This window comes from Psychrobacillus sp. NPDC058041 (genome assembly GCF_042885655.1).
Classification (GTDB): Bacteria; Bacillota; Bacilli; order Bacillales_A; family Planococcaceae; genus Psychrobacillus.
In genome coordinates, this window is sequence record NZ_JBHVRO010000002.1 from 249257 (window position 1) to 479942 (window position 230686).

The following is a 230686-nucleotide window of genomic DNA, read 5'->3' on the forward strand; positions in this document are numbered from 1 at the left end:
CAGGGTCTTTTTCATACAATTATTAATTATCCTGAAACGGCTCTAATTGCTTTTCACAAAACGAAAAAACAACCTATCGTCAAATATATATTTGACGGGAGTTTATACTTTACGTCACATCGCTTGTTCTTCTTCAGTATTATCTTGAAGCATAACTAAATGGAATAAATCTTTCGGAATATAGTATAAATCGAATATATCATTCTCTTTATTAATTTCTTCATAAATAGCTGGATGTGTAGAATTTGCTTTTAATGCATAAGGAAGTTTTTCGGTAGCACGTATACTTTTTAAATTATTTTTTCGTATACGTAAAAATATTGTGTGGATTTCTGTTTCAAAAAACATTTCTTGCAAAAATTGTTCTTTGGCTTTTTTATTATACCCAAGGCCTTGAAAAGGTTTGCCAATCCATGTACCAAGAAATCCTGCTCCATTATCTATATCAAACAAATTAATTGTTCCGATTGGTTGACCAAAATCGCTGACAATTGTTCTTGAAATCGCTAATCCATTTTCTTCATCTTCCATTAATTGTTTCGTCATGAACCAATATTCATCCGCTGAACTTGCTTTTTGGCGTACATAGGCAAGGACGGTTGGTTCAGACAGTAAATCATAAAGAGCTGTACATTCATGTAAATCACGTTTTCTAATCAAAAAAAGCGCCCCCCAAAAGAACCGTAAATGAGCAGTATCATCCTAGGTCCCTGAAATTTTTCATTTCGAATTGCATAAAAAATTTCGGGGTAGGAATCGAACCTACTAGGACCAGCTCAAAACCGGTGGCGCACCATTTGCCTTCCCACGACAAAGCGAACTTTGTCTTATAAAATTATTTGCTTTTATAATATACTAAGTTTTAATCCATTTGCATAGAAAAAACTCTTAAAAAAAATGTTAATTTTTTGTGAAGAAATTTTTTTGAAACCAATTTAAATACTTGTATCTTTTTTTTGAAATACATATGATGGAAGGATAAGAATCAACTGATTGGAGATCGTATGATTAAATGACTCAAAAAATAATTACACCAACTCAATTTAAATTATTATATGATTTATCTGAAGATTATGTGTTTCTTATGAAGAAAAAACATAATTCATTTGTTTATGAATGTATCAATCGAAAAGCAGAAGAAATTTTTTCTGTGAATCCATTAAATAAGAAACTTGAAGAATGTTTAGACGAATTCCACTATAAAACTATTATTAATAATTATAATCGTGCTATTTTAGAGAGAAAATCTATTTTTTATCAAGATCATTATTGTCTTATGAACATAACTTATGTCAACGAAACTACAGCTATTCCTATTTATGATGGTGAAGATCAATATATTTTAGCGATGACTAAAGAAATTTCACGTTCCGAAGAACTTAAAAGTTCCACATATATACTGGAAAGTTTTAAAAAAGGTATAACTGGAGCTGCTTTAGTTGCAATGACAAGCAAAGAAGGAATTATTGAAATGGCAAATCAACTATTTGAAAAGACTTGCCAGTTTGAACAGAAAGAAATATTGGGTAAATCTATCCGAATAGTAAACTCTAACTTTCATGATGAGACTTTTTTTGAGGAAATGTGGAACACTGTTAAAGCAGGTGATATTTGGCGAGGTGAGATTAGGAATCGTACAAAATTTGGTTCTTTTTATTGGGTTGATGCCAATATAATTCCTATTCCCAATGAAAATGGAGAGATTGAAAAATACTTAACCATTCAGTTTGATATAACCGAAAAGAAAAGAATTATTGATGCATTAAGAAATATAGAACGAACCTTTACACTCATTACAGAGTATTCTAATGACCTTATTGCAATTACAGATGAGGAAGGGTATTTGCTATATTCCTCTCCTAGCCATGAAACTATTTTACAATATGATAAAGAAGAGTTGTTAGGAACAAACTATTTAGGTCAAATAGCGAAAGATAAAGATCAACTTATTCATTTAAAAGAAAGAATCATTGCATCGATTGACGAGCAGTCTGCTGTTCGAACAGAATTATTACTTAATACGAAAAATGGTAAAACAATTTGGACAGATACTTCCATCACTTCTGTTAAAAGAAATTTGGACGGGGATTCGGAGAAATGGTTTGTAATTGTTTCTAGAGAAATAACAGAGAAAAGAGAAATGCAAGATAGGCTTAAGTTTATGGCTTATCATGACAGCTTGACTGGATTACCAAATCGCCGTTCTTTTCACGGGGATTTCTCAAAAGCTATACAATCAGTATCGCCTCTTAATCCTCATATCGCACTAATTTACATTGATGGAGATGATTTCAAATCAGTAAATGACGAGTTTGGACATGATGTTGGAGACCAATTCTTAGTTCATTTTGCAGAAAAATTAAAGCAAAGTGTTAACTTTGAATACAAGGTATATCGAATTGGTGGAGATGAATTCGTAATAATCGTTGATCGGATGAATGATTATACAGATGGATATAGTGAAAAGGTACAAACGATTGTTCATGCTATTCAAAATTCCTTAAAGCAGGGGTGGACCATTAATGAACATCTATTTACACCTACTTCTTCTATTGGAATATCTGTTTTTCCAAATGACGGTACTAGTCTGGCTGAATTATTAGACAATGCAGATCAAGCATTATATACTGCAAAGAAACTTGGAAAAAATAACTTTATCTACACGTATGCCGTTCAAAATTAAAATTGAACGGCTATTTTAAAAGGTGGTTAGTAGGTATGAAGCGCCATATATTATTAATTGAAGACGAAGTAAATATTGCAAAGTTTGTAGAATTAGAACTTAAGCATGAAAACTTTGAAGTTACAGTTTCTCATGATGGTAGAGAAGGTATGGATCACGCACTTATAAATAATTATGATTTGTTATTAGTTGATCTTATGCTGCCAAGTTTAAATGGACTTGAGATTTGCAGAAGAGTTAGAAAACAAAAAAATACACCAATTATTTTAATCACCGCCCGTGATGCCATAATTGATCGAGTCTCAGGGTTAGAAGCAGGTGCGGATGACTATGTAGTAAAACCTTTCGCAATTGAAGAATTGCTTGCAAGAATTCGGGCAGTTTTGCGTAGAGTTGATGGAGAAGGGAACCTGAATTCTAAAATAGTAATGTCCGATTTATCCGTTGATAAACATGCTCATCAAGTTTTTTATCAAGACAATGAGATTGAACTAACAAAAACTGAGTATGATATGTTGGTTTTATTAATGGAAAATAAAAATAAAGTTCTTTCTAGAGATGTGATTTTAGAATCGGTTTGGGGTTACGATGCTGAAACGGAAACAAATGTTGTAGATGTTTATATCAGACATCTAAGAAGAAAGTTATTAGGTGCTTCTCATTTGATCGAAACGGTAAGAGGGGTTGGGTATGTGATGCGTCTATGAAAAACTGGTCACTCCAAAAAAAGTGGACATACAGTTCCGCTATTTCAATTTTTTTTAGCTTCCTCTTAATGTGTGTCATACTTTACTTTTCAATTTTTAATTGGATGCTTATATCCGAGAAGAAGATTGCTCAAAATACATTGAACGAAGTTGTGCTTTTTCTACAATCGAAAGGTCCGTTCATTACTATTCAAGATATAAGTAGAAATCATACGTTGTTAAACCAAATAGTCAATCAAAAACAATCTATTCGACTATTGAACAAAGATGGAATAGAACTACTCCGAATAAATGATGCAAGTAATTTTCCTAATTTCACAAAAGAAACGTTATCGGATTTTTCTCGAGAAGTGATAAATAATCAGCATGTATATTTTAAAATGGAAGAACTTAATTTTGGAACTTTTTCGGGTTATGTTGAAATTTCGCATAGCTTAGAAAATTTTTCTCAGCTCATGAATTATATTTTAATCGCAATGGTAATTTTTGCATTAATTTCTCTTTTAATATCTGCTCTTATTGGGTATTCCCTTTCATCTGTTTTGCTAAAACCTATTAAAGAACTTAGAGATGAAATGCAGAGAGCAAGTCAGAATAAGTTTTCCAAAGAAGTAAGCTTTCATTATTCATCTAAAGATGAACTAGGTGAATTGTTATTAATATACAAAGAACTTATGAATGAAGTATCTGAAACGATTAAAAGACAGGATGAATTTATTTATAATGTGTCACATGAATTGAGAACGCCGATTCAAGTAGTTGAGGGACATTTGTCTCTTCTAAATCGTTGGGGGAAAAATGAACGTGAGGTCCTAGAAGAATCGTTAAATATATCGTTAGAAGAAATTCAAAAAATGAAAAAACTCATGGAAGAAATGTTGAATCTTGCGAAAAGGGAACATGCAAAAGAAATTAGTCAAACAAATATATTAAAAGTAATCTTGCTTTTACAAAAAGAATATAAATTGATAAATCCTAAAGTAACCATTTCTACAGAAATTGATCCTGTGTATAGTGTTAATATTCAACAAACCGCATTACTTCAAATTATTAGAAACCTGGTAGACAATTCAATTCGTTATAACGAAAATGATCCAAATATATTTATCTCAGTAAACCAAGATTCTAAGAATATTATTATTTCCATAACTGATAATGGAATTGGAATATCTAGTCATCAAATTACAAAGATTTTTGAAAGATTTTATACGGTAGATGAAGCTAGAACAAAATCCAAAGGTGGAACTGGTTTAGGTTTAAGTATTGTAAAAATGTTGGTATTGGAATATGGGGGGGAAATTGATGTAGTTAGTAATTTGGGGGATGGTACAACTTTCCGGGTTCATCTCCCATATAAATAGAAGTAGATGATGTTTTGAGACAAATGAAAAAAGTTTTTGCAAAAATCCTTATTTAATTTACAGAAAACCATTGTATTTTTTCTCGATAGTAGTAAGATGGTAATGGAAAAATCGTTCTTTCAAAAGGTTCTTTAAGTACTCTTGAAATAATGGTAAACTATAAATGTGTGTAGAGTTGTATGTTTTACACAGATATCGTTGTTTTTATTCAAATTATTTTATTATTGTATTTTTATCATCAATGCCTAAAAGGCACAAAATGTTGGAGGTTTTTTTAAATGTCGAACAATCAATCACCTTGGTCAGCTTTTTCTGGTCCTAACCTTGGTTATGTAATGGAGCAGTATGATTTATATCTTCAGTCTCCGGAAGAAGTGGATAGTGAATTAGTTACTCTATTTCAACAATATGGTGCTCCGTCCATCGTAACTTCTTCAGAATTAAGTAAAAATCCATCTAACGCAGCAGTATCTTCGAATGATTTTGATAAAATCGTTCGAGCTATTAAGCTTGCGGATGCTATTCGTTCATCTGGTCATCTTGCTGCTAATATATATCCACTCAATGATGGACCAAAAAACGAATCAAAAATTGATATTAAAACTTATAATTTAACAGAACAAGATTTAAAAGAAGTGCCAGTTTCTTTTCTTATTTCTAATGCACCAAAAAATATTTCAAATGGTTTGCAAGCAATAGAACACTTAAAAGCAGTATATACAAATAATATTGCTTTTGAAATTGCTCATATTGTTGAACCGGAAGAACGTGCATGGTTACAAAACCGAATCGAAAACGGCGTTATTAAAGAAAACCTATCAGCAGATGATAAGAAAAAGTTATTACTACGTTTAACACAAATTGAAGGCTTCGAGAAATTTATACACCGCACTTTTGTTGGCGCTAAACGTTTCTCCATTGAAGGCTTAGACACTTTAGTAGTACTAATCGATGAGTTGGTACGTCAATCGGATAAAACACAAACTAAACAAGTTAATATTGGAATGGCCCACAGAGGACGTCTAAATGTATTAACACATGTTTTAAATAAACCATATGAAATGATGTTTGCGGAATTTGCACATGTTCCAACTGAATCTTTTTTACCAAAAGATGGGTCACTGGAATTATCGGAAGGATATTATGGAGATGTAAAATACCATAAAGGTGCATCTTATCATTCAAAATCTGGATTAACTGTCAAGTTAGCGTATAATCCATCCCATTTAGAAGTTGTAAGTCCAATTGTTACAGGTCAAACTCGTGCTGCACAAGAGTCAACTAGTAAGCCAGGATTTCCAGTACAAGATAAGAATGCATCATTCGCAATATTAATTCACGGAGATGCGGCATTTCCAGGTCAAGGTATTGTAACTGAGGTATTAAACTATAGTCGTGTTCGTGGATTCCAAACTGGTGGGTCTATTCATATTATTGCAAATAATATGATTGGATTTACAACAGAGGCTTATGATTCCCGTTCTACTTATTATTCTTCTGACCCAGCTAAAGGATATGAAGTTCCTATAATTCATGTAAATGCAGACGATCCTGAATCTGTATTAGGTGCTGCTAAATTTGCTCATGAATACCGTAAACAATTTGGAAAAGATATTGTTATTGATCTACTAGGATACCGTCGTTATGGTCATAATGAAATGGATGAGCCATTAGTGACAAATCCTACTATGTATCATCTTGTTCACAAACATCCAACTGTTAGAGAAATATATGGTCAACAATTAGTTAATGAAAATTTAATTGATTCTAAGGAAATAAAATCTTTAGATGAAACCATCTTTAATGGTATGCAAAAAACATATGACAGAGTAAAAGAACTTCCACAATCAACAGCTCATGATATTATCATTCCAGAGGCAGTATTGAATGGTATGCCTGAAATTCAAACAGGTGTTGCTGAGCCACAACTAGTGAAGATAAATGAAGAGTTACTTTCTTGGCCAAAAGACTTTACAGTCTTTAAAAAATTAGGGAAAATTTTAAAACGACGTGAAGAACCGTTTAATAGTAAAGGTAAAGTGGATTGGGGTCATGCGGAAACACTTGCATTTGCTACTATTTTACAAGATGGGACTTCTGTTCGTTTAACGGGTCAAGATGCACAACGTGGAACTTTCTCTCATAGACACTTAGTGTTGCATGACGAAACTAATGGAGCAGAATTGACTCCAATGCATTCTATAAGTGATGCAAAAGCTTCATTTGTCGTTTACAATAGTCCATTAACCGAAGCTGCAGTATTAGGTTATGAATTTGGATACAATTTAGAGGATAGTAATTCCTTATCAATTTGGGAAGCACAATATGGTGATTTTGCAAATATGGCACAAGTTATGTTTGATAATTTTATCAGTGCTGCACGCTCAAAATGGGGCTTGAAATCTGGATTAGTTATGTTATTGCCTCATGGTGCAGAAGGGCAAGGTGCAGAGCATTCAAGTGCTCGACTAGAGCGATATTTACAACTTGCTGCAGAAAATAACTGGACAGTTGCGAATCTATCAAGTGCTGCAAACTATTTCCATATTTTACGTAGACAAGCGAAAATGTTAAAAGAAGAAGCAATTCGTCCATTAATTATCGTTTCTCCAAAATCATTGTTACGTCATCCGTTAGTAGGTGCAGATGTAGCAGACTTAACAACAGGTCAATTTGAAACAATAATTGAGCAACCTGGTCTAGGGGAAAATACGAAGAAAGTAAAAAAACTTGTATTTGCAAGCGGTAAATTGGCAATTGATTTAGCTGATAAAGTAAAAGATGGAACTGGATATGAGCATATGCATATTGTTCGTATTGAACAATTATATCCTTTCCCAACTGAAAAAATTCAAGCAATTATCGATCGTTATCCAAATGCGAAGCAATTAGTTTGGGCTCAAGAAGAACCGAAAAATCAAGGTTCTTGGAATTTTGCGCTACCATATTTACTAGAACTAGCGAATGGAAAAGATATCTCTTACGTAGGACGTGTAGATCGTTCAAGTACTGCTGAAGGGGATATTGATACTTATAAAGTAGAACAAGCGCGTATAATAGAAGAAGCAGTTAAAGGCATTTAACTCAATCCAGCTCATTGTTGCGAGCTCTTGCGCAGAAACAAAAAAATGTCTTATGCGAAGGGCTTTGCGCTGAAGCTGTACGTAAGTACGCAAAGGCGATATTAATGTAAGGATAATTTAGAGGAGGAAATTCAAGTGGCAGATATTATAGTTCCAGAATTAGCAGAATCAATTACAGAAGGTACCATTGCACAATGGTTAAAACAACCAGGGGATACAGTTGAAAAAGGTGAATTCATCGTTGAACTTGAGACAGATAAAGTAAATGTAGAAGTAATTTCTGAAGAGGCAGGAGTTGTAAGTGAATTACTTGCAGCAGAAGGAGATACAGTACAAGTAGGTCAAGTAATTGCAAGAGTCGGAGAAGGTTCTGGTTCAGCTACACCATCACCATCTACTGAAACAGAAGCTCCACCAGCTGCTGCACCAGTTGAAGAAACAAAATCAGCACCAGTTGCGGTTGAAACTACTTCTGAACAAGAACGTACCATTGCAAGTCCTGCAGCACGTAAATTAGCTCGTGAAAAAGGCATTAACTTAAGTGAGATTTCACCAGTAGATCCAATGGGACGTGTACGTGTACAAGATGTTTCTGCTCATGGAACTGCACCTGCACCAAAAGCAGCTCCAGCGCCAGCTGCTGCGGTTTCTCAAGAAGATGATGGTCGTTTTACTCGCGAGAAAATGTCTCGCCGTCGTCAAACAATTGCTTCTCGCTTGTTAGAAGTAAGACAAAGTACTGCAATGTTAACTACATTCAATGAGATTGATATGACTAATGTTATGGCATTACGATCTCGTAAAAAAGACAAATTCTTCGATGATCATGATGTTCGTCTTGGATTTATGTCATTCTTTACAAAAGCAGTTGTTGCTGCACTTAAAAAATATCCATATGTAAATTCTCAAATCGATGGAGATTATATTGTAAAAAATAACTTCTATGATATTGGAATTGCAGTATCAACAGAAGGTGGATTAGTTGTTCCAATCGTTCGTGATGCAGATCGTAAAAACTTTGCAGAAATTGAAGATAATATCGGCCAATTAGCGAAAAAAGCGCGTGATAATAAATTAGCTCTTTCTGATATGGCGGGTGGATCATTTACAATCACTAACGGTGGGGTATTCGGTTCATTACTTTCTACACCAATCCTTAACGGTACACAAGTTGGGATTCTTGGAATGCACACAATCCAAAAACGTCCGATCGCTGTTGGAGATGAAATCCAAATTCGTCCAATGATGTATGTGGCATTATCTTATGATCACCGCGTAATTGACGGAAAAGATTCAGTTGGATTCTTAAAAATGGTAAAAGAGCTTCTAGAAAGCCCAGAGGACTTAATGTTAAATTCTTAATTGTTGGTAAAAAAGACTCCCTTATTGGGAGTCTTTTTTGAAATACAAGAAAGCATATTAACTTTTGTGCTATGAACCTAGTATTTATGGTATTTTTCATTACTATTACATGAACAGGTTGATCTCCGCCGTAGCGGAAAGCAACGACATTCATACGCTACTCTTCCTAAAATGACCGGGCATCTTTGCCTGGTTTTTCTTATTGGGATAAATGTAATTTTCTAAGAATCGATCAATCAACTTAGATAATCGATCAATCAGCATTTTAATTTATCTTATATTTGTTTAAAAGAAGTAGTCACCACTATATGCTACCGTTGAAAAAAAATGAATACAATCGTATACTATAAGTAAAGGAAGTGGTTAGATGATACATACAAATTGGGCAACTAAGCCAACACTTAAAACAGTTACATGTGTTCATACAGATGCTAAAAAATTCTTAGTGAGTAATGTATTAACTGTTGGAAAAACATATGAAGTAAAAAATGAAACAGAAGAGTTCCTGTTTGTGATTGACAACACTGGTAAAGTCGGCGGCTACTACAAAGAATATTTTCAATAAAAAACCGATGAGTTTCATCGGCTTTTTTTATTAGAGGGAGATTTTTAAATATGATTAATCTAATCGAAAATGAAAAAAAGGTTCGCTCAAATAGAATCCACAGTGAGGAAGATCAGCAATTAATAGGAACTGGTGGATATCTATCACCTAATGATTATTTACTAAATGATGTTTTAATTGCTGTGACTTTGAAAAAGCCTGTGTTACTAAAAGGTCCTACTGGGGCAGGGAAAACAAAGCTTGCAGAAACAATATCTCAAGTTTTTTCGCAACCTGTACAAAGTATTAACTGTTCTGTAGATTTAGATGCAGAGGCATTAATAGGATTTAAAACAATTGTTTTGAAGGATGGCCATAACTCTATTGAATTTATAGAAGGTCCTGTAATTGAAGCGATGAAAAAAGGTCATATTTTATATATTGATGAGATCAATATGGCGAAATCAGAGACATTACCCATTTTACATAGTGTACTTGATTATCGAAGAATGTTTACAAATCCTTTTACAGGAGAAGTAATTAAAGCTCATCCTGATTTTTCAGTGATTGCAGCGATTAATGAAGGTTATATAGGCACTACACCTATGAATGAAGCTCTAAAAAATCGATTTGTTTCATTTTCAATTCCTTATATTTCAGGAGGATTACTCGAAAATCTTTGGAATGCACTATATCCTACTGCATCAAAAGAAATGCATGCTCTAATGTTAAATTTGGCAGAAGATTTAATGAGCCAGGTGAAGCAAGGATTACTTTCCGAGGAAGCAGCATCTATTCGAAGTTTACAACATGCAATGGAGCTTGCGGAATACATTGAACCAATTAGAGCGATCAAATATGCAATAGCTGAAAAATTAGAGGATGAACAAGAGAAAAAACTTGTTTTAGAACTAGCCTCTTCTTGGATAAAGTGAGGGATGTAGATGCCCTCTGTAAACCGTTTTATACAATTTAACAATGAGACAATCGATGCAAGACAATTAATGCATTATGAAAATGTAGCTAAGGCATTAACGAAAAACTCAATACTAATGGTTAATGAGCGAAAGTTATTGGAATTTCAACCTGAAGAACAGACTATATCAATTAGTGTGTTTTGGCGTCATAGAGAAGAATCTTTAATGGATGCAGGTAGACTATCCGATATTTACTTATTGGCGGAAGGATTTTGGAAAGAATTTGATGTTACTACATGGGAAGAATACATCACTGAACGTCAGGATAAATTAGCAAAATGGATGGATCAACTAGTTTTTTGTTTAGAAGAGTTTCGTTTAGTTGAAAAGATACAGAAAAAAAGATTAGGTACAGTTAAACTATTTAATAAGCGAATACAAATGTACTTATCCTTTCATAAACAACAATTAATAGTAAATACTCAAAAAGGTTTTTTGGCAGATGCATTTATTAGTTATATTTATATATGTCTTTATGAAGGCACTATGCATGTAAGTGGACCTGAGATATTCAAACAGGCTAATAACATTATCCAAAAGATCTATGAAAATAAAGATACCCGAACCTCTATAAACATAGTGTATGAACTATATTATTTATTAAATGAAGATATTAAGGAAGATACCTTGCATGAATATTACTCCGTCATTTCATCTATCAATTTGCCTAAAACCGACTTTCATTATCACCAAGGGACGAAAGATTCTGAAGTTGGAGAAGATGGAAAAAAAGATACGATAGAAGAAATATTCCGTAGCTGGCATCGTGAAAATGAACAGGAAAATGGAGTTCATTTGCAATTTGAACTTGAGCATGGGAGAGATGGGAAAGCAGATCACAGTATTTCAGCAGAAGAGGGCAAAGAAGGTCATGAAATTACAGAGATTGGCCACGGCCAATCAATAGGGAGTACAACTGAAGCAAAACAAGATAATGTATCAAACAAGGATTCAAATGCATTAAAAAAAGCAGGGAATGCATTTGGGAAAGAACATACACATGTTGTTTATGAAGAAAAACGATTAAATTCTAATTCCACTACTACAGATAAAATGTTGTTACAAACATATCGACAGGAACAAGCTCCATACGTAAAAGCTTTTGTTGAAGAAATGAAAAAGCGTATGGAACAGAAAAAGATAGAGAAACGAGTAAATTTATCAAAAGGGCGTTTATCATCAAAACAAACTGTACTTTGGACTGAAGAACGACCTAAACCATTTTATAAAAAGACAGCTCCAAGTACACAACTAAACGCTGTATTTGGACTACTTGTAGATGGTTCTGCATCCATGCAAGATAAACTAGAAGAAACAAAAAAAGCAGTGCTTTTATTTCATGATGTGTTAACGAAATTACGAATTGCCCATGAGATTGTATTGCATTATGAAGATGCGTATGAAGCTTCAGAAACAAGACAACCAAATACTTTTGAATGGATTCATAAATTAGAGGATTCGCAAAAAGACAATGGTATGAAAATTCTCTCGATTGAGGCACATGAAGATAATAGAGATGGATTTGCCTTAAGATGGATGGGAAAAAGGTTAGAGCATAGGACTGAAAAGCACAAATTCATCCTCATGTTTTCTGATGGAGAGCCATCTGCTTTTGGATATGCTCAAAATGGTATAATGGATACAGCGGAAGCAGTAGTTGAACTTGAAAGGATGAATATATCTGTCCTTCATTTATTTTTAAATGATAACGAAGCATCTGAGGAACAATTGAGTCTGTTTCATTTAATTTTTGGAAAGAAGACAGCAACTGCTTCATCTTTAGAAAAATTTTCAGATGAGACGTTAAGACTACTAAAAAAAATGCTACATCATGTAGTAAAAAGCTCGTAACAGTATGGCTTCTAATAAAAGTTGATTCCTCCAAATGAAGAGAATATGAAAAATTCTAGAAGGCAATTAATTGCCTAAATAAATGAAAACAAAAACCGTCTTTCCTAGGAAGGACGGTTTTGTGATTGTTCTGCTATTAAAAGTAGGCGTTGTTTTAATTCTTCTTCCATACGACCGATTTCTATTTCTGCAGCTTTTCGTTTTACACGGCCATCTGCTTGAATTCGAAGTGTTTCCTCGATTGTTTGTAAAAGATTTTCTTGTGTTTTCTTCAATGTATCTATTTCTACTATACCGCGTTCATTTTCTTTTGCTGTTTCAATACTATTTATTTTCAGCATTTCAGAATTCTTCAAGAGTAAATCATTAGTTGTTTTAGTCACTTGCTTTTGTGCTTCAACTGCTTTTTGTTGACGATTAAGCGTTAATGCAATCGCGATTTGATTTTTCCAAAGTGGAATAGATGTCATAATAGAAGATTGTATTTTTTCAGCCAATGTTTGGTTAGTTTGTTGTATCATCCTAATTTGCGGTGCACTTTGAATTGTAATTTGTCGTGAAAGCTGTAAATCATACACTCGTTTTTCTAAACGATCTAAAAATTGTGCCATATCGTTTACTTCTTGATATGCCATTTGGTCATTCGAACTTTCTGCTTTTCTTCTAAGTTCAGGAATTGTTACGTTGGCTATTTCTTCCTTTTTTAGTTCTGCTGCGGCAATATATACGTTTAGAGCTTGGAAATATGTTTTGTTTTGCTCATAAAGTTTGTCCAGCATATGGACATCCTCTACTAAACCCCGTTTAGAATGCTCCAATTGAATCCCAATACGGTCAATTTGTGTGCTCAGCTTTTGATACTTTGTCATCATTTCTTGAACTGAACGATTTACTTTATGAAACAGTTTTTTTATACCCGATTTTTTTTGTGCAGAAAGCTCTTCAGGGTTTATCTCTGACAACTTATTCATTAAGTCACCTAAAATATCACCTACCGGACCAATGTCTTTCTTTTGCACATGATCTAACATTTGGTGGGAAAATCGAGAAAGCTCGGTTTGTGCATTTGCTCCATAAGTTAAAATCGCTTCATAATTACCAGCAGGAATTTGGTCAGCCAACTGACGCGCTTTCTGCTGTTCTATTTCGGATAATCGATCGATCAATTTTGTTGGAGTTGGCTCATTTGTATTAGCAGTTAGAGATTGTTCTTTTGGTGCTGACATTTCAAAGGGACTTTCTAATAATTCATCCATTAAAAAATCATTATTTGTATTCGATAGTTTTTCGTTCATCATCTGATTCTCCTTTTAAATATAAAGGTCGTTCTTTAGTGACGACAGACAACTTAGCAAAATCTAATTCCATTTTTAAATGCTCAATGTCTGAAGCAAGGACGTCTTTTAAGTCATCTTCCAAGACGGAATTCAAAGCTTGTAGTGTATCACGTGTATCTTGCAATGCAATTTTCATATCACTGTTTTTAACTGGTTGAGATACTAACAATGAGTATTTAGAAGTAAGTTCTACTGCAGAATCTAGGTGAGCGTAAAAAAAGTTCTCCGCTTGATAAAATTTACGAGGATTCGCTTTCACTAATGAAATAATACGTTTTGCTAGTCTATTCATTTCAAATAGTTGTTTAAAAGAACTTATTGATCTAACTTTTAGGTATTGGTTATTTAGGGTTCGTACTTTTTTATTTGCTTCTTTTAATTGATTTTGTATGTGAAAATACTCAGAATGTGTTAATTGATGTTTTTTCATGATACTATGTTGTTGCAATTTCTTTATGCTAAAATTCGAAACTAAATAAACACCTAACGCAAGAGCAGAACAAATGAAAAAGCTTTGGTCAAATGCAAAAAAGAAGATGAACCAGGATGAAACCATTAGGGGGATATTTAAAATGTGTCGAAAGATCGTTTGAGCTACTTCAGTCATAATTGGTTACCTCCTTTTATCTACAATATATTATACGAACAATAAGGAAGAAGGTTTCATTTTGAATGAACTAGATAATCCTTATATATTTTGTTAACACCAACGACATACAACCAATTATATACGAAACTCTAATACAATTGAGTTTTTTTGCATTATAAAGGGACAGATTTTTGTCAATTAAATAAATGTTATATTTTTTCTTCGGATAAGTAAATGAATACCCTTTTTAAGAAAAAATTGTATTAACTATAACTTAACCGATAATTGTTTGATTTTCAATTTTATTTTAACCTCATAAGTCATTTAAGTAGACATTCTATTGGATAGCAGTAAAATATGAGTTAATAATTAATGTTAGAGGCGATAAAAAAATGTATGAAATCATTTATATGAAAGCAGACTTTGAACCATGGTGGGCATTTCCTGGATGGGAAGAACATATAATTGAAAGAGTTACTTTTGAAAACAAGGAGGAGGGTATAGCTTTTTTATCTAAAAAACTACTCGAATTTCGTGAAAAATTTCCAGCAGAAAAAATGAAAAATGATAAGTATTGGGCTTTTTGGTCCGTAAAGGAACAATGTTTTTGTGATTCATGTGATGAGGACCTACAAATTTACCATGGAATCATTTGGAATGAAATTTAGTAAACGATTTAGAATTATAAAAATATTTATTGACTATATTTATCCAAATGATATAATTTAATTAACAATTCATAGTGAGAAACCGTATTTGTAATTCACATATCCTATGTAGTGATCGATGTGATATCGGTACTTCATGGAATATGTGAATTTTTGTTTTTTCACGTATTGATTAATTTTTTGGAGGTAATAACATGAAACAAGGTTCTGTAAAATGGTTCAATGCTGAAAAAGGATTTGGTTTTATCGAAGTAGAAGGGGAGAATGATGTTTTCGTTCATTTCTCTGCAATTCAAGGAGAAGGATTCAAATCCCTAGAAGAAGGTCAAAAAGTTGAATTTGAAGTAGTAGAAGGAAACCGTGGACCACAAGCTGCAAATGTTACAAAACTATAATAATAGAAAAGAAGTTCTTCCTAAGTGGAGAGCTTCTTTTTTTTATATGAGGGTTAAGTTGTCATTTTTATTTTATTTGTTTTTAGGTAGGGTGGTTACTTGTTTGAAAAAAGTATTTTTGTATTTTTCGCATCCAGTAACCATCAGCATTGGGACGATAAGTAGCAGAAACTTGTTTATTTTTCTCTTCCTATTTGATTAGATATAGAATGTTTCATTTCTTTGAGTTTTTGGTATAGTAAAATAAGAAAGGAGAGATTACTTTGGATTTTGGATTAAAAAGAGACTTACCACCATATGAACAACAGCTAGATTTTTATGAAAAGCTGCGTTTAAAAGTAATGGATTTTCTTTCAACGAAATCCGGGAAAAAAAATAAATTAGCACCTTATTTATTATTTGCTCCAGATTTGTTTCATTTGTTAATAAAGGCTTTGTTAGATAAACGAATAGATACGAAGAGTAAAACAATAATTAGTAGTGGAATTCTTTACTTTATTTCACCATTAGATTTATTGCCGGAGGGTTTAATAGGGCCAGGTGGATATATAGATGATATTATCGTTGCAACCTTTATCGTAAATATGTTGTTAAATAAGTTTTCCACTGAAATAATTGAAGAGCATTGGGTAGGGGATATTAAACTTCTAGATGCTTTGAAAAAAGTTGCAGAAACTAGTGATACATTGCTTGGGAAACTACCAGTAAGGTCATTACTAGGAAGATATATTAAAAAATCAAGTAAGAAAAGCACAACCCTTTAAGAACAACTTGTTCTTCACTAATTCCCGAGTGCTTTGGACAAAACATTGGATGTACAAGCCTGCAACTGAAATCAACTTGTTAATGGTATAATTTATATACTAATTATGCAAAAAAGCTTAAGGGGCTTATAAAGCCCCTTAAGCTTTTATTTTTGTTGTTCTTTCCATTCTAAATATTCATCGTATGTTAACTGTTTATCATATATCGATCCGTCTTCACGAATTTCAATTACACGATTAGCAATTGTTTGGATGAACTGATGGTCATGTGATGTAAATAGCATTGCGCCTTTAAAAGCTATTAAACCATTATTAAGTGCTTGGATTGATTCCAAGTCTAAATGGTTTGTTGGTTCATCAAGTAAAAGTACATTTGATTCGGACAGCATCATTTTAGAAAGCATACAGCGTACTTTTTCTCCACCAGAAAGTACAGATGGTTTTTTCTTTACTTCTTCGCCAGAGAATAACATACGACCTAGAAATCCGCGGAGGAATGTTTCGCTTTCATCATCAGGAGAATATTGACGTAACCAGTCTACTAGTGAAGTCTCGCTTCCTTCAAAATACTTTGCATTGTCTAGAGGGAAGTATGCACGAGATGTTGTTACGCCCCAACGAATAGAACCTTCTTGTGGTTCCTCTTCTTCTGCAAGAATGCGAAGTAGAGCTGATTTTGCAAGTTCATCACCTAAGAGAATAATTTTATCTTCTTTATTTAAAGTGAAATTCATTTTAGAGAAAAGTTTTTCTCCTTCAAATGTATAACCTAAATCTTGAACTTGTAAAACATCATTACCAATATCACGTTTCATGGAGAAATTCACATAAGGATATTTTCTTGAAGACGGTTTAATGTCGTCTAATTCAATTTTGTCTAACATTTTCTTACGAGAAGTCGCTTGTTTTGATTTAGATGCATTTGCACTAAATCGAGCAATAAACGCTTGAAGTTCTTTAATTTTTTCTTCTTTTTTACTATTTTGATCAGAAGCCAATTTTAATGCAAGTTGACTTGATTCATACCAAAAATCATAGTTCCCAACATAAACTTGAATTTTGCTAAAGTCTAAGTCAGCGATATGAGTACATACTTTGTTTAAGAAATGACGGTCATGGGAAACAACGATAACAGTATTTTCAAAGTTAATTAGGAAATCTTCTAACCATTGAATAGCTTTAATATCAAGATGGTTGGTAGGTTCATCTAAAAGTAGAACATCTGGTTTACCAAAAAGAGCTTGAGATAATAGAACTTTAACTTTCTCAGACCCCGTTAATTCAGACATTTTCTTTTGATGCATGCTGTCAGGAATACCTAACCCTTGTAAAAGGATAGCAGCTTCGGATTCAGCTTCCCAACCATTTAGATCTGCAAACTCTCCTTCTAATTCTGCTGCTCTCATGCCATCTTCATCTGAAAAGTCTTCTTTCATATAAATAGCATTTTTTTCATTCATTACTTCATATAGGCGTTTATGTCCCATAATAACTGTTTCTAAAACTGTGTACTCTTCATATTCAAAGTGATTTTGTTTTAGAATTGCCAGACGCTCATCTGGGTTCATAATCACGTTTCCTTCTTGAGGATCAATTTCTCCTGAAAGAATTTTGATAAATGTAGATTTACCTGCTCCATTTGCACCGATTAAACCATAACAGTTGCCTGGAGTAAACTTTATATTTACGTCTTCAAATAATTTACGATCACCAAAACGAAGACTTACATTACTTACTGCAATCATGGTAGTACCTCCTAAAATTCACAATGCTATTATTATAACATGAATGGGACAAAATTAGGTATTTTTATTAATGAAGAAAATTTAGTTCTTTCATGAATTATGCCAATTGGAATGCATTTATATTAAGCTTTGTAAAATTTTTTGTGGTAATAATATAGACGGTGTGCAGTCAAAAGCTCTAGATAAATTGCTCTTTAGCATTCATTGTAAAGGGGAATTTTGATATAAGAAGGTATTTCTGGAAGTCTGTAGAAGTAATTAATGTAGTGAAAAATAACTGGACTAATAAATTATTGTAAAAGTCATGAAAATTTTTTGCTGTTATAGGAAAAGACCCTTTTGTTTGTTGCAGATATTTATCTTAAGAAATTGGATATTTGGTGTTGAATGAATGCTCATTAGTAATTCAATTAATAATAAATTTAGCTGAGATATTAGAAGCAACTGAAGTATGTTGATACAATAGCCCAGTTCAAAGAACTAAGCTATCGTACTTTTTGTTACTCCCAATATTTTTCGATAAATTCGTCTCGGCCAGATTGAGCACGATCTTCTTTGTAATGTTTCGTACTCTTTTTATAATAATCTTGGTGGTAATCTTCTGCTTCGTAAAAAGTTTTTGCTTCTCTAATTGGAGTTACGATTGGCCTTGAAAACTTGCCACTAGCTGCCAATTGTTCTTTCGATTTTTCAGCTTGAAGTCTTTGCTCCTCTGAATGAACGAAAATAGCAGAAGTATAACTTTCTCCACGGTCTTGAAATTGACCACCTGCATCAGTTGGGTCGATTTGTTGCCAAAAAATTTCAAGAAGTTGATTATATGAAAAAATGGCAGGATCAAATTGGATTTCCACGACTTCTAGATGGCCCGAATTTCCTTTTTTCACATCTTCATATGTAGGATTTTCTAGATGCCCGCCCATATATCCTGATGTTACTTTATGTATTCCGTCCCATGAATCAAATGGCTTTACCATACACCAAAAACAGCCACCTGCAAATGTTGCTTTTTCTATCAAAAGTATCCCTCCTAATCATGTAAAATATATTCTACCACTTCATTAGTAGTTAGACAAAAAACTGAAACTATTATAAATAAAATACGTTAATTATATTAAGGCAAAGGAGAGATTTTTGTATGGATGAAACTCAAGAATCAAAACCGCCCCAACCGAAAAGAAAAAGAAGGTTAAGGGTAGGTAGACTATTCGTGTTATTCCTAGTTTTGACAGTATTGATTTGCGGTATTTATTCCTTTAATCAGTACAACACTGGAGCAAAATTAGCTAGTGGGGAAAATCTAAAGACTGAGGAATTTATAGGTAATAAGCTTAGTCCAAATGATAGAGAAAACATTTTAGTTATTGGTGTAGATTCAAGAGGTGAGGATAAAGCTAGATCAGATACAATGATGCTTGTTTCATGGGATAAAAAGAAAAATGATGTGAAAATAATTTCGTTTATGCGCGATATTTATGCGGAAATTCCAGGATATAAATCATACAAACTAAATACTGCATATTATTTAGGTGGTGTCCAACTACTAACTACAACATTACAAAATATGTTTGATGTTCCTATTCATCATTATGCATTAATTGATTTTAGCAGTTTCGAATCATTAGTTGATATTATTGCTCCAGACGGAGTGCCTATATCTGTAGAAAAAGATATGTCAGAGAAAATAGGTGTATCACTAACAAAAGGACAACATGATTTATCAGGAAAAGAATTGCTAGGTTATTCAAGATTTCGACATGATTCCGAGGGTGATTTTGGAAGAGTTTCTCGACAACAAATCGTTATGGAAGCATTAAAAAATGAAGTACTTTCCATTAAGAACTTACCAAATATACCTAAGTTTATAGGAGCTGCTGAAGGGTATATTGAAACTGATTATACAAAAATGGATAAAGTTAAACGTGTTTTAGAAGCTATAACGAGCGGTAAAGTGGAAATTGAAAAATTAACAATTCCTCTTGAAGGAACCTATTCATTTAACAGTTATGCTCATGCAGGCTCTGTAATAGAAATTAATGTAGAAAAAAACAAAGCTGCAGTTTCAGAATTTTTAAAAGAAAAGTAATACTTTTGCGTTGCTAATCTTTATTTTCCTCCGTAAAATAAAAGTATATTGGAAAGGAAGTTTGATAAGAGTGGAACCTGAAAAACCTTCTTTTTTTTCTACAAGATACATAAAATTTTTAGGAGGACGTAATACATTCTTTACGTTAATAGTATTGCTGTTAACCGGGTTGGTGGTAATGGTATACGATAAAATATCTTTTATTTTTATACCATTAACTGTATTTTTGGGAAGTGTGATTTTACCCATAATTTTAGCGGTTATTGCATATTATTTATTAAGACCAATATTACGACTCTTAGAAAAAATAAAAATTCCTAGAGTTTTGGGAATATTAATCATTTTCCTTGCATTAATAGGATTAATAACATTGCTTGTTTTTTTAGTATTTCCATTTTTGAAAGCCCAATCCATAAGATTAGTGGAGGAATTGCCTAATAACCTTATTCAATTGCTTAATTCTTTAGATACTTTTTTGAGAAACTCTTTTGTAGCAGACTATTATTTACAAATCGAAAGTGATGTAATGGACTTATTAAAAAATGTACCTACTGAAATAAGTAAGTTGTTTCAAAGTACTATCGCAAGTATTGTAAGTGGAATAACCTCAATTGTTGGGGCAGTAACAAGCTTTGTATTATCAATAATTATGGTGCCATTTATCCTTTTTTATTTATTAAAAGACGGAGAAAAGTTACCACAATATATTATGAAGTTATTTCCACCACGTATGAGAGATGATTTACATTCCGTATTTAAAGATATTGATAAACAAATTAGTTCGTATATACAAGGCCAAATATTAGTATCAATGTGTATAGGTTTTATGATATATATAGGGTTTACAATTATCGGGATGGATTACGCATTGTTACTTGGAGTAATAGCAATGGTAACAAGCGTTGTTCCTTATTTAGGACCTGTTATTGCAATCACACCAGCTGCCATCATTGCACTAGTTTCACCACCCTTTATGTTAATCAAACTTGCGGTAGTTTGGACTATTGTTCAATTGGTGGAAGGTAAGTTTATTTCCCCTCAAATTATGGGTAAATCACTACATATTCATCCAATTACGATTATTTTTGTTTTGATAACGTCTGGATCATTGTTTGGTGTACCAGGTGTAATATTAGGAATTCCAGGGTATGCAATCTTAAAAGTTATTGTTTCACATTTTTATACCTTGTTTAAAAAGCGTTATAATAGGTATGAAACGAATTTAGAAAACCATTATGAGTATACAAATAACAAGGTGGACTGAGAGTTATGGCGAAGAAGTTTGAATCTTCCATTAGAGTACAAACGTTTAAAATTGACACTGTAGTCGATCATCCTTATATTGAACATGGGATAAACCTTTCTGGAACAATATATATTGATGGTGTACATGATGACGAGTCAATAGACAATATTAAACTAGAGGTTTTCAAATTAATAAATGGGGAAGTATCCAAAATTGTTTCCAAACATTCTATTGAACTTGTAGGAACAGTAGCATCAAAAGACATGCAAATGGTTCCTTTTGAAATTATACCTGATGATAGATGGCTACCTGATGGTGATGACGAAGTTACAAAACTAATCCTACGTACAACTGTATTATTTGAAAATGGATCCGAATATAACGACGAAGACGAGATTTACTTCGATATTGAAGAATAGATATTTTGAAAGCTCCAGTGAATTTTTGCTGGAGCTTTTTTAAAAAGATAAGATAATACATGGATTATTTTCCTGCGAAACCAGCTTTCATAGATAATACCTCGGATTTCCGTTTTAGGTGGACGCGTTCGTTGTGACGGCTCATCTGTCTCACAGAGGAACAAAGGCTAAGAGCGCCACATCGTGTGGCAACGCCTTCGTGACCAACATCCTGTTGGCCTCCGGCTGGAGTCGCCACCTTTCACTACAATCCAATAATTGAGTAGTACCTAATCGCTAAGAGGATAGAAACAGTTTAAGTAAATGTAGTGATCATGCCATCCTGTAATTGTTGTTGAATAAGAGATACTATTGCTTTTAAAAATTTTGGTGAAATTTTCTGCATCCGGCCATGCTCGCGAAAAGCGTCCTCCTTAGCGGAAAGCAACGACATTCATATAGCTACTCTTCTTAAAAGAACCGGGCGTCATTTTGCCTGGTTTTTCTTATGGATAATACGATAAAAAAAGAGCAATCTAATGGAAAATGAGGAGAGATATTATGAAAAAGTTATTTGCAGTACTCTTAGTTTTCATATTGCTTAGCTTAACTGCTTGTGGTTTCAATAGAAATTCTAATGGACCGCCTAATACCCAAACCCAAATTAATGGTGATGCAAGTCCAAATGCTGTTCCAAATACAGGTAATAAAAAAGTGGATATGAAAAATGATGTTGGAATTCCAGATAAGAATGAAAATAATGACCACCTATTAGATAAATAAGGAAAAATTTATTTGGCATAAAATAAAAGATATGATAAAATATTCTCAACTTAGTGAACGGAGGTGAAGAAAGAATGAAAAACACTGTGAATGCACATGGATTTATATTGGAATTTTTATCCACGTCTTGTGCGATTACTCATGAAATTGAGCCTAACGGGACTAGTCTGTTCTTTTTTAGACAATTTAATGTAATTCACAGCTGATAAGCCATTCTTTCTGAACCACAATTTTAGGAGAAGACTGCTTATATGCAGTCTTTTTTCTTTGCAGAAAAATGCTTCCAGCTAAATCAGAGATGAGAGGAAGCGGAAAATATGATATGTACAATACAAGAAGTTAGTAAAATGCTTGGAGGAAACACGATTTTTGAAAATTTATCATTATCTATCAAAACTGGAGATAAATTAGGGATTGTAGGGCGTAATGGTAGTGGTAAAACAACGCTACTTACGTTAATAACTGGTTTAGAAATGCCAGATGTGGGTAGTATTCACTTCAAAAAAGGAACGAAAATTGGTTATTTAGCTCAAATACCATCATTTTCAGAAGACGTGTCCGGCATCGATGTATTAAATTCAGCATTTGAGGAACTAATAGAATTACAAACTAAGATGAAAGAACTTGAAGGAAAGCTATCCACCGACGACCCTAAGGAGTTAGAGAAATTACTTCAAAAATACGGAGAAATTCAGGAGGAGTTCACTAATCGTAATGGTTATGCGATTGATTCGGAAATCAACAAAGTCATAGAGGGTTTACAATTATCCTCCTTTGTGCATCAATCATTTATGACATTAAGTGGTGGGGAACAGACCAAAATAATGCTAGGTAAGCTCTTATTAACGAAACCTGACTTGTTGTTATTAGATGAGCCTACGAACCATCTAGATTTATTTGCAGTGGAATGGTTAGAACAATATTTAGTTTCCTATTCGGGTACAGTAGTTATTATTTCACATGATCGATACTTTCTAGATCAAGTTGTGACTAAAGTTGCTGACTTGGAGGATGGAGAAATAAAGTTATATCACGGGAATTATTCATCTTTTATTATCGAAAAAGAAGATGCATTAATGCGCGAGTTTCAGCAATATGAAGAGCAACAAAAAAAGATTAAGAAAATGAAAGAAGCAATTAAACGATTAAAAATATGGGCAAACGAAGCTGTGCCGCCAAACGCTGGACTTCATAGACAAGCAAGAAATATGGAACGGGCATTAGAAAGAATGGTGAAGGTAAGAAAACCACTTATAGATCCTAAAAAGATGAGCTTATCGTTTGAAGCCGCTCCTAGAAGTGGGAAAGAAGTGGTCATCATGGAGCAAGTATCGAAAAAATATGGAGAAAAAGTGCTGCTTCAAGATGCTAATTTAAACGTGTATTGGAAAGAACGTGTTGCCATTGTTGGACGAAATGGTACAGGGAAATCTACGATTTTAAAGTCACTTTTACAAGAATTACCGGTTGATTCAGGAAAGGTTCGTCTAGGTAGTAATGTCCGAGTTGGATTTCTGTCTCAGCACTTTGAAATAATGAATCCCAAAGCAAAGCTAATTGATGTATTTCGAAGTGAAGTAAATGTTTTAGAGGGAGATGCTCGTCACATACTTGCTAAGTTTATGTTTTACGGTCCAGATGTATTTAAAAGAGTAGGTGATTTGAGTGGGGGAGAGAGAATGCGCCTGCGACTCGCTCAACTTATGCATCAAGATATCAACTTATTAATGTTGGATGAACCTACGAATCATCTGGATATAGATTCAAGAGAAGTTTTAGAGGATGCTTTAGATGACTTTCAAGGAACAATATTAGCAGTTTCTCACGATCGATACTTTTTAAATAAATTATTTCCTAGAACTGCTTGGCTAGATCAAGGTCAACTTATAACTTTTGAAGGGCCTTACAAATGGGCGCGTGTAAAATGGGAGGAGCAGCAGTTAAAGCAGGCTGCCCTAGTTATAGATCAAAAAAAGGAACCTACAAAGTTAGTGAAAGTTAAGCCTCTAAATGCTCGACCGATTGAAGAAGAAATTGGGATATTGGAAGAGGAAATACTCTTGTTAAAGAAGCAAATTGATAAGGAACAAGACTGGTCAAAATACGAATACCTTCTATCGATCAAAAGTTCGAAAGAAAAAGAATTAGAAGTCTTGATGGAACAATGGTTGGAAGCTCAATAAATTCAATTTTTTGAGAGGGTTACTGAATTATTAGTATCGAAAAAATTTGTTTTATTATTAAATTTTATTGCTTAAATGTTCTGAAAATGATAAAGTTAAAACATTAATTTATCAAATTAAATAATATACTCTTATTAAGAGAAGTTGAGGGATATGGCCCTATGACGCTTCAGCAACCTCTGACATAGTCAGAAAGGTGCTACTTCCATCAAGATTGTTAATGATCTTGAGAGATAAGAACAAAGAGCTTGAAGGAAACCCTCTTTTCTTATCCATTAGAAAAGAGGGTTTTTTATTTTGTAAATGGAAAAGGAGACAAAATAGATGCCTATTAATATCCCACAGAAGTTACCTGCTACTGAATTGCTTAAGGAAGAAAAAATATTTGTGATGGATGAGGACCGCGCTTCCACTCAGGACATTCGTCCCTTGAACATCATTATTTTAAATTTGATGCCTGAAAAAGAAAGAACAGAATTACAATTATTAAGACTTTTAGGAAATACACCACTTCAAGTAAATGTAACGTTCTTAAATACAGCAACACATGAATCAAAAAATGTAAGTAAAACGCATTTAGATACTTTTTACACTACTTTTGAGCAAATAAAACACAGACGATATGATGGAATGATCATTACAGGAGCCCCAATTGAACACTTAGCTTTCGAGGATGTTGATTATTGGGAAGAAATAACTCAAATTATGGATTGGACCAAAACTAACGTGACATCTGTTTTACATATTTGTTGGGGTGCTCAAGCTGCATTGTATCATCATTATAGTATTGGAAAATATGATTTGCCTCAAAAATGCTCAGGGGTATATACACATCGAATTTCCGATCTAACAAACAATCTTGTTCGAGGATTTAATGATGAGTTTAATGCTCCGCACTCTCGTTATACTGCAGTATCTTTTGAAGAAATTCAAAACGATTCGAGATTGATACTTCTTGCAACTTCAGACGATGCAGGAGTTTTCCTTGTTATTTCTGAAGATAAAAAATATATAATGATCACGGGACATTTAGAGTACGATGCAGATACACTTGCAGAAGAATATAATCGTGATGTGAATAAAGGACTTGAAATCGATGTACCTAAAAATTACTTTCCAGATGATGATCCAACGAAACAACCGATAAATTCTTGGCGTTCTCATACGCATTTATTATTTTCAAATTGGTTGAATTATTATGTTTACCAAGAAACACCGTTTGAGTGGGAATAATTCAGCGGGGGCAGTCCGATGACGGATGTCCCTTAATTAGGTAGGAAGATTTGTGATATAGTCTCGATTTCATCAATTTGGTCTCGGATTTATTAGAGTTGGTTGCGATTTCATATACTTTAGTCTCGCTTAAGGATAAATTGGTCTTGTTCTGCCATTTGATGGAAGAAAGATGAACTTTAGTAGGGATTACAATATTGAACGAGACATATCATTCATGGAACTTGATAAAAAAGTTGTCTTTTAGCCAATTGAATGCCTTAAAGACAACTTCTCAAAGATTATTGGAAGATTTGGTCGATTTCTTTTATTTCTTGCAGGCTAAGTTGCACTTCTAAAGTCTTTATATTATCCAATACTTGCTCCGATTTTTTCGCTCCAGGTATAATCACATCGATTGTATCCTGCGCTAAATACCAAGCAAGAACTAAATTTGAAACTGCTACGTTTTTAACATTTGCTATTACTCGAAGTTGTTCTACTTTTTCTAGATTGCGATCAAATGCTTCCCCTTGGAATAAAGGATTTTTGGAACGGCCATCCTCAAAAGTACTATTTTTATCAAACTTTCCAGTAAGTAAACCCGATGCTAGTGGGAAATAAGGTATAAAGGAAATATTATGCTCGTTGGCGTAAGGTATTAAATCATTCTCTGCCTCTCGCTTTATCAAATTATAACCAGATTGAAGTACGTCAATATGTCCATCTTGATTCCCTTCTTTTAATTGATCTAGTGTAAAGTTTGATACACCAATAGCACGTATTTTTCCTTCTTCTTTCAATCGAGAAAGCGACCCAATGGCTTCTTCCTTGGGAGTGTTTTCATCTGGAAAATGAATATAAAATAAATCGATATAATCGGTTTGAAGGCGTCTCAAGCTATTTTCAACTGTTTCTTTGAGGAAGCTTGGGTTATTATCCACTATTACTTTTCCATCCAAAAATTTATGCGCCCCTTTGGTTGCCACAACAATCTCTTGACGTTTCCCAGTTTCTTTCAATACTTCTCCAATTAACTCTTCTGATCTTCCCGGACCGTAAATAAAGGCTGTATCCAAAAAGTCAATTCCGTTATTTATAGCAGTACGTACTATTTCTTTTCCAGTCTCATCATTTAGGCTGGGGAAAAGATTATGCCCACCAACGGCATTGGTACCAAGTCCTAGGGGATTTACGAATAGTCCAGTTTTACCAATTTCTACGTTTTTACTCATAGTTAGTTTAAACAACTCCTTTTTCCGAATAGTTACACTATCATAATAGCAATCTTGCAAACAACCTCAAAGTAAACTGCTTTTAATGATATTATTAGATGGAATGATAATTAAAGGAGATGATTAGATTGTCAGAAATAACAAAACTGCATGCTGATTTTGTTCGAGTTATTCGAAAGAAATTTGAAGAAATGAAAAGCGATACAGAGAAAGCGATTATGCAAATGGATGAGAAAGCATTATTTTGGTCACCAAATGCACAATCAAATAGTGTCGATGTTATCGTCAAGCATATGAGTGGAAATCTAATTTCTCGCTGGACTGATTTTTTAACTACAGATGGGGAAAAACCTGATAGAAATCGTGATGGGGAGTTTGAAAGTACAATAGAGTCACGTGAAGAGTTATTGAAAATGTGGGAAAATGGTTGCAATGTGTTTTTGAAGGCAATGGACACTATGGAAGAGAAGCATTTACTACAAACAATTTATATAAGAAATCAACCACATACTGTCATGGAAGCAGTTATAAGATGCATTGCACATATTTCAAGCCATGTTGGACAGATTATTTATATTGCGAAACAGGTAGTTCCTGAAGAAAAGTGGACAACTTTGTCTATACCCAAAAAGAAGGGATAAATAATATGGTTTCAATATTTACTAATATTCATAGTGCACCAGATAGTAACGAAAATAATAAATATCCAGCATTATTTTTAATGCATGGAATGGGTAGCGATGAAAATGATTTAGTAGGACTCGTATCCAGCTTACAAGAGAAATGCCATATTTTTAGTATTAGAGGACCGATTTCACAACCACCAGGTTACGCATTTTTCACAATTGAAGGAATAGGAAAACCCCATCGTGGAATTTTTGATCAAGTATTAAAAGACCTTCAAACTTTTATAGAAGACGCTGTAGAAGAATACTCGATTGATTGCGATCAGCTTTATCTTCTTGGTTTTAGCCAAGGTGCTATACTAACTCAATCACTAGCACTCATAATGGGTAACCGAATAAAAGGAATAGTTGCACTTAGTGGATATATTCCAGCATTAGTGAAAGAAGAGTATTCGATACAACCTGTTGATCAATTAGATGCATTTATTTCACATGGTGAATTAGATAATATGCTGCCATTTGAATGGGGAGTAGGAAGTCGAGATTACTTCACCAAACTAGGTGCAAATGTAACATTTAAAAGTTATCCAGTTGCACATGGTGTAGCACCGGAAAATCAAAGAGACTTGTTAGAATTCTTAAACGACAAGATATTTGAATAAAAGGATATTTCACCCTTCATGAAGAATAACATTTATCATGAGGGGTTTATATTTGGATAAAGTAAATAGTTTATCTTATCATCACATGAAAGAACAATAAAAAAGAGCTTAATATTGGAAATGACAATTGTATACGCGCTAGACTTACCTGACTTTTTAAGAGAAAAGATGGGAGCTTCATTTATTTTATTGATACGACTAGTCCATTTGCAATGTTTTCTCTTGGGGTTCTACCATTCGATCCTTGTCCTACATGGATTACTTATCAGAAGCAATTCTAAACAATTTACAGGGATACTTTTAGAACATCTAAACAGTGAAGGGGGTAAATCACTCTGAAACTTGGATTAAATAAAGACGAAGTAAAACTAATGCCTTATACAAGTGAATGGAATTCAGAATTTATTAAAGTTAAAGATGAACTATTAAAACTCATTGAAATAAAAGCAAATTGTATTGAACATGTCGGAAGTACTGCAATTACAGACATGGTGGCAAAGCCGATAATAGACATACTAGTAGGTGTGAACGATATAGAAAAGGTAGATAAATCCCTCGTGAATGTTTTGCAAAAAGTTGGGTTTCTTAGACTTCGAGTTGAAAGACCAGGCGAGATTGTATTCGCGAAATTTACGGATGATACGTATGAAGTAAAGACGCATTATATCCATCTAGTAGATTATGATAAGGACATATGGAGAAACCTTGTTTTTTTCAGAGATTATTTAAATGCGAATGAAAAAGTAAGAGAAGAATATAAAAGGTTGAAAATAAGCTATTCAGTACGTGAAAATATGAAAATAACGGAATATACCAATTTAAAGGAGCCGTTTGTGAAAAGTATATTTGCAAAAAGAAATACCTAGGAGGTTGAATTTTTTTTGATAACAAACTTATATTTTGTCAGACATGCACATTCTACTTATACACCAGACGAGCTTGGAAGACCATTGTCTGAACGTGGAATGGCAGATGCATGGAGAATGACTAGACTTTTGCAAATGGAGAATATAGATCATGTAGTTTCTAGCCCTTTTAAAAGAGCTGTGCAAACAGTTGAAGGGATTGCTAATGAATTAGGTAAAGATATCGAAATTATTGATGGTTTTAAAGAACGGATATTGTCGAACCGGCCAGTAGCAGATTTTAATGAGGCGATCAAAAAAGTATGGTCTAATTTTGATTTTTCTTTAGATGGTGGTGAATCAAATAATATTGCTCAGGAAAGAGGCGTTGCAGCAACGATTCAAGTTCTTGATAAATACAGAGGTCAAAACGTCGCTATCGGAACGCATGGCAATATAATGGTATTAATCATGAATTATTTTGATCCGCAATATGATGTTCATTTCTGGGAGCAGCTTGCAATGCCTGATATTTTTAAACTCACTTTTCATGACAAGCATCTAATTGAAGCTAAAAGAATAGATGAAAATGAAGTGAACCTATCAAACACTGGATATACAATATACAAATCACTAGGGATTATACTAGATTATCCTTATGTAAACTTAGAAAAGAAAAGAGTTACAGGAACTGTTTCTTTTAATAATAAGTTGTATTTAACTGTAATAGTGGATTTAATATCTGATACAGCAGAATTAGAGGGAGATTTAAATAATCTCGCTCATTTAACAGCAAATGAAATTACAGAAAATGACTGTATAGAAATGATCAAAAGCAATGCGGAATTTCTAATAAAAAATAAAATTAGTAATCCGAAAGAATATTATGAAAGAATTATAAATGGAGGGAAATGAATGAATATAAAAGGTCTAAATCATTTGTTATTCTCTGTGTCTAACTTAGAAAAGTCAATTAAGTTCTATCAAGATGTTTTTGAAGCTAGTTTATTAGTGAAAGGAAGAAGTACAGCTTATTTTGATTTAAATGGTATGTGGCTTGCTTTGAATGAGGAAAAAGATATACCTCGTAATGAAATAACTGAATCTTACACACATATTGCTTTTTCAATTGAAGAAGCAGACTTTGAGAATACATATAAAAAACTACAGAATTTAAATGTAAATATACTCTCTGGCCGCCAAAGAGATGAAAGAGATAAAAAATCAATTTACTTTACTGATTTAGATGGACATAAATTTGAATTTCATACTGGTACTCTACAAGACAGAATGGATTATTACAAACAAGAAAAAGCGCATATGGAATTTTTCGATTAGCTAAAGATTCAAAATCGGAGTGGCATTATAAGGACAATTTTGGTATGAATCTCATTTTGAAATCATAGAAGGTTAATCAGATAACGTGTTAGCGATAAAATAGGAATGTTTAAAGAAAAGTTATCACAATCAAAAGCAGCTCTGTCCAGGTCTTATTACTTTGTGCATCTTTCATTTTCTGTACTCTATACGTGTTGGGCTAAATAAAGTAGACTTCTGTCTTCTCTTTACCAAAGAAAGAGCCATTTACCTAATACTTATTTGAAAAAGTAATCCATTTTTGAGTTATTACTCTGGATGGATTACTTTTTACTTTTGGTAGGTTTTCTTTAAAGATGTGACATGTTTCTTTGTAAAAATAATTTCGACTTCCTTTTAGAAAATTTAAGTTTTTAGTGCAGTTTATTTAATCAACAGGTTATATGTTTAATTTAAATTACTACATCACTTTCTTTTTTCTTTACTGTTGTTAACTGCGTTAGCTATATTTTGAATGGTATTTTCAAGAGACTCTATTTTATTTTCAAATCGATGTAATAAATAAATAGTGACTACAATGGGAAATCCGAAGTTACCAATTAATTGTATAATGTTTCCCTCGCCAATCATGAGTATCCCCCTTTCTCGATTTTTTAAAATTCTTAAGTTTTTTATATACCTGTTGAGTAATCCCTTTAGTATTCAAATAATAATTTATGCCAATTTGATGCGACTTGTCCTCTAAAAAAGAATTATTCATATTTTACATCACTTGTAGTAATAATGATTTACATTGAAAAGAATAATAAATATTTATTAAATAATACTAAACTTCTTGTATTTTTAGAATATTTAAAAGTTGGGAAATATAATTTGATATATAAGGTTATTTATTATTAACTTCCACAAATTTCTTATTAGAATGAAATTTTACTTTTTCATAATAAAATTTGGATAAAAATTATATTATATTCTACAGCCTTCTAGTTGAATACATAGTTTTCGACAAAAATGCAGTCGGATATGGTCGAACGATTGAGAAAGGATTTTTTGTTTTTTTCAAGAAATAGTACATTACTAATTCATAAGGGGTGAAGAAAATGAGTAGTATAGGTCATATCATAAAATCTGAAAGATTAAACCAAAGTATGAAACAAATCACATTGGCCAAGGGAATCTGCTCTCCATCCTATTTAAGCAAAATCGAAAATAATACAACAGTTCCAAGTGAAGAAGTGATAACGTTACTACTTAATAGACTGAATATAGTGATAGACCAAGTATCAAGTGAAGAGGAAAATAAGGTTGTTGCATCATTATTTAAATTGTATAAAATTGGGGTTTTAAAGAGGGATAAGAATTTAATAAGAGAATCTTTGCATAAAATCACCAATCGAAAAATTCACTTCTTGCAGCAAAATAATTATTATAGTTACCATCTTTATATGTTCCGACTTCTGTTAATACTTAATGAGGAGGAAACTAACCTTCTACCTTCATATTCAATTATCGTGAAATTAGAAGATAAGTTTGTGAATAAGCAACGATTTGTAGCTAACTTAAATCTTGGACTTTATTATTATTTGAAAGATGAAAATTACAAAGCATTATGTAAATTGGAAGTTTCATTAAAACTCGTTAATCACTTAATTTTCGATGAGTGGGAGTTAGCTGATTTTTACAATGTGCTAAGCCATTCATATTTCAAGTGTAATGAATTTTATAATGCGATTGACTATGCTTCAAAATCATTAAAGTTTTATAAAGACAATCTCTTATTCGAACGAGCAATTGATAATTATATAGTTATAGGGGCGGCTCATAAAAATCTTAGAAAATATGATGAAGCAGAGAAGAACTATCATCTAGCAAAAAAATTGGCAATTGACTTTAAATTGTTCTCATATGAGGGGGTGATTTATCAAAATCTAGGTTCTTTATATGCGATTCAGGGAAGACACGAAAAAGCGATTGATTTCTATAAGAATAGTCTAATCAAAAAAGTAGAGCACTGTAACTCAGAAGGATGCTTACTGACGATATTATCCATCATTAAAGAGTATTCCAAACAATGTAATCATGAACATGTACTCAGTTGGTGTAAAGAGGGATTAGAAAAAATGGAGGAGGTTAGAAGTCAATGTAAATATGAACGTACTTCCTATTTTTTTCACTTCGAAATATATCGAGCACTGCATAGTTTTGATGAAAAACTTGAAAATGTATTGAAAAGTGCGATAAATCATTTCGAGATAATTCAAGATGATAGACATGTTCAAAAGTATTCTATTTTATTGGCAAACCACTGCTTTAAAGAGCATAAACTTAAAGCATCATGCTTATATTATCAGAAATCAATTCAAATTCTATTAAAACAAAAATATATTAATCAATGGGAGGATTTGTGAAATGAAAAAGAGAATAGTTTTGTTAGCGCTTTCAACAATTACGATGTTAAGCTTAAGCTTTATCATAAATACAATTAACATTGCGGAGGATGAGCTTCCTAGACCAACAGCTATAAGTTCATTTATTTGAAAAATTATTAGTTGTGAACTGTGAATAGTAAAACCTAATTCTAAGCTTGGAGGAGTCAGTCCTTGGAAGTTCACTTCTTGACGACTCCAACAAGCTTTCTAGTTGTTATCTATTTGATTTCAATTTAGAAAGAAAAGGGAATTATCCAATGAAAATTACAAAATTCTATACGGTGACTTTGAAAATAATGAATGTTGATACTCATAAGTTGCTTCTTCGATTCTTTAATCTAGTAGAGTTCAATTAAAAAAGGCGCAGGATTATCTTGTCATCTGCTTACGACCGATTTCAATTGATGATGTAGGAATTCAATTGGATATGATAAAATCTTACATAGAAGGTAAAAAGAGAATATTATAATAAACGAAAAGGAAGTGTAATTATGAAAGCGATTATTTTTGACTTTGATGGAACTCTTGCCAATACTTTGCCTATTTGCTATTACTCTTTTCAAAGTGTATTTAAAGAGTTTGACAACAGAAATCTTTCAAATGAAGATATTAAAGCAATGTTTGGTCCCTCAGAGACAGGGATTATTAGAGAAAATCTTATTCATTTGAACAAAGAACAAGCAATTGAGATGTATTATGAAAAGTATTTAGAAAGCCATAAGCAATTAGTCAACCAAAATCGTGAAATTGATGATTTGTTAAAATATATTAAAGAATTGGGATTAAAGCTTGCTATCGTTACAGGGAAAGCAAAAAGGAGTTTAGATATTTCGTTAAGAGCACTTCAAATGGAAGACCTATTTGAAGTACTAGTAACAGGTGATGATGTGATAGATCCGAAACCTCATCCAGAGGGAGTTTTTAAGGCATTAACACTCTTAAATGTCCAAAAAGAGGATGCAATATTCATAGGGGACAGTGAGGCAGATATAGTAGCAGGATTGCAAGCAGGTGTTGTTACAATTGGCGTACAATGGTTGGAAGATTATCAAACTGCTGATTTTATCACACAACCTAACCAAGTATTTAAAGAAATTAATGATTTTAAACAATTTTTACAAGAAAGTATACTTCAAAATAGATGATGAAATTTATTACTGATAGAACATATGCCAGAGAATTGCTTGAAACTGCTAACCAACTTAATCCAGGGCCATGGTATAAACATTCACTCAATGTAGCAAATGCCGCTGAATATATTGTAATTGAAATGACAAAAAAGGGTCTTCATCTAGACTGTGATATTGCATATAATGCTGGGATACTTCACGATATTGGTAGATACAAGGGTTTTACGAAGTCAGTTATTCATTCTTATGATGGTTACAAGTTCATGGACGAACTTGGATATCAAGGAAATGCCATAGTATGTGTTACACACTCATTTCCTAATGAAAATAAAGATATTGAAACCGCTGCGGATTGGACAATTGTTCCACCTTATATGAAGGAAAAATTAGTGGAAGTTTTAAAAGTGAATAGTAATTATGACTGGTACAATAAGGTAATTACGTTATGTGATGCATTAGCCGATGAAAACGGCTTTACCACCCTTGAGAAAAGATTCATTTCAGTTGGATTAAGGCATGGCACTGACTCAAATACCGCAATTCGTTGGAAAGGTTTTTATGAAATAAAAGAAGAGATAGAAATACTAATTGGAAAAAGTATTTATGAGCTACTTCCAGGTATTGAACTATCTATTTATGCAAAAATGGAATATTAGTAAAACCAGAAAGGAAATTAAATTATCATTTATGTCTAGAATTGTGCTTCTGTTAATAGAATTTTATTAAATGTTGATGTAAGGCTTGCAGCGTGTTTATTACAATTTAGTAGTCGTGATTTTTTAAATAGTAGGATGTAAAACAGGTTTTAATTACAGCAAGAGGACGAGGTTTTGTTAAATTTGGGAAATATTTAGGTAAAGCGTTAAATCTTGAATTTGATGAGAGATGGTATCAAGAATAATGTTTATAGTAGGAGACCACAATGAAAAAAAGAATATTATTCGCCGAAACTGATCGACTTATTCTTCGTCCTTTTCAAAATGATGATTATGTAAATTGGTATAAAGGGTTTAATGATCGTCTACCTTCGAAATACAAATATGATGATGGGCATTCCGATATGTCTTATTCTACAAAGGAATGGTTCATCAAATGGATTAATGGATTTCAACAAGCTGCTGAAAAAGATGAAATGTACATATTAGGGGTATTTCGAAAAGAAGATGGAGTAAATGTGGGGAAAGTCGAACTAATAACTATTCTAAGAATGGATTATCAATGGGCAATGATGGGATATTCGATACATAATCAGTTTTGGAAAAATGGATATGGTATTGAGAGCGTAAAATTAGCAACTAAACTATTCTTCTCTGAATTAAATTTTCATCGTATTGAATTGCATATTAATACGGATAATGAGCCCTCTAAAAGTTTAGCTGAGCGCGCTGGATTTTCTTTCGAATGTAAGAGAGAACAATTTTCTCTAGAAAATGATGAATGGACGGATTTTCTTATTTATTTTCAAAACAATAACTGAAATAATGTACTTTATCACTCAAAATACAGAGGTGGGAGAATGATAGAAACGATAGCAAAGCAGATTCCTATTATTGGTGATTATAGAGATATAGTTCAAATTAATAAAGGGTTTTCATCAGATGAAAAGTATCTAATACATTTTGATAATCATAAGTTACTTCTTCGGTTGTTTGACCTAGCAGAGCTTGAATCTAAAAAGATTGAGTATACTATTTTGGGAAGAATGCAGGACTACAATGTTACCTGCTCCCGACCGATTTCTATTGGTGAGTTAGAGAATCGAGGGTATATGATTACAACCTATTTAGAAGGTAAAGATGCAGAAGAAGAAATCGGAAATTACTCAGATCTAGAACAGTTTAATATTGGCATGAGGGCAGGAGAAGAATTAAGGAAAATGCATCAATATGCTGCCCCAACACATGTCTCTTCGTGGTATTCAAGAAAAGTGGAAAAACATAAGAGATATATAGATGCTTACATAGAATGTGGCGTTAAAGTAAAAAATGATCAAAAAATAATGGACTTTATTGATCAGAACATTCACCTTATGAAACAACGGCCAAATCTTTTCCAACATGATGATTTCCATGTTGGAAATATCATTGTTAATAATAGGGAATTCTCTGGAGTAATTGACTTTAACAGGTATGATTGGGGCGATCCAATTCATGAATTTCTTAAAATAGGAATTTTTAGCAGAGAAATAAGTGTTCCTTTTTCTAATGGGCAAATCAAAGGGTATTTTAAAAATGTAGAGCCCGATGAATACTTTTGGAGGATGTATTCACTTTATCTAGCTATGTGTGTATTTTCAACTGTAGTTTGGACTTTAAAAACTATTCCAGATGACATGAATAATATGTTAGAAAAAGTGTATATGTTTTTAGAAGATCATGATTACTTTAGTAAATTAAAGCCTAAGTGGTATATATAGATAATAATTGAGGCGTCTCCTTAGTTACATGCATATTTCTTATTTAAAAGAATGATATAGTATAGAAATTGTACCGATATGTGTAATGTCGATCCGAGTGGTTAGAGACCAGGTTCAAGATAATTACTCTAATATAAAAGCAGGTGGAGAAACTAATCCTTTTTCTCCACCTGTTTCTTTGAATAGTGCAAATCGCAAGATAGGACCTCAAATCGTAAGGTAATTCCTCCTAATCACAATATAGAGTCTGAGAATCGCAACACATAGTAGTATAGTCTACATCATTTCTAGCTTCGGCTGATGTTTTTTCAACATTATGACGAATAAACTCGCTAATACACACATGCCCCCTGCCAGGATGAATGCCCATTGATATGTTCCGAATACCTTAAAAATAACACCACCACCATATGCTGCAACTCCTGCGCCTACCTGATGAGCTGCGACAATCCAGCCATACATTAAAGTACTTTTTTCCAATCCAAATGTACGTCTTGCTAATCCAATTGTAGGAGGTACAGTGGCAATCCAATCTAAACCATAAAAAATAGAGAAAATAACTAGCCATAAATAAGAACCTTGAGTTAAAGCAAATGGTAAAAATAATAGTGATATGCCACGTAATGAATAATACCAAAAAAGTAGCCAACGATTATCAATTCGATCTGATAACCATCCAGACAATGTAGTACCTATTAAATCAAAGATCCCCATAAATGATAGCATTGAAGCGGCTGTTATAACCGGTATTCCAAAACTGATACAATAGGAGATAAAATGCGTTCCAACTAATCCACTAGTAGACAAGCCACAGATGAAGAAACTCACAGCAAGAAGCCAAAACTCCTTTACTTTCAACCCTTCCATCAGCGTACTTAAAGCTAATTTGAATGGATTTTGTCGATTTTTCGTCTCTTTAGGTGTTTGTTTTTCATCCACCTGACCGTATGGTAGAATCCCTTTTTCTTTTGGTGAGTTTTTCATGAAAATGGCGATTATTATGAACATCAAAATACTAAGTATGAAGATGAGCCCAGTTGCATAACGCCAAGAATATTTACTGATAATTGCAGCTAATACTGGCAATAACACTAATTGTCCAGTTGCCGTACTAGCGGTTAATATTCCGACTGCAAGACCTCGTTGTTTCACAAACCAGCGATTCGCTATTTGAGTACTTAATACGGATAAAAATAAACCGGAGCCAATACCAATCATGACACCCCAGATTAATACCAACTGCCACTCAGTTTGCATGACAAAGGTTAAAGCAAGTCCAACCGTCATCGTTAGCATTGAATACAGCATTACTCGTTTTAATCCGAAAACTTCAACAAAAGCTGCCATAAAAGGACCTGAGAAGCCATATAAAATTAAGCTTACTGCAAAGGCAAATGAAATGGCTGGACGACTCCATCCAAACTCAAGTTCAAAGGGTTCTATAAAAACACCAGATGAGGATCGCACAATGCCTGCAACAATAATAGAGAAAAATGCAACCGCTAAAATAATCCAACTGTAATGAATCTTTTTCATATGCTTTCCCACTCTTCTCGTTAATATGGTTGCAAGATTCTCAAATATTTCAAAAACCTTGCACCTTTAATTTAATTGAAACCCATAAGATCTTTTACATGTTTAACATTCTCTTTAGACGTTAGAATTTCAAGTAATGAAAAGGCAACACCAAAAGCCGTGCCGGGGTTTGACGAAGTGATGATATGTCCATCCCGAACAATTGGTTCCTCTTGAACATTTACACCAAAGTTCTTTAGCTGCTCTTTTCTAATACTTGTTGGATGATTATAAGTAATGGCATTTCTACCATTAAGAATGCCACTTTTACCAAGTGCAAGCGATGCAACGCAAATACTAGCAATCGGTTTTTGATTTTTATGAAAATACCTTATCACATTCAAAAATGGCTCACTAAATGCGTCTTTATAAAAACCTGCTTCTTCAAATCCACCTGGAATTGCAAGTGCATCAAATTCCTCTAATTGAATGTCCTCTATTGTTTTTTCGGGTAAAACAGTGAAATTCCACGTGCAAGTTAGTTTTTCTCGAAGACCTACTGTCACAACTTCCGTCGAACCATCACCTTCCTATTTACTCCAACCAAGCACATCTGTAAATACACTTGCTTCTACTGCTTCGAAACCATCAGCTAATAGTAATAATGTTTTTTTCATTGTATCAATAACCTCCTCATGCACCATTTTAGTAGAACAAAGCGTTTATTTATATAAGTATAAAAAGGATATCTAACTATTTAACTTTAAATTATAAGGAATTTAGGTTATTCTAACTTATAAAAAAAGGAGATGACGTTTATGGATCAAATCGATAAAGAAATTGTAAAAGAATTACAGAAAAATGCTAAAATTTCAATGAAAGAATTGGCAGAAGTCGTTCATTTATCATCTCCAGCAGTAATAGAACGAGTGCGTAAACTTGAGGAGCAACAAGTAATTGAAGGCTATCATGCTCAAGTTGATGTAAAAAAAATGGAACGTCCTATTAGTGCTATTATTTTGTTCAAGTCAAAAGACTGTAAAGCATTATCGAATTTTTGTCATAATCACCCTGATGTATTGGAATGTTACCGAGTAGCAGGTGAGATAAGCTATATTGTAAAATTAGCAACTAATTCTGTTAAGAGTTTAGAAAAATTTATCGATGAATCCATGCTTTACGGTACACCTTCCACCAACATCGTGTTATCATCTTATGAAAATAAAGTTATAGAACCATTTACACTGGAAGGTTAACGAAAGATTAGTGGAAAGCGATTCGATAGATATTAAGATCTCACACAAAAGAGAATTTCGTTTCCCGTAAACGTATGCTTTACTTAAATATCCTTACACTGCTCTTTTAATTTTTATCGAATCGAATATATTTTCTTGTGAACTAAGATTTAAAAAAATAAATTTTCTTCAAAGGATTTTTTCTATAAATATAGAATATTTTTAAAAATAAAATCATTTTTTAGGAGGTTAAATTTATGTGGAAAACAGATTTCTTAGATTTACATAAAACAGATATTTCAGGTTCAAAATTCGAAGAGGTTAAAGCCGAAAACTTAGATTTTAATAACGTAAGCTTAGCAGGAACGAAGTTTAAAAATGTAAATATGAGAGAACTAGTTTTAAATGATGTGAATTTATCTGGAACACAAATTTCAGATGTAAATTTATCAAATGCTAAAATTATGCATGCTAATTTAAGAGACCTACAGGTTAATTCTGTACATTTAATGGGTGCGAGTTTCCAAAATGTGGTTTTTCCAGACGAAAACGATCATAACTATGATTCAGAGCAAAATTATAAACCAGTTACATTTGAGAATTGCAACTTAACTAATGCCCAGTATACAGGTTGTAATTTGTCTAATATTGAAATTAATAATTGTGATATTTCAGGTCTGAAAATTAATGGAATCTTGATTGAAGAATTACTTAAGATTCACAGCGAAAAAAACTAATATCAATTGGTAAAAGTAAAAAAAGGTCTGTGAATCAGACCTTTTCTTTTATTACGGGAAGTATTGTGGAATTAATTTAATAATTCTTATTTACACCGAAAGGTAATAAATCCAGCCGTAGTATCCTATACTCGTTCTATAAATATTTTCTTCTCCTATGGTGGATCGCTAATATTGAGCTACACGGATGATCTTAATGGGGCGTATTGATATACCTGAAGACGATTCTGTACACATAATGCATTTCTTGCTAGTTAAGATGCAAATTGGATAACAGGACAAGTTATCCTTTCGGAAGGTGGATTATATCGAACTTAAAACGACAAATGTTGGTCTTTCCTTTTGTAATTAGTTAGATAATCAATTAATGATTGCATTATTTTAAGGTCAAAAGCTGTTTAAATTAGGGTTATCGAAGGTTTAACCTCAAAAGAGCATGAAGAACATTACGGTTAAAAATGTAGCTGTAAACATGTATAATAATTTGACAAATCGTTCTGTCTTGTGTTAAATTCATCCATAATAAAACCATACAAATTCGTTGATGAGAAAAAGTAGTTGATGAAACTGTTCCAAAGAGAGCCGGTGTTTGCTGAAATCCGGTGTTCAGTTCATTTATGAAAATCCTCTCTGAGAAGTCGAGCTGAAATTGAGTAAGTGAGACCGGGTGTCTACCGTTAAAAGGAACACGTATGATTGTACGTGGCTAAGTGCTATTGTGTAACGAAAGTTAGCAATAGAATTAGGGTGGTATCACGGTTAAACCCGTCCCTTTCCAGGGACGGGTTTTTTGTATGTTTTATTAATAAAAATAGGAGTGATATCAAATGGTTAAAGCAAACGAAAAAGAAACTGTAATCGAGCGAGAAGAACGGATACGAGCACAATGGGAGAAAGAAAATATTTTTAAAAAGTCCATAGATGATAGGGAAGAATACCCTTCTTTTGTATTTTATGAAGGACCACCTACGGCAAATGGATTACCACATGTTGGGCACGCACTAGGTAGGACGATTAAAGATGTAGTTGCACGATATAAAACAATGACTGGACATCAAGTAATCCGAAAGGCTGGCTGGGATACGCATGGTTTACCAGTTGAATTAGGTGTAGAAAAACAATTAGGTATTTCTGGTAAAAGTGATATAGAAAAATATGGTGTAGAAGCTTTTGTTGAAAAATGTAAAGAAAGTGTTTTTGTATATGAAAAACAGTGGCGAGAGTTTACTGAACAGCTAGGTTACTGGGTAGAAATGGATGATCCTTATTTAACTTTAAGTAATGATTATATTGAAAGTGAATGGAATATACTAGGCACTATTCATGAAAAAGGGTTATTACAAAAAGGTCACAGAGTATCCCCTTATTGTCCTAGTTGTCAAACTTCTCTTAGCTCACATGAAGTTTCCCAAGGATATAAAAACGTAAAGGATTTATCTGCTACGGCTAAATTCAAAATAAAAGATCGTGAAAATGAATACTTTCTTGGATGGACGACAACCCCTTGGACTTTACCAGCAAATGTTGCACTAGCAGTTAATCCTTCGCTAGAATATGTTCGTGCAAAACAAGGGCAAGATATTTTTATTGTTGCGAAAGCATTAGTAAGCTCTGTATTGAAGGATGACTATGAAATACTTTCTGAACATCTAGGTTCAGATTTAAAAGACATTCCATATACGCCATTATTTAATTTTGTAAATGTGGAAATCGGACATCGAGTGGTAACTGCGGATTATGTATCTGCAGAAAGTGGAACAGGGATTGTCCATATTGCACCAGCTTACGGAGAAGAAGACTATAAAGTGGTGAAGGAAAATGGGTTATCCTTCGTAAATGTTGTAGATGAAAAAGGAAAGTATACTTCGGAAGTTATAGGTTTTGAAGGTCGATTTGTGAAGGATTGCGATGTAGATATTGTTCGATATCTTTCAGAGAAAGGTTTGCTTTACAGTAAAGAAAAGTATGAACATAGTTATCCTCATTGCTGGCGTTGTGATTCCCCTCTTTTGTACTATGCAAATGAAAGCTGGTTTATCCAAACAACTGCCTTGAAAGAAAAATTTATACAAAATAATGAAGGAGTTACTTGGTATCCAGAGCATATCAAACACGGCCGATTCGGAAACTTCTTAGAACAAATGGTGGACTGGAATATTAGTCGTAAACGCTATTGGGGCACACCGCTCAACGTTTGGGAATGCGGAGAATGTAGTCATGAATATGCACCGAAAAGTATTGAAGAGCTAAAAAAGCATTCTATTCATCCTTTAGATGACATTGAATTGCATAAGCCATATGTAGATCAAGTGAAGATTCAATGTTCAAAATGTGGAGGGACTATGACAAGAACTCCAGAAGTAATTGATGTTTGGTTCGATAGTGGTTCTATGCCATTTGCGCAATACCATTATCCTTTTGAAAATAAAGAGCTTTTTGACAAACAATTCCCAGCTGATGTAGTCATTGAAGGAATAGATCAAACGCGAGGATGGTTTTATAGCTTACTAGCTGTATCCATTTTATTTACGGGTAAAGCTCCGTACAAACGAGTATTATCGACAGGTCATATTTTAGATGAAAAGGGACAAAAAATGTCTAAGAGTAAAGGCAATGCCCTAGATCCAGTAGAGTTAATCCAAAAATATGGAGCAGATGCACTAAGATGGGCATTATTAGTCGATAGTGCACCATGGAACACAAAAAGGTTCTCGGAACGAATCGTACAAGAAGCAAAGTCTAAATTAGTTGATACACTCGACAACGTGCATAGTTTTTATTCACTGTATGCTAATTTAGATAACTACAATCCGAAGTCGTTGTATGAGGTAGAGAAAAATAAACTGGATGATTGGATATTATCTCGATTGCATAGCACGATTAAAATCGTTCGAACAAACTTAGAGGATTATCATTTTACAAACGCTGCAAGAGAAATTGCAAAGTTACTAGAGCAAGTAAGCAATTGGTATGTAAGACGTTCAAGGGAACGTTTTTGGTCAAGTGATATGAACCCAGAAAAAGCTGCTGCATATGAAACGCTCTATGAAGTATTAACAAAAACTAGTCAATTGTTAGCACCATTAACTCCGTTTCTTGCAGAAGATGTGTTTATGAGCTTAACAGGTGAAAGTGTCCATTTAACGGATTTTCCAGTAGCAGATGAACAACTTATGGATGAAAAATTGGAAAAAGAAATGGATGCAGTTTTACAAGTAGTCGAGTTAGGAAGAAGCGTTCGAAATACTACTTCCTTGAAGGTAAAACAACCTTTAGGAAGTCTTTCACTAATGAGTCCTAATAAGGATATTAACTGGAAATTATATGAAGATATCATACTAGATGAGTTAAATGTGAAGGTATTTGAGCAAACGGAAAATGAGGGGGAGTTTGTAACTACAAAAATAAAACTCGATTTCAAAAAATCAGGATCAAAGTTTGGGAAACAGTCGAATGCTATTAATACTTGGCTTCAGTCATTAGATGACAAACAAGTTAGAAAGTTTTTGCAAGAGGGCTTTTTAGAATATGAAAAAGCTAAAGTAATGTTAGAAGATGTTCTGATTGAAAACATAGCAAAAGAAGGATATGCTTCAGCAACAAATGGTGCATACACTGTAACTTTAAATCTTTCTTTAACCGAAGAACTGATTCAAGAAGGATTGGCGCGTGAGTTAATACGTGCAATACAAGCATATAGAAAACAACTGAAGTTACCAATCGATATGCGTGTGGATATTGCTGTAAGTGCAGATGAAGAACTTCAGCTAGTTATTGAAAAGTTTAAGCCTATGTTGCAACAAAACTTGTTAATGCGTAATTTACTGTTGACAGAAAATACACCTGTTGAAACAGAAATGAAAATAGCAAATCATACAATTTCGTTGCAAATAATGCCAGCAGAGTGAGGATTATATTATACAAAATCAGATATTAGTATTTATTCTAATATCTGATTTTATTAAATATGGTCATTATGTTTTAAACTTGCCAAAATACTAGGAGGTTTTAAAATGTTTTCATTTAAAGTAAATGATCAAATAGAAATTGAGTTATTACAACAGCAACACAAAGAGGAATTATTTAATCTTGTGGACAAGAACAGAGAACATTTGAGAAGATGGCTACTCTGGGTTGATAAGAGAAAATCAGCAGAGGATTTTGAACCTATTATTCCAATTTGGATAAAAAATTATGCCGATAATAATGGATTTGATGCTGGTATCCGAAATAACGGAAAGCTAGTTGGAATGATTGGCCTCCATTATATTGATTGGAAAAATAGATCAACCTCTATTGGTTATTTTTTATCTGAAGAAGCACAAGGAAAGGGTATTATAACTAAAAGTTTACAATCAATAATAGATTACCTATTTAAAATTATCAAATTAAATAGAATTGAAATTCAAGTTGCAGCTAGTAACCTAAAAAGTATAGCAATTCCAACACGATTGGGGTTTGTTCAAGAAGGAATTAAACGTGATGGACAATGGTTATATGACCATTATGAAGACTTAATTACTTTTAGTCTTTTAAAGAACGATTGGAAAAAAAGAACTAGTATTAGTTGTATATAGTAATACTAATTCCTGCTTTATCACCTGGGAATTAGATATAAATAAAAAAGTTATTGTATTGTTTAATAAAAGTATACAGAAGAATACCATCTGAACAAGTTCTTAGATGGTATTCTATTTATTTACTCTATAAGTTATTTCTCTATCTCACTGAAAATACTTTTTTACTTGGCAACTCAAGGCAATTCAATTGCCCCCCATATACTGCTCCACCATCAATGCCAATGATTCGATTACTCCCGAAAAAAACATGGTGATTTGCTTCATCCTCATGAAGTAGATTTGTTTCTGTATGGCCGAATATTACAGTCTTTTCACCGTTGTATCCTTTATGAAACTCGTCTCGAATCCATACTAATATATATGGATCTGTCTCAGAGATAGGTGTTTTTGGATGAACACCAGCGTGAACAAAAATATAATCATCTATCTCAATATAATTTTCAAGGTTTTGGACAAATTCTAAATGTTTCTTAAGCTCTTCGGATTCTAACACGGGTTTATGAAAATTTTCTTCACTAACCTCAATTTCTTTTTCAGAAAACCCATAGCTAAACAAGGTTTCATCACCACCACACCTCTTAACCCAGTGGTTCCATGATCTCTCTACATCAGTCGTTAATGCTTTTATCATCATATCCTCATGATTACCTTTTAGTAGTCGAGCTCCAGCTTCTTTTAAACTCATCACTTTTTCAATAACACCTTTTGAATTATAGCCACGATCTACATAATCACCTAATAATATCAATTGGTCTATTTCTGGATTGTAATCTGCTTCTATAAGTAGCTTTTCAAATTTCTCTAATTCACCGTGAATATCACTTATTACAAGGATTCTTTTCATAGTTTTCTCTTCTTTCTTACTGTGTATGTTATCAATCTCTACTTATTCATATTATAAACATAAAGCGGAGTCATCCGCACCTAGGTATTGTTTCAATTATATAAAATGCTCATACGATCCTTGAAAGGAAAAGATTCGCTTTCTTCAAATAATCACAAAAAATAGTTTGACAATTAGAAGAGTTCGTACTAACATAAACAATAACTTTTATGTTCGGATACGGGTAGAAGGCACCGAGAGCGGTGTCGCCCATAGAACAGACGAGCCGAGATTAGATGAGCATAGCTGAGAAATTGTTTGAATAAGAGGAGTAACATTAGTGTGCAATGAAGAGAGTCAGTGGTTGGTGGGAACTGATTTGTTGCTAGTGTGAATGGACTTATGAGAGCTATCTTGAGGACGATTAATCGTTTTAGGGGTAGACGTGTTTCCTACGTTACAGGATATGAAGTGGGAGTGGTAACGCTCCAACTAGAGGTGGCAACGCGGTCAACACCGTCCTCTTCAAAGGGATTTTTCTGAATTCCTTTGAAGAGGGCTTTTTTTATTTCTTTTAGAAGAAAATAGTTGAGATGAGCAGAGGAGAGAATTAGATGAGAACAGAACAAGCAAGCTTGCGAACAACGATGAAGAAATTGAATGGGGATTCTTTGACTCCAATTTTGATTTTGAGAAGATTGAAAGGGAAACGAAAATTTTTATTGGAAAGTTCCACTAAGCATGAAAGCTCAGGTAGATATTCGTTTATAGGGGTAAATCCATTGAAATCGTATACTGTTCGTAACGGAAAACTAATAGAACACTTCTACGAAAATGGTAAGGAGTACACGCATGAAGGAAATGTTTTTGAATTATTAAAAAGGTTGATGCCAAGTATTCCGGATAATACAGGGTTACCATTTACAGGAGGAGCAGTTGGTTACATTGCTTATGAGGCATGTATGAATAAAAAGTCGCTTTTAGAAGATGAAATCGGTTTACCAAATGTCTATTTCAATGTTTATGAAACGCTCGTTATCTTTGATCATCAATTAGATGAAGTTACTCTAATAAATACAGATACCGATTCAGATGGTGAAGTACCTAATTTGGATTCTATAGCAGACCAAATTCTTTCAAGAGGTGAACAACCAAATGGGGAAATTCAAATAACTGAATACTCTTGTTCCGTTACACAACAACAATTTGAAGATCTTGTAAGTAGAGCAAAAGATTATATCGAAAAAGGTGAAGTGGAACAAGTTGTGTTATCTCGTCGACTAGCAGCTAATTTTACAGGTGATCCATTTTCGTTATATCGAAAACTAAGAAAACGTAATCCTTCACCCTATATGTACTATATGGAATTTGATGATCATGTCATCGTTGGAACTTCACCAGAAAGTCTTGTTCAGGTTATCGATCGAAAAGTTACAACTAATCCGATTGCTGGAACTCGAAGAAGAGGGAGAACTACCGAAGAGGATGTTTCACTTGAAAAAGATCTGTTAAGTGATCCAAAAGAAATTTCAGAACATAATATGCTTGTTGATCTTAGTATTAAGGAATTAGGGAAAGTTTGTGTACCAGAATCGGTTCAAGTAACAAACTATAAAAAATTAGTTCGTTATGAACATGTCATGCATATTGTATCGGAAGTAGAAGGAGTATTATCACCGGTATTGCATCCGCTCGATGGTCTAATGTCCTGTTTTCCGGCTGGTACTGTAACAGGTTCACCAAAACAACGATCAATAGAAATCATAGAAGAATTAGAGCTTATGCAACGTAGTTTTTATGGAGGCTCTATTGGATACATCGGATTTAATGGGAATATGGACTTTGCTCTAACGATTCGTACAATGCTTTTAAAAGATGGGAAAGTGTACGTGCAAGCAGGTGCAGGCATTGTTGCAGCATCCGAACCTAAATTGGAATATAAAGAAACATTCAATAAAGCACGATCCTTACTTGAAGTTTTGAAGTGATATAGAATAGCTGAGAAGAGGAGAGATTGAGATGAGAAGTTTTATAGAAAAAGTAGAGAAGAACGAGCATTTAATGTATGAAGAAATGATTGAGGTATCTCAATTAATGTTTAATGAAACAACAGACTTGCAATTAATCACAGATTTCCTAATTGCACTTTCCAAAAAAGGAGAAACTGCATACGAAGTAGCGGCACTTGCTTCTGTTATGAAATCATTTGCTTTGGAATTAAACTCTCCTGAAGGGAAATATATGGATAACTGTGGAACTGGCGGTGATAACTTAAACAGTTTCAACATTAGTACGACATCAGCATTTGTATTAGCTGGAGCAGGGACCTCTATCGCGAAACATGGAAACAGGAAGATTACAAGTGCAGCTGGAAGCACAGACGTTTTAGAGGCACTTGGTATTCCTACTGATCTCAATTCAGATGCATCAATGGATTTACTTGTACGTGAGGGACTTACTTTTCTTAATGCATCAAATATTCATCCAAAATTAAAGCGAATAGGAATCGTTCGACAACAAATTGGAAAACCAACAATTTTTAATCTTATTGGGCCACTAACGAATCCAGTGGCTTTAAAGAGTCAATATACCGGTATTAATAGACCGGGTTTTACGATGGAATATGCATCCGTATTACAAATGCTTGGTAGAGAAAGAGCAATTGTTGTGTGCGGTGCAGGAGGAATGGATGAGGCATCTTTAGCTGGACAAAATGATTTTGTTTTGGTCGATAAAGGCGATTTAATTCCTTTTACATTAACGCCAGAAGACGTTGGTCTAACCTCTGCGCCAATCTCTGCAATACGAGGTGGAAATGCGCAGAAAAATGCAGAAATTATGAGAGCAATTCTTCGTGGAGAACGTAGTGCTTATTTTGATACTGTGATTTTTAACGCTGGAATTGGTTTTTTTACAAATGGGGTGGTCAGTAATATCCCCGAAGGTATAAAACTAGCTACGGATACTATTTTGTCTGGAAAAGCTTTAGAAAAATTAGAATCTATTATTGAATTTTCTACCAATGCCTGTAAACAGGAGGTAGTTTGATGACGACTTTTTTAGATAAGATTCTTCTGGAGAAAAAGAAACTGATTGAAACAATGTTAGAAAATGATGTTCCAATACTAGAGCATAACTTTAAACGTCCAAGTTTGTTCGATCAATTATATGGTACGAAGAAATTGCAAATTATTTCAGAAATAAAGCGTGCATCTCCATCTAAGGGATTAATTGCAACAGGAGTAAATCCTGTAGAACTAGCAAACGCCTATTATGAAGCAGGTGCTGCTTGTATTTCCGTTTTGACAGATACACCCTTTTTTCAAGGTTCATTCCAAGATTTAGCTGCGATTTCGGATTCAGTCCCTATACCGTTGTTATGTAAAGATTTTATACTTCATAAAATACAAATCGATCAAGCGATTAACGCTGGGGCATCAGTCATTCTTTTAATAGTTGCAGCACTAAGCGAGATAAAACTACAAGAGCTTTATGAATATGCTACATCTTCCGGCTTGGAAGTACTGGTAGAGATTCATGATTCAATCGAGTTAGAAATTGCTTTAAAAATGGGAGCAAAGCTCATTGGAGTTAATAACCGAGATTTACGTACTTTTGAAGTAGACTTAACTCATACTGCTGAGATTGCTTCTATATTCCCTTTTCACGAAGAACGAGTATTGATTAGTGAAAGTGGTATATGGAATACGGAAGATGCAGCTCAAGTAGCGAGGTATGGCGTAAGTGCAGTTCTTGTAGGAGAATCGCTTATGAAAAGTGAGGATGTAAGTGCTACTATAAGTGACTTAAAAGTGAAGCGAGGAGTTATTACTCTATGACGAAAGTAAAGATCTGTGGACTGATGGAAAAAGAGCATGTACAAGTAGCGATAGATGCGGGAGCAGATGCTATAGGCTTTGTGTTTGCACCGAGTAAGCGAAAACTAACGCTTGAACAAGCAAAACTACTTGCTAGAGAAATTCCTCCGAACATCTTAAAAGTTGGTGTATTTGTGAATCCATCTAAAGAAGAGTTAGAAACTGCTTTTCAAGAGATACCATTAGATTTGGTTCAATACCATGGCAACGAAACACCTGAATTTATTCAAATGAATGGATTTCCTTCTATTAAAGCATTATCTGTTCGAAGCGAAGAGGATGTAGCGCGAGCAGAGCAGTTTACAACGGAATATTACTTATTTGATGCTCCTGGAATCGATTATCAAGGAGGGAGCGGGCTTACTTTTGATTGGCAAATATTGAAGGTAAATAGCATAGCTGAAAACAAAATCATTTTAGCTGGGGGATTGAATCCTTTCAATGTCGAAGAAGCAATTGGTCGAGTAAATCCTTATATGGTGGATGTTTCTAGTGGAGTAGAGATAGATGGCAGAAAAGATGCAAAGTTGATTCGTGCGTTTATTCATGCTGTTAAAGTAGAGGAGAGATGAGGATATGGTACAAGCAAAAGCAGGGAGATATGGTCGTTTTGGTGGGCAGTATGTTCCAGAAACATTGATGACTGCATTAATTGAATTAGAGCAAGCTTATGAAGAAGCGATAACGGATCCTTCTTTTGTTAAAGAAGTGGATTATTATTTAAAAGACTATGTAGGTCGAGAAACACCTCTATACTATGCGGAACGCCTTACAAAAACACTTGGAGGAGGAAAAGTATACTTAAAAAGAGAAGATTTAAATCATACAGGAGCGCATAAGATCAATAATACGATTGGTCAGGCACTTCTTGCAAAACGAATGGGAAAAAAGAAAATTGTTGCAGAAACAGGAGCAGGACAGCACGGGGTCGCAACAGCAACGGTTTGTGCGTTATTCGATTTAGAATGTGTAGTTTTCATGGGTAGAGAAGATGTACGCAGACAGGAACTAAATGTTTTCCGTATGGAATTGCTAGGTGCAAAAGTCGTGTCGGTTGAACAAGGATCGGGTACTCTAAAAGACGCGGTGAACGAAGCGCTTCGTTACTGGGTGTCCAATGTTGAGGATACTCATTATATTTTAGGCTCGGCACTTGGACCTCATCCATTTCCTAGAATTGTCCGGGATTTTCAACGCGTGATTGGAGTGGAAACACGTAAGCAAATTCTTGATATTGAAGGAAGATTACCGGATGCTGTCGTTGCATGTGTAGGAGGAGGTAGTAATGCCATCGGAATGTTCCACCCTTTTGTTGAGGATGAAGAAGTAGCGCTTTACGGCATAGAAGCAGGTGGGAGAGGTATTTCTACTGGGAAACATGCCTCTGCTGTAGCGGAAGCAAAAGAAGGCGTTTTACACGGAGCATATATGTATATTTTGCAGGATGAAAACGGGTTTATCCAAGAAGCACATTCCATTTCTGCAGGACTTGATTATCCTGCTGTTGGTCCAGAACATAGTTATTTACATGATATCGGTCGCGTTAAATATACCTCTGTTACAGATTCAGAAGCACTGGAAGGATTAAAGCTACTCTCGAAAAAAGAAGGGATCATTCCTGCATTGGAAAGTGCACATGCCATTCATTTTGCAGCAGGATTAGCAAAAGAAATGAATCCAGAACAGATTTTAGTTATATGTCTTTCAGGTCGGGGCGATAAAGACGTTCAGACAGTAAGAGATGTGCTGGGAGGGAAATGAAATGCGGAAGAAGCGATTAACAGAAGCAATTGTAGCATGCAATAATCATGGAGAAAAAGCGTTTATACCATATCTAATGGCAGGTGACGGTGGACTCGAAACATTGAAACCAAAACTACTATTTCTACAAGGAGCAGGTGCCACCGCTATTGAGTTAGGTATCCCTTTTTCAGATCCAGTAGCAGATGGAACAACGATTCAACTAGCAGGAGAACGAGCACTTGCAAAGGGAACTACACTTCGTTTAATAATAAAAGAAATTGAAACGTTCTATCAAGAAATAAAAGTACCTCTTGTGCTAATGACTTATTTTAATCCTATACTAAGTTACGGAATAGATCAGTTTGCAGTAGATTGTGAGCGTATTGGAATTGGCGGAGTGATCGTACCTGATTTGCCTTTAGAGGAAAGTGATATTCTTCGAAAAGCGCTTGTCGGTACAGATGTTGCACTAGTTCCACTAGTTTCGTTAACAAGTCAACCAAAGCGAATTGCTAAAATTGCAGCAGTTGCTGAAGGTTTTATTTACGCAGTAACTGTGAATGGTATAACGGGTAGAAGCGATGGTTTTGGTGAACAGCTAGAGGAGCATTTAGCAGAAATAAGAGAACAAAGTAGTATACCAGTACTTGCTGGTTTCGGTATTTCTACGGCGGAACAAGTAGAAAGTGTTGCTGCATTAGCAAACGGGGTTATCGTAGGGAGTGCAATAGTAGAAGCATTTTGTCATCATGATTTAGATAAAATTCAAAAGCTAATTCAAGCGTCTAAAAGAAAATTATAACCTAGATAAGAGTAGCTATTTCTTCTGGGGGATAGCTACTCCACTATTACTCGTACTTTTTTTCATATAGTACTCTTCTCTTCAATTTCATCTACCTTAACAAATTTAAATACAAGGAATAAAAGGATAAGTCCTAGGATACCTACTGTAATATAGCTAACATTGAGATAATTCTTCAAGACAAGTGACATAATAGGTGGTCCAGCGGCAACACCGATAAATCTTGCAGAACTATAGAAAGATGTGACTGTTCCCCGTTCCTCTTTTACTATGTTCCCTGTTATTATTGCGTCAAGGACCGGAAGTAATGCACCAATTGCTATACCCACAATACTAGTGACAATTAATAGAAGTATTAATTTTTCTTTTGTATATCCTACAAAAACAACGCTAACCGAGGTTGCGATTAAACAAATTATCATCATTCTTTTAATTATTGTTAAATTTCCTTTAATTTTTCGTCCCGTTATAAAGGAAGCTATACAAAGCAACAACAGAGGAATAGCCAGTACAAATCCTTTCTTGATTCCTTTAATATGATGGGCTTTTTCAAGGTTTTCTGATAAAAAAAATAACATGCCAAATAAAACAAGCATGACAAATATTCCGTTTAGAAACACTGTAAATAACCACTTACCTTCTTCTTTGAATGTTTTCTTGATATTAGATAAAAATACCTTTAACTTAACGGGTTCATCTTTTTCTTTTGGAACCTTAACAAAGAAAAAAATGAGTAGAATCGAAATTAGACTGAAGATAGAAATAGAGAAAAAAGGTAAAAACCACAGTAGAGCTGCAATTAATGATCCAAGTATTGGACTTAACACTTTACCAAATGTATTTGAAGTTTCGATGATACCTAAACATGAACTCGTTTTTTCATCGTCATTCTTATATAAATCACCTACAAGAGGCAAAACAATGGGCATAGCACCCGATGCTCCTACACCTTGTAGAACCCTACCGATAATTATCCATGTATACGGGTTGTCCATTTTCCAAGAAGCAAAACCAGCAATCAATCCTCCGATAAGTGCAAAAATTAAGCTAGGTAATATTATCTTTTTTCTTCCAAAGCGGTCAGATAAATAGCCAGCAACTGGAATGAGGAAAATAGCCGCAACTGAATAACTAGTTATTATCATACTGGACTGAAAAGATGAAATTCCAACCTTTTTCTCTAGTATAGGAAGCACTGGAATAAGCATGGAGTTTCCAAGTGTCATGACAAGTGGAATTGAGGCAAGACTTATGATGCACCAGATACTAACTTTGTCTTCAATTTTGTTCTTATTATCCATTTGGACACCTCATATATCTTATGTTTAAGATGTATGATTCCCTTGCTTTGCTTTATTATGCTTTTCCCTTTTAAAAGAGAGAATGATATGCTTGGATACCAAAATAGATTCCAAAACCAATCATAGATAGTGAAGAAACCAATGAGATTATTTTTAAAAGTGGACCTGACAATAGCTTTCTGGATGTACTTGAAATGATGGACATAAAAAGATCAACCAATGCTATTCCGAGTAAAATCGTTATACTAAATAATATTATTTCTATGCCAGATGTACTTCTAGATCCTCCAACGACAATTGAACCATATATACCTAACCAAAATAGAATGGTCAAAGGATTTAAAAATGCCATTAAGAGTCCTGCTAACATAGAATGTCGCAAACGGACAACTTTTTTATGTTTTGCATTGGTGGAAATAGTATGTATTGTTAATATATTTTCAATTCCTGTATACATAAGGACAAAAAAACCGAAAGACCATAGAAATGTTTTCATAAATGGAGAATCGATAAACTGAGCGACGCCAAAGTAAACCATAAGCATATATATTATGTCGGTTACGATAGCACCCATTCCAAAAAACCATGCATGATAAAAACCATTTTTTATACCTGTATTTAATAGTGTTGCTTTAACCGGCCCGATTGGTGCTGCTAAGGAAACACCAAGAAGGAAATAGGTTGCTAATGAATTCATACAATCGAACCCTCCGTAAAAATTGATTTCTTAGAATCATATTCGGATGGGACGGGATGTACGACTCAACAAAGGAATTTTTATTTTTTGGAAGAAATTGAGAGTGGTAGATAGCAAAACCTAATAAATATAGGTATACTGATTAAGTGACTGATAATTCTAATCATTATTGAAAATGAAGGTGATAATAAAATGACTAATGCAATAGATACTCAGAAATTAGCACACTTTTTAGCAGAAATGAATGTTGAGCCTAATCAACATATTGGATATTGTGGCTCTGAGAAAAAAGAAATATTACATACACTTCTTCATGAGTTTTCAGATTTGGATTTATCTGAGTCATTTGCAGTAGCATACGCCAATGATGAAATAGTAGGGGCATTAGGTTTTGATTTCGATAAGGAAAGTAAAAGTGCAGAAGTGTGGGGACCGTTCATAAGGGATTGTCAGAATTTTAGTGTGCTTGCAAACGATTTGTGGGAAAAGATACATGAACTTGTCCCTGTAGAAATAAATACCTATCGTTTTTTTGTAAATAAACAAAATTCGAATGTGAGAAACTTTGCAGTAGAAAAGAATGCGCTAGAAAAAGGGAGTCACCTAATATTGGAAGCTATACGACAGAGCTTTCAGAACCCAAAACATAATGAAATCGTAAAATATAAGCATTCTTTTAAAAACAACTTTATTGAGCTTCATAAACTTGCTTTTCCAAATACATATTATAGTGCTGAAGAAATATTAAATCGTATAGATGAGGACAATTTATTACTAATCATGCAAGATTCAATAGAAAAGATAAAAGGGTATGTGTATGTAGAAGCGAATCCGGTTCATAGGGAAGGAACGATTGAGTATATTGCCGTTTCTCCATCCTATCGTAAACAAGGGATTGGAAAGACACTAATAAGAGCAGCATTAGGCCATCTTTTTTCTTATGAAGAGATACAAGAGGTTTCTTTATGTGTTGGATCACAAAATGAAAAAGCTATTCACTTATATCAAGCTGCTGGATTTCAAACGAAACATGAACTGATTTCTTTTGTAATGGAATAAAAATGAAAACTACCCTTTTCGAGTAGTTCTCTCTTCATAATTTGTTTCATGTTTCGTATCGGCAAGAATTTTATTATTATCTTTTAAGTCTGGATCTATTCCCATCATCATATCATCGAATGGCGTATAGTTGTTGTGAGGTAACCGTTTCTTTTTTAATATCTGATAAACGATACGACCGATAAGTAATATGGAAAGAACCAAGTAAATAATGCTCATTACATTCAAAATTTTCACTCCTTTTTTATATTATTCTATTCAGAGAGGCTATAAACCTTTTAACTTTTATTTAGGAGGAATATTTTTCATGCAAAAAGAACTGGAACAAGCCATAAATTTGCGAAACAACGGTAAGAAAGAGGAATCAAATAAATTATTACTAAAATTAGTAAAAGATTCTCCTTTTGATGCAACCATCCATTATCAATGTGCATGGAGTTACGATGTATTAGGAGAGGAGTTAAAGGCAGTACCTTATTATGAAAAAGCAATTGAGTTAGGGCTCTCACAGGTAGAATTAGAAGGAGCATTATTAGGTTTAGGGAGTACGTATAGAACACTTGGCGAATATGAAAAGTCAAAACAAGTATTTTTAAAAGGAATCGAACTATTTCCAAGCAATAAAGCAATTCAAGTTTTCTATTCTATGACACTATATAACTTAAATGAGCATCAGAGTGCTATGGAGTTATTATTAAAATGCTTGGTAGATACAACTAAAGATGATGAAGTATTGAATTACCAAAGAGCAATTCTTTTTTATGCTGATAAGCTTAACGACGTTTGGAAATAAGGGACATTTTTATTCTATATTTGTTGAAAGAATACTCTTCCTCATTTTGAAATAGAATATATAAGCACTATTATTCTATTATTCGAAAGGGGAAACGAAAGAATGGGTGTCCGATTTCTTCAAATTGCGGTAGTCTATTTTGCTATTGGTGTTATTTTAGGACTCTATATGTCTATGGCACATGATTACGAATTAAAGGGAGTACATGTACACATCAATCTTTTAGGATGGGCTTCGTTTGCTTTAGCTGGAATTGTGTATCATTTATTTCCAAGCACTAGTAAAAATCTCTATGCAAAACTCCATTTTTGGAGTGCAAATATCGGAGTTCCAGTAATGATGATTGCTCTTTCAGTACTTATTTTAAACGGGGCTGAAGTTGCAACGGTTTTTACTGCGATCGGTGGAGTGCTAGTAGTATTTAGTGTGATCATGTTTGCTATTAATGTACTCACGAACGTCCGGTCTGCAAATTAGTAAGGAGAATAAAAAGCTGATCTGTTGTTTTATTTCCTCAATTTTCGCACCTGAATAAAGCACTTTAATCCAAGTGTTTCTAAGGTGCTCTTGACGTTCTTTATCAACCTACCCGATGCGTTGGATAACGAAGTGTTCTTAAAGGAGTTCCAAGTGCTCCTACGATCTTTTTATTAGTCAAAAAACAATCGACTTCGCTCGCTATATAGTCTTATCTTGGCATAATCGATGCAATACGGATGACCGCACAAAAGGTGGGCTTTTCTAATAGTTATGCGATGAAGTGAATGAACTTGATTTGCTGTTGCTTTGCAGCAATTGATTGAGTTTATTCAAAATGTCATAAAAAAGGAAAGCCGAGTATTTACAAGATTAATACAAATTCAACTGTAGCAATGGATGATTGGTTTACCCAGTTATATCATTTACAGATTTCTCTCTGCGAAGGTTGAGTTAATGATAAATAAAATGTGAGCTCTCATTGTATTTAATGCAAGAGAGCTTTTTTAATATTAATATTAAATTCTATATATATCGTTGTTGTGGAAACTTGTGAATTTAGTATAAAATAAATTAGCAAAGGGGGAGTTAGGTGCTCTATATAAATCCAGATCAATTTATTTTGAAACCAGCATTTGCGACTATCCATTGTGAAACAAACTGGAAATGGAGAAAGCGTGATAAACCGATGCCGAATTATGATTTATTCTACGTATGGAGCGGTGAAGGAACAGTAGTATTAAATGGAAAGCCATATAATGTGGAAAAAGGACACTGTTTTCTGTTCAAACCTGGTGATTTTACATCTGCAACACATAATCCTCAAAACCCTCTTATCTTAACCTATATTCATTTTGATATAACTGAAACACCTCGACGGGTCCCACCAGCTCATCGGATTATAGAAAATACAATTATCTTCGAATCATTACTAACTCAATACGTTCGTTTGTTTTTAGTGAAAACATTTGGTGCGGAAATAGAGGCAAAGCTAATATTGAAGCAATTGATGATTCACTTATTAAGAGAAGAACTAGAAAAAGAAGAACAAATAAATGATATGAGTAATCGTTTATTAGAAACAATTCGAGAAATAGCCAATTTTATTCAGCAACATCCCGGAGAACCACATACAATTGAAAGCTTAGCAACACGTGCAAATTTATCCCAACGATATTTCTCCGAGAAATTTAAGCAGATTATTGGGCAGACAGTTAAATCTTATATCTTACATACGAGGATAAAAAGAGCGGAGCATTTATTGCATTTTACAGGTATGACAGTAACTGAGACCGCCTATGCACTTGGCTATAATGACCTTCACTTTTTTAGCAGACAATTTAAAAAATACACAGGGAAAAATCCATCAGAAGTTCGATAATTAACATCACTATTAAAAGGAGTACTTAAAAAGCCGATCGCTTTTAAGTACTCCTTTTAATTGTGAACGCCAGTATTCCCAAGATAACAGCAAGTAATCAAATTCAACGCCAAGTTTGCTAACGAATAGAAGCATTTAGATCATCTTTTTTTCAAACCTACATAAAAGTGCAAATGTTTATTTAATTGGTCTAAATAAATTTGATTTTCAGAATGTTAGTATAAAAAACAAGAATAAGAAGATATCGAGTTTGAATGAAAATTTTATATGTAAAAGGGCTTAATTTGTTGGAGGAATAGAGATGGCAAATGATTATTTACAAAAGCTATTTGCAGATCGAATTGGTGGATCACAATTTGGCTTGAAAAAAGAAATCTACAAGTTTGAAAAAATAAAAAGGGCAAAAAGAAAAGCAATATTAGCAAATCCTACTATGCAATTGATTGATCTCGGTGTTGGGGAACCTGATTCAATGGCAGATCAATTGGTTGTAAAGAAGTTAGCGGACGAAGCTAGTAAAAGCGAAAATCGCTTTTATGCAGATAATGGAATAAGTGAATTTAAGATCGCTGCAGCAACATATATGAAAGAAGTATTTTCTATCGATGACCTTGATCCCGAAACAGAGATTAATCATGCAATTGGTTCTAAGTCTGCACTAGCAATGCTTCCGACCGCCTTTATAAACCCAGGTGATATTACGATTATGCCGACTCCAAACTATCCCATTTTAGGGACTCATACAAAATATTTAGGAGGAGAGGTTGTCTTTCTGCCACTACTTGCAGAAAATTCATTTCTACCAGAGCTAAATTCATTGAGTGAAAGTGTGTTAGAAAGAGCAAAATTACTTTACTTGAATTATCCAAATAATCCGACGGGAGCTGTAGCAAATCGCGAGTTTTTTGAAGAGGTCGTTCGATTTGCGAAGGAGAATGAATTAATAGTTATTCATGATGCTGCTTATGGTGCACTTGTTTTTGATCAAGAACGTCCCTTAAGTTTCTTATCTATTCCAGGTGCCAAAGATGTTGGGATCGAGCTACATTCTTTATCCAAATCCTTCAATATGACAGGTTGGCGAATTGGTTTTATAGCAGGTAATGCTAAGCTCGTTTCTGCTTTTGCAACTGTGAAGGATAACTATGACTCGGGTCAATTTGTTCCTATTCAAAAAGCAGCTGCACATGCACTATTACATCCAGAACTGACGGAGCAGATAGCAGCAAAATATTCACGGCGTCACGATCTTCTCGGGGAAATATTACGTGATTGTGGATTTGAAGTAAAAAAACCAAAAGGATCCTTTTTCTTATATACGAAAATTCCTAGGTCAGTAGTAAATGGTCCAAGATTTCAGTCAGCAGAGGAATTTAGCCAGTATTTAATTAAGAAACATTTAATCTCTACTGTTCCATGGGATGATGCCGGACCATATGTCCGCTTTTCAGTAACATTTCAAGCTGATGGTAACGAAGAGGAACAGCGAGTCTTAGAAGAAATTAAAGCAAGACTTTGCACTTTAAAATTCATTTTTTAAGGAGGGGAGAAAAGTGTTGTTTACGAAAATGCACGGATTGGGAAACGCATATGTGATTTTTAATCAATTGGAAGATGATATGAGAAATCAAGACTTTCACCAGCTTTCGAAAGACATCTCAGATGTGAACTTCGGAATTGGATCTGACGGGATAATTCTCATCCGCTCATCAAAAACAGCTGACTTTCAAATGAGAATTTTTAATGAAGATGGTTCAGAGGCACAGAACTGTGGAAATGGTTTGCGCTGTGTATCTAAGTTTCTTTTTGACCACAAATACGCAATGACACCACGCTTTACGATTGAAACATTAGGCGGTGTTGTGACTGTGGAGGTGGAGCCACATCATGAACAACTAGTGGAATATGTCACGGTTGATATGGGTGAGCCGAAACTGTTGAAAGGAATGATCCCGATGGAAGGTGATCCATTCATTGCAGCCATTAACGAACCGTATTCATTTGGAGAGGATTCGTATCATCTTACTTGTGTATCAATGGGGAACCCCCATGCGATCATTTTTGTCGATGATGTAAATGCATTCCCATTAGAGAAAATCGGTCCGATCATTGAACATTCTAGCCTTTTTCCGGAGAGAGTTAATGTTGGAATTGTTCATGTTAAAAATAGACAAGAGCTTGATTACCGAGTATGGGAGCGAGGGTCAGGTATTACGATGGCATGTGGAACAGGGGCTTGTGCAGCAGTAGTCGCCGCTACATTAAATGAATTTCTTGATAAATATAAGCCAGTAAACGTCCGACTTCCAGGTGGAATGTTGACAGTAAGTTGGGATGAACATGGGCATGTATGGAAAAGGGGAAAAGCAACTTATATATGTCAAGGTGAGTGGGATTTAAATCTACAAAACAATTAAGGGAGATGATGATATGAATAGAGAAATTGTATTAGAAATGGTAAAAGAACACAATGTACGATATATTCGCCTACAATTTACTGATATATTTGGAACGATTAAAAATGTGGAAATTCCGGTTAGTCAGTTGTCGAAAGCACTGGATAACAAAATGATGTTTGATGGCTCGTCCATTGAAGGTTTTGTTCGTATTGAAGAGTCTGATATGTATTTATATCCTGACTTAGATACATTCGTTATTTTCCCATGGACAGCTGAAAAGGGAAAAGTAGCCAGGTTCATTTGCAATATTTATCACCCAGACGGAACCCCATTCGAGGGAGATCCTCGCAATAACCTCAAAAGATTATTAAAAGAAATGGAAGAAATGGGCTTTACTAATTTCAATGTTGGACCTGAACCGGAATTTTTCTTATTCAAACTGGATGAAAAAGGTGAACCAACACTTGAACTGAATGATCATGGTGGATATTTTGATCTTGCACCAACAGATTTAGGAGAAAATTGCAGACGTGATATCGTTTTAGAATTAGAAGAAATGGGGTTTGAAATCGAAGCTTCCCATCATGAAGTAGCGCCTGGCCAACATGAAATAGACTTTAAATATCAAGATGCATTAAAAGCTTGTGATGATATTCTAACATTTAAACTAGTTGTGAAAACCATAGCACGTAAACATGGATTACTCGCAACATTTATGCCTAAACCACTATTTGGTGTAAATGGGTCGGGCATGCATGCAAATTTAAGCCTGTTTAAAGGAAAAGAAAATGTTTTCTATGATCCAACAGCATCATTAGAAATTAGTGATACAGCTAGAAACTTTTTAGCAGGAATATTAAAACATGCACGAAATTTCACTGCGATTACTAATCCAACAGTTAACTCTTATAAAAGATTGGTGCCAGGATATGAAGCGCCATGCTATGTTGCTTGGTCAGCAAGAAATAGAAGTCCGTTAATTCGTATTCCTGCTTCCCGAGGTTTAAGTACACGAGTCGAAGTTCGTAGCGTAGATCCGGCAGCAAATCCATATTTAGCAATGGCTGTTTTATTAGCTGCAGGGTTAGATGGAATTAAAAATAAAATAGAAGCTCCAGACCCGATCGATCGAAATATTTATGTGATGTCAAAAGCTCAGCGTGAAGAATGTGGAATTGTTGATTTGCCAGCTACTTTGGCGCAGGCTCTCGATTATTTAAAAGCAGATCAAGTTATTACGTCCGCATTAGGTGACCATTTATTAACACATTTTGTGGAGGCGAAAGAAATCGAATGGGATATGTTTAGAACACAAGTCCATCCATGGGAACGCGATCAATATATGACACAGTATTAATAGATTAGGAGTGGGTTTAAAAAGAATAAAACTTATAAGAAAGAGTGATGACGAGTGTGTGGAATAACAGGATGGATTGATTGGCATCAAGATTTAACACAACAAGTTTTCATCGTGGAAAAAATGGCTAATACATTATCGAAACGGGGGCCAGATGCTTCGAATGTATGGAGCTCACGCCATGTTTCACTTGGTCATACACGACTTATCGTTGTCGATCCTGCCGGAGGTGTGCAGCCAATGGTAAAAGAAAAAAACGATTCTGTATATACGATTGTATATAATGGAGAGCTTTATAATACGGAAGACATTCGGAAGGAGTTACTGAAAAGAGGATACTCTTTTCAGTCTTACTCCGATACGGAAGTATTACTTACTGCGTATATCGAATGGGGTGAGAAATGTGTAGAGCATTTAAATGGAATTTTCTCCTTTGCAGTATGGGATCAAAGCCTTGAACAGCTTTTTATTGCCAGAGATCGTCTAGGTGTCAAACCACTATTTTACCGTGAAGAAAATGGGTCATTACTATTCGGATCAGAGATTAAAGCGATCATTGCACACCCACAAGTAAAACGGGAGATTGAGCGTGAAGGACTACAGGAGATTTTCGGATTAGGTCCATCCCGGACACCTGGACATGGCGTATTTCGGGGAATAAAAGAACTTCGCCCTGCACATGCATTGACTTTTAATCGAAATGGCTTTAAATCGTGGCGTTATTGGAATGTTGAAAGTAGCCATCACGACCATACACTTGATGAAACGGTGGAGCGCGTATTATTCCTTGTCAAAGATGCTATTGAGCGTCAACTAGTTGCAGATGTTCCTGTATGTACATTTTTATCAGGTGGAATTGATTCAAGTGCGATTAGTGCGATTGCAGCTCATTACTATAAGGAGAAAGGAATTGACCCCCTCCAAACCTATTCAATTGAATTTGAGCAAAACAATCAATATTTTAAAGCTAACTCTTTTCAACCTGATGAAGATGGACCATGGATACGAAGAATGCAGCAATATTTGGATTCAAATCATCATTCAGCGGTAATAAAAAATGACCAGCTTGCAAATCTCTTGGAAAATGCGGTATTGATGAGGGATCTGCCTGGAATGGCAGATGTTGATTCTTCACTATTATGGTTTTGTGAACAAATAAAACAGAATCATACAGTCGCATTATCAGGAGAATGTGCGGATGAAATCTTCGGTGGATATCCATGGTTCTATCAAGCAGACATTTTGCATGCGAACGGATTTCCATGGATGAGGTCAATGGAGGAAAGGCAAGATCTGTTACTCCCACATTGGCAAAAGCGCCTTGATCTAAAAGAATATGTAAAAGAGAGGTATAAGGAAACCATTTCTGAAGTCCCACATTTAGAAGGGGAAACAAAAGCAGAAGCCCGAATTAGAGAAATGTTTTATTTAAACATGATTTGGTTTATGCCAACATTGCTTGAGCGAAAAGACCGTATGAGCATGGGAGCGAGCCTAGAGGTACGTGTCCCATTTGCTGATCACCGTCTCGTTGAATATGCATGGAACATCCCGTGGGAAATGAAAATGCTGAATGGCCATGAGAAGGGAATATTAAGAAAAGCATTAGAAGGAATCCTACCTGATGAAGTGCTTTATCGTAAAAAGAGTCCATATCCGAAAACACACCATCCGATTTATACGAAACTAGTGAAAGCTAAGTTAAGCAGTATCATTAACGATAAAACATCCCCAATATTAGAACTAGTTTCCAAGCAAAAAGTAGCAGAGATACTAGAATCAGACGGATCCTCTTTCAAAGCCCCTTGGTTCGGGCAGCTAATGACTGGCCCACAGCTTATTGCCCATCTAACTCAAATTAATCTTTGGCTAAAACATTATAATATTAACATTATCGATAACTAAAAGTGCATTGGGGGGGCATGCCCCTAGTGCATTTATTATTTTAATAGAATGGTCCATATATTTCATCCAATTATCTGGAGAGCGAGAGCAAGAGAATGGTGAATTGGTCATATCATTGACCGTCTTATTGCAATCCTTACAAAGATAGCGTTAACAGATGTGCTTCCACAATGAACGCAAGCCATTCCACTGCTAAAACGAGTTTCCCAATTTCGCTTTAATAGTTTGGCATTATTATTTGGCTCATCTGAAATAGGTCTCTTTAAGAGCATTAAATAGTTCTTTTGTTGTAAGCTCATTTACATTTGTATTTGCGAAATATCTGAAAATATTGTAAAGTGAAATTCTTGTGTAAATAATATTATTATAATATTTACAAAAGAATTGGAGGATTAGAATGAAGAATCTTAATATACCATTTCTAAATATGTGCACCTCTTTTCAATTAATAGAGGAAGGATTTTCAGATGATGAAAAATGGTGTGTCGATTGTACCTACTTACTACGTATTTCACCGCACGGAGATGTTAATAAGTTAACAAAACAAGCAGAAATAATAAATGAAGTTCATGCAATAGACGCTCATATCCCTTATGTTCATGATGTAGGAATGGTTGAAGATAAAGCGTATATGATTTTAGACTATGCAAGTGGAGAAAACGGGGAAGAAGTTTTACCGTTGAAAAGTGAAAATGAACAATATGAAATTGGTATACAAGTAGGGAAAACGCTTAAGAAGATGCATAGCGTCCATGCTCCGGCCGACTTTCCTTCTTGGGAAGAGAAATGGTTAAATCGTATAGAATTACAAGCACCTCGATTTAAAGCAATCGTTGAACAAAATCCTCACTATCAAAACATTTTACCTTTTATCCAAAACAATTTGCACTTATTAAAAGACAGACCAAACTGTGTTCAACATTTTGATTTTCACCCTGGTAATATATTGGTTCATGAAAATACTTTTACTGGTTTAATAGATATGCAAAAAATTACATATGCTGATCCAATCAATGAATTTTACAAAATGGAATATTTTAATGTATCTATTAGTAAAAATTATTCGAAAGGTGTTTTAGATGGTTATCATGATTGTCAGCCTATTCCGGAGTCTTTTTGGATGTTACATCGTTTGTATGCAGCAATGCATCTTGTATTTGCGGAAGTTTGGGGACATGAAGGTGGTATAAATCAATTGGAAAAGTTTCAAAAGTATACTCGTTTTACAATAGATCAGTTTGATGATTTTAAGTTACTTGTTCCGAAATGGTATCAAGGTTAAAAGTCAGCTACATTAAATCGGTGAAAAACGGTCTAATGGGCAGTCTGTTTTTTAAAAGAATTATTTCAAAAACTATCAAACTATTTTCAAAGCAAATACGAATATATAGATGAGACGGTAATAATGATGAAGGAAGTATGTGGTGAAAATTGGATATGGAAAGCCTTTGCTACAGCTTATACTTCGATGTTATTGATTGGAATCGCACTACTTTTGTACATGTGGAAGAGAGAAAGAAAACTAAATATCATGGAGTAACGATTATAAAGTACCAGATCTCTTTAGGCCTGGTATTTTTATCTTGTAATCCGTATAATTCTCACTAGACACTTAATAAATATCATGTTTACTATAAATAGCAAGGGAGGAATGAAAGTGGAAGCGGATGATTCAAAACAAGTCGTTTTACAAGTTGGGGCTGCTCTTAAAAAACTTCGGAAAGAAAAGCAATTAAGTCTGGAAGATTTATCAGAATTAACAAGTGTTAGCAAACTAACACTTGGAAATATTGAACGTGGAGAAACAAATCCAACGCTTGGTATGTTGTGGAAAATTTCAAAAGGTTTGTCCTTGCCACTCATGGCCTTATTCTCAACAGAAAGCAATGTGAATGTGTCTCGGGCAGGGAAAGGGTTCAGAATTGCTGGAGATCAGAAGACTTGGATAATTGAACCGATTTTTCAAAATGCAAGTAATGAGATTGAATTGTGTCGTGCTTACCTACAACCGAACAGTACATACCATCCAGAAAAACATCACCATAATACAATGGAAATTGTTACCGTAATGACAGGAACAATTATGATTAACGTGAATGAAGAGTCGTATACGTTGAATGAATACGATTCTATTAGTTTTCATGCAGATGGTGTACATTCATATATAAACAATTCTAATGATGTTGTTGTTCTTCATATTTTGTTGAAATATGGGATTTAATATTTAATGTTTTTTATCTTCCTACCTTACATTAAAACAAGGAATAGCCCTTAATCATCCATACAGGTGATTGAGAGTTATTCCTTTTTTAATTTTTAATAGGTTGGAAAAGTAAAGTAGTGATCAGAGCTTTTAATATATTACCAAGTTTATTATAGTATACATTTTAATAAAAATAATATAATATATCATATGTTAATTGGTGGAGTGAAAAATTAATGGAATGATTCTTCAAAAGAAGTAAACACTCATTAATAAATCAGTTGATTAGTTAAAATTTAAGGAGGGAACATCATGAATTCACCCAAACAACTTAGTAAAGATCCAGAGTTCAAATCTATAATACGAAAGCAATCGGCGTCTTGGCTGATTATTTTAGGTATAATTTTTATAGCAACTAATCTACGTGCTCCTTTGACTTCGGTAGGGCCTTTAGTGGGTCTCATTCGAGATAATATGCATTTATCGAATACATTAGCTGGAATGATCACCACATTACCATTACTCGCTTTTGCATTTTTTTCACCTTTTGTTCCTAAATTAGGACGAAAGTTTGGGGTGGAACTAATAATTCTGATTTCTATCATCCTTTTGACTTTCGGTATTATTTTACGCTCCTTGTCAGGAGTTACTAATTTATATATTGGTACGGCAATATTAGGACTAGCAATTTCTGTCTGTAATGTATTGTTGCCTAGCCTTATTAAACGAGAATTTCCGAAACGAATCGGAATGATGACGGGTGTATATTCTATTTCTATGAACTTATTTGGGGCAATAGCTTCTGGTATCAGTGTTCCTATTGCAATGGGTTTAGGATATGGATGGCAGGGGGCACTGGGGATTTGGGGAATTTTAAGCCTCGTATCCATTTTATTTTGGTTTCCTCAAATGAAATACCGTTATCTGGAACCCCCAACCACTCATAATCAGACCGCTCAAAAGAATGTGAATTTATGGCGGTCCGGACTAGCCTGGCAAGTAACCTTGTTTATGGGATTACAATCCATGGTGTTTTATGTACTTATCGCATGGCTTCCTGAAATGCTAAAGCAACAAGGGATAAGTTCGGATCAGTCTGGTTGGTTACTTTCCATCATGCAGTTAGCCTTGCTACCATTTACATTTATAGTTCCGGTTATCGCTGGGCGTATGTCGAGCCAACGTACGTTAGTTACCATTATGGAAATTTTACTTTTAACTGGCACACTAGGATTACTTTATGGAAGTGCGAATTTGATTATTTTATGGATCATCTTATTAGGAATTGGTGGAGGTTTTGCGTTTGGTCTATCTATGATGTTTTTTGGATTACGCACTGAGAATGCACATCAAGCTGCAGACTTGTCCGGTATGGCTCAATCCGTCGGATATTTACTTGCTGCTATTGGCCCAACGCTCTTTGGGTATTTACATGATGTAACAGATAGCTGGACTGCTCCACTCTTAATATTGGTTGGCGCATCCGTACTGCTATTCATAGTTGGCCTAGGAGCAGCAAGAGATCGATATGTAGGGAATGCCAGATAGTAAATCATATAGTTTGAACGAAAGTAATCATAAATTTCCACAAGCGACTGAATCAACTACCTTTAATCTAATGTTGTACTAAACTCCTAGTGAATATGTTGAAACGTTTGGAAAAATATTTTGGAGGAAAAGAAGATATCAGACCCATTTTGGGTCTGGTATTTTTATTTTTCGAAAAGTATAATTAGTACCAGGTACTAAAACTAGATGTTGTGAAGGTGTTTAATTTGTATTATTTTACATTAACAATTGCAAAAATAGTTGTATGTTTGTTGGAAAAGTAAAAGTAAAAAACCAGCATCTACTGTGTACGCATAGGGGCTGGCTGGAAATCGTTATACTCGGGATATGTCTGCCTAAACCGATTCATTTTATGGCTAAAAAAGAGCTTTTTGACAATAAACTCATCGGCTATTTCTTGCAAAAAATAAATGCATTTCCTGTGGACCGAGAAAACCCATCTCCGAGTAGTATAAAGAAACCAGTAAAGCTATTGAGATCTGGAGAAGTTGTTGGTATATTTCCAAGTGGAACTAGAACGGCAGAGGATGTTCCTTTAAAAAGAGGTGCTGTAACAATTAGTAATTTATCAAAAGCACCGATTGTCCCTGCATTATATACTGGTCCGAGAAACTTAAAAGAGTTACGGAAAATGAAAAAAGCAACGATAATATTTGGAGCTCCTATTTATGTCAAAACAGGTAGTAAAGAAGAATTAGCTACATTTACTGATCTATTGAATGAGAAAACTTTGGAATTAGTAAGCCAAATAGGAAGATAGAAAAAGATAGGTGAAAATAGATGGATTATACTATAGAAATTTGTTTAGAAGAGAATGACGGCTTTTCCTCTTTTTTAAATCAAAAGATAAAAGAATATAATAATGAACAGTCTTTTCATCATAATGAGGTAAGAAAAAAAGGACAAGTACAGCATATAAATATTGTTGTAAAGAATGACAATGATCAGTGGATTGGTGGAATTACGGCAGAAGTGTATTGGAATTGGCTTGAAATAAACAAGTTCTGGTTTAGTAATGAATTTCGAGGAAAAGGGCTAGGTAGTTTACTTCTTGATAAAACCGAAGAAATTGCAAAATATAAAGGGGCAACAAAATCGCTTTTAACTACTTTTGAATTCCAAGCACGCTCTTTTTATGAGGCCAGGGGATATAAAGTAGTGGGGGAAGTACAAGATTACCCACCAGGTAGTAGCTACTACACGATGGTGAAGGTTTTAATTTAATATAGTTACATGGAAAAAATTTAATAACTAATTATAGCATTCCCGCTTTAATAGAATAGGTGGATCAAGGGTGGTCGGATCACTCTCCTATGAAAGGGAGTGATGTCAATAGCGAGGCATTAATATTTGTCGTAGCTTTTCAACATTAATCGTATTAATAATTTCATTTAACCCCAAAAAATGCCTCGAATGGATGGGTATTAAAATTATTCTGAAGTCGATGGCCTTGTAGGAAACCACTGTTATTTCGACCGAATGATGCTACAATCATTCGGTCTTTTATTATTTATAAGTTCATTAGACGTTTGAATTATTAAACCGACAACTAATTTGAATAGGCTGTATTTGTACGTATTCCTACGTCTTAAGACTGATATAAAACACTCCTAGAGGTCATATGAATGTTTTGTCTGTACAGTATAATAAGATGTAAGAAATAGTTTAATCAAATGGGGGATTAAAAAGATGGGGATTAAAAAAATTGCTATTATATCATTATTTGTTTTATTAGTAGGAGCAGCAATTAGTATTATTCTTAATGTAAAGGATGCATTGGTAAATAAATCAGATGAGATTATCGTGGAAGATAATTCTTTCACAAATATTCATATACTGAGTGATAATGTGTCAGTAAAAGTTATACCAACGAAAACCGAAACAACTAAAGCAATGTTTTCGGGAAAAATGAAAAAAAAGTCCCATTACAATTTTCATGCAGATGTAAAAGGGAATACTCTAGAAGTTGAATTAAAAGAAAAAAGATGGAGGTTTATTCAATTTGGTTTAACTTCACATGACGTTAAATTAACTGTATATGTACCAGAGCAGGAATATAGTAAACTAAAAGTAAAAATAGATAACGGACGTATAGTTGCTGAAAATATGAAGGTCAAAAACGTTGATTTAGAAACAGATAATGGTTCGATAGAATTAAAGAATATGAATTCAGTATCCGTTCTTACTAAAACGGATAACGGACAAATTCTAATGGATAATGTAGAAGGCAAGTTAAAAGCGGAAACTGATAATGGGCGCATTGTATTAATTACAAATAATTTGGAAAGATCCATTGATTTTAAAGCAGATAATGGTCTAATTGAAATACAAACCGATAAAGAACCTTCTAATGCGACTTTTCAAGCAAATGTGGATGTAGGTAAAATTGATATTTTTGGGCATTCAAATACAAAAACGATATTTGGGGACGGATTAAACTTGATTAATTTACAACTAGACAACGGCAAAATAATTGTAAAGAAATCTTAAAGGAAAGCTATTTCCGTATTCATTAAAATAATATAAAAAAAGAAGTGTCGTTTCTTCATGTAAATAGTTTATTAATTGAGTGCTTATTATGTTAAACTGTGAATTATGGGTGGTCACGGGAGTAAAAACTCGTTCCTTATTAGGGACGAGTTTTTTGTCTGCAAAATTATTCTAGGTTTATTTTTGTAACTTCGTTAGAATGCTGATATTTAAGACATTTTAACATTAGTACTTTTTATTATGGGGGTCATTATGAAAAATTTAATTGTTGTTGTTGGGTCACTTATTATTGCATTTGGTTTTAATTTGTTCTTAGTTCCTCAAGGAATACTTAGTGGAGGAATTAGTGGAATTGCCATATTACTAGGTATCATTACTCCTTTTGATACTGGATTACTAAATTTTGTTCTTAATTTACCGCTACTTGTTTTAGGATACTTCAAGCTAGGGAAAAAGATTACGATTAGCACACTTATTTGTGTTTTTTCATTATCTTTATTCTTATATGTGCTACCTGTTGTTACTGTAACAGATAATATGTTACTTTCTACAATCTTTGGAGGAATTATTAGTGGATTGGGAGTAGGGATTATTCTAAAATACGCCGGGACTTCGGGTGGATTGGATATTATTGCAATTATCATTTCACGTACCAGTAATATAAGTGTTGGACTACTTCTAACAGGAATGAATGGTATCATTGTTCTTGTATCAGGTGCCGTTTTCTCTTGGGAGATATCTTTATATACACTTTTATCTATCTATTTGTCAGGTAAGATGGTTGATACAATTTATACAAATCACGAAAAGCTGACGATGCAGATTGTTACTACAAAAGGTGATTTAATTCGAACTGAATTGGTGCAGTCCATTTATCGCGGGGTAACTATTACTGATGGTTATGGCGGTTTTACAGGGGAACAGAAACAAATTTTAATGATGGTAGTTACACGATATGAAACGATGCAAATTAAACAAATTGTTCGGAAACATGATACAAGTGCATTTATTAATATATTTGAAACAGTAGAAGTCGATGGTAATTTTGCGAGAAATTAAGGAATAGCGAGATAATTTTTTGAAGAAGGCAGGTAAAATTGATGATATTTCCTCGTGCTTTTGAGATGAAGATTATAGGTGCTTTTGGTGAAGTAGGAAAAGAATGGCTAGGTACATTAGAAACACTTGTGGATACATACTTGGAAAAATGGAACCTACAATCCGAAGGTGCGGTAGAAAATTTATCTTATAATTATGTATTAAAAGTAGTAGAAGAGAACGGAAAAAAAGGAATATTAAAACTTGGAATTGCTAATTACGATTTTGAAAACGAGATACGAACACTGCTAACATACAATGGAAAAGGATGTGTCAAAATAATAAAAGAGGATTCGAAAAATGGTGCAATGCTATTAGAACATTTACAGCCTGGTACGATGCTTACCGAAGTAGAAGAACATCTTGCAGTCAAACATTTTTCTCGCGTTTGGAATGCTATACGCAGAAAAGTAGAAGAAAATTCTAATCATCCGTCGGTAAGAAATTGGATGCAGGCATTCGACCGTTATCAAGAAAAATTTCCATCGAATGACGGTCCCATCCCCCAACATTTTGTTTCTCTTGCAAAAGCTTATTTTTATGAAATAGCTAATTCTTCAAACAATGATGATCTGTTGCATGGTGATTTACATCATGAGAATATATTGTACTCAAATAATTATGGATGGCTTGCAATTGATCCAAAGGGAGTAATAGGAGACACATATTTTGATTTTATTTCATTTCTAACAAATCAATTGTTTAATAAACTAGATCCAAGACAATTATTAGAAAAGAGAGTCAATATACTCTGCGATGAAATGCAATTAAATAAAGAAAGACTTCTAAAGGCTGCAGTAGCTATGTCCACTTTATATGCTTGTTGGGGAATAGAAGACAGTGATCCTGAATGGGACAACTCTTTTAAATGCGCTCAGTGGTTTGAGGAATTTATGAGCTTTATTTAAATTTGTATTATTACCCGAAGTCATAAGGTTTGAAAGGACGGGCAAATAAATGAATTTCAGCGAACTTTATCATTTGACTGATTACGACAATGTTTTAATAGTCGATGCAAACGGTATTACCATTTTTTATGATTTAGCAGATTTGAATATTTTACAGCAATTAGGGTTAAAGCCCGAGGAGTTTTTAAGAAAGCACATAACGTCTTTTTATAAAGACTTATCTATAGAAAATAGCACGTTGATGAGAGTGTTAAAAACTGGAGAATCATTATGGAATATAGAACAAAAATTAACCTCCATCAACGGCTTTAGCTATATATCGAAAAGTTCTTCCTTTCCAATTAAAAAAGGAGACACAATAATTGGAGCAATAGAATTTTCAAAGCATTTTTATCATAAAGAAGATATCCAAAAGCTTGAACAATTTGCTGAAAATAAAATATATAGAAAAAATAATACTTTTTACACGATAGATAACTTTATTTCAGAAAGTAATGTCATGCAAGAAGTGAAAAATAAAATTCAAAGAGTTTCTAACACGGAATCTACCATATTAATTTATGGAGAAACTGGAACAGGAAAAGAAATTGTTGCACAAGCTGTTCATAACCTGAGTAATCGTTTTACCCAGCCATTTATTTCTATTAATTGTGCGGAGATTCAAACTGAACTTGTGGAACATATTCTGTTTGGAACTGAAAAGGATAGTGTAACTGCTACACCAGATATTATTGGTTTATTTGAACAAGCTAATGGAGGAACAATTTTTTTAGACGAAGTAAATGCATTGGATATAAAGATCCAGGCAAAGTTATTGAAAGTTATTGAAGATAAAATTATTCGTCGAATGGGTAGTACATATAATGTTCATTTAAATATTCGTGTTATAGCTGCTACGAATGAGGATCCTGAGAAGTTAGTTGCTAATAAGTTATTGCGTGAGGATTTATATTATCGTTTAGGTGTTTTTCGTATCGATTTGCCTTTATTGTCAGAAAGAAAAGAAGATATTGAAGGGCTAACGAATTATTTCATACAGTTTTATAATCGCCATATGCATATGAAAATGGAAAGAATGGACGAAGAAGTTTTATTCCTATTCAAACAATACAACTGGCCAGGAAACGTGCGTGAACTGAAAAATGCGATTGAAACTGCCTATAATAATGCAAATACGAAAGTTATTACTCTGAATGATATTCCTACCAAAATAAAAAATTCTTTAACTAAATCCATTGAAATTAAGCAGCCGGAAAGAAGCATAGATCTGAAGGATAAAGTCGAAGAATATGAAAAGAGTTTAATTGTTGGGGAACTTAGAAACACGGGCGGTAAACTGGCCGAATCAGCAAGAAGACTGGGAATTTCAAAACAATTATTAAAATATAAAATGGAAAAGTACGAGTTGAGGTAAAAAGTTTTTACAAAGGGGGTGAAATATTTACCTCCTTTTTTTATTACCTATAATTATTTAATATAAAAAATAACTATTAGAAAATTAGAAATTGGGGGTCAATTAAACAAACTTATAGTTTTACTTTACTTCGCACATTTCTTCCTACGAAAAGCGTGAGTATGAATAATAACGCTGAAGACGTGATGGATTATTTCTTGTAGTTTTGTAAGGGTTTTCAATGGGGTTATATTTGAAAGAGGGGAATTTTATGAGTAAAACAGTACAACATAGTTTAATAGTAGGATTTGCGTTATTTGCTATATTTTTTGGAGCAGGAAATTTAATATTTCCTCCGTCAATTGGGAATGTATCAGGAACTGAATGGGTAGTAGCTTTAGTTGGTTTTTGTGTAACAGGAATCGTCTTACCACTTTTGTCAGTTATTGCAATTATAAATGTTGGTGGGAAATTTGAAGATTTAACTAGACCAATCAGTCCTTGGTTTTATAAAGTGTTTAACTTGTTATTAATGGTTGGAATCGGAATGTTTGTAACAATTCCAAGGATGTCTGCAACTACCCATGAATTAGGAGTTCATCAACTTTTTCCTAGTGTTCCATCCATCGTTACAATTATTGTATTCTTTGCAATTTGTTTTTATTTTGCAATGGATAAATCTAATGTAATAGATAAAATAGGAAAAGTGCTTACACCAGTGTTAGTAATAATCCTTTTATTTATCGTTGGGAAAGGTATTTTCGATCCAATCGGTGCACCGGTTGTTACAAATATTAAAAATTCATTTTCTAATGCTTTTATAAGTGCTTACCAAACTGGAGATGTAGTTACAGGAATATTTTGTGCACCAATATTTATAGCAGCAATAGCCGGCTTTGGCTATAAAGGAAAATCAGCTCGCAAGATGGCATTAACAGGTACGCTTATAGCAGGCTTAGGTTTACTAATTGTTTATGGTGGTTTGTTATTTCTTGGAGCTTCCGGCAGTGGGTTTGCACCTGCAGGTATTGAGGATACAGCTTTAGTATCTCTGTTAGTCGATCGATCACTTGGTAGTATAGGAGCAGTAGCTCTTGCTGTTGCAATTGCTTTAGCATGTTTGACTTCTGCAATTGGAGTAATTGCTGTAATCGCAGATTTCTTGAATGATTTAACAAAAAATAAATTAAGCTATCGTATTTGGGTAGCGATTGTATGTATTGTAGGCATTGTACTTGGTTCAGCTGGTGTAGGAGCGATTGTTACTTATGCGATGCCAATCTTCCTAGCGTTGTACCCTGTAGCTATAGTATTAGTATTACTTGGTGTTTTTGCTAAGTTTATTCCGAATGCTGGGTCTTATCAGGGAGCTATCTTGTTAACTTTCATTGTAAGCTTTTTTGAAACAGTTGGATCTTTATTAAAGACTCCAGTTATAAAAGACATTATTGCAAAGTTACCATTAGCTTCAGATGGTTTTAGTTGGTTAGTACCGGCCATCGTAGGGTTTATTGTTGGAACACTTATTTATAAGCTAAAAGGACATAAAAATGGCTACACGAAGCATATAAATGCCCGATAAACTACAACTAGAATTTAAAGTAAGAGAGTATCAGATGGGAACTACTAAATATTGCTCTTAAACGTTAAAATTTTCTTATCTAATACTAATTATAAACCGTCTAATTATTGAATGGTTTCGTAATGAAAAGGATAATCCAAACCTTAAAAAGTACAAATTAAGCATTTCAAAAATAAGCAATAATATAAGTTTAAAAACACCAAGAGCCCTTGGTGTTTTTATTTTTTTATAAAGAAAATTTTTTAGCCATGAACAGGTTGATTTCTGCTACAACTGGCGCTTTCGGGGGCACGCTTCTGGCCGCTTCCCTCGATTTGCTAAATGCCTCCTTGAAAGGTTCTATAAATTTCCTACCGATTCTAAAAGTATAAACTCGAGATATCTTGGTAATACTCCTTATGACAAAAGATACCAAAAAAAAGTGATAAAGAGGGAACGTATGGGTTTTTTTAAAAAGAATAATAATATTGTATTAAATTCCCCATCTCCTTCGCCTCAAGAGAAGGAGCCAAAAGAAAAAGTTGCCCTAAATTCAAAACTTCAGGTAAATATTCAAAAAGTAAAAGAAACTCTTGGAAAAAGCGCGGATATTATCATTCGAGAAATTAAAATTGGAAAAGAGGGAAGCATTAATGCTGGAATCATTTATACAGATGGTTTGAGCGATGCAACTTCATTACAAAATTTTATTTTGGAAACATTAATGTTAGATATTAAGGAAACGGCACTAGAAGATGATTTAACGCCTAATCCTAAGTTGATAACTACATTAAAAGACTTTGCGATGACAGTAGGTGAAATTAAAGATTTTAACAACTTTGATGATCTATTCACACATCTATTATCCGGAGACGCTATTTTCATGGTAGACGGTTATTCGAATGGTTTTATTATCGGTAATAAGCATTGGGCTGAACGTGGGGTAACCGAGCCAACTGCTCAAAGTGTAGTAAGAGGGCCGAGAGAAGGTTTTTCCGAAAACTTGCGTATAAATACGGCATTAGTTCGTCGAATTATTAAGGATCCTAACTTATGGATGGATTCCAAGGTAATTGGTAAACGCACAAAAACGAATGTAGTAATTATGTATATTAAGGGAGTAGCAGACGATGGTGTAGTAAAAGAAGTCAATTCGAGATTGGATCGAATTGACATTGATGGGATATTGGAAAGTGCCTATATTGAGGAATTAATACAAGACTCACAGTTTTCACCTTTCCCAACAATATATAATTCAGAACGACCTGACGTAGTATCCGCTGCACTCTTGCAAGGAAAAGTAGCGATTTTAATAGACGGAACACCATTCTCTCTAATGGTTCCAGCTGTATTTATTCAATTCTTTCAATCTACAGAAGATTACTATCAAAGAACTATTATGGCTACGTTAATTCGTCTTCTACGTTATTTCTCATTTATGATTTCATTGCTTTTACCAGCTTTTTATCTTGCAGTTATTACTTTTCATCAGGAAATGATACCGACTGCCTTGCTTATGAGTTTGGCAGCACAACGTGAAAATGTACCATTTCCAGCATTTATTGAAGTAATGATTATGGAAGTTGCATTTGAAATTCTTCGTGAAGCTGGTTTACGAATGCCAAGAGTAGTAGGAGCCGCTATGTCCATTGTAGGCGGATTTGTTGTTGGAACTGCAGCGGTTGAGGCAGGTATTATTTCAGCAGCAATGGTAATTGTTGTTTCACTAACAGCTATTTCCAGTTTTGTTTCTCCGCTTTATGATATTGCAATTGCGGGTAGAATGTTACGTTTTATTTTTATTGGACTAGCTGCCATGTTTGGCTTTTATGGGATGGTAATAGGATTGATTGCACTTATTTTACATTTATGTAGTTTACGTTCTTTTGGAGTTCCTTATATGTCACCTTTAGCACCTTTTAGTCTTTCAGGTCAAAAAGATGCATTTATACGAGTGCCAATATGGAAAATGACTACACGTCCTGATTTAATAACGAAAAATAAAATAAGACAAAAGTACACTCCACCTAAGCCGGGTAAAGATGATTAGGAAAAGTAAAGGAGAGAGAGTCAGTGAAAAAAGGCATCTTTATACTACTAATTCTTATTCTCTTCCTATCAGGATGTTGGGATAAACGAGAGTTAAATGAACTTGCAATAACAGTAGGAATTGGTCTAGATAAAATTGATGATGAGTACTTGGTCACTGCACAAGTAGCTGTACCATCTGAGCTTTCAATGAAAGGTGGAGCAGGTCACTCTCAAATAACAATTTTCCAAGGAAAAGGAACGACTGTGTATGAAGCTATTCGTCAACTGACCAAAGCATCACCAAGAAATATATACCTTGGACATCTACAAGTGTTAATCATCGGCGATTCTTTAGCAAAAGAAGGAATAGGAGATTCATTAGATTTTTTCGCAAGAAATTGGGAAGTGCGTTGGGATTTTTACGTTGCTGTAGCCAAAGATAGTACTGCGGAAAAAATATTGAATGTTCAAACTCCATTAGAAAGCGTACCTGCTGCTGACATGTACTTCACGCTACTTAATTCAGATAAAGCCTATGCAAATACCATTGGAGTGACACTCATTGAACTTTTAACAGAATTGCAAAGAACAGGTAAACAACCAGTGTTAACTGGTGTTAAAATTTTGGGGGATCCGAAAAGTGGGTCTGATAAATCGAATGTAGAATCTATCATGCCTGCTGCTCAGATTGAGTTCGATGGATTAGCTATTTTTAATAGAGATAAACTAGTCGGATGGTTAAGTGAATTCGATACCAAAAGTTATAATAGTGTAATAAATCATATAAAGCATTCTGTAACTACTATTTCATGCCCTAAAAAAGGAAAAGCAAACATTGAAGTATACCGATTTGAATCAAAAATGAAAGGCAAATTGAATAAAGGAAAACCAGAAATTGATATCCATATTCAAGTAGCGGGAGATGTAGGTGCCGTAGAATGCGAAATGGATCTTACAAAAGAAGAATCACTTCATGCATTAGAGAAAATCTACAAAAAAGAAGAAATAGATTCCATTGAAAAGACGATAAAAAAAGTTCAGAAGGAAATAGGTGTTGATATTTTTGGATTTGGAGCAGCTATTTATCATGACGACCATAAAGCATGGGAAAAAGTGAAAGATCAATGGGAAGAAAAGTTTTTAGATGCAAAAGTAAATATTAAAGTAGATGTTGAATTTAAGTTAATAGGTGCAATCAATAATTCTTTCAAAGAAAAAATAAAGGACTAATTCAATATGGTAAATAGCTTAGGAATACTATTAATCGCAGCAGTCATCGTAAAGTTGGAAGTTCCTGCTCTTTTAAAAAATAAAGATAAAAAAGGATTAATTATCTTTTCAGCTCTCCTTGCTCTTGGTGTAGGTTTTGGAATTGCGATAGCATTTAATATAAAAATTCCAAATCCGGTTGATTTTCTAACAGGCATAGTAAAACCTTTAAATGATATCATAACTAATCATTAAAAGAATTGCAGCAAGAGAAAGGGTGATGGAATGCAAAACATTAAAATAAGTTCATTTCAATTCCTTGTACTTGTCATTTTTTTTTCGATAGGTACTAGTATTCTTGAATTACCATCTGCTATAGCTGTAGATGTAAAGCAAGATGCATGGATTGCGACTATAATGGGTACAATAATCGGAATTTTGGTCATCTGGTTTTTCACAAAAATTGCATCTTGGTTTCCAAATCTCACTTATGTTCAACTTAACGAAAAAATTTTAGGAAAGTGGTTTGGTAAATTTAGTTCTATTCTATTTGTTTTTTTGTCTCTATTATATACAGCAAGTTTATTAAGTAAACAGGGATTATTTTTAGCTTCACAATTGTTCCCAAATACACCCATTTTAGTTATAACTATTCTTATGGCTATTATCTTAGTAATGGGTATTCGTCTTGGACTAGAAACATTAGCACGTTCCGCAGAAATTCTGATATTTATCTTTTTATTCCTTTTTATCGGTTTAGTTATTTTTATAATTCCTGAAATTAAAGTTCACAACTTAGAACCATTCTTTATTTCCAAATTAAGTACAATGATGAAATCTTCCATAATGATAGCTGTTATATCATCAGTAAATGCTATTGTTTTATTAATGATATTTCCTGCACTTATTAATGAATATGAAAAAGGAAGAAAATCATTTTTTTTAGGAATTATTATTGGAGGCATAGTTATTATTATTATAACTGTTTTATGCGTTTTCGTACTAGGTTCCAGTACAACTGCTAGACAAATTTATCCAAGCTACATTTTAGCGAGGCAAATAAATATTGGTAACTTTATAAATCGCATTGAGGTAATAATGGCTGCATTGTGGATTATATGCCTTTATTTTAAAGCATCTATTTATTTTTATGCTGGCACGATAGGGTTGGCACAAATATTTAATTTGAAAGATTATCGTCCAATGACTTATCCTTTAGGAATAATTATTACTGTACTTTCAATTATTATTGCTCCAAACTTTATCTCTCAAGCGCATTTTGATAGTAAGACAAGTATCTCCCTCTCCATAGTATTTTTTATTTTAGTACCTCTATTACTAACGATTGTATATATAATCCGCAAAAAACAATTAAAAAAATCAGATGTTTCTTAAGAAAATACATTTACTAGTGCAATTTTGCATTCGCTTTGAGAGGTGAGTTACGTACAATAACTCACAACAGAAAAGTTATAAGCTTCTCAGAGCGAATCTGAAATTAGTAATATTATGTATAAAAATCTAGCTCATAACTAGAAAATTACTAAAAAATCTAAAAAGGTTCCCAAATTCATATTTGGGAACCTTTTTTTGTGATAAACTAGGAGAAGATGAGGTGAAAATTTTGCATAGAGAAATTCCCAAACTACTAAAGGATTTTTTAGTATATTTAACGACGATTAAAGGAAAATCGCTACGAACGAGAAAAGAATATGAATATGATATGACTTTGTTTTTCCGATTCCTGAAAGCAGTGGGAGATGATATTAAAATAGATAAAATGAATGAAATCAGTATTAAAGAGATTACAATAGATTTTATTAAACAAATATCATTAGAAGACATGTATTTATTTTTAGAGTTCTGTGAGGTTCAGCGTAATAATAGTCCAGCCACTAGAGCAAGAAAAGCAGCGACACTCAAATCTTTTTTTAAGTATTTAAAAGGAAAAAGAAGACTATTAGAAGATAATCCTGCTGAAGAGCTGGAAACCCCGAAAATAGGAAAGAAAAAACCAATTTATATGGATTTACAAGAAGCGGAGATGTTTATAACAGGAATAAGAAGAAGTAATCATTATTATCGTAATTATAGTATGATGATGTTCTTTTTAAACCTAGGGCTTCGTGTTTCAGAGCTATGCAGTCTGAATCTTACATCTATCCAAGGTAATGTATTGCATGTTATCGGTAAAGGTGACAAAGAACGTACTGTATTTTTAAATAATGCTTGTATCCAATCTCTTCAAGTTTATATGAATAAAGAACGATCATACATACAAGGAGCAAGCACCAAGGAAGCACTATTCTTATCTCAAAAGGGGACAAGATTAACACGCCAAACTGTGGCGAAAATCGTTAAACAAATCAACAATGATTCTGGCTTAAGTAAAGAAAAAATTACTCCACATAAGCTAAGACACACATCAGCAACGATTATGTACAAAAATGGTGCTGATATTAGAAGTCTGCAACATATTCTTGGTCACTCAAGTGTATCTACTACACAAATATATACGCATGTAGAGGATAAAGAAATTCAACAAGTGATCGAAGATAATCCTTTCAATCAATTAGTTTGATATAATAATATTATGTAAACTAAAACAGGTCCTATGAATAGGAGGAAGAGTAGTATGCAGTTTGTTTTTGATTTAGATGGTACGATTTGTTTTAAAGGGCAACCAATTTCGGACAGATTAGTTCGTTCCCTCAAAGAATTAACGGATAAAGGTCATGAAGTTATTTTTGCATCTGCTAGACCAATAAGAGATATGCTGCCAGTAATACACGAAGATCTACATCATTACACAATGATTGGCGGAAATGGATCACTTATCTATAAAAATAGAGAAGTAATATATGCAAGAGCCTTCTCGGCAACAGAAATAGCATCAATTAGAAGGATTATCACTGAGTGTGAAGCTACTTATTTAATAGATGGAGAATGGGACTATGCCTATACTGGTCCCGAAACTCATGCGATTCTACAAAATGTGGATCCGGGGAAATTAGCCCAATTAGTTGGTGTCGATGAACTGGAAACAATTGTAAAGATATTACTATTAACTTCTAATAACTTTGATAGATTGGCTACGAAGCTCAAGGAACTCAATGTTTCTATACATACACATCGGAATGAAAATGTGCTTGATATTAGTCCTAAAGGTATACATAAATGGAGTGCTTTGTTAGAATTGGGTGTACAGAAAGGAAACTATATCGCTTTTGGCAATGATGCAAACGATCTAACTATGTTTGAAAATGCACTTTATACAGTTATGATTGGACATCATGATCAGCTAGTTTATTATTCAAAAGAAGCAATTGCTTTAACTGAAGACGTTGAAAAGAAGATCGAGGAGAAGATAAGAGAGATTTTACAAAAACATTTATAGATGGAGGAATTTGTATGTTTTCTTACAATATTGATGAAAGTACTAAATTAAAAATGCTCGATTTACAGGACGCTGAACATTTGTTCGATTTGACGATTCAGTCAAAAGCAACCTTGAAAGAATGGCTGCCATTTATCGATTACAATAAGTCTGTTGCAGACACTCAGAACTTTATTCAATCCACGATGAAACAATTTGGAGAGAATAATGGCTTTCAAGCAGGAATTTGGTATGATGGAAAAATTGCTGGTGTTATTGGTTTTCATCAAATCAACTGGAGTAATAAATCAACGAGCATTGGCTACTGGCTTGGTAATGACTATGTAGGGTTAGGTTTAATGACTAAATCAGTAAAAGCTTTTGTTGATTATGCGATAAATGACCTGAAATTGAACAGAGTAGAGATTCGTGCAGCTGTAGAAAATAAAAAAAGCAGAGCAATTCCAGAAAGACTAGGTTTTATGGAAGAAGGTTGTGTACGTGAAACTGAGTGGCTGTATGACCATTATGTAGATCATGTTGTTTATGGAATGCTTGCGAAAGATTGGAATAATAATAATTTGATAAATAATATGTTAGTGGAATAAGATAAATTACTAGACTTCAGAACAACCAATTGAGTATAGAGGAGGAAAATGATGACTAATACAAAGTTTGTTTATGAAATCTACATAGCAACAACGCAAGAAAAGCTTTGGGAAGCTCTAACCAGCAGCGACATGATAAAAAAATATTGGTTTGATTTACAAGTTAATACTGATTGGCAAGTAGGATCAATAGTTTCTTTTATTGATAAGAATGGGAAGATTACAGACAAAGGAAAAATATTAATAAATGAGCCATATCATCTTCTTTCATATACTTTTCAATGGTTGGAAGATAAAACAATACGGGAACGCCCAACAAAGGTATCCTTTGAACTAAAAACGATAAATTCGACCGTAAAATTATCACTCAAGCATTTGGATCTATTACCAACAGATTTTGTTGAAGAAAACGATGGATTTAAAGGCTATAACAATGGCTGGCCAATGATTTTGAGCAATCTGAAAAGTCTGCTTGAAACTGGGGAGACATTGATAATAGAATAAATTGAAGAAAAATAAAATATTTAACCCTGGTTTGTAAAGAAACCAGGGTTAAATATTTTTAATTATACGTATAGTAATCTTGGGCATGTACCACTTGGAATCCTATAGATTGATAAAGTCCTAGTGCATGCTCATTTAAAGTTTCTACTTCCAAATGAACAGAGTGACCTGATTCAGATTGTTCCTTAACTACTCTTTTCAATACTTTTCTGCCGATTCCTTTTCCTTGATGTGTCGGTAAGATGGAAAATCCATAAATCCATGCTTCGCCATTTTCTCGTTTCACGCGGATTTTCCCGACTGTTTCTTCGTTTACTTCAATCATGAACATATTGTTGTCCGCATCTCCGTCTATTCTACTTTCCATTGCTTGTGCATCTTCTCTAGCTAAATCAAACGCTTCGATATCCAAACGAATACGCATTTCTAAATCCTCAGTATTCGCAAGTCGCAATGTAAAACCATGTACTTCTTCTAGATGTTTTTCATTCCACTTCATTTGATGTTCGGAAAACCCATAAATAGCTCCATTTTTCGTTAAAAAAGCTTTAGCTTCAGTAGAGCTTGCAGGTGCATTTAACAATATTCGCTTAGAACCAATTTGTTTTACCGTAGCCATTCCTTGTTGGAACAATCGGGAGAAATGACTTTTTCGTCGTTCGCTTGGTTTTACCATTCCACATACTTCTACTGTTGAACCAAAAGCGTACAATCCTAAAAAGGCAACTAGTTCTTCATTTTCATAATGAAGGTAATCTAGTTGATCTGTGTCTCTATTCCGAAGCATTTCCCAGTTTAATTTTATCTGGAGCTGATCATACGTTTCACATTCTCTTTGAAGTTTTTCAATGTCGTGTAGTTGTTTGGAAGTTAGCATGCATGTATTCTCCTTTATTGGTTAAATTTCCTCTAACATTATTTTACACTAACCTAACTCCGAATTGGTTGAACCCCAAAAAAAAACCTTACTATAAGAAAAACATTCTTAAATAGTAAGGTTTTTGAGATTATGTGTATTTTTATATATCAATAATAATTGGCAGGATCATTGGTCTTTTTTTCGTACGTGAATATAGAAGGTGTTCGATTGACTTTTTAATATCCTGCTTTAATTCTCGTTGATTTTTACTCCTATTACTTAATTTCTTAATAGTCGCGCTGATGGATTGATTTACTTCATTTAAAAGTTCCTCTGCATTTGGTCCATATACAAAACCTCGCGAAAGTAAGTCGGGTCCAGAGATTATTTTCCCTTGAGACTTACTTAAGGTAATAACGATCACTAGCATTCCATCTTCTGAAAGTACTTTTCGATCGCGTAAAATAATATTGCCAACATCACCAATTCCAAAGCCGTCGACAAAGACATTTCCAGCATCTACACTACGGGTTTGAATTGCTTTTTTATCGACTAAATCAACTACGTCGCCATTGTTAATAATAAATATGTTCTCCCTATTAACTCCAACCGCTTCGGCTAATATACGATGCTTATGAAGCATTCTGTATTCTCCATGAATAGGAATGAAATATTTGGGTTTCATTAGCGTTAGCATTAGCTTTAATTCCTCTTGGCAAGCATGACCAGAAACGTGCATTCCAGTTACATTTCCCGATCCATAAATTACTCTTGCCCCTAATAATAATAAGTTATCTATTATTCGTGAGACGCTTCTTTCATTTCCTGGTATTGGACTTGCAGCCATAATGATTGTATCTTCTGGAAGTACCTCTACTTGGCGAAATCTAGAGGAAGAAAGTCTAGATAAGGCTGCCATTGGTTCGCCCTGGCTTCCGGTACAAATAATGACTACATTCTCTGGATTCATTGTATTTACTTCACTTGCATCTATTAACGTTCCCTCAGGCATTTCCAAATAACCACGTTCCATCGCTACAGAAACTACATTAACCATACTTCTACCTAGAAGAGCAATTTTTCGATTCGTCTTAATTGCAGCTTGTATTATTTGTTGTACCCGGTTTACATTAGATGCAAAAGTAGAAATGAAAATTTTACGAGGTGCGTGACGGAATGCGTCCTCAATATGTTCACCGACAACTAGTTCTGATTGAGTAAAGCCTGGTCTTTCCGCATTGGTACTTTCTGATAAAAGTAGTAGTACACCTTTTTGCCCTAACTCAGCCATTTTGTGTATATCTGGAGCTTGATGATCCACAGGAGTCAAATCAAACTTGAAGTCGCCGGTATGCACAATTGTGCCTTGTGGAGTATGGAATGCAATACCTAAGCAATCGGGTATACTGTGACTTGTTTTAAAAAATGTAGCATTTATTGTACCTAATCGAATTTTTGATTCAGAATCGATCATAAAAAGCTTCGCTTGTCTTAATAACCCATGTTCTTTTAACTTAATTTCAATTAAGCCTAACGTTAAATTGGTTGCATAAATTGGTACATTCAATTGTTTTAAAAAATAGGGGACACCACCAATATGATCTTCGTGTCCATGAGTGACTATTAAAGCTCGAATCTTTTCTTTATTATCCTGTAGATAAGAAATATCTTGAATGATTAAATCAATTCCCAAAAGACTTTCATCTGGAAACTTGGATCCACAATCTATAATTACGATATCATCGGCTGATTGGATGACATACATATTCTTTCCGATTTCATTTATTCCACCTAATGCAAAGATGGAAATTTTAGATTCAATAGTATCCAAAAATAACTCCTCCAATTGATTGTTACTTTTAGTATTACCTTAATTTTCGTTTTTATTAGAGATTTTCAAAAATGTTGGGATACTATTACACAATTAGGGTAAAGAAAAGAAGAAAACAAGATATATGTGGATCTAATCTTACTATACTTAACCATTATTCTTGTGGGATATAAAGGCAGCGGATTGCTAACTAAAGAGCAAACTAAGTGGAATAAATTATGTCTTTACTTTTCTTGTGATGTATTGGGTAGCCGTAAGCAATTTTATCTTTGAAAATGGGCATAATTCTAGTATTAGGAACATTGGTGAATCTATATGGTTGGCCATTGTAACAGGAATATTAATCCTTGTCGGTATAGGTTAAATGGTTCTTTAACAGGAAGACCTATTCGATTTTCTTAAGGTACTCCATAGGGAAAAGGTTAAAACTTGAAGTGATAATGTTTTAAAAAATAGAGGAGGTACTGCAAATGATATGTAAAAACTGTAATGGTACTGGAAAAATAAAAATTTTCTTACCCATACCAATGGACATAAAATGCACGGTTTGCAAAGGAACCGGAAAATTTGATGAGTATACATGTTTCAACACTCCCGAAGGAGGGAGAAGATGCCAGTGAAAGCATTTAAAACATTAATGTTTGCAATAACATTTGCAGCAGTGATCGTATCGATTCTATCACTTAACATAAATAATACTTAGGCTAGATACCATAATAATATTATGTAAACAAAAACGTGTGTCACTAGAAGAAACGAAGGAATATATTTGATATATAGAACGTTTGTATTCTTACTGTAAGAAGTAACTATAGAAAATAGCTATTGGTAGAAATCCTGGAATGATAGATAAAGTGATTATCCACATGTATATAGGCGCTATAAAAACAAGAGAAATAGAGCTATAAAGTGGAATTTCTGCGATTGCAATAAGAAATTTTAAGCATAATGAACGAATTCTTTCTAATAGTTTAAAGAAAGATTTTAAAAGCAGAATAAGTCAGTCAAATTTAGAATAATATTGATCATAGAAATAATTAAATAGATTGTGGAGATAAAGATTAATAAACAGTATTCAATAATTAAAGAAAGAAGTGGGTAAATGTTGAACCTTCTTTTATTTTTTAATTTTTAGTTTACATAATATATATTATTCGCAGTTGCATCTCATTAATAAAGTATACTTGAAACATTGAGATATTCGAGAAAAATTTAAACATTTTTAGTATTTATGAAATTTGTTTTTAATCAAATATCGTTTTGCATCAAATTATCATTGAATAACAACTTGTAGCATATCAATAATTCTTTTATTCACTACAATTTATTCACGTCCTCACAATACTGGAATCTTTGCTGTATCTACCATTAATAAATTCTGAAAATTTTTTTTATTACTCAGCTTCTCACTATTTGTAATTAAAAAAGCAAACGTAAACAATAATTATCATTGTTTACGATTGCTGTCTAGAAAATTAATAATACTACTTCTTACTAGATCTAAAAATACTAATTAAATAATCCTCTTCACTAAAATCGCCAATATATTGGAATCCATTTTTAGAATAGAATTCTTTAAGTTTTATATTCCCAGCCCAACAATCTATATATAGTACTTTGTTTAATTTTTGAGCATTAGTACATGCAAAGTCAGTTATTTTAGAACCTATATTACTTCCCTGGTATTCTGGTAGAATTGCAATTTTTGATAAATATAAGCTTTCAGGCTCAATTATATATTCACCTATTTTATCAATTGTTTCAATAAAAAAAGTACCAATTACACTTTCATTATGCATTAATTTATACGATTTTTCTTCACTAATTTCATTACTAATATACTCAGAATCCCAAGGATAAGACCATTGATTTATATTCTTATTTTGCAAAGCAATAGTAACCTTATTTAAAACTTCTAGTATCTGTACTAAATCACTTACCCCAGCTAACTTTATTATCATCAGATTCCCCTGTTTAAAGTAATTATTCTAGTATACCAGCTTGATGTTGATAGTTTCGAATTATCATGCCGGAAGCTTTCATCATTCCTTGTTTCTCATAATAAGGCTGTAAATGGTCATCACATAGTAAATCAACCATATAGAGGTTTTTAAGTTCCTCAATCATTCTTTGTACTAGCTCTTTACCGATACCATTATTTTTATATGCAGGTAATACTTCTAAAAGTGGAATATATGCACTTAAAACTCCATCACTAATTGCTGTTATAAACCCTACTACTTCCCCACTTTCGGAATCTATAGCTAATATTTTGTGAGAACTACCATTTAACAATTTCAAATGTGTTACAGGTGAAGGTGGATTTGGCCAATCGACAAAAAAACCTTGTAATGACTCAGGCTGTATATTCTCTAATTCAGTTGTATATTTAATCATTTATAAACCCTCTTTTCAATTTTAAGTAATATTGATGCCATTACCATATGAAAAGATCAATAAAAAAGTAAAAACATAATGCCTTCTCCTCCATTTAAATAAATTATTGTGCAAGGTATTTATATCCTTAAATTCACATTATGAGATACTACTTAAATGTTCGTGTATTAACTTCCAATCATGCTCGTTTTCTTTAATAAAAACATTTGTCGCTCGTCCACTTCCAAAAACAAATTTGCCATCATAATAACCTTCATAGTGATATGTATAAATACAAGTTGCCGTTTTTTCATCAGCTACTAACCAATGTACATTGGATGCAGCATAGACCTCTTCTTTAATAACATCCCATGCATTTTCAAAATAGTTTTGAATTTCATTTATAGTTGTACAAGTTTTATCTGAAAACCAATAAACTGCATTTGGATGCAAGAGACTTTTAACGTTTTCAAAATTATGAGTGTTTGTAGCTTTAATATATTGCTCCAGACAATTTTTAAAACCCATTCAACTACTTACCTCCTATCAATTCATCATTCATTTTTGGAGTGATATCTATCGTTTTTTATTAATTCTCTTTACTTATATTCCCTTTGAGTACCGAACCTCTTCGCATTCTTGTTCAAAACCTACAGAAACATATAATGACAATGCAGATTCATTGTTTGTATTAACGTCTAGAAATGCTGATTTACAACCGTTCCCTTTTAGATAAAACAGTGCTTCAGAAAGTAAATATTTTGCAATCCCTTGCTTTCTGTCGGAATCACGAACAAATAGATCCTCAATGCAGCCTTGCCCGTCTTCTTTCCATACCATCACGCTACCAATTAGTGTATTATCACGCCATACAGATAGGGCTTTCCATAATGGGTTATTTTGATACTCAATTAATCGATCCAATCTAAGTGGTGAATCTGGCCAAATTTCAGCTTCTACTTTTAAATATTCCTTCTTGTCCATATCAGTTGCCATTTCCCAGTAGCGAAATTGATAAGGTGCTTTTATTTTAAATTTGCCGATAGGCTTATCTAAATCCCTTTGCATTGAGAATATACTCTCTATGTATTCAAAACCTTGTCGTATGAAAAATGAATTATTTCGCTCTTCAGTTGAATAATTTCCAACACATAGCATCGTTTTATTTTGACTTGAGAGGGTTTGTTTTAATTCACTTGCTCTTTGTAACAATAATTTATACAAAGAATCATAGAGATTATTATCCTCTTCTCGCTCCGGTAGAATCTTAAGATTCATAAAGATTTTGTGATGACCTGTATTGCCCGTGGGGATTTCTGAGACAATTTGCACCTGTCCTTTTGCAATCATTTGTTCGTCCTCAAATGCACAAAATACATTTTGCCAATTTTCTTTTGGTCCTACCCACCAAAAAACAACTTTCTGTTCAGATGTTAAATATTCACGGAATTTTTTCAAAAGCTGCATATCGTTTTCTTGGAAATTTCTAATCTCGATTTGCGACATATTTGTCACCTCTCACTCAACAGATTTCAGAATTGTCAAATATAATTATATGGATAAATAGTCACAAAAGTCAAATTTTAAAAGTGCTATGTTACTAGTCTGATAATTTGTTGGTTTAGTATACCATTCATAAAAACTATAATTTGAATAGATTAAGAAAAGTCCAGATGCCTTTTAAGCGCATCTTGGCTTCGCTAATTCCCTAGCTTTGGACGAAACACTTGCTCCTGCGGTTACTCGTCTCTGGCGGGCATCGATATTCAACGCAATCAATCCGGAAAGTTTCAGTATCAGGACCGTATTAATAAAAGTGGAAATAGGAGGTTGCGGAAAATCCTATTTTTAATGATAATGTCGATGATTTCACAGCGAGAAAGTTCCCGAAATCAAATTGTAAATTATTATGATCAACTAAAAAAGCAACCTCAGAGTAAGCATCATAAGGTTGCGGTAATCGCATGTGTGAATAAGTTCCTGAAAGTCGCATTTCACCTTATAGAAGGAGAAAATCCTAATAAAGTAATTAAATTTAAAGGTGATTATTGATAAGTCCCCTTGTTTATTGTTCATTGTTGCTTGGAGTGCAGGTGCTCGACTCCTGCGGGAATAGCAAATGTTTTTTTGCACCGAAAGCGAGCGCCGGAACGGAAAGCAACAACTCATTGATGGATCACTATCTTTAATTTGCTTTTTATAGAAATTACTCTTGACTAGAGGTAAGAAAGCGTCCGCCAACAGCGAAAATCAAACTATTCATGGCATATAAAATTTATATACTTGTCTGTAAAAAAGACTGTTTGGATTCGATAACACCCAAACAGTCTTGCAATAAGGCTGTTTACTTTTTTTCTTAAGAAGTATAAAGGAAATGCTGAACTCCAAACAACACAATATTTCATAATACTAAAAATGAATCTACAATTACGACTAAACTCAGTATGAATATAGGAATAAATTATCACCAAGGACAACTTTTAACTGAGTTTCGTAACTTGTATTTTAATAAAAATTAATATACGCTATCCTTTGAAAGAAATAATTATTATAGGAGTGATTTAGATGGCAAAATCCGCTGCATTTAAAAAACGTGCCCACCAGCTTCGAAACACAGGAAAAGATGTATCTGCTTTTCGAAATGAAGTTGATTTTAGTACTCATGTACGAATGACAAAAACAAAGAAAGAAAAATTACAACAGTATCAAAATAAACATAAAAAGCATTTCCAACAAGGTTTACGCCCCGATGGAAATGCTTTTTATTTTGCTTAAATAAAAGCTAGTTTATTTTTTTTCATTCTCCATACGAAAATGGACGTTATCGATACACTAAGCAGGCCAAAGACAACGACCATGTATTGCATCCCGATGACATCTAAAAGAGCTCCTGTCGATAGTAAAACAACTTGGAAAGCTATTCGATCCAACATACTTCGGAATGAAAAGAATCTACCGTGAAATGCTTTAGGTATTTGCTTTTGAAAAATAGTCATTGCTGTGGGGAAGAAACAACCAAGCGAGAACCCCAACGCTGCAAAAGTTATAAGCGTTAATGCAGGACTAGCAGCAAAGTATAATAATATTTCAGCAGCACCTATTACAAAGACAAAAGTAAAAAGAATATTGTTTATTTTCCATTTAGCTCCAATATACTTTATGGCAAGAGTACCAAGCATAAAGGCAACCCCTTCAACTGCATAAATGATACCTTTAATCGATCCCGATTCTTGCAATACACTTATATTAATAATGAGCAAATTAAATGATCCTAAAAATAACACTGGAACAAGCGTTAAAATAAGTGTCATGAAAACTGCTGTATTTTCTCGTAACATTGGAAAAATTTCTTTAAATCCACTGTTCCCTTTTCCATCTTTTAAATCTACTTTTTCTTTTTCATCTATCTTAAGAAAACAAGTAAACACTAATAATCCTGCGTATGTAATCATAGAAACTATATAGAGCGATTGTATTGGCCAATATACAAGGACAAATCCCGCAATGGCGGTTCCAGCTACACGTGCTATGGTGGATATATTCATATGCCAACCATTAAGTTGTAATAGCTCTTTTTGTTTTACAATCAACGGTAGTGTTGCTTGCAAAGCAGGGAAATAAAAAGAAGAAGATATTTGTAAACTAATTAAAAATAATACCATCCACCATATTGATCCTGTAGCAATTGCTACAAACATAAACAAAACACTTAGAACCCGTCCGATACTTGACACGATTAACACCGTTTTTTTCTTAGATTGATCAATAATCTTCCCTGCAAATGGACCTATCAACACACCTGCTAATAGTCCACTTGCAAGAATTAATGATTTATGAAAATCAGATGGAACTTTTTCTTGCATAAACTCAAGATTGCCAATAATGCCACTCCATAGACCTAGACCTGCAATCAATTCCCCTAATAACACAATCCAAACATTTATATTTCTCCACATAATATCCCTTATTCTTTCTGTTCGATTGGTTGTTTCCATACTCGAACAAGTTTACCGTCTTTTTCAGTATCTACAATAAATGACCCATTAGAATATCGATCAGTTGGGCGCAATGTGTTCGTTTGAACGATCTCCTGAACTCCTTTTTCTGTTTCTAAGACAAGTTCATCTGTTTTATTCGTTAAAATTACTGCAAATACTCTATGCGCATTTGTTTTTAATTCACGAAGTGTAACAATTCCGCGTTTCGCACGACCACCTGTTTCAATTTCCTTTAAGGACATTTTTTTCACTGATCCACGATGCGTAACCAATGTAATATCATCCTGACTGTTTTGACTAATTATATTTACACTTACTACGTAATCATCTTCTTTTAAATTTATAGCTTTAACTCCACCCGTTTTCACACCAGTGATTGGTACTTCATCTAATGAGAATCGAACTGAGTAACTATTGTAAGTGGTAAATAATACTTCATCGGAAGGTGTAACAAGTTCTGCAAGTATTAATTCATCTTCTTTTTTCAAATTGATAGTTTTAATCGGGCGTGCATATCGTTGAACAACATAATCAGAAAGTAAAGAACGTTTAATCTGACCATCTCTAGTTGCAGTAAGTACACATAAATCCAGATCAAATGATTCGATACCTATTACATTTATGATGGATTCATTCGTTTCTAAAGGTACTATACTTGAAATATGCTGGCCAAGATCTTTCCAGCGAATATCAGGCAACTCATGAACAGGTTGATAAATATAATTTCCTTTTGAAGTGAATAGTAGTAAATGATGTTGTGTATTAATTGGTTCTTTGTATAATACGTAATCAGATTCCTTTATTGCAAAGTCTTGACCATTAGAAGCTGTAAATGATCGCATACTTGTACGTTTAACATACCCGTCTTTTGTAACGGTTACAATTACTTCCTCACTTGGAATTAATACATCAAGCGTAACTTTAATCTCTTCGATTTCATCTTCAATTACAGATTTTCTTGGTTCAGCAAATTGTTTTCGAACTTCTAACAATTCTTTTTTTATAACTTTTAATAGAACGGCTTCACTTGCTAAAATACTTTCTAATTTTTTTACTAACTCATTGAGCGATTCTTCTTCATTTTGTAGTTCTGTTATATCTGTATTAGTTAGTCTATATAATTGCAATGAAACAATTGCTTCCGCTTGAGCTTCTGAGAAAGCATATGCAGTCATTAAGTTATTTTTAGCATCTCGTTTATCTTTAGAAGCACGAATCGTTCTAATTACTTCATCTAATATGGATAATGCTTTCATTAAGCCCGCAACGATGTGCAGACGTTCCTTTGCTTTTTTCAAGTCAAAAGCAGTTCTTCGAGTAACAACTTCTTTTTGATGACCGATATATGAATCTAATAACAACGGTAAGGTCATCATCGTAGGTCGTCTATTATGAATTGCAATCATATTAAAGTTATACGTTACTTGTAGATCTGTATTTTTGAATAAGAATTGAAGGATACCATGTGCCTCTACTTCTTTTTTCATTTCAATGACAATACGTAATCCCGTACGGTCGGATTCGTCTCGAACATCTGCTATTCCATCGAGACGCTTATCATGTCTTTGTTCATCAATTTTTTTAATTAAATTGGCTTTGTTTACTTCAAAAGGAATTTCAGTAATAACTATTTGCTCTTTACCGCCTTTTATTACTTCTATTTCTGTTTTAGAACGAACAACAATTTTCCCTTTACCTGTTTCATATGCTTTTTTGATGCCATCCACACCTTGAATTATCCCGCCAGTTGGGAAATCAGGTCCTTTTATTACTGTCATTAACTCATCGATTGTAGCGGCAGGATTTTCCATTCGCATTAATACAGCATCCAATGCTTCATGAAGAGCATGAGGTGGGATATCTGTAGCGTATCCTGCAGAAATACCAGTCGATCCATTAACTAATAGATTTGGAAAACGCGCAGGTAAAACAACAGGCTCTGAGTCGGAGTCATCAAAATTTGGAATATAGTCTACTGTGTTTTTATTAATATCTCGAAGTAGCTCATGTGAAATAGCAGAAAGTCTTGCTTCTGTATAACGCATTGCAGCAGGTGGATCCCCATCAACAGAACCATTATTACCGTGCATCTCCACTAACATATGTCTAAGTTTCCAATCCTGACTCATACGAACCATTGCTTCGTAAACAGAGCTATCTCCGTGAGGATGGTAGTTACCGATTACATTACCAACTGTTTTAGCAGATTTTCGGAAAGGTTTATCATTTGTATTTCCTTCCTGGAACATTGCAAATAAGATACGTCGTTGAACAGGTTTTAACCCATCTCTCGCATCTGGTAGTGCGCGGTCTTGAATGATGTATTTACTATAACGTCCAAACCGATCACCTATCACTTCTTCTAGTGGTAAATCTTGATAACGTTCGGTTTGTGTCATACTAACTCATCCTCCGTGTGAATTCTTTCATTTTCTAAAATATTTGAATCATCATTTAAACTAAAATTAACATTTGCTTCAATCCATTTACGACGTGGTTCTACTTTATCACCCATTAAAGTCGTTACATGTCTTTCAGCTCGAGCACCGTCTTCTATAGTTACACGAATTAGTGTACGCGTTTCAGGATTCATTGTAGTATCCCATAATTGGTCAGCATTCATTTCTCCAAGCCCTTTATAACGTTGGAGCATAAATCCTTTCCCAATCTTCTTGGTAGCGGCGTCTAATTCTTTTTCTGTCCAAGCATATTGAAACACTTCTTTTTTACCAAGACCTTTATATACTTTATATAGAGGAGGTAAAGCAATGTATATTTTCCCATTTTCGATCAATGGTTTCATATAGCGATAAAAGAAGGTTAATAACAGCACTTGAATATGAGCTCCATCTGTATCAGCATCAGTCATGATTACTACTTTATCATATGCAATATCAGCTATTTGGAAGTCAGTGCCTACTCCACCTCCGATAGCATGAATAATAGTGGAAATCTCTTCGTTTTTCATAATATCGGCGAGTTTTGCTTTTTCTGTATTAATTACTTTACCTCTTAAAGGAAGTATTGCTTGAAAAGTTCGATCTCTTCCTTGTTTGGCAGATCCTCCAGCAGAATCTCCTTCGACTAGATAGAGTTCATTTTTAGAAGCATTACGAGATTGAGCGGGGGTTAACTTACCAGACAATAGCGTATCAGAGCGTTTGCGTTTTTTTCCATTACGAGCGTCTTCTCTTGCTTTACGTGCGGCTTCTCTAGCTTGTTGAGCACGAATTGCTTTTCGTATTAATGAGGACGTAAGCTCCGCATTTTCTTCTAAAATATATTGAAGTTTTTCCGAAATAACCCCATCAACAGCACTTCTTGCTTCACTTGTCCCAAGTTTCCCTTTTGTTTGTCCTTCAAATTGCAGTAAATTCTCAGGAATTCGGACAGAAACTATTGCAGATATCCCTTCTCGAATATCCGAACCTTCTAAATTCTTATCTTTTTCCTTCAACAAACTTGTTTTCCGAGCATACTCATTAAAAACTCTTGTTAGTGCAGCTTTTGCACCAGTTTCATGAGTTCCACCATCTCTAGTACGTACATTATTTACAAACGAAAGAATCGTTTCTGAGTACCCATCATTAAACTGAAAGGCAAACTCTACTTCTATTTCATCCTGTATGCCTTCCATGTAAAATACGGGATGTAGGACATCTTTTTCTTCATTCAAATAAGAAACGAATGCTTGTATTCCAGTTTCATAATAAAAAATATCATGTGCACTTGTTCGTTCATCAATTAATTCTATTTTTAATCCTTTTAGTAGAAAAGCAGACTCTCTTAATCTTTCGCTTAATGTTTCGTAATTATATTTAGAAACGGAAAAAATGGTGTCATCTGGGAGAAAATGTACGGATGTACCAGTTTCTTTGGTAGTCCCAATTTCTTTTAACGCTTGGACAACTTTTCCACCGTTTTCAAATCGTTGGATGAATTTTTTTCCTTCGCGATGGATAATTACCTCGACAAATGATGAAAGCGCATTCACAACGGAAGCCCCTACACCATGTAGACCTCCACTTGTTTTATACCCTCCTTGACCGAACTTACCGCCAGCATGTAATACTGTAAATATAACTTCAGCTGTTGGTATTCCAGTTTTATGCATACCAGTCGGCATTCCCCGGCCAAAATCACGAACAGTAATACTTTGATCTTCATGAATTGTCACGATAATATGATTTCCAAATCCCGCGAGGCTTTCATCTACAGAGTTATCTACAATCTCATACACCAAATGATGCAATCCTCTTGTATCTGTGGAACCAATATACATACCAGGTCTTTTACGGACGGCTTCGAGCCCCTCCAATACCTGAATATCATCATCACTATAACTTGTTATTATTTCGGTTTTACTCAATATATGTTCCCCTCCAAAAAAACAAAACATCTGTTCTTATCTATTCTTTTAGCCTACAAACAGATTGTTCGTATGTCAATACTTTGCGTACATAGGGCCAGCTTTAATTGTAAATAAATATAAGGCTGTTTGCAATCTACTATACAGTAGCTTTCTCTATTGGAATGCATTTTTCCTTCTTTATGTTGAACAGAACTTAGCTTACATGGTAAACATAATAAGTTCAACCAATAAATATTTTAACCGATTTTCTTACGTTTGACGTTCTTTACATTGAACAGTACTTACCGGACATGGTAAACTAAGAGTTCAATATATTAATAGTTTTATACTAAAAGGAGTATGCTATGACGATAATTATTTTGCTTTTACTTGCATATGTAATTGGTTCCATACCTTCTGGCTTATGGATTGGAAAATTATTTTATAATACTGATATAAGAGAGCATGGTAGCGGAAATTTAGGTGCAACGAACACATTCCGAACCTTAGGCAAAAAAGCTGGTTTAGTTGTTACAATTATGGATATACTAAAAGGAACTGCTGCTACTCTACTTGGTTTGTTACCTTTTTTTGAATCTACTAATGTTCATCCTTTAATACTTGGCATAGTTGCAGTTATTGGCCATATGTTCCCAATTTTCGCTAACTTTAAAGGTGGTAAGGCGGTCGCCACTTCCGGAGGAATATTGCTTGGTTATAACTGGCCTATATTTGTATTATTAATAGTTGGTTTTTTGGTTGTGCTTAAGTTAACTAAAATGGTGTCTCTAACTTCAATGATCTTAGCAATCATTGCCTTACTATATTCTATAATTTATTATTTTACTTTTGAACATGATTTACCTTTAATCGGAGTCGTTTTACTAATTGCAATCTTTATCTTTTATCGACACCGTTCGAATATTAAAAGAATCAAAGCAGGAACCGAACCGAAAGTAAAGTGGATTTAACCTATTGAAAGCTGGTGATTAGTTTGAAAATATTCATCTCTTCAGAAGCAATGAACTGGTTCAAAGAAGAAATGGAAGCAAAAGCTGGAGACAAAATTCGCTTTTATGCTCGTTACGGTGGATCAAGTCCTTTACATGATGGGTTTTCTATTGGGATGACCATGGATACCCCAGTTATACCTTCTGTTACATTAATGTTAGAAAATATATTATTCTTTATCGAAGAACGAGATGAATGGTTCTTTGATGGTCATGATCTGTATGTCAATCTAGATTCAAAATTAGACGAATTATCTTATACATATAAAAAAGCGTGATTATACCACGCTTTTTTTTATTTGAATTTATTTAATTGTGATAGAAGTCCTTCTTCTTCCATAATGTCATATTCGTATTTTCCGAACAAATCAAAATGAGGATATCCTTCTTTTAAATCAATCCATTGTTCTTTTAATCCATATTTTTTACCCCACTCTATTAAAGTAGAGATGTTGCTGCAACCTACTTTTGTAACTGTCTTGCATCCGGGGAATCGCTTATCAACCCAATAGTGAGTAAGGAATGCTATTTGCTCGTTTCTTACTTGTCTCTTCCACTCATTAAGTTCATCTCGAGTTATGCCAAAAGCCATTAATCATTTACCTTGGCGATTTCGGCATATTTCGCATCCCAATCAGGATCTATTTTCTTCAGAGAAATTGGTCGAAAAGTGTCTTTTTTTACGATAACATGCTCTGATGTCGCTGTAGATGCAATAGTGCCATCCTTATGTACAATCTCATATCCATAAGTAGTTCGTAATTTACCATGGTTTTCAATCCATGTTTTAACGATTACTTTTTCACCGTATTTAACAGAAGATTTATAGCTAATATTCACATTTGTTACTGGTGATATATAACCGTATTCCTCTAGCCCAGCATATGTGAAACCTAAGTCTTGAATTAGTTGAGTACGTCCTATTTCCAACCAAATAACATAGTTTGCATGATATACAACACCCATTTGATCTGTTTCTGCATATCGTACTTCAATTTCTTTTTCACTTATAAACATTTGAAAGTCACCTCTATACCTATTATACAAAAAGACAATTTAAAAAGCTGTAAAGGACTACTCTACAGCTAATTGTAACAATCTTTTTTTATCAATTTTACCAATATCAGTTCGTGGAAGTTCTTCTACAATAAAAATCTTTTTTGGAACTTTAAAGCCTCCAAGTGAGTTTCTACAATGGGTATTAATCTCTGATTCATCAAATTCGTTCGGTTCTTTACATGTGATGAAGGCAGTAACGCATTCTCCCCAATTATCATCTTCTACACCTATCACTGCTACTTCTAGTACATTAGGATGTAATATGAGACACTGCTCCACTTCTTGAGGATATACATTTTCTCCACCAGAAATGATTAGTTCTTTTTTTCGACCTACGATAAAATAATCCCCGTCTGCATCCATTTTTGCTAAATCCCCTGTTTTTAACCATCCATTAACGAGCGTATGACTCGTCTCTAGCTCATTGTTCCAATACTTAGTGAATACATGCTTTCCAGAAATATATAACTCCCCAATTTCGTTTATCTTACAAATTTCTCCTAATTCATTTAAAATTTTTACTTCATTAAATTGCATACATTTCCCTACAGACCCTATTTTATTCCTTGCTATTTCTGGTTGAATAAAAAAATTATTTGGTCCTGCCTCTGTTAGACCATACCCTTCTTTAAAAAGAATTCCTTTCTTTTCAAATTCCTTGTAAATTGTTTTGGGACATGGAGCACCACCAGATAAAAAAACTTTGACAGTCGGAAATGTGGCTGTTTTCATATAATCCGTTTGAAGCATCGATTGATACATCGTTGGTACGAATAACGAAATAGTCGTCTTATATGTATTTAAAGCTATTAAGGCTTCTTCTGCATGAAAACGACTACCAGTGACAACGGTTCCACCTACCATTAGAACAGGAATACAAAGGGCGTTCAAACCTCCTGTGTGGAACATTGGCATATAATTGAGTGTACAATCCGTTTTATTTAAACCCCAGCTAATAATCGTGTTGATAGCATTCCAATTAACCGCATCAAAAGAGAGCACTACTCCTTTTGGTTTACCAGTAGTTCCACCAGTGTAAATGATAAGCCATGGATCAGTTAGAGAACAATTAGAATAGGGAGGTGATAACTCTGAATTGTTATCTTTCATACTCGATATTAATAATCGATTGATTTTTGTAAACTTACTACTAATAATTTGATGTTCTGCATCGTGGATAATGAGAACTGGTTGACAATCTTCCAAAATATACAACAGTTCTAATTCACTTAATCGGAAATTGAGTGGAACATAAAGAATCCCCTTTAAACCACATGCAAATAAGATAGCAAATAGTTCAATTCTATTTTGAGACAAAATAGCAACTCTATCGCCTTTCTGATATTGTTGAAGATTAAAATAATGAACCCATTTAGAAATATGGTTAGTTAACGTTTGATAACTCCATTTTTCGCCTGTATTAATATCTATTAAAGCAATCTTCTTTGGAGACAGTGCTGCCCGTTTATATATCCAAGTTTGCTCTGTATACAAATTGCACCGCTCCTTTCATTACATCATAATACCGCCATCCACTTGTAACACATGCCCATGCACATAACTCGATTCGTCAGAAGCTAGAAACAAATAAGCATTCGCAATATCTTTTGGATCCGCAAGTCGTTGGAGGGCAACAACGGATTTCATTTGATCTATTATTTTATCTGGCATCTTCTCAACCATTGCTGTACGCGTAAATCCTGGAGCAACGGCATTGACATTAATTCCTTTTCGCCCTAGCTCTTTAGCCCAAGTTTTTGTCATCCCAATTACAGCTGCTTTAGATGCAGCATAATTTGTTTGACCGACGTTACCATATACACCAGTTACAGAGGATGTATTAATGATTTTTCCAAAACCCTGTGCGATTAAATAAGGCACTACTGCTTGTGTGCAATGAAAGACACCTTTTAAGTTAACATCTAACACACGTGAAAAATCTTCTTCTGTCATTTTAGTTAGCATTGCATCTCTCGTTATTCCAGCATTATTTACTAAAATATCAATTTTTCCGTAATGATCAATTGTTTTTTGAATAAGAGAGTCCACACTCTCACGGTCCGCTACATCTACTTGAATAAATTTTACTTTGGCACCTTGTTCTACTAATGCTTCCGCCTGATCGGATCCAGAAATTTCATCGTAATCTGCCAATACAACTTTCGCACCTTCTTCTGCGAAACGTTGTGCCGCAGCTAATCCTATTCCATTAGCAGCACCTGTTATAATCGCTACTTTTTCGTTTAATCTCATATTTCATTCTCCTTTGTAAAGAAAGTTTCGATACGATCTGATAACTGCTCCAAATCATCGATTAAAGGTGAATGACCGCAATTGGTTAATGGAATATACGTAGCATTTTCTCCTAAATCCACAACTATCTCTTGTGTCATTTCTTCCGTTACCACATAATCTCGATCTCCTCTTAAAATGAGTGTTGGAATGGTGATTTCTTTTGCTTGATTGGATCCATTATTTACGCCATTATGTTCTCCACTGATATTAAACGTGTTTAATGAATGATACACGTCAGCCAAATTTCGTTGTGTTAACATATCATCCACGTATGCATCATAATGAGCTTCGCAAGGCTGATTATGCGTATAAATTGCTGCATTCCAAACTGCTTTTAATCCTTCTCTATTCCGTGTGTCATATAATCCTTGCATTGGGAGGGTTTTAGATGGATCTGATTCTACTTCTTCTAGTGTCTGTAATCTATGTTCTAGGTTTTGAGTTCCATCTGAATTCGTTCCAAAGAATGGGTAGCCACGTGTCGAAGCAGATGCTAAAAGAACAAGTTTCTCGCAGTATCCTGGATAATCTGCAACAAATTTCATACATATTGCCCCACCGGTTGACCATCCAATTAAATGAAATTGTTTTAACGATAATAGATCAACAAATTCTTTCAGGTCATCTGAAAAGTCTTTTATTCCTTGTACACGAGTAAAATAAGTGGACTCCCCAAACCCTCTAAGATCAATAGCGTATATAGTGAACTTCTTATCTAACTTTTCTATTATCAAATCCCAGTGCTTTGATGAAGTCATATTTCCATGCACTAACACAATCACAGCATTTCCACCTAGTCGTTCCCTATAAGCAATTGTCTCTCCATTTGCTAACAAAACTTTTTGTAATTCCATTTTTAAAACTCCTTTCCCCATTTAACTACTACTGCTCCCCAGGCATATCCGATTCCTGCACTTACTAATACTGCTAAATCTCCATCTTTTAATTTTCCCGACTCCTGTGCAAGCTCAAGCGAAATTATTTGATCCATTTGTCCAATATGACCGTAGTTATCTAGATAAATTGATTGTTCATTTGTTAAACCTAATTCATCTAGTACAAATTCATGGGCAGATTTTTTCATGTGAAGAATAGCTAAATAGTCGATATCGTTATCAGAAAATCCGCTTTTCACTAAAGAATTTCGTATCACTTTTAAAAAGTTTTGCATGGATTTCTGTTCTAGCCTTGCCTTCATTCCAGCTGGATCCAACACGTCCAAACGATAAAGTCCTTTTTGCAAATGTTCTTCAGTTAAGGGCACCTTAGTCCCACCAACAGGTACGACAACATCTTCAGAAAAAGAGCCATCTGTAATGATGTCAGACTCTAAAATAATATTTTCTGGATGATCTTTTTTTAGGATCATCGCTGCTCCTCCAGCACCTAAGTTAAACATAAAACGAGTTCGTTCATTTGTATAATCAATAAAATCACTATTTCGGTATCCACCTGCAAGAAGAACGGTATTAATAGTACTATCCGATTCCATCAAGCTCTTCGCTACCTTGATTGCCATAATAGTAGTCCCACAACGTAGTGCCACATCGAACCCCCATGCATGATAGGCTCCTAATTCTTCTTGCATTTTTATTGCAGCAGTCCATAAAGGATATTCTTTATGCTCCTCCCCAATATAAATGACTAGGTCAATTGTTTTCGGATCCACTGCTCCTTTTTGAATTGCTTTTTCCGCTGCTCGGATCCCCATTGCCACGGTATGATCATCTGGACCTGGGAGAGGCTTTTGGGTAATCCCCATTTTTGTTTTCACTACTTCTACAGGTATGTCAGAAAGGCTTGCAAGTTCTTCCGCAGTCATTTTGTGATCTGGTATGTATACACCAGTACTAACTATTCCTATAGTCATTTTGCTTCCGCCTTTCTTCTGGAATGACGTATCACTACATTTACTGCTTTATTTTTTCGTTTCCAAAAAGCATATTGAATCGTTCCAACAATCCCTCTAGGAAAGAAGATAACAGCTAAAATATATATAATTCCGAAGAAAATAATCCATCTTTCGAAAATAGGATATTCTTTTGCAAGTCCGGACAAATAATGTTGGGCTAGCTCTATGACACCTGCGCCTATAATAGGTCCAATTAATGTACCTACTCCACCAATAATTGTCATAAGTAATGCATCTAATGTAATATCCATTGTAAGTACACTAGTGTTTACAAATCTTAATGAAACCGCATAAAGAGATCCAGCTAAACTTGCTACAGCTCCTGCAATGACAGAAGCAATTACTTTATAATAAAGTGTTTGAAAACCTAATGATTTCGTCCTTTGCTCATTTTCACGGACGGCTATTAGAATTCTTCCGAGTGGTGATTCCACGAATCTTCGCAAGAAAAAGTACACAACTACTAAACAAACGAGAACGAGCAAGTAAAACATCATTCGATCCTTGAAGAACTCTGGTGCTCTAAACGTGAAACCATCATTTCCATGTGTAAGCGTTCTCCATTTTTCTGCTAGAACTAAAAACAAACCTGAAACAGCCAATGTTAACATTGCAAAGAAATGACTTTTTAATCTTAGTGTGAGTAACCCTACTAAAAAACTGATGACTCCTGCGATAATCATGCCAACGATAATCGAAATGAAAAACATACTTAAAGTAGCTTCAAAATGATTGAGCATAATTGCTGTTGTATAAGCACCCATCCCGAAAAACATAGCATGGCCGAAGGAAACAATCCCTGTATAACCTAGTAAAATATCGTAACTCATTGCAAGTATTGAAAAAATAAATATTTGAGTAAGTAAAATCGTCCATGTACGTGAGTCGGAGATAAAAGGAAAAAATGCGAGTGCAGCTATGATGACTAATAGTATGACATTATTCAACTGAAATTTTGATATCATCTCACATCATCCTTTCGCTGTAAACAAACCTTGCGGACGGAATATTAATACAATTGCCATTAGCATCATATTAACCGCAAGTGATAAGGCTGGAACGTAGTAAGCCATGAAACTACCTGCAAGCCCAACAAGGATTGCTGCAAGGAGTGATCCTGGAAAACTACCCATTCCACCAATGACAACAACGATAAAAGCTAAGATGGCGAATTCCATCCCCATTTCAGCATAAATTACTCCAGAATATGGAGCCATTAGAACTCCACTGAGTGCTGCAAGCGCTGCTCCAGCCATAAATACATATAAAAATACTCGTTTTATATTAATCCCAAGCGCTTGCACCATTTCTTTATTCATCACACCTGCACGAACGATTAATCCTATCTTCGTACGTTTTAACAAAAATTGAAAACCCCCAAATACGATAAATCCAATTAGGATGATGAACAAACGATATTTAATAATAATGACATCACCAATTTCCCAACTTCCAGCGAGTAAGGGAGGTGTTTTAGCTGCAATTTGATTTGGACCGAAAACTACTTTTAACATCTCTGATAATACGATCATAAACCCTAGTGTGATCAAGATTTGTTGAACATGATTCCCGTAAACTGGCTTAATAATGATTTTCTCTGTAATAAACCCAAGTATAATACCAGTTAATATCGCACCTATTATTGCAAACGTAAAACTATTCGTTAATCCATAAAACCATACCCCTGAAAAAGCTCCCCATGCAAACAACCCACCATGAGCAAAGTTCAACACATCCATTAACCCAAATATTAAGGTTAATCCGGCAGCAAGAAGAAAGATAAGCATTCCTGTAGCTAAACCATTTATAAATAGATTGATAAGTAACTCCATCTTTTAACCCCCTTACCCGATTCCTAAATACTTTCGTTTCAATTCCTCATTTTCTATTAAGCTACTCATTTGTCCTGATTGAACAGTTTCCCCATCATCAATAAGTGTATATGTATCTCCAATACGACTTGCCATCATAAAATTTTGCTCAACTAAAATAATGGAAGTCTGCTTTTTCATTTCTATAATCGCTTCCATTACTTTATCGATAACAACAGGTGCTAGGCCTTTCGAGGGTTCATCGATTAAAAGCAACTTGCTGTCATTGACAAACGCTCTAGCCATTGATAACATTTGCTTTTGCCCGCCTGACAAATGCCCCCCTTCTTTTTTCCAATAGGTTTTTAAGTCTGGAAATAAATCGAGTACAAATTCTTGCCTCACATGAGCAGCATCGTCTTCTTTTCTCATAGCGACTTTAATATTCTCTTCTACGGTCAATGCTCCAAAAATCCCTTGATCCTCAGGAACATACCCTATTCCATTTGATGCTATGTGGTGTGTCGCATTTTTTGTAATGTTTTGGTTTTGGAAAATGATTGAACCAGAAGCTGCAGGTGTCAACCCTAAAATGGTTTTTAAAGTAGTTGTTTTACCAGCACCATTTCTGCCTAATAGAACACTCACTTCTCCTTCCTGTGCTTCAAAAGAAACCCCTTGTAATATGTGATATTGACCGATAAATGTATGGACATTTTCTAATTTAAGTAAGATGCTCATCGTACAACCCTCCTAAATAAGCTTGCTGAACAGTTTCATTATCCATTATTTCGGTTGGTGTACCATCCGCTAGTAATCTCCCATTAAACAAAACCATGATAGAGTCTGATAAATCCATAATCATATCCATTTTGTGCTCGATCAATAAAATTGTTTTCTCATTCGTTTGTTTTATTTGCTTTATCACTTCAAGAATAGCCGGAACTTCCTCTAAAGACATTCCAGCTGTTGGTTCATCTAACAACAATACTTCCGTATCTAGCGCAAGCAACATCGCAATTTCTAATTTTCTTTTTTCACCGTGAGATAATTGGTTTGCAAAGGAGTTTGCTTTACTGGAAAGTAACACAATTTCTAATAATTTTTCTGCTTGGATATGTAAACTTTTATAGGATGAAAAATGGCGAAACATTTGATACCGAATCTTTTCTTTCGATTGTACTGCTAGCCGAACATTTTCAATGACAGTAAGATTAGGAAATACATTGGTTATTTGAAAAGAACGACCAAGTCCTTTTCTAGTCCTTTTTACCGAGGAATATTTGGCCATGGATTCACCTTTAAAAAATACATCTCCTGCAGTTGGTTTTAACTCTCCACTTATCAAATTGAAAAAAGTTGTTTTTCCGGCACCATTAGGGCCAATTATCGATTTAAATTGTTTCTTCGGCATGAAAAAGTCCACATGATCTACAGCAGTTTGTCCTCCAAATGTTATCGTTAAGTTTTCTGTTCTTAGTATAGGTTCCATCATTAAAATGCTCCTTTCCAACATCACTCTCCATATGTTAGAGAGATACTCTATCATATGGAGAGTGAACGACCTAGTCGATTAGGTCGTCACTTCTTCCAAATATATGAAAGTACATGCATTTCTACTAAGTAATTGTCCAGACTCCAGCGCCTTGCCCCTCGGGGTCAAATGTGAAAAAGCTGTGGTGGCTGGGGAGCTGCCTCCTAGTCCCGCACGAAGCGGGTCATGTCTGCATTGCCACAGGAAGTGGCGAACTTTGCAGACCTACACTGTTCCCATTTGCCTGTCGGGGCAGAAATAGGCGCTTGCGCTTTTCTTACTTATTTTTTGTTTAGTATCGGTGGTTCGGTTTCACTTGGAGATAATTCTCTTATTAGTACAGGTACAGGATAATCGAACCCATCTTGCTTCTCTAACCTAATAGAGTATAGTGCTTGCAATGCTTGATGGTCATCTGGTCGGAAAGTCATTGTTCCTTTTGGAGTTTCAAATGACATTCCTTCCATCACCTTAATTAGTTCCGTACCATCTGCAATGCCATCTGATTTTTTCAGTGCCTCAACGATCGCAATTGCTGCGGACATTCCACCAGGTGTAAATAAGTCAGGTACGACTCCGTTGAAACGTTTTTTATGTTCTTCTACTAACCAATCATTCACTTTGTTATGAGGAAGCGTATGATAGTAAACTGTGAATCCTTCCATTCCAACTAGAGGTTCCATTACAGATAATGCAGCTATATCTGGAGCACCTGTGGAAATCTTAATACCTTTTTCTTGGATTTTTAAATCTGCAATTTGGTTCCATGGAGAGTTTGCTCCTGCCCAAATGACAAATAGATAATCGGGTTTTGTTTGAATAATCTTTTGTAAATTTGATGTGAAGTCAGTAGCAGCTGGATCTGCAAATTCTTCTAGCACAACTTCTGCTCCTAATTTCTCTGCAGCCGCTTTAAATGCCGCTACACCGTCCCATCCAAATGAGTAATCTGGTGCAAATGTTGCAATTTTTACGCCTGGTTTTGCGATTGCCGCAGCACCTGCAACTGCATCTTGAGAAGAATTTCTTCCTGTTCTAAAGATATAAGGATTAAACTCTGAGCCGGTAATACTATCAGCAACAGCAGGTTCAACTACCATTATTTTTTTATACTCTTCTGCAAGTGGAAGAACAGCTAAAGTATCACCAGAACTAGAAGAACCAACTAGGAAATCCACTTTATCGTCTTCTAAAAGCTTCGTTGCCTTTTGAACAGCAACTTCTGGTTTTGTCTCCGTATCTTCGTAGACAACTTCAATTTTCTTTCCTGCAACTTCCATGGTTCCTCCAGTTGCATATTCAAGTCCTAATTCAAACCCATTTTTCGTTTGTTTACCATAGGACTCCAGGGCCCCAGTCAAGGAAGCAAGAACTCCGATTTTGATAGTACCCGCTTCTTCAGTTACTGCACTTGACACGGGAGTTGTTTCTTCTTTTTCTTTTTCATCTTCTTTCGTCGTACCTGCTTTATCGCTACAAGCGGCACTAAAAATCGAAAAAATAACAAGTATTAATAGTAAGCCCCATTTTTTTGTCATCCAAATCCCCCTTATTTTTTTGTGAGCGCTCTCATGCTTCTGTTTAAGAATATAAAAGAAGAGTTACAAAAGAGTTACAGGGAAACAGTAGCTTGTTTTAAAGCACAGGTTTTCCTTTCCTCAACTGTAACTCGTTATCATTTCATACATTTGAATTGTAGTATTCATAGGTTCTACTTTTAATTCTTCTTTTAAAACTGAAATACACCGCTCATACCATTTGACTGCTTTTGCCCTATCGTGAAGCTGATAGTGAGCAAACATTAATAATCGATATGCTTCTTCCCAAGTGGGGTCCAACCTTATTAGCTTCTCAGCCCAATATATAGTTTGTTCAAACTCTTTTAATCTTGTACAAGTTTGAGCAAGGCGTTCTATAGCTAATAGATATTCGTTTCGAGTTTTCTCTCGATCATGTAATATCCATTCAATAGTAGGTTTATCTTCTAATAGTTCCCCTTGATATAAATTGACTGCTTTTAACAAATATTCTTTGGCCGTTATTGCGTTTATTTCATTCATACCTTTTTCTATATAAACATGAAAAAATTCTAAGTCACTATAAATCGTTGCACTCGGATTTAAACGATACATCGACTGTTTTCGGGTAATAAAGAATGATTCTACTCTCGCCAGCCGATTTGGCTCTATTACTTTCAACAAGGAGTTTAATACTACTTTAAAATCACGATCAGCCGTTTTATCATCGACCTCACCCCATAGAACACGCATCAATTCATCTTTTGGAACGAATCGGTTTTTATGGATGTAAAGATAAGTAAATAATTCTTTTGACTTGTCCCTCTGCCACTTCCGTTCACTTATTTCTCTACTACTCATAAAAAGTGTAAAAGGTCCAAGAAATTGAAGCGTTAGTTCGTAGCCTGGGTAACTACTTGTTTCATTAATATTTAGCAACCTTATAATTGAATTTAAATAGTCGGAATCTGTATTTAATAGAAGCGCTTTCTGAAATAAAGGATAATGTATTTGCAAATCTCTAGGACCGAACATAGTTTTTCTTAGTAAGAAAAATTCAAAATGGAACTGAATGCAAAGGAATGCAAACTTTTCGGTATGCAGAATAAAGGCTTCATTATTTCCAAGATGATTATATATATTCATGTACCAATAGTGAGAAATCATTTCTCCGTAAACATCTTCACTACTTGTAAAATGGTGATTAGCTTCATTTACTTTTTTTATCGCCTGCTCCATTTCTCCTTTTTCAAAATATACAATCGTTAAACATATTAATATATAAGCAGACAACCAATAATCATTTCCTTTATCTGTCTCTCTTAGCCCTTTTTCCCCGTAAGAAATTGCTTCTTGAAATAAACCTTTTCTAGAATTTAAAATTGAAAGACCCATATATGGCTCCGCTTTTCCTCTAGAGACATTTAACTCTTCCATACGGTGAACAGCCTTTAGATAATAGCTCTCAGGTGTTTTCAAATCAAAAGGATCATCTAATATTTCTGCATGACCTCTTCTAATCCACCCAACTGCTTCTACGAAACCTGACTTCTCACGATACCCTGTTTCGATTCCTTTTATAGCAGCTCGTTTTGCTTCATCTACTTGACCCATTAAGGAATAGATAAATGATAATAAGACTTCAGTTTCTCTATGCGAATCAGGTAAACTCATTTCGTCGTTTATCCTATTTCTTAAAACAAGTTGTGCCTCACTAAGCATCCCGGTACGGAGCAGTATCCGTGCATCTAAATTTCCTTCCCTTAGAATTGAAATATCAAATTCTTCTTGTTTAACCCACTCTCTAGCCTCGTTGGCCTTACCTAAATTGACAAGATTCTCTGCTAATAAACGCTTTAGAGATAGCATTTCATGCTTTGTTATGTCAGAGCTCTTCATTGCCCAATTCACCGAGTCTTCAAGAAAAGGCTTTGCGAGTTTCGGTTGTATCGTATCCAGATAAATATGAGCTATACCCGCATTAGCACGACTTAAAAATAGCAAATTTTCATTTTCCTTTGCAAACAAAATACACATTTCATATGCCTTTTTTGCTTTCTCATAGAAAGCTCTATATCGATGACATTCGCCTTCATAATAATAAAGTTCGTAAAACTCTTTTCTTCTTTTCTCAGAGAGATGATCTTTTAATAATTCTAACAACCAATCAAATTGTCCTGCTCTAATCATAGACTGTGCAAAATGTACAATCATTTTCCCTAGAAAATATTCATCGTTTGCTTTAACCGCATGATGTAGCGACTGAATTAGATTATTTTGACCAGCATAAAAAGTAGCAGCTCTTTTATGTGTGTCATAATATAACTCTCGATCTTTTTGTAACCACTTTGTTTCTAAGTATTGATGAAATAATGCATGGAACCGATAAGAAGCCGTATCACTTAACGATTGAATAAAAGTGTGGCTATTCGCCAGTCTTTCTAGATTAGTTGCTTCATTTTCCCCAAACAACGTCATTATTACTTCCGAGTTAAAGGTTGGAAAAATACTGAAATTTAAAATGGATTGTCTATCTTCCTCATTCATTCGAAAAAATACTTCATCGGATAAATAAGAAAACAAATCTTTGAAAGCGGGATCAAATAACTCGCTTATTTGTTTACTCGTCTCTACTAGCTGCATCGCAATTAAATGTATTGCAATTGCCCAACCCTCTGTAATTCTCATGATTTCTACTGCTTCATCGTATGAAATAGTTTTTTCAAAGTAATCCTCAAAAAAAACTTGTATTTCTTCTTCATTAAACATAAAATCTTTTTCACTGATTTCCACCAGTTGCCCTTTTAATTTAAGATTTACCAACTTAGCCCATTTTGGACGACTTCTAGATGCAATTACAAGATGAATATGTGCAGGTAAAAATTCTATTATTTTTTCCACTATATAATTAATATGAAACACATGATCAATGAGGTGAAAATCATCTAGAATTATCGTAAAAGGAGCGTGAATCATAGAAAGTTCATTACTAAACAAAGAATACCACTGCTTTAATTCCTCTTCTTTTGGATACATTGAAATTATGTCTCTATCATTTAGAGCCTCTCCGAACGTGGGTACAATTCTACGGATGCTATGTAATAAATGTCGTAAAAAAGGAAGGATATCATCATCTTCTTCTGAGATGGTGTACCATGAAAACAATTCATTCGAATCAGTATAGTACTGTGCTAAAGCAGAGCTTTTACCAAAGCCTGCCCCACTATGTATCAGTGTTAATTTCCTACCTTCATTTGATCGGAATTTCTTAATGAGTGATGATCTTCTCATATAAAAAGATGGAGTAATGGGTGGGGTTAGTTTAGATATGATAATCGTTGTTTGTTCCATCCTTTACCTCCAAATCTAAATTATAGTTGTTTTATTTATCCTATCACATAAATATTCATAATTGAATGATAATTCCTACGTATTAAAAAATATAAAAATATGGTAAAATATCTAGATGATTGCAATGGATCTAGATAGGAGGAAGTCATATGAAATTTCCAGTTTTAGAGACAAAAAGATTAATGTTAATAGAAATTAAAGAAGAACATTCAGATGATATTTTCCGTGTTTTTTCAAATGATAAAGTAATAGAGTACTATGGTATGTCACCTTTTACACAAATGGACCAAGCACAAAATATTATCAAATCATTTTCAAAAAACTTTATCGAAAAACGGTCGATGCGTTGGGGTATTGTGCTGAAAGACACGAGTGAATTTGTAGGCACAGTAGGATTAAACAATCTCCTTCTTCCTAGTAAGCGAACAGAAATAGGTTACGACTTAATTCCTGATTACTGGAGAAAAGGGATTATTAGTGAAGCAGTGGAAGCGGTAATTCATTATTGTTTTGAGGAATTAAACTTATATCGAATAGGAGCGGTTACATTTCCAGAAAATGAACCCTCCTATAAGTTATTATTAAAATTAGGGTTTCAAAAAGAAGGTCTCTTAAGAGGTTATATTTATCAAAATGACAAGTCTAATGATGCATTTGTTTTTTCACTAATCCAACCCGATTGGAAAAAAGTAAAATAATTGTCTACCAATAAAGACTTTCATCATTACTTACTTTAACTTTAAATTGATTTGGATCTAGTGTATTAGTTATGAGGAAATCATTAAATATCTCTTTAATTTTTTCTTGTCTCGGTTCATTAGCTTCCATATCTTTCAGCACAAGTTTTACTAATATTTCCTTTTTGGAATTTATACCAGTAATAATAAGATGATTATATCCTTTTTCTTTCAATCGCTGGCCCAATTGATCGTACAAGCCTTCTTTTTGCATAAAAGTGTATTGAAGGTTTTGTGCTATTTCAGGTTCCTCTAAATATGGGGAACAAAGCTCTAATACTAATTTTGTAGTTTGCGTATATGAAAAAAGATATATAAAGATTGCTGAAAATAACACACTCCCAACGATTACGGGGTTCTTTTTTTTCGCTTAACTCACTCCTCTAGTCTTTATTTTCATGATATGAACTTAGCAGAAAACCTATTACCATTTAACTTCTCAAAACCTAGAAGGAGTAGAAAACAACCACTTCCCTCAACTTCCCTAGATATTGTCCCTTTTAAGTAGACAGTGAAAAAAACATGTATCGTAAAATGATGAGACACTTTATTCGAAGGTTATTTTGTAAAAGTATTATTTTATAAATCACAAGAAATATCAAAAGAAAGAAATTGAAACCTTCTATAATTTTTTTAGGAGTGAGACATATGAATGAACATATACAGTTGATGATTGATTGGATTGAAGACAATTTAAAAAATGAATTTTCATTAGATGAACTATCTAATTATATGGGTTATTCCCCGTATTATTGTTCTTTTAAATTTCACCAAGTAACAGGTATAAGTATTAGGCGCTATATTCTTCTGAGAAGATTATATTTATCTACTAATGATTTGGCAGCTAATAGGAAGATAATTGATATTGCCCTTGATTACGATTATTCTTCGCAAGAAGCCTATAGTAGAGCTTTTAAAACTGTTTTTGGTATAAATCCGAGAGAATTTCAACTTAACAAATTGCCTGTTCAATCATTTGTTAAACTCACTATCAATAAGGATGAGGAATGGTGTAGAATGAATATTTCTAGAAAAATTGAGGTTGAAAAATTACAAAATGAAAAGAATGAGTTGTTTGACAAAGACGTACTCAATATATTGAATGGTCAGGTTATGTTTGAAGAGTTTAAAGATAAAAAACTAATGGGAGATTCTGATTATGCTCCATTTAATGAAGCGATGTGTGTAAATGCGACTACTAAACAAGTTTTTGATAAAGAGTTTATAAAAACTCGAGCATCGGGACATCATGAATCAGTAGAAAATTATATTAAAAAGGTTATTGATCCATTAGACAATCTTTTTAATAAAGAGTATAAATGTATCGTTTTATGGTTTGGTGAAGATATGTTTTGTCAAATGAACCTACTTACAATACTTTCCTATCTTGAACAGTCCAGGTATGATGGCAAAGTTTTCTTAAATAGCTTTAGAGAGGATGAATTTAAAGTAAGTCAAACTGAACTTAAATTAGGTCACTATTATTCTGTATACAAAGAAGTATTGGTAAATCATGAAAAACCATCAAGTGAACTACTTCCAGTAATGTATCAGGCAATCGACATATATTTAGATATGTTAAAAGATAATAATGCAGTAGTAAATTATATTTCCAAAAATAAAAATTTACCAACATCAGAATTAATTAATAGATTATTTGATCTTTTCCCGACAATAGGATATGGAGATTCACAATATATAGAGCTTATTAATAAAACTAAGTGAATTATCTTTGATGGTGCCCTCGTTCGCTTCGCTTCCTGCACTCCAATCAACACTGAATAAGGGAACTTATCAATAATCACCTTTAAAATTAATTATTAGGATTTTCTCTTTCTAATTTGCATGCCAAACAGACCTAACGAATTTCTGTTTTTTCGCAAGGTCTTCTGTGCTATATTGGATTATCCTGTTCCGAACTGACTTTGGCTGATTCGTAATCATATAGGATATTGTGTTGAGTAAGGTGAAATAAAACTTTCAGGAACTTATTCACACATGCGATTACCGCAACCTTATGATGCTTACTCTGAGGATGCTTTTTTAGTTGATCATAATAATCTACAATTTGATTTCGGGAACTTTTTCGCTGCGAAATCTTCGACATTATCATGAAAAATAGGAAGCATAAATCAAATAAAGAATTAAAATAACTCCCGAAATTGTATCTTCGGGAGTTTCCTGTATGAGTAAGAAAGGTTCTTTTCTTTCATTATCCAAAAAGGGTTTAAACTTATTCAGGAGAGCGACGGACAGACGACAGCCATAAGATTACCGAAAAGAGAGGCAGGTCGTGACGTCAGTCACGACCTGCTTCTTATATTGCTTTCGGTAATGATATAGCTCAAGACTATCCAAAGCCCTCCGAAAACGATTGGAAATAGGTTTTATACTTAAAGGGCGCTTGTGCTTTTCTTATTATGCTTCAAGCATTTTGTTACGTAGTACCATTTGAAGGATACCACCGTGACGGTAGTAGTCTACTTCAACTTCTGAATCGAAACGAGCAAGAACATTGAATTGTTTTACAGAACCATCTTCAGCTTTTGCTGTTACTTGTAGAATATCACGAGGTTTTACACCTTCTGCAATATTTATACTAATTTCTTCTTTGCCTGTTAAGCCTAGAGATTCAGCATTTTCACCTGGTAAGAAATTAAGTGGTAATACACCCATCATTACTAGGTTAGAACGGTGAATACGTTCAAAGCTTTCAGTAATTACAGCTTTGATACCTAAAAGGTTTGTTCCTTTAGCTGCCCAGTCACGAGATGATCCCATTCCGTAATCTTTTCCACCAAGTACTACTAAACCAGTACCCTCTTCTTGATACTTCATAGCAGCATCGTAGATTGACATAATTTCGCCAGTTGGCCAGTAAGTTGTGTATCCACCCTCTGTACCTGGAGCAACTTGGTTACGAATACGGATGTTAGCGAATGTTCCACGCATCATTACTTCATGGTTACCACGACGAGAACCATAAGAGTTGAAGTCACGCACTTCTACACCGTTTTCGCGCAAGTATTTACCCGCAGGTGTATCTTTACCAATTGCACCAGCTGGTGAAATATGGTCTGTTGTGATAGAATCACCGAATTTCGCTACGACACGAAGTCCAGCAAGTGTTTGAATATCGCCAGGTTCTTTCGATAATCCTTGGAAAAATGGTGGGTTTTGAATGTAAGTTGATTTGTCATCAAATGAGTATAGAGACTCAGTTGAAGTTTCAATTGCATTCCATGCTTCGTTTTCGTCGAATACGCGTGCATATTCTTTTTGGAATAATTCACGAGTAACGACTGTTGAAAGCACTTCGTTTACTTCTTCTGTAGAAGGCCAAATATCTGCGAAGAATACTTCATTGCCATCTTTGTCTTTACCGAATGAATCTTTTTGTAAATCGATATCTACTGTACCAGCAAGTGCATAAGCAACAACAAGTGGTGGTGAAGCTAAATAGTTCGCTTTTACAAGTGGATGTACACGGCCTTCAAAGTTACGATTACCAGAAAGAACAGAAGTTACGAATAAATCTTCGTCAATAATCGCTTTTTCAATTTCAGGTAATAAAGGACCTGAGTTACCAATACAAGTTGTACAACCGTAACCTACTGTATTGAAACCAATTTGATCTAAATATTGATCTAGACCTGAATCTTGTAAATAACCTGTAACAACCTTTGAACCAGGTGCTAAAGATGTTTTTACGTAAGCAGGAACTGTTAATCCTTTTTCTACTGCTTTTTTCGCAACTAAACCAGCCGCTAACATTACGTATGGGTTAGATGTGTTTGTACAAGATGTAATAGCAGCAATTGCTACTGCACCTGTTGGGATTGTTACATCACCATCTGCAAATTTTGCAGTTGCAGTTTTATCGAATTCTTTTTCTGTTAAACCGAAACCTTGAGTACCTTGTGGAGCAACAACTGCTTCATGGTAACGAGCTTTCATATCAGAAAGTGGAATTAAATCTTGTGGACGTTTTGGTCCAGAAAGATTTGCTTGAATATCCGCTAAGTTAATTTCTATTACATCTGAATAAACAGGCTCTAAAGTTGGGTCAAAGAACATGTCGTTTGCTTTTAAATATGCTTCTACTACTGCAATATGTTCTTCGTCACGACCTGTTAAACGTAAGTAATTAAGTGACTCTTCATCAATTGCAAAGTAACCACAAGTTGCACCATATTCAGGAGCCATGTTTGCAATAGTTGCACGGTCAGCAAGTGGTAATTTTGATACACCAGGACCAAAGAACTCAACAAATTTACCAACTACTCCACGTTGACGAAGTACTTGAGTAACTTTAAGTGCTAAGTCAGTTGCAGTTGTTCCATTTGGAAGATCCCCAACCAATTTAACTCCGATAACTTCTGGAATTGGGAAGTATGAAGGTTGCCCAAGCATTCCTGCTTCAGCTTCGATACCACCAACACCCCATCCAAGTACACCAAGACCATTGATCATTGTTGTATGAGAGTCAGTACCTACTACTGAGTCTGGAAATGCTTCTAAAATGCCTTCAGCAGTTTCGTTCACATGTACGATTGGAGCTAAATACTCTAAGTTAACTTGGTGAACGATACCAGTTGCTGGAGGTACAGCACGGAAATTATCGTAAGATGTTTGAGCCCATTTTAAGAAGTTGTAACGCTCTGCATTACGTTCGAACTCTAGATCCATATTAGCTTTTAAAGCAGATGATGTACCATATTTGTCTACTTGTACAGAATGGTCAATTACAAGATCAACTGGTATAGCGGGATTGATTTTGTCAGGATTTCCACCCATTTCATTCATAGCTGAACGTAATGAAGCTAAATCAACTACTACTGGAACACCTGTGAAATCTTGAAGTACAACGCGAGAAGGTTTAAATGGAACTTCTGCTTCCGTGTTAGCGTCTTTACCCCATTTTGCAAGTTGGTTTACGTGATCTTCTTTAATTACATAGCCATCATATTGACGTAAAACTGATTCTAATAATACTTTAATTGAATAAGGAAGGCGTGAAACTTTTGCGATACCTGCTTCTTCTATTGCAGCTAATCGGTAATAATTATATTCTTTACCATTTAGCGAAAAAGAAGTACGGCTATTGTGTAAATTACTTTTTGCCATTTGTGTTCCTCCTAATGTCTATTGAAAAGATCTTTTAATGTGACTTTTCTCCACTACTTATCATACTTCACTAGAGTCTATAAGTAAATTACATTAAAATTATTATAAGTGATAACTATTTCTTATGACCTTTTATTTTTTCAATTGTTTTTTCTAATTGTTTTAGATGTCTTTCATGAAGTCCTACAAAAGGAAACCGTTGTATTAGTAGCATTTGTCCAAAAAATGGATGTTTTAAAGATTAATTTTATTAATTTTTCCAGATCCGCGTCTAAGTAAATAGAAAGCAATACCATTCTCCTTTGATGAAGGGTAACTTTTATTTCTTCTTTTGTATGATTCCCCTCACTTGGAATTTTATGAGTTGGAGCTTTTATCTTAATGATTCTTGTGGCGGAAAGTTGAATTGGTTTTTTCTTTGCTTTAGGACTAGTTGGATCTTCTAATTGTTTTCTTAACTAAAGAATCCATTACTACACTAAAAGACCAAGCATTTTCTTCAGGTTTCAAACGGAAAAAGTGTTGCTTGTATTTCGTTATTTTTTCTTCTTTTAAGTATTTACACAATAATATACAGCTCCTATGATTATACAATCATTCCAAGTACCATCATTTTCTTTTTAGTTAAAATATGAGAGAATAATCCATTAGAAAGGAAGTTAGTTATGATTGCTATAAAAACGAATTCGCCATTAACGCCATTAAATGATCCTTGGGAAGCTTATAGAGATATAGAACAACACAATAGGCTTACATTATCCAATATTGAATTTACTACTACAACGCTATGTAATATGCGTTGTGCTCACTGTGCGGTTGGGTATACTTTACAAACTAAGGACCCTGAAGCACTTTCAATTGATTTAGTAATACAACGATTAGAAGAAATTCCACACTTAAAAACAATTAGTATTACAGGTGGAGAACCAATGCTCTCTAAAAAATCTGTAAACGAGTACGTTCTTCCTCTATTGAAATATGCCCATAATCGTGGTGTTCGAACACAAATTAACTCTAATCTGACGCTTGCACCAGAAAGATATTTATTAATTGCACCATATTTAGATGTACTACATATATCACATAACTGGGGAACAGTTGATGAATTCGTGGAGACTGGTTTTGCAATGATGGAAAGAAAACCAACGTATGAGCAGCGTGCTAGTCTTTTTCAACAAATGATAGAAAATAGCCGTATGCTTTCTGAAGCTGGTGTAATGGTTTCCGCAGAAACAATGTTAAACAAAAAAACGCTCCCATATTTAGAGCATATCCATAAGCAAGTTGTTGAAGAAATGAAATGCGCACGCCATGAAATACACCCCATGTATCCTTCAGATTTTGCTAGTGCGTTAACTTCCCTTACTTTAGAAGAAACACAGGATGCAATTGAAAGTATTTTAAACTTTCGAGATGAAAATGTTTGGATGCTTTTCGGAACATTACCTTTTTATCCTTGTAGTCAAAATGAAAGAAGCATTCAAATGCTTAATCGATTAAAAAACAGTAATAACGTATCTGTAAGGAATGATCCAGACGGAAGATCAAGATTAAATGTTAATATTTTTACTGGGGAAGTGATTGTAACCGACTTCGGTGATGCTCCTCAACTAGGAAATATTAGAACTGATACACTACCTACTATCTTTGACAAGTGGTTAGCTTCACCTCTATCAAAATCACTTAACTGTCATTGCCCGGCTGTAAAATGCTTAGGACCAAACATATTAGTAAAAAATATGTATTATAATGACGATGTTTTTATAAGTGGAAGTGTAAAATAAAAACAAAAGAAACCGAACTAATTTTCAAAAGTTCGGTTTCTTTATATTTATTTGTTTACATAATACTTTTATCGTTTACTATATATTTGTTTGAATTAATTAGGAATAAAAATATGTGATTATAATCCCAATAACTCAGCAAGTGTTTCTAAAAACTCCAATTGTATTAAGTCTTAGACATTGAAGATTTTAAGTCATACATATATATTTTCCTTTTTAGTGTATGGAAAACATATCGGCAGCCAAGTTTATAATAAATATTGTATGAAGAATGACAAACCATAATCCTTGTCTATTTAACTTTCTTGTTTTTTGAATGTCCATATTCTCCACTCCCTTTTTTTCAATTATAATACTTTTAAATACAAAATGCAAAATGTTTCGAAAATTCTTTTCGTTTTTTCTCGCATTATATTTTTTGATTTATTCATTATAAAAGATAAAGTAAGAGAGCTGTTTCGTTTAAAAAAAGGGATAATAAAAATGATTTTGTTTCTGAAATGGAGAATTTAATTGTGGAAAGCCATGTCAAGAATTAGAGGCTGCAATTGTTCAAATAACGATTGAACTAATTGCTATTAACCATTTAGTAGTTTTTGCCATTATTTTAATGAACAGAACCATCGGTTTCATCCTGAAATGAAACCGTTCCCTCTTCATAATATTTGTAATTCGCTAGGACCTGAATTATTTGGAAAGCTTAAAGTAATGAGGGATGAATTATATAAATGGATAAAACGTAAAGAGAACGGAATATAGACGATATTCATATAATAGGTGTCTGAACAGATATATTTGTACTCCATATTGCTTTCCGGATTTCAATTGTTGTTCATGAGGATGCTATGGCAAGCTTTAATGAAAAGATGCTTGGGTGCTAATGTTAAAAAAATAATTTCATTATGTTTAGCATTTCCTCTTTATGGTTATATAAAGAGTATTACCATATAAATCATTTTAAAGGAGATGGAATAAATGGGATTTATTCTATATTTAATTATCGGTGGTATTATAGGATGGTTAGCAGGATTAATTTTAGGTAAAGATATTCCAGGAGGAATTATTGGTAATATTATTGCTGGTATTATCGGGGCTTGGATTGGTGGATTAATATTCCCAACAATGGGTCCAATTATTTGGGGCATGGCAATTATCCCTGCTTTAATTGGTTCTATAATTTTAGTAGCTATTTTAAGCCTAATCCTAAAATCTATGCGAAAATAACGGAGAAAAGCACAAGTGCTTTGGTAAAACTGATACTTAATAAAATAAATATTCTGTATTCTTACTAAAGAGGTTGGGTCATATTAGAGCCCAACCTCTTTAGTTGACTTTTTTATAGAAGCTGCTTGGATCTCCTCTAACTGACTTTCATACAAATTATAAAAATGAAGAACATCCTTCACATACTTCTCACTATGGTTATAATTAAAAATAGCTTTTTCGAGCATGCCATCCGCGGCACCACTTGCCGCTAAATAATTTGCAGCACTAAATATGGCATCCTCCATATCGAATGGATCTGCCTTACCGTCCCCATTTGCATCTACTCCATACCCACCATATTCTGCAATAATTTTAGGATTTATTTTATCTTCCTCTGGTATATTACCTTTACCTAAACCACTGCAACTTGGATGGGACCACCCTACAAATGTACAAGGCATAAACTGCATATGACCCTCAGCACCAAATGGAGAAATTAGCGGATCCATAGTTGAGAACTTTGTTTCAACTCGATGATGTGCAGCAAGAAGAGTCCATGGAACCCCGTATTTTTCAGCAGCTTTTTTATATATAGGAATGTATTCACTTGGAACATCCAATTTCTTCATGTTAGGTACTTGCTGTATAGATTCTGCCCACTCTTGAACAGCTGGTATTTTCTTCAGCTCTTGCCATCCAATGATTGCTACAATATAAATTGTAACCGTAAATGGGAGAAGTAATATAATTATCCATAATTTTGTCTTATATGAACTGTTCTTCTTTTGTTTCATTTGTTACTTCACCTATTCCATTAATTACTTTTTATATTCTATTAGCAGTTGCTCTTGTGATAGTGGTTTGCTGAAAAAATAACCTTGAAGATAATGACATTGTAATTCATTTAAGTTTGCAACTTGAAAAAGATCTTCTACACCCTCTGCTAATATTTTCATATTTAAATTATGAGCAAGAGAAATAATGGATTGAACAATTGCCTTTGTTCTTACTTTATGTATAGCTTGGGTAAAACTTTGGTCTATTTTAATAATCGATACAGGTAATAATTCTAAGTATTTAAAAGAAGAGTATCCAGTACCAAAATCATCTATTGCGATTTGAAACCCAAAATCTTTTAAATCTTGCAAGGACTTTATAACAAAGTCTGTGTACTCCATTATAATGGATTCCGTAATTTCCAATACAATTTTACTAGGCTGAATGTTCGTTTCTTCTAATATTTTCTTTGTGCGGACAATATAATCTTTTTGATAAAATTGACGAGCGGAAACATTGATACTAAAGATTAGCTCTTTGCCAACCTCTTTTTCAATAACAGGAATAACTTTACACGTTTCGCGTAATACATAGTCACCAATTTTTACAATATGCCCACTTTTCTCCGCAATGGGAATAAATTCTCCTGGAGATATATATTGACCTTCATGTTTCCATCGAAGAAGTGCCTCTACCCCGATGATTTCATGCGTTTCTGAAGATATTTGCGGTTGAAAGTTTAAAAACAATTCATTCTTATCTAATGCATTGTGTAAACCCTTTTCTAAAAATAATTCCTTATTTGATAACTCGGATAATTCCTTACGGTATTTAACATGCTTTAATCCACCATTTTTTTTTGCTTCGTCAACTGCAAGTTCTGCAAATCTCAACAATTCTCTCGGGTTAATTGAATCAATTGGACATTGGACAGATCCAATACTTAATGAACTCATGATTTCTTTACCATTTATATGAATTGGAGTTGCTAATTCAATTAAAAGGTTTTTGACGATTATTTCAATATCTTCATAAGTTCTATTTTTTAAAATTAGGATGAATTCATCAGCTCCCCAACGTGCAACTGTATCGGAAGTATCGACAAATTCATTACTAATTAATCTATTGGAAATTTCAACTAATACGATGTCTCCACAATCATGCCCATATAAATCATTAATCATTTTAAATCGATCGAAATCCACGAATAATAAATAAAATATTTCTTTATTGTGGATTAAATTAGATAAAACGGTTTGCAATGAACCTCTATTCTGTAGCCCTGTTAAATCGTCTTCATATTCTTTTACTAATAGGTCTTGTTGTGTTTTCCATGATTGTTTCATTAAAAATAAAAGTAAAAATACACTGAAGGATATGTATATAAAACCCTTTAGTACAGTATTTCCATTTGGAAAATAGTGAAAATATAATTTATCTGAGAGTGATATCCATAATATACCTGTAACTGCATATATGAGTACTATTCGAAAAGATATTTTTCGGTATGTTCTTTTAAACAAATTTTGGTACACCACCCATCTATGTTCTAGGAAAACAATAGCACAAAATCAGTTTAAACAATAGTCTGAAAATGTTATGACTCTTTAATGATTTTTCATTTTCAAGAAAATATACGAAATAATAGCCTCTATTTAAGCTCAATGCAGAAAAGATGTGTTCTTGGGAATTAGCTCACTCTAGCGTTCATTTACGATAGGTCTTGACTCTCACTTCGCTTCGTGATGGGTATCGTCTGTCTCGTTATTCCCTCAGAAATCTCACCATGACGGACTAAATCTATCAGTGCCTTCGAGCAAAACGAATGAGGAGGCAGGATGGTTTGTCCAGTGTAAGCAATTGAGTTTTTAAGTGCAATTTTCTTACTTTCTATTTCTAAAGAAAAAAGACTGTAAACAAACTCTATTTTAATCGAGTTTGTTTACAGTCTGCAAGACCTATCTCAAAGATAAGTTTCTCTATTATTTCCCATCTTTAATTAACGATTCGACATCCATAACAATTTCTTCTTTTGGAACGTCTGATACTCCACTATAGTTTTTTACTACTATCCCATTTTGGTCTACTAGATAAAAGGAGGTACCATGAATTACTTGATTTGAATTTGGATCATCTTTTACTAATGTTTTAAATGATTTTTCAGCAAAGCTTGCAATTTCATCTTGTTTATAACCAGTTAATAGTTCCCACTTACTTTCATCTGCTACGTCATAGTTTGCTAAATATTCTTGGAGCTTCTGAGGTGTATCTACTTCTGGATCTACACTAAAGGCTACAATTTTATAATCCTCTATCCCTTTATCTTGAAGCATTTGTTGAATTTCGCTCATATTAAAGGTCATTGGGGGACAAACTGATGTACAGCTGGTAAAGATAAATGTAGCTAACCAGACAGTTCCTTTCAAATCCTCTAATGAAACCTTTTTATTATGCTGGTTCACATCATTGAAATCTTGGACTTTCCAATTTGTTTGAGCTTCAAAGTTACCACTACTGCCACAACCTGCAAGTACTAGCAATGAGATGGAAATAATAGCTAATAGTTTTTTCATCTATGAGACCTCTCTTTTCTATTCATAGCTTTATCTTATCGAAAGAATTTTGTTCATTCAACTACATTGTCTCATCTATTTCAACAGTTTTGTGAATAGAAAGCTTATTTTAAAGATAACAGGACATGTTTGATTTCTTCTAGTTTGCTTTCTACTCGGTGCATTAAGTAAAATGACACAAATATAGGAAAGCCAACATCTTGAATCAACGACAGCCACTGTTCCATATTATTCACTTCCTTTTTAAAAAAGACCCTCCACTACTGGAGAGTCTAAATTAATTAAATAATATTTGTAACGTTGCGTTCTACTACTCTTGCACTTTTTACTATCGATAACGGTGTCCCCTCAACATGGAATACATTACTTGCAATAATTGCTTTCATTCCGTCATCGATTTCAGTACTTGTTAGCGACTCTTTTGGATCATCTACCGTAACCATCAAACTTTTTCCATTTGCAGTTTCAAAGTTAAGTTGTAATGATTTTGCCATTTCATTTCCCCCTTTTTTTGTTTAATTTAAATTAGATTATAATCGATGTTTCCAACTTTTCAGCACCTATATACGGGCTGTTCGAGAAGTTTGCAAGTGTAGTAGCGACTGTTTCCAAGCCATTCGCTGTTGCACTTGCTCTAATGTTACGATAAGATTTTGATTTAAATTTCATCTTACCGTCATGGGTCAAACCACCTTCAAATACCAACTTTAATACTGCTTGCTTATATTCTAGATTTGCCATTTGTATCACCCCCTTTCAACTAGTAAATAGAAACTTTCTTAAAGAAAGGATACAAAGAGAGTGAAATTTTTATAAGAACATCTTATACTTAAGATAGAAAAATGAGGTGATAGATTGGCTTTAACTGGTTGGTTTTTATGGTTTATTCTATTTTGGGTAGTAGTTTTGGTAGGCTTAATGGCCATCGGAGGATTTTTCATGTTCCGTAAGTTCCTAAAAGCACTTCCAAAAAATGATGGGAAATCGGATTTAGATTGGGAAGAGTATTACGTGGACAGCACCATTCATCTTTGGAATGATGATCAAAAAGCGCTTTTAAATGAATTAGTGAGCCCTGTTCCAGACCTTTTTAGACCTGTTGCTAAACAGAAAATTGCTGGTAAAATTGGTCAGCTAGCACTAGAAGAAAAAGCAACTTCTATTACTCGTGAATTACTAATTCGAGGTTATATAATAGCTACTCCAAAGCGGGATCATAAGTTCCTTAGAAAAAAACTTGCTGAAATGGAGATAGACGTTACCCCATATAACATGTTCTTTGAAGAATCAGAGAATAGAAAAAAAGCATAACAATAAAAGCGAGTACCCATTCTAAAAGGGTACTCGCTTTTTTTATTTATTCGTTTGCTGCTGCTTTTTGAAGTTTTTTATAGCGTAAAAACATCGCCATACGCCACGGTACAATCATACCAAAAGCTAATATCCAAAACATTCCGCTAAGCTGTCCTACATCAATCGTTGAACTTAATATTACCTTTCCTACTATACGTACAATTAACAATCCAATTATTATGAAAATAAAAGCCTTTGATTGTTTTAAATAGATTTCTCCATCTCTTCGTTCAAATCTGGATGTCCAAATTAGAACCGTTGAGAATAACATACCAACTGCAATTGCTTCTAATATTTCCGAACCTGTTACACGAAAGTATGGAAATACAAACATAAGTGCACCGGAAGACATAAATAATGGTGGTAATAATATCTTTTTGACGTTAGCAGGCTTTTTCGACGATCTTGCTCGTATCGTTGTTACAAGTATTCCCATACCAATAGCCATGATGGAAGTAACAATAATCATAAAATTAGGCTGAATCTTTTCAAACATTAGAATTCCCCATATCATTTGAAACTTTTAATGGTTTACACATATTTTTAAGTAGTTTATCACAAGAAAACTTGGGCATCAAATTTCATTCCAATTAGTTACATTTTGCAAAACTTGTATAATTTGTTCTGGATTAAAAGGTTTCGTGATAAAATCTTTTGCCCCGTTTTCAATTGCTTCTACAATGAGTTTTTGTTGTCCTAGAGCAGTAACCATGACAATTATAGCTTCTGGAAATTCAGATATAATTGCTTTCACTGCCTCAATGCCAGTCATCCCTGGCATAGTAATATCCATTGTTACCACATCTGGTACTAATTCACGATACTTTTCAATTGCCTCTTTCCCATTTGCGGCCTCACCAATTATTTCAAATTGATGATTTTCTAGCATTCTTTTTATAGTTGCGCGCATGAAGACTGCATCGTCAACAACTAACACTGTTGGCATCATCATGCCTCCCTCTCTTTAAAATCCTTGAAATTCGCCAAAAATTGGACTTAGAATACGAATAATGAAAGTTAAACCATCAAAAAATAATAGGATTCCAAGTGCAATCATAATATAACCGCCAATTTTCACTATTAGATTACTATTTTTACGTATCCAGTTAAGTCGCGTGACAAAGAACGATAATACGAAAAATGGAATAGCAAATCCAAATACATAAGCAAGCATATACAACATTCCTGCATCAGGATTCGAACCAGCCATGACTATTACTGCCGCTAAAATAGGTCCAGTACATGGTGTCCACCCAGCAGCAAACGCCATTCCGATTAAAATTGTTCCCAAATATCCAGCTGGACGATTTTTAAACTGGAGACGCTTCTCTTTCATTAAGAACGCTGGATTAAAGATTCCTACGATGATTAAACCAAAAATTACAATAAAAATTGCTCCGACTTGACGAAGAAGATCATCATATTGAATGAAAAATGTTCCTACAAATGAAGTTGCGAATCCTATTGCAACAAATATGATAGAAAACCCTAATAAGAAGAATAATGTATGAAGCATCCCTCTTTTTTGCATTTGTTTCTTATCTGTTTTTATTTCTTCTAAAGACATTCCTGTAATATAGGATAAAAATGCAGGATACAATGGTAAAGTACAAGGCGAGATAAAACTTAAAAATCCCGCTCCAAATGCCAATAATAAATTTATATCGGTACTCACGGCAGTCTTCCTTTCCGATTTACTGTCCCTATCGTATCAAATTTTTCACACTTTTACTCTACTAAAGCTTGTGACAGCTTTTTGACTCTTTTAAGCGATTTCATCAACAACTCCGTTTTGAAGTAAGTACATTTTATGATATAAACCTTTTTCATTCAATAGTTGTTGATGTGTACCTCTTTCAACTATCTCTCCATGATGGAGAACTAATATTAACTCGGCATCCTGTATAGTACTTAACCGATGGGCGATTGCAATGGTTGTCCGACCCTTACGCATTTTCTCTAAGCTACTTTGTATTGCAACTTCTGTTTCAGTGTCAATATTTGCTGTAGCTTCATCTAATACTAATATTTTCGGATTTGTTGCGATTGTTCGTGCAAATGCAACAAGTTGTCTTTGACCACTCGAGAAAGTAGATCCTCTTTCGGTTACTTTTTGTTTATAAGAAAACGGTAGTTTTTCAATAAAGTTATTAGCCTGGACAAACTCTGCTGCTGCCTTGACGTCTTCATCCGTCATATCTTTGGCATGTAATCGTATGTTGCTTTCGATATCACCATAAAATAAAAATGGATCTTGAAGTACTAACCCTACTTTTTCGCGAATTTCCTCTGTTTGAAAGTCTTTGACAGAGTGGCCATCAATTTTAATATTTCCTTGTTCAAATTCATAGAAACGCATAAGTAAGTTAATAATAGAACTTTTTCCGCTGCCTGTATGTCCAACTAAAGCAACGGTTTGACCTGGTTCTGCTGTGAATGAAATATTTTTCAATACATCTGTTTTTCCATCATACGAAAACGTCACATTTTGAAACTCAATTTTTCCTTGTTCAATTTTTGCTTCTACGCTATTTTTTTGTACTGGCGCTAAATCTTCTTCATCCAATAGCTTGAACACTCGTGAAGCTGCAACAATTGCTTGTTGGAAAATAGATAGACGTTGCATCACTTGATTAATAGGCTCAAAAAAACGGTCTATATAAGTTACGAATGCGTATATAACCCCTACTTCTACAATGTTATTCATCGAAGTAATTCCAAAATAACTTAGTACCATGATAATCGCTAAAGCGTAAACTAAATCGATTGCGGGGCGAAGCAGTATGCTATCCAGCTTGATATTTCGTTTCCCTGCATTCCAATGAGAGTCGTTAATCTCATTAAACTCGTCTTGTAAACGGTCTTCTTGTCTAAAAGCTTGAATCATCGTCATTCCTTGTAGCGATTCTGCAAGCTTAGCATTTAGTTGGCTCAGTCTTTCACGTAAATCTTGATAAACAACGGAACTATACTTTCGATACGTTTTGATAATTATAAACATTATTGGCAATAAAACCGTTGCGAACAGTGCCAATTTTACATTCAATATAAACATAGCAATGTACACACCAATTATTAAAAAACCACTCTGTACAAATCCTACTAATACACTAACGAACATATCTTTAATCGCTTCTGTATCATTCGTTACACGTGACACTATACTTCCTGCCGGAGTTTTGTCAAAATAACGCATACCTAGGCTGTGCACTTTAGTGAACACATCAATTCGCATTTGTTGAATGATTTTCAGTGCAATCTCTTGGAATTTTAATAATTGAAAATAACTTACGATGACATTTCCAACTTGGATAAAAACATAACCCAAAGCCAATCCTACAAGTGGTCCAGTTGGAAAACTTTTAGGTGTTAAATAGTTATCCATAAATGTTTTAATTAAATACGGTCCAAGTATATCTCCTGTCACTGTTAATACAAGTAAAAATAATGCAATACCAATTACTTTTTTATGTGGTTTTAAGAATGTTAATAATCTCTTTAGTATGTTCCACTGATCTTTTCCTGAAAGCTGTGGCTGCTTTTCATTCATTACTCCTCACCTCCCTTTTCAACTAATGACTCTAGTTGTTGCAACTGATACATTTCAAAATATACTCCCTTTATATCCATTAGTTGTTCATGTGATCCTTTTTCAATAATGGTTCCTTCACTCATGACAATAATTTGATGTGCATGTTGAATCGCACTCAGACGATGTGAGGTAATGATTGTAGTTTCATCCGTCCGTTTTGTTTTTAATGCTTCTAGTATTGCTTCTTCTGTTCGGGCATCAACCGCTGATAGGGAATCATCCAAGATTAGTAATTCAGGCTCCATCATTAATGCACGCGCAATCGAAATGCGTTGCTTTTGTCCACCTGAAAGTGACACACCTCGTTCCCCTACAATGGTGTTGTAGCCATCCGTAAATTGTAATATATCGTCATGGATGTATGCGAGTTTTGCTGCTTCGTGTACTTGCTCCATCGTTGCACTCGCATTTGCGAAGGCAATATTACCTGCAACGGTAGTCGAAAACAAAAAGTGATCTTGAGGTACATAACCAATTGCTTCTCGTAAACGACGTTTTTTGTATTCGTCGATGGTATGGTCTCCGTAAATAATTTGCCCCTCATACCCCTCAAATTCTCTCATCAATAATTTTAAAATTGCAGTCTTTCCTGAACCGGTTTTTCCGACTACTCCTAATGTTTCTCCGCGTTTTAACGTGAAGTGAACGTTATGCAGCGCCACTCGGTCATCTTCAGGGAATTTAAATTCCTCTATATTAAAATGTACATCCCCTTCTGGCTTTTGATCTAACGCATTTTCTATATCGTCAATTTCTACTTTTTCATCTAATAAATCCTTAATTCGGTCATATGAAGCACGACCACGTTCCACAATATTGAATAACCAACCAAAAGCAAGCATTGGCCATACAAGTAGACCTAAATAAGATGTAAAAGCGAATAAATCTCCAATGGACATTTCATTCGCTAGAATAAAACGAGTTCCAAATACAATAGATAGGAAGAAGCACATGCCAACAATAAGCGATATCGTTGGATCGAATAACGAATCAACTTTTGCTACATGGATATTTTTTCCCACGACTTCTTGTGATAATTGAACGAAGTCCTCCGTATCTTCTTTTTCCTGTCCAAATGTTTTAATAACCTTTACACCAGAAATACTCTCTTGTGCTTTATCATTCAAATCAGAAAATGCTTCTTGTGCATAACGAAAACGTTGATGCAGTAGCTTACCATAATAACTCGTTAATATCGCCATTAAAGGAAGTGGAATAAGTGCTATTAACGTAAGTTTCCAGTTAATCGTAATTGCCATAGCTGCTATAACAAATCCACCTGTTGTAATAGAATCGACCAGTGTTAAAACACCAGCACCTGCTGTTTGTTGAACGGCGGACAAGTCATTCGTTGCATGAGCCATTAAATCTCCAACACGTTTTTTCTGATAAAACGATGGAGCCATTTTCGTAAAATGATGAAACAGTCTCTCTCTAAGTTTTCTAGCCAAAAAGATAGCTGAACCAAATATCATAATACGCCAATAATAGCGTAGAATGTACATCCCAATAGCTGCAAGCGCTAAAATACCAAGCCATTTAACTAAAAAAGTTGTAGTCAATGTACCTTTACTTATTTCATCTACAATAAAACCGATTATTTTCGGTGGAATTAGCTGGAGAAATGCTACAAACATAAGCATGAGAATCCCAACTAGATACTGCTTTTTCCTCTCTTTAAAAAACCAACCCAAATCTAAAAATACTTTCACTTTATTTCCCCCAAGTTTATATATTAAGACTTTACTAGTTTAGCAAATGTTCGAACATTGGGAAAGATAAGAAAACAAAATAATTCGGATTTTGAAATATTATTTAACGTTCCACACTGCTAGGTTCGAGCTTCATCCAAAGCAATTTTGAAGTCTATAAGCCCATAAAGTGACGTTTAACGCTAGAAATGTCACAACCCCCTAAAGTATCGCTATGAGCCCCTAAATCGTAGTTATCTACCCCTAAATAGCAATGTTGAGCACAAAATTTAGTTATCCTCACCTACTCAGAGTTTATAAGCTTGTAAAGTATCGCTATAAGCCCCTAAATCATAGTTATCTGCCCCTAAACATATTAGGCATAGAAAGTGTATCCGTAATAAAGTATTAAGGTATCGCACTCAGTTTTATATTGTCAGTTAATTTCGTTAACAATTTATTCACTTTTTTAAAAAAATTTCGCTAGTTTCATTGTTTAGCAAACAAAAGTGTATATAATGAATAAATAAAATCATTCATATTCGACAGGAGTGTTTATCATGGATCTTTCAAAAAAACGAACTTTTAATTTTAACGCGGGCCCTTCTGCTCTTCCACTAGAAGTTCTAGAAAAAGCACAAAAAGAATTGATTAATTTCCACGGGACAGGTATGTCCATCATGGAGATGTCTCACCGTAGTGCTAAATTTGAAGATATACATAACGGAGCCATTACTCAAATGAGAAAATTATTTTCTATTCCTGATGAATATGAGGTTCTTTTTCTACAAGGCGGTGCAAGCCTCCAATTTTCTATGATTCCTATGAATTTCTTAACAATCGATCAACAAGCAGGATACATTATGACGGGATCTTGGTCAGAGAAAGCTTATAAAGAAGCAGAATTATTTGGAAAACCTTATGAAGTAGCAAGTTCAAAAGAAAACAAATACTCCAACATTCCTGCATTAGTAGATTTCCAATTTAATTCAGATGATGCATATGTTCATTTAACTTCAAATAATACGATTTATGGAACGCAGTGGTCTGTTTTCCCTGACACTGGAAATGTTCCTTTAATAGCGGATATGTCAAGTGATATTATGTCGAAGCCAGTTGATATAAGTAAATTTGGCATGATCTATGCTGGTGCGCAGAAAAACCTTGGACCATCTGGTGTGACAGTTGTTATTGTTCGAAAAGATTTACTTGAAAAAGCAAACACGGAAATACCAACTATTTTAAAATACAGTACACATGCTGATAGCAATTCCCTATATAACACTCCCCCTACTTTTGGTATTTATATGCTGGGAGAAGTACTCAATTGGGTTGAGGAAAAAGGTGGACTAGAAGCAATTGCCAAAAACAATGAGGTAAAAGCAAAAGTGATTTATGATGCTATTGATAATAGCAATGGTTTTTACACAGGACATGCAACTCCGGAAAGCCGTTCACTCATGAATATCACATTCCGCCTATCTGATGAAGCTTTAGAAAAACAATTTTTATCAGAAGCAAAAGAAGCTGGTTTTGTTGGATTAGATGGACATCGCTCTGTTGGCGGTTGCCGAGCATCTACTTATAACGCAGTCCCATTAGAAGCTTGCCGAGCACTTAGCGATTTCATGATTCATTTTCAAACAAAACATAGCTAATCTAATGTATAAACATATATAGTGACAATGATTAAATTAATTCTAAACATAATTTAGAAAAGCTCTTTGCGAGATGCAAGGAGCTTTCTTTTATAGTTGGACACTTTCATATATTAGTAATCTTAATGTCATGGTGCCATCAACACACAATAAGTGATTGATAACAAATATTGCTTGCTTCTGTCATTCACTACTTGTATATTCAAAATTAATGAGTGCCAATACATGTCAAAGAGTGATTAAAATGACTACTAAAAAGGAACATAGCAAACAGTGTTACCGTAAGATGAGGATAGTTTATATAATTGCGGTTGTTATCACCATTTTATTAGGACTATCCTCCAGAAAATACAGCCATTCTCTTCTTTTATTTGTTGCTCTGAATGCTGGTGATGTGATGTGGGCCATGATGGTCTATTTTGGGTTTCGTTTCATTCTTATTCGTAAAAGCTTGGTGACAGCCATCTGGCTTAGTTTCTCGTTCAGCTTTGGCATTGAATTCAGTCAGCTTTATCAAGCAGAGTGGATCAATCAAATTCGTGGTACTTTGCTCGGAGCATTGGTTTTAGGCAAAGGATTTCTTACGGTGGATCTGATTCGATATGCAGTAGGAATTATGATAGCTACTATTTTCGATAAGGTGATGCTTGTATTCATTCAGAGAAGATATATCAAAAGAATTGGCTGAATAAAAGGAATTAAAAAGTAAGTTCTGCTAAAGGGGTTCTTATTGAAAAATTCTTCTTTGATAGAAAATGATAATATTAAAAAGAGCGACTAGTGCATCAACACTAATCAATCATTGTAATAAAATGTATCGCTTCAAATGCGATCAGCAAGTTACATAGTAAACTGTCCTAAGCTTGGTGGCTTAGGACGGTTTATATTTTTTGAAAAGTATTTGACAACGCTAAAATTGCCGCAATTTTTAGTAATTAGATTATTTGTTGTTTTTTCTCCAAACTATTGCTGCTAGTAGTAGAACTACACCTAAGACAAATCCTATAATTTGGTCTAGCAAAAGTTCGCCTGTTCTAAAATATCGAAGAGTAAAAATTCCACCAAATATTATAATAATAATTATTGCTAATTGAATTAGATATGAGTTAAATTTCATTCTTTATTACCTCCAGTTATTCTTTCTATCATCCCACTAACTTTCCAACAGTTTCTATTCCTCATTATTAGTAATTTTACCATACCAGATTTTTCAACTTCATTTTTCATATGTTTTAATCATATATTTGTCGAAAAAGCTCATTTATACAAAATACCTTATCTGAATAAAAAGCCTTTGTTTGGTGATTTACGTAGGTGAGGCATCATATATCAGATTATGCAATGAATGACTTCCAATGAGAGGAGCTTATGAAATGGAAAACCCGGAACAAAATTATGGTATGTACGAAAATGTGCCACAGCCTATACGCAATGACGGTACTGGAGGTTATGATACCGGCCCTCGGGATATTATGCGGGATCTTGAAAACCCTGATTTGCTTGTTCCACCAAAAACGGATGCTGGCTTGCTCCCTAATATGAAATTTTCGTTCTCAGATACTGCCATGAAATTAAATATAGGAGGATGGTCAAGGGAAATCACCGTTAGGGAGCTTCCTATAGCGACCACACTTGCAGGTGTAAATATGAGTCTGACACCCGGTGGAGTTCGGGAACTGCATTGGCATCAACAAGCGGAATGGTCCTATATGATATTAGGTCGGGCACGAATCACGGCAATCGACGCAGAGGGACGGAACTTTATTGCCGACGTAGGTCCAGGCGATCTATGGTATTTTCCTCCTGGACTTCCACATTCCATTCAAGGATTGGAACACTGCGAATTCCTGCTAGTCTTCGATGACGGTTCTTTTTCCGATCTGAACACCTTATCCATTTCTGATTTGTTTGCACATGCTCCCAAAGATGTGCTGTCTGCCAATTTTGGAGTACCAATTAGTGCTTTTGACCACATTCCTTCAAAGCAGGTCTATATCTATCAAGATAAGGTTCCTGGTTCGCTCGAAACTGAGGAGGTTCAGTCCCCTTACGGAACCATTCCCCACAGTTTTAAGCATCAGTTGCTTGCACAAAAACCAATTAAAACCCCTGGTGGAAGCGTTCGAATCGTAGACTCTTCTAATTTCCCAATATCTAAAAATATCGCAGCAGCGCTTGTTGAGATTGAACCTGGCGCCATGAGAGAACTACATTGGCATCCGAATAACGATGAGTGGCAATATTATCTTTCAGGGCAAGGACGTATGACAGTATTTGCTGGTAATGGTACCGCCCGTACATTTGATTATCGAGCTGGAGATGTTGGATATGTCCCATTTGCAAACGGACACTATATTCAGAATACAGGGGATCAAACTTTATGGTTTTTAGAAATGTTCAAAAGCGATCGATTTGTTGATGTGTCTTTAAACCAATGGATGGCGCTTACCCCTAGCGATCTGAATAGAACTAATTTGCATGTTGGACCAGAATTATTGGATGCGCTACACAAAGTGAAATATCCAGTCGTCAAATATCCTGGGTTTTCCTACTACCCTAAATAACGATTGAATAGCTAACTTATATAACTCTTGTTAATGAACAAGTAACTAATAAGTTCAAGTATTATCCTAAAGAAAATAATAAATTAATAATGTTGCACGTGTTGCATGTAAGGAATACTTTCAATTGCTTGAAGTTAGCGAGGGAACTATAGAATATAGGTTTCACTTTCGATTATTTGATGGATGTTCTACCCCATACAGTTTTGCTTTACTATTTTTCCTCACTACTTCAATTAATCTACCTTCTCTTTCCCATTGATCAATAATCAACGCCACCGCTATGAGGACTTACTTGCTCACGACGGTGGCGTTGATTGTATGTTTTAATTACAATTTTTTAAGGTTAAAGCCTATTAATTAAGTGGAATATCAATTTCCACCTTGCCCTCCAAATACATCGGATAGCTATTAATATTGAAACGAATTGGATTCACTCCATTATTAGGATTAAATATAAAGGCTTGTGTGATATAAGGTTCTTCTCTGCTAAAATGAGTTAAGTTCGTTTCGATTAAATTACGAGTAAAATCATTTCCTTCTTGATCCACCATTCCAGAAAATAGTTGCCAACCGCCAGATGGATAAGTGACTTCCAATCTATTGCGTGATGGTACTTGAACTTCAATATCCAGTTCACTCGGTACATACAGCACTTTCTTTTGCTCGAAATCTACCTCGATATAGTCGGAGCCTTTTGGAACTGCTTGAATCCTCTCCAACACTAACGTTAATTTTTTCGGCTGTCGGAAGTAATTGCTTTGTAAAAACAGGCTCACTTCACCGTCAGACAAATTGTGGATGCCCCCTGAGATATTTCTTGGTTGAGCCCAATCTTCGCCATTCTCATCCATCAACCGGACTGATATAAATTTTAGTAATTGCATCGTGTTTTGTTCGTCAGCAGCTAGTCGGATTTCTGCACGTAACGGCGATATTTTCAAATGTTTAATATCAATTGTTTGACCATCTACTACAACGTCTTGGTTCAATTCATATACTTTTGGTTGTTCAATAGGGTTGGTGAGTGTGAATGGCACAGAGAACTTTGTCTCTGTTTCTGTTGCATCACTCAAGTGTAAATTAAATTCAAATGTCATATTCTCATAAGATAAATCATCGGCAGACCTAATTTCAACATTGTCTTCAATTACATTCCCTTCACCTGGACGTGCCATGTAGGAATCTACGACACCAAATGGAATGCCTTGTTGAGACACCTCTAAAGAAGTTATACTCCATTTGGAATGATCAAAGGGGGATTCAAGCTTATAGAATATAGTCATACCCGAATAATCAGCCACCACTCCCTGTAAAGTCAAGGTATAGTCGCCCTGCTTTACTATAATTCCGAGTTCCTCATAGTAATTATTTTCAACAATGTCACTGATTCCTTTATCATAAGTAGCAATCATGTGCACGATTGAAACAAACCCAGGGATTTTGGCCATAGCTTGTGCAAATACAGGAGATACACGAATGGAAGTTACAAATAACAACAGTAAGATAGCAGCTACACTGGCAACTGAATACAGACGGCGTTTTCTCCTCTTGTGCAGCCGGTGCTGATGCACAGCCTTTGTACGTGCATGATGTAACGCTTCTTTAGGGATTTCAATAGCTTCTAGTTCCTCCTTTAGCTTCTGCCAATCCTGCTCGTTCAAGTTTGTCATTTACAGTCCCTCCTTTCCAATGAGTAGGCGTAATCTTTTTAACGTCGTGTGTAACCTCGATTTCACAGTACCTTCAGGAATTTGCTTCAACTGTGCAATGTCTGCGTTCTTCATATCCTGGAAGTATTTTAAATAAATCAGTTCTTGTTGTTCTGCTGGCAAACTTTCAATGATATCTGCCATTTCGAATGGTTGCTGATCTGTCGATGCAATTTCCACATCATGAGTATAGATAAATTTCTCTTGCTTCTTTTTCACATCTAAACAAATATTAATGATAATTCGAACAAGCCATGTTGCTATGTATGCGGGCTCTTTGACGCTATGAACTTTTTTTAAAACTCGATACGTCAGCTCTTGTACCGCTTCTATAGCATCATGCTCATTTTTCAAGTACGAATACGCTGTCCTATAGAGCGTATCTTCATGTCGCTTCAATAGCTCCAGTAACGCCTGTTCTTCACCAGCAATTGCTCGTTTTTCCAAATCCATACTTCCACCCCCCTCGCTATCTATTAGACAGTTCGAAATGATAAATCGTTCATTTTATTTTTGCTCAATAAAAAACGAGTTCAACTACGAAAGTGAACTCGCTATCCAACTTCCTTCATCAACAAGGAAGGAGGTACATTTATAATTGAATTTTAAGTACTAGGTTCTAATTGAATTTAGAATTGTGTTAGAACTTGACATGCGAATTAAACAGATTTATTTAGTAGTCAACTTTTTATTGTCCAGTAAAATCGATTCTTCCACATCATCCCATTTTACTTTTACTAGTATCACTTCATCTTCATTTACTTTCGCCCCGTTTTTTGAACCCCCTGAAGAAGAAAATATTATCGTTGTAGTGGGTTCAATGAATTCCTCTGTTCTTTTTCCATTACTGTGAAGTGTACTATAGGAATATTCCAATTTTCGCATGGAAGATAACTCTTCTAAAGATCCTTTATATGTTAATGTAAATTTATAACTATCCTCATTTGAATAGGTCCCGATGCCGTTATCTACTCCCCGTGCTTCTGTTCCCTTATAGGAATATTCCGCTTTCCAATGTTCACTTTCTCCGGTAAATTTATAATCGTTATGCGTGATATCCGTACAAGCTGTTAAAAGAAATAGTGGAAATAAGAATGTGAGTATTCTTTTCAATTTATTTCCCCTCCATTTGTTACTTTAAATTCCTCGCTCATTTTCACACTGTAGGAACGCATTGCTTTTGGAAAACCTTCTTTTTTGATTTTATGTATCACTGATTGGACGCTCTCCTCGTTTATCAAACAATTAAGCTTTGAATTCTATGCCACGCACTTACTAATGGAACGAGCGGAATTAATATCGCAAAGATAAGGTTACTTTGGGAGATTGCCTTCCTAACGTGCATTCCAGTTCGTACACGCATAATAATTAGAGTAAAGGATACGCCAAGTGCTGTATAAAGTAGCAGTAAAGCGTCCTTCTGCCTCTTTACTGCACCCTCAATCTCTTCCAATTTCCATTCGTCTTGTTTCGAGAATTCTATTGTTTGAATCGTTTTTTCTTTTCCTATTAAACTAAAAGATGTAATGGTTAACTCATTTTTTTGTCCAGACATAATCTCATAACCATTTGGTAAAAAAGAAGCTTGGTATACAAGGAGGTACGACAAACAGCAGAAGGCTATTATAACGAAAAAATATGGTATAAATGCTTTTAATTTCTTTCTAAAAGTTTTCTTCATTTCTTTTATCGGTCCCCTCTTCGTGTTTGTCTTTTACTACTTCCTTTTCATTCAAGTACCTACTCACATAATATTCTTCTTCAAGATTGTTAAATCCTTCTTTAATTAGGAAAATTTGAATATAAAAGAGACCAAAAGTATGCATACGTTTGATCTCTTTACTATTTATTATGTTATAAGAAACTCATTTTATTTCGCCACCACAGATTGATATATTCTATTAATCGTTTCCAGATGGAGTGCTTCATGGTAAAAACTAAAGAGAAATGTTTCTCCAAGTGTGTGAAATGTGATGCCAAAATGATTCGTAAATGGCTTTGGTAGTTTTTTATGTAAATTTCCTTGAAGGGATTGTTGAATTCTTATTTTTTGTTCAGATAAAACGGAATAAATGTCGGCTAATGATGGAGGTGTTTCTTTCCAATCAGTTGGCTTAGTTCCCGCTCTAAAAAATTCTCTATATTCTACTGGGAGATTTATCTTTTGATCTAATACTCCATAAACCAGGTATTCCTGAATATATGCAATGTGGCCATAATTCCATCGAATACTGTTATTAAAACCTTTGGGTACTATATCCGCAATCTCTTCTGATGTCTTTAGGATAGATTGCTCCGTTATTCCTCGTACTGTTTCCATATGTTGAAAAATTGTTTGTTCCATTTAAAAGTCCCCTTTTCTACTCGAAATTAGCATCCATTCAAGTATTAAAACTGTTTTTAGTTTATATTTGCTTTAAATAGACTGTTATTAACTTGAATTGCTATTGCCTCTTCTACATTTATATTCTTTATTTTGAATATTTTACTCGTATTTTTATATGGGTTTTGGTCTTCCGAATAGGAGACAATTTCGTGAATTCGAGTAATTTTACCTATTTGTTCTTCCACTTCGTTAGTAGATAAAACTTCATCGGTCATTTGATAGGTTAAGTTGTCTATTTTAATTACAGCTGGTGTAGTGTTAGTGAATTCAGCACTGCTTAATTTGTTCGCATTACATCCTGTAAGTAAAATAGAAACAAAAAGTAAGCCTATTGTTATTGCTTTTTTCAATTTATTTGCCCCTTTATAAAGTAGAACTAGTATAATAAATACTTTGTAGTAAAATGAGCAGTTATTGATACTATTGGCATCCAACCTGCCCACGTAAAATAAATATAATATTCCTTAGAGTCATCAGTTGATTTTTTTATTAAATATCCTCTGTAACTATATATAACTAGAAAAAATAACGATAACCATAAATAAAGAGGAATAGGATTTAGAGTGCGATAGATATCATCCTTTAAAATGGTTATATTTGCCATGACGCTTCCAATAGCAAATATAACGCCAATTAATATGATAGTAAAAGCTTCTTTTTTATTGAACTTAACATGTTTCATATTCTTTGGTAGATTAAACTTCTTTTTCACCAATGCCGGTAGAACAAAAACACTACTCACTAACAAACAGTAAATGACAATTGCTAGCCACACCACATTTCTCACCCTTTATTTCACAGAATTTCTGGATCTTATACGAAGTTTTTGAAGAAATATCCCTTCATTCCACTGTTATAGCTCGATATATTCTTTTGATCACTTCCATATGCATAGCTTCGTGATAAAAGCTAAAGAGAAATGTTTCCCCTCTAGTATGAAATGTGATGCCTAATCTATTTGTAAATGGTGCTGGCAATGTCTTGTTTATATTTCCTTGAATAGCTTCTCTTATTCTTGTTGTTTGTTCGGTTAATACAAAAAGAATATCTGCTAGTGATGGCGGTGTTACTTTCCAATCAGCTGGTTTCGTTCCAGCGCTAAATAGTTCTTCATAGTTGCTTGGTACACCTAACTCTTCACCTAATACTGCAAATACGAGTCTTTCCTGTATAAATGCAATATGACCGAAATTCCAACGAATACTATTATTAAAGCCTTCTGGAACTATATCTGCTATCTCTTCTGGTATCTGTTGGATGAATTCCTTTGTTATTCCTCGTACTGTTTCCATATGTTGAAAAATTGTTTGTTCCAAATTAACTCCACCTTTATTATTTTCTTTTAGAACGCATTCCTTTTAAAACTGTAATCGTACCTAACTGTAGAAATTGCTTATACATATCGCTATTAGCATCATAAATTGCTACTTTCCCTTCTTCATCATAGTGGATTCCCCACCCATACTTTTTCACTAATGATGAAGCTCTGAAACATGCTTTAGGTGTTGCAAAAAATTGTTCTCGTAGCTCTTCTAACTGATTGGATTTAATCTGATTCTTGATCAGGTAAGTTTTAAATTGCACATCTTCTTGTGTGTATTTGTACGGATTGTTGTAGATTAAATCGTATTCAATATAAGCAATTGTAGGTTTTTCATTTTTAGACATTGGTATAACTGCGGAAGTAACTGGTGAATCTTCAGAAATTAAAATTAAAGTGTTTTTATAGCTCATAGAATTATCCTCGTTTCATAACTCCTTGATCATCTATCCTTCTTTTTATTTATTTCGATAAATTTTTGAATTTCCCTTTAATTTTCTACTTTTTATGTCCTCCAAGTAATCCAGCTCGTTTTCTAGCGGTTCCCGCTTCAGTATAGGACACTGCTCGCAAAATTGCGGTGGAACCATATTTACTTCGCAAGTCATCCATGGTTTTTCCCAGTTTTCGTATTTTCCATTTGTCCTCTTCAAATAAGCTTAGTTGCATCGAGTGCTCCGGTTCTAAATTCGTTAAAGAAATCGATAGTCTCCGAACTGGACGATGATCATAAAAATCGTCAAAGATTTGTTCGCATACTTTATATACTTTCATCGTTGCATTTGTCGATTCTTCTATGGAGCGAGAACGGTTAAATCCCCCTCCAAAAGCATCTTTGCTGTATCCGACTGCGAGATGTATCGTTCTTCCAGCCATATTTGCTTCTCTTGCGCGTCTTGCCACATCTTCACACATCTCCAAAATAACCGCCATCACTTCTTTTTTCGTTCGGTAATCACGAAATAGTACTTGCCCTTTTCCATAACTAATTTGTCCTTCTACTAGAGGTGCACCAAGTTCGGATAAATCAACTCCCCAAGCATGATAATATAGCTGATTTCCCATTACACCAAATTTACTCTCTAATATTTCTAAAGAAGTTTGCGCTAACTGACCTACAGTGAAAATGCCCATATTATTTAACGTTTTTTCTAAACGAGAGCCAATTCCCCATAGTTTATTTAATGGTGAGACCGGCCATAATTTTTTCGGTACATCCTCGTAAGTCCATTTTGCAAAACCTGTTTTTTTCGCATCTAAGTCTAACGCAAGCTTCGCCATAAGCATATTTGGTCCCATCCCAACCGCACATGGCAATTGAAATTGACTATACATCCCATCTTGTATGCGCTTAATTGTATTCTCTACTGGTCCCCAAAGTTTTTCGGTTCCTCCTAAATCTGCAAAGCATTCGTCTACGCTGTACACATGAATCGCTTCATTCGGAACAAACTGATTTAAATAACGGACGATTTCTACAGAAACTCGAACAAAAAACTCCATCTTCGGCTCGATTAGATGAATAGATGGATGATCTGGAATTTCGAATAGCCTAGTTCCTGTTTTTACACCAAATTCTTTTTTCATTCTTGGCGAAGCAGCAAGCACAATGCTTCCCTTTTGCTCCAAATTACCAATCACAGCAATAGGTGTTGTCATCACATCCAACCCAGCATCGGCTGCCGCGCAACTTGCGAAAAAGCTTCGCATATCAATGCATATAATTTTTCGATTTTCTAACCCTTCGTACATACTATCCACTCCCATAAAAGGAACATTTGTTCTTAATAGTATATGACAAACATTCGTTCTTATTCAATGGTAATAAATAGTTTTAAGTACACCCGGAACAAAAAAAGAATGCGTTTTGACTAGAATAGTCAAAACACACTCTAACAATGGTCTATTAGGTTCACTCACCATTTTTTTAGTTCTAAATATTCCTTAGATAGCTTAAAATTAGCTTTTTGGGTAGTCTTCAGAAGAAATATATCGATCTCTAATTATGTTGCGATGATGCAGTTCATGACCAGCTATAATAACGATAAGTGCACGGACAGTCACTTCAGAATTGTTTGCAGTTCCCCGACGAAGTAAATCTTCGCTTGATAGGCTCTTAATTAAATGAATAGTCGACTGGCGAACAATATATAAATTTTGAAGAAGGTCCTCTACAGCCTGTTTATTAAAAGATGCATTTTGTACGTATTCATTATCATTATAACCAGGAAGAGCAACTGTTTCGCCCCGAGCTATGGAAACCAGCCTAAAGCTCATGATTCGCTCAGTGTCTGCTATATGCCCAATCACTTCTTTTAAGGTCCATTTCTCAGGTGCATAGCGGAAATGAGCTTGATGATCAGAAATGTCCTGTAGTAATGCAATTGTTTCTTCCATCTGTTGAACTAAAGTTTGTATGAAATCCCCATCAGATACTAACTCTACATATGTTGAATAATACGGTGCGTATTCGTTTTTCTCTAGCAATTTGTACATTTGTATTCTCCTTTATAGATTAATATTTTTACTATTCTACAGTCTCACTAGAAACTCCTTTGTTTTGCTAGTCCGCATTAGGTGCTTATAGGTGCGGATAAACCCTTTATATACTTGATATCGTTGCGTATGTATGAAAAAATTTATTTTGATGTCTTATTCATTAAATCTTCCCATAACAACGGTGTTGTAATATTGACCGTCTGAAAGGATTTTGTCTTTTTCTAAAATGCCTTCCGTTTTAAAACCATACTTTTTATAAAGATTTATCGCTTTGTCATTTGTTTCTAAAACATTTAAAGTTATTTTCTTTATTCCGTTCAAATCAGCCCAAGCAATAGATTCTTTTAAAAGGTTTGTTCCAATACCGAAACCCCAATAGTCCTTTAATACACAGACCCCAAATTCTACTTTATGGGCGTAACGTTTCAAAAAATTTCCTTCACACCTTGAAAATCCGACAATTTTATCATTAATGACGACAACTAGAAAAAGATTCTTTTTATTTTCCGTATCCGCTTTTATTAATTTCTCAAAACCAGCTGTGTCAATATATGCTTCACCTTTTTCTCTATCTAAGTTTTGAGACTCTCCGTCAATCTGTAATCTGATTTCGGACAAAACCTTCGCATCTTTATTAATTGCATGTCTTACTATGTAGCTAATCCCGTTAACACTAAATTCTCTTTGATTAATTTTCATCCCTAATCCCTCCCGAGAGAAAAAACTGCAGCCAGAGGACTACAGTTTTGGAGTATTTTCTTTTTCATTTTGAAGCAAAAGCTGCAATTTTTCTTTTAACTGCTGCTTATTCCATTTGAGTGTCTCATCCGACACAAAAGCAACTTTCTTTCGTTTGAGGATTTTGACTTGGCCATTCACAGCTCTCGTATAGCCTTCGATCATTGCAGCAACTGCTAAAATGACAAGTGCGAAACAAATGGCAGGAGCAAGCGGAAGCCACGGAACACCCAACAAATAACGAAACGATGAACCAAAAAGTCCAGCCCATTCATATGCAATCGATTTCGGTGGATCTCCAAACATTGGATCATAGCTCACTTTCGTTCCTCCGATAAATAATTTAAGAAGGCCTAAATGAGTGAAAACAACTAATGTTTCTACAAGTTGCTGACCATATAAAACAAATAACTTCTCACGCATCATAGGGTACAGATGTCGCGTAATAATTCGAAGTCGACTAGCACCAAGTGTTCTTGAAGCCAAAATATACTCCTCGTGATACAGTAAATTCGCTTCATTGCCAATTAACGACGCAACAATTGGCACTGTAATAATGGCCATTAACACAACTTGAATAACAATACGCTCCCACACAGTAGTAGAAAACCCCTCCATTGGCTCCCATAGGACGGGGTACAATATCAAATAAGAGAAAATTGTCATAGGGACATAATGAAGTGGATCAATGAAACTATTAACCAATGAACGTTTCTTTTGCCAATATGTACCGATTGCAAATCCAATAGGTACAGCAATAAGCATACGTACGGCAGCCACACCCATCGCTGCTATAATTGTATATTTTGCACCAAGCATAATTTTCGCAAGCATATCAAATCCAAACTGGTCGGTCCCAAAAGGATGCATCAAACTAGGGGATAGCGGAGCAGCTGCCACCAGCCTACCATTTTCATAGATAAAATACGTTTGTTTCGGGTCCGGTCCAAAAATCCATTCAAATACAAAACTACCAACTAAAAAAAATGTAAGCACACTAAATCCAAGAACAAAGTACGGTTGCTTCCAAACAGATTTCATTCCAAAGCACCTCCCCGATTTAAACGACGTAAGAAGTACCACTCACCAAAGCTATATATGAAGAATACTGGTAAGAAAAAGCTGCAAACAGTAATTAAAAACAATTCCCCTGACAAGTGTTCACTCAAGTGATACATAATACCTGGCATGTTAAACATTCGTTCTAATATGAATAAGTTGGAAAGCATAAACCACATCGTTTTTTTCGATTGAAAAAATATACTAATAACTGCGTTTCTAAAAATATGTATAATTAAAATAATCAACTTACTAAACCCAAGAGACTTGGTAAGCTCAACATACATTTTTCGTTCCTCTGCTTCAAATGTGAGCATACTTAAACGATATAGTTGAATCATTGGTAAAATCATCAAACAAAAAACAGGTAACATATAGATCCTTTCTCCACCAGTCACAGCAATCTTCGAAACAAAAACACCCGTTTGCTTATGAATCATGATAACTGTTAATTGAACAAGCAAAATGACTAAAATGTCAGGAAAGGACTCCAAAAAGAAAAAGAGTGTTTTTATTCGCTGTCTTGCCCGCTCTTTAAACAACATCGTAATAATTGTAAATAGAAGTGCTAAAAATACAGCGGAAATCAGTGCTAAAAACAATACTTCTAAAGAATAGCTAATGTAGTCTCCGATATGTGAACCATAATATTGGTCCATAAAATTGGAAAGTGGAAATAGAACAAGTAATTGTTGTCCGTATTCTTTCCACAAAAATTCTCCTTGTTGAAAACCAGTAATCAGTATAGGTAGTCCACTAATTAGTAGTATACCTACGAATGCAACAACTAATTGAAGCATCCATTTCAAAAAGCCCTTCACAAAAAATCGCCTCACTATCAGAAAATTATGATGAAATTATCATAACATAGTGAACTATAAAAAAAGAGAATTTTTGGATATTTCCTGCGAATGAGGCAGTTTATTATAAAATCTAATTATTCCTACCATCTCGAAATAATTATTGAAATCTAAATAAAGTTGTACTTAGCGGCGGTGATGGCTCATCGCTCAACCCGCGAAATTTATGCTGATTTATGAAGAGTATATTATACATATTCTCACATTTCACATTAATATTGTTCGTGTTTTATGCTACGAAGTAGATTCATTCCTTCATGGGTTTCTTCATCTGTTATTTTATAACTCCCCCATAATTCTCTTTATATCTGCCCAATGTATGCGATTGTTTCATTTGGGACAATAAGCATACCGTCTATGGCATATTTGTCGAACAAATTATTCAGCTGCTTTATATAACTATCATATTCCACGTCATTTTCTTTCAGTGAATAGGATGCTGACAGGTTTCTTTCGATAAATTTTGATTTATTAAATTGCAAATCATTTTGAAAACGATGTACATCAAAATTACAAAAAAACGTTTTGATTTTTTCATCCATATATCCAATTCCTCCACTGAAACCTTTAAAATCCGGGCAAAACCTTCTAAAGATTTGTTCATTCTCTTGTACTAACGGACTGTCCATCACACGGGAATTCCATACTAAAATAACCTTTCCTTTGTCATGAAGAATACGGCTACACTCCATTTTGAATCTAACTGTATCAAACCAGTGAAACGCCTGTGCAACAGTAATAAAATCTACACTTTTTGCCTGAAGAGTAGTATGTTCCGCAGTTCCATTCACTGGATAAAATGTTGCGAATTGTCCTAAATTTTCTTTAGATTCACTTCGCATATCTTCACTTGGTTCAACGCCGTACACATTACATCCCATTTCAAGTAATGTCTTTGAAAAAATCCCTGTTCCCGAACCTATATCAGCGACAAAGGAGTCCTTCGCTATCCCAATGTATGATAAATGGTTAATCAATTCAGGCGCATAGCTAGGTCTTGCCTTTGCATAAATAGCAGCTTTACCGTTGAATTTCTTCGTGTTGTCCATTATATTTTCTCCTTTTTATTACTTCTCTACACTATAAAACATATCGTATCATTTTTAATAATACGTTACGTATATAATCAATGATTACAAAAAGGACAGACTCATTTCAGCCTGTCCTTAGATGTATATTAAATTGCTAAATCACTTAAAATAAACGATTCAAATTCGCCATTTCAATTGCGGACACCGCAGCATCATAGCCTTTATTTCCGACTTTTGTACCGGCACGTTCAATCGCTTGTTCAATTGTTTCTGTAGTTACAATACCGAACATAACTGGTACACCTGTTGTTAAGCCAACACTTGCAACGCCTTTAGCTGTTTCGTTACAAACATAATCGTAATGTGTAGTAGAACCGCGAATAACTGTACCTAAACCGATAATCGCATCATATTTTTTCGTTTCTGCCATTTTTTTTGCGATGAAAGGTACTTCAAATGCACCGGGCACCCATGCAACATCTACATTTTCCTCGGCAACGCCATGACGCTTCAATCCATCCAATGCACCATCCAATAATTTCCCATTAATAAATTCATTAAATCTACCAACAACTACACCAATTTTTAAATCTGTTCCTATTAAATTCGCTTCAAATACTTTTCCCATTCTTTATCTCTCCTATTAGTTCATTTTAAATTTTTTTATCAAACTACTTGTTCTTGTTCATTTCGATATTTCACTAATGCTTCGATCGTCACAAACTTTAAACCATGTGTTTCGGCAATAGTATGTAATTCAGGAACTCTCGCCATTGAACCGTCTACACTCATAATTTCGCAAATAACACCTGCAGGCTGCATACCACAAAGTTTCGCAAAATCAACAGCTGCCTCTGTGTGACCTGGACGCTCGAGTACACCATTTTCTTTTGCTACAAGTGGGAACACATGACCAGGTCGGCGAAAATCTGAACTAACGGATTCTACATTTAACAGCTGCAACATCGTTTCGGAGCGTTCAAATGCACTAATGCCTGTTTCCGTCGTTTTATAATCGACACTGACAGTAAAGGCTGTTTGATGATTGTCCGTATTATGTTGGACCATTGGATTCAAATTAAGACGATCTGCTAACTTTTGGGTTATAGGTGTGCAAATCAATCCACGACCATATGTTGCCATAAAGTTAATGTTTTCGGGCGTCGCATAATCTGCCAATACTAGAAAATCTCCTTCATTTTCACGACTTTCATCATCTACAACGATTATGATTTTCCCTTTTTTTAAATCTTCTACTGCTTCCTCAATTGTATGGAACATATGTAACGTACCGCCTTTTCGTTAGAATCCATTTTGTCTTAAAAAATCCATCGTGATTGGCGAACTTTCTTTCGTTCGCTCCAAATGATTTATCACGTACTTGCCAAGTAAATCATTTTCAATGTTCACTACATCATGCTCTCGTTTAATACCGAGAAGTGTTTCACTAAATGTAAGTGGAATTAGGGAAACTGTCAGCTGCTTAGGCTTTACATCGAAAATGGTTAAACTAATGCCATCTACTGCAACCGAACCTTTTAGCATACAGAATTTACTTAGCTCTTCACTAATGCCAATATCTACGTATACGGCATTTTCGACTTTTCTTTTTCTTAAAATGACACCAGTTCCATCCACATGTCCGGAAACAAAGTGACCGCCAAATCGACCGTTTGCTGGCATTGCTCGCTCCAAATTAACAGCATGGCCAATTCGCAAAGATTGGATGCTTGTAGACTTTACCGTTTCTGGCATAACATCCACTGTAAATAGTTCATTCGAAAAAGAAATGACTGTTAAACATACACCATTAACCGCAATACTATCGCCTAAGTGGATATCTTCAACAATTTTTGGGGATTCCAATGTTAACTGCATACTATTTGGACCACTTTTCATCGATTTAACTTTGCCTAAATCTTCTACAATTCCAGTGAACATAGAGTACACCTCTTTTCTATTGCGAAATTTTCACTCAAAAATAAAACCCCATAGAAACATCTCTACGGGGACTTAGGAAAATTATGTTTTACGCATCAACAAATAAACCTTCTAGAAGTGTAATTTTACTCCATAAGGAAATAAGCTTGCTCGTACATCCTTCTCCCATCCAGACTATACTGTCGGCTTTGGATTCGCACCAAATCCTGCCTATAAAAGGCTCACGGGCTTAGAATTTCTTCATCACCGTCGATTGGGAATTTCACCCGACCCCGAAGGACTATTCATCTATAAAAACATTATAGCACTTAAAGAGAAAATTTACATGGTATAAAAAGTAAACTTAAATTGCTTAATTTCTGTTCATAAAAGTGAGGACAAAAAATACAGGCATTTATCAGCCTGTCCATCTATTTTTTTACATATTATTCTTTTTTCAGTTTAACCATGTAAGACATTACTTCATTTAAGTCAACATGCTCATTGTATTTTTAGTTGGACAGGATTGTCAAACGTTGATTTGCGCGATCTCACATAAAGTTAACTCTTTACATAAAGAAATGGTTGCTTTCACAATAAAATTGATTGCTTTCGTCACTGAGTTGGTTGCTGTCAATGTAAAACTGGTTGCTTTCACCTTGCAATTAATTGCTCAATTACATTTTTTAACTTTTTATAAAATGTATTTGTCATGCTCTATTCCTTTATTTAAAGCTAACTGGAAATGTTTCTATTTCAACAAAAGTTTCCTTCGAGAAAAAAACTTTTACAAAGACAAGATACCGTGTTAATATATTTACATATACTAAAAAGAGTATTAAATTACCTTAAAAGTTGGTCTAGGGAAACATTTTAACATAAATGAAATTTAGGAGGGATAAATAATGAGTTCTCAGCCCAAAAATAAGTCCAACGACCATGGATGGTTTAAAGAAAGTTCTAATGTAAGTATGGAAGAGGTAAATAGCTCAGTTAACGTTCCGACTAAAGGAGGATTTTGGCGTAAGCTTCTGGCGTTTGCTGGACCAGGTTCATTAGTAGCTGTAGGATATGTTGATCCGGGAAACTGGGCAACTTCGATTGCAGGTGGTGCACGATTTGGATACACCCTATTGAGTGTCATTTTACTATCTAATTTAATTGCTATACTATTACAATCATTGTCAGCAAAACTAGGGATTGTAACTGGAAGAGACCTTGCTCAAGCAACAAGGGATGCAACTGGAAAGAAAACGGCCATTTTTCTTTGGATTTTGACGGAACTTGCTATTATTGCTACCGATTTAGCAGAGGTTATCGGTTCGGCAATTGCTTTAAATTTACTATTTGGAATTCCGCTTTTATTAGGAATCACTATTACAACATTAGATGTATTACTCTTACTTTATTTACAAAAGAAAAGCTTTCGGATTATTGAATCTATTGTCATCGTATTAATGTTTACTATTTTTGTTATATTTGCATTTGAAGTGATTATTTCCAAACCGGAGATTTCCGCATTATTTGGAGGGTATGTTCCGCAAATGGAAATTGTAACAAACCCAGGAATGCTCTTTATTTCACTTGGTATTTTAGGAGCAACAGTAATGCCACATAATTTATATTTGCATTCTTCCATTGTTCAAACAAGAAAATATAAAAGAACAATCGAAGGGAAAAAAGAAGCTTTAAAATTTTCACTCATTGATTCTACATTTTCTTTAACTACTGCTTTCATTATCAACTCTGCAATATTAATACTTGGAGCAGCAGCCTTTTATGGAACAAACTTAAATGTATCGGAAATTGAAGCTGCCTATGAATTACTTAGTCCAACATTAGGTGTTGGTATTGCAAGTACATTATTTGCGGTTGCTTTACTAGCTTCAGGACAAAATGCTACAATCACTGGCACGATGAGTGGTCAAATAGTGATGGAAGGATTTATTAATTTACGAATTTCACCGTGGTTACGTCGCTTGATTACACGATTATTAGCAGTTATCCCTGCTTTTATTGTGACTTGGATTGCTGGATCAAAAGGAACAGGAGAACTACTTTTGTGGAGTCAGGTCGTATTAAGTCTAGCCCTCCCATTTGCTGTTGTACCTTTAGTATTGTTTACTAGCGATAAAAGGAAAATGGGTGAATTTGCAAATAGATTATTCGTAAAAATATTAGCATGGATATGTACAGTGTTAATCATCATTTTGAATATATTTTTAATCTGTTATATTATCATCACAGGGCAAGATTTAGGATAATAAACATTGAAAAAGCGGCATGACTTGATGAATTCATGCCGCTTTTTTCATGTAGAAATGTATAATTCGAAATCGTACAGATGCAAATGCAGAACTTTTCATTAAAGAATCATCATTAATACCATCCAGATATTTTGGTTCCATCCTTATAGATCCTTGTCACGTCTGGATCATAGTTAATAGGAGTTTGTGAGAAACTAAACCATATACGTCCTCTTTTGGTATCCAGAATTGTAGCATCAGTACTTTCTTCATTTTTATATTGAACTAGTAATTTTTCTATTTCATCATCATTAATAACACCCATTGCTATTGTAACGTAATCATCTAATGATGATGATCTACGAGGAAGCAAATTGGTAATTGATTTAGTTAATATCGAGTCATTCCGATTGAATTCTTCACTTCCAGCCCCACCATACCAACGATAGCCAAAGAAGTTTTTTTCGATTAGACCAGCGGATAAAATATTATCATCCCCATATATGATAATAGTATTTCCTTTCATTTCTGTAGTATAAAAAATTTCATCCATAGGGATGTTTGATTCCTCTATTGCTTCTTCTATTGTTTTATAATTCATTTGATAATAAATTATAGATATGATAAAAATACATGATATAACAGAAAGCCATTTTTTCAAATTTAATAGACACCTCCACCCCATTAACGTGTGTAACTCTAAAACTGTTAACTAATTGCATTCTTTGAATTGCCTTCCCACAAATTTGGAGCTTTTCCAACTAAACCTGCAAAAATTCCAACTAAAATCACAAATGTTCCAACTATCTTATTCTGCACAAACAAAAAAATGTAGACAGATATCTAGTGCATTATAATAAGCAAGCATATATTCCACTTCAATATCATCTGGTGGAAAACAGGCTTTTATTAGCTCTAAATTTAGCGGTAATCTTGAATTGCTACCTTTGCCTTTATTTGTCTAAGTTGTCCCTTATCAATCTTTCCTACTGGTGTATACGGAATATGATCCACAAATACAATATCCTTAGGTAATTGAAACCGCGCTACCCTAGGGCGTAACCATTCAAAGAGCTCCTCTTTGGAGAGATGAACGTCTACTGGTTGTACAAATGCTTGTAATCTTTGCCCAAACGTTTCATCACTAATTCCTATAACTGCTACATCTTCTACTAATGGATGATTTATTATTAACTGTTCAACTTCAATTGGGTATACATTAACACCAGCTGAAACGATCATATCATCTGTTCTCCCTCGTAAAAAATAATACCCATTATTATCTCGGTAACCTAAATCACCGGTTTCAATCCACAATTTCCCCTTATTTGTCATCGACCATTTATTCTGAATGCAAAGTTGGCCTATTTCTCCATCTGTCACCTTTACCTTATTGTTATCCAATATTATTAATCGAGCACCTTCTATTTTTTTACCGATCGAATAAACCGAATACTTCAAATCATTTGGTGTTGCAATTATATTCAAACCAGCTTCTGAAGTGCCGTATAGATTGTACAAAACATTCCCTAATTTACTGAAAACCTCCTCTACAAGTTTAGGATTCAGCTCTGCTCCCCCAGAAGCGATACAAACAAGAGATTTCAAATCTGCCGGATTGGTTTTTAACATTTTATGTATCATTAATGGTACGACTGTAACAATATCAACATTATTCTCACGTATAAGGCTACAAGCCTTTTCAGCATGAAATCCTTTATTTAAAATCACTGTTTTCCCTAATGCAATAAAGGAAATTAAAATAGCAATCCCATAACCGTGATAAATGGGAGTAGCAATATAAGAAGTATGACAATTTAATAGATTTAATCGAGTAAGTAATGCTAAGAATGGATTTAAAAAATTGAATAGTGATGGTGTATGTACGACTTCCTTTGATTTTCCTGTTGTTCCACCTGTAAGTAGCACAATTTTACTCTTTGAAGACTTTTGAAGTTTGTATTTTACATTAATTTTTGAATGAAGTAAGTTATTAATTGCCGGCAAGTTATCATGATAGCTCAAGATTTTCTCTCTAATATATTGAGTTTCTTCCATGAAAGTACTCAATTCAAAATCATAGACAATTAATGAGAAATTATGTTGAATTACTAATTGATTAAACTGCATTTTGCTCATTTCTGCATTAAGCAAATATATATCGGATCCAAGACGTGAGATAGCAAAAATTGATTTCACTAGTGAGGAATGGTTTTTGCACAAAAAGCCAACTTTCTGTCCTGATTTTAATTGGAATTTTTCTTTTAAAATAAAAGATAGTTTTTCGGATTGTAACAGTAATTGCTTATAGCTTACTGTTTCTTCTTCGTAAACAAGAGCGATTTTATTGCCGTAGGTCCTTTCGGCAATATATAACAACAGCATTATATTTATTCCACATTTATAAATACCAACTATTAACCAGTATAATCCTAAAGGAGAAAATAATTTGATTTTATATAAAACTTTTATAAGCTTTACTAATCTCACTTTCCTTCCCTCCTTTTTCTTAAAACATTAGGAATGTAAGTTTCCAAAATGCCCCTAAAAAATATGGAAGTCAACTGGCCAAAAATCAACCACCATGGCCTATATTTTTTTCTCTTCGTATACATGGATTTACATACAATCTGTGCAACATGATTCGGGCACATGGCAGGCATTTTTAGATAAGCTGTTGTAGGAAGTATCATGGGGGTTCTAACTAATGGTAAGTAGATAGATGTTGTAGATATCCCCATCATATTTAACTCTAGAGCAGCAGATCGAAACCAAGTATCAAAAGCTGACTTGGAAGCCTGATAAGCAGCCCAAAAAGGAATTGGTATTAACAGAGCGTTTACTGTAGAAATGCTGATAATTTGTCCTTTATTTTTTTCTAACAAAGGAATGACTGACAATAGCAGTTGTACGGGAGCGAAATAATTGATAGCCATTGTTCGAGTAAAATCGTGATATCGATCTAATGAATTATTAATAGAGCGATTGATTGAAATCCCCGCATTACTAACTACAATATCCAACCCATCAGGAAGTCGATGAATAAATGCAAGTAACTCTTCCATCTCTTCCTTATTTCTAAGATCTGCCCTGAAAATACTTACTTTTGCAACTTCTTTTTCTATTTCACTTTTCATTATTGAAAGCTTTTCTTCTCTTCTGGCAACTAAAATCAGATTAGTATGGATATCTGCTAGTAGATAAGCTACTTTCTCTCCTATCCCAGAACTCGCACCCGTTATGAGAATCGTCTTTCCTTTTAGTTTACTGCTTAACTTCTTTTTATTGAAATATGTAGGAGGAAATAATAATCTTTCTAAAAGGTTGTATTTTTGCATGATAGCATTTCCTTTTACTTGTTATAGATTTTAGATTTGCAACTTCTTAAGTAACAAACTTAACTTAGATTGAATCTTTTATTATTTCATCATCTGATTATAGATAAAAAGACTGTATAATGCTGGAATTAATAAACTCATAGCAAGACAAAAGACTGCTGCAAATTTTGACTGTTTTATTAGACGTTCTTCACCTGTTTTTAAGTGTTGAAAGAAACTAAGACTGAAATAAAAGCATAATACAATCAGTATTGTAGAAAGTATACCAAGCCAATTTCCTGCTCCCAATAAATTCATATTAGCCATTCTAACTCCCCTTTTTTATAATAATATCTATAGTCTACCACTATATACTTTTAATTTGAAAAACTATTCAATTTATTAACTTAATCCGAAATAGGTTGCCTACTTAATAAATATAGGCGCTTCCCAATCCTCTAAAACTCCCCAATTTATTTGAGGGTTTCCATTTAAAGAATTCATCGAGCCTACATATACTTTTTCAGTAGATTTACCTAAATCATAGAAATGCTTAACTATTTCATTGGTAGTGGCTGATACATGCTGATTAACAATTTCTTTATATTTTATCCATGTTAAGGAACCTTCTTCACTTTCAATTAACTTAGAACTTTTTGAGATTGTTCCAAAGTACACATATTGTATTCTGATTTCTTGATTATTTTTTACTCTATGTACAATGTATCGGAGCTCAAGATTATTTATACACTCTCTCTTTAAGCCAGTCTCTTCTTCAATCTCTCTTATACATGCCTTTTGAGGATCGTTGATTTCATTGGCTTCCATATGTCCACCTATTGGAACTAAAAATCCTGCAAAGAATGTATCTTGTATTTTTTTTTGAAGAAATAAAACTTCTTGTTCCTCATTTACAAGGAAAGCAACTGTCATTTGTCTAAGTTTCAATATTCTCGTCCTCTCTAACAAAATATAACATTTTCTTCTAATGTAATTATTTCTAGCACTTTTACTGTTTAATGTGGTGCTCAGTTCAGGATATGTGGTACCCGGAGTAATTTAAGTGTTACTCAATTCGGGTTATGTGGTACCCAATTGGCTTTATGTGGTATTCAGAAGTTTTATGTGTTATTAGAGTAGATAGATCAAAAAAAGACAAATTAAAGAGAGAAAAACCATGTAATTTATGATTTTCTCTCGCTTATCTATTTTTTCTGAGCTAGAATTCAGAATAGCGTACGATTAGTTTCTAACAGGGCTGATTTCGTATTTTACCTCTGCATAGTTTTTAATAAGTAGTGCTTCGTTTATACAGTTACCTGTTTTTTTATCAATCGTTTTTCTCCAAATTTCATTTTGTCTATAATTCTTTTCATACTTCTTAGAAAACATATGATTCCTTTCTTCTATATGATAAGTATAATGCACTTGCTCATTCGAATATATTGCTCCTTTTAAATGTTGGTCAGTCAACCAAACTCGAATCTGATAGGATTGCTTCGTATTATTCAAAAATCGTAAATCAACAAAGTTAAAAAAAACACTTGCTCCGCTTCCAAAGGGAAGGACTCTTCCTTCATCAGGGAATGGGTCAAAGCTGTGATGATGTCTTTCTAAAATAGTTAATGGAGTATGTAAAACCATCCAATAAAGTAGGTTTGCAAGTTGACAGATTCCTCCACCGACTCCAGTTTTCACTTCTCCCCGAGAGAGTTGCATACCTTCAATATATCCTTTTGCTTTTGTTGTTCTTCCTACTAATTCCCAAAACGAAAAAATCTCACCAGGATGGATGATAATTCCATCTATTGTAGTCGTTGCAATGGATAGATTCACTATTTTATTTTCTTGTAGTTGTGGATCGCTATCACCTAACCGCCTCCTTAAGAGTGATTGGTGTTTTTTACATGTAAAAGGATAAGAATCCTTTCTGCGGTTCTTTGCAAATTTTCTTCTATCTCTCATGTTTTGTAGATAACGAAATAAGGTCTTTTGCTTAATCCGAATATGGTATAGAAATGGATGAATCTCTGAAAATCTCAAATTATTCCCCCTTCCTTATTATTCAGTAATCCCATGGATCTTTCAAAACACTTTCTTCATGTCAAACATTCAAACAGTTTTTTGGTATCCATCCTACTTCTCCATTTGCCCGCTTAATAAGAATATACCCTTCACAATCCTTATCAACGATCCAAACTTTTTCGTCTCGATTTACAGACAAAAAAGTTGTACTGAGATCAGTTCTGCAATTTGTTAAATCATCATTATCTACTAGATATTCATTTTTTATCCATTGATCTATTCCTAGTTTCATATTTTCACAAAGGGTAAAGTATTCCTCTCGCTTTAATATCCGCAATTCATAGTTTGGATAAGTAACGGTTCCCATTCTGTTCGCTAAATCGGAGTAATCTATTTGTACAATCATTTCTTCTGTTAACTCATCTACATATGTATATGAAAACGTATCGTTAATAATAATTAGAGCATTTAACTGTCCGTCCTTTTTAATTTGATTACCACCATCTAATGCAATAATCTTTTTATCTAAGTCTATTAACGGGTTATGTGAACTTATCTGTTTTGCTCGATAGTTAACTACTGGCCAGTGCCCTACTATGACTGTTTTATCAGCTTGGTGTTCTTTTTCGTAAAAGGAGTCTGTATATAAAGCAAACCTTTCTTCTGTTTGATACCAATCTTCTATATTTTCAATACCTGCGTGGATGACAATAAAATCATCTGTTTCATAAGCAGTTGGCAATGATTCAATCCATTCTATTTCATCATGAAAATGCTCACGATAAAAATGAGTTAATTCAGTTAAATTACTGAAATCATCAAGTGTTTTACTATGTATTGTTAGCATTTCATTTAAAACCGAATTAGGTTGTTTGTTCATGTATGGAATGATTCCCTCACTCCCATTAAACACATAACGGTATAATAGATCACAATTTCCTTTTGTTACATACACATTTTGAAATCGTTCGGATAAATCCCTAACATATTTGACAACCTCTAAGCTGTTCGGTCCTTTCTCGCAAAGATCACCGTTAATAAATAAATAATCCTCTTTCGTGTAATTCAACTTTCCTAAAAGTTCTTTAAATAGCTTTAAGTTTGCATGTATATCGGAAATAACTATTGTACGTTTTGTTTTATCTAAATGCATTCGTCCTACGTCAATCATAATATCAACTCCTGAACTTTCGTTATTGTAAGAATATTATATCAAAACAATCTTGAAGTTAATAAATAGAAAAAAACTTTAGACGCAATCGTAATGATACGTGTGTCTAAAGTCTTTAAATTACTTAACAGTAAATATTCTTATTGAATACGTAATTCAGATTCACAATCGAAAAAGTGTGCATTATTAAGATTAAATGCTAAGTCGACTGTTTCACCAGCTATAACGTTGAAACGCGAATCCACTCGTGCAACAAAGTCTTGGTCATTTACTTTCGAATATAGAATAGTTTCTGCTCCCATTAGTTCAGCAACTTCTATCGACACATTGATTTTTGTTTTAGGAGAAGAATCAATGAATAATGGCTCATCATGAATATCTTCTGGACGTATTCCAAGAATGAGATCTTTCCCCATATATCCTTGAGCACGAAGCGATTGTAGCTTTCCTCCTGGAACGAGTACTTTTACATCTCCCATAACAAAATAATTCTCTACTAATTTGCCTTTTAGAAAATTCATGGAAGGTGATCCAATAAATCCACCAACAAAAACATTATTAGGTTTGTCGTAAACCTCCTTAGGAGCTCCTACTTGCTGGATAATACCATCTTTCATGACAACGAGACGAGTTGCCATTGTCATCGCTTCCGTTTGATCATGTGTAACATAAATAGTTGTCGTTTGTAGTCGTCTGTGTAGTTTTTGAATCTCCGCACGCATTTGAACACGTAACTTTGCATCTAAATTTGATAGTGGTTCATCCATTAAGAATACTTCTGCATCACGAACTATAGCACGGCCTAAAGCCACACGCTGACGTTGACCACCAGAAAGAGCTTTTGGTTTACGATTTAAGAGATCTTCCAAACCTAAAATTTTTGCTGCATTATGCACACGTTTTTTTATTTCATCTTTTTTCAATTTGCGAAGTTTTAAACCAAAAGCCATATTATCAAACACATTCATATGAGGATATAGTGCATAGTTTTGGAAGACCATTGCAATATCTCGATCTTTTGGAGCGATATCGTTTACTCTTTTGCCACCTATAAAAAGGTCTCCGTCTGTTATTTCTTCTAAACCGGCAATCATTCTAAGCGTAGTAGATTTCCCACAACCAGATGGGCCGACCAATACTAAAAACTCTTTGTCTCTAATTTCTAAGTTAAAATCTTGTACTGTAACAATGTCTTTATCGTATACCTTTTTGATATTCACTAATTGTAAATCTGCCATTATATTTCCTCCAATGTTTTGGCTTTATATATTACATTATGAAACCTTCACTTCTTTTCCAGGTTCTAGATAAATAAAATTTCCTTTGTGAGAAAGGGTCAATCCTTCTCCTTCCATTAGCAAATAGGTTACAGAATTTCTTTCAATAATTACCTTTATTAATCTATCTTGATATTGCAAATGAAACTCAAGTGACTCCCAATCATCTGGAAGAAAAGGTGCTAAAGAAAGACCAATTTCCTTTACACGTAAACCAGCAAATCCAAAAACAATAGCTAGCCATGTACCACCCATATTTGCCATATGAAGACCATCTTTTGTATTACCATGTGTATTTTCCAAATCGAGACGGGCAGTTTCTCTAAAATACTCATATGCCTTTTCTTTGTATCCTAATTTGGAAGCCATCACACTAAATACACAGGAAGATAACGAAGAATCATGTGTTGTAATTTTTTCATAGTAGTTAAAGGAATTTTCTATCGTGTCAAGATCTTGTTCATCTTCCAATAGGAAGTGTGCCAGGACAGTATCAGCTTGTTTGCAAACTTGGTATCTATAAAGTGTTAATGGATGATAATTTAGCAAAAGTGGAAATTTTTCTTTTGGCGTATTTTCTAAATCCCAGCGATCCTTTTGTAAAAAACTATCGTCTTGTGCATTGATTTTGTATTTCTCATCATATGGAAGATACATCTTTTCTCCCGCATTGCTCCATTCGTCCACTTCTAATTGTGATAGTTTTAACCTTTCCGATAATTGCTCTAAATAATTTTTATCTTTTTCTTTTAAAAGATTATACACTCTAGCAGCCCAAAGTAAATTATGTTTTGCCATGACATTTGTATAATAATTATTATTTACAATACAAGAGTATTCATCTGGACCAGTTACACTATCGATTCTAAAAAGGTCATTTTTCATATGACCTGTATCCATCCATAAACGAGCGGTTTCGAAAAGGACCTCTGCCATATAATCTCTTAAAAATGCTTCATCTTTTGTTACTAAATAATATTGGATATAACTATACGCAATATCTGCACTTATATGATATTGTGCAGTTCCTGCTGGAAAAAATGCCGAACTTTCCGGACCAGTAATCGTTCTCCAAGGGAATAATGCTCCCTTTCTATGTCCCATCTCTTTTGCTCTTTTTCTAGCACTATCTAAAATAGAGTATCGGTGTACTAATAAATTTTTTGCGATGCTCGGATTGGTCATTAAAAAAACAGGGAACATATAGATTTCTGTGTCCCAAAAATAATGTCCTTCATACCCTTCACCAGATAATCCTTTTGCAGCTATATTACTTACTGGATCTTTACCGACGGATTGTAAGAGTTGGTAAAGATTAAATCGAATTCCTTCTTGAAGTTTTGAATCTCCATTAATAATCACATCAGATTTACTCCAAAATTTATTTAGATATTTTTTTTGTTCTTTTAACAATTCTTCAAAGGTAGCAACTTTTAACTTTTGCTGAATAGCAATTGCTTTTTCAATTACTTCTTTCCCGTGTCTTAATGTATCTGAGTAAACATTGTACTTTGTAAAGTGAATTGCTTTATTACCCTCACATATATAAGTCTCTACTACACTAGTATCATACGTATTACTCCTATATTCATAATCTTCTAATCCAATACTGGAAGTGGTTACACATGCCACTTCTAGTTTTGTTGCATACGTTCTATTTTTAATTATACTATAATTGTCATCCTTGCGAATTTCTTCCACAGATTGACGTTTTGCATGACCAGAAGCAACTCGAGGATCATTTTTATCCACAAAGTTTGAGACATCTCCATTTACCGACGAAACAATCTTTACCTGCTCCACATTACTTAAAAGCTCTATTTTTACTTCTAAAGCAAATAGTTCTCTTGTAACAAAAGAAATGAGCCTTCTGAAGGAAATATGAACTTCTTTCCCTTTTGGAGATTTCCAGTGTACAATTCGTTCAGCATAACCTGCATCCATATGCAAGTTTCTTTCGAAGTTAAGTACTTCCCCTTCATATAAAGAAAAAAGTTCCTCATCAAAATAGATTTGTACGGTTTGTGCATCAATGACATTCAAGATTTTTTGCTGAGTCTCTGGAAATCCATACAATTTCTCTCCATAACTAATTTCTATTTCATCATGAAAAGCATTAATATATGTACCGCGAATCGTATTGTATGTATCTTCATAGCCCTCCTCAAAGTTACCTCTTACACCTAAGTAACCATTACCCAAAGACAAAAGGCTTTCATTTAGCAAAAGGTTTTGATTATCAAGCTCTGATTTAGTCAATTTCCAGGTCATGAAGCCTTCACTCCTCCATATGTATCTTATAGAAATACACTTTTCTCTATATATTGCTTTACGATTTCCTCAAAAATCAATTCTGAAGTATCTCCCACTAAATAATCAGCATGAGATAAATGTTCTACAGCCCCAACTCCTACGGAAAACATATCAGCTTTATTGATAGCCTCAATACCTGCAGCAGCATCTTCAATACCAATACATTTGGTATAAGGAATACCGAGGTAATCTGCAGCAGTCGTGAAAGTCTCTGGATCCGGTTTTCCTTTTTCAACCTTCGAAGCATCTACGACATAGTCGAAGTATTTAGTAAGTCCTAGCTTATCTAATACTTGAGGGGCATTTTTACTTGCTGAGCCAAGCGCAATTTTAATATTTTGTTCTTTATTTTTACTCAATAGAGTTTCAATTCCCGGTAAAATATTCGATGAATTAATAGATTCCACTAACTCTAAATAGTATTCATTTTTTTGGTTTGCTAGTCTTACCTTTTCTTCACTAGTCAATTTTAATAAGGAAGAATTTAGTTTTAGAATATGCTCTAAAGATTCCATACGACTTATTCCTTTGAGTTGCTCATTAAACTGTTTATCAATCGATATGCCTAGTTCATCTGCAAGCTTCTTCCACGCTAAAAAATGAAATTCTGCTGTATCGGTAATAACACCATCAAGATCGTAAATAAATGCCTGTGGGTATAGGATCATTTGTTTCTTTCCTTTCTATATCAGTTGTTATCAAGTGTATTGACACTTCCCCGTTCGATTAACTGGTGTTCTGCATAAATATGTTGTAGATCCAATTTATTCTCAATTAAGTCTTGCAATAGAACAGCTGATAACCTTCCGATATCAAAAAAGTTCTGACTAACCGTAGTAAGTTGTGGTTGTGTATAACTGCTTAACATTAAATCATCGAATCCAGTAACAGAAATATCTTCTGGAATTCTGAATCCTGCTTCTTTTATAGCTTTCATTACACCGAATGCCATTAGATCACTAAAGCAAAGAAATGCAGTGGGTTGTTTCGTTTGCAAGTATTTTTTCGCTAAAGTATAAGCTTCTTCCTCTGAAAATTGCGCATATAGCACTTTCTCATCATTAAATGCCAACTTCATTTCTTTAAAGGCATCTTGCACTCCTTTAATACGCTCTTTATTTACGTAAGTTTCAAGAGTCCCTGCCATGATGACAATATCTCGATGGTTACGCTCTAATAAATATCTGGTAATCTCTCTGGTAGCCTCGGCATTGTTAATGGAGACACTCCCGATTAGTCCATTGTCTGTTTCTGTCATAATGTCGAGAACTACACAAGGTATATTAGTATCGATTAATTCCATATAATATGGATCATCTGTACGGATTCCTTGTAAAATAGCCCCCCCGATATTTCGCTCCCTACAGTATTGAGCATAGCTTTTTTGTTTTTGCCGCAAAGAATCTATTAGATAGATTGACAATTCAAACTGACTTTCCGAAACAGTTGTATATACCCCTTTGAATATATCAAACGCATTATTATCCTTTTCATTGTTGTTTAGAACGCCAGATGAAATCAATCCGACTGTCATTTGCTTTTTAGATGATAAATTTTTAGCTACTATATTAGGCGTATAATTTAGTTCTTTTGCTATTTCAAATATTCTTTGTCGAGTTTTTTCGTTTATATCTACATAATTATTAAATGCCTTTGACACAATACTTATAGAAACACCTGCTTTTTTAGCAACATCTTTTATCGTAGCCATTTCAATTAGTCACTTCCTACATTATTAATTATTTTAACTACTTTTAATGGACATTGCTTTTTTCTCTATTTTTAAAGTAAAACGGTAAAAAACAGAAAAAGAAAAAAATGCACTTAATGATCCTGTAAAAATAGGAAACAAGAATAGAAACTTTGATGCACTTATATAAAACAACAGGAAATTACTAACTAAGACAAAAAAGAACAAGACAGGATTTCCAAACGTAACAAAAAACGTGTTGATGAGTAGAGTCTTAATATTCATATAGTAATGTACAATTAATGAACAGAAATTAATTGTATACACAAACAATAGTATCCCTACTAACAAAATCACCGTCCTAATTAAGTCGTTTTCATTTTTAAAATAATATAAATCAGCAACCCAAGTGAGCCAAACAGACATCAAGATTATCCCTGATAGAAAACTCTTCTTATAGTAAGACTTTAAGTAGGAGAAAAACGCTTTTGTAATGGAATTTTGGTCTTTTTTCATCACCAAGTCACGCGCAGTAGCAAACATAGCGATCGTACTTGGGAAAAATAATGCAGGTATTAAAATTACTAACGGTATTAAATATAGAAGAAATTCATTACTTGAAATATTGAAGTAAAAACTTAAAATAATTATTACGTTGGGGATATTCATGAGAAACCAAAATACATTTATAACAGAAAACCGCATAATCCATTCCGTAGTACTGTACAATACTCCCATTAAACCTGGAAACTCTCTCATTTTCATCCCTCCTGCAAGAATGAACTTATTTAACTGCTCCTTCCCCTATACCTTTAATAATATGTCTTTGAGCAAGAACATAGAAAATCACTACGGGAATGATAGTTAGCATTAAACCTGCCATTGCCAAATTCCACTTAATAGTAAACTCCCCAAAGAAATAAAAAGTTGATAGTGGTATTGTACGTAGTCCCTTATCAGTAAGTGTAAGTGAAGGCAATAGATAGTCATTCCAAATATTAATAACGTTTAAAATCAACACTGTAACAGTAATCGGTTTTAACATTGGGAATATGATTCTCCAAAAAACCCCGAACTTGGATGCTCCATCAATTGTGGCTGCTTCCTCAAGAGTAAATGGAATAGATTTGACAAAACCATGATAAAGAAAGACTGAAATGCTCGAACTAAATCCAACATGCATAAAAATTAATCCTTCACGAGTATTGAACATAGGAATGTGTAAAATATTCGTAATTGAACTCATGAGTTGCATTAAAGGCATCATAAGTGTTTGGAAAGGAATAAGCATCGTCGCGATAAAAGTCATGAAAATAAACTTGCTCAGCTTATTGTTCGTTCTTGCTAACATCCATGCAGTCATAGACGACAAGACGACTATGATTCCTACAGATATAATCGTAATATACAATGAATTTCCCAAAGCGTTTAAGAAGTTCATCTTTTCCATAGCCTCAAAATAATATTTAAAACTAAAATTTTTAGGAAATGCTAGTGCATTTTCATATAACTCCTGACGATCTTTAAAAGAGTTTACAATTATTATGTAAATAGGGGATAGGAAGAAAAGGGCAATTATGAGAAGCAATATTTCTTTTGTAAATTCACGTATTTTCCTCATTACATTTCTACCTCCCGCTTCTTCGTAATATAAACTTGTGTAAGTGTTATAGCAGCAACGATAAAGAAGAAAACAATTGCTTTTGCTTGACCAAATCCATAATTACTATAACCAAAAATCTCATTATAAATATTCATCGCAAACATTTCTGTAGAATTAGCTGGTCCCCCATTTGTTAAAGATAGGTTGACATCGTATATTTTAAATGCCGATGAAAGTGTTAAAAATAAACTGATCGTGAAAGCAGGCATTAAAAGTGGAAAAGTAATTTTTCTAAGTCTTTGCCATCCGTTTGCCCCATCAATTTTAGCTGCTTCAATTACATCATTAGGAATTCCTTGAATACCTGCTATATAAATAATCATGATATATCCAGCCATTTGCCAAGTAAAAACGAAAACTAAAGCATACAAAGCGTAATCAACATCGATAAGCCAATTAAAAAATACATTGTCGAATCCTGTTACTTTACCGAAGAGAGTAAAAACATCTAAAAATATAAATTGCCAAATATACCCTAAAATTAATCCACCAATTAGATAAGGCATAAATATCATCGTACGTGCCGCATTCGCAGTTCGAAGTTTAGATGTCACGAGGAGTGCAAATAAGAGGCCAACTACATTTACAAAAATTACTGCTAACAATGTAAATAATACTGTTTTTCCAGTAGATTCTAGAAAACGAGTATCCCCAAATAATCGTGTAAAATTATCCAATCCAACAAACACTTTTGGATTTGCTGAAATACCATCCCATTCAAAAAAAGAGTAATAAATTCCTATTAAAAATGGAATTATCACTACTGTTATAAAAATTAACAATAGCGGAGTAGTAAATAATATATACCACCATTTATTACTTTTATTTGGCATGTCATCACTTCTTTCATGTAGTTTGTCTAATCACTAAAAGCTAAGTACTGGACACCTCTTAAAAAGAGATGCCCAGAATATAAAATCTAATTGTCTATTGTTCAAACACTTACTTTACAGCGTTTTTCCATGCATCATCTAACTTATCAACAAGTTCTTTACCCGTCATATCTTTTGACAAGAAGAATTCTTCTGCTTTTGGTGCAAAATCATTTGGAATTATATTTGCTGGGTAGTAATTTAATGCCCAAGGAATTGTTTTACCACTATTAGAAGCATTCAACACATCTTGAGATAAAGGATCCAATTTATCGGACTTAATATTTGTCAAAGCAGGAACAAAACCAAATTCCTCTACAATATATCGCTGACCAATTTCGCTTGTAAACATCCAATTTAAGAAATCATTTGCAGCTTTAACTTCGGCTTCATCCTTTTTACCATTGATCGCCCAGTTATTTCCGACTCCAACAGCCAATTTATCATTACCCATTAATGGGAATGGAAGCATACCTATGTCGAAGTTTACATCGAAATCTGAAAGCATACCATAAGCCCAGTTTCCTTGATGAATCATTGCTGATTTTCCTGCAGCAAAATCCCCAACTTCTTTATCATATGTCACATCTAAAGGACTTGGAGTGTTTGCTTTAATCGCATCCATAAACTTCCCAAATTCTTGGAACTCTTTCGTTTCAGCCATTGTTACTTTCCCGTCGGTCAACTTATCAATGTATTCATAATGATTTTTTTGTAATGCAAAAGGATAGTTACTAATATGACCAATTAAGAAATATGCTTCTTTTGAAAGCCCAAGTCCATTAATACCTTCTGCTTTAAATTTTTCTAAAGTACGTACAAAAGAGTCATAATCAGCAACGTCTTCAGCTTTAACTAGGTCTTTGTTATAAACCAATCCAAATCCTTCAACTCCATAAGGAACTCCTACAATTTTGTCATCAATTTTAAGTTCCATTCCAGGTGCAATATTTTTTACATATCCTTCTGAATTCATATCGTAAACATATGATTTCATTTTTTCTGCTTCCGTAATATTTTGAAGACTAAAGATGGATGGTCCTTGATTACTATTCATACGGATCTGCAGCTGTTGGAAGTAATCATCCCCTGTTGTTCCCCAAACTTCGACCTCCACGCCAGTCTCTTTCGTATATTCCTTTGCTAGCGCTTCTAACTGATCAGAAATTTCAACTTTACTTTGGAATATGGTGATTTTTTGGTTAGATGATTTTCCAGCTCCATCTTTATTTCCGCTTGCTTTTCCACCTTCATCATTACCACTACATGCAGCCAAAATCATTAATAATGCTACTAATAATAAACTACCGAACGTTCTTTTTTGGAACTTCATTTGAATTCCTCCCCCATTAGTTTGAATTTCTATAGAATAAAATGACAAAGCATTTTATAACTACCTGCAGTTGTTTCTTTCTCTTAGTTTTATATGAGAATGATAGTCGCATCATTTGAAAACGTTTACATAAATATTCAGAACTATTCACTTTATCGAATCGAATTCTATTTCAATATAATCTTCAAACTCATACGTATTTTTATACATGTCAAATTCTACCTTAACCTTGTTTTCAGCTTTTAAAGATATAAATGAAGGAGTAAGGAAAATTGTTATGGGTTGACCTTTCCAATGAATTGTAAATTGCATTTGATGCCAGTGTTTTGGTAATTTTGGATTGATACTAAGTTTTCCACCTACAAGTCTAATCCCAGCAAAACCTAAGATTGCAGATTTCCAAATCCCCCCAATGGACGCTGCATGAATTCCATCGTCAGAAGTATTCATCAAAGGTCCCAAATCGACTTCACAAGCCTTTTTAAATAATGAATATGCTAAGTCAAACTCCCCTATATCATTTGCCAAAATTGAATGAGTGGCTAAACTTAAAGAAGAATCGTGTAATGTCTTAGGCTCATAATAATGAAAATTAGCTTGTTTGACAGCTTCTGAAAAACGAGGATCATCATGCAAAAAAGTTTGTTGCAATAAGTAAATAAGGATTAATGTATCAGCCTGTTTTGTCACTTGAATTGAATTAATCTGTTCTGGATTATAGTCTCGATAGATCGTTCGAACATTTTCTTGGTTTTTATATTTTGTGAGATCTATTTCCTTTAGCTCTAAGTACGTATCGTCCTGTGGTATTACTAGATCTTCTGCTCGAGGTTTAGGTAAAAAGATCTTTTCTACTCCCGACCGCCAAAGTTGATATGAATTATTTAAATCTAACTTTCTATTCAAATTTGTTATTATTTTTGAGTCTTCATTTTTTAATTTTTCATAATAATGGATTGCTAGTTTCATATTAAAATAGGCCATATAATTGGTAAATGCATTATTATTGACATGTTCTTTGTATTCATCGGGACCAATTACATCGTTAATATAATATTCATGCTTATCTTCGTTCCACTCGATTCTACTTGCCCAAAACCTTGCTGTATCAAAAATAATTTCATATCCATAGCTATTCATGAAAGCATTATCGTCGGTTACACTATAATATTGATAAACTGCAAAAGTGATATCTGCGGAAATATGTTGTTCTATAAATCCTGACCATATTTTGGTTTGTTCACCAGTTACGATATCAATATCCCCAAGTTTCGGTGTTACTTCTCCATCAGTCGGCCAAGCTGCTTCCCAAGGGAACATTGCTCCAACATATCCATTTTCAGCTGCTTTTTTCCTTGCTCCTTCTAAACCATGATAGCGATACATTAAAAGTGATTTTGCAACTTTTGGATTTGAAAAGATGAAAAATGGGAGGATGAATAATTCTGTATCCCAAAACGAATGTCCTTTATACCCTTCACCACTCAATGCTTTCGCACCGATTCCCATTCTTTCATCATGTGCAGGTGCCATAATGGTTAAATGATAAAGTGAAAAACGTAATGCAAGTTGATCAAAGGAATCATTACTATTAATCTCTAAGTTATATGCATTCCATACTTTATTTAGCCATATGTCTTGATGAGACTGAAAAAGCAATTCATATCCTTTTTCAGAATAGACGTATATATCATTTAATGAATTCTCTCGTAGTTGGAGAATATTGTATTCGGAGTGAACATATTCTTTATCACGACTAGTATACACAGTTGTTAACTTTTCCATTTCCAGTGTATCACCAGCCTGGAGATACAAATCATATGTAAGCCATACTTTACGGCGAGTCATGTTCATGTCAGGTTCTAAGACTCTTTCCTCTCCGTTTATAATAATTTTGTGAGAAGTATTAATAACAACATCAATATTTGATTCATTCGTAGTTTGAACCAATTGAATGAATTTTTTATCAAATATTCTACGCTCCCCTTCAAGAAAATGCTGTGAGCCTGAGTTGGTCATTTGTGCATCAATACCAGTATCAAAGGAGATTTGAACCGGATCTGTTACACTTTTTACTATCATTTTCATCCCAATCAAATGCAAATTATGAAGGGAGACAAACCGTTTGAATTGAAATTGAATTATTTTCCCCTTAGGAGAAGTCCATTCAATATTTCTTGTCAGTTCAGCTGTCCTTAAATTTAATTGACGTACATAGTCCCTAGTTTTGCCAAATTCAAGACTAAATCGTTCACCATCTACTCGGATATCAATCTTTGTAACATCCGCCAAATTTGGCAACTCAGTGACTTCGTTTTCCTCTGCTTTGTTAAAAGTACCATTAACAAACAAATTTCTTCTTTCATTTCTATATGGCTCTTCTGGAGCAGAACGTAATCCCAAATAGCCATTTCCAAGACACATGATTGCCTCGCTTTTTCCAAGTGTATCTGGATGGAATTCCACTTCCGAAACAATCCAATTCTCTAGTTCACCCTTGCCTTGTGAATAATTTATCAAAATATGTGATTCTCCTTTCATGAAGTAAAAGTCAAGAATCCGAAAACGTTTTCGAAGAATCCTAAAGAGAACGGATCCTGTGAATTATTAATTCGTGAAAGCATTATTTACGAAAACGTTTTAGTTTTTGGCAATAAAATGTAAGCCCTTACAATACCAACTATAGTTCTGCAATTCATAATTGTCAATAAATTAAATGTGAATTTCCTGGAAGTTTTTAATCATAGGTTGTTTTTAAAAGAATAAATATATAAATTTTTTATGCCTAGAACTGGTTGATTTCCGCTGCAGGTTGACGTTTCTTACCTCAAGTCAAAAGTTATTTCTATAAAAAACAAATTAAAGATAGTGATCCATTCAACGAGTTGTTGATTTCCGTTCCGGCGCTCGCTTTCCGAGGGCATGGCTTGAGGCTCTTGTTTATGGAAATCCAATGGCTCAATGGACAATATCCAGAAGATAAGAGGATTTTTGATTCCCAGATGGAGGTTTATGAATGGACAAACTCATTGTATCCAGATTTCTCAAATTGTCTATTTAGAGAAATAAATGTTGGTTATGGAACTCCAGATGAAAAAGTAATTGATTATTTAACCGAACTACTTCCACAATGGGCAGATTACCTAAATGTAGAGGTAATTGTGCATAAAGATAAAATAAAGGAAGACGGTAAAAATGTTTATAGAATTTGGACTTCAAAAGTGGAAAAATTTGAGGGCTACTAAAGGGCGTTGAATCTGGATGGATTAAGGCCTTTATCTTATTGAACTAATGCAGCAGTTTAGTTCAACAAGGAGAAGGAGGAACAGACATCCTCTTTATAGAAGTAGTGTTTCTTAGCAAGTAATTAGTGGAGGGGATTAAATGAAGGTTGAGAAAATATATGGTGATTTACCTATATTAGAAACAGAACGTCTTATTCTTAGAAAAGTCACTTTAGAAGATATTGAAGATATGCATCTATACGGTTCAGATGAAGAAGTATCTAAGTATGTAACTTGGAATACCCACGAAACAATATCTGATACAAAAGATTTTGTTGAATTTGTATTGAACAAATATGAAAACAAGCAGGTTTCACCGTGGGGAATTGAATACAAGGAAAATGGAAAATTTATCGGGACAATCGATTTTGTTTGGTGGCAACCAAATCATAAAATTGCTGAAATCGGATATGTTATTTCTAAAAGCTATTGGGGAAAAGGTTTAACTACTGAAGTAGCAAAGGAAATAATAAAATTCGGTTTTGAAGAAATGAATTTAGTTCGTATTCAAGCAAGGTGTGATGTAGAAAATATTGGTTCAGCACGAGTAATGGAAAAAGCGGGAATGTCTTTTGAAGGGATAATTAGAAAAGGTATATTTGTGAAAGGAAAACATCGAGATTTAAAAATGCACTCTATCATAAAAGAAGAGTTTTAATTATTTCAATGAAATTCGAACTTGAAAATAAAATTTCTTTTTCAACTAACGAGGTGCTTTACTTCAAAAAGGAGTAAAGCCTTTTTTTCTTATTGAACGAAAGGGGCAGGTTAGTTGAATAAGAAAGTAAAATTATTTTAAGAAGGAATTAAATGGAGAAAAATAGTATAATTAAAAAGTCTAAAAATTAATTGATATAATTTTTAGTTAATAGTTGTTAGAGGAGGAGATCATTATGACAAATAAGAGAATTTATATTATTAATGACTACAAGGGGATAACGACTACTTAACAAAGTTATTTAGTGTTTCCCCGAATTTTGAAAGGGGAAAATTATGAGTACAGAAAATGTGAAAATCGTAGAATTAAATGCAGAAAATTGGTACGACTGTTGCGAATTAGAGGTATCAACAGAACAAAAAGAATACATGGAGCCCAATGCTATATCAATTGCTCAGTCAAAGTTTGAGCCTACATTAAAGCCATATGCTATTTATGATGAAGAGAAAATAGTTGGCTTTTTGATGTACAATACTGTTCAAGAAGAACTTGATGGTTATTGGGTTTATAGAATAATGGTGGATAAGGAACACCAAGGCAAGGGTATAGGTAAAGCTGCAACTAAGTTAATGATTTCAGAGATAGCTAAATTACCGAATGCAAAAAAAATTGTTGTAGGTTATCACCCTGAAAACTTCGGAGCACATAATTTATACTCGAGTTTGGGTTTTATTGATAATGGTGATAGGTTCGGTAAGGAAATGGCAGTTATAAAAATTGTAACCGAGTGATAGGTCGATAGAATATTTCCAAAAGAAGGGACCATACTTTGGTCCTTTCTTATTGTGCAAACGTAGTGCTTTACTTCAAGAAGGAGTGAAGCTTTTTTCTGTTGAAAAAAGATGAAATTTCCCAAGTTACAAAAGACATTATGTTAATTATAATTAATTATTAAATAAGGTATCGCTATTAATAGGGTGAGATAATGGATTTATTGGGTGCAATGTCTGTTTTGATTGGTTTTGTAGCGTTATTTGGTGGATTCTCCTATAATAAAAAAAGACACGAAAACGATGGTCTAGATGGTTCTGGAGCTGATTCAATCATCGGTGCCATCATCGCTTTATTCGTTGTCATCTTATTGAGACTGTTGCCATATCAGGCTACCAAAACATTGTTATTTATAATTGCCTTTATTTGTTTTTGTTTTAGTGTTTATGCATTTACTCACTTACACTAACGGATGCTTTACTTCAAGAAGGAGTAAAGCCTTTTTTTTATTGAACTAAAGCGGCAGTTTAGTTGAACAAGAAGGAGTTTTAATAAGTAAATCGAATTTGTATATATAAAGGGAGATATTAAATTGGAGGGAATAGAAAATGGATGTAAAAACACTTTTGTTACAACAATGGGCAAGTTGCTTAGATGAAGAAGACTGGTTTCCACCACTTGAACAAGTGCTAGAGGATATCACTTTTGAACAGGCAATTTGGAAACCAGCTGATGGGGCAATGAATTCCATTTGGGAATTAGTTTGTCATTTACTTTTCTATGAAAAGAGAATTCTAATGCGATTTCTTGGTGAAACAGCTAATGAACCACAGGCAGAAAATAATAAGTCTACATTTCGATTACCAACTGAGACTTTAGAAAATTGGAAGGAAACAAAACAAGAATACTTTAATGTTCATCGTGAACTTGGAAAAATACTAGCAAAATCTGAACATGAAGATTTGTATAGACAGATCCCAGGAGAAGATAATTCATTAGTGCTTGAACTGAAGAGTTTAGCAATGCACGACGCATATCATATTGGGCAAATTGTATTCCTTAGTAAACTGCAAGGAGCTTGGGCAGGGAAACGCAGATTTTGAAAAAGCTTCTTTAGCTCTACAGTTATTCCATTATAGGGGGTTTTAATGGAATAAGAACGGGAACGTCCAAATCGGACGTTCCCATATTTTATACCTGAAAAACAACAATACTACTTAAGAAAGCCTTTGATTATGAACTAGTAATGGCATCTGAAGAAAAATCATTTCAAATAGAGGTTGCTGGAATTACTTGGGCGTTTGTTATGGTTTGTTTGAAAATGGGAATCTTTAGATTTCCAAACTCTGGAAAAGTAATTTCTACCTAAATTAATGGAGGCTTTAGTTAAAGATCATGGGTTGCTTAGGCAACATTTTTTTCTAATTGAACTAAAGCAGCATTTTAGTGAAATAAAAACATTCAATAAATGAATATTTAAATAAGTCAATATTATTGGTATAGTTTATCTGAAAACATTTGTAAAGAGGAACATTTTAATAAATTATGGTGTAAGGCTTATGTTTTGCTAAGAAAGAAGGGTTAATAAAATGATACAATCTCTTGTACATATTGCATTGGTTGTTAAGGATTATGATGAAGCTATTGAGTTTTACACAAAAAAACTTCATTTTACGCTAATTGAAGATACATATCAAAAAGAGCAAGATAAACGCTGGGTAGTAATATCCCCACCAGGCTCGTCAGGAACTACAATATTACTTGCAAGGGCTTCTAAACCAGAACAATCATCCTTTATTGGAAATCAAGCAGGAGGAAGAGTTTTTCTATTCCTTGGGACAGATGATTTTTGGAGAGACTATAATGATCTCATAGCAAAAGGAATTGAATTTGTTAGAGAACCAAAAGAACAATCATATGGTATTGTTGCTGTATTCAAAGATTTATACGGAAACTTATGGGATTTAATTGAATTTAAGGAAGATCATCCGATGTTCCAACGAGTAAAATAGTATGTGGAATAGCGCACTAAACTAACGCTGCAGGTTAGTTGAACAGTGTTTTTAACTTGTGTTCAACAATCGGTCCAGATTGTTGAGTAACTTATTTAAGGACATATCATTAGGTGTAGCTTATTTACGTGGATTTAGTTCAACACTTCGAAGGATATTGGTCAGTCCTTATCGAAATTATTAATAGGAACGTAACTGAGGTTGTATTATGTAAAGTGAGGAGGTTCACTATGACAAGAATTATGGGAAGTTTAAAGATTAGCTCTATGCAAAGTTTATACTATGAACAAGGTGGTTGTTTGTATAGAGCTAGAAATTGGTTTCCACCTGAAAAGTGATTATTGTTTATAGTAACGACTTTGCTACCTTAAAAATTTCATCTATTTTAAGGAGCGAAGCTAACATGAAATATGTAAATGCAGAAAGCATCTTTCCAGTAGAATTACTGAATGAAATACAAAAGTATGTAAATGGAGAAGTGGTTTACGTCCCTATTTCTAAAGGAGCACGGAAGAAATGGGGCGAAAACTCTGGGAGTAAAACTTATTTGAACAGTAGAAACCATGAGATCCGTCAACAATTTTCTGCCGGCATAAAGATAGATCAACTTTCAGATCGATTCTTTCTTTCTCGCGATAGTATTAAAAAAATAGTTTACTCAAAAAAATAGTTTGTAAATGTCACATTGGATTAAATCTAATGTGACTTTTTTTGTGCAAAGTATGATTTATAATTGTTCATTATATATTTTCACAGGATTGCTTTTATTATAATTTTTATATCTATTATTATTCTTTGAGGAGGATCCGATGAAAATTGATGTACAATTAACTGATAAAAATGCTGCACATATTATAAAAAATTTATATCCTTTGTATCTATATGATCTCTCTGGACATTATGGCAACGTTCCAAATACACATGGTATTTACGAAGATAGTGATGATTTCCAAACGTTGAAGGATCAGTATGAAGTTCAAAATATTTGGTGGGAAAAGCCAGATATATTATTTCCCTATTTAATTTTAGTAGATGGAAAGCCAGCAGGTTTTATCCTAATAGCGACTCCGCCACATTGCAATAAAGGAATTGATTATTTTATAAATGAATTCTTTTTACTACAGTCATTAAGAGGTCAAGGCATTGCGGAATATGCAGCGAATACAGTGTTTGAACAATTTAAGGGCAATTGGGAGTTGTTTACGAATCCTTCAGAAAAAAACATTATAGGACAACGGTTTTGGAAGAAGACAATTTCTAATTACACTAATGGGATTTACGTTGAGGAACACGGGGAAACTTTTAATGGATATAATCTTATTTTCCGATTTAATAATACGAAAAATTAAAAAGTTAACTAACAGAAAGTGTTATCCCATTATAGGGCGCGATTGTTTAATAAGCGTATCTGTTCTTATTGAACTAGGGCAGCGGTTTAGTTGAAGAAGGAGGTAATACTTTTGCTGTTATGAACATCTCTTATTAAGGGGGTGTTTTATTTGAAAAAAGGTGTTGAAAGCATTTCTAATTGGATACTTTATCTCGCATTAGCTTTTCTCATTATAGCTATTACAATTTATAGTTTTCTTCAGTCAAGGGAAACTGAGAGTTTAAATGAAAAGTCATTTACATCTATGGCAGTAAGTTATAGTTTGGATAGTGATGGTTTAATTTCAAATGCTGAAAAAAAAGAAGTAGAACATTTAGTGCACGAGACTAACCATATTTCAAAGGTTCAAATTTATAATGTTAAGGATATACCTTTTGAAAATTTATTTGATTATGTAGATAGCGCAAAATCTGATTATGAGTATAGTAGAGAAATATGGACATCAAATTCGTTGTTTGTTGAGATACTACCTTCGGGAAATGGTAGCGGTGATTGGTATGTGATAACAGAAAGAAGAAGTTTTCATACTCTAAGTGTTTTATGTTTGCTTTTAGGTGGGTTTCTATATTTTATTTTATTTTCTAGTTGGGCAATGAAAAATGCTTACCACCAAAATAGACTAAATGTTAGGTGGGCTTTTGTATTCATGATATTTAACGTTGTAGGATATTTTATTTTCCTTTTAGCTGATAAAAATCGTACAAATTCAATTCATAGCTTTAGTTAGTTCATATTGAGCTAACGGAGTGCTTTAGAGAAAGATCATTGAGCTGCATAGACGGCTCTTTTTTTTATTCAACTAAAGCAGCAGGTTATTTCAAAAAAGGCTAATTCTAGGGAAAACGAAACTAATAGTAACTTCTCTCGTATATAAATAGAAGCAAAATATTGGGGATGGATTAATTTTATGAAAAAAACAATTGATATCTGTGATAATCGCATACTATTCAATAAATATTCATGTAACAGTATTCCAAGTGTAATCTTCATAGCAGGGTTAGGCGATAGTTATGAGACATGGAAAAAAGTCCAAGACAGGATATCGCAGAAAACATCAACCTTTTCCTATAACAGGTCGGGTATTGGTAGGAGTCAAGTCGCATCCGTCCCGACGACTTGCTATGATCTAGTCGAGGAGCTCAACGAATTGTTGCTAGCACTTGAAGTGGAGAAGCCCTATATATTGGTAGGACATTCTTTTGGTGGTTTGGTCGCTAGATTATATGCCAGCCTTTATCCACTGAACATCAGCGGTATGGTTTTGGTTGACGCTGCACCGGAATATAAAGAACTTGCCTACGAAAAAGTTTTACCCGAAAATCTGCTTGCGGGAAATAGGGAATATTTCGAGAATCCTATGTTGAATAGTGAGAAGATTGATAAAATACAAAGCTATAAGCAAATAGTTGATCATTCAAAACAAAGTAACCTTCCTCTTACAATTATTACAAGAGGTTTACCCGATAATGGTGAAGAGGGATGGCCATCTCAAGAAATATTGGAAATTGAGCAAAGACTCCAAGCAGAATTCCAATGGCTGTCAACCTCAAGCAAGTACCGGATTGCAAGTCGAAGTGGACATTATATTCATCATGATGAGCCAGAAATTGTGATAGAGGAGATTATGTTAATGTTGAAGGAGATGAGGGAGTGTTACCCATTAACAGCTATGGATATAGATAGTACATATTAACTTGTTTGCAACAAGAAATGATAAATTAATTTTTTGATTATGCCTATTAGATTATAGTTACGTGGGGGTTTATCAATGAAAATGAATGAAAAAACATATCTAAGTATAGAAGAGATTATTTCATTACCAACCTTATCAGGTACAAACATAAGTGATGATGGCAAAAACGTAGCATTTGTCAAGAAGACTGCTAACTGGAAAGACAATAAATATAGGAGTCATGTATGGATATATGAAAAAGCTAAGGGGCAGTGTTACCCATTAACAACTAGGAATATAGAAAGTACAAACCCATTATGGTCTCCAGATTCTAGAGATATCGCATACCTTAGCCCAGTTGGTGACGGGGATAATAAGAAAAATCAGATCTTTGTTAAGTCAATAGATGGTTATTGTGGGTTTCAAATTACTGATGAGAAAGAAGGGGTCAGTAAATTCAAATGGGAACCTACTGGCAAGGGTTTTTATTATGTTGCACAGTCAAAAGAATCTGAGGAGATCGAGAAACGTAAGGAACTATATGGAGATTTCCATCATATAGGTAAGGAATACCAAAATAATTGTTTATATTACGTTGAAATAGAAAAAGTGATACAAAATGTTAAATATGAACACGAAAATGGCGTTGTTTATCAACTAACTGATGGTAAGGATTTTCATATCCATGAATTTGATATTTCAAATGATGGGAAAAAGGTTGTATTTATGGCTACACCAAGCCCAAATATGGGAGATTATATTAATGGAGATCTATACATACTTGATATTAAAGCTGGAGAGCTACAAAAGATGAATATAGATAAGCTGTTGGGAGGGAGCGTTTGCTTTTCTCCTGAAGGCGACAAAATATGTTACTCAGCAAGCATAATGGAGAAGGATTACTATAAGACCCATATTCAAGACAGTACACTAGAGATATATGATATTAATAATGGAGAGCTAGTTCAACCATTAACAGATTTTGATAGTTCGGTTATTCCATTACGTTGGACAGCTAAAGGAATTTTAATTAGATGGCAGAATAAAACTAATTATCTTATTGGGTTGTTATCTGAGAATGGCACTGTGGAAATCTTAAGCGAAAATGTAGATAGCTTTATAATGGATGCTTCTATAACAATGGATGGAAATCATATATCCTATAATAAGGCTATAACAAATGAAACCTTTGAAATCTATTTAGACGATAAAAAAATAACGAATGAAAATAGCTTTTTCAAAGGAAAGCTTAAAAGTAACAGGGAAATTATCTCATGGCAAAGTAGTGATGGTCTTGAAATAGAGGGAGTTTTATCAACCCCAGTAGAATTTGACGCAAATAAAAAATATCCCTTATTAGTGGTAATCCATGGTGGTCCTGCTTGGGCATCCTTTCCAATATTTTCAGACTGTTTTAATGAGAAATATCCTATTGAACAGTTTATTGAAAAAGGCTTTATAGTTTTAGAACCAAACTACAGGGGAAGTTCTGGTTATGGTAATGAATTCTTAAAAGAAAACTATAGAAAACTAGGAATTGCTAACTACGATGATGTTATATCCGGAGTGGATAAACTAGTTGACAATGGGATTGCTGATAAAGATAAAGTAGGGGTTATGGGATGGAGCAACGGGGGATATATATCAGCTTTCTGTTCTACATTTAGTAGTAGATTTAAAGCTATTTCAGTTGGAGGTGGAATTACTAATTGGAGAACCCATTATCTAAATACAGATATACCTTACTTTATTAGGATGTATTTAGGAAATAATCCATGGAATGATCCAGATATATATAATAAAACATCACCAATGACATATATTAATTCAGCCTGTACTCCCACTCTAATCCAACATGGCGAAAAGGATGAAAGAGTTCCAACTCCAAATGCATATGAGCTATATCAAGGATTAAGGGATATGGAAGTTGATACGGAATTAATTATATTTAAAGGAATGGCATATAGTTCAGACCAGCCAGGAATTAATGTGGCTATTATGAAGCAGAATTTGATGTGGTTTTCACACTATATTCTTGGAGAATGTATGAAAGATTTTAGGGTTTTATAGTAATAAATGGATGTCCTCACAGGATATATAAGGATGAAACAGTCTTCAAAAGGAAGCTTTTTTTCTTATTTAACCTGTGATTGTAGCTCTATAATTTCCATGTGAATTTCCGCTGTATAATACACTAGCAACTACATTGAATTACAATTTTATAGCAATGTTATGGCATTAAGCCCCCTTTACCTTTGTTGGTTTACGGAAATAATATAATCGTGCAGTTATGAAACTGGATCCCTGCAAAAGAACTGAGCATTACATCCTGTTATTCTGGGAGAAGGAACCCCCTTGTTTATTGATATAAAACAGTGGTTGAATCTAATACTGGTTAATACAAAAACGTTTACCTCTGGAGTTGTTCAACTCTGCTATCATCGTAATGAGAAGTAATTATAAGCATAATGATATGTAAGATCCAAGGAAATATTCTTGTTCAACTAACAGAGTCTTTAGTTAAAGATCATGGGGTTACCATAGGTAACTCTTTTTCTTATTGAATTAACGCAGCAGGATAGTTCAATAATGAAACGAGGAAAATATAAGCAACTCCATACTAAACAAAAAAAGGTTAAATTGAATGGAAAAAAGATAGGAGATAAAAATGAGTAATAAGAAGTTACGGGGTTTAAATCGAAAAACAAGAAATATGATAAAGCGAATCTGGGAGGAAACTTCTGATTTTCCATTGGATTTTTATAATGGGTATTGGCATCTTCATTTACCAGTTGCCCAAGTTTTTATTGATTCCGATAGGACTCCTTTTGGAATTAAGAGACTTTGTGTTCAAACTTTAATAGAACGGGCTAAGCATTTGATTGAAATCAAACCAAATACACCTGATAAGTATCGAGTGGTTGTTTATATTAGTTTCCAAGCATTGTTTGATTCTCAAATTATAGTGTTTGCTGGTGATTCTCACTTCGAGGGGTTCTTTAATAGAAATGACGAGTTTCAAAAATGGATTCCCCTGTCCAAAAAAAGAAAATTTGAGAGTGATTGGAGAATAAATATCTCCAAAGATATGAATGTCTTAGGATTTAAAGAAGAAATAACTGATGAAGATGGGGAAATTAATAATAGAGATATTTGGTTTATAGGTGAATTAGAGTAGGCTTAATATTACATTCTTAATCAACTAACGTGGTGCTTTACTTCAAGAAGGAGTAAAGTCTTTTTTCTTATTGAATTAACGCCGCAGTTTAGTTGAATAAGGAAAGAGGTTTCGAGTTAGATAAGTTGAATATAAATTAATTAAAAACAGTGTATTGAGACAGAATGGAGATTATTATGTTGCAACAGATTAGAATAGGAAAATGGTTATTAGAAGTTGATATTGATAGAACACGAGAATTTTATAACAAAGATATAGAGGTCTGTAACTGCTTATACTGTAAAAATTATGTTGAAGCTTCTGAGTATTTAAAGACATCTATATCCGATATTTTCAACAATTTTGGGATTCATTCAGCAAAACCAGCACATCTTTCAGAATTTCCTACTGAGGAAGCAGGGACACGTTTATACATAGGAGATTATCATCTCGTTGGAAGAGTGTTAGAAGGCGAATTGTGTAATTCTTCTAACTTTAAAGAAATGAATACTATTGAAATAGAGAATTTTTTATTTGGATTTTCAGAAGATTTAGAATTTGTGCCAGAAGGTTTCCCTGCCCCAGTTCTACAATTTAGCTTTTCAGCTAGTATTCCTTGGATTCTTAAAGAAAACCCTGATGATTAAGGAAAAGTCTTATTCAACTTACAGGAGCTTTACTTCAAGAAGGGGTAAAGCATTTTTCTTATTAAACTAGCGCAGCAGGTTAGTTCAATAAGAGAAATAAATGTTTTATGTCGCTTTTGACTTATAATACGAAACAAATGAAATAGTTCTTTTTATTGAAAACTACAAAAGTTGGTATTACCAAGTTCCATCACTGTCGTTTTTTTAGTTGTAGATTCCCTTTATTAAATATGACTACTGCATTGAAATCTTCATATAAAAGATAAATAGGGTAGCAGAGAGTCGAAAAGACGATTCCGATAGATACTTTTTCCACAATAGGAAAGTAGCCTGTTAGAAAACTCTTAACATTTATACTTAGATAAATCAATAGGGGAACTACGAAAACTGCTATTAAAAGAAGTAGTGGAGTCATCTTAGTTTCTTTAAGTTTTGCTTGACAGTGTGGACACTTCATATTAAAAGGTGTTGGGAATTTTTTGAAGTGTTTGATAGTAAGTGAATTTTGACAATTAGGACAGGGGATTGAAGTTTTCATAAGTTTTCCTCTTTAAATAATAAATTTATCTTTATTATAAATTAAATAATTTGATACGGATACACCGTAGGGCTTGTAGTAAGATAATCTGAATAGTAATTAGAAACTGCCTCTGTACATTCGGTAAAAGTAGTGAAAAAAACAAGTCCATCATTAGTTCTTTTTTAGACTCTTCAGTAAGCTGATAATAATCTAGTTTAGCATAAGTTAATGTTGCTGGCATTAGAAACAACAGTAAAAAACAAGGAACTATAATAATTTTTTTCATTTTCACACCACCTTTTAATGTTTATTTTGTTCAGAAAAGATTAATAGTCTTCAACTAAAGCAGCAGTATTGTTTGAACAAGGACAGGAAAAAATTACATATATATGAAATTGTGATATTTTGTTAAGATTTGAAATATGAGAAAAAATAAACAAGGAATAACGAAATTGTTGTATTACGTCTTAATTTTGGCAGTAATTTATGAAACTTTTTTTAGTTTTTATAGTATTTGGGGAAACTGGGAAACTTTCAAAACAGTACATGCTGTACTTAAGCTACTTTCTAATACTTTTCTGATATGGTTTTTAAGAAAAATGGCTTTGAAAACTTAATATACAAAAGTAGTTACGAACATAAAGATGTTTCTTAAATCGACAAAATACCTTTAGAATTTGATTAAATATTAATTCTTCTTCTTCAACTAATGAAGCAGTTTAGTTTTTTATGCCGAATTATAAACCAAAAAATTTTTGTGAATGTATATTACATTCTCCTTGGAAAAATTAATCAAACAATAAAACACAATTGTTTGATTATCTAGGTTAATAACGACAGTTTTATGCAAGGGAAATATTAAAGAATTATAGTGCATAACCATTTTGTTTAATTTGTTTTGCTTTTGACATAAAAGCAAGACAAACTAACAATTAATGAAGTAAAAACACACATAAATTTGGTTATTTACAAATTTATGTGTGTTTTCTATTTTCAATTAGTAAATAGCACTCAAGTGCTGAATCGCTATCATCAAGTAGAAACTGGTTACTTTTTTTTGCATGTAAATTATAAAATATAATTGTCATGTCCAATCTGTGTTTTCTGTTTTTGTATTTTCTACATCTTGCAGTGCTGAAAATTTAGACAAAATGAGTAATTATCAATCTAAAAGCAAGCAACTTAACCTTTAATAGGAGAGAGAATTTATCTATTACTGATGAGTTCTCTCTCTTTCTTCTATTAATGTTTGTCATAAATGAACAACAAATCTATTTCAATTCTTGGAAAAATATTTTTCTGTTGCACGAATAAACGAAAATGAATCGTATTATGAAGGGAAGGAGGTTGAGTATGAAAACGTTCGCCGGCTTATGTGTTCATGAGATTGTTCAAACTTATAGCGACACCTTAATACGAATTGCTGTGCAGCAGACAAAAAATATGTCTGAGGCGGAGGATATTGTTCAAGAGGTCTATATGACACTTATGAGACAGAAAAAGCCCTTCGATAATGAAGCACATTTAAAGGCTTGGCTCATCAAGAAGACGGTACCGATTACAGAAGAGATGACGTTTATTGCAAAAGAGGAACAAATTGTTCTTCCTGAGATTTTTGAGCTAGATCACCAAGAGAGGGCCATTGTTTATTTACATTATTACGAAGGCTACACGACTGCAGAAATTGCGAATCTATTAGAGATGAAAATAAACACGGTAGGCTCAAAGCTGAGAAGGATACGAATGAAGTTAAAAATTTTTTTAGAAGAAGTTAAATGTGATGAATGCTTATAAGAAAGTGATGAAGCAGATTCATGCTTCCGAAGAATTTAAGAGCAAAATGCAGAAAGAGATGATGGAATATGAACTAAAAGAAAAGAAGGTTTATATGAAAAATATAAAATTAATGGCTGGAAGTTTAATAGCTTGTGCCGTAATTGCTGTAGTTGCTTTAACAAATACAAACAACGATGCAGCGTTAGATTTGACGGAAAGAATTGTGGTGGATAATTCAGCTCCTGCTACAAGTGTAATGCTTAATATCGAAGGATTCATAACAGAAGTTGGAAAAGATGGACTGAGCTTTACGTTGGATAACGGAATGGAAGTAGTGGTTACAGATGAAACGAAATTGGGGATAGATGGTCCAACAGCACCGCCTAAGGAAGAACAGTTATTTGAGCCTACATTTAGAGTGGGTAATCTAATAGGCGGGTTTACGGAAGATACATCCGCAGATCCAATTACTGCAGCAGTAATTTATACTAACTGGAATTTTGAGAATCCTATTCGATGAAGTTCTGTTAAATTTAATATTCTCGAGCGCTAAGGGTGATGTATTTTATTATAAGGGCTATTATGCAACACGATTAGCACATTTTACTGCCATATATAAGGCATGCTGTAGTCTACTAGAGACTCTTTTGGTAATTCGATTCAAAGGCGTGACTTGAGCCTCCGCACCAAACTTAGATCGCTTGTGGAGCTCAGTCGTTACAATCAATCTATGTATAAAAAAATAGCAAAATTAAACAGAGACATTCATGATATATATTTTTCACCATAAAAAAAGATGAATTTTCAGGGTAGCCTTCTAATATAAAATGTTAATAAGCCTATTTAAGATGTATAAGTCTTAAATAGGCTTATTTTAATTTAAAAAATAAATATAGTTGCCATTTTGAATTTGTTGAATATCAAAATTTGGAATTCTGCATAATGGCCTAGCGTACAATAATTCCTAAATGCTAGGGAGGATGTGTACAAGATATGATCCGTCTCGATTTACTTTCTCAATACTGTATTAAATAAGGATATGTGCTATTGTTTTATGTATTCAATGGTTCATCAACTTAAACCATTCGACTAACTTTTGGGGGTTTTATTAAGATGAATAAATACGACAAGATGAACATCATTCGAGAAGATTTTATTAATTGTCAGGATGTCCTAATAGCAATCGGTGATGAAACTCGCCAATCGATCCTTTTCGTCTTAATGGAAACAGATTGTAAAACAGGGTTGCGTGTAGGCGAAATTACTGAAAGAACACATCTTTCTCGTCCAGCCATATCACATCATCTTAAGATTTTACGAGATGCAGGTGTTATATTAATGCGAAAAGAAGGCACAAAAAATTTTTATTATATCAATGTACGTACAAAACTAAGTTTATTAAAAGATTTAGTAACGAATATTGAGGATTTGATGACAGATTATTATTGAAAAATATTATTGGTATGATGATAAAACTTTTTTTTATTTGGGGGAATGTAATTTGAAAGCAATGATTATTGATCAATATGGGAAAGTACCTCTGCGATTAGCAGAAATGCCTATGCCTGAAATGGGAGAATACGAGGTACTTGCAGAAATTCATGCAGCTAGTATTAATCCAGTTGATTTTAAAACGCGAGACGGAAAAGTGAAGTTATTAATCAAACATAAAATGCCACTGATTCTTGGAAATGACTTTTCAGGGGTTGTGACAAAGGTTGGTGCAAAAGTAACTCAATTTAAAGTGGGCGATGCAATTTATGGAAGGCCACGTAAAAGTAAAATCGGCACTCTTGCTGAATATATCGCAGTTCATGAAGATGACATAGCGTTAAAACCTAAAAATCTAAGCTATGAGGAAGCTGCTTCTATACCATTAGTTGGGTTAACGTCTTATCAGGCATTACATGACATACTGCACTTACAAAAAGGAGGAAAGGTTTTAATTCATGCCGGGGCTGGTGGTGTCGGAACATTTGCGATTCAACTCGCAAAAATAATGGGTGCCTATGTTGCAACAACTGCGAGTGAAGCTGGTGCAGATTTAGTGAAATCCCTCGGTGCAGATGAAGTTATTGATTACAAAACAGAACAATTTCAGGATAGACTACAAAATTATGATGGAGTATTTGATACACTTGGTGGTAAGTCACTCGAAACATCATTCCAGATTGTAAAAAATGGTGGGAAAATCATCTCTGTTTCAGGATTGCCGAATGCTCGTTTTGCTAAAGAATATGGATCAGGCTTTATTAAAAAGGTATTGTTTTCAGCTGCAAGCTATAAATTAACGAAACTTGAAAAAAAGCATAATGTTCAATATACGTTTTTATTTATGAAGCCAAGTGGAGATCAATTACGTATTATTGCAGACTTTATTGAATCTGGGAAAATCAAACCTGTAATTGATCGCGTTTTTCCTTTTGAAGATGCTCAAAAGGCCATGGAGTATTCGGAAGAAGGAAGGGCTAAAGGAAAAATAGTTTTGAAAATTCGATAGTTATCATAGCGAACAAAAATTCTTTGATAAAAAATAACTTTGAAAAGTAATAAAGCATTTTAGTTACAATTATATAGAATAGTTACTGTTAATATAAAAGCGGCACCCAATCATAGTAAGCAGTATTTGTTAAAGAAGTATCAAAGAACAACTAAACGTCCTTGATACTTCTTTTTTAATATTATTTATAAAGGGATACCTGAAATATCATTAATTATCGCCTAGAAAGATTTTAGTTCTTCTGGAGATACAATAGGAAGCATGACAAGTGTTTGTTGCTTCTTTTATGCTGATTTCTTTTGTTTTTGATCTAAACGATGACTAAAGAAAGTTAGCAGACTTGCACAGACTGCAACAATCCCACCTACCCATGTTACATTCATTAAATTTCCCTGATGGTATACAATTCCGCCTAATGCAGAACCAAAAGCGATACCTACGTTGCTTGCTACTGGCATAAGTGAAGCAGCGAGACCTGTTGCTTTTGGCTGATAAATTCCGGCGAGGTCTATTAAATAAAGCTGAGTAGATGTTGTTAAGAGGATTGCCATTAACGACATCAAGCCAATATTTGCTAATCCAAAAATAATATGATTTGTTGTCCAAAATAAACTTGTCAGAACAATTGCCTGCACGAGAAAAACAAACCGAAGGCGACCAATTGCATTGTGGCTGGCAATTTTACCTGCTAAGATGTTGCTGAAAATCGAGATAAATCCGTAACCAAATAAGATTAAACTAATTGAATGATTTGGTACTTCCATTCCCTTCAAGATAGGAACAAGGTACGTAAAGACGGTATAAGTTGCGCCAAATCCTAGTGCAGGAATGAAAAAAGCCATCAAAATTCTTGGATTGGTCATTAATGAAAACTGATCCCGTATCGAACTGCGTATTTGGCTGAGTCTATTAGGCAAGACGAAAAAGGATGCCAAAAACGCCAATCCTCCTAGGAAAGTAGTTAACATGAAAGTGGCATTCCAACCGTATGTATCGGCGATGACAACACCAATAGGCACTCCAACGACATTTGCAAGTGTGAAACCACCGAAAACGAATGATATAGCAAGTCCGCGTTTTTTAATCGGCATCGTTTCACTTGCAACAATCATGGCTAGAGATATTAATACTCCTGTTACAATCGCTGTCATAATCCGAAGTGCAAGGAGCATGATGTAGCTTGTCGAGATTATACACAAGGCATTTAGGACGATGAAAGAACCTATCAAAAACAACATCCATTTACGCTTTGGAAAATGACTTGTTGCTGACATCACTAGTGGTGTGGCGATGGCAAACGTAATTGCAAACGCAGAAACGAGTGTGCCTGCTTTTGCATTTGTCATTTGAAGGCTCGAGGAAATATCGGTTAAGATTCCGACAATAACAAATTCGCTAGTCCCGAGAACAAATGTTAATAAAGAAAGTGTTAAGATGAGCAACCAATGTCGCTTGGATAATTTTGTGGTGTGCATAAATACCTCTTTTCTTAGATGAATGTAAATGTGTCAGCTAGTAGATATACGACCTAAACATCTTACCATAAAAAAAATTTTTTTCGAGATAAACCATTTCTAATCAAATAGAGGTTAATGGATTAACAGGATCAACAAATGCAAAGGGGGTTAGCAGAAAACTATTTAAGAAAGGTCATTTCTGTTGATAATGCTATTGGTAGCAGTAGGTATAAAAAAATTAGTACTAAAACCTCATACAAAATTGTTATAACTCTATAGATTTCTTAGAGGTTAAATGATTTTTAATTGGATATTTATGTTATTATCATTATAAAGATTGTGAAAGAATATACTTCAGCTAACGCAGCAGGTTAGTTGAAGAGAATTGTTTAACTTGTGTTCAACAATTGGATCAAATAAGTTATGAAGGTTGACTATTTATAATTAAAGGGGATATGAACTAATGAAGAATATTTTTGATCATATACATACAGCAGAAGTTTTAGAGCGTATTGAGAAATTGAGTCCAAATTCACAACCACAATGGGGAAAAATGGATGTTGCTCAAATGCTAGCTCATTGTTCATCTTTCCAAGACATTGCAATGGGAAATTCTTTTCCACCAAGGAGTTTGTTAGGAATAATAGTAGGAAGGTTTGCAAAACAAATCGTTTACAATGAAAAGACATTGCCACATAATCTGTCTACTATTCCAACCATTTTGATTGCAGATGATAGAGAATTTGACACAGAAAAAGAGAAGCTTAAACAAAAAATTATCACATTCCAAAATAACGGACCAGAGAAGTGCACAACTCATCCGCATCCTTTTTTTGGAAAGCTTACTTCTGAGCAATGGGGTAAAGGAATATACAAGCACCTTGACCATCATTTTAAACAGTTTGGAGTTTAAACATTGAAAAACAAAATAAAACGATGTGCATCGTTAGTTGAAGAAAGTATCTCTAATCCTAATTACTATTCTCTTTCATAAGATGAACAATGGTTTGATTTATTCTCAATTACTATTTGAAGCAATCAACAGTATGTCTTTTTTTAATGTTTTGTTTTGCCTTAAACGACGGCGATTGTTGAATAAGCTTCACTTTTCTTATTCAACTAACGTGTGCTTTATTGAAAGATCGTTGAGCTACATAGGCTAGTTTTAGAATAAAGTTAGATCAAGGACACCTTATTAATACATAAAATACTATAACTAAAATGAATCCATTTTGTAAAAAGATTGATCAAAATGGATTCTTCTAAACATATTTATGTTTAGTTTTTATAAAAAAGGATCATTTTACGATATGGTTTCCCTTTATCTAAAAATGCTTGAACCTGACTTTCTCCTATTGAAATATCCAGACCAACAACTGGATTCATTTAAATCTCCTACTAATCTAGCAGTTGGCCAGTACCCCCTAATCCTCTAAGTGTTGTCTTAGTCTAAGTATTTTGTACCTGTTCAAAAATTTCCGCATATTGGGGAAGCGCTTATTTTTATTTTTGTCATACATTTTTTCAAAGTTTTTGTCACAAAACACTCCTCTTATTCGCCTTATTTGTAAACGCAGAAGGAGTGATTTTTTATGAAACAGTACGATGTTGCAGTTATTGGTGGTGGAATTTCTGGTTTGGCTGCCTCGATTTATTTAGCAAAGGCGGGTTATTCTGTGATTCTTTTGGAGAAATCCAAGCAATTAGGAGGTCGCGCCATGACAATTAAAAAGAAAAAGGCAATGCTGAATTTAGGCGTTCACGCTTTTTATCAGGGTGGAGAAGGAGAGACGGTTCTGAAGGAATTAGAAGTTCCTCTGAAAGGAGCCAATCCTTCAGCATCAGCGGTAGCGGTATGGAAGAACAGAGCATATCCAATTCCAATTGGACCGCTTCAGCTCTTGTCTGACAACCTATTTTCTTTAAAAGGAAAAATCAATCTTACCAAGCTTATGATAAAGTTAAACAAAATTAATATTGAAAAAATCGGCAAAATAAGTTTAAAAGCATGGGCAGAGAAGGAAATTCACGATCCAATGGTACGTAATCTTTTATATGCAATTTGCAGTTCCAATTCATTTGTGCCTTATCCCGATCTTCATCTTGCAAGGCCAGCTGTGCGACAGCTTCAACGTACTTTTGGTGGAATGGCTTTTTATATTGACAGAGGGTGGGGCACTCTCGTTGATGATCTAAAGGACCAGGCTACTCGCGTAGGTGTCACAATTGTGAATCATCTAAATGCAGCTGAAATAGAACATGACGGAAAAGTTCGGAAGATATGCTTTTCAAATGGTGACTCATTGGAAGTGTCTTATGTCTTGATCACAGCGGGTCTTGAAGAAACGTTCAACCTTGTCAAAGACTCAGAATATACCCAGCTTTCGCTGTGGAAAAATCAAGCACGTCCAGTCAATGTTTCCTGTTTGGACCTTATTTTACGGCGGATTCCGAACCCAGATGCCGATTTTATCGCAGGTTTTTGGATGGATCAGCCAATTTTTTATAATAATCCGACCTCTGTCGTGAAAATGAGCGAGGACGACACTGTTGTCATCCATCTTGTCAAGCATCTGGGAACTAGTAGTGGGAATCCAAGGGAGGATATGCGTGAATTGGAAGAGGCGATGGACGTAGTTCAACCTGGGTGGAGAAAAGAAGAAATTTCCAGACAGTTTCTTCCACACATGACAGCCAGCCATGATTTCAACTCGATTGATAGAGTTGATTCGTCTCCAGGGCCTTCTGTTCAGGAAATTCGCGGTTTATATGTTGCAGGCGATTGGACGGGGCGGGATGAATTATTGGCTGATGCAGCGTTAGGCAGTGCTAGGCGGGCAGCGCTCGCTATTATTCAAGAATTGAAAGAAGCGGAGGACCATAATGGACACAGAAAATCTATATTATGAGCTAAAGCCACTGCTATTTTCTTTGTCTTATCATATTTTGGGTAGTCTAACAGATGCGGAAGATATGGTTCACGAGGCATTTCTTTCATTACAGAAGATACCTGAGGAAAAGGTCAGTCATGTGAGGTCATATATGTGCAAAATTGTGACGCATCGTTCCATTGATTTACTAAGATCAGCCCATAAGCAGCGTGAAATTTACGTTGGGCCATGGTTGCCGGAACCTGTAATGACAGAAAATGGAACTTGTGTTCTCTCAGATAACCCTTTGGATAGCTATATGCTGAAAGAGTCTCTCTCAACGGCTTATATGCTTTTATTGCATCAACTTTCGGCGACGGAACGGGTTGTGTTTCTATTGCGTGAAGTCTATCAATACCGTTATAACGAAATTGCGGAAATCGTAGACAAAAGCAGTACCAATTGTAGGCAGATTTACAGTCGGGCTAAAAAAAGCATCGGTGATCTCCCAAAGAATGATAGTTCAAAGGTGGAAAAAGAATTTTTATCTGAGAAATTTGCGAAAGCTCTGATGACTGGAAACATGAATCAACTGTTTGAAGTTTTGACATCGGAAGCTACATTATATACTGATGGAGGAGGGAAAGTACAGGCAGCTATCCGTCCGATTTATGGAATGGATAAAATTGTTAGGTATTTCCAAGCTATTTTCCCGAAAGTGCCTAAAGGTTTTACATGTTCAGTGCATGAAATTAATAGCCAACCCGGTGTAATCATCAAAATTGTGGGTACCACTTTCACAATCGTTACTTTTCACTTTCATAATGATCGAATTTCAGATGTATATATCGTCATGAATCCGGAAAAACTCACTCATTTTAATGATGGGGATGAACGAAATATTTGGTGATAAAGCCTTATTAATAGTAGGAAAACCTATAAATATATTCGTTTTTAACAAAGTTTTTTAGTAAGTTGAGGCCAATATCTTCCATTTTTAATATTAATGGTCTTCGGGGATCGGGTGCCTAGCAGATTAGTTCAATAAATAGGTATATTTGGAGTGAGATCAAAGTAGTTATTTTTTGAATAGTTAATCAAGTAACAGTCAGTGAAATAAAGGGGGGGTGGTTGGATGGTATATAAGGCAACATCACAGAGGAACATACTGTTAATATTATTAACGATAGCTATTTTAATGTTGATTATTAATATCGGCGAATATCATGTACAGAAGTATATTTCAATATTGTTGAGTATATTTTGTTTTGTCGGGCTTTTTACTACCTATGAATTTGAAATTAAAGAAGATGAATTGAATTATAAAACTTTACTTTTTGTTTTTACAGTTTTTCAAAAAAAGTTATATTCTGCTGATATATATCACGTAACGTTTAAACGAGTTGGTTGGGCAACTAAAGGGGCAATTATTCGATTGCATAGAGGAATTAATATACGAATTATTCAATTCAACCACAAAGATGTAATGTCACAGCTAGAAACTTTTTCATTAAACAATAATGTACCTGTTATTAAATCTAAAGATTATTTAGTCTTGGAAAAGTTAGCGAAATAATTATTTTATATTGAAGAGTAATTACTGTCGTTATGCTAGTCTTTTATTTAACTACGTGGCAGGTTAGTTCAATATGAAAAATGATAAAATGATGTAAAAAGATAATATTGTTATTGAACTAAAGGAGCAGGGAAATAAAATACTATAATTAAAATGAATCCATTTTGAAAAAGACTGATCAAAATGGATTCTTCTCAGCTGATTTATGTTTTGTTTTTATAAAAAAGTTTGATCATTTTATGTTATGTTTTTCAAACAACGCTCCTATAGCTTAAGTACATTTATTCACAAACTTAAAGGTAGTCTTAAGTTATTACATGAAATACTGCTCCTTTAGTGGAACAACGGAAAAGGCATTACCCCTTAATGAAGTAAAGCAGCGATCGTTTCAAGATTTATCAACCTAAAGATAAAGAGGAATTTATTTTACATTTAGACTATGATATTTACCATAGTCTATTAACCTCAACTAATTCCTGTCCATTAAACTCCATTCTATAAATATCAGGTTTAGATGTGCTATGTAAAAAAGTCAAATCATAGTTTAAATCATAGTATCCCATCATCAAAGTCATTACTAATCCGTGAGTGCCAATTACTACTTTTTTTCCTATGTAAGTATTTAATATTTCTTCTAAAACTTTTACAGCTCTTTTTTGACAATCAGTATTAGTTTCTCCTCCGTCTAAAGCGAAATTTGGGTCCAAATATGATTTTTCCAATAAAGGTGATAAATTCTTATCAGATATTCTCTCTTCTTTAGCCGAAAAAATTCTTTCCTTTAAGTCTTCAAATACTAAAACTTCTAGTCCTATTTGTTTAGCTAACGGCTCTACAGTTAAAATTGATCGAGTGTATGGACTTGATATAACAGTGTTAATCCCTTCATCCTTTAAAACATCTGTTATTCTTTGAGCGTCTAATTTTCCTTTTTCAGTTAAGCCTCTTGTTCTTTCATTTCCTTTTTTAGGTGAATCCCCGTGTCTCACCATATAAATGAAAGTTCTCATAATATCCCTCCGATAAAATCCTATTTTCCAACAACTAAATACTCTTAACTATATCTGATATTATTTCAGAACTTCCCGGCATTAATAATATCAACGAAGAACAAAAAATATAGTTCCAATAACAATAAATATAGTTCCAATAACAACTATGAAGATAACTATTTTTATTGAACGAGAAACATTTTTCTTCAGGGCTCCAAAATCAGAAGTGCACCAGCTAAAGGGAGTAATAATATATAAGAAAAACCTATAACACACCTCAATTTAAATAATCGAATTTTGTTTTTTTATGTGTAAGATCTTCCTGCAAAAACAGGATTTTAATCTAGTTTTCAGGTTAGTTGAATAGCATAAGGAGAAAACTCACTGGAAAGGGTGAGGGGTTTGAGAGATTTATTTATTTTCATAATTTTATTAGTAGCTTTTAGTCAGTTTGTCAGTTTGTCTGCTTGTCAAAAAGAGGGTGAAAAATTAAAGGATCTTGTTATTGAAAGTTCCACTGTTGAATTTGGTTCACTACAAAACCCTGAAGATAGAGTATTGCATTTTCGAGTGCAGATTAACGATTATGGAATGGAGCCAGAGCAAGAATATAAAGTTAGATTATTATTCAAGACGCTAATATTAGCGACTTGATTGGTACAGAAAAAATCGAAGTTCCTGAAACATATAAAACACAGCCTTTGCAGAATGAAGGAGCGAGGACTATTGTTACAGGTATTTCTAAGGAAATAAAAAAAGATCTTACAATAGATGAAATAAGAAAAATAATAGAAAAAGAGGAGGCAGTTATTATAGAACTTTATGATAAGAATCGGACAATTGCACGAGAAGTAGTTACCACTTTTGTAGAAAGCATTAAGCCTTTGCTTAAAGTTAACCCATACACAAAAATGAAACTTATAGAATTAAAAGAAACAAATGAACTAGATGTATTCAGTAGAGCAGTCAGTGATTCTACTAAGGAACAAGGTATTTCTTATATTGCATATCCCGAGTATATATTCGATCTTGGTGAAGAATCGTACTTTCTTTGGGTTACAGAAGTTAATGGGATAATTATGAATACAAAAGACACTTACACTATTTTTTCACTTTCAAATAGTTCACTAAAAGAGGTTAAAGAGGTTATAGATAAAGATTAAAATTTATTGCACTAACGCAGCAGGTTAGTACAATAAAGTAAAACGTTATCATTAATGAAACACCTATTTTTAGGAGGGATAAAATGAATTTTTTTCGGTATTTTTGTACAATTTTAATCTCGCTGAGTTTTATTTTATTAATAACTGGGTGTACAGAAAATAGAATTACACTGAAAGACGAAGATTTAAAGATAGAAGGTTATATACTTGATGTAGGGGAAGGAATAATTTTGGTTGCAGAAGGTATTACTTCAGAACAATATGAAGCGCTTAAAAATAAAACACTTCTAGAGTTGGATAATGAAAGGATTTCACTTTTCTATTTAAGTTATAAAGATACTAGTAGCCTAAAGTTAGGTTACAATGTGGATGTATGGATTGATGGTGGAATTGATGAATCTAGGCCTGCTCAAGCTAGAGCAAAAAAGATTGAAGTAAAAGAATAGAAATTTCTTCTTCAATTAACGGGTGCTTTACCAGAAAATCATTGAGTTGCAATGCAGCTCTTTTTTCTTGTACAGCCAAAGCAATAGTTAGTGAACAAGAAAATTGGAAAAAAACATATACAAGAACGGATGGGGGTTAATTATGTCTGAATACATTATTGATTTAGTTAACGATACAGATAAAGAAGAAGCTTTTGAAATGACTGGAGACAACATTGCCTTAGTAAATGTTATGGATAGTAATGGGAATGAAATAACACAGGATTTTAGAGTTCAAATTACTCTAAGTAAAAATGCATTACTCGGATTAGGTACTGAGTTAATCCGTTTAGCACACGAATATAAAAATGGTAAACATTTTCATATCGACCCAATAAACAAAGAATTTGTAGTCCAATCTAAGGGGATTATGCTTCACCCAGAGAGTTGTGAACTTATATTGGGGTGTGGAGATTTCGAATCATTTACAGAATATACAGAAGAGGTTTAGTTGTATTTGTAAACATTGTACTTAACTTAGATGGAATATAACGAAGTATTTACTCCATCCTATAACTAAAGCACATTAATCCTATGATTAATGTGCTTTAGTTAGGATGGTGGTAATTTTGAGTTTCTTTAAAAAAATTTCTTGTTTGTTAGTTATTTTTTTAGTTTTTGTAAACTTGATTGATGATGAAACAATCGCTTCAAATGGTGAAACTACGCTAAAAGAAGCGATAGACATTGGATTCCAACGAGCAAAAGAGTGGAATGTGAACGCAACACTTACAAGAGTAAACAGTGTGGATGAAACGATGGGAGGCTCGAGAGGAGGAACAGGGAAACGCTTTAATTGGTTTATGTTCTTTGTGGTTCCAGGTACAGATGAATATGTACTAATTGGTATCTCAGAAAAGAAAATTACAGTGTTTAGACCGGGTAAGCAATCACAGGATGCAACAATACCCTACGATGAGATCAAATTGGATAGCTCTGATGTTCTTCTACTAGCAAAGGATAAATACGGACTAAAACAAGGAGAAGATTGGGCAACAGGATATCATTTTACACTTGATAGTATCGATGGTATGCCCATTCTAACTGTGTTTGGAAATGATCGAGATAGCCGTTTTACTCGAATTTCATTCAATGCCCAAAACGGAGATGTGGTCAGTGCCATTCATAAATTACCATACGGTGGAGGTTTAATATCCAAACGTAATGGCACCGATAACCTAACAAAAAAAGGGATGGCTATTACAGGGGTTGTCGCTGGAAACTACAATTTAGTGGTATGGGGAGACAAAAAGCCAACACAATTTAGTACCACCAAGCAACCTTTTATTGAATGGAACCAGAACAATGGAGAAACATGGACAGAGCTCCAAGCAAATAATTATGTAACACACGCGTGGTTTGATAGGAATGATCAATTATATGTAGCTACGGAAAAAGAATTATGGGCAGGTATTACCTCAAAAAGTAAAGGAACGAAAATTCTTTCATTGGACCACATGATTGAGAACGTAGATTATTCAATCAACAATCATATAGCTGTGTTATCAAATGGAAATATTTATTATACAACCAATCAAGGGGAGAGTTGGGAACTAGCTATTGTTCCTAAACCATTTTATGTGGTTCAAATATCGGATAATGGTGTATTGGTAGGATTAACAGAAGAAAGGAAGATTTTGCAAAAGACAAATGATGGGTGGAACGAATTAACCATGCCGAATAGTATCGATATACCTGATGATATGAAAGTGATCAAAAATAGGCTATTCATTACCACACAAAGTGGAATTTGGATCCGAGATCTTCAAAAGGGAAATTGGAGAAAAATTAAAGTTGATGAAGTGGTAGTTAAATTTATTAAAAAAGGAGAGAAATTATTCGGATATACACATAGAGGTGAAGCTATTTATTCCATCAACACGAAAAATGAAAGAAAACCTGAAAAAGTGTTTGATGCGACGGATTCCATCGTTATGGATGTGGATACCATGGGTGATACGCTATGGATAGCAACCATACCAAATTATTCGTGGGAAGAAATGACGATTCACAATTTAAGTCTCGACAAAAAATGATATTACATTGTATTTATTCAAGATGTTGTGAGAGGTTTGTTCGCTAAAAACATATGTATTCGTTGCTTCAGATGGATTATGAAGGCGAGACAACCAATATAAAAACAGCGATTCGTTTGAATACGGTTCGCTGTTTTTTTTTTCGATGTGATTATTTCTGGCTTGGGACTTTAACGGTTTTGGTCATTTGACGGATAGATCCAAGATGGTAGGCTGAGTGTGCTAATGACCCTAAGATGCCGTTTGAGGTCTGTTCGTCTAAGGTAGTGAATGAATTGATGTTTTCAATAAGCGTAGTGTACTCGTTTTGAAGTTCGACTTTAAACCTTGACCAGGTGTCTTCATCCACGGAAGTGATCTTCCATGATTCCGACCAATCAAGCTCTGGTTTCTCATCTTTCATATAGGTGTTCGCCATCCATAGATAATATCGGGTATGATCTATGTGTGCTGCAATAGTGGTACCTTGGATCAGTATGGATGCTTCTTCTGCAGATACTTTTTCGAGCGTGCCGAAAATGCCGCTTCCTGGCTTTGATTCAGTGTACCAGCTTCCATTCCCACTAGGTCCATCAAATGTTTCCTTCAACAACACTTTTAAAGATTCCCTTAACATATCGTACATCTCGTTACCTCCAAATTTTTGATAAAAACTAGAGATTGCCTATATAACCATCTAAAATAACTTAGATGGTTATATTTTAATCAAGTTGAATATAACTGTCAATATAGTTTATGATGGTTATATAAAGTAAAGGAGTTTTCACAATGTCTGAAGCAAATAAATATATGATGGTGGGCGAGCGCTTATGTCTCGATTTCGTAAATACGATCAGCTGGCGTGAGAGTGAGAATAAAAGGCGGGATTGGTTTACGAGTTACGATAAATTAGTGGACTGGAGTCACCATGCTGGAATTCTAGAGGAGAAGCAGGCTCAGCTCCTCCTGAAAAAATCTGTACACGATCCATCAGAAGCTGAACGTACCCTTGCGCAAGCCATTCAACTGCGGGAAGTGATTTACCGGATATTTCGTTCTGTCACAAAAGAGGAACTAATAAATCCAGAGGACCTGACAAACTTTAACAAAGTGATACGTCATTATAATCAAAAGATGGATCTTGTACAGATTGGAAACGTTTTTTCAATGGGCTTTGACATTCCAGAAGGAGCATTTGATAGTATGCTTCTTCCGATTGTCCAGTCTACAGTAGATATTTTAATCTCTGAAAAGGACCTAAAGCGCATTAACCAGTGTGAAGGCGATCATTGTGGTTGGCTTTTCTTCGATACAAGCCGTAATCGGAGCCGTCGTTGGTGTTCGATGGCCGACTGCGGGAACCGTGCTAAAGCCCGACGCTTTTATCAGAACAAGAATTAGTGAGTGAAACTGCATACATTAATAAGTCTATTGATTTAGGTGGGCTACTTGTATTGACTCCTCTAACCATTTTCATTCTCTGTGGTGAAGCGCTGGTTTTAGTGCTTCATGAATGGCAAACGGGTGCTCCTTACTTCAAGAAAGAGTAAAGCGTTTTTTCTAAATAAACTAACGCAGCAGGTTAGTTTAAGAGCAAAATTACATTTAAGGTGAGATATATCAATCAGAGAGAAAAAATGGAGAATAAATTTTAAAAATAGTTTTTAGTTTTTCTAATGCAGTTTAATCCTTAATAATTTTTTTAAAAAGAACTCATAAAGGGCTGCTTATATATAAGCAGCCCTTTTTGTATACGCTAATAATATTTATTAACTTATATCGTTATAATAATATTGAATTTTTTGAAATATAAGACTTCTAAATTTAACGTATTTAATATACCATAAAATGGAGTGGGGGTAGAAAAATGATTTTCGATCAGCTTTTATATGAAAGGCATAACATAGTGGAATTTGAAGAAGAGGTAATTAATCTATTAAAAAGTTTGACTCTGCAGAGTTATTTGAAGAATCTCTATATCTAAACAGTGAATTGTATTTGATAAAAATAGATTTTTTTAAAATTAATGGGTGTTTTAGTTTTAGCAATGCAGCTATTTTTTCTTGTTCAACTAAAGCAGAAGTAAAGTTGAAGAAGAGATAATTATTGGAGGATTATTATATGAAATATTTCTTAAAGATAAATGTTGTTAGTATTCTGTACGCTCTTATGGTATTTGTTCCTCTTGAACTTATGTTAAATGTGTATAGAATCAGCAGACTAACAAATTGGGAAATTGGGACTGTAAATATTTTGACTGGCATAACGCTTATTTTTGAAATTATAGGCGGTACTATACTAATCCTTTTCTTAACGAAAAAGTGGTTGGCTGGGCGAAAGGCAAACTTTTGGACAATCATCCTCTGGGTACCCTATTTTGTTCTATATATTTATGTATTTGCATCTTTGTTTCCAATAACTAATGGTGGAGATTACCCCAATTCTGTTACTGGTCTTTTTGCAATAGGTGGATTGATAGTTTATCCGTTTTACATTCTAGTTCTCAATTTTGTCGGTATTACAAGTGATGATAAAACAATTAGGACTTTCTAAAATAGAAGATACTGTGTAGATTTGTATTTAAATTAACAGGTGCTTTACTTGAAGAGCATTGAGCTATACAGGTGGCTCTTTTTTCTTATTAAATCAAAGGCACAGAATAATGTGAAACTATTTATGCTATTCATACGTACAAAAGACTAAGGAAGGGGGATAAAATGAAGAAAATCAATGTATTTATTATTGTACTTATGCTACTTTTTATGACCATTATATTAGCGTTTGATTTCTTTCCTGATTTATTTGAATTCATTTACTTGCCTAAAACACTTGTGATTGCAATGTTGATAATCATTGTACTGTTCAGTATTTTTTATAGCAGGTTTCAAAAAGATAACTCAAGAATAATTCTACTTTGGCAAATGGTTTCAATATTGTATTTGTTTTTGTTAGTTGTAGCATTTACAGTTCTCGGTGGTATTTCACAAGTCGGAATTTCTTTAGAGAATCCAGGCTTATGGATTGTTATTGGTATAAGTATTTATGAGATATACGAACAAAATAAAAAAGTAAAAGTATCGAATTCTATTACCTGAATAAGGGCGTACTTTATACGAAATAGCTACTTTTTACTAACGGAGCTTTAGTAAACGATCATAGGGTTGCCATAGGTAACTCTTTTTCTTATTTAACGAAGCATATTAGTTGAAGAAGTAATAACTTATTTTTGGAGAATAGGGAGAAAACTTAAATGAACAAAACTATTAATTACGATAAACTCATTGAAATTGCATTAGAACATTATGGGATTACTGATTTTTCATCAAGTTTTATAAGACATAACGACAATATTACATTAAAAATAGATAATTATGAAGATAACATTTCTTATGTTTTGCGGATTCATTCCCCTTTTACTTCTGGACTACAAGGTGTACAGCATACCTTTGAAGGTCTAAACGCAGAGATGGAATTGCTAAATAGTTTAAACGAAAAAACTTCTTTACCTTTACAGCAACCAATTAAAAATAAAAAAGGAAACTTGGTTTCTACAATTGTTGATGTGGATAATAATTTTATTCAATTAGCAACGCTACTAACTTGGATAGAAGGCAATGTTTATTCAGGAAAGGAAATAAATTCAAAAAATATTGCTTATGAAGTAGGAGTTGTATTAGCTAAATTACATAATTTCTCAAATAACTGGATTATTCCACAACCATTTATTCGACCAAATTATGATATTGAAAAGTATAGGAATTTGACTGACAGATTACAGTATGGTGTTGAAATTAACTTATTTTCAACTGAACAATATGATGTGATATTAGATACATTGAAACATATAAAAATTATTTTTGATAGAACACCAAAAACGAATAATAATTGGGGAATTATTCACGCTGACCTACAAGGTGGAAACATAATTATAAATAACGACACTGTTATCCCTATTGACTTTGGTTTCTCAGGTTATGGTTATTATCTATTCGATATTGGCATCACACTCACTTCTTTTAATATTAATCATAGAAAAAAAGTCTTAGAAGGATATAAAACATTAAGAAATCTTAATGAAGAAGACGAAATTCTAATAAGTGCGGGTTTTATTTTAGCTATTTTTGGGGGTTTTGGTTTTATGGTCAATAATCAAGAAGCTCACGAATGGATACAGCGGAGAATGCCCTATGTTACACAAAAATATTGTAGGGCTTTCCTCGATAAAAAATCTTTTCTGTTGGAAATAGAGTAGTAAATGACTTTTTTCTTCAACTAAAGAGAGCTTTAGTTTAACAACATGGGTTGCTTGAGCAGGGGAGCTATAGTCAGTGGTACACTATGGTCGCTGGAGTCAGACTAATGGATGGGCGCTAACGCACTATAGTTCATCGAACTTCCTCTCTCTGCAGTAGTATCAGTATGGACGGCTATCGGGGCAGGTTAATTGAAGAAGGTTATTTTAAAAAAAGTTATTTGCATAATTGTTGATGATATATTTTCTTAATATTATATGAATTACAATTATATAAATCTTGGAGAGTGATGGGATGGTTGGGTTGAAATATTTTGGAGGGGTCTTAGTTGCTCTAACTTTATGTGGAGTTATGTGGTTTAATCATCCGGCGAAAGAACAAGTTAAGCAATTGGAGGGACAAATCAGTTGGCATTTCAAATTCGCAAATTTTTTGCTGAGGGATACGGTGCTGGAGCTCCTCGAATGGAACTTTAGTCAGCCCTTAACCGATGGAGACAAGGTTTATTTAAGCAAGCTTTCCAATGAGTTTCTTTACATAACGGATCTCATTTTTAGTGGGAATGTAGTGCATCAAGAGTGGAGAAACCGAATGTATGATATACAAGGATATTTGAATAATTATGAGTACGGCCCTTCACTTTTAAATGAAGATGTTGATGATCTACATCAAGCACTGCGAGCAACTCTTTTTATTTCTATGGATTTTGATGATATGGTTGAGCACCCTCAAGATTTTTATGATGCGATGCATGATGAACAACATGAAATGGTCGAAAGAGTTAAAAGTCGTCTAGCCACACAATATTAATCATACTAAAAATGAAAAATACCTTTCTTTATTAAACTCACCATGTGCTTGATCTTAATAAATAGTAGTTTGTGAATAAATGTACTTAAAGTAACGGAGTTGCTTTAGTTGAAGAAGGAACACTAATTTAATCAAGCTTTTTTTATGAGACTAAATACAAAATCACAACGAAAGAATCCATTTTGAACAATCTTTTTTTCAAAATGGATTCTTTTATTTTTTTAAATCTCTTCTATTTATATACTCTCCAAAGAACTAAATGGAAAATTCATTTAAAATTGGAACTTATATTTGTTACAAACGTATTAAAGTAAAGGGCAGGATAGTCAAAGAATTAGTTGTTTCAATGGAGTTGTTAATAGAATCTTCAACTGTACTATCCCCTTTTGAATTTCATCACTATATTGAAAGAAAATCTGAAAGAAAATGTGCAGTAAGTGAGGTGTGAACTAAATATGTATATGAGGAAAGAAACTATAAAAAGGGCCACTCGGTGGAAAGTGACCCTAAACCCAAAAATCAGATGGGAGGTGCCTAGCTATTATTATTTATTGATCATCATAGCTATCAACAGATGTTTTTGTTAATACGATCTATGCATGAAACTAGCACCGACAATAATTAGAAGAATGAACAGTACAACGATTAAAGCGAATGGGTTTCGTTCGCGACGCTCTTCGTGAAATTCTCCGAAGTTTTCCATAAAAAATCCCTCCTTTCTATAATCTATAATCTATAATATGTATAGTAGTAAAAATGAGGGGTGGCATTAATCTAATCTATATTTTCTTTTGCAAAATATATAATCTTATTACGTATTTTGAGGGAGAGATGATATCTATTTATTGGTTTTCCATAATGACAATAATGTTGTTCATTATGCAGAAAAAAATCGTCAACAATTTGATTTTTTCGGAAGGGAAAAGGAATATCTTACTCCTTAAAATACTTCAATAAATATTGAAAGGCATTGAAATAGATCTTTCTTATTGAACTAAAGCAGCAGTTTAGTTGGAGAAAGTTATAAATGGGGTGGAGTATATGAGTGAACGATTTGAATTAAGTTTTAAAAACAAGGAAGTAAGAATGTGGTTTTATTTGGCGGTACCAACGTTTATTATTGGAAGCATTATTATTTTTTATGATGATCAAAAATATCAGTATGTTCGATTGTTAGTATTAGTAATAGCAATGACTATCTTTTATATATGGCGTTTTTTTTACCGTAAGAAACAGAAGAAAGAAGTTAAAAATTCTTCTTAAGCTAACGCAGAAGGTTACTTGAGTAATGAAGTAGTAATTATAGTCGGTTATTGTTTACAAATAATAAAGTTGTTTAAAAATAGGGGCGATATGAAAGAATTTATATCGTTATGTATAATTAATTGATAAAATATTCGGTTATCGAATGTTTCACAAATTGGCAGTATGGAGGAAGAAAAATGAAGATAATAGAACTACCAATTGAATTTGAATTTAATGGACAAAAAAATAGCATTTATCCTAGCTTAATTATATTGAATAATGAACTAACCTTGGTCGATACAGGGTATACAAATTTTTTAACTTTAATTGAAAATAAAATATTAATAAATGGATATGAAATGTAGAATTTAAAGAATATAATCATTTCTCACTATGATGATGATCATATAGGTTCCTTATATGATTTCAAAGAAAAGTATCCTTGGATCAACATTATAGCTAGTGAAATTGAATCAAAATACATTAGTGGTGAAATGGAGTCAGAGAGGTTGGTTCAAGCCGAAGAAATGCTAGAAAATATGCCAAATGAAGAAATTGAATTTGGTAAATGGTTTATACAGCAATTAAAGAATTTGAAGCATGTTTCAATTGATGAAAAGGTACATGATGGTGATCTGATTCTAGATAACAAATGTAGAATAGTAGCAACATCAGGGCATACATCAGGGCATATTTCGTTATATTTTCCAAGTTTAAAAAGTGTAATTACAGGCGATGCAGCTGTTCATGAGAATCATGAATTGGTCATTGCAAATCCACATTTTTGTTTAAATGTTGAGCAAGCAGAACAGTCTTTGAGTAAGGTTAAAGATCTTAAAGCTGAAACTTACTATTGTTATCATGGTGGGAAATTTACTCTATAATTGGGGGATAAGTGTAAAATACTACTCTCAAATTAAACAACTTTATTATTCAATTTCATAACAATAAGCGTGAATATAATTAAAAAACAAATAACTGTAATATCCTTCTAATAGAGTAGTTGGTGGAAGGGTATTGGCTTTATAATGTAAAATTAAACGACTCTATTATCTCAACACAGTTATACCAATTTTCAACAGGAGAAAATTACATATGAATGAAAAACAAAAGCTACTTTTACAAAACTTAAAAAATATAAAGGATTACTGGACAAAAACAGCCGTTGATGGCTAAATTCCTAATACAGATTTAATCTGGTCTAATTATGAAGACGAGTATAAAATTCTTCAAACAAAACTTACATCACAAGAAGAAATAAATGCTTTTCATAAAGTTCAAAGTGAAGTTCTTCAAGGTGCAATTCACTCGATTTTAGTTATGATTGATGGTGGCGATGAACTCGCGGATAATTATTTAATAGATTTAGTGGTTAGAGAGACAAGTGAGTCCCTACAAAAAGAAGTTGCTTTATATGAAGAATTTGTTGGTTATTTACTTGATAGTGAAGAGGAGTAACAAAACTTCCTTATTAAACTTCCATGAGAATAAATTTCTTAAAGAAAAGAAAGTTTCGGTGGAATACTAGTATAGACCCATCTAACCATTTTCATTTTCTGTGGTGAAGTACTATTTTGTGCTACATGGATGGCTAAAAGAGTGCTTTAGTGAAAGAACATGGGTTGCTTTGGCAACTCTTTATTCTTATTGAATTAACGTAAGCGGTTTAGTTCAATAGTGGTACGATAATTTACATATTAGAAAAATCGAAAATGGGGGCAGAAAAATGACCGATTGCTGTGCTACAAATGAACAAATCGTTGGAAGTGGAGGGACAGAGTTATGTCCATCTTGTGATTCAAAAGGGAAAAAAGTAAAAATAATTACTTTAAAATCAATACTGAAACCGAATGTTTTAGATACGTTGAATCCAGATTTAACTCATTACTTTTGTTCAACCGAAGATTGTGATGTTGTGTACTTTAATACAGATAAAAAGACGTACCCAACATCAGAAATTAAAGTTTCTGTTTACCAAAAAAATAATTTGTCTACTGTTCCCGTCTGCTATTGTTTTGATTGGTCAAGAGAAAAAATTACAAAGTATGTTGAAGAGGGAATTGGTTCAAAGCCACTGGAACACATTCGCCAAAATGTTAAAGAAGATCGATGTGGTTGTGAGGTAAATAACCCTCAAGGTAGTTGTTGTATGGGGAATGTAACAAAATTTATTAAAAGTCTTTAAATAATAATCATTCTTTTTTTTTGGGTGCTTTACTTGAAGAACATTGAGCTGCTTAGGTGGCTATTTTTCTTATTGAACTACCATGAAAGTAAGTTTCTTCAAGAACAGAAATGACATGAAGACACTGCTCGATCGCAAAAAAAGTGAAGGCGAACAATAAGTCGATGGATTTCGTTGGACTATTAGTATTGACTACTCTTAATCATTTTCATTCTCTGTGGTGAAGCACTATTTTGTGCTGCATGGTTGACTAACGGGGTGCTTTAGTAAGCAGGTTAGGAATGTAATTCACAAAAAAGAGGGGATATAACGTGGATTTATTATTTTGGATAACTGTTGGTTTCATCATAATTGGATTTGTTGTTCTCTTTTCTATGAAAAAAATATGGAAAGTAAGAAAAGTTCAACTAAATCCATTGTTTGGTGGATAGTGGGAACCCTACCTTGGGGGATAATAAGTATGATTCTTATTGTGTGGTGGATTCCTGTTAAATGAAGTAAAATTTCGTGAGTTTTTGGCAATGGGTTTAGAGGGAAGTTATTCTATTTTTTGTGAAGTAATGTACTTAAAAAAAGCAATATCTGTTGGTATTCTTCTAGAAGAAAGATTAAATAGCTATTATAGAGATTTAAACGAAGCAATATATGTTTCTAAACAAAAGAATAACACTAAGACTATTGACTATATGAAACAAAGGAAACTTTTTAAAGGATCTTAGATAAGGTAAATTAGATGATTTATTAACACGATTGTTTAATCTAGACTTAAATAAAGTAGTGAGTTGATGTTTTATTTTCTTATTCAACTTACTTGGTGCTATAGTGGAAGATCGTTGAGTTGCACTATAGCTCTTTTTTTCTTGTTCAACTAAAGATGAAGTATAGTTGAATAAAAATTTATTGCGAAAGAATTGTGGTGAAGAATTGAAAAATAAGTATTTAATAGCAACAGTAGTTATTCTATTATATTCTCTGATAGGTCATTTATTTAATATTGATATTTTAAAGGTAGTTACTATTAGTAAAGATGAATTTAGAATTGGTATTTTAGGTGTTGTTATATGCATTTTTACACTTTATTTTTTTTCTCGATTTTGCAAGATTGATTTTAAATAATTGGATGTTCTTTACTTTTGCTTGTTCAACTAAACCAGCCAATAGTTTGTCAAATGCCGCTTCCCTTGCTCCTGCGCAAGCTCGTCGCAGAAAAGATTATGCTCCTGCGCAAGCTAGACGCAAAATTTTTTTCTCTAGCCAAGTCCAGGGTCTTGAATTGCTTGCTAATCCTAGGAGTCGACGTTTTCCCACCAATCAACAAAAGGTAAACTATAAATATGTATATAAGAATGTACATTTTTACTCGTATAAGGATGTATATTTTTGATTTTATTTCTTTCAACAGTAAGTCATAAGTAGAAACTTTCAAATCTCCATACATATGAAGAATACTCGAGTAAGCTCTATTTCTAAATCTCTCGAATTAAAGTTCCTCAGACTAAATAAAACATTAATCTATCAATCATGGTAAAATATACTATAAATACAAAAAAATCAATGAATGGAGAATGAATAAATGAAATCAATTATAATGAGAGTAATATTCTTAACTTGCTTAATGCTAATGACTTGGTCTTATGAAGTAACTTTCGCTGAGTCAACATGGTCATCTAAATGTTCATCATATGGTGACATTAAGCCAAACCAAAATCCCTCTTTTCAGCATATGAACTGCTTACTTACGAATGCGGCTTTAGAAGCAAAAATCCCTCCCGAAGTTGTTAAAGCTGTGGCTTCAAAAGAAAATGGTGGTTGGAAACAATTTGATGAGAATGGTCAGCCTATAATCTCAAAAGATAAAGGGATAGGTGTTATGCAAATTACCAATCAACCAAGCTATGATCAAGAGAAATTAAAATACGATGTATACTACAATATTCAATCAGGCGTTGAAATCCTTAGCAACATGTATCGTCGTACAGATCTGCCAAAAATAAAAGGGACAGGACGAGAAATAATCGAAAATTGGTACTTTTCCGTCATGGCTTATAACGGTACAAAGCCTAGTAACAGTCCTCTCTATCAGTCCAGTGGATTAAAGAATTTAGATGCCTATCAAGAAAATGTTTTTGCGTTTATAGAAAAAGATAGTTATATAAGCGATACGAAATTAGGGCAGTTTCCTTTCAATAAAACTGACTTTGAATATGACCCTAACAGTAGGGAAAATATTATATTCAGAAACATGGAATATACATTAACGGATCAGATGCATGCTTCAGCATATCACTTTCAAAAAGGAGACAAGGTATTATTAACAAAAGACACTGTAAAGTTAAGGTCACAACCAAGTACTTCTTCAGTTGCAAAATCCTTAGCAAAGAATACTACCTTAATTATTGATGGAAATTTCTTATTTGACCAATCTGTGACAAGCATAAACCAATTTGTATGGTACCCAGTTAAAACTGAAGATCAAAAGTTAGTGGGTTATATTTCCTCTGCTTATATTACGAAAAAGTTAAATGAACCAGCTGTAAAAGTTATGTGGGGAAAAACAGAACTAAAATTAGGGCAAATAGGTAAAGTTACTATTCTATCTAACACTAACTTGGTTAAAATGGAGAGCAACGGTTCATTGACGACGGTCCGTACTTTGAAAAAAGGCGAGGAATACCGAGTTTATAGCTATAATAGTAATCATGGCGGTTTATATGGTGTCGGTGGGGGAAGTTACATTCAGAAGACAACACAAGTAAAATACGAAACACCATCTAAAAGCAAGTTAGCATTACTTGCACAATAGCTAAAGTACCAGTATTAAATGCCTTGTATATATCTTGTTTTATTAATTCATACAAGCAAGATATGATCACAACGCTCATTAAACTATAAATAAATCCCTTCTTAATTTGCAATTAAGAAGGGATTATGGCTTATAAAACTTATTCGTTTATATTCAATAGGAGATCTAAAATTAAACGTTATGTTTTATTTCCCTTTGATAAAAGTCATATAATTGATTAATAGAAGAACTTGACAAGATATGATTGGCCAGTTCAATTGTCTCACGTCCCCAATCGAACCATCGCATTTCCTTTAATTTTTCTATTTCTTTGTCTGTAAAGCGTTTCTTTATTTCTTTAGCAGGGTTACCGCCTACTATCGTATAAGGTGGTACATCCCTTGCAACAACCGATCCAGCTGCAACAATGGCACCTTCCCCTATTGTTACACCAGGCATAATCATTGCATTCATGCCAATCCAGGCATCACTTTCGATGATTGTATCCCCTTTTGGTGAGTAAGAATTTTCGATCTGCTCTTCAAACGGATATACGGTAATCCATTCAGGATGATGATTGTGATTTCCACCCATTAAAATAATTACTCCACTTGCAATACATACGTAATTTCCTATAATTAACTTATCTAAATGCCAACCATGTGATTCGATGGGGTTAAATAACTTTCTTGATTTTTCATCTCCCCATAGGTACCTAACGCAACCATCTTCAAAATCATGATTATCGTAATAACCAGAATAGTAGGAGTATTCCCCGACTTCAATCAATGGGTTTGTGACAATATCCTTTAGATACTTAATTTCAGACCAGTGGTTAAATCGTTGTTGTTTCATTATTTTTTCCTCGCTTCTAAGTAGTATATATCATTTTTTTACTTAGAAGCTTAATACCGTAGCGACATTCTTAAACCGTTTCAAACGACGAACCATCGTCATCATCCTCTTCCTATTTGATGGTGAAATTGTATCAACGAATCATCTGTTCGTCAAATCTTACTTCAAAATCCGTTTGAGATATGACAGAAAAAGAGGATGGAAATCGACTATTAAAGATTGAAATAATTTAGGGATTTTTATGGTTGATTTTCTGATTGTAAAGTTATTTTAAGAAGGTATGAAAATTAATTTCATACCTTCTTTTTAATTATATGGAGGGCAGTATAATGTTCGAGGTGGCATGTGGATGAATAAGATTACTGAGCTTATCAAATACGAAAATCCTTCTAAAGCAATGTTAGAACGATTTAAGTAAATAATAATTTTAATTTGCACCAAAAAAACCAACTAATTTAATTCTTCGATACATGATAAATTACCTTATCAATAACATAATCATTTCATAATCTATAAATATCAATAGGAAAGGAGGGGGTATATTATGTATGGATGTGGTGAAGGATCATATGGTGGTTACAGTGGCAACGGTTCAACCTTCGTGTTGATTGTAGTATTGTTTATCTTATTAATTATTGTCGGAGCAACTTTTATGAGATAATGATGTAGATTATTTGAATTAATCGAGAGAGTTTCAGCTTTGACAACATCACTTTTTAGTCGTAGGGCAATTTAATTGTCTATTTTATAAACGATTTTAGAGAGATGATTAATTAAGTATGTAAAAATAGTATCGTTACAATCCCATTTTTTATCTCCTCTTCTAAAAAAAACGACCTTCTCATTAAATGAGTTGGTCGTTTTTTATAGTAATAATACTGTGAGGTAACCGCATTCATCGCGCAATTTCTATTTCTACTAGAAGTATTATTATTCATTTTCAGTAAACATATAATATTCCTACTTTGAAAAAAGGAACTAATGTGCGTGTTTTATTGAAAGAGAATTTCAGTGATGGTATCTTGCGGAGGTTATTTACATATTAATAAGGAAACAAAAAAATCCCCTCTGAAAGTTTGATGGCTCATGAGAGACCCTTTTGAGACCGAAAATGATTTGAAATAAGTTTCGCAAGAAGCGCTGGTATAAGGTTACAGCTAAGATGTATATCACGAATGAATTGTTAACAGTCACAAATTCTCCATTGTTACATTAACTATTAATACCTATAATAGTTATAGTTTGAAATTAAACTTGATGAAACATACTCAGAGACGAAGTGAGGAAATAAGATGATACTATTGATAAGTATTACATTAATTGTTCTATTATCATGTTATGTTGTACATTATACATTCAGGAATAAAAACCGGATTTCAAACATGGTTGGAATGATGATATCTATGTCAAACTCAATGATGGTGAGTATTTCTCTTGGGACTATACTAGGTACCTTTATTCAAAATAAAGATATAACCATGCCTACAATAGTAGCAGTACTAATAGGAATGGTAGTGGGGTATTTAAATGGAAGACCCGTGTCCCTTATGGCTTCAGTAGATGGAGTAGTTGCAGGTATTATGGGTGGAATGATGGGTTCTATGCTAGGAGTTATGTTACAGCCAAAATCTGCAGAATTAATGATTTACTTTATTGATGTTGTGTTTGTTTTGGTAACTTTATTACTTCTTCGTTTAATTGATGAAGAAACCAAAAAAGACAAACAAAAAAATTTTAACAAAAAACCAATAGTAGCGAAACCTATTGTTTTAATTGCTCTGTTGGTATTCATAGGTGCTCTTGTATTCGTTAAGGGTCCTATCTTTTCAAATGCTAGTGAAAAACCTATTGAGGATATTAATTATGCATCTGTAAGCAATGAGATATATGAAGTTGTTGTAACCCCAACTGGATACACACCTAATAATCTAATCATAAAAGCTGGAACATCAGCAATTATTAACTTTAAAACAAAAGAACTTAGTTGTACTGGTATCATTATATCTGATGAACTCGGGTTTAATGTTTCATTAAAGGAAAACACAAATAACTATATTAAGATAAAATCGCTAAATCCTGGAGTGTATCATTATACATGTGGGATGAATATGTATAGTGGGACAATAACAGTCGTAGAGTAACATTGAGATACGTAAAACTACGGGCTGCAGCCAAAGTACATGCTGATCCAATGCTTGAACGATTTAAATGTAAATAATAATTAGTCCTGCTCACTTAATTGTGGGTGGGGCTTTATCATTTTACTTGAAAGTCTAACTAAAAATAGCTCCCTAAATTATTTCCTTAGTTTAAATTTACACCATAAAACCCAACCAATTTAATTCTTCGATACGTGATAAATTACCTTATTAATAACATAATCTTTTCATAATCTATAAATATCATTAGGAAAGGAGTGGATAAATTATGTATGGATGTGGTGAAAGCTATGGTGGGTACAGTAACAACGGGTCAACCTTCGTGTTAATTGTAGTATTGTTTATCTTATTAATTATTGTCGGAGCAACTTTTATGAGATACTAAACAAAAAATGATGCAGATTATTTGAATTAATCGAGAAAGTTTCAGCTTGGACAACATCACTTATTACTCGTTGGGCAATTTACTTGTCTATTTTATAAACGATTTTAGAGAGATGACTAATTAAGTAGGTAAAAATAATATCTTCTCAATCCCATTTTGTATCTCCTCTTCTAAAAAAACGACCTTCTCCTAAATGAGTTGGTCGTTTTTTATTATAAAGAAATAGTAAGATAACCGTCTATATAGTGCAATTTCTATTTGTTATGTGTTTTTCTTTCAAACAATGTTTCACCTTAGCTTAATATTCTATGGATGCGATTTATGAGAGTTTATGCTGCTGTGAAAAGGCTACGGTGGATATTCACGTTTATGAAGCTTATATAAAATTAAGATTGACAATCATTATCATTTAAAATAGAATAATTAACAGTTAAATGATATTGAAAATCGTTATCAATTATACTAATATAATTTAGGAGTTAGCTTATGTTCAAAAATCTATTATTCAAGATTTCAATCCTTCTATTAATATTTGGATTCGTTGTACATACACCTACATTAGCAACAGGAAATTCCAGTGAGGATATAAAGAGGGCAGAAGAATCAATTGATAAAGCGATTGATCTCGCTTCGAAAGGGAATCTTCTAGATTCAAAAAAAGCTTATGATGAATTTAATAAGACCTGGAGAGAGATTGAGGAAGGGATCAAAGCTGATTCAGTTGCGGCTTATCGAGATATTGAATCGAATATGGGAAAGGTAGTTTATGCCTTTACATTAAAAAAAGAGGACCAAGTTTTAGAGGCTCTACAAGGTTTAAAAGCAGTTAATGAAAAAGTAGCTAACGGAGGGTATCCAAAAGATTCTGGTTTTAAGAAAGAAGACATTTCTTTAGATGATTTTATTCTAATTCTTCAACAAACCAAAAATGAAATAAATGAAAAAAATCAAGGTCTTGCTCTTAAAAGCATTAAAAATGCTAGTAGCAGCTGGTTAAGTGTAGAGGGAGTAGTTGTTGCACAATCTGCTTCAGTTTATAATGATTCAGAAAGAGACTTGGTAACAGTTCAAGCCATGCTTGCGGCCAATCCTCCTGAATATGAACAGGCAAATAAAGTTATTAATAATATGGTAGAATATCTAACTCCCTTAGCTAACAAATCAGAATATACTTATTGGGATGCAGCTATGATTCTCATTCGTGAAGGTTTAGAAGCATTACTTGTTGTAATTGCACTTATGTCTTTCGTTAAAAAATCAGGCGAAGCAAGAGGAAAAGGATGGATTTGGACTGGAGTTCTAGGAGGTTTGGGAGTTAGTATAATTCTTGCTCTCATCGTTAAGTTTGTGATTTCATCTGGCGCATTTGGTAATAATAATGCTCTAATTGCTGGATGGACTGGGGTATTTGCAGCTGTAATGTTGTTATATATGAGTTATTGGCTTCACAGTCAATCGAATATCGCGGATTGGAATCGCTATATTCGTGAAAAAAGTCAAACAGCATTAACAACTGGAAAGCTCGTTTCGTTAGGTGTTCTTGCCTTTCTAGCAGTGTTTCGCGAAGGAACAGAAACGGTCTTGTTCTATATTGGAATGGCAAGTCAAATAAAGTTACAATCTCTTTTGTTAGGCTTTCTAATAGGTGCAGTAATACTTGGAATTTTAGCCTATTTGATGATATTTGTCGGGTTAAAATTACCACTTCGACCGTTCTTCATGGTCTCTAGTGTAATTGTTTTTTACCTTTGTGTTAAATTCACTGGTATGGGTATTCATAGTTTACAATTAGCTGGATTGATTCCAACTACTAATGCTCCAAATATACCAAGTTTAAATTTTTTCGCTCTATATCCTTCATGGGAAAGCACCATTCCTCAAATGATTTTAGTATTAGGGGCAGCATGTATCATCTTACTTAAACAAATTAAAAAAAAGTGATTTCAACAAACAATAATAGTTAAAAAGAGAGTAGGCATTATCATGAAAAAGTTAACTTCAACAATTTTAGCAATAGTTTTTGGAACCGTATTAGTATTAACAGGATGTGGGTCTAATAATAGTAAAGTAACAGACGGTGTCAATAAAATGCTTGATACCACTACTCAATTGTCAAAAGCAATTGATAATGGAGACCAAGAAAAGGTGAAAGAAGTTGGTCCAAAATTAGAAGACCAATGGAAAACATTTGAAGATGATGTTAAAAAAGAAAATAAAGATCTTTATGAAAAAATTGAAAACTATCTTGATCCAACGATTGCAGGATCAGAAGCTGCTGAACTTGATAAGGAAGCATTAAAAATATTGAACGATCAACTTACTAATGCATTGGAAGAATTAGCTGATAAAACGAAATAAATTTTCAATCTAAAAAGTCGAATCCCTTTACCTAAAGAGGGATCGACTTTTTATGTTTATCTTTTTAAACAACTATAAAGGTTTATCTAGTTTAAGAAACCAGATCACGAGGTAAATCTGGATATATAGTTTTATTGATTCCATTTTGATGAATGTTAATTTAAGAATATAGAGTGTTTATGGGAAACAATTATATTCGGTACTAGGCATTGCGAAATTATTAAGGAACTTTTTTGAAGAAAGACTAATCTTAATGAATAGAGGATGGAATCATTTTCATTTCCTGTTTTTCTCAATTATACTCTAAAGATCGTGCAACTTTTTTGTGGAAATCCTTACTATTCTGATTAATATAGTGTACCAAAATGACGAGCACTAAGTTTTATTTCACCTACAACCAGGTTCAATAAAAGAACAACATAGTTGTAGGTGAATTATTTGATTACTAAATACTAATAAACACCATCATGAAGGTGAAATAGAGGTAGTACTAATCGCACTCTAAATTAATTTTATATTAAAAATAGACTTGCGATTAAGAAAAAAGGAATAAATTCTCTTCTAAAGCGATTTCGTATAAACATTCCTCTTCCTGGGACAAATCCATCAATCATTCCGATGCGTCTTCTGCCCCTTCTATCTCTCACCATAATCCGGCGGCCCATATTTCTCATAACAAACGGTTCCATAATATCCCTCCTTTCTATAGTTGAATATTCTTTTAGTTCACTCTAAACATTTCCAACATATTGTTCTCATATTTTTCTCTAAGAAAATTATCCATAATAATGAGCAGATTGCATGAACCTGCCCATTATCCTTATTATTCGTGGTGGTAATACTTAATGCAGTGGAAAATATCAAATATTATTCACCACATAGAGATTAGTAACCACTACCACTCAGAAAAGCAGCGCCTACGATGATAAGGAGAATAAACAATACGACAACCAATGCAAAGTTATTATTCATGTGACTACCGCCTCCGCTATAGTTTCCTTCATATGAACCTTCACTCATATATTTTCACCTCCTACAATAAGATTAAGGATTACTTAAATACATCCTTAAAAATATATTATGTTGAAATTATGAATGGAATTGGACTAATGTGATTAGTATCTCTAGCATTGCATTAATTTCACTAAAAAATATTAAATTATTTTAAATGTTAAAACTCAAATTTTACGTAAAGAAAAAGTCCTTGAAAAGGGATAGAATCAAGTGATAACCATCCAAATCTAAGAAGTTCTCGTTCTTCCATACGTTTTGAAATGTTAAGTAAGTTCTTACTGTATATGTGGATACTAACATTGTTTCTCCTGATAAATTCTTTTGAGATTAAAGGATTGTTGGTTTAATTGGAATAGCTACTTTTTATGCTAGTTGGTTCACAAATGTATTTTAAAGGAAAGTTAGAAGGAAATGAGCTTATCAATATCATTGATTCTTTTACACTATTGGACTCTCTTCAACTAACGATGCAGATTAGGGAAGAAGGAAATAATGAATGTAATGAAGAATGGTACAAGACAAGAGGTGTTTTTATGTTTAAAAACGTTGAGATTTTGAGTAAGAAAGTAATAATAATTTTACTCATGTTTCTTGTGCTTATCTGTGGAATTTTCTTTATACATCTGAAAATAGAAAACACAAAAACTGAATATGAAAAGAGAGTGACTAGTTATCTTGTGGATGAAAAGGGATATGAAAAGCAAGAGATAAAATCTGTTGAAGGAATATACGGAGTAAAATTGCCTCCATATTATGTAGTTGTAGTTTTTGAAGATGAACCATATGTAAAATATATCTATTATGCACATGATGGGGTGAACCAAATGGAGTATATTCTCACTAATAAGGCGATAAAGCTTAATATAAATAAATCTGAATTAAAACATTACTTTCCTTTTAGTGAAATTGATAAATATATAATAGAATAATTCCATTTACCCTTGTTCAACTAACTCAGCAGTTTAGTTGAACAAGCGATTGTAAATTTTATTGGATTATAATCTTTAAAAACATAAACTAGGTAGGTTTAAAGATAGGTGTATTATCATTGAGTACAGGAGTTATTTGTATAGTTATTGCGTTGTGTTTTTACATACCAGAGATAAAGAAAGCTGATTCTGTTAAGGAAAAATGGATGGAGTTTTTTGATTTTGTTACAGGATTATCAAGTTTGTTTTATTTAGGACTTCTACTAATGCTATATGGCATTTTAAATATATCAAATTCACTTTGAGTATTTTTCTATCGAGGTTCTTTAGAGAAAGGTGATGGGTTTCTTAGGCAATTCTTTATTCTTTTTTGACTAAGCAGCAGGTTAGTTGAAGAAGAATGAACAATAATTTTATTAAAAGGGGTAAATAATATGATTCAATATAGGCATATGCCACAAGGCTATGTTTGTCCTTTTTGTCTTTTAGTAAAAGGTATTGAGGATGAAGAAGACAAGCTAATCCAATCTAAACAGAAAGATATTGTGTATAAAGATGACTATGTAACGGCGTTAATCGCAACATTGTGGTGGCCAAATAATAAAGCCCATGTAATTATCGTCCCGAATAAACATTTTGAAAATATTTTCGACTTACCCATTGAATATGCTACACGAATTCATCAGTTGGCACAGAAGATATCCTACGCATTAAAGGAGTGTTACAAATGCGATGGTATTTCCACTAGACAACACAACGAACCTGGGGGAAGTCAGGATGTTTGGCATTATCATTTACACGTTTATCCACGCTATTATGATGATGATCTTTATCGAACCGACGGTATTTTAAGTTCTTCAGAGGAAAGGCTAAACTATGCAGAACAGTTAAGAACCTGGTTTGAAATAAATGAGTTGAATAATGATAACTAAATTTTACAAAATAAATATTCCTTCTTCAACTAAAGTGGTGTGTTAGTTGAAGAAAAAAGGACATTACATATTAGTCATATCTAATATGTAGTGTCCTTTAATTTTTCTATCTTTTTTTGTTAAGTCTTGATAAATATCTATAGAAGCGGCTTTTTTCACTTTTAAAATATTCACAGAAAATTCAATAATATCAAGAGTGATTGGTTAATACTGGAGTATTATAGAATAAAGGAGATGATGATTTGAAAAAGCGAATGATTATTTTCCTAAGTCTTTTATTAGCTGGCTGTTCCCCACAGTTGGAAACCATTACTGATGACGCAACGTCCCCGGAAGTTGAGAAAGTAACACCAGAAGACCATCACTTAATGGTAGTATGGGGTTCTGACGCAATGGACAGAGGAAATCTCGATTATAATTCAATTGCGCATAGTGATTTAGTGGTAGATCCAAATTATGATCCTCTTAAACGAGGTGATGTCCTTTATTATAAAATGCTAGAGTCAGAAACTAAAAAGAATCCAATGATTCCGGAAGATTATTTAGGTAGGGTTGTCGCATTGCCTGGAGAGACAGTCATGATAAGGTATGGTCACGTTTATATAAATTATAAAAGATTGGATACCTTTTATGGGGAGGCAACAATGACAGGGGCTACAGAAGAGGAATATTTCGAAAAAGCAGATCTAAGCAGAGTAGAGGATATTGATTGGGTGAAAAGTTACTTTAAAACGGATCTGAATCCCATTAAAGTAGACGAAGGAACGGTATTTGTATTAGTGGATCAGTGGTGGCGGGGGACAGACAGCAAAGATTTCGGTTTGTTACCGATCGAAAGAATACAAGGAAAGGTATTGGGTTATTCGAGATGAAGAAAAGGACTTCGATTATGAAGTCCTTTATTAATTGTCATTCCTTTAGAAGAATTATCTCTTTTTCTTCTTCCCAAGTTCCTTCGTAGCAGCTTTATTTTTATCAACTAGTTTTTCAAACTCTACATATACATGAAATGTGTTTTCTTCCAACTTCTCAACATTAATAACTTTGCCTTTTCGACCTTTTATTTTTATTTCCTCATCAATAGTAGGAATCCGTCGCAAAGCTTGATTTAACACTCGAGTATTATTTTCGAAAAAATGAATGGCAAACATTTTCTTATCCCCCTTATTCTTTAAAACTAGTTTCTAAAAGATAGAATCTATTTATTTTATGATTATCACGGAGATCTAGAACTTAGAAATAAATAATATGAGGATTAGTAATGTGATTGTAATAGTGATGATAAATTAATTAAATAGTAAGCAATCTTATGAAGAAGCTGACAAAGAGGGGCATATGTTAAAAAGAATATTTGTATTTAGTGAATATTCAGATTTATGTACAACGTTCTTTTAATATGAGCATGGTAAATTATCCAATCTTGGATTTCATGAACAAATGGAAGAGAAAAAAGCGTTGTGATAATATGGAAAATATACGAAAATAGTAGGTTTTAGGAATAGGTTATGTGGAACTAGTTGAAGATTTATGCTTGGAGGGAATAGTAATGGAACAAATTAATGAAATTGTAGCAGAACGGAGAACTTATACAACTAATAGCGAAAATCATATTCATCGGTATGGCCAGTTAATCTTACCTATTCAAGGAGAACTTTCTATTGAGGCGCGTACAACGGAACTTTTACTAGATCCTGAAACGATATTTTTCATACCTCCTGAATGCCTTCATAGATTTCATTCAGATGTAAGAAACGAGTTTATAATTTTAGATATCCCTACTTTTATGTTTACTGGTAGCGAGTTACAGAATAGAGTAATAACCTGTCAGGTAAATAACCAATGGAAAGGGATACGATATCTAATTTTGAATGAAATAGAACAAAAATCTTTAAATGGATCTGCTCTAAAAGAGCTCTATCCCTATATTTCTCGATATCTATTTCATGAACAACAATCTAAATCTATTATGTACATACATGAACACTACAATGAAAACATTACCGTGCAAGACCTTGCATCAATTGAAAACTACAACCGTTCCTATTATTCGGAATGGTTTCTAAAAGAAACTGGTAAATCTCCTTCTGCATATATACAGGAAGTACGAATAAATAAAGCAAAAGAATTACTTTGCAATACAAATTTACCGATTTTACATATTGCTATCCAAGTAGGTTTTGAACATCAATCGTCCTTGACACGTATATTTCAAAAATATGAGAAGGTAACACCAAGCCAATTTCGAAAGAACAATTTGAGAAACTAGAAAATAAGCTATTCAAAAATTTTTTAGTGAAATACTAATATACGACATTTAGTTAAATAAATCAGATTCTCGGAAAAAACGCTCATCTCATTTATGTGAAAATTAGATATTGGCTTGGTATATGACCAAGGTCAAAGATCTATAGCAAGGAGCGAAAGTATGAAAACAGTTATGGGATTATTTTTCACATTCTTATGGTCATCTGCAGCGATAGCAACAAAATTTGGATTGTATTCTACCACTCCCATGTTATTGGCAACCACTCGATTTTTAATGGCAGGATTATTGCTTTTTCTTTATGTTTATTTGTTTAATAGAAAATATCCTTGGCCGAAGTTGCAGGACTGGTTTCCACTAATTATTTTAGGGTTATTGAATACGACGCTTTATTTGGGTGCAACCTTTTGGGCATTGAATTATGTTTCTGCTGGTTTATTTAATTTATTTGTTACAACAAATCCTTTTATCGTTGCTATTCTCTCTTACCTATGGCTAAAAAGAAAAGTTTCTTTAAAAGAGTGGTTGGGAATGATTGTTGCTGCTATTGGATTGCTAATAGCCACTTGGCCCTCTTTCACAAGCAACGAAGTAAAAGGAATTGGGTTGCTTATATTAGGACTAGGAATGGTTTCAATGTCAATTGGAAGTGTTTATTATAAAAAATCCAATTTAAGTCTTCCGAATATTGTTATTAATACTTGGCAAGTGTTAATTGGCGGAGTTGTTTTGATCCCAATAACCTATATTCTCGAAAAAGATAGTTATTTCATAAAAATGGATTATTATCTACTTGGATCTTTAATTTGGTTAGTGTTTATTATTTCAATCGCTACGATGTTATTATGGTTTTACTTGTTGAAACAGGATGCGGTAAGGGCTAATAACTGGTTATTTATGACTCCAATTTTTGGGTATGTATTAGCTGCTATTTTTCTAAATGAATCTATTACAATGAATGATCTTATAGCGACCTTATTAGTTATAACAGGGTTATTACTTTCTGGTAATTTAGCAATTCATTCTAAAAAGTTCCTAAAATTAAGCAATAGAAAATCAAATCGTTTTTAACAAATATTTAGTTCATACAATTTATCGTGATGTATTAAGTTTAACGGATAGAGTGTTGAAGTTAAGGTTGAAGACCAACACACAATGGATAGATGGAGAAACAAAAACCTTAAAATCTTGAAAGAGAAAGTATTGAAGAAAATGGTTCTATCTTTTCTGTTTTTGATTACACTAAATGTAAGTGATTGTGAATCGAGGTGAAGGGAAATTGACAAAAAAATGGGGTATTAGAGCTCTAATACTATTTGGAATGTATGCATTAGCGATGTATTTTTATATCTTCCATAGTGAAAGTGGAGGTATACCAGCAGCTTTCAAAGGAACAGTTGCAGATCCGTCCGTTTTTATGTCGGAGCGTGAATTGTATCTTAGTGAGGAGTATTCCAAAATTAGGAATTACCTATTCTTTGTTGCAACACCGTTTGAATGGCTTGTCTATTTATTTATACTCACTACGGGGCTTTCTCAAGCATTTGAAAGATGGATCACTTTGCAAAAGAAATGGGTAATATTTCAAAATGCAATCTATGTATTTTTATTATCGTTAATTACGTTCATCGCTTTATTTCCTTTAAACTATTACCGATATTATTTGAGTAAATACTATGAAATCAGTACCCAAAGTTTCAATTCTTGGATGCGGGATAACGTCATTGAATTTTGGGTTAACTTCTTAATAGCTGTTGTGATTGTGACTGTACTTTATTGGCTTATTAATATAAATACAAAGAAATGGTGGCTAAATGCCTGGTTATTAATGATTCCATTCTCCATATTTCTCATGTTTATAAAACCAGTAGTAATCGACCCTTTATATAATGATTTCTATCCATTAACAAATAAAGAATTAGAGACGGAAATTCTTTCGCTTGCTAAGCAAGCAAATATTCCAACAGAACATGTATATGAAGTAAATATGGCGGAAAAGACAAACGCATTAAATGCCTATGTTACAGGTATTGGAAGCAATGCAAGAATTGTTTTATGGGATACTACTTTAAACCGATTATCAGAAAATGAAATTCTCTTCATTATGGCGCATGAAATGGGGCATTATGTTGAGAAACATATATATTTCGGAATCGCAGGTTATCTCATTACTATGCTTGTAGGACTTTGGTTAACAGCAAAACTAATGCCTTGGGTCATAGCTCATTTTGGAGGTATCTTAAAAATTCAACGAATAAATGCTGTTCATTCGCTACCATTGTTTTTACTTTTTAGTTCTTTTCTTTTATTCGCTTCAAGTCCACTTTCAAATTATATTTCTAGATATCAAGAAACTAGAGCCGATCTTTACGCAATGGAGTTAGTGGCCGACCCAGATGCAGCTGTCAGCACTTTTCAAGAGCTTACAAAGGCGGGTTTAAGTGAAGTGAACCCTCCAATACTCGTAAAATGGTTTCGATATTCCCATCCGCCAATGCTAGAAAGAATAAATAAAGTAGCAAATGAAATAGGAAAAGAAGAATAAAGTAGGTTAATAGAAGGGTTGGATTTTGAAAAAAAAATAAATGAATTGGAGAATATTCAAAAGGACTATCATAAGTTAAATTGATAGTCCTTTTCTAGAATTCATTTATGATAAAGTTTCATTAAAGTACAGAGCAATTAACATATAGGTAGATCAATATTGATAAAATTTTAGGAATCAACTGAATATAGTTTGACGCTTAAATATACTTTATGTTATTTTACTGTAATAACTTGAAGGGATGATGAGTGGCCAATGTTAAACTAATTCTATTTTTAGTATAAATGTATACACATTTACTTACAAAATAGGATTAGTCTGCTCATTTACCATATTTCGAAGTACCTAGTACATTAATAATAGGTGTATTTGTTATGCATAAATGAAAACATATATTGACTAATCCTTCCAAAAAAATGGGAGGATTTTTTGTTTCCTCTCCTATTAGAGGTGATCTTCATGACAGGTAATATTCTTATAAAAAATATGAATTTTAAATATGTATCGATGATTCAACCGCTTTTTAAAAATGTAAATTTAAATATCGATGAAAGTTGGAAATTAGGTCTTGTTGGAAGGAATGGTCGAGGAAAAACAACCTTATTAAAAATTCTTCTAAATCAGCTGGATTATGAGGGGTCTATACAGTCAACATTAGATTTCAAATACTTCCCTTCATATCCAGACATTAGTGAAAATTTAACCGCTTTAGGAGTGTTACTGAAACAAAATCCGCATATCGATATTTGGCAAATTGAACGTGAGTTAAGCTATATGGATTTATCGCATGACATATTGAATAAAAAATTTAATGTATTAAGTGGTGGGGAACAAACAAAACTCTTGTTGATTGAGCTATTTTTGAGTGAAAATTCATTTCCATTAATGGATGAACCGACAAATAATTTAGATTTGCATGGCAGAAAAATCGTTGGGCAATACTTAAAAAATAAAAAGGGATTTATCATAATTAGTCATGATGAGTCTTTTTTAAATCAATTCATTGATCATGTTTTAGCGATTAATAAAGAATCGATTGACGTGGTTAGCGGCAATGTGGATACGTGGAAATACGAAAAAGCAAATGCAGATATGCTTTCTGAGGAAAAGAATGCCGAACTAATAACGGAAATTAAACGGCTTAATGATGTTTCAAGACAAGTGAGTACTTGGGGGATGAAAAAAGAGAATAGTACAAAAGATGCCTCTGCAAGGCGAATGGCTGCGAAACAAATGAAGAGAGCGAAAGCAATCGAAAAAAGAACAGAATCGATGATTGAAGAAAAGAAAAGTCTTATAAACAACATCGAAAAAGTGTCAGACCTTAAAATGATAGTTGAACAGCCAAGAAAACAGGTTTTGTTCTTTCGTGATTTTTCCATTTTGAGAAATGGAATACCTTTATTTGAACCTATCAATATAGATGTATATCCTAATGATCGATTCTTTATTGAGGGGAAAAATGGGGTCGGTAAATCTACACTGTTAAATTTTATACTTGGAACAGAACAGTTAGAAACAATAGGTGAATATCGAATAAATCTACCTGAAAATCTATCGATACTAAGCCTAAAAAATCAAGCGGATTTAGATTATTCCTCATCGATAAATCAATTATCTACGAAAGAAGAAAAAGAAGAATATTGGCATCTATTATATCAATTAGGTATAGAGCGCTCCAGTTTTTCAAATAAAACAAGTAAAAATTGGAGCGATGGCCAACAGAAAAAAGTATTTTTAGCAAACGCATTATTAGGAAAAAATGAATTATTTATTTGGGACGAGGTAACCAATTATTTAGACATGTTCGTGATTAATCAGCTGATAGAAGCGATAAAGAATTATCAACCAACTATGATTGGTGTAGACCATAATGAATATTTCGTTAATGATATAGCTACTAAAAATATAGAATTAACACCATTTTTTAATGATTTTATATGATTTTTAATCTTACAAATTTGGTAAATAGTAATAACAAAGTAGAAAACAAGAGGATTTGAACACTTAAATAAGACAGTTTCAAAATGTTATCTATAGGATACCGCATAATCTGTATAGACAGAATCATAATCTCCCTAATTGAGCGATCAAATTGCAGGCGCCGTTTATTTTCGGAGACCTTTTGTGTCCTTGTAAACCTTCTAATAATACTCATACCATTAAAAAGATGAATACTGTATAATCCAGAATTCATCTTTTTAATCCTACTGAATTTACATAATTTAATTTTCTCGCAAATGGGAGGACCCTTCAACCTTCATTCAAGGTGTGACTCTAACTAAGAGGAAAGGAAATTCGTAGTTTGTGATAATAAGACTTAAGAACTTTGTGAAAAAACTATAATTAAAAGTGCAAATGTTGGTTTCAATTTGGCTTATTTTACTCGGCAACTTTATATCTTGAGTCATTATTTCACACTTCTAATCGAATTGACAACCTAGATATAGTTAGGTAATATCTCTATCATGCTTCAGTAGGGAATACAACATCTGTTGCAGGAACGACAAAAAGTAGGAGATGAGATATGTTCACTTTAATAACAATAGGCCAAACACCTAGGGAAGATTTGATGAAAGCATTTATTAAAGGGGGTGTTCAAAACATACAAATGATTGGTGCACTAGATGGTTTTTCAGAAGATGAAATTATAAATTTGGAAAAAGTTCCTGGTCAAGAAAAATTATATGTTGTCCATAAAAATGGGACATCGAATATAAGTCACGAATGTATTGAAGATAGAGTAGATAAGTTGATTAGACAATATGAAGCCTCATCTGATGCCATTGCACTGTTGTGTATGAGTGAATTTAAGTCCACATCTGATGAAACCAGAATCATTTATCCGATCAAGGAACTTTGTGAAAAAGCAAGTGAGATAAATAACCATGATACAACTATCATATTTCTTCCGATTAAGGAACAATTAACATCGGCTAAATTGAAATGGGCCAATTTAAAAGGAAACAAACGATTTGTTGTAGTTCCTCCAAAATCTCAAAGTGTTCTTGATATGTTAACCAAAGAAATCAAACTACATTCCCCAAGCTATGTTATTTTGGATTGCTACGGTTATGACTATGAACTGGTGGATGAAATTGAAAGTCTTCACGACTGTACATGCTATAATGCTCAACATTTAGTTGTTAAAAAATTGAAGGCTTTATAGTAGCGCATTAATTAAGGTTTTGTTACTTAAAACGGTACATACTCATCTGTTATGTTCAGAGTATTTAAACTATATGAATGCAAGATTGATATTCAGCTTTAAAAAAATTAACGAGGTGAGAAAATGGATTTAATAAATAAAAAAAGATTATGGAAAACGATTAATGATTTAGCATCAATAACAGTGGAAAACCAACCATGGACAAGAAGATCTTTTACTGCAAAGTATAACGAAGGACGCGAATGGTTGAAAAATCAAATGATAGACATTGGTTTAGAAGTGAAGGTGGATGAAGCATCCAATGTAATTGGACGATTGATTGGAACAGAGCCTAATTTACCTCCCATTGTGATTGGTTCTCACACTGATACGGTTCCAAATGGAGGAAGATTTGATGGTATTGCGGGAGTTCTTGCGGGATTAGAAATTGTAAGAGCGTTAACGGAAAATAATATTTCGACTAGACATACGATTGAAATTGTGGATTTTACAGCTGAGGAACCATCAGAATATGGGCTTTCTACAGTTGGAAGTCGGGCATGGTCCGGTAACTTAACTGAAGAAATGCTGTTATACACAAATCCGGATGGGCAATCTTTAGCGGATGCAATTTCATATGCGGGTGGAGACCCTGCTCACATAAAACAATGTAAGCGAGAGAAAGGTTCAATCGCATTATACCTCGAATTACATATCGAACAAGGACCTGTTTTGCTCAAAAGAAATGCAAACATAGGAGTTGTGACTGGGATTGTAGGAATTCAGCGCTATAAAGTCATAGTGGATGGATTACCAAATCATTCTGGTACAACTCCCATGGATATGAGAAATGATGCCCTTACTGCAGCATCTGAGATGACTCTTGCTTTAGAGAGTGTGGCAAATAGAAAGTATGATCAGCCTGTTGTGGGTACAGTCGGAGTGTTTAATAATTTTCCTAACGCATCAAATGTAATCCCTGGTAGAGTGGAATTCACAGTTGAAATTCGTAGCATATCTGAAGAAGCAATTGATGCAGTGGGGAGTGAGTTTTTATCACAAGTAAAAAACATTGCATTAAAACGTGATGTGATTGTGAAAACTGAAAATGTCTCTCGTTCAGGATCTATAGTCATCAGTGATGAGATTAAACAGTTATTAAGTGATTCAAGTAATTCTATTACTAATAAAGTTATCGAATTACCTAGTGGGGCTGGTCACGATGCAAATCAAATGTCATTGCTAGCTCCTGTTGGGATGATATTCATACCATGCAAAGCTGGCAGAAGTCATTGTCCGGAAGAATGGGCGGAGAAGGAAGATTTATATTTAGGTACAAAGGTATTGCTAAATGCTGTGTTGGCTTTTTCCGAAAAGAGTAATAAATCCTAGTTTTTGTAATTTAATAGAACGTAAAATAACCCATTAATTATGATTATATAATTAATGGGTTATTTTGTTGATTGATATTTCAGAATAAAAGCGCTTGCAAAACAGATGTTTTATGTGTATATTATCATTTATAGATAACGAATTATCAAATAATGATAATTCAATTGGCGATCTATTGAAAATTTGAAAAAGGAGAGTATATTATTGAGCGCTGAAAAAACCTTGGATATTTTGGAACAATTTGATTTTGAAACAAGGGCACTAACAGTTCCTGAACTTGCAGCAAGATTACAGCAGCCACAAAGTTCAGTGTATAGACATATGAGGTTATTGAAAGAAAAAGGTTATCTTATTGAATACTCTCCAGGTCTGTATAGTTTAGGTTACATCTTTCTAAAGTTCGCCAAAATAGTGAAAATGGATACTAATCTCCCAGTCATTTCTCATGAGGCAATGAGAGAGTTGACACGTACAACAGGAGAAACTTCGATTTTATTGGTTCCTTCAAATTTGCAAGCCGTCTGTTTAGGTGCAGTTCCATCAGGGCATCCAATAAAAGTCTCTTCTGAACAAGGGAATATAGTTCCCTTATACGGTGGGGCTTCTTCCAAAGCTTTATTGGCCTATATGGGAGACCTATTTGTTGAAGAAATATTTAAAAATGGAAACATGATAAAACATACAGAACAAACAATAATGGATTTGGACGAGATGTTAATTCATTTAGAGGGTGTTCGTCAAAAAGGGTATGCATTTTCAGATAGTGAAATTGATGAAGGTGTTATCTCATATGGTATGCCGATATTTGATAGTGATCATAAACTGGTTGCATCCTTAAGTGTGGCAGGACCAAAGGAAAGAGTAGCAAAGAGAGATAGCCAAGAAATTGTAGATGCCATTAAAAATGCAATTGAAAAAATTGAAAAACAATTATAAAAGGAGTTAATGTAATGAAGCAAGTTGAGAGCGTTGTTAAAGGGAATATTGTATTGAAAGATAAAGTAATTAAAGGTGAAGTCGGAATCAAAGAAGGAAAAATAGTCAGTATTCATGAAGGAACAGGCCATCTGCAATCTGATGATGTTAAAGATTATGGAGACGCTTATGTATTTCCAGGAATGATTGATGTACATGTACATTGCTTCAGTAATCCTAATGAAGGATTTGTGACAACGAGTACTTCCGCAGCAGCAGGCGGTATAACTACATTCCTAGACATGCCCTATGATTTGCCGAACCCGGTTAACAATGTTGATCAGTTTAAAAAGAAAGTTAAACAGCTAGAGGAAGAAGCCGTTGTTGATATTTGTTTATGGGGAACCATTTCGAAGACGAATGGAACAGACCAAATTATTCCTTTAGCAGAAGCTGGGGCAATTGCTTTTAAAATGTCCACTTTTGAAACGGATACTTACCGTTTTCCAAGAATTCCTGATCCTGAGATATTGAAAGCGATGAAGCTGATCGAACAGACTGGACTTCGTGCTGCTTTTCATTCAGAAAACGATGAAATCATTGTAGATTTGATTGATGAATATCAAAAAGAAGGAAAAGTGTACCCTAAAGCACATAACGAAACACGTCCACCTGTTACAGAAACAAGCGCTGTATTGAAATTAATGGAATTCGCATATTGGACAAATGTAAAACTCCATATTGTTCATGTTAGTCACCCAAGAACAATAGACATGATTAAATTGTTCCAGGCCCAAGGGGTAAAAGTGACATGTGAAACATGTTATCCATATTTATTGATGGATGTGGATGATTTAGATAAATACGGACCAATTGCAAAAAATAATCCTCCATTAAGAGAAAAAGAGGAAGTCCAGGGATTATGGAAACATATCGAAGAAGAAAACATCGATTTGATTTCCTCCGATCATGCCCCATGGAGTGCAGAGCAAAAAGAGATAGGGAACGATAATATTTTCCTTGCTTCTTCAGGCCTACCTGGGGTTGAAATTATGGCACCGTTAATGTTCAATAGCACCGTTTCAAATGAAAGGTTAACACCGAATGAATTTGCAAATCTAATGTCAACTCATCCAGCAGAAGTATTCTCAATACCTGGAAAAGGACAGATCAGTGTAGGATATGATGCTGATTTTACAGTAATTGATCCGAAACAAAAGACAGTTATCGACCAAAATTCTTTTAAATCGTTTTCGAAGTTAACTCCATTTAATGGACAAGAATTAAATTGTAAAGTAATTTCTACTATTTTACGTGGAGAAGAAGTATTCGATGGAGAAAACGTAACCAAAGGTCCTGGTTACGGTAAGTTTGTCCCTGGATCCGCAGCTAATTAACATTTTCTCTACACTATAGTGCGTTCAAGCAGATGGAGAAGCAACTCCATCTGACTTCGCACTATATTAACCGCACGATATTTGAAAGGTAAGGTGAAAATATGAAGCCATACTACTTACTTGCTGTATTGCCTTTTATCGCAATATTAGGCGGCGCGGCTTTTGTAAATAGAATTGAACCCTATGTATTGGGTATACCATTTTTCTTGTTTTGGATTATTTTTTGGGCAGTTATGAGTTCAATCATCATGTTTATCATTTATCGTTTAGATCCTCTAAATAAGGAGGGGGAAGAATGAATATTGCACTGGTAATTATAACTTTATCTTTGATTCTCAGTATCGCATTGGGGCTTATGGCAAAGCGCGGAAAAGACATGAGCATGGAACAATGGGCTATTGGTGGCCGCGGTTTTGGTGGAATTTTCGTCTTCATATTATTAGCTGGCGAAACTTATTCGGTTTTTACATTGTTGGGAACAAGTGGTCTTGCCTTTAATAATGGGGCCGCAGCATTTTATTTACTAGCCTTTACAGCTTTAGGTACCATGACATCCTACTGGATATTACCACCTATCTGGAAATACGCGAAAGAAAATAATATCGTATCACAATCCCAGTTCTTTTCGTCAAAATATAACAGTAAAGGACTTGGAGTATTTGTAGCCATTGTGGGTGTTTTAGCACTAATTCCTTATATCACGATCCTGTTTAAATCAATGGGGATATTAGTATCGGCTACTTCCTACGGTGCCATTCCTTCTACTGTAGCCATTTGGGTTGGTATGATTGGATTATTAGTTTACGTTATGGTCTCAGGAATTCATGGGTCAGCGTGGACTTCTACGGTTAAAGATGTATTAATTCTCTTCGTTATCGTCTTCTTGGGGATCTACTTACCGGTCCATTACCATGGCAGTTTAGGGGGATTGTTCCAAGCGGTTAATGAACTTAAGCCTCATGCATTAGCCTTGCCAGAGAAAGGATTAAGTGTTTCTTGGTTTATATCAACTGTTGCCATTAGTGCATTTGCCTATTTTATGTGGCCGCATAATGCACCTACAATTTATGCTTCAAAAAATGCAAAAGCCTTTCGATTAAATGCAGTATTGCTTCCGATTTACGCGCTAATGGTCTTGTTTGTATACTTCGTTGGATTTACAGCAGTTGTTGAGCTTCCAGGTTTGAAGAGTGGAGATTTGGCGTTATTAGAAATTTCCATGAAGACATTCGATCCATGGTTTGTCGGTATTATTGGGGCAACAGGATTATTAGCTACTCTCGTTCCTGGATCAATGATGCTAATGTCAGCGGCAACAATGATTACAACGAATGTGATTGCACCATTAAAGCCTAATATCTCTGATAAAAGTAAAGCTATCACAGCAAAAGGATTCGTTGTTTTATTATCAATCGTGTGTGCATTCTTCTCAATGAGTGGAAGTGATACACTTGCAACTTTATATTTAACTTCTTTTAGTTTAATTACACAAATGGCACCTTCACTATACTTGAGCTTAAGAAAGAAAAACGGAATTACAAAATACGGTTCTGGAGTTGGAATGTTTGTAGGCGTGACGATTGTTCTGTTTGTCACATTTACTAAAACAACAATGGCCAGTCTATTTCCATCCCTGCCAAGTGTTATTCAAGATTTAAACATTGGGGTCATAGCTTTATTTAGTAATATAATAGTTATGTTTATTGTAAGTTTCTTCACAAAAAGTCCAACGAAGTTAGATTAAAATCATAAGTACAACCTTAATTTATTTAATGAAGAAAGTATATTACAAGTAGAAGAGGTCGCCTAATAGGTGGCCTCTTCTACTTGTAAAAGTACAATAAAATCAGGTCGATTTTGATATTAAAGGTAGTCTATTGTTCATCATACCCGTAAAGCAGTAGATGGTATATGGACAATAGTGAAAGGTTATCCATTTAATCGAAGAATCACTGCCGATACGCCAATCAATTTAACTGGTACAGCTAAAGGGAATGGAGCAGTAGGTGGGGTTACTCATGTCATCGGTATATTTGCCAACCTTTCGGGGAGAAAAACACTTTGTGATATGGTTTTTTCTGGAAAATATAATTATGCGGAAATAATGCAGAACTGGTCGGAAACAGCAGGAGTTCCAGCTCAAAATCCTACTCACTACGGGTGGGCGGTTGAAATCGCCGCTTATGAACCTAAATCAACTCCAAAAAAACATTCGATGCTCAGTAGGTTCACTCACGAGAATGTAGTGATGACACTTGGGAAATACGGTCGTATTGTTGTTTACAGTGGTGCCAGCTTGTAGGAGGACCCCTATGGATCGTCCGGAGGATATTGATATTCATCCATAGGATTGCTCTGTATTTATTGCTTTCACAAATAACATTGCGCACGGAAACTATTACGGACAGATATATCGAATGTTTCCAGAAGACAATAACCATGAGAGTACCTCATTTGGATATGAAATTTTTTAATCTGGAGGGCCGCAAACTGGTTTTGCCTGTCCAAATAACTTGATGTTTTACCATTGGGTATGCACTGATATCGCTTCTGATAAGAACAATAAAGGAGCGTATAGACCATTCTGTAACAACAGATTATATATGATTTCAACAGAAGGACCTTATCGTGGTAAAGGAATGCAATTTGCATCTGCACCTGTACAAGCGGAATTAACAGGGACATGGTTGGCTCCTGATGGTGAAACACTATTTATGTCTGTCCAGCATCAGGTGAAGAGAGTGTGGATGTTAATAATCCGTCTAGCAGGTGGAAATTTGGTGAGATTCCAAGACCATCCGCAGTTGCGATTACAAGGCAATAAGAAAGTTGCCAGGTTCTAAGACAATTCGGAATTGTTTTAAAACCTGGCAACTTAAATTAGGTATAGAGCGCTCCAGTTTTTCAAATAAAACAATTAAAAATTGGAGCGCTGGCGAACAGAAAAAAGTATTTTTAGCAAACGCATTATTAGGAAAAAATGAATTATTTATTTGGGACGAGGTAACCAATTATTTAGACGTGTTCGTGATTAATCAGCTGATAGAAGCGATAAAGAAATATCAACCAACTATGATTGGCGTAGACCATAATGAATATTTCGTTAATGATACAGCTACTAAAAATATAGAATTAACACCATTTATCAAAGATTTTTTCTGATTTAATAGTTTCGGGGTTAATATTAAATTGACCACAAAAATGGTTAATAGCTAAATATAATGAGCTCAATGTCTAAATTAATGTTATAGTTAGAAAGTATATTTTAAAAGTGAGTAGGCGAACAAACATGATAGAGGTAAAAACATCTCCATTAAGTGATGGAGAATTCAATAGAGGGGTATTTGCTACATGTGATTTCAAAAAAGGAGAACTTTTACATGAAGCACCTGTCATTTCTTATCCGAACGACGAGCATCAATACATTGAGAAAACCATACTCGCTGATTACGCTTTTGAGTATGGGATAGGCCAATCTGCAATCCTTCTTGGTTATGGAATGTTGTTTAATCATTCTTATGAACCTAATGCAATGTATGAGATTAATTTTAAAAATCACACATTTGATTTCTATGCTTACACAGATATTAAAGCAGGAGATGAAATTCTAATCAATTATAATGGCGACGTTGATGATAAAGATCAACTGTGGTTTAATCAGGATTAAAAGAATTTAGAAGCGATTCTTGACGATTCGCCTTCCGAAATGAAACAATCTAATTATTTCAATTGAAGAAAAAACTATTTTTAAAAATCTTTAATAACCATCTATCATTCACTTTGATAGATGGTTATTGTGTTTTTTACACACATATGTAGATAATGCCACATAAGAAAGATGTAAAACCAATTTACGCGAAACTCAAAGAAATGATTTAAACGTGTATTAGCAGATGCCAAAGAAAAGCATGGCATGCGTTGGACGATGTTAAGTGGACTTTAAAAATTGTCGATGCAGGGGGATGCCTACTTTCGCTGCCATACATTTGAAAAAGATGGCTAACTGGACTTGACTAGGGCCAGATGTGTTCTAACAAACGAGCTAGAAGAGCACTAAAAATACTCAAAAGGGTATCGAAATAAAACAAGCAACATTAAATTGCGCTTTTAGGTACTTTCTAATATTGATCATCTGGATGGAGGTTATTTCGCATAAGTTCCTTTACTTTTTCAACCTGCTCCTTAGATGCATCCTCTGTCTTATACCAACCTTTATTGCCCATTATCTCAAAAAGCTGATAATGGCTCGAGCTCGCATTTTCAAAACATTGCTTATAAATTTCCCGCAGTTGCTGATGTGTGGTCTCTAATATGGTATTGCTGAGGCTGCGGCAGCGTCCCTTCTCAAGCTCTAAACAAAGCTGGAGCATTTCACGGTCTGTTAAGCCTCGTCCTGCGATATTATTTGGCATATGAATGAACCCACCTTTGCAATTATTAAATGTTGTTTGTTCGGTTGAAGTATTGGGAGAGCGCGGCAATTTTTAACTGGTGTTTTTCTGCCATCTCCTCGAGTGTTTTTCTTAACTCTTGTTCTTTGCATTGTGTTGCACACCAGTTCATCGTTTTTGCGGTTATCTCCTCTGCACGGATTTCATCCTCTATAAATGCCAATTCTTTCATAGTTAAGACGGTCATCTTAATTCATCTCCCAATGTAAAGTTAGTATTGTTAGGATTGGTGGACATAGTAGATTATCCTCACATGTTGTGTGTTTTTCTACCAGCCCTTAATTTTATTAGCAAACTTATCTAATCAATCATAAGCTATATATGTTCATTCACGTATCAAACTCAAAAAAATTAACTTGTATTTAATTTCGTTTCGAAACAATTGATGAATATCATAACTTAAAATCTAGAGAGAGGGATCGTGACCATATTCTCTTGTATTTGAGTTTGACATTATTATAAATTTTCGTTTTGTTGTTTAATTTCGTCGCCGGCAATTATTATATTGGCTTCTTCAAGCGCTTTATGTTCATTTACAGAATTCCCTTGTACATTTCTTAAATTTGGAAATGTTGATCCATTTTCAATTGTTATTTGCGAATTCTTTGGCGCTGTTGTAAGATAAGTTTCCTTTTTATCCAATCTTCATCACTCCTCTTTAAAAGTTTTTGCTATAGTAGATGAACTTATACATATTTGACTTTCAAGGATTTGATAAAAAAACGAGAAGATTAGTTAAAGAAGGATACTGTTCTTTATATAATTTCTAGTAGGCAGTGATTTTGTAAAACTAACTAATATGAAAATCTATGATATGATACAGTCATTTGAACGGTCAAGCTTATAGGAAGCAACTAATTTCAATTTATAATTGATATAACACTTTGTAAGGGAAGGCTTTGAGAAGATATTTGAGGTGAAACCATTTAGTTATTCAAGTTTATTGCAGAACAGGGGGGTTCTAATTAAGAATAACTCAAAGAGCTACGTATAAAGCTGGTGAGGAAGCTAAAAAGGTTATGTAGATGAAATAATTTACACTACATCCAAGTAATAATGAA

At 33.9% G+C, this 230686-nt stretch carries 224 protein-coding genes, 12 pseudogenes, 2 riboswitches and 2 other annotated features; of the genes and pseudogenes, 140 read left to right on the forward strand and 96 right to left on the reverse strand.

Annotation, left to right across the window (positions count from 1 at the left end; genetic code table 11):
- Window positions 1–114: 114 nt before the first annotated feature.
- Window positions 115–660: a GNAT family N-acetyltransferase gene (locus ACFVR1_RS03760; protein ID WP_387580542.1), complete on the reverse strand. Its 546-nt coding sequence runs from the start codon at window positions 658–660 to the stop codon at window positions 115–117.
- Between the two features lie 352 nt (window positions 661–1012).
- On the opposite strand from ACFVR1_RS03760, the gene ACFVR1_RS03765 reads away from it, so the two are divergent.
- From ACFVR1_RS03765 to ACFVR1_RS03800, 8 genes are all read left to right on the forward strand, one after another.
- Complete coding sequence (locus tag ACFVR1_RS03765) at window positions 1013–2683, forward strand: diguanylate cyclase domain-containing protein (RefSeq protein WP_387580544.1); 1671 nt, start codon at window positions 1013–1015, stop codon at window positions 2681–2683.
- Window positions 2684–2718: 35 nt separating this feature from the next.
- A complete protein-coding gene (locus ACFVR1_RS03770; protein ID WP_387580547.1) occupies window positions 2719–3390 on the forward strand; it encodes a response regulator transcription factor in 672 nt (223 codons plus the stop codon).
- On the forward strand, window positions 3387–4751 hold the full coding sequence (locus tag ACFVR1_RS03775; RefSeq protein WP_387580549.1) for a sensor histidine kinase: 1365 nt from the start codon (window positions 3387–3389) through the stop codon (window positions 4749–4751). The genes ACFVR1_RS03770 and ACFVR1_RS03775 overlap by 4 nt, the downstream gene beginning before the upstream one ends.
- A gap of 278 nt (window positions 4752–5029) precedes the next feature.
- A complete protein-coding gene (locus ACFVR1_RS03780; protein ID WP_387580551.1) occupies window positions 5030–7834 on the forward strand; it encodes a 2-oxoglutarate dehydrogenase E1 component in 2805 nt (934 codons plus the stop codon).
- A 135-nt stretch (window positions 7835–7969) separates the two neighbouring features.
- Window positions 7970–9196: a 2-oxoglutarate dehydrogenase complex dihydrolipoyllysine-residue succinyltransferase gene (gene odhB / locus ACFVR1_RS03785; protein WP_387580553.1), complete on the forward strand. Its 1227-nt coding sequence runs from the start codon at window positions 7970–7972 to the stop codon at window positions 9194–9196.
- 367 nt (window positions 9197–9563) lie between these two features.
- Window positions 9564–9761: a DUF6501 family protein gene (locus ACFVR1_RS03790; RefSeq protein ID WP_387580555.1), complete on the forward strand. Its 198-nt coding sequence runs from the start codon at window positions 9564–9566 to the stop codon at window positions 9759–9761.
- Window positions 9762–9811: 50 nt separating this feature from the next.
- Entirely contained in the window at window positions 9812–10675 is an 864-nt protein-coding gene (locus ACFVR1_RS03795) for an ATP-binding protein (protein WP_387580557.1), read from the forward strand.
- Window positions 10676–10684: 9 nt separating this feature from the next.
- Window positions 10685–12568 (forward strand): vWA domain-containing protein, encoded by a 1884-nt coding sequence (locus tag ACFVR1_RS03800; protein WP_387580560.1) that lies wholly within the window; start codon window positions 10685–10687, stop codon window positions 12566–12568.
- A 104-nt stretch (window positions 12569–12672) separates the two neighbouring features.
- Here ACFVR1_RS03800 and ACFVR1_RS03805 read toward each other — a convergent pair whose 3' ends face one another.
- Window positions 12673–13863, reverse strand: a complete 1191-nt coding sequence (locus ACFVR1_RS03805; RefSeq protein WP_387580562.1) for a toxic anion resistance protein — start codon at window positions 13861–13863, stop codon at window positions 12673–12675.
- The gene (locus tag ACFVR1_RS03810; protein ID WP_387580564.1) at window positions 13835–14512 is read right to left on the reverse strand and encodes a 5-bromo-4-chloroindolyl phosphate hydrolysis family protein; all 678 of its coding nucleotides are present in this window, start codon (window positions 14510–14512) and stop codon (window positions 13835–13837) included. Before ACFVR1_RS03810 ends, ACFVR1_RS03805 begins: the two co-directional genes overlap by 29 nt.
- A 374-nt stretch (window positions 14513–14886) precedes the next feature.
- Here ACFVR1_RS03810 and ACFVR1_RS03815 point away from each other — a divergent pair, with 374 nt between their 5' ends.
- The 3 genes from ACFVR1_RS03815 to ACFVR1_RS03825 all read left to right on the forward strand — a co-directional run bounded on the left by ACFVR1_RS03815 (window position 14887) and on the right by ACFVR1_RS03825 (window position 16321).
- The gene (locus ACFVR1_RS03815) at window positions 14887–15162 is read left to right on the forward strand and encodes a DUF1033 family protein (RefSeq protein WP_387580566.1); all 276 of its coding nucleotides are present in this window, start codon (window positions 14887–14889) and stop codon (window positions 15160–15162) included.
- Window positions 15163–15356: 194 nt separating this feature from the next.
- Entirely contained in the window at window positions 15357–15557 is a 201-nt protein-coding gene (locus ACFVR1_RS03820) for a cold-shock protein (RefSeq protein ID WP_387580568.1), read from the forward strand.
- A 263-nt stretch (window positions 15558–15820) separates the two neighbouring features.
- Window positions 15821–16321, forward strand: a complete 501-nt coding sequence (locus ACFVR1_RS03825) for a YkvA family protein (RefSeq protein ID WP_387580571.1) — start codon at window positions 15821–15823, stop codon at window positions 16319–16321.
- A 146-nt stretch (window positions 16322–16467) separates the two neighbouring features.
- Here ACFVR1_RS03825 and ACFVR1_RS03830 read toward each other — a convergent pair whose 3' ends face one another.
- On the reverse strand, window positions 16468–18066 hold the full coding sequence (locus ACFVR1_RS03830) for an ABC-F family ATP-binding cassette domain-containing protein (RefSeq protein ID WP_387580574.1): 1599 nt from the start codon (window positions 18064–18066) through the stop codon (window positions 16468–16470).
- A gap of 500 nt (window positions 18067–18566) precedes the next feature.
- A complete protein-coding gene (gene msrA, locus ACFVR1_RS03835) occupies window positions 18567–19082 on the reverse strand; it encodes a peptide-methionine (S)-S-oxide reductase MsrA (protein WP_387581229.1) in 516 nt (171 codons plus the stop codon).
- Window positions 19083–19204: 122 nt separating this feature from the next.
- Between msrA and ACFVR1_RS03840 the strand changes: the two genes are divergently transcribed.
- The 7 genes from ACFVR1_RS03840 (at window position 19205) to metA (ending at window position 25995) form a co-directional block, all read left to right on the forward strand.
- On the forward strand, window positions 19205–20152 hold the full coding sequence (locus tag ACFVR1_RS03840) for an LCP family protein (protein WP_387580577.1): 948 nt from the start codon (window positions 19205–19207) through the stop codon (window positions 20150–20152).
- A gap of 70 nt (window positions 20153–20222) precedes the next feature.
- On the forward strand, window positions 20223–21416 hold the full coding sequence (locus ACFVR1_RS03845) for an AI-2E family transporter (RefSeq protein WP_387580579.1): 1194 nt from the start codon (window positions 20223–20225) through the stop codon (window positions 21414–21416).
- 5 nt (window positions 21417–21421) lie between these two features.
- On the forward strand, window positions 21422–21817 hold the full coding sequence (locus ACFVR1_RS03850; protein ID WP_387580582.1) for a sporulation protein: 396 nt from the start codon (window positions 21422–21424) through the stop codon (window positions 21815–21817).
- A 540-nt stretch (window positions 21818–22357) separates the two neighbouring features.
- The gene (locus ACFVR1_RS03855; RefSeq protein WP_387580585.1) at window positions 22358–22579 is read left to right on the forward strand and encodes a hypothetical protein; all 222 of its coding nucleotides are present in this window, start codon (window positions 22358–22360) and stop codon (window positions 22577–22579) included.
- A gap of 74 nt (window positions 22580–22653) precedes the next feature.
- Window positions 22654–22785 (forward strand): RAxF-45 family protein, encoded by a 132-nt coding sequence (locus tag ACFVR1_RS03860; RefSeq protein WP_387580587.1) that lies wholly within the window; start codon window positions 22654–22656, stop codon window positions 22783–22785.
- 111 nt (window positions 22786–22896) lie between these two features.
- On the forward strand, window positions 22897–24762 hold the full coding sequence (abc-f, locus tag ACFVR1_RS03865) for a ribosomal protection-like ABC-F family protein (RefSeq protein ID WP_387580590.1): 1866 nt from the start codon (window positions 22897–22899) through the stop codon (window positions 24760–24762).
- A gap of 128 nt (window positions 24763–24890) precedes the next feature.
- A riboswitch (SAM riboswitch) is annotated at window positions 24891–25002 on the forward strand.
- 84 nt (window positions 25003–25086) lie between these two features.
- Window positions 25087–25995 (forward strand): homoserine O-acetyltransferase MetA, encoded by a 909-nt coding sequence (gene metA / locus ACFVR1_RS03870; protein ID WP_387580592.1) that lies wholly within the window; start codon window positions 25087–25089, stop codon window positions 25993–25995.
- 281 nt (window positions 25996–26276) lie between these two features.
- Here metA and ACFVR1_RS03875 read toward each other — a convergent pair whose 3' ends face one another.
- A complete protein-coding gene (locus ACFVR1_RS03875) occupies window positions 26277–27209 on the reverse strand; it encodes an aldo/keto reductase (RefSeq protein WP_387580595.1) in 933 nt (310 codons plus the stop codon).
- 128 nt (window positions 27210–27337) lie between these two features.
- On the opposite strand from ACFVR1_RS03875, the gene ACFVR1_RS03880 reads away from it, so the two are divergent.
- From ACFVR1_RS03880 to fosM, 5 genes and pseudogenes are all read left to right on the forward strand, one after another.
- Entirely contained in the window at window positions 27338–27850 is a 513-nt protein-coding gene (locus ACFVR1_RS03880; protein ID WP_387580598.1) for a DUF1572 family protein, read from the forward strand.
- 5 nt (window positions 27851–27855) lie between these two features.
- Window positions 27856–28497 carry an alpha/beta hydrolase gene (locus tag ACFVR1_RS03885; RefSeq protein WP_387580601.1) on the forward strand — a complete coding sequence of 214 codons (642 nt, stop codon included), beginning with the start codon at window positions 27856–27858 and terminating at the stop codon, window positions 28495–28497.
- 335 nt (window positions 28498–28832) lie between these two features.
- Complete coding sequence (locus ACFVR1_RS03890; protein WP_387581232.1) at window positions 28833–29363, forward strand: GrpB family protein; 531 nt, start codon at window positions 28833–28835, stop codon at window positions 29361–29363.
- Between the two features lie 18 nt (window positions 29364–29381).
- A pseudogene (locus tag ACFVR1_RS03895) lies at window positions 29382–29951 on the forward strand (histidine phosphatase family protein); the annotation flags it as partial.
- Window positions 29952–30257: 306 nt separating this feature from the next.
- Window positions 30258–30680, forward strand: coding sequence for a FosM family fosfomycin resistance protein (gene fosM / locus ACFVR1_RS03900; protein WP_387580604.1), 423 nt, complete (start codon window positions 30258–30260; stop codon window positions 30678–30680).
- Window positions 30681–31124: 444 nt separating this feature from the next.
- On the opposite strand, the gene ACFVR1_RS03905 is transcribed toward fosM, so the two are convergent.
- Window positions 31125–31289: a YvrJ family protein gene (locus ACFVR1_RS03905; protein ID WP_387580607.1), complete on the reverse strand. Its 165-nt coding sequence runs from the start codon at window positions 31287–31289 to the stop codon at window positions 31125–31127.
- A 470-nt stretch (window positions 31290–31759) separates the two neighbouring features.
- On the opposite strand from ACFVR1_RS03905, the gene ACFVR1_RS03910 reads away from it, so the two are divergent.
- From ACFVR1_RS03910 to ACFVR1_RS03935, 6 genes are all read left to right on the forward strand, one after another.
- On the forward strand, window positions 31760–33067 hold the full coding sequence (locus ACFVR1_RS03910) for a helix-turn-helix domain-containing protein (RefSeq protein ID WP_387580610.1): 1308 nt from the start codon (window positions 31760–31762) through the stop codon (window positions 33065–33067).
- Window position 33068: 1 nt separating this feature from the next.
- Window positions 33069–33197 carry a hypothetical protein gene (locus ACFVR1_RS03915; RefSeq protein WP_387580613.1) on the forward strand — a complete coding sequence of 43 codons (129 nt, stop codon included), beginning with the start codon at window positions 33069–33071 and terminating at the stop codon, window positions 33195–33197.
- Window positions 33198–33576: 379 nt separating this feature from the next.
- Entirely contained in the window at window positions 33577–34233 is a 657-nt protein-coding gene (locus ACFVR1_RS03920) for an HAD family hydrolase (protein ID WP_387581235.1), read from the forward strand.
- Entirely contained in the window at window positions 34233–34874 is a 642-nt protein-coding gene (locus ACFVR1_RS03925) for an HD domain-containing protein (RefSeq protein ID WP_387581237.1), read from the forward strand. The genes ACFVR1_RS03920 and ACFVR1_RS03925 overlap by 1 nt, the downstream gene beginning before the upstream one ends.
- 266 nt (window positions 34875–35140) lie before the next feature.
- The gene (locus tag ACFVR1_RS03930) at window positions 35141–35695 is read left to right on the forward strand and encodes a GNAT family N-acetyltransferase (RefSeq protein WP_387580615.1); all 555 of its coding nucleotides are present in this window, start codon (window positions 35141–35143) and stop codon (window positions 35693–35695) included.
- 39 nt (window positions 35696–35734) lie between these two features.
- Window positions 35735–36634, forward strand: a complete 900-nt coding sequence (locus ACFVR1_RS03935) for an aminoglycoside phosphotransferase family protein (protein ID WP_387580618.1) — start codon at window positions 35735–35737, stop codon at window positions 36632–36634.
- Window positions 36635–36910: 276 nt separating this feature from the next.
- Here the strand turns inward: ACFVR1_RS03935 and ACFVR1_RS03940 are convergent, their stop codons facing one another.
- Both ACFVR1_RS03940 and ACFVR1_RS03945 read right to left on the reverse strand, forming a co-directional pair.
- The gene (locus tag ACFVR1_RS03940; RefSeq protein ID WP_387580621.1) at window positions 36911–38170 is read right to left on the reverse strand and encodes an MFS transporter; all 1260 of its coding nucleotides are present in this window, start codon (window positions 38168–38170) and stop codon (window positions 36911–36913) included.
- Window positions 38171–38241: 71 nt separating this feature from the next.
- Window positions 38242–38826: pseudogene (locus tag ACFVR1_RS03945) on the reverse strand (DJ-1/PfpI family protein).
- Between the two features lie 141 nt (window positions 38827–38967).
- On the opposite strand from ACFVR1_RS03945, the gene ACFVR1_RS03950 reads away from it, so the two are divergent.
- From ACFVR1_RS03950 to ACFVR1_RS03965, 4 genes are all read left to right on the forward strand, one after another.
- Entirely contained in the window at window positions 38968–39405 is a 438-nt protein-coding gene (locus ACFVR1_RS03950; protein ID WP_387580624.1) for an Lrp/AsnC family transcriptional regulator, read from the forward strand.
- A gap of 236 nt (window positions 39406–39641) precedes the next feature.
- Complete coding sequence (locus ACFVR1_RS03955; protein WP_387580627.1) at window positions 39642–40121, forward strand: pentapeptide repeat-containing protein; 480 nt, start codon at window positions 39642–39644, stop codon at window positions 40119–40121.
- Between the two features lie 532 nt (window positions 40122–40653).
- Window positions 40654–40897: a binding site (T-box leader), on the forward strand.
- Between the two features lie 51 nt (window positions 40898–40948).
- Window positions 40949–44029 (forward strand): isoleucine--tRNA ligase, encoded by a 3081-nt coding sequence (gene ileS, locus ACFVR1_RS03960; RefSeq protein WP_387580630.1) that lies wholly within the window; start codon window positions 40949–40951, stop codon window positions 44027–44029.
- Between the two features lie 105 nt (window positions 44030–44134).
- Window positions 44135–44698 (forward strand): GNAT family N-acetyltransferase, encoded by a 564-nt coding sequence (locus tag ACFVR1_RS03965; protein ID WP_387580633.1) that lies wholly within the window; start codon window positions 44135–44137, stop codon window positions 44696–44698.
- A gap of 142 nt (window positions 44699–44840) precedes the next feature.
- Here ACFVR1_RS03965 and ACFVR1_RS03970 read toward each other — a convergent pair whose 3' ends face one another.
- Complete coding sequence (locus tag ACFVR1_RS03970; protein WP_387580636.1) at window positions 44841–45545, reverse strand: metallophosphoesterase family protein; 705 nt, start codon at window positions 45543–45545, stop codon at window positions 44841–44843.
- A 288-nt stretch (window positions 45546–45833) separates the two neighbouring features.
- Window positions 45834–46051: a binding site (T-box leader), on the forward strand.
- Between the two features lie 87 nt (window positions 46052–46138).
- Between ACFVR1_RS03970 and ACFVR1_RS03975 the strand changes: the two genes are divergently transcribed.
- Genes ACFVR1_RS03975 through trpA form a run of 6 tightly spaced genes read left to right on the forward strand, consistent with a single transcriptional unit; the run spans window position 46139 to window position 51947 of the window.
- Window positions 46139–47512: an anthranilate synthase component I family protein gene (locus ACFVR1_RS03975; RefSeq protein ID WP_387580639.1), complete on the forward strand. Its 1374-nt coding sequence runs from the start codon at window positions 46139–46141 to the stop codon at window positions 47510–47512.
- 31 nt (window positions 47513–47543) lie between these two features.
- Window positions 47544–48572 (forward strand): anthranilate phosphoribosyltransferase, encoded by a 1029-nt coding sequence (trpD, locus tag ACFVR1_RS03980; protein ID WP_387580642.1) that lies wholly within the window; start codon window positions 47544–47546, stop codon window positions 48570–48572.
- Window positions 48572–49363 (forward strand): indole-3-glycerol phosphate synthase TrpC, encoded by a 792-nt coding sequence (trpC, locus tag ACFVR1_RS03985; RefSeq protein ID WP_387580644.1) that lies wholly within the window; start codon window positions 48572–48574, stop codon window positions 49361–49363. The genes trpD and trpC overlap by 1 nt, the downstream gene beginning before the upstream one ends.
- Window positions 49360–49974, forward strand: a complete 615-nt coding sequence (locus ACFVR1_RS03990) for a phosphoribosylanthranilate isomerase (RefSeq protein WP_387580647.1) — start codon at window positions 49360–49362, stop codon at window positions 49972–49974. Before trpC ends, ACFVR1_RS03990 begins: the two co-directional genes overlap by 4 nt.
- 4 nt (window positions 49975–49978) lie before the next feature.
- Window positions 49979–51163 (forward strand): tryptophan synthase subunit beta, encoded by a 1185-nt coding sequence (gene trpB, locus ACFVR1_RS03995; RefSeq protein WP_387580649.1) that lies wholly within the window; start codon window positions 49979–49981, stop codon window positions 51161–51163.
- A 1-nt stretch (window position 51164) separates the two neighbouring features.
- Window positions 51165–51947: a tryptophan synthase subunit alpha gene (gene trpA, locus ACFVR1_RS04000; protein WP_387580651.1), complete on the forward strand. Its 783-nt coding sequence runs from the start codon at window positions 51165–51167 to the stop codon at window positions 51945–51947.
- Window positions 51948–52009: 62 nt separating this feature from the next.
- Here the strand turns inward: trpA and ACFVR1_RS04005 are convergent, their stop codons facing one another.
- A complete protein-coding gene (locus ACFVR1_RS04005; RefSeq protein ID WP_387580654.1) occupies window positions 52010–53248 on the reverse strand; it encodes an MFS transporter in 1239 nt (412 codons plus the stop codon).
- A gap of 70 nt (window positions 53249–53318) precedes the next feature.
- Window positions 53319–53945: a LysE family transporter gene (locus tag ACFVR1_RS04010; RefSeq protein ID WP_387580657.1), complete on the reverse strand. Its 627-nt coding sequence runs from the start codon at window positions 53943–53945 to the stop codon at window positions 53319–53321.
- Between the two features lie 192 nt (window positions 53946–54137).
- Between ACFVR1_RS04010 and ACFVR1_RS04015 the strand changes: the two genes are divergently transcribed.
- Entirely contained in the window at window positions 54138–55004 is an 867-nt protein-coding gene (locus ACFVR1_RS04015; protein WP_387580660.1) for a GNAT family N-acetyltransferase, read from the forward strand.
- A gap of 9 nt (window positions 55005–55013) precedes the next feature.
- Here ACFVR1_RS04015 and ACFVR1_RS04020 read toward each other — a convergent pair whose 3' ends face one another.
- On the reverse strand, window positions 55014–55232 hold the full coding sequence (locus ACFVR1_RS04020; RefSeq protein WP_387580663.1) for a hypothetical protein: 219 nt from the start codon (window positions 55230–55232) through the stop codon (window positions 55014–55016).
- A 79-nt stretch (window positions 55233–55311) separates the two neighbouring features.
- Between ACFVR1_RS04020 and ACFVR1_RS04025 the strand changes: the two genes are divergently transcribed.
- The 8 genes and pseudogenes from ACFVR1_RS04025 (at window position 55312) to asnB (ending at window position 63316) form a co-directional block, all read left to right on the forward strand.
- Window positions 55312–55797 (forward strand): tetratricopeptide repeat protein, encoded by a 486-nt coding sequence (locus tag ACFVR1_RS04025; RefSeq protein WP_387580665.1) that lies wholly within the window; start codon window positions 55312–55314, stop codon window positions 55795–55797.
- Window positions 55798–55899: 102 nt separating this feature from the next.
- Window positions 55900–56274 carry a cytochrome-c oxidase gene (locus ACFVR1_RS04030; RefSeq protein ID WP_387580668.1) on the forward strand — a complete coding sequence of 125 codons (375 nt, stop codon included), beginning with the start codon at window positions 55900–55902 and terminating at the stop codon, window positions 56272–56274.
- Between the two features lie 157 nt (window positions 56275–56431).
- Window positions 56432–56664, forward strand: a pseudogene (locus ACFVR1_RS19565) (IS4 family transposase); the annotation flags it as partial.
- A 202-nt stretch (window positions 56665–56866) separates the two neighbouring features.
- The gene (locus tag ACFVR1_RS04035; RefSeq protein WP_387580671.1) at window positions 56867–57655 is read left to right on the forward strand and encodes a helix-turn-helix domain-containing protein; all 789 of its coding nucleotides are present in this window, start codon (window positions 56867–56869) and stop codon (window positions 57653–57655) included.
- A 301-nt stretch (window positions 57656–57956) separates the two neighbouring features.
- Complete coding sequence (locus ACFVR1_RS04040; protein WP_387580673.1) at window positions 57957–59195, forward strand: LL-diaminopimelate aminotransferase; 1239 nt, start codon at window positions 57957–57959, stop codon at window positions 59193–59195.
- Between the two features lie 13 nt (window positions 59196–59208).
- Entirely contained in the window at window positions 59209–60072 is an 864-nt protein-coding gene (dapF, locus tag ACFVR1_RS04045) for a diaminopimelate epimerase (RefSeq protein ID WP_387580675.1), read from the forward strand.
- 13 nt (window positions 60073–60085) lie between these two features.
- Window positions 60086–61411 (forward strand): type I glutamate--ammonia ligase, encoded by a 1326-nt coding sequence (glnA, locus tag ACFVR1_RS04050; RefSeq protein WP_387580677.1) that lies wholly within the window; start codon window positions 60086–60088, stop codon window positions 61409–61411.
- Between the two features lie 54 nt (window positions 61412–61465).
- Complete coding sequence (asnB, locus tag ACFVR1_RS04055) at window positions 61466–63316, forward strand: asparagine synthase (glutamine-hydrolyzing) (RefSeq protein ID WP_387580680.1); 1851 nt, start codon at window positions 61466–61468, stop codon at window positions 63314–63316.
- Window positions 63317–63367: 51 nt separating this feature from the next.
- Here asnB and ACFVR1_RS04060 read toward each other — a convergent pair.
- Window positions 63368–63646, reverse strand: a pseudogene (locus tag ACFVR1_RS04060) (transposase); the annotation flags it as partial.
- Window positions 63647–63713: 67 nt separating this feature from the next.
- Here ACFVR1_RS04060 and ACFVR1_RS04065 point away from each other — a divergent pair.
- The 18 genes and pseudogenes from ACFVR1_RS04065 to ACFVR1_RS04150 all read left to right on the forward strand — a co-directional run bounded on the left by ACFVR1_RS04065 (window position 63714) and on the right by ACFVR1_RS04150 (window position 82266).
- Window positions 63714–64598: an aminoglycoside phosphotransferase family protein gene (locus tag ACFVR1_RS04065; RefSeq protein ID WP_387580682.1), complete on the forward strand. Its 885-nt coding sequence runs from the start codon at window positions 63714–63716 to the stop codon at window positions 64596–64598.
- 369 nt (window positions 64599–64967) lie between these two features.
- Complete coding sequence (locus tag ACFVR1_RS04070) at window positions 64968–65537, forward strand: helix-turn-helix domain-containing protein (RefSeq protein WP_387580684.1); 570 nt, start codon at window positions 64968–64970, stop codon at window positions 65535–65537.
- Between the two features lie 294 nt (window positions 65538–65831).
- Window positions 65832–67067 (forward strand): CynX/NimT family MFS transporter, encoded by a 1236-nt coding sequence (locus tag ACFVR1_RS04075; protein ID WP_387580687.1) that lies wholly within the window; start codon window positions 65832–65834, stop codon window positions 67065–67067.
- A gap of 227 nt (window positions 67068–67294) precedes the next feature.
- Window positions 67295–67848 (forward strand): annotated as a pseudogene (locus ACFVR1_RS04080) (lysophospholipid acyltransferase family protein).
- 20 nt (window positions 67849–67868) lie between these two features.
- Window positions 67869–68312: a GNAT family N-acetyltransferase gene (locus tag ACFVR1_RS04085; protein WP_387580689.1), complete on the forward strand. Its 444-nt coding sequence runs from the start codon at window positions 67869–67871 to the stop codon at window positions 68310–68312.
- A 465-nt stretch (window positions 68313–68777) separates the two neighbouring features.
- Complete coding sequence (locus ACFVR1_RS04090) at window positions 68778–69578, forward strand: DUF4097 family beta strand repeat-containing protein (RefSeq protein WP_387580692.1); 801 nt, start codon at window positions 68778–68780, stop codon at window positions 69576–69578.
- 252 nt (window positions 69579–69830) lie between these two features.
- Window positions 69831–70637 carry a YitT family protein gene (locus ACFVR1_RS04095; protein WP_387580694.1) on the forward strand — a complete coding sequence of 269 codons (807 nt, stop codon included), beginning with the start codon at window positions 69831–69833 and terminating at the stop codon, window positions 70635–70637.
- 41 nt (window positions 70638–70678) lie between these two features.
- The gene (locus ACFVR1_RS04100) at window positions 70679–71584 is read left to right on the forward strand and encodes an aminoglycoside phosphotransferase family protein (RefSeq protein ID WP_387580697.1); all 906 of its coding nucleotides are present in this window, start codon (window positions 70679–70681) and stop codon (window positions 71582–71584) included.
- Window positions 71585–71633: 49 nt separating this feature from the next.
- On the forward strand, window positions 71634–72998 hold the full coding sequence (locus tag ACFVR1_RS04105; protein ID WP_387580699.1) for a sigma-54 interaction domain-containing protein: 1365 nt from the start codon (window positions 71634–71636) through the stop codon (window positions 72996–72998).
- 250 nt (window positions 72999–73248) lie between these two features.
- Window positions 73249–74559, forward strand: a complete 1311-nt coding sequence (brnQ, locus tag ACFVR1_RS04110; RefSeq protein ID WP_387580702.1) for a branched-chain amino acid transport system II carrier protein — start codon at window positions 73249–73251, stop codon at window positions 74557–74559.
- Window positions 74560–74998: 439 nt separating this feature from the next.
- On the forward strand, window positions 74999–76588 hold the full coding sequence (locus tag ACFVR1_RS04115; RefSeq protein WP_387580704.1) for a spore germination protein: 1590 nt from the start codon (window positions 74999–75001) through the stop codon (window positions 76586–76588).
- Between the two features lie 23 nt (window positions 76589–76611).
- Window positions 76612–77799, forward strand: a complete 1188-nt coding sequence (locus ACFVR1_RS04120) for a Ger(x)C family spore germination protein (protein WP_387580707.1) — start codon at window positions 76612–76614, stop codon at window positions 77797–77799.
- 6 nt (window positions 77800–77805) lie between these two features.
- The gene (locus ACFVR1_RS04125; RefSeq protein ID WP_387580709.1) at window positions 77806–78033 is read left to right on the forward strand and encodes a hypothetical protein; all 228 of its coding nucleotides are present in this window, start codon (window positions 77806–77808) and stop codon (window positions 78031–78033) included.
- A gap of 30 nt (window positions 78034–78063) precedes the next feature.
- The gene (locus ACFVR1_RS04130) at window positions 78064–79173 is read left to right on the forward strand and encodes a GerAB/ArcD/ProY family transporter (RefSeq protein WP_387580712.1); all 1110 of its coding nucleotides are present in this window, start codon (window positions 78064–78066) and stop codon (window positions 79171–79173) included.
- 220 nt (window positions 79174–79393) lie between these two features.
- On the forward strand, window positions 79394–80359 hold the full coding sequence (locus ACFVR1_RS04135) for a tyrosine recombinase XerC (protein ID WP_387580715.1): 966 nt from the start codon (window positions 79394–79396) through the stop codon (window positions 80357–80359).
- Window positions 80360–80413: 54 nt separating this feature from the next.
- Complete coding sequence (locus ACFVR1_RS04140) at window positions 80414–81175, forward strand: HAD-IIB family hydrolase (protein WP_387580718.1); 762 nt, start codon at window positions 80414–80416, stop codon at window positions 81173–81175.
- Between the two features lie 14 nt (window positions 81176–81189).
- Window positions 81190–81762, forward strand: a complete 573-nt coding sequence (locus ACFVR1_RS04145; RefSeq protein ID WP_387580721.1) for a GNAT family N-acetyltransferase — start codon at window positions 81190–81192, stop codon at window positions 81760–81762.
- Window positions 81763–81813: 51 nt separating this feature from the next.
- Window positions 81814–82266: an SRPBCC family protein gene (locus ACFVR1_RS04150; protein ID WP_387580723.1), complete on the forward strand. Its 453-nt coding sequence runs from the start codon at window positions 81814–81816 to the stop codon at window positions 82264–82266.
- A gap of 58 nt (window positions 82267–82324) precedes the next feature.
- Here the strand turns inward: ACFVR1_RS04150 and ACFVR1_RS04155 are convergent, their stop codons facing one another.
- The 6 genes from ACFVR1_RS04155 to ACFVR1_RS04180 form a co-directional block, all read right to left on the reverse strand.
- The gene (locus ACFVR1_RS04155) at window positions 82325–83143 is read right to left on the reverse strand and encodes a GNAT family N-acetyltransferase (protein WP_387580725.1); all 819 of its coding nucleotides are present in this window, start codon (window positions 83141–83143) and stop codon (window positions 82325–82327) included.
- 142 nt (window positions 83144–83285) lie between these two features.
- Window positions 83286–84956 carry a ribonuclease J gene (locus tag ACFVR1_RS04160; protein ID WP_387580727.1) on the reverse strand — a complete coding sequence of 557 codons (1671 nt, stop codon included), beginning with the start codon at window positions 84954–84956 and terminating at the stop codon, window positions 83286–83288.
- Window positions 84957–86440: 1484 nt separating this feature from the next.
- Entirely contained in the window at window positions 86441–86917 is a 477-nt protein-coding gene (locus ACFVR1_RS04165) for a GNAT family N-acetyltransferase (RefSeq protein WP_387580729.1), read from the reverse strand.
- A 22-nt stretch (window positions 86918–86939) separates the two neighbouring features.
- On the reverse strand, window positions 86940–87353 hold the full coding sequence (locus tag ACFVR1_RS04170) for a GNAT family N-acetyltransferase (RefSeq protein ID WP_387580731.1): 414 nt from the start codon (window positions 87351–87353) through the stop codon (window positions 86940–86942).
- A 138-nt stretch (window positions 87354–87491) separates the two neighbouring features.
- Complete coding sequence (locus ACFVR1_RS04175; protein ID WP_387580734.1) at window positions 87492–87860, reverse strand: YybH family protein; 369 nt, start codon at window positions 87858–87860, stop codon at window positions 87492–87494.
- 75 nt (window positions 87861–87935) lie between these two features.
- Window positions 87936–88838 carry a GNAT family N-acetyltransferase gene (locus tag ACFVR1_RS04180; RefSeq protein ID WP_387580737.1) on the reverse strand — a complete coding sequence of 301 codons (903 nt, stop codon included), beginning with the start codon at window positions 88836–88838 and terminating at the stop codon, window positions 87936–87938.
- 237 nt (window positions 88839–89075) lie between these two features.
- On the opposite strand from ACFVR1_RS04180, the pseudogene ACFVR1_RS04185 reads away from it, so the two are divergent.
- Together ACFVR1_RS04185 and ACFVR1_RS04190 are read left to right on the forward strand one after the other, a co-directional pair.
- A pseudogene (locus tag ACFVR1_RS04185) lies at window positions 89076–89384 on the forward strand (transposase); the annotation flags it as partial.
- Between the two features lie 513 nt (window positions 89385–89897).
- A complete protein-coding gene (locus ACFVR1_RS04190; RefSeq protein WP_387580740.1) occupies window positions 89898–90107 on the forward strand; it encodes a hypothetical protein in 210 nt (69 codons plus the stop codon).
- Here the strand turns inward: ACFVR1_RS04190 and ACFVR1_RS04195 are convergent.
- From ACFVR1_RS04195 to parE, 3 genes are read right to left on the reverse strand one after another with little or no spacing between them, the layout of a single operon-like run.
- Entirely contained in the window at window positions 90104–91288 is a 1185-nt protein-coding gene (locus ACFVR1_RS04195; protein WP_387580743.1) for an MFS transporter, read from the reverse strand. The two genes, ACFVR1_RS04190 and ACFVR1_RS04195, sit on opposite strands and share 4 nt — an antisense overlap.
- 8 nt (window positions 91289–91296) lie before the next feature.
- Window positions 91297–93729, reverse strand: coding sequence for a DNA topoisomerase IV subunit A (gene parC, locus ACFVR1_RS04200; RefSeq protein ID WP_387580745.1), 2433 nt, complete (start codon window positions 93727–93729; stop codon window positions 91297–91299).
- A complete protein-coding gene (gene parE / locus ACFVR1_RS04205; RefSeq protein ID WP_387580747.1) occupies window positions 93726–95729 on the reverse strand; it encodes a DNA topoisomerase IV subunit B in 2004 nt (667 codons plus the stop codon). The genes parC and parE overlap by 4 nt, the downstream gene beginning before the upstream one ends.
- A 317-nt stretch (window positions 95730–96046) precedes the next feature.
- On the opposite strand from parE, the gene plsY reads away from it, so the two are divergent.
- Together plsY and ACFVR1_RS04215 are read left to right on the forward strand one after the other, a co-directional pair.
- Window positions 96047–96652 (forward strand): glycerol-3-phosphate 1-O-acyltransferase PlsY, encoded by a 606-nt coding sequence (plsY, locus tag ACFVR1_RS04210; protein ID WP_387580749.1) that lies wholly within the window; start codon window positions 96047–96049, stop codon window positions 96650–96652.
- A 23-nt stretch (window positions 96653–96675) separates the two neighbouring features.
- Entirely contained in the window at window positions 96676–96969 is a 294-nt protein-coding gene (locus ACFVR1_RS04215) for a HesB/YadR/YfhF family protein (protein ID WP_387580752.1), read from the forward strand.
- A 17-nt stretch (window positions 96970–96986) separates the two neighbouring features.
- Here the strand turns inward: ACFVR1_RS04215 and ACFVR1_RS04220 are convergent, their stop codons facing one another.
- The 12 genes from ACFVR1_RS04220 to ACFVR1_RS04275 form a co-directional block, all read right to left on the reverse strand.
- Entirely contained in the window at window positions 96987–97283 is a 297-nt protein-coding gene (locus ACFVR1_RS04220) for a hypothetical protein (RefSeq protein WP_387580754.1), read from the reverse strand.
- The gene (locus tag ACFVR1_RS04225; RefSeq protein WP_387580756.1) at window positions 97283–97708 is read right to left on the reverse strand and encodes an acyl-CoA thioesterase; all 426 of its coding nucleotides are present in this window, start codon (window positions 97706–97708) and stop codon (window positions 97283–97285) included. Before ACFVR1_RS04225 ends, ACFVR1_RS04220 begins: the two co-directional genes overlap by 1 nt.
- 57 nt (window positions 97709–97765) lie before the next feature.
- A complete protein-coding gene (locus ACFVR1_RS04230; RefSeq protein WP_387580759.1) occupies window positions 97766–99244 on the reverse strand; it encodes an AMP-binding protein in 1479 nt (492 codons plus the stop codon).
- Between the two features lie 18 nt (window positions 99245–99262).
- Window positions 99263–100003: a 3-oxoacyl-ACP reductase FabG gene (gene fabG, locus ACFVR1_RS04235; protein ID WP_387580761.1), complete on the reverse strand. Its 741-nt coding sequence runs from the start codon at window positions 100001–100003 to the stop codon at window positions 99263–99265.
- Window positions 100000–100899: an intracellular short-chain-length polyhydroxyalkanoate depolymerase gene (phaZ, locus tag ACFVR1_RS04240; protein ID WP_387580763.1), complete on the reverse strand. Its 900-nt coding sequence runs from the start codon at window positions 100897–100899 to the stop codon at window positions 100000–100002. Before phaZ ends, fabG begins: the two co-directional genes overlap by 4 nt.
- Window positions 100900–100901: 2 nt before the next feature.
- A complete protein-coding gene (locus tag ACFVR1_RS04245; RefSeq protein WP_387580765.1) occupies window positions 100902–101915 on the reverse strand; it encodes a 3-oxoacyl-ACP synthase in 1014 nt (337 codons plus the stop codon).
- Window positions 101912–102922 (reverse strand): branched-chain amino acid ABC transporter permease, encoded by a 1011-nt coding sequence (locus ACFVR1_RS04250; protein ID WP_387580767.1) that lies wholly within the window; start codon window positions 102920–102922, stop codon window positions 101912–101914. The genes ACFVR1_RS04245 and ACFVR1_RS04250 overlap by 4 nt, the downstream gene beginning before the upstream one ends.
- A gap of 6 nt (window positions 102923–102928) precedes the next feature.
- Window positions 102929–103789: a branched-chain amino acid ABC transporter permease gene (locus ACFVR1_RS04255; RefSeq protein WP_387580769.1), complete on the reverse strand. Its 861-nt coding sequence runs from the start codon at window positions 103787–103789 to the stop codon at window positions 102929–102931.
- A gap of 12 nt (window positions 103790–103801) precedes the next feature.
- Complete coding sequence (locus ACFVR1_RS04260) at window positions 103802–104509, reverse strand: ABC transporter ATP-binding protein (protein WP_387580772.1); 708 nt, start codon at window positions 104507–104509, stop codon at window positions 103802–103804.
- Window positions 104493–105260: an ABC transporter ATP-binding protein gene (locus tag ACFVR1_RS04265; protein WP_387581240.1), complete on the reverse strand. Its 768-nt coding sequence runs from the start codon at window positions 105258–105260 to the stop codon at window positions 104493–104495. Before ACFVR1_RS04265 ends, ACFVR1_RS04260 begins: the two co-directional genes overlap by 17 nt.
- A gap of 323 nt (window positions 105261–105583) precedes the next feature.
- A complete protein-coding gene (locus ACFVR1_RS04270) occupies window positions 105584–106840 on the reverse strand; it encodes a substrate-binding domain-containing protein (RefSeq protein ID WP_387580774.1) in 1257 nt (418 codons plus the stop codon).
- A 120-nt stretch (window positions 106841–106960) separates the two neighbouring features.
- The gene (locus ACFVR1_RS04275; RefSeq protein WP_387580777.1) at window positions 106961–110170 is read right to left on the reverse strand and encodes an AfsR/SARP family transcriptional regulator; all 3210 of its coding nucleotides are present in this window, start codon (window positions 110168–110170) and stop codon (window positions 106961–106963) included.
- A gap of 149 nt (window positions 110171–110319) precedes the next feature.
- On the opposite strand from ACFVR1_RS04275, the gene ACFVR1_RS04280 reads away from it, so the two are divergent.
- Window positions 110320–110868, forward strand: a complete 549-nt coding sequence (locus tag ACFVR1_RS04280; protein ID WP_387580779.1) for a GNAT family N-acetyltransferase — start codon at window positions 110320–110322, stop codon at window positions 110866–110868.
- Between the two features lie 4 nt (window positions 110869–110872).
- On the opposite strand, the gene ACFVR1_RS04285 is transcribed toward ACFVR1_RS04280, so the two are convergent.
- Entirely contained in the window at window positions 110873–111244 is a 372-nt protein-coding gene (locus tag ACFVR1_RS04285; RefSeq protein WP_387580782.1) for a hypothetical protein, read from the reverse strand.
- A gap of 311 nt (window positions 111245–111555) precedes the next feature.
- Here ACFVR1_RS04285 and ACFVR1_RS04290 point away from each other — a divergent pair, with 311 nt between their 5' ends.
- Window positions 111556–112632, forward strand: coding sequence for a helix-turn-helix domain-containing protein (locus ACFVR1_RS04290; protein WP_387580784.1), 1077 nt, complete (start codon window positions 111556–111558; stop codon window positions 112630–112632).
- A 693-nt stretch (window positions 112633–113325) separates the two neighbouring features.
- Here the strand turns inward: ACFVR1_RS04290 and acnA are convergent.
- Window positions 113326–116034, reverse strand: a complete 2709-nt coding sequence (gene acnA / locus ACFVR1_RS04295) for an aconitate hydratase AcnA (RefSeq protein WP_387580787.1) — start codon at window positions 116032–116034, stop codon at window positions 113326–113328.
- Between the two features lie 665 nt (window positions 116035–116699).
- Between acnA and yfkAB the strand changes: the two genes are divergently transcribed.
- Window positions 116700–117818 (forward strand): radical SAM/CxCxxxxC motif protein YfkAB, encoded by a 1119-nt coding sequence (gene yfkAB / locus ACFVR1_RS04300; protein WP_387580790.1) that lies wholly within the window; start codon window positions 116700–116702, stop codon window positions 117816–117818.
- Between the two features lie 975 nt (window positions 117819–118793).
- The gene (locus tag ACFVR1_RS04305; protein WP_387580792.1) at window positions 118794–119042 is read left to right on the forward strand and encodes a GlsB/YeaQ/YmgE family stress response membrane protein; all 249 of its coding nucleotides are present in this window, start codon (window positions 118794–118796) and stop codon (window positions 119040–119042) included.
- A gap of 83 nt (window positions 119043–119125) precedes the next feature.
- On the opposite strand, the gene ACFVR1_RS04310 is transcribed toward ACFVR1_RS04305, so the two are convergent.
- The 6 genes from ACFVR1_RS04310 to ACFVR1_RS04335 all read right to left on the reverse strand — a co-directional run bounded on the left by ACFVR1_RS04310 (window position 119126) and on the right by ACFVR1_RS04335 (window position 123115).
- Window positions 119126–119818 (reverse strand): lytic transglycosylase domain-containing protein, encoded by a 693-nt coding sequence (locus ACFVR1_RS04310; protein ID WP_387580795.1) that lies wholly within the window; start codon window positions 119816–119818, stop codon window positions 119126–119128.
- Between the two features lie 24 nt (window positions 119819–119842).
- Window positions 119843–121324, reverse strand: coding sequence for a putative bifunctional diguanylate cyclase/phosphodiesterase (locus ACFVR1_RS04315; RefSeq protein ID WP_387580797.1), 1482 nt, complete (start codon window positions 121322–121324; stop codon window positions 119843–119845).
- 459 nt (window positions 121325–121783) lie between these two features.
- Window positions 121784–122374, reverse strand: coding sequence for an SCO family protein (locus tag ACFVR1_RS04320; protein WP_387580800.1), 591 nt, complete (start codon window positions 122372–122374; stop codon window positions 121784–121786).
- A gap of 104 nt (window positions 122375–122478) precedes the next feature.
- The gene (locus ACFVR1_RS04325; protein WP_387580802.1) at window positions 122479–122601 is read right to left on the reverse strand and encodes a YvrJ family protein; all 123 of its coding nucleotides are present in this window, start codon (window positions 122599–122601) and stop codon (window positions 122479–122481) included.
- A gap of 54 nt (window positions 122602–122655) precedes the next feature.
- Window positions 122656–122868: a DUF2922 domain-containing protein gene (locus tag ACFVR1_RS04330; protein WP_387580805.1), complete on the reverse strand. Its 213-nt coding sequence runs from the start codon at window positions 122866–122868 to the stop codon at window positions 122656–122658.
- 31 nt (window positions 122869–122899) lie between these two features.
- Window positions 122900–123115 carry a DUF1659 domain-containing protein gene (locus ACFVR1_RS04335; RefSeq protein ID WP_387580807.1) on the reverse strand — a complete coding sequence of 72 codons (216 nt, stop codon included), beginning with the start codon at window positions 123113–123115 and terminating at the stop codon, window positions 122900–122902.
- A 114-nt stretch (window positions 123116–123229) separates the two neighbouring features.
- Here ACFVR1_RS04335 and ACFVR1_RS04340 point away from each other — a divergent pair, with 114 nt between their 5' ends.
- Window positions 123230–123685: a DUF2621 domain-containing protein gene (locus ACFVR1_RS04340; RefSeq protein ID WP_387580809.1), complete on the forward strand. Its 456-nt coding sequence runs from the start codon at window positions 123230–123232 to the stop codon at window positions 123683–123685.
- Window positions 123686–123731: 46 nt separating this feature from the next.
- Here ACFVR1_RS04340 and ACFVR1_RS04345 read toward each other — a convergent pair whose 3' ends face one another.
- From ACFVR1_RS04345 to ACFVR1_RS04365, 5 genes are all read right to left on the reverse strand, one after another.
- Window positions 123732–124223, reverse strand: coding sequence for a CcdC family protein (locus ACFVR1_RS04345; RefSeq protein WP_387580812.1), 492 nt, complete (start codon window positions 124221–124223; stop codon window positions 123732–123734).
- Window positions 124224–124301: 78 nt separating this feature from the next.
- Entirely contained in the window at window positions 124302–124673 is a 372-nt protein-coding gene (locus tag ACFVR1_RS04350; RefSeq protein ID WP_387580815.1) for a response regulator, read from the reverse strand.
- A gap of 18 nt (window positions 124674–124691) precedes the next feature.
- Window positions 124692–125402 carry a cytochrome c biogenesis CcdA family protein gene (locus ACFVR1_RS04355; protein WP_387580817.1) on the reverse strand — a complete coding sequence of 237 codons (711 nt, stop codon included), beginning with the start codon at window positions 125400–125402 and terminating at the stop codon, window positions 124692–124694.
- Window positions 125403–125492: 90 nt separating this feature from the next.
- A complete protein-coding gene (locus ACFVR1_RS04360) occupies window positions 125493–127277 on the reverse strand; it encodes an ABC transporter ATP-binding protein (RefSeq protein ID WP_387580819.1) in 1785 nt (594 codons plus the stop codon).
- Window positions 127277–129031 carry an ABC transporter transmembrane domain-containing protein gene (locus ACFVR1_RS04365; protein ID WP_387580822.1) on the reverse strand — a complete coding sequence of 585 codons (1755 nt, stop codon included), beginning with the start codon at window positions 129029–129031 and terminating at the stop codon, window positions 127277–127279. The genes ACFVR1_RS04360 and ACFVR1_RS04365 overlap by 1 nt, the downstream gene beginning before the upstream one ends.
- Window positions 129032–129570: 539 nt before the next feature.
- On the opposite strand from ACFVR1_RS04365, the gene serC reads away from it, so the two are divergent.
- On the forward strand, window positions 129571–130668 hold the full coding sequence (serC, locus tag ACFVR1_RS04370) for a 3-phosphoserine/phosphohydroxythreonine transaminase (protein ID WP_387580825.1): 1098 nt from the start codon (window positions 129571–129573) through the stop codon (window positions 130666–130668).
- A 244-nt stretch (window positions 130669–130912) separates the two neighbouring features.
- A complete protein-coding gene (locus ACFVR1_RS04375; protein WP_387580828.1) occupies window positions 130913–131356 on the forward strand; it encodes a ribosomal maturation YjgA family protein in 444 nt (147 codons plus the stop codon).
- A 252-nt stretch (window positions 131357–131608) separates the two neighbouring features.
- Here ACFVR1_RS04375 and ACFVR1_RS04380 read toward each other — a convergent pair whose 3' ends face one another.
- Window positions 131609–131785: a hypothetical protein gene (locus tag ACFVR1_RS04380; protein WP_387580831.1), complete on the reverse strand. Its 177-nt coding sequence runs from the start codon at window positions 131783–131785 to the stop codon at window positions 131609–131611.
- Window positions 131786–132041: 256 nt separating this feature from the next.
- On the opposite strand from ACFVR1_RS04380, the gene ACFVR1_RS04385 reads away from it, so the two are divergent.
- Window positions 132042–133232 carry an oxalate decarboxylase family bicupin gene (locus ACFVR1_RS04385; protein WP_387580834.1) on the forward strand — a complete coding sequence of 397 codons (1191 nt, stop codon included), beginning with the start codon at window positions 132042–132044 and terminating at the stop codon, window positions 133230–133232.
- Window positions 133233–133585: 353 nt separating this feature from the next.
- Here ACFVR1_RS04385 and ACFVR1_RS04390 read toward each other — a convergent pair whose 3' ends face one another.
- From ACFVR1_RS04390 to ribE, 19 genes and pseudogenes are all read right to left on the reverse strand, one after another.
- Window positions 133586–134902: a DUF4179 domain-containing protein gene (locus ACFVR1_RS04390; RefSeq protein WP_387580837.1), complete on the reverse strand. Its 1317-nt coding sequence runs from the start codon at window positions 134900–134902 to the stop codon at window positions 133586–133588.
- Window positions 134903–135394: a sigma-70 family RNA polymerase sigma factor gene (locus ACFVR1_RS04395; protein ID WP_387580839.1), complete on the reverse strand. Its 492-nt coding sequence runs from the start codon at window positions 135392–135394 to the stop codon at window positions 134903–134905. It abuts the gene before it with no gap.
- Window positions 135395–135610: 216 nt separating this feature from the next.
- Window positions 135611–136054, reverse strand: a complete 444-nt coding sequence (locus ACFVR1_RS04400; RefSeq protein ID WP_387580842.1) for a hypothetical protein — start codon at window positions 136052–136054, stop codon at window positions 135611–135613.
- 124 nt (window positions 136055–136178) lie between these two features.
- Window positions 136179–136622 carry a hypothetical protein gene (locus ACFVR1_RS04405; RefSeq protein ID WP_387580845.1) on the reverse strand — a complete coding sequence of 148 codons (444 nt, stop codon included), beginning with the start codon at window positions 136620–136622 and terminating at the stop codon, window positions 136179–136181.
- On the reverse strand, window positions 136606–136767 hold the full coding sequence (locus ACFVR1_RS04410; RefSeq protein ID WP_387580847.1) for a hypothetical protein: 162 nt from the start codon (window positions 136765–136767) through the stop codon (window positions 136606–136608). Before ACFVR1_RS04410 ends, ACFVR1_RS04405 begins: the two co-directional genes overlap by 17 nt.
- Window positions 136768–136811: 44 nt before the next feature.
- Window positions 136812–137285, reverse strand: a complete 474-nt coding sequence (locus ACFVR1_RS04415) for a DinB family protein (protein WP_387580850.1) — start codon at window positions 137283–137285, stop codon at window positions 136812–136814.
- 56 nt (window positions 137286–137341) lie between these two features.
- The gene (locus tag ACFVR1_RS04420) at window positions 137342–137677 is read right to left on the reverse strand and encodes a hypothetical protein (RefSeq protein ID WP_387580852.1); all 336 of its coding nucleotides are present in this window, start codon (window positions 137675–137677) and stop codon (window positions 137342–137344) included.
- 26 nt (window positions 137678–137703) lie between these two features.
- Window positions 137704–138102, reverse strand: coding sequence for a DUF4181 domain-containing protein (locus ACFVR1_RS04425; RefSeq protein ID WP_387580855.1), 399 nt, complete (start codon window positions 138100–138102; stop codon window positions 137704–137706).
- Between the two features lie 67 nt (window positions 138103–138169).
- Window positions 138170–138643 carry a DinB family protein gene (locus tag ACFVR1_RS04430; protein WP_387580857.1) on the reverse strand — a complete coding sequence of 158 codons (474 nt, stop codon included), beginning with the start codon at window positions 138641–138643 and terminating at the stop codon, window positions 138170–138172.
- Between the two features lie 16 nt (window positions 138644–138659).
- A complete protein-coding gene (locus ACFVR1_RS04435) occupies window positions 138660–139061 on the reverse strand; it encodes a DUF6157 family protein (protein WP_387580860.1) in 402 nt (133 codons plus the stop codon).
- Window positions 139062–139146: 85 nt separating this feature from the next.
- Window positions 139147–140400, reverse strand: coding sequence for a Y-family DNA polymerase (locus ACFVR1_RS04440; RefSeq protein ID WP_387580863.1), 1254 nt, complete (start codon window positions 140398–140400; stop codon window positions 139147–139149).
- A gap of 207 nt (window positions 140401–140607) precedes the next feature.
- Window positions 140608–141144, reverse strand: coding sequence for a DinB family protein (locus ACFVR1_RS04445; protein WP_387580865.1), 537 nt, complete (start codon window positions 141142–141144; stop codon window positions 140608–140610).
- A gap of 156 nt (window positions 141145–141300) precedes the next feature.
- A complete protein-coding gene (locus ACFVR1_RS04450; RefSeq protein ID WP_387580867.1) occupies window positions 141301–141846 on the reverse strand; it encodes a GNAT family N-acetyltransferase in 546 nt (181 codons plus the stop codon).
- Between the two features lie 39 nt (window positions 141847–141885).
- A complete protein-coding gene (locus ACFVR1_RS04455; protein WP_387580869.1) occupies window positions 141886–142926 on the reverse strand; it encodes an ABC transporter permease in 1041 nt (346 codons plus the stop codon).
- On the reverse strand, window positions 142923–143744 hold the full coding sequence (locus ACFVR1_RS04460) for an ABC transporter permease subunit (RefSeq protein WP_387581242.1): 822 nt from the start codon (window positions 143742–143744) through the stop codon (window positions 142923–142925). The genes ACFVR1_RS04455 and ACFVR1_RS04460 overlap by 4 nt, the downstream gene beginning before the upstream one ends.
- Window positions 143745–144106: 362 nt before the next feature.
- Complete coding sequence (locus tag ACFVR1_RS04465; protein ID WP_387580871.1) at window positions 144107–144853, reverse strand: class I SAM-dependent methyltransferase; 747 nt, start codon at window positions 144851–144853, stop codon at window positions 144107–144109.
- Window positions 144854–144998: 145 nt separating this feature from the next.
- Window positions 144999–145463 (reverse strand): 6,7-dimethyl-8-ribityllumazine synthase, encoded by a 465-nt coding sequence (gene ribH, locus ACFVR1_RS04470; protein ID WP_387580874.1) that lies wholly within the window; start codon window positions 145461–145463, stop codon window positions 144999–145001.
- Between the two features lie 41 nt (window positions 145464–145504).
- Window positions 145505–146116 (reverse strand): annotated as a pseudogene (gene ribB, locus ACFVR1_RS04475) (3,4-dihydroxy-2-butanone-4-phosphate synthase); the annotation flags it as partial.
- 21 nt (window positions 146117–146137) lie between these two features.
- Window positions 146138–146776 carry a riboflavin synthase gene (gene ribE, locus ACFVR1_RS04480; RefSeq protein WP_387580876.1) on the reverse strand — a complete coding sequence of 213 codons (639 nt, stop codon included), beginning with the start codon at window positions 146774–146776 and terminating at the stop codon, window positions 146138–146140.
- A gap of 153 nt (window positions 146777–146929) precedes the next feature.
- Window positions 146930–147060: riboswitch (FMN riboswitch) on the reverse strand.
- 600 nt (window positions 147061–147660) lie between these two features.
- Between ribE and ACFVR1_RS04485 the strand changes: the two genes are divergently transcribed.
- The gene (locus tag ACFVR1_RS04485) at window positions 147661–149019 is read left to right on the forward strand and encodes an Nramp family divalent metal transporter (protein WP_387580879.1); all 1359 of its coding nucleotides are present in this window, start codon (window positions 147661–147663) and stop codon (window positions 149017–149019) included.
- 115 nt (window positions 149020–149134) lie between these two features.
- On the opposite strand, the gene ACFVR1_RS04490 is transcribed toward ACFVR1_RS04485, so the two are convergent.
- The 16 genes from ACFVR1_RS04490 to ACFVR1_RS04565 all read right to left on the reverse strand — a co-directional run bounded on the left by ACFVR1_RS04490 (window position 149135) and on the right by ACFVR1_RS04565 (window position 167182).
- On the reverse strand, window positions 149135–149662 hold the full coding sequence (locus ACFVR1_RS04490) for a hypothetical protein (RefSeq protein ID WP_387580881.1): 528 nt from the start codon (window positions 149660–149662) through the stop codon (window positions 149135–149137).
- Window positions 149663–149922: 260 nt separating this feature from the next.
- Window positions 149923–151491, reverse strand: coding sequence for an AMP-binding protein (locus ACFVR1_RS04495; RefSeq protein WP_387580884.1), 1569 nt, complete (start codon window positions 151489–151491; stop codon window positions 149923–149925).
- Complete coding sequence (locus ACFVR1_RS04500; protein WP_387580885.1) at window positions 151488–152339, reverse strand: SDR family NAD(P)-dependent oxidoreductase; 852 nt, start codon at window positions 152337–152339, stop codon at window positions 151488–151490. Before ACFVR1_RS04500 ends, ACFVR1_RS04495 begins: the two co-directional genes overlap by 4 nt.
- An 81-nt stretch (window positions 152340–152420) precedes the next feature.
- Window positions 152421–152645 (reverse strand): hypothetical protein, encoded by a 225-nt coding sequence (locus tag ACFVR1_RS04505; protein ID WP_387580888.1) that lies wholly within the window; start codon window positions 152643–152645, stop codon window positions 152421–152423.
- A 99-nt stretch (window positions 152646–152744) separates the two neighbouring features.
- Complete coding sequence (locus tag ACFVR1_RS04510) at window positions 152745–153266, reverse strand: NUDIX domain-containing protein (protein ID WP_387580891.1); 522 nt, start codon at window positions 153264–153266, stop codon at window positions 152745–152747.
- 294 nt (window positions 153267–153560) lie between these two features.
- Window positions 153561–154361 carry a VanW family protein gene (locus ACFVR1_RS04515; RefSeq protein WP_387580894.1) on the reverse strand — a complete coding sequence of 267 codons (801 nt, stop codon included), beginning with the start codon at window positions 154359–154361 and terminating at the stop codon, window positions 153561–153563.
- A 61-nt stretch (window positions 154362–154422) separates the two neighbouring features.
- Window positions 154423–155514 (reverse strand): metallophosphoesterase, encoded by a 1092-nt coding sequence (locus tag ACFVR1_RS04520; RefSeq protein WP_387580897.1) that lies wholly within the window; start codon window positions 155512–155514, stop codon window positions 154423–154425.
- 140 nt (window positions 155515–155654) lie between these two features.
- Complete coding sequence (locus tag ACFVR1_RS04525; protein WP_387580899.1) at window positions 155655–156752, reverse strand: ABC transporter ATP-binding protein; 1098 nt, start codon at window positions 156750–156752, stop codon at window positions 155655–155657.
- Between the two features lie 36 nt (window positions 156753–156788).
- A complete protein-coding gene (locus ACFVR1_RS04530; RefSeq protein WP_387580902.1) occupies window positions 156789–159062 on the reverse strand; it encodes a glycoside hydrolase family 65 protein in 2274 nt (757 codons plus the stop codon).
- Between the two features lie 26 nt (window positions 159063–159088).
- Window positions 159089–159772, reverse strand: coding sequence for a beta-phosphoglucomutase (pgmB, locus tag ACFVR1_RS04535; protein ID WP_387580905.1), 684 nt, complete (start codon window positions 159770–159772; stop codon window positions 159089–159091).
- A 20-nt stretch (window positions 159773–159792) separates the two neighbouring features.
- Window positions 159793–160815 (reverse strand): LacI family DNA-binding transcriptional regulator, encoded by a 1023-nt coding sequence (locus tag ACFVR1_RS04540; RefSeq protein ID WP_387580908.1) that lies wholly within the window; start codon window positions 160813–160815, stop codon window positions 159793–159795.
- 33 nt (window positions 160816–160848) lie between these two features.
- The gene (locus tag ACFVR1_RS04545; RefSeq protein ID WP_387580911.1) at window positions 160849–161553 is read right to left on the reverse strand and encodes a YesL family protein; all 705 of its coding nucleotides are present in this window, start codon (window positions 161551–161553) and stop codon (window positions 160849–160851) included.
- Between the two features lie 25 nt (window positions 161554–161578).
- Window positions 161579–162415 (reverse strand): carbohydrate ABC transporter permease, encoded by an 837-nt coding sequence (locus tag ACFVR1_RS04550; RefSeq protein WP_387580913.1) that lies wholly within the window; start codon window positions 162413–162415, stop codon window positions 161579–161581.
- Window positions 162415–163290 (reverse strand): carbohydrate ABC transporter permease, encoded by an 876-nt coding sequence (locus ACFVR1_RS04555; protein ID WP_387580916.1) that lies wholly within the window; start codon window positions 163288–163290, stop codon window positions 162415–162417. The genes ACFVR1_RS04550 and ACFVR1_RS04555 overlap by 1 nt, the downstream gene beginning before the upstream one ends.
- Window positions 163291–163399: 109 nt before the next feature.
- A complete protein-coding gene (locus ACFVR1_RS04560) occupies window positions 163400–164662 on the reverse strand; it encodes an ABC transporter substrate-binding protein (protein ID WP_387580919.1) in 1263 nt (420 codons plus the stop codon).
- A gap of 147 nt (window positions 164663–164809) precedes the next feature.
- Window positions 164810–167182 (reverse strand): glycoside hydrolase family 65 protein, encoded by a 2373-nt coding sequence (locus ACFVR1_RS04565; RefSeq protein ID WP_387580922.1) that lies wholly within the window; start codon window positions 167180–167182, stop codon window positions 164810–164812.
- A gap of 422 nt (window positions 167183–167604) precedes the next feature.
- Between ACFVR1_RS04565 and ACFVR1_RS04570 the strand changes: the two genes are divergently transcribed.
- From ACFVR1_RS04570 to ACFVR1_RS04635, 14 genes and pseudogenes are all read left to right on the forward strand, one after another.
- Window positions 167605–167907: a hypothetical protein gene (locus ACFVR1_RS04570; protein WP_387580924.1), complete on the forward strand. Its 303-nt coding sequence runs from the start codon at window positions 167605–167607 to the stop codon at window positions 167905–167907.
- Between the two features lie 139 nt (window positions 167908–168046).
- On the forward strand, window positions 168047–168604 hold the full coding sequence (locus tag ACFVR1_RS04575) for a GNAT family N-acetyltransferase (RefSeq protein WP_387580926.1): 558 nt from the start codon (window positions 168047–168049) through the stop codon (window positions 168602–168604).
- 335 nt (window positions 168605–168939) lie between these two features.
- On the forward strand, window positions 168940–169395 hold the full coding sequence (locus tag ACFVR1_RS04580; RefSeq protein WP_387580929.1) for a GNAT family N-acetyltransferase: 456 nt from the start codon (window positions 168940–168942) through the stop codon (window positions 169393–169395).
- 194 nt (window positions 169396–169589) lie between these two features.
- Complete coding sequence (locus tag ACFVR1_RS04585; protein WP_387580932.1) at window positions 169590–169844, forward strand: hypothetical protein; 255 nt, start codon at window positions 169590–169592, stop codon at window positions 169842–169844.
- 139 nt (window positions 169845–169983) lie between these two features.
- Complete coding sequence (locus ACFVR1_RS04590) at window positions 169984–170478, forward strand: DinB family protein (RefSeq protein ID WP_387580934.1); 495 nt, start codon at window positions 169984–169986, stop codon at window positions 170476–170478.
- Window positions 170479–170964: 486 nt separating this feature from the next.
- Entirely contained in the window at window positions 170965–171387 is a 423-nt protein-coding gene (locus ACFVR1_RS04595) for a VOC family protein (RefSeq protein ID WP_387580936.1), read from the forward strand.
- 403 nt (window positions 171388–171790) lie between these two features.
- Window positions 171791–172057 (forward strand): CD3324 family protein, encoded by a 267-nt coding sequence (locus tag ACFVR1_RS04600; RefSeq protein WP_387580938.1) that lies wholly within the window; start codon window positions 171791–171793, stop codon window positions 172055–172057.
- Window positions 172058–172196: 139 nt separating this feature from the next.
- The gene (locus tag ACFVR1_RS04605; RefSeq protein WP_387580941.1) at window positions 172197–172736 is read left to right on the forward strand and encodes a GNAT family N-acetyltransferase; all 540 of its coding nucleotides are present in this window, start codon (window positions 172197–172199) and stop codon (window positions 172734–172736) included.
- A gap of 150 nt (window positions 172737–172886) precedes the next feature.
- Window positions 172887–173504 (forward strand): hypothetical protein, encoded by a 618-nt coding sequence (locus tag ACFVR1_RS04610; protein ID WP_387580944.1) that lies wholly within the window; start codon window positions 172887–172889, stop codon window positions 173502–173504.
- A gap of 180 nt (window positions 173505–173684) precedes the next feature.
- On the forward strand, window positions 173685–174470 hold the full coding sequence (locus ACFVR1_RS04615; protein WP_387580946.1) for an alpha/beta fold hydrolase: 786 nt from the start codon (window positions 173685–173687) through the stop codon (window positions 174468–174470).
- Between the two features lie 75 nt (window positions 174471–174545).
- Window positions 174546–176519: a S9 family peptidase gene (locus ACFVR1_RS04620; RefSeq protein WP_387580949.1), complete on the forward strand. Its 1974-nt coding sequence runs from the start codon at window positions 174546–174548 to the stop codon at window positions 176517–176519.
- 249 nt (window positions 176520–176768) lie between these two features.
- A pseudogene (locus tag ACFVR1_RS04625) lies at window positions 176769–176906 on the forward strand (dihydrofolate reductase family protein); the annotation flags it as partial.
- A gap of 211 nt (window positions 176907–177117) precedes the next feature.
- A complete protein-coding gene (locus ACFVR1_RS04630) occupies window positions 177118–177627 on the forward strand; it encodes a DUF3916 domain-containing protein (protein WP_387580952.1) in 510 nt (169 codons plus the stop codon).
- A 176-nt stretch (window positions 177628–177803) separates the two neighbouring features.
- Window positions 177804–178253: a hypothetical protein gene (locus ACFVR1_RS04635; RefSeq protein ID WP_387580955.1), complete on the forward strand. Its 450-nt coding sequence runs from the start codon at window positions 177804–177806 to the stop codon at window positions 178251–178253.
- Between the two features lie 572 nt (window positions 178254–178825).
- Here ACFVR1_RS04635 and ACFVR1_RS04640 read toward each other — a convergent pair.
- Window positions 178826–179059 carry a hypothetical protein gene (locus ACFVR1_RS04640; RefSeq protein ID WP_387580958.1) on the reverse strand — a complete coding sequence of 78 codons (234 nt, stop codon included), beginning with the start codon at window positions 179057–179059 and terminating at the stop codon, window positions 178826–178828.
- 1067 nt (window positions 179060–180126) lie between these two features.
- On the opposite strand from ACFVR1_RS04640, the gene ACFVR1_RS04645 reads away from it, so the two are divergent.
- The 4 genes from ACFVR1_RS04645 to ACFVR1_RS04660 all read left to right on the forward strand — a co-directional run bounded on the left by ACFVR1_RS04645 (window position 180127) and on the right by ACFVR1_RS04660 (window position 183049).
- Complete coding sequence (locus ACFVR1_RS04645) at window positions 180127–180567, forward strand: RNA polymerase sigma factor (protein ID WP_387580960.1); 441 nt, start codon at window positions 180127–180129, stop codon at window positions 180565–180567.
- Window positions 180554–181069, forward strand: coding sequence for a hypothetical protein (locus ACFVR1_RS04650; protein ID WP_387580963.1), 516 nt, complete (start codon window positions 180554–180556; stop codon window positions 181067–181069). The genes ACFVR1_RS04645 and ACFVR1_RS04650 overlap by 14 nt, the downstream gene beginning before the upstream one ends.
- Before the next feature lie 593 nt (window positions 181070–181662).
- Window positions 181663–181998: an ArsR/SmtB family transcription factor gene (locus ACFVR1_RS04655; protein ID WP_387580966.1), complete on the forward strand. Its 336-nt coding sequence runs from the start codon at window positions 181663–181665 to the stop codon at window positions 181996–181998.
- A 52-nt stretch (window positions 181999–182050) separates the two neighbouring features.
- A complete protein-coding gene (locus tag ACFVR1_RS04660) occupies window positions 182051–183049 on the forward strand; it encodes an NADP-dependent oxidoreductase (protein ID WP_387580968.1) in 999 nt (332 codons plus the stop codon).
- Between the two features lie 284 nt (window positions 183050–183333).
- Here the strand turns inward: ACFVR1_RS04660 and ACFVR1_RS04665 are convergent, their stop codons facing one another.
- A complete protein-coding gene (locus ACFVR1_RS04665; RefSeq protein ID WP_387580971.1) occupies window positions 183334–184524 on the reverse strand; it encodes an MFS transporter in 1191 nt (396 codons plus the stop codon).
- Window positions 184525–184969: 445 nt separating this feature from the next.
- On the opposite strand from ACFVR1_RS04665, the gene ACFVR1_RS04670 reads away from it, so the two are divergent.
- The 4 genes from ACFVR1_RS04670 (at window position 184970) to ACFVR1_RS04685 (ending at window position 188952) form a co-directional block, all read left to right on the forward strand.
- Window positions 184970–185419, forward strand: coding sequence for a DUF1569 domain-containing protein (locus ACFVR1_RS04670; protein WP_387580974.1), 450 nt, complete (start codon window positions 184970–184972; stop codon window positions 185417–185419).
- 679 nt (window positions 185420–186098) lie between these two features.
- Entirely contained in the window at window positions 186099–187415 is a 1317-nt protein-coding gene (locus ACFVR1_RS04675; RefSeq protein WP_387580977.1) for a phytoene desaturase family protein, read from the forward strand.
- Complete coding sequence (locus ACFVR1_RS04680; RefSeq protein ID WP_387580980.1) at window positions 187390–188286, forward strand: RNA polymerase sigma-70 factor; 897 nt, start codon at window positions 187390–187392, stop codon at window positions 188284–188286. Before ACFVR1_RS04675 ends, ACFVR1_RS04680 begins: the two co-directional genes overlap by 26 nt.
- Window positions 188287–188511: 225 nt before the next feature.
- Window positions 188512–188952: a hypothetical protein gene (locus ACFVR1_RS04685; protein WP_387580982.1), complete on the forward strand. Its 441-nt coding sequence runs from the start codon at window positions 188512–188514 to the stop codon at window positions 188950–188952.
- A 446-nt stretch (window positions 188953–189398) separates the two neighbouring features.
- Here ACFVR1_RS04685 and ACFVR1_RS04690 read toward each other — a convergent pair whose 3' ends face one another.
- Window positions 189399–189962: a histidine phosphatase family protein gene (locus tag ACFVR1_RS04690; RefSeq protein WP_387580985.1), complete on the reverse strand. Its 564-nt coding sequence runs from the start codon at window positions 189960–189962 to the stop codon at window positions 189399–189401.
- Window positions 189963–190346: 384 nt separating this feature from the next.
- Here ACFVR1_RS04690 and ACFVR1_RS04695 point away from each other — a divergent pair, with 384 nt between their 5' ends.
- The 5 genes from ACFVR1_RS04695 (at window position 190347) to ACFVR1_RS04715 (ending at window position 193628) form a co-directional block, all read left to right on the forward strand.
- Window positions 190347–190598 (forward strand): hypothetical protein, encoded by a 252-nt coding sequence (locus ACFVR1_RS04695; RefSeq protein ID WP_387580988.1) that lies wholly within the window; start codon window positions 190347–190349, stop codon window positions 190596–190598.
- On the forward strand, window positions 190595–191107 hold the full coding sequence (locus ACFVR1_RS04700) for a YhfM domain-containing protein (RefSeq protein ID WP_387580991.1): 513 nt from the start codon (window positions 190595–190597) through the stop codon (window positions 191105–191107). Before ACFVR1_RS04695 ends, ACFVR1_RS04700 begins: the two co-directional genes overlap by 4 nt.
- Before the next feature lie 83 nt (window positions 191108–191190).
- Window positions 191191–191553: a DUF3221 domain-containing protein gene (locus ACFVR1_RS04705; RefSeq protein WP_387580993.1), complete on the forward strand. Its 363-nt coding sequence runs from the start codon at window positions 191191–191193 to the stop codon at window positions 191551–191553.
- Between the two features lie 142 nt (window positions 191554–191695).
- Window positions 191696–192043 carry an Imm32 family immunity protein gene (locus tag ACFVR1_RS04710; protein ID WP_387580995.1) on the forward strand — a complete coding sequence of 116 codons (348 nt, stop codon included), beginning with the start codon at window positions 191696–191698 and terminating at the stop codon, window positions 192041–192043.
- A 118-nt stretch (window positions 192044–192161) separates the two neighbouring features.
- The gene (locus tag ACFVR1_RS04715; RefSeq protein ID WP_387580998.1) at window positions 192162–193628 is read left to right on the forward strand and encodes a WD40/YVTN/BNR-like repeat-containing protein; all 1467 of its coding nucleotides are present in this window, start codon (window positions 192162–192164) and stop codon (window positions 193626–193628) included.
- Window positions 193629–193779: 151 nt separating this feature from the next.
- Here the strand turns inward: ACFVR1_RS04715 and ACFVR1_RS04720 are convergent, their stop codons facing one another.
- Window positions 193780–194253, reverse strand: coding sequence for a hypothetical protein (locus tag ACFVR1_RS04720; RefSeq protein WP_387581001.1), 474 nt, complete (start codon window positions 194251–194253; stop codon window positions 193780–193782).
- A gap of 143 nt (window positions 194254–194396) precedes the next feature.
- Here ACFVR1_RS04720 and ACFVR1_RS04725 point away from each other — a divergent pair, with 143 nt between their 5' ends.
- From ACFVR1_RS04725 to ACFVR1_RS04745, 5 genes are all read left to right on the forward strand, one after another.
- Window positions 194397–195008, forward strand: coding sequence for a CGNR zinc finger domain-containing protein (locus ACFVR1_RS04725; RefSeq protein WP_387581004.1), 612 nt, complete (start codon window positions 194397–194399; stop codon window positions 195006–195008).
- A gap of 720 nt (window positions 195009–195728) precedes the next feature.
- The gene (locus ACFVR1_RS04730; RefSeq protein ID WP_387581007.1) at window positions 195729–196160 is read left to right on the forward strand and encodes a hypothetical protein; all 432 of its coding nucleotides are present in this window, start codon (window positions 195729–195731) and stop codon (window positions 196158–196160) included.
- Window positions 196161–196324: 164 nt separating this feature from the next.
- Window positions 196325–196702: a hypothetical protein gene (locus ACFVR1_RS04735; RefSeq protein WP_387581009.1), complete on the forward strand. Its 378-nt coding sequence runs from the start codon at window positions 196325–196327 to the stop codon at window positions 196700–196702.
- Between the two features lie 155 nt (window positions 196703–196857).
- Window positions 196858–197859, forward strand: coding sequence for a phosphotransferase (locus ACFVR1_RS04740; RefSeq protein WP_387581012.1), 1002 nt, complete (start codon window positions 196858–196860; stop codon window positions 197857–197859).
- Between the two features lie 295 nt (window positions 197860–198154).
- The gene (locus ACFVR1_RS04745; protein ID WP_387581015.1) at window positions 198155–198670 is read left to right on the forward strand and encodes a hypothetical protein; all 516 of its coding nucleotides are present in this window, start codon (window positions 198155–198157) and stop codon (window positions 198668–198670) included.
- A gap of 583 nt (window positions 198671–199253) precedes the next feature.
- Here the strand turns inward: ACFVR1_RS04745 and ACFVR1_RS04750 are convergent.
- Window positions 199254–199373, reverse strand: a complete 120-nt coding sequence (locus ACFVR1_RS04750) for a YjcZ family sporulation protein (protein WP_387581017.1) — start codon at window positions 199371–199373, stop codon at window positions 199254–199256.
- 338 nt (window positions 199374–199711) lie between these two features.
- On the opposite strand from ACFVR1_RS04750, the gene ACFVR1_RS04755 reads away from it, so the two are divergent.
- The 6 genes and pseudogenes from ACFVR1_RS04755 to ACFVR1_RS04780 all read left to right on the forward strand — a co-directional run bounded on the left by ACFVR1_RS04755 (window position 199712) and on the right by ACFVR1_RS04780 (window position 204903).
- The gene (locus ACFVR1_RS04755) at window positions 199712–199933 is read left to right on the forward strand and encodes a hypothetical protein (protein ID WP_387581020.1); all 222 of its coding nucleotides are present in this window, start codon (window positions 199712–199714) and stop codon (window positions 199931–199933) included.
- A 179-nt stretch (window positions 199934–200112) separates the two neighbouring features.
- Window positions 200113–200799: pseudogene (locus ACFVR1_RS04760) on the forward strand (MBL fold metallo-hydrolase).
- A 436-nt stretch (window positions 200800–201235) separates the two neighbouring features.
- Window positions 201236–201373 carry a hypothetical protein gene (locus ACFVR1_RS04765; protein ID WP_387581022.1) on the forward strand — a complete coding sequence of 46 codons (138 nt, stop codon included), beginning with the start codon at window positions 201236–201238 and terminating at the stop codon, window positions 201371–201373.
- A gap of 268 nt (window positions 201374–201641) precedes the next feature.
- Window positions 201642–202100, forward strand: coding sequence for a putative iron-sulfur cluster-binding metallochaperone (locus ACFVR1_RS04770; protein WP_387581025.1), 459 nt, complete (start codon window positions 201642–201644; stop codon window positions 202098–202100).
- 311 nt (window positions 202101–202411) lie between these two features.
- Window positions 202412–202596, forward strand: a pseudogene (locus tag ACFVR1_RS04775) (hypothetical protein).
- Between the two features lie 1077 nt (window positions 202597–203673).
- On the forward strand, window positions 203674–204903 hold the full coding sequence (locus ACFVR1_RS04780) for a transglycosylase SLT domain-containing protein (protein WP_387581027.1): 1230 nt from the start codon (window positions 203674–203676) through the stop codon (window positions 204901–204903).
- A 171-nt stretch (window positions 204904–205074) separates the two neighbouring features.
- Here the strand turns inward: ACFVR1_RS04780 and ACFVR1_RS04785 are convergent, their stop codons facing one another.
- Entirely contained in the window at window positions 205075–205737 is a 663-nt protein-coding gene (locus tag ACFVR1_RS04785; protein ID WP_387581029.1) for a CatB-related O-acetyltransferase, read from the reverse strand.
- 544 nt (window positions 205738–206281) lie between these two features.
- Here ACFVR1_RS04785 and ACFVR1_RS04790 point away from each other — a divergent pair.
- The 5 genes from ACFVR1_RS04790 (at window position 206282) to ACFVR1_RS04810 (ending at window position 210639) form a co-directional block, all read left to right on the forward strand.
- The gene (locus tag ACFVR1_RS04790) at window positions 206282–206398 is read left to right on the forward strand and encodes a YjcZ family sporulation protein (RefSeq protein WP_387581032.1); all 117 of its coding nucleotides are present in this window, start codon (window positions 206282–206284) and stop codon (window positions 206396–206398) included.
- A 631-nt stretch (window positions 206399–207029) separates the two neighbouring features.
- Window positions 207030–207878 carry a cupredoxin domain-containing protein gene (locus ACFVR1_RS04795; RefSeq protein ID WP_387581035.1) on the forward strand — a complete coding sequence of 283 codons (849 nt, stop codon included), beginning with the start codon at window positions 207030–207032 and terminating at the stop codon, window positions 207876–207878.
- A gap of 286 nt (window positions 207879–208164) precedes the next feature.
- The gene (locus ACFVR1_RS04800) at window positions 208165–208281 is read left to right on the forward strand and encodes a YjcZ family sporulation protein (RefSeq protein ID WP_387581038.1); all 117 of its coding nucleotides are present in this window, start codon (window positions 208165–208167) and stop codon (window positions 208279–208281) included.
- Window positions 208282–208767: 486 nt separating this feature from the next.
- On the forward strand, window positions 208768–210222 hold the full coding sequence (locus tag ACFVR1_RS04805) for an FTR1 family iron permease (protein WP_387581040.1): 1455 nt from the start codon (window positions 208768–208770) through the stop codon (window positions 210220–210222).
- A gap of 42 nt (window positions 210223–210264) precedes the next feature.
- A complete protein-coding gene (locus ACFVR1_RS04810) occupies window positions 210265–210639 on the forward strand; it encodes a hypothetical protein (RefSeq protein WP_387581043.1) in 375 nt (124 codons plus the stop codon).
- Window positions 210640–211151: 512 nt separating this feature from the next.
- Here the strand turns inward: ACFVR1_RS04810 and ACFVR1_RS04815 are convergent.
- Together ACFVR1_RS04815 and ACFVR1_RS04820 are read right to left on the reverse strand one after the other, a co-directional pair.
- Window positions 211152–211328, reverse strand: a complete 177-nt coding sequence (locus tag ACFVR1_RS04815) for a hypothetical protein (protein WP_387581045.1) — start codon at window positions 211326–211328, stop codon at window positions 211152–211154.
- 196 nt (window positions 211329–211524) lie between these two features.
- The gene (locus ACFVR1_RS04820; protein WP_387581048.1) at window positions 211525–211659 is read right to left on the reverse strand and encodes a YjcZ family sporulation protein; all 135 of its coding nucleotides are present in this window, start codon (window positions 211657–211659) and stop codon (window positions 211525–211527) included.
- Window positions 211660–212036: 377 nt separating this feature from the next.
- On the opposite strand from ACFVR1_RS04820, the gene ACFVR1_RS04825 reads away from it, so the two are divergent.
- The 3 genes from ACFVR1_RS04825 (at window position 212037) to lepB (ending at window position 214386) form a co-directional block, all read left to right on the forward strand.
- Complete coding sequence (locus ACFVR1_RS04825; protein WP_387581050.1) at window positions 212037–212582, forward strand: DUF3139 domain-containing protein; 546 nt, start codon at window positions 212037–212039, stop codon at window positions 212580–212582.
- 434 nt (window positions 212583–213016) lie between these two features.
- Entirely contained in the window at window positions 213017–213514 is a 498-nt protein-coding gene (locus ACFVR1_RS04830) for an HIT family protein (RefSeq protein ID WP_387581052.1), read from the forward strand.
- Between the two features lie 242 nt (window positions 213515–213756).
- Complete coding sequence (lepB, locus tag ACFVR1_RS04835; RefSeq protein WP_387581054.1) at window positions 213757–214386, forward strand: signal peptidase I; 630 nt, start codon at window positions 213757–213759, stop codon at window positions 214384–214386.
- A 54-nt stretch (window positions 214387–214440) separates the two neighbouring features.
- Here the strand turns inward: lepB and ACFVR1_RS04840 are convergent, their stop codons facing one another.
- On the reverse strand, window positions 214441–214665 hold the full coding sequence (locus ACFVR1_RS04840; protein WP_387581056.1) for a hypothetical protein: 225 nt from the start codon (window positions 214663–214665) through the stop codon (window positions 214441–214443).
- Between the two features lie 395 nt (window positions 214666–215060).
- Here ACFVR1_RS04840 and ACFVR1_RS04845 point away from each other — a divergent pair, with 395 nt between their 5' ends.
- From ACFVR1_RS04845 to ACFVR1_RS04915, 15 genes and pseudogenes are all read left to right on the forward strand, one after another.
- Window positions 215061–215780 carry a helix-turn-helix transcriptional regulator gene (locus ACFVR1_RS04845; protein ID WP_387581058.1) on the forward strand — a complete coding sequence of 240 codons (720 nt, stop codon included), beginning with the start codon at window positions 215061–215063 and terminating at the stop codon, window positions 215778–215780.
- Window positions 215781–215939: 159 nt separating this feature from the next.
- Window positions 215940–216848 carry a DMT family transporter gene (locus tag ACFVR1_RS04850; protein ID WP_387581061.1) on the forward strand — a complete coding sequence of 303 codons (909 nt, stop codon included), beginning with the start codon at window positions 215940–215942 and terminating at the stop codon, window positions 216846–216848.
- Window positions 216849–217056: 208 nt separating this feature from the next.
- Entirely contained in the window at window positions 217057–218322 is a 1266-nt protein-coding gene (locus ACFVR1_RS04855; RefSeq protein WP_387581063.1) for a M48 family metallopeptidase, read from the forward strand.
- A gap of 459 nt (window positions 218323–218781) precedes the next feature.
- Window positions 218782–220266: an ATP-binding cassette domain-containing protein gene (locus ACFVR1_RS04860; protein WP_387581066.1), complete on the forward strand. Its 1485-nt coding sequence runs from the start codon at window positions 218782–218784 to the stop codon at window positions 220264–220266.
- A gap of 583 nt (window positions 220267–220849) precedes the next feature.
- Window positions 220850–221491, forward strand: coding sequence for an AroM family protein (locus tag ACFVR1_RS04865; RefSeq protein WP_387581069.1), 642 nt, complete (start codon window positions 220850–220852; stop codon window positions 221489–221491).
- Between the two features lie 123 nt (window positions 221492–221614).
- Entirely contained in the window at window positions 221615–222862 is a 1248-nt protein-coding gene (locus ACFVR1_RS04870; RefSeq protein WP_387581072.1) for a M20 family metallo-hydrolase, read from the forward strand.
- Window positions 222863–223066: 204 nt separating this feature from the next.
- Window positions 223067–223798 (forward strand): IclR family transcriptional regulator, encoded by a 732-nt coding sequence (locus ACFVR1_RS04875; protein ID WP_387581075.1) that lies wholly within the window; start codon window positions 223067–223069, stop codon window positions 223796–223798.
- 14 nt (window positions 223799–223812) lie between these two features.
- On the forward strand, window positions 223813–225174 hold the full coding sequence (locus tag ACFVR1_RS04880; RefSeq protein ID WP_387581077.1) for a dihydroorotase: 1362 nt from the start codon (window positions 223813–223815) through the stop codon (window positions 225172–225174).
- A gap of 101 nt (window positions 225175–225275) precedes the next feature.
- Window positions 225276–225473 (forward strand): DUF3311 domain-containing protein, encoded by a 198-nt coding sequence (locus ACFVR1_RS04885; RefSeq protein ID WP_387581080.1) that lies wholly within the window; start codon window positions 225276–225278, stop codon window positions 225471–225473.
- Entirely contained in the window at window positions 225470–226918 is a 1449-nt protein-coding gene (locus ACFVR1_RS04890; protein ID WP_387581082.1) for a sodium:solute symporter family protein, read from the forward strand. The genes ACFVR1_RS04885 and ACFVR1_RS04890 overlap by 4 nt, the downstream gene beginning before the upstream one ends.
- Window positions 226919–227050: 132 nt before the next feature.
- On the forward strand, window positions 227051–227476 hold the full coding sequence (locus ACFVR1_RS04895; protein WP_387581245.1) for an alkaline phosphatase PhoX: 426 nt from the start codon (window positions 227051–227053) through the stop codon (window positions 227474–227476).
- A gap of 202 nt (window positions 227477–227678) precedes the next feature.
- Window positions 227679–228017 (forward strand): annotated as a pseudogene (locus tag ACFVR1_RS04900) (alkaline phosphatase PhoX); the annotation flags it as partial.
- The gene (locus tag ACFVR1_RS04905; protein WP_387581085.1) at window positions 228004–228336 is read left to right on the forward strand and encodes an ATP-binding cassette domain-containing protein; all 333 of its coding nucleotides are present in this window, start codon (window positions 228004–228006) and stop codon (window positions 228334–228336) included. The pseudogene ACFVR1_RS04900 and the gene ACFVR1_RS04905, both read left to right, overlap by 14 nt.
- Window positions 228337–228463: 127 nt before the next feature.
- Entirely contained in the window at window positions 228464–228841 is a 378-nt protein-coding gene (locus ACFVR1_RS04910) for an SET domain-containing protein (RefSeq protein ID WP_387581087.1), read from the forward strand.
- 176 nt (window positions 228842–229017) lie between these two features.
- Window positions 229018–229187, forward strand: a pseudogene (locus tag ACFVR1_RS04915) (transposase); the annotation flags it as partial.
- Window positions 229188–229292: 105 nt separating this feature from the next.
- Here ACFVR1_RS04915 and ACFVR1_RS04920 read toward each other — a convergent pair.
- The 3 genes from ACFVR1_RS04920 to ACFVR1_RS04930 form a co-directional block, all read right to left on the reverse strand.
- Window positions 229293–229586, reverse strand: coding sequence for a spore coat protein (locus ACFVR1_RS04920; protein WP_387581090.1), 294 nt, complete (start codon window positions 229584–229586; stop codon window positions 229293–229295).
- 25 nt (window positions 229587–229611) lie between these two features.
- Window positions 229612–229812: a hypothetical protein gene (locus ACFVR1_RS04925; protein ID WP_387581093.1), complete on the reverse strand. Its 201-nt coding sequence runs from the start codon at window positions 229810–229812 to the stop codon at window positions 229612–229614.
- A 269-nt stretch (window positions 229813–230081) separates the two neighbouring features.
- The gene (locus ACFVR1_RS04930) at window positions 230082–230267 is read right to left on the reverse strand and encodes a hypothetical protein (protein WP_387581095.1); all 186 of its coding nucleotides are present in this window, start codon (window positions 230265–230267) and stop codon (window positions 230082–230084) included.
- Window positions 230268–230686 lie beyond the last annotated feature (419 nt).

Excerpts from the sequence above, each read along its gene's own strand:
- ACFVR1_RS04870 (WP_387581072.1), top strand. The coding sequence starts at position 221,615 with ATGGATTTAATAAATAAAAAAAGATTATGGAAAACGATTAATGATTTA.
- ACFVR1_RS03925 (WP_387581237.1), top strand. The coding sequence starts at position 34,233 with ATGAAATTTATTACTGATAGAACATATGCCAGAGAATTGCTTGAAACT.
- ACFVR1_RS04740 (WP_387581012.1), top strand. The coding sequence starts at position 196,858 with ATGAACAAAACTATTAATTACGATAAACTCATTGAAATTGCATTAGAA.
- ACFVR1_RS04630 (WP_387580952.1), top strand. The coding sequence starts at position 177,118 with ATGAGTAATAAGAAGTTACGGGGTTTAAATCGAAAAACAAGAAATATG.
- ACFVR1_RS04820 (WP_387581048.1), bottom strand. The coding sequence starts at position 211,659 with ATGAGTGAAGGTTCATATGAAGGAAACTATAGCGGAGGCGGTAGTCAC.
- plsY (WP_387580749.1), top strand. The coding sequence starts at position 96,047 with ATGACGATAATTATTTTGCTTTTACTTGCATATGTAATTGGTTCCATA.
- ACFVR1_RS04245 (WP_387580765.1), bottom strand. The coding sequence starts at position 101,915 with ATGACTATAGGAATAGTTAGTACTGGTGTATACATACCAGATCACAAA.
- ACFVR1_RS03790 (WP_387580555.1), top strand. The coding sequence starts at position 9,564 with ATGATACATACAAATTGGGCAACTAAGCCAACACTTAAAACAGTTACA.
- ACFVR1_RS04195 (WP_387580743.1), bottom strand. The coding sequence starts at position 91,288 with ATGTGGAGAAATATAAATGTTTGGATTGTGTTATTAGGGGAATTGATT.
- ACFVR1_RS04270 (WP_387580774.1), bottom strand. The coding sequence starts at position 106,840 with ATGACAAAAAAATGGGGCTTACTATTAATACTTGTTATTTTTTCGATT.
- ACFVR1_RS03905 (WP_387580607.1), bottom strand. The coding sequence starts at position 31,289 with ATGATTGGCGAGGGAAACATTATACAATTAATTGGTAACTTCGGATTT.
- ACFVR1_RS04635 (WP_387580955.1), top strand. The coding sequence starts at position 177,804 with ATGTTGCAACAGATTAGAATAGGAAAATGGTTATTAGAAGTTGATATT.
- ribH (WP_387580874.1), bottom strand. The coding sequence starts at position 145,463 with ATGGGAAAAGTATTTGAAGCGAATTTAATAGGAACAGATTTAAAAATT.
- ACFVR1_RS04005 (WP_387580654.1), bottom strand. The coding sequence starts at position 53,248 with ATGGATAATAAGAACAAAATTGAAGACAAAGTTAGTATCTGGTGCATC.
- ACFVR1_RS04680 (WP_387580980.1), top strand. The coding sequence starts at position 187,390 with ATGGACACAGAAAATCTATATTATGAGCTAAAGCCACTGCTATTTTCT.
- ACFVR1_RS04345 (WP_387580812.1), bottom strand. The coding sequence starts at position 124,223 with ATGTTTGAAAAGATTCAGCCTAATTTTATGATTATTGTTACTTCCATC.
- ACFVR1_RS03805 (WP_387580562.1), bottom strand. The coding sequence starts at position 13,863 with ATGAACGAAAAACTATCGAATACAAATAATGATTTTTTAATGGATGAA.
- ACFVR1_RS04590 (WP_387580934.1), top strand. The coding sequence starts at position 169,984 with ATGGATGTAAAAACACTTTTGTTACAACAATGGGCAAGTTGCTTAGAT.
- ACFVR1_RS04735 (WP_387581009.1), top strand. The coding sequence starts at position 196,325 with ATGAAGAAAATCAATGTATTTATTATTGTACTTATGCTACTTTTTATG.
- ACFVR1_RS04750 (WP_387581017.1), bottom strand. The coding sequence starts at position 199,373 with ATGGAAAACTTCGGAGAATTTCACGAAGAGCGTCGCGAACGAAACCCA.
- ACFVR1_RS04530 (WP_387580902.1), bottom strand. The coding sequence starts at position 159,062 with ATGACCTGGAAATTGACTAAATCAGAGCTTGATAATCAAAACCTTTTG.
- ACFVR1_RS03930 (WP_387580615.1), top strand. The coding sequence starts at position 35,141 with ATGAAAAAAAGAATATTATTCGCCGAAACTGATCGACTTATTCTTCGT.
- ACFVR1_RS04745 (WP_387581015.1), top strand. The coding sequence starts at position 198,155 with ATGGTTGGGTTGAAATATTTTGGAGGGGTCTTAGTTGCTCTAACTTTA.
- ACFVR1_RS04115 (WP_387580704.1), top strand. The coding sequence starts at position 74,999 with ATGGGTTTTTTTAAAAAGAATAATAATATTGTATTAAATTCCCCATCT.
- ACFVR1_RS04765 (WP_387581022.1), top strand. The coding sequence starts at position 201,236 with ATGATTGATGGTGGCGATGAACTCGCGGATAATTATTTAATAGATTTA.
- ACFVR1_RS04255 (WP_387580769.1), bottom strand. The coding sequence starts at position 103,789 with ATGGAGTTACTTATCAATCTATTTATAAATGGTTTAGCTACAGGAATG.
- ACFVR1_RS04885 (WP_387581080.1), top strand. The coding sequence starts at position 225,276 with ATGAAGCCATACTACTTACTTGCTGTATTGCCTTTTATCGCAATATTA.
- ACFVR1_RS03855 (WP_387580585.1), top strand. The coding sequence starts at position 22,358 with ATGAAAAAGTTATTTGCAGTACTCTTAGTTTTCATATTGCTTAGCTTA.
- trpC (WP_387580644.1), top strand. The coding sequence starts at position 48,572 with ATGACGACTTTTTTAGATAAGATTCTTCTGGAGAAAAAGAAACTGATT.
- ACFVR1_RS04795 (WP_387581035.1), top strand. The coding sequence starts at position 207,030 with ATGATACTATTGATAAGTATTACATTAATTGTTCTATTATCATGTTAT.
- ACFVR1_RS04145 (WP_387580721.1), top strand. The coding sequence starts at position 81,190 with ATGTTTTCTTACAATATTGATGAAAGTACTAAATTAAAAATGCTCGAT.
- ACFVR1_RS04550 (WP_387580913.1), bottom strand. The coding sequence starts at position 162,415 with ATGAGGAAAATACGTGAATTTACAAAAGAAATATTGCTTCTCATAATT.
- ACFVR1_RS04600 (WP_387580938.1), top strand. The coding sequence starts at position 171,791 with ATGAAATATGTAAATGCAGAAAGCATCTTTCCAGTAGAATTACTGAAT.
- ACFVR1_RS04770 (WP_387581025.1), top strand. The coding sequence starts at position 201,642 with ATGACCGATTGCTGTGCTACAAATGAACAAATCGTTGGAAGTGGAGGG.
- ACFVR1_RS04140 (WP_387580718.1), top strand. The coding sequence starts at position 80,414 with ATGCAGTTTGTTTTTGATTTAGATGGTACGATTTGTTTTAAAGGGCAA.
- ACFVR1_RS04150 (WP_387580723.1), top strand. The coding sequence starts at position 81,814 with ATGACTAATACAAAGTTTGTTTATGAAATCTACATAGCAACAACGCAA.
- ACFVR1_RS04350 (WP_387580815.1), bottom strand. The coding sequence starts at position 124,673 with ATGCCAACAGTGTTAGTTGTTGACGATGCAGTCTTCATGCGCGCAACT.
- ACFVR1_RS04180 (WP_387580737.1), bottom strand. The coding sequence starts at position 88,838 with ATGTCGCAAATCGAGATTAGAAATTTCCAAGAAAACGATATGCAGCTT.
- ACFVR1_RS03770 (WP_387580547.1), top strand. The coding sequence starts at position 2,719 with ATGAAGCGCCATATATTATTAATTGAAGACGAAGTAAATATTGCAAAG.
- ACFVR1_RS04645 (WP_387580960.1), top strand. The coding sequence starts at position 180,127 with ATGAAAACGTTCGCCGGCTTATGTGTTCATGAGATTGTTCAAACTTAT.
- ACFVR1_RS04225 (WP_387580756.1), bottom strand. The coding sequence starts at position 97,708 with ATGTTTATAAGTGAAAAAGAAATTGAAGTACGATATGCAGAAACAGAT.
- ACFVR1_RS04460 (WP_387581242.1), bottom strand. The coding sequence starts at position 143,744 with ATGCTTCAATTAGTTGTTGCATTCGTAGGTATACTACTAATTAGTGGA.
- ACFVR1_RS04025 (WP_387580665.1), top strand. The coding sequence starts at position 55,312 with ATGCAAAAAGAACTGGAACAAGCCATAAATTTGCGAAACAACGGTAAG.
- parC (WP_387580745.1), bottom strand. The coding sequence starts at position 93,729 with ATGACACAAACCGAACGTTATCAAGATTTACCACTAGAAGAAGTGATA.
- ACFVR1_RS04595 (WP_387580936.1), top strand. The coding sequence starts at position 170,965 with ATGATACAATCTCTTGTACATATTGCATTGGTTGTTAAGGATTATGAT.
- ACFVR1_RS04920 (WP_387581090.1), bottom strand. The coding sequence starts at position 229,586 with ATGCCAAATAATATCGCAGGACGAGGCTTAACAGACCGTGAAATGCTC.
- ACFVR1_RS04805 (WP_387581040.1), top strand. The coding sequence starts at position 208,768 with ATGTTCAAAAATCTATTATTCAAGATTTCAATCCTTCTATTAATATTT.
- ACFVR1_RS03800 (WP_387580560.1), top strand. The coding sequence starts at position 10,685 with ATGCCCTCTGTAAACCGTTTTATACAATTTAACAATGAGACAATCGAT.
- ACFVR1_RS03950 (WP_387580624.1), top strand. The coding sequence starts at position 38,968 with ATGGATCAAATCGATAAAGAAATTGTAAAAGAATTACAGAAAAATGCT.
- ACFVR1_RS04705 (WP_387580993.1), top strand. The coding sequence starts at position 191,191 with ATGAATTTTTTTCGGTATTTTTGTACAATTTTAATCTCGCTGAGTTTT.
- ACFVR1_RS03885 (WP_387580601.1), top strand. The coding sequence starts at position 27,856 with ATGGTTTCAATATTTACTAATATTCATAGTGCACCAGATAGTAACGAA.
- ACFVR1_RS04570 (WP_387580924.1), top strand. The coding sequence starts at position 167,605 with ATGGAAATCCAATGGCTCAATGGACAATATCCAGAAGATAAGAGGATT.
- ACFVR1_RS04615 (WP_387580946.1), top strand. The coding sequence starts at position 173,685 with ATGAAAAAAACAATTGATATCTGTGATAATCGCATACTATTCAATAAA.
- ACFVR1_RS04845 (WP_387581058.1), top strand. The coding sequence starts at position 215,061 with ATGGAACAAATTAATGAAATTGTAGCAGAACGGAGAACTTATACAACT.
- ACFVR1_RS03910 (WP_387580610.1), top strand. The coding sequence starts at position 31,760 with ATGAGTAGTATAGGTCATATCATAAAATCTGAAAGATTAAACCAAAGT.
- ACFVR1_RS04670 (WP_387580974.1), top strand. The coding sequence starts at position 184,970 with ATGAAGAATATTTTTGATCATATACATACAGCAGAAGTTTTAGAGCGT.
- ACFVR1_RS04880 (WP_387581077.1), top strand. The coding sequence starts at position 223,813 with ATGAAGCAAGTTGAGAGCGTTGTTAAAGGGAATATTGTATTGAAAGAT.
- ACFVR1_RS04575 (WP_387580926.1), top strand. The coding sequence starts at position 168,047 with ATGAAGGTTGAGAAAATATATGGTGATTTACCTATATTAGAAACAGAA.
- ACFVR1_RS04830 (WP_387581052.1), top strand. The coding sequence starts at position 213,017 with ATGATTCAATATAGGCATATGCCACAAGGCTATGTTTGTCCTTTTTGT.
- yfkAB (WP_387580790.1), top strand. The coding sequence starts at position 116,700 with ATGATTGCTATAAAAACGAATTCGCCATTAACGCCATTAAATGATCCT.
- ACFVR1_RS04790 (WP_387581032.1), top strand. The coding sequence starts at position 206,282 with ATGTATGGATGTGGTGAAGGATCATATGGTGGTTACAGTGGCAACGGT.
- ACFVR1_RS04405 (WP_387580845.1), bottom strand. The coding sequence starts at position 136,622 with ATGAAGAAAACTTTTAGAAAGAAATTAAAAGCATTTATACCATATTTT.
- ACFVR1_RS04690 (WP_387580985.1), bottom strand. The coding sequence starts at position 189,962 with ATGAGAACTTTCATTTATATGGTGAGACACGGGGATTCACCTAAAAAA.
- ACFVR1_RS04655 (WP_387580966.1), top strand. The coding sequence starts at position 181,663 with ATGAATAAATACGACAAGATGAACATCATTCGAGAAGATTTTATTAAT.
- ACFVR1_RS04800 (WP_387581038.1), top strand. The coding sequence starts at position 208,165 with ATGTATGGATGTGGTGAAAGCTATGGTGGGTACAGTAACAACGGGTCA.
- ACFVR1_RS04190 (WP_387580740.1), top strand. The coding sequence starts at position 89,898 with ATGGCAAAATCCGCTGCATTTAAAAAACGTGCCCACCAGCTTCGAAAC.
- ACFVR1_RS04130 (WP_387580712.1), top strand. The coding sequence starts at position 78,064 with ATGCAAAACATTAAAATAAGTTCATTTCAATTCCTTGTACTTGTCATT.
- ACFVR1_RS03940 (WP_387580621.1), bottom strand. The coding sequence starts at position 38,170 with ATGAAAAAGATTCATTACAGTTGGATTATTTTAGCGGTTGCATTTTTC.
- ACFVR1_RS04840 (WP_387581056.1), bottom strand. The coding sequence starts at position 214,665 with ATGTTTGCCATTCATTTTTTCGAAAATAATACTCGAGTGTTAAATCAA.
- ACFVR1_RS04520 (WP_387580897.1), bottom strand. The coding sequence starts at position 155,514 with ATGATTGACGTAGGACGAATGCATTTAGATAAAACAAAACGTACAATA.
- ACFVR1_RS04155 (WP_387580725.1), bottom strand. The coding sequence starts at position 83,143 with ATGCTAACTTCCAAACAACTACACGACATTGAAAAACTTCAAAGAGAA.
- pgmB (WP_387580905.1), bottom strand. The coding sequence starts at position 159,772 with ATGATCCTATACCCACAGGCATTTATTTACGATCTTGATGGTGTTATT.
- ACFVR1_RS04375 (WP_387580828.1), top strand. The coding sequence starts at position 130,913 with ATGACTACTAAAAAGGAACATAGCAAACAGTGTTACCGTAAGATGAGG.
- ACFVR1_RS04170 (WP_387580731.1), bottom strand. The coding sequence starts at position 87,353 with ATGATTAAATATACAACTGAATTAGAGAATATACAGCCTGAGTCATTA.
- ACFVR1_RS03975 (WP_387580639.1), top strand. The coding sequence starts at position 46,139 with ATGAGAACAGAACAAGCAAGCTTGCGAACAACGATGAAGAAATTGAAT.
- ACFVR1_RS04450 (WP_387580867.1), bottom strand. The coding sequence starts at position 141,846 with ATGAAAATTAATCAAAGAGAATTTAGTGTTAACGGGATTAGCTACATA.
- ACFVR1_RS04545 (WP_387580911.1), bottom strand. The coding sequence starts at position 161,553 with ATGAGAGAGTTTCCAGGTTTAATGGGAGTATTGTACAGTACTACGGAA.
- ACFVR1_RS04850 (WP_387581061.1), top strand. The coding sequence starts at position 215,940 with ATGAAAACAGTTATGGGATTATTTTTCACATTCTTATGGTCATCTGCA.
- ACFVR1_RS04100 (WP_387580697.1), top strand. The coding sequence starts at position 70,679 with ATGATATTTCCTCGTGCTTTTGAGATGAAGATTATAGGTGCTTTTGGT.
- ACFVR1_RS04605 (WP_387580941.1), top strand. The coding sequence starts at position 172,197 with ATGAAAATTGATGTACAATTAACTGATAAAAATGCTGCACATATTATA.
- ACFVR1_RS04725 (WP_387581004.1), top strand. The coding sequence starts at position 194,397 with ATGTCTGAAGCAAATAAATATATGATGGTGGGCGAGCGCTTATGTCTC.
- ACFVR1_RS04890 (WP_387581082.1), top strand. The coding sequence starts at position 225,470 with ATGAATATTGCACTGGTAATTATAACTTTATCTTTGATTCTCAGTATC.
- ribE (WP_387580876.1), bottom strand. The coding sequence starts at position 146,776 with ATGTTCACTGGAATTGTAGAAGATTTAGGCAAAGTTAAATCGATGAAA.
- ACFVR1_RS04310 (WP_387580795.1), bottom strand. The coding sequence starts at position 119,818 with ATGAAACAAAAGAAGAACAGTTCATATAAGACAAAATTATGGATAATT.
- ACFVR1_RS03850 (WP_387580582.1), top strand. The coding sequence starts at position 21,422 with ATGGCGAAGAAGTTTGAATCTTCCATTAGAGTACAAACGTTTAAAATT.
- ACFVR1_RS04540 (WP_387580908.1), bottom strand. The coding sequence starts at position 160,815 with ATGGCTACGATAAAAGATGTTGCTAAAAAAGCAGGTGTTTCTATAAGT.
- ACFVR1_RS04280 (WP_387580779.1), top strand. The coding sequence starts at position 110,320 with ATGAAATTTCCAGTTTTAGAGACAAAAAGATTAATGTTAATAGAAATT.
- ileS (WP_387580630.1), top strand. The coding sequence starts at position 40,949 with ATGGTTAAAGCAAACGAAAAAGAAACTGTAATCGAGCGAGAAGAACGG.
- ACFVR1_RS04040 (WP_387580673.1), top strand. The coding sequence starts at position 57,957 with ATGGCAAATGATTATTTACAAAAGCTATTTGCAGATCGAATTGGTGGA.
- ACFVR1_RS03935 (WP_387580618.1), top strand. The coding sequence starts at position 35,735 with ATGATAGAAACGATAGCAAAGCAGATTCCTATTATTGGTGATTATAGA.
- ACFVR1_RS03830 (WP_387580574.1), bottom strand. The coding sequence starts at position 18,066 with ATGATTGCAGTAAGTAATGTAAGTCTTCGTTTTGGTGATCGTAAATTA.
- ACFVR1_RS04650 (WP_387580963.1), top strand. The coding sequence starts at position 180,554 with ATGAATGCTTATAAGAAAGTGATGAAGCAGATTCATGCTTCCGAAGAA.
- ACFVR1_RS04105 (WP_387580699.1), top strand. The coding sequence starts at position 71,634 with ATGAATTTCAGCGAACTTTATCATTTGACTGATTACGACAATGTTTTA.
- ACFVR1_RS04265 (WP_387581240.1), bottom strand. The coding sequence starts at position 105,260 with ATGGAACCTATACTAAGAACAGAAAACTTAACGATAACATTTGGAGGA.
- ACFVR1_RS04485 (WP_387580879.1), top strand. The coding sequence starts at position 147,661 with ATGAGTTCTCAGCCCAAAAATAAGTCCAACGACCATGGATGGTTTAAA.
- ACFVR1_RS04385 (WP_387580834.1), top strand. The coding sequence starts at position 132,042 with ATGGAAAACCCGGAACAAAATTATGGTATGTACGAAAATGTGCCACAG.
- ACFVR1_RS04325 (WP_387580802.1), bottom strand. The coding sequence starts at position 122,601 with ATGGAACAGTGGCTGTCGTTGATTCAAGATGTTGGCTTTCCTATATTT.
- ACFVR1_RS04395 (WP_387580839.1), bottom strand. The coding sequence starts at position 135,394 with ATGGATTTGGAAAAACGAGCAATTGCTGGTGAAGAACAGGCGTTACTG.
- ACFVR1_RS04415 (WP_387580850.1), bottom strand. The coding sequence starts at position 137,285 with ATGGAACAAACAATTTTTCAACATATGGAAACAGTACGAGGAATAACG.
- ACFVR1_RS04275 (WP_387580777.1), bottom strand. The coding sequence starts at position 110,170 with ATGGAACAAACAACGATTATCATATCTAAACTAACCCCACCCATTACT.
- abc-f (WP_387580590.1), top strand. The coding sequence starts at position 22,897 with ATGATATGTACAATACAAGAAGTTAGTAAAATGCTTGGAGGAAACACG.
- ACFVR1_RS04925 (WP_387581093.1), bottom strand. The coding sequence starts at position 229,812 with ATGACCGTCTTAACTATGAAAGAATTGGCATTTATAGAGGATGAAATC.
- ACFVR1_RS04445 (WP_387580865.1), bottom strand. The coding sequence starts at position 141,144 with ATGTACAAATTGCTAGAGAAAAACGAATACGCACCGTATTATTCAACA.
- ACFVR1_RS04220 (WP_387580754.1), bottom strand. The coding sequence starts at position 97,283 with ATGGCTTTTGGCATAACTCGAGATGAACTTAATGAGTGGAAGAGACAA.
- phaZ (WP_387580763.1), bottom strand. The coding sequence starts at position 100,899 with ATGGAATTACAAAAAGTTTTGTTAGCAAATGGAGAGACAATTGCTTAT.
- ACFVR1_RS04860 (WP_387581066.1), top strand. The coding sequence starts at position 218,782 with ATGACAGGTAATATTCTTATAAAAAATATGAATTTTAAATATGTATCG.
- ACFVR1_RS03965 (WP_387580633.1), top strand. The coding sequence starts at position 44,135 with ATGTTTTCATTTAAAGTAAATGATCAAATAGAAATTGAGTTATTACAA.
- ACFVR1_RS03970 (WP_387580636.1), bottom strand. The coding sequence starts at position 45,545 with ATGAAAAGAATCCTTGTAATAAGTGATATTCACGGTGAATTAGAGAAA.
- ACFVR1_RS04465 (WP_387580871.1), bottom strand. The coding sequence starts at position 144,853 with ATGGACAACACGAAGAAATTCAACGGTAAAGCTGCTATTTATGCAAAG.
- ACFVR1_RS04665 (WP_387580971.1), bottom strand. The coding sequence starts at position 184,524 with ATGCACACCACAAAATTATCCAAGCGACATTGGTTGCTCATCTTAACA.
- ACFVR1_RS04555 (WP_387580916.1), bottom strand. The coding sequence starts at position 163,290 with ATGCCAAATAAAAGTAATAAATGGTGGTATATATTATTTACTACTCCG.
- ACFVR1_RS04910 (WP_387581087.1), top strand. The coding sequence starts at position 228,464 with ATGATAGAGGTAAAAACATCTCCATTAAGTGATGGAGAATTCAATAGA.
- ACFVR1_RS03795 (WP_387580557.1), top strand. The coding sequence starts at position 9,812 with ATGATTAATCTAATCGAAAATGAAAAAAAGGTTCGCTCAAATAGAATC.
- ACFVR1_RS04330 (WP_387580805.1), bottom strand. The coding sequence starts at position 122,868 with ATGGCAAAATCATTACAACTTAACTTTGAAACTGCAAATGGAAAAAGT.
- serC (WP_387580825.1), top strand. The coding sequence starts at position 129,571 with ATGGATCTTTCAAAAAAACGAACTTTTAATTTTAACGCGGGCCCTTCT.
- glnA (WP_387580677.1), top strand. The coding sequence starts at position 60,086 with ATGAATAGAGAAATTGTATTAGAAATGGTAAAAGAACACAATGTACGA.
- ACFVR1_RS04125 (WP_387580709.1), top strand. The coding sequence starts at position 77,806 with ATGGTAAATAGCTTAGGAATACTATTAATCGCAGCAGTCATCGTAAAG.
- ACFVR1_RS04380 (WP_387580831.1), bottom strand. The coding sequence starts at position 131,785 with ATGAAATTTAACTCATATCTAATTCAATTAGCAATAATTATTATTATA.
- ACFVR1_RS04390 (WP_387580837.1), bottom strand. The coding sequence starts at position 134,902 with ATGACAAACTTGAACGAGCAGGATTGGCAGAAGCTAAAGGAGGAACTA.
- ACFVR1_RS04720 (WP_387581001.1), bottom strand. The coding sequence starts at position 194,253 with ATGTACGATATGTTAAGGGAATCTTTAAAAGTGTTGTTGAAGGAAACA.
- ACFVR1_RS04030 (WP_387580668.1), top strand. The coding sequence starts at position 55,900 with ATGGGTGTCCGATTTCTTCAAATTGCGGTAGTCTATTTTGCTATTGGT.
- ACFVR1_RS04525 (WP_387580899.1), bottom strand. The coding sequence starts at position 156,752 with ATGGCAGATTTACAATTAGTGAATATCAAAAAGGTATACGATAAAGAC.
- ACFVR1_RS04075 (WP_387580687.1), top strand. The coding sequence starts at position 65,832 with ATGAATTCACCCAAACAACTTAGTAAAGATCCAGAGTTCAAATCTATA.
- ACFVR1_RS03775 (WP_387580549.1), top strand. The coding sequence starts at position 3,387 with ATGAAAAACTGGTCACTCCAAAAAAAGTGGACATACAGTTCCGCTATT.
- ACFVR1_RS04780 (WP_387581027.1), top strand. The coding sequence starts at position 203,674 with ATGAAATCAATTATAATGAGAGTAATATTCTTAACTTGCTTAATGCTA.
- ACFVR1_RS04455 (WP_387580869.1), bottom strand. The coding sequence starts at position 142,926 with ATGAAATCTGTTTGGAAGCAACCGTACTTTGTTCTTGGATTTAGTGTG.
- acnA (WP_387580787.1), bottom strand. The coding sequence starts at position 116,034 with ATGGCAAAAAGTAATTTACACAATAGCCGTACTTCTTTTTCGCTAAAT.
- ACFVR1_RS04090 (WP_387580692.1), top strand. The coding sequence starts at position 68,778 with ATGGGGATTAAAAAAATTGCTATTATATCATTATTTGTTTTATTAGTA.
- ACFVR1_RS04250 (WP_387580767.1), bottom strand. The coding sequence starts at position 102,922 with ATGATATCAAAATTTCAGTTGAATAATGTCATACTATTAGTCATCATA.
- ACFVR1_RS04580 (WP_387580929.1), top strand. The coding sequence starts at position 168,940 with ATGAGTACAGAAAATGTGAAAATCGTAGAATTAAATGCAGAAAATTGG.
- ACFVR1_RS04435 (WP_387580860.1), bottom strand. The coding sequence starts at position 139,061 with ATGAGCTATAAAAACACTTTAATTTTAATTTCTGAAGATTCACCAGTT.
- ACFVR1_RS04070 (WP_387580684.1), top strand. The coding sequence starts at position 64,968 with ATGAAAGTGGAAGCGGATGATTCAAAACAAGTCGTTTTACAAGTTGGG.
- ACFVR1_RS04165 (WP_387580729.1), bottom strand. The coding sequence starts at position 86,917 with ATGATAATAAAGTTAGCTGGGGTAAGTGATTTAGTACAGATACTAGAA.
- ACFVR1_RS03840 (WP_387580577.1), top strand. The coding sequence starts at position 19,205 with ATGGATGAAACTCAAGAATCAAAACCGCCCCAACCGAAAAGAAAAAGA.
- ACFVR1_RS04810 (WP_387581043.1), top strand. The coding sequence starts at position 210,265 with ATGAAAAAGTTAACTTCAACAATTTTAGCAATAGTTTTTGGAACCGTA.
- ACFVR1_RS03955 (WP_387580627.1), top strand. The coding sequence starts at position 39,642 with ATGTGGAAAACAGATTTCTTAGATTTACATAAAACAGATATTTCAGGT.
- ACFVR1_RS04500 (WP_387580885.1), bottom strand. The coding sequence starts at position 152,339 with ATGCAAAAATACAACCTTTTAGAAAGATTATTATTTCCTCCTACATAT.
- ACFVR1_RS04505 (WP_387580888.1), bottom strand. The coding sequence starts at position 152,645 with ATGGCTAATATGAATTTATTGGGAGCAGGAAATTGGCTTGGTATACTT.
- fabG (WP_387580761.1), bottom strand. The coding sequence starts at position 100,003 with ATGAGATTAAACGAAAAAGTAGCGATTATAACAGGTGCTGCTAATGGA.
- ACFVR1_RS03780 (WP_387580551.1), top strand. The coding sequence starts at position 5,030 with ATGTCGAACAATCAATCACCTTGGTCAGCTTTTTCTGGTCCTAACCTT.
- ACFVR1_RS04755 (WP_387581020.1), top strand. The coding sequence starts at position 199,712 with ATGAGTGAACGATTTGAATTAAGTTTTAAAAACAAGGAAGTAAGAATG.
- ACFVR1_RS04585 (WP_387580932.1), top strand. The coding sequence starts at position 169,590 with ATGGATTTATTGGGTGCAATGTCTGTTTTGATTGGTTTTGTAGCGTTA.
- trpA (WP_387580651.1), top strand. The coding sequence starts at position 51,165 with ATGCGGAAGAAGCGATTAACAGAAGCAATTGTAGCATGCAATAATCAT.
- ACFVR1_RS03765 (WP_387580544.1), top strand. The coding sequence starts at position 1,013 with ATGACTCAAAAAATAATTACACCAACTCAATTTAAATTATTATATGAT.
- trpD (WP_387580642.1), top strand. The coding sequence starts at position 47,544 with ATGAGAAGTTTTATAGAAAAAGTAGAGAAGAACGAGCATTTAATGTAT.
- ACFVR1_RS04785 (WP_387581029.1), bottom strand. The coding sequence starts at position 205,737 with ATGAAACAACAACGATTTAACCACTGGTCTGAAATTAAGTATCTAAAG.
- ACFVR1_RS04440 (WP_387580863.1), bottom strand. The coding sequence starts at position 140,400 with ATGTACGAAGGGTTAGAAAATCGAAAAATTATATGCATTGATATGCGA.
- ACFVR1_RS04305 (WP_387580792.1), top strand. The coding sequence starts at position 118,794 with ATGGGATTTATTCTATATTTAATTATCGGTGGTATTATAGGATGGTTA.
- ACFVR1_RS04825 (WP_387581050.1), top strand. The coding sequence starts at position 212,037 with ATGTATTTTAAAGGAAAGTTAGAAGGAAATGAGCTTATCAATATCATT.
- ACFVR1_RS04620 (WP_387580949.1), top strand. The coding sequence starts at position 174,546 with ATGAAAATGAATGAAAAAACATATCTAAGTATAGAAGAGATTATTTCA.
- ACFVR1_RS04015 (WP_387580660.1), top strand. The coding sequence starts at position 54,138 with ATGACTAATGCAATAGATACTCAGAAATTAGCACACTTTTTAGCAGAA.
- ACFVR1_RS04260 (WP_387580772.1), bottom strand. The coding sequence starts at position 104,509 with ATGAGCATCTTACTTAAATTAGAAAATGTCCATACATTTATCGGTCAA.
- ACFVR1_RS03915 (WP_387580613.1), top strand. The coding sequence starts at position 33,069 with ATGAAAAAGAGAATAGTTTTGTTAGCGCTTTCAACAATTACGATGTTA.
- parE (WP_387580747.1), bottom strand. The coding sequence starts at position 95,729 with ATGTTTTGTTTTTTTGGAGGGGAACATATATTGAGTAAAACCGAAATA.
- ACFVR1_RS04815 (WP_387581045.1), bottom strand. The coding sequence starts at position 211,328 with ATGGAACCGTTTGTTATGAGAAATATGGGCCGCCGGATTATGGTGAGA.
- fosM (WP_387580604.1), top strand. The coding sequence starts at position 30,258 with ATGAATATAAAAGGTCTAAATCATTTGTTATTCTCTGTGTCTAACTTA.
- ACFVR1_RS03990 (WP_387580647.1), top strand. The coding sequence starts at position 49,360 with ATGACGAAAGTAAAGATCTGTGGACTGATGGAAAAAGAGCATGTACAA.
- ACFVR1_RS04730 (WP_387581007.1), top strand. The coding sequence starts at position 195,729 with ATGAAATATTTCTTAAAGATAAATGTTGTTAGTATTCTGTACGCTCTT.
- ACFVR1_RS04685 (WP_387580982.1), top strand. The coding sequence starts at position 188,512 with ATGGTATATAAGGCAACATCACAGAGGAACATACTGTTAATATTATTA.
- ACFVR1_RS04560 (WP_387580919.1), bottom strand. The coding sequence starts at position 164,662 with ATGAAGTTCCAAAAAAGAACGTTCGGTAGTTTATTATTAGTAGCATTA.
- ACFVR1_RS03810 (WP_387580564.1), bottom strand. The coding sequence starts at position 14,512 with ATGACTGAAGTAGCTCAAACGATCTTTCGACACATTTTAAATATCCCC.
- ACFVR1_RS03815 (WP_387580566.1), top strand. The coding sequence starts at position 14,887 with ATGTATGAAATCATTTATATGAAAGCAGACTTTGAACCATGGTGGGCA.
- ACFVR1_RS04360 (WP_387580819.1), bottom strand. The coding sequence starts at position 127,277 with ATGAATGAAAAGCAGCCACAGCTTTCAGGAAAAGATCAGTGGAACATA.
- ACFVR1_RS04675 (WP_387580977.1), top strand. The coding sequence starts at position 186,099 with ATGAAACAGTACGATGTTGCAGTTATTGGTGGTGGAATTTCTGGTTTG.
- ACFVR1_RS04095 (WP_387580694.1), top strand. The coding sequence starts at position 69,831 with ATGAAAAATTTAATTGTTGTTGTTGGGTCACTTATTATTGCATTTGGT.
- ACFVR1_RS04010 (WP_387580657.1), bottom strand. The coding sequence starts at position 53,945 with ATGAATTCATTAGCAACCTATTTCCTTCTTGGTGTTTCCTTAGCAGCA.
- ACFVR1_RS04320 (WP_387580800.1), bottom strand. The coding sequence starts at position 122,374 with ATGAAAAAACTATTAGCTATTATTTCCATCTCATTGCTAGTACTTGCA.
- ACFVR1_RS04175 (WP_387580734.1), bottom strand. The coding sequence starts at position 87,860 with ATGGGTTTTAAAAATTGTCTGGAGCAATATATTAAAGCTACAAACACT.
- metA (WP_387580592.1), top strand. The coding sequence starts at position 25,087 with ATGCCTATTAATATCCCACAGAAGTTACCTGCTACTGAATTGCTTAAG.
- ACFVR1_RS04410 (WP_387580847.1), bottom strand. The coding sequence starts at position 136,767 with ATGCATACTTTTGGTCTCTTTTATATTCAAATTTTCCTAATTAAAGAA.
- ACFVR1_RS04065 (WP_387580682.1), top strand. The coding sequence starts at position 63,714 with ATGAAGAATCTTAATATACCATTTCTAAATATGTGCACCTCTTTTCAA.
- ACFVR1_RS03860 (WP_387580587.1), top strand. The coding sequence starts at position 22,654 with ATGAAAAACACTGTGAATGCACATGGATTTATATTGGAATTTTTATCC.
- ACFVR1_RS04335 (WP_387580807.1), bottom strand. The coding sequence starts at position 123,115 with ATGGCAAATCTAGAATATAAGCAAGCAGTATTAAAGTTGGTATTTGAA.
- ACFVR1_RS04710 (WP_387580995.1), top strand. The coding sequence starts at position 191,696 with ATGTCTGAATACATTATTGATTTAGTTAACGATACAGATAAAGAAGAA.
- ACFVR1_RS03820 (WP_387580568.1), top strand. The coding sequence starts at position 15,357 with ATGAAACAAGGTTCTGTAAAATGGTTCAATGCTGAAAAAGGATTTGGT.
- ACFVR1_RS04640 (WP_387580958.1), bottom strand. The coding sequence starts at position 179,059 with ATGAAAAAAATTATTATAGTTCCTTGTTTTTTACTGTTGTTTCTAATG.
- ACFVR1_RS04085 (WP_387580689.1), top strand. The coding sequence starts at position 67,869 with ATGGATTATACTATAGAAATTTGTTTAGAAGAGAATGACGGCTTTTCC.
- ACFVR1_RS04290 (WP_387580784.1), top strand. The coding sequence starts at position 111,556 with ATGAATGAACATATACAGTTGATGATTGATTGGATTGAAGACAATTTA.
- ACFVR1_RS04865 (WP_387581069.1), top strand. The coding sequence starts at position 220,850 with ATGTTCACTTTAATAACAATAGGCCAAACACCTAGGGAAGATTTGATG.
- ACFVR1_RS03875 (WP_387580595.1), bottom strand. The coding sequence starts at position 27,209 with ATGAGTAAAAACGTAGAAATTGGTAAAACTGGACTATTCGTAAATCCC.
- trpB (WP_387580649.1), top strand. The coding sequence starts at position 49,979 with ATGGTACAAGCAAAAGCAGGGAGATATGGTCGTTTTGGTGGGCAGTAT.
- brnQ (WP_387580702.1), top strand. The coding sequence starts at position 73,249 with ATGAGTAAAACAGTACAACATAGTTTAATAGTAGGATTTGCGTTATTT.